Genomic DNA, 202,410 nt, shown 5'->3' on the forward strand with positions numbered 1-202,410 from the left:
GCGATTCCGGGCTGGTAGCCGAGGGTGGAGAAGTAGTCGACGCCGGTCAGGCACATCACCCGCCACCAGCGCTGGCCTTTGTGCGCCGGTTCCGGCTGGGCCTGCGGACCCTGGGTGGAGCCCTTGCTGCCCATGTCGGAGAGCCCCTCCAGCATCCACGCCCGCAATCGGCTCGCAGGGGGGTGTTCGGTGGTGGCCATCGGCGCGCTCTCCTGGGTACGTCTCGGTGACGGATTCGGCCATCACACGGACGGCCGCACCAGCGTATGCAGAGAGTGACGCCTGGGCCCACGAATGGCGTCGACCATGGCGTCAAGCTTCCGTTAAGAACGAATGCGCCGAAGTCAGCTCCGTATCAAACCGGCATCAAGTGCGCATCAAGACCGCCAGGTCCGGGAGGACCGTCAGTGGGAGACCGGAGCGGAGGGCCGCCCCTCGGGAAACGAACACACAGCGTCACGCCGGGATTGTCGACCAGCACCTGCGGATCGAGCTCGACCCCGCCCGCCGAAGGAGCAGCTCCTTCGCCCAGCGACGGTCGGACACCGTCCGGCCGGGCCCTTCCGCGGGCACGCCGGCCATCTCGTGTCGCGCGTCGTGGAGGCCGGAAAGGCGCACACCCATGACCCGGGTGCTGGTGGTGGAGGACGAGCCCCGACTCGTACGGTCCCTCGTCGTCAACCGGCAGGCCCGCCACTGCGAGTGGACGCGCCACCGACGGCGTCAGGGCCCTCGGCCTCGCCGTGGCCCATCGGCCCGATGTGGTGCTGCTCGATCTCGGGCCGCCCGGCATGGACGGCGTAACGTCATCAAGACGCTGCGCGGCTGGATCCCGTGCCGATCCCGGTGCTGTCCGCCCGTCAGGCCTCCGGCGAGAAGGCCGCCGCCCTGGATGCCGGTGGCGACGACCACATCAACAAGCCCCTCGCATGGACGAGTTGCCGGCCCGGCTGCGGGCCGCCGTCCGCCGCTCGCAGGAGTCGCCCCTCGCCCCCGGACGATCCCGATCACGACCGATGACTTTCACCGTCGACCTGCAGGCCGGGAAAGCGGCACGCGACGGCCGCGACGTGCGGCTCACCCCGACCGAGTGGCACCTGACCACGCCGTCACCTTCGGTAACCTCACGTCCCGGTTACGGAACCCTCAACCTCTGGTGGCCGGGGAATGAGGGGGCGACGATGGGCTCATGACTTTGGCCCAGCGCGCCCTGGAGCGACTCGAGGCCTGGCCCGACCTCACGGTGGAGCCGGCCAGTTGCGGAACGGGGCGGGCACTCCGCTCCGGGTACAGCGAGATCGTGCACATCCACACCGCGCACGAGGCGGACCTGCATCTGACCAGCGGAGCCCTGCAGCGCTTTTCCGGCGACCTCGCCGGGTCGACCGCCATCCGCATGGTCCCCGGCTCGCGCTGGGTGACCGTGCGCCTGGACTGCGACACCGATGTCGATCTGCTGCTGAGTCTGGTGAGCGTGGCTCTGCACGCCCACCAGAGCCGGCCCCCGTCCGAGAGCACTCCTGGCGAGGAGTGCAACTTCCGCCGTGTCACGGTGCTTCCGCGGGCACGGGAAGACGTCCACGGCTGAACCGCGGCACTGCCGTACGACGCCCGCCGTTCAGCGCGGAGTTCGGCACCCTCTAGGCGGACGGCGGACTCCCGCGCCCACCCGGCCTTCCCCGCGGCGAGGAGAAGTGCCGCAGAGGGCGCGGTGTGTGGACGCGGGGGCCGTAGCGCTCGTGGACGGCGCGTTCGGCCGCGTGCGCCCGGGCGGCGAGGCCGGGCGGCAGGGCGTGCACCCTGCTGCCGCCGCAGCCGGGGCAGACCGCGGCGGCCGACGGCGACTTGAGCACCCTGCCCCGCTCGTCGATGTACGCCTGTGACGTCAACCCGTCGCGGTCGGCGAAGACCACGACCCGGAAGACCGTGTCCCAGGTGCGCCCGCAGTCCCCGCAGACGTAGGTGAACGACTCGGAGACGGAGTGGGGATCGGCCGTCATGGTGCGGTCCTTCCTCGCTCGATCCCTGTCCGGCCGTCAGCCCTCGACGGCGCGCCGACGGGCGGCGTCGATCTCCGCGTACGCCTGTTCGCGTCCCTCCCAGTGGGAACCCTCGACCGACTTGCCTGGCTCCAGGTCCTTGTAGACCTCGAAGAAGTGGGTGATCTCCAGCCGGTCGAACTTGGGCACGTCGTCGATGTCCTGCAGCGAGGAGTAGCGCGGGTCGTGTGCCGGGACGCACAGGACCTTCTCGTCGGGTCCCTTCTCGTCCTTCATCACGAACATGCCGACGGCACGGCACTCGATCACACAGCCCGGGAAGGTGGGGTCCCCGACCAGGACGAGGGCGTCGAGCGGGTCGCCGTCCCGGCCCAGGGTGTGGTCGATATAGCCGTAGTCGGCCGGGTACTTGGTGGACGTGAACAGCATCCGGTCCAGGCGGAGTCGGTCGAGCTCGTGGTCCATCTCGTACTTGTTCCGCGATCCCTGAGGGATCTCCACGATCACGTCGAATTCCACGACGGCCTCCTTGCCGGCCGGTCGGCGGGCCGGGGCGTGGGCCGGTGGCCGGGCGGCTGTAGCGGAGGCGGTCGCCCGATCCTCCGGCCGGCCCGTTCAGCTCGGATCCGTCCTTCCAGTCTGCCCCGTCCGCCCCGGACCCGGCATCCGGGCCGTCGGCCGGCCGTCCGGCCGCCGGATCCCCGGCCCGGAGGCGATGTCGTGTAGGAAACCGGACGTCGGGTACCCGCCGGCGCCGGCCGCCGCCGACGTCCTCACGACCGCACCACGCCGCACGGCCGAGTGGAGTACCTCACCGCGCGGGAGGAGGGTGGAACAGTGCCACGGATGCAGGAGGACGAGGCAGTGCGACGGTTCACGGATGCCCGCGTGGCGCGCCTCGCCACCGTGGACTCCGCGGGACGGCCCCATCTGGCCCCGGTGGTGTTCGCGCGGCGCGGCGACGACCGGATCGTCACGGCCGTCGACCGCAAGCCCAAGGTCTCCCACCGGCTGAGGCGGCTGCGCAACATCGCCGTCCACCCGGCCGTCTGCCTGCTGGCGGACGCGTACGACGAGGACTGGGAACGGCTGTGGTGGGTACGGGCCGACGGAGACGCGCGGACGGTGCCGCCCCGCGCGCCCGCGGAGCAGGACCGGGAGGAGTACGAGGCGGCCATCGCCCTGCTGACGCGGAAGTACCCCCAGTACCGCGAGGCGCCGCCGGACGGACCCGTGATCGTGGTCGCCGTCCGCCGCTGGACCGGCTGGCGCGCAGCTGACGAGCCCCACCCGGCCGGATGACGAGCCGGGCGAGACTCCGGCCGGGCCCGAGACGACCGAGACGACCGAGACGATCCCGGAGGTTCCCATGACCAGGCAGGTACGTGACGTGATGTCCCGAGGCGCGGTTGCCGTCGAGCCCATGACCCCGGTGGCCAGGGTGGCCCGCCTGATGCGCGAACAGGACGTCGGTGACGTCCTGGTGACGTACGACCGTGATCTGTTCGGCGTCCTCACCGACCGCGACATCGTGGTCCGGGCGATGGCCGGGGACCGCGACCCGAACACCGTGACCGCGGGCTCGGTGTGCACCCGGCCGCCCGTGATCACGCTCTCGCCCGACGACACCACCGATCACGCGGTCGAGCTGATGCGCCGCCACGCCGTGCGCAGGCTCCCCGTGGTCGAGAGCGGCGGGTGCCCGGTCGGCATCGTCAGCCTGGGCGACCTCGCCGCCTCGGAGGACCCGCGGTCCGCCCTCGCGGACATCAGCACGGCCGACCCCAATCGATGAGGCCGGGACCTCACAGCCGGGTGTCGGGTCCCGTCCGCTCGTCCACCGCGGCAGTACGGTGTGCCCGGGACCGCCGCGAGCCGTACCGGTGCGTCGCCGCGGTCAGCGCGGTGGCCAGGCCCAGGCAGAACAGCAGTGCCAGGGCGAGCCCGGAGGCGAATATCGCGAGGGTGCTCATGGTCACGATGGGATTGTCGAGCACGGACACGGTGTAGTCGGGGCCACCGGACAGGTTGCCCGCGATCGCCAGACCGGTGAAGGCGGCGGTGGCCGCGAGAAGGAGCAGTCCGAGGAACAGCATCCGAGTCATCTCCTCAGGGAGTTTCCGGCATGCCCCGAGTACCCGCCCCGGCGACACCGAGACAGCGGTGATGCAGTTCGCGGCCCCCGTGCACGCGCCCGGGGACATTCGGCCGCCGTCGAGCCCTGACGGTGGCCGCGGGGCTCACAGCGGAGTGTGGCCTGCTGTCAGGAGATAGGTGCCGTAGGCCACGGAGGCGGCGGCGAGGCTGGCCCCGACCAGCACGGCCTGCTTCGGCCGCAGCCGCCAGCTGCGCGCGAGCCCGCGCGCGAGCGGAATCAGCAGAGGGAACGCGGGCAGCAGGAAGCGCGGCTTCGACGCGTACGGGCCCGAGCCGCCGACCGTGATCAGCAGCAGCACTCCGGCGTACACGATCAGCGCCAGGGGGGCGCCGTCGAGGCAGAGCAGGCAGAACAGCAGCACGGCCGCCACGACGATCACCAGCGCCAGCGGGTAGACGGCCCGGCCGCCGTGCTCGAGCAGCGACTTGAGGAAGTGCAGGGAGCCGACGCCGAAGTCGAAGCGGGAGTCCCAGGCGCGCTGCACGGTGAAGTAGCCGCCGAACAGATCACCCGTTTGGGCGCCCACCCACAGCACGAAGCCCACCCAGCCGAGGGGTGCGATCGCGGTGCCGACCCACAGGCCGGCGGGCACCCGGCCGCGCCGCCTGACGATCTCCTGGATGGCCACGGCGCCCACGGCCGCGGCCACGGCGAACCCCGTGGGCCGGGACAGGCCCGCCAGGGCGGCGAGCGCGCCCGCCCACAGCCAGCGACGCCTGAGCACGGCGTACAGGGACCAGGCGGCGAGAGCGGTGAGCAGGGGCTCCGTATAGGCGATGTCCAGGACCACGGAGTGGGGCAGGGCTGCCCACACACCGACGAGTGCGGTGGCGACCGCTCGGCCGTACAGGTGATGGCCGATCGTGTAGATGCCGTACGCGGCCACCACCGCGGCGCTCCAGGCGATCAGTATGGCGGCGGCGCCCGGAGTGATGGGCAGGACGGTGTACACGGCTCGGGTGAGCGCTGGATACAGGGGGAAGAACGCCCAGTCGCGCTGCACGGCACCGGTGGAGGCGAGGACGTGGGTCTGGGTGCCGTAGCCGTGCTGGGCTATGTGCAGATACCAGCGGGAGTCCCATGAGTGGGCCAGGCCCTTGAGCAGTGGGTGGCCCATGGTGCGGTTCGCGACGGCGATCGCAGCGAGACCGGTGAGACGTATGACGGCGAACAGGGCAAGGGCCGGTGCAGCACCGGGCAGGAGCCGGACTCGGAAGGGAAGGCGGACGCGACGGTCTGTGCCCTCGGCCTGTTCGGCAGCGGGGGCGGGCGAGAGTGCGCTCACACCTTGACCCTGCGTTATCGGCGTACGGTCCGCAACGTGAGGTTTGGCCATGGTTGGGTCATATACCAGTGCTCTACGAGAATCTGTCGTGACTCAGTGCTGAACTCGGTGAGTGAGCCCGCCCCGAGCAACCATGTCCGCTTCTGACCCGTCCGGGTCAGGTCGCCGCCCGGGCGCCACCGCCGTCTCCGTAGAGTGGCCGGGTGACGAACAGCAGTAGGCCGGTCGCCGTCTTCGACATCGACAACACCCTTGCCGACACCGCGCACCGGCAGCGTTTCCTGGAGCGGAAACCGCGTGACTGGGAGGCGTTCTTCGCGGCCGCGCCGCAGGATCCGCCGCTGGCCGAGGGAATCGCGCTCGCGCTGCGGACCGCCGAGGAGTGCGAGCTCTTCTATCTGACCGGACGGCCCGCGCGCTGCCGGCGCGACACACTCGACTGGCTCGCCGCTCAGGGGCTGCCCGAGGGGCGGGTGTCCATGCGGGCCGACGGCGACCGCAGGCCCGCTCGCGTCACCAAGCTGGAACTCCTCCGCGAGCTGGCCCTGGGCCGAGAGATCCGTATGCTCGTCGACGACGACGAACTCGTGTGCCAGGCGGCCGAACAGGCCGGATTCACCGTCGTACGCGCCCGCTGGACATCCCCCTCCGCCGCCCTGATGGATGCGCAGGAGCGGGAAGGGCGCACCTGAGAGCGGCCCGGCTACTCGCCGTCCTCCAGGCGGAATCCCACCTTCAGGCCGACCTGGTAGTGCTCGATCTGCCCGTTCTCGATCCGGCCCCTGACCTGTGTGACCTCGAACCAGTCCAGATTGCGCAGGGTCTGCGAGGCGCGGGCGATGGCATTGCGTACGGCCTGGTCGACGCCCTCGGGCGAGCTGCCGACGATCTCGGTGACCCGGTAGGTGTGGTCGGTCATACGGGTGCTCCTCTCGGCGCGGCGGGTGTCCCACGTCCCTCCACCGTGCCGTACGGGGCGGTGGTCCGCGAGACATCGGCCGTCCCCTTGACCCGGGCATTGGTCCATACCAAAATCCCGGAGCACCCGTACGAGCTCCTCGCTCGTCCCCCCACGTCGGGCCCCCTCCCTTGTCCGCAAGGCAGAACAGGACCCTCCGTGAGACGTCTCCTCGCCCTCGTATGCGTGTCCGCCTTACTCCTCGCCGCGTGCGGAGTCCTGCCCGGCGGCGGGACCGAACGCCGGACCGTGACCGTTTGGCTGATGAAGGACAGCGCGTCGGCCGCCTTCCTCGACCGGTTCACCCGCGACTTCCAGCGAACCCACGGCGATCTGCGCCTCGACATCCGCATCCAGCAGTGGACCGGGATCGGAGCCAAGGTCCAGGCGGCTCTGGAGCGCACCGGCGGCGGCGGTCCCGACGTCATCGAGATCGGCAACACCCAGGTCGCACAGTACGTGGACCGGGGCGGACTGCTCGACCTGACGCTGGAGTCGATGCGCGACTGGGGCATGGACGACTGGCTGCCGGGCCTCGCCCAGCCGGGCAGCTTCGCCGGACACCAGTACGGGATTCCCTGGTACGCGGCCAATCGCGTCGTCATCTACCGCAAGGACCTCTTCGCCCGGGCCGGCATCACCGAGCCGCCCAGGACGCGTGCGCAGTGGCTCGTGGACACGGCGAAACTCGACTCCCGTGGCAACCAGGGGATCTACCTGGCCGGGCAGGACTGGTACACCCTCTCCGGATTCATCTGGGACGAGGGCGGCGACCTCGCCCGGCAGACGTCGGCCGGCACCTGGGAGGGCACACTCGACACGCCCGCCGCGCTGCGCGGCATGGACTTCTACCGACGGCTCCAGACGCTGGGCTCCGGCCCCGTGGGCGCCGACGAGGAACACCCGCCGCAGGCCGGTGTGTTCGCCGGGGGGCACGTCGCGCAGATCGTGGCCGTTCCCGGGCTCACCCAGGCCGTGGTGCAGCGGAACCCCGAACTGAAGGACCGGCTGGGGTACTTCCCCCTTCCGGGCAGGACGGCCGCGAGACCCTGCGCGGTCTTCACCGGCGGCTCCGACCTCGTGATCCCGAAGAACACCGACGACCGGCGCGGTGCCACCGCCGTCGTCGCCGCGCTCGCCGGCACCACCTGGCAGACCGATCTGGCCCGCACGATGAAGTACGTACCCAACAAGACCACGCTCGCGGACGCGGTTGCGGGCGAGGAGGGCGTCGCGGCCATGGCGGCGGGCGCCGCACACGGCCGGGCGACACCCGCCGCGCCCGCCTGGGCGGCGGTCGAGGCGGACAACCCGATCAAGACCTGGATGACCAGGGTGCTCCGGGGCGCGGACCCGGCGACCGAGGCGACCCGCGCCTCACACCGCATCACACAGACCCTCGCCGGCGGATGACCGCCACGGCGCGGGCGGAACGGACCCTGGGGTCCGGCGGCGCGCCCGTGCCCCGCCAGACCGGGGCACGGGCCTCTCTGCTGTGCCGCTGTCAGCGCACCCCGCTCAACGACAGGGCGAACCTCCCCTCCGCGTCCGTCCACCAGTGCGTCAACTCAAGTTCGGCCGAAGCGAGTTCACGCCGAACCCCGTCCTTGCGGAACTTCGCCGACACCTCCGTGCGCAGCTCCTCCCCGTCCGCGAAGTCCACCGCCAGGTCCAGCGCGGGGATCTTCACCGTCTGGGCCGTCCGTGACCGCAGCCGCATCTCGATCCACTCGTGGTCGGCGTCCCACACGGCCTTATGGGCGAAGGCGTCCGGGTCGAAGTCCGCGCCCAGCTCACGGTTGAGCACGGCCAGCACGTTCTTGTTGAACTCGGCCGTCACCCCGGCCGCGTCGTCGTACGCCGCGACCAGCACCGACTCGTCCTTCACCAGGTCGGTGCCGAGCAGCAGCGCGTCCCCGGGCGACATCAGCGCCCGTACGGAGGTGAGGAACGCAGCGCGCTCGGCGGGCAGCAGATTGCCGATCGTGCCGCCCAGGAACGCCACGAGCCTCGGCCCCGGCGTCCGAGGCAGCGTGAGCCCCGCGGTGAAGTCCGCGATCAGCGCGTGGACGTCCAGGCCGGGCCGCTCGGCGATCAGCGCCTGCCCCGCCTGGCTGAGCGCGCTCTCGCTCACGTCCACCGGGACATAGGTGTGCAGGCCGGTCAGTGCGTCCAGCAGATGGCGGGTCTTCTCGGAGGAGCCGGAACCCAGCTCGACCAGCGTCCGAGCGCCGGTCGCGGCCGCGATCTCGCCGGAGCGGACGATCAGGATCTCCCGCTCGGCGCGCGTGGGGTAGTACTCGGGCAGTTCGGTGATCTTCTCGAACAACTCGCTGCCGTGCGCGTCGTAGAACCACTTCGGCGGCAGCGTCTTGGGCGTTTTGGTGAGGCCGTGCAGTACGTCGGCGCGCAGTGCGGCCTCCGTGGCGTCCTCGGGGAGGGTGCGGATGACAAGGAACGGGCTCACGTGCGGGACTCCTCGGATGGTACGGGCGCCATGTCGTCGCGCGGGTCCTTGAGCGGGGTCAGCAGGACGTCGGTGCGGGTGGCCGAGAGCAGGGTGCGGTCGGCCACCTCCTGCCAGTGCGGGTCGTCGTCGTAGGGTTCGGAGGCCACGACGACACGGCCGCCGGGACCGGTGAGGTACCACAGCGTGTCGCCCCAGGCGGTCGCGGTGATCGTCTGGCCGTCGGTGACGAGCAGATTCAGCCGGGAGCCGGGTGCCGCCGAGGCGACCTCCAGGACGGTGTCGGCCAGGGCCTTCCCGTCCTCCATGCCGGCGCGCAGCCGGTTCAGCAGCAGTGCCCACACCAGGGCCGAGTCGCAGCGCGACTCCAGCGAGAGCAGCTCCACGGGCGGCAGCGACCCGGCGAGGCCGCCCATCGAGTCGGGCCAGCCCTTGACGGCCCCATTGTGGCTGAACAGCCATCTGTCCCCGGTGTAGGGCGCCGCCGCGGCCTCGGGGTCGGGGTCGCAGCTGGTCGCGTCCCGCACCGCGGCCAGGACGGCGCCCGAGCGCACGACCCGCGCCAGGTCGGTGAGGGAGGTGTCGGCCCAGATGGGCCCCGCCCTGCGGTAGCGCGCCGGCACGGGGTCGTCCGGGGCGTACCAGCCGACCCCGAAACCGTCGGCGTTGACGGTGCCGTACCGCTGCCGCCGCGGCGCCCACGACTGCCGGTACAGACTGTGCGGGGGCTCCAGCAGAAGCCGCCCGAGCGGCTCCTCGGGTCCCAGATAGGCGAGATGACGGCACATCAGGCGTCCCTGGCGGTGCGGAAGCCGGAGAAGATCTGCCGCCGGACGGGATAGTCCCAGTTGCGGAACGTACCCCGGCAGGCCACCGGGTCCACGGCGAACGAGCCTCCCCGCAGCACCTTGTACTCGGACCCGAAGAACACCTCCGAGTACTCCTTGTACGGGAACGCCGTGAACCCCGGGTACGGCAGGAAGTCGCTCGACGTCCACTCCCACACGTCACCGATCAGCTGCCGTACGCCGAGCGCGGATGCACCCGCCGGATAGCTGCCGGCCGGAGCCGGACGCAGATGGCGCTGCCCGAGGTTGGCGTGCTCGGGCGTGGGATCGGCGTCGCCCCACGGATAGCGCCGGGAGCGGCCCGTTGCGGGATCGTGGCGGGCCGCCTTCTCCCACTCCGTCTCGGTGGGCAGCCGGCGCCCCGCCCAGCGCGCGTATGCGTCCGCCTCGTACCAGCACACGTGCAGGACGGGCTCGTCGGGCGGTACGGCCTCGGTGACGCCGAAGTGCCGCCGCAGCCACTGGCCGCTCTCGCGGCGCCAGAACAGCGGGGCCCTCAGGCCGTGGGTGCGGACGTGCGCCCAGCCCTCGGGCGTCCACCAACGCTCCTCGTCGTAGCCCCCGTCCTCGATGAACGCCTGGTAGGCGGCGTTCGTCACCGGAAGGGCGTCGATGTGGAAGGCCGCCACCTCCCGCTGGTGCGCGGGCCGTTCGTTGTCCAGTGACCATGGCTCGGTCGAGGTGCCCATGGTGAACGGGCCGGCCGGTACGAGGACTTCGGACGGGCCCGTGTAGGGCGGGGCGGGAGCCGGGTCGGGGGCGGTGAGAGCCTGGGGGCCCCGGCGCAGCTGATGGGTGATCAGCATGGTTTCGTCGTGCTGCTGTTCGTGCTGGGCGACCATGCCGAACGCGAAGCCGGCCTCGGTCAGGGCGTGGCCCTCGAACGGCGCGCTCTCCAGCACGTCCAGCGCCCGCCCCCGGACGTCCGCAGCGTAGCGGCGGGCCTCGTCCGGTGACAGCAGAGGCAGCGAGGGCCGCTCGGCGCGCGGGTGCTCGAAGGCGTCGTACAGCCCGTCTATCTCGGGCCGCATGGCCTCACGGCCCGCCACCGCGCGCAGCAGCCACAGCTCCTCCTGGTTGCCGATGTGTGCGAGGTCCCACACCAGCGGCGACATCAGCGGGGAGTGCTGGGCGGTGAGGTCGGGGTCCTCCACGCAGGTGGTCAGGAGCGCGGTGCGGTCGCGCGCCCTGGTCAGCGCGTCCAGCGCGCGCTCTCGCAGCGTGCCGGGGTCGATCGATGACCGGGCGTCGGTCATGAGTGCATGTCCTTCCCGTGGACACGGGTGTCGTCCCCGCCGCAACGGGTGTCGTTCCCGTGGAACTGGAGCAGCAGATCGTCGGCGGGGCAGCGGCCCCGGGCCACATAGCGGTCGGTGAACTCCGCGACGGCCTCCTGTACGTCGTCGCTGGCGCCGATCCTGGGCAGTGCCTCGGCCGCGGCCGCGAAACAGGCGACGGCGGCCTCGTGCAGCTCGGGGTCGGTCAGCCCCTCGCGCGCGGCGGTGACCCACAGCGCGTTGCGCGGCGGCGGCAGCGGGCCGGCGCGCTCGGCCAGGGGCTTGACGGTCCGGTAGGCGGTCTCGGCGGCCTCGGGATCGTCGAACAGCGCCGCGGTCACGGCGAGCGGCACGATCCACCCGTCGTCGCCGGGCTGCGCGTCGATCATGCGGAGTTCGAGATGTCCGCGGGGCCGGATCGGAGGGAACAGGGTCGTGAGGTGGTACTCGAGGTCGCTGTGGTCCGGGGGAGCCTCGGACCGGGTCCAGGACCGGAAACTCAAGCCGTCCGGAACGTACCAGGGGCCTGAGCCGGTGCGGACGCACATCACGGGCGCGTCCATCACATGCCGGGCCCAGGAGGCCCGCGGATCGCCGACGAGGGGCGGGGCGCTGCTGCGTCCCGGATCCATGGCGGACCACAGGGACTGCCGCGTCGAGCGCCAGCCCGTGGGCCGGCCCCGGGACAGCGGGGAGTGCGCGAACGCCGCGACCAGCACCGCTCCCAGCTGGTGCGCCAGCCACCAGCGGCGTCCGTGCCCCAGCGGGCCCGGCTCCTCGTAACCGGCGTCCAGGCACACCTGGACGGACGCCGAGGAGCACATCATCGACCGCCCCTCGGGACCGGTGCGGTCGAGGTAGCGCTCCATGGCGTCGTAGCGGGGGTCCGCCAGGAAGCGGCGAGGGGGGTGCCACGGTTCGTGGCCGTAGCCGCTGAGGCCGAGACCCGCCTCGGCCAGCAGGGCGCGGACCGCGTCGAGGTCGGCGGAGACGGACCCTATGCACTCCATCAGGGAGGTGACGGGGGCGGAGCTGAGCTCCAGCTGCCCGCCCGGTTCGACGGTGAGGGCCGAACGCAGGGGCAGGGTCCGCAGCGCGGTGTAGACCGCGCGGAGACGTTCGGGTGGTGCCGGGAGCCACGGCTTGCGCAGCTCGTGGACGAACCATTCCACTTCGACACCGAGGGTGCGGGGCGGTCCGGTCTTGAAACAGATGCCGTGGACCAGCGCCTCCACCTCGGCTTCGGTGACAGCGGAGCGGCGCTCCGTACAGCCACTCACCGAATCGGACATGTCGGGATCCTCCTGAGATTCCACCATGCCACCGCCCCGGTATCGGATGGCCGGGGCGGCGTCGCTCGTCCCACCCAAGACCCTTCCGTGCATTCGCACAAGAGTGCACTGTCGATCTTCGCGGACTGATTCCTCCCTGTTTGCCAGGCCGGAAACGGTAATTCCCGGGACTGGGAAACTCTGTTGCGACGTAGGACCAGCATCGCTCACCATGCGTTCATGAGCACGACGGGGGAGAACGGCGGTGCGCCGGGCGGGACCGCGTGCCGTGTGCTCACGGCGCCCACGGGGGTGGCGGCGTGAGCACGCGGCTGCGCGGGATCGCACAGAAGACGCAGGAGATCGTCGAGGCGGGCGCCTACCGCACGCCCGAGGGGCGTACGGTGCCCATCGCCGCGGCGGTCGAGGCCGCGCGCGCCGGGACGCGGATGTACGGCCCGGGGCCGGTGGAGACCTCGCCGATGCGCTCGGGGGCCACCGTTTTCGAGGTGACGGGGGAGAGCAGCCTGGAAGCCGCCCGGCGCCTGCTGAGCCGGTCGGGTGACCCGGTGGCCGTACTGAACTTCGCTTCCGCGCGCAACCCGGGCGGCGGGTTCCTGAACGGCGCGCAGGCCCAGGAGGAGGCGCTGTGCCGTGCCTCCGCGCTGTACGCGTGCGTCCGCGAGGTCCGGGAGTTCTACGACCACCACCGGGCCGACCGCGACCCGTTCTACACGGACCGGGTCATCCACTCACCGGCCGTCCCGGTCTTCCGCGACGACCGTGGGCGGCTGCTCGAGGCGCCGTACGCGGTGGGCTTCCTGACCGCAGCCGCGCCGAACGCGGGCGTGGTGCGGCAGCGGGCGCCGGAACGTGCGAACGAGCTGCCCCGCGCCCTGGCCGCCCGTGCCGAACGGGTTCTGGAGACGGCGGCCGCCTGCGGCTACCGGCGCCTGGTGCTGGGGGCGTGGGGCTGCGGGGTGTTCCGCAACGAGCCGGGGCAGGTCGCCGGGGCGTTCCGCGGCCTGCTGGTCACGGGGCGGTTCGGGGGCGCCTTCGAGGAGGTGGTCTTCGCCGTCCTGGACCGCACGTCCGGTACGACGACACGGGCCGCCTTCGAGCGGACTTTCGCCGACGTGGCTGCCGTCTGACCGGGTCCCTCCGCCCGGTCCCCCGCGCCCGCCGGCCAGGCCCTCGGCTCCAGCCGTGCCGAGCCGTGCCGATCAGTTCCAGCCGTACCGCTCCCGCAGCCGGTGCACCACGAGGTTGAACCGCATCCGGTCCAGGGCGCACGCCTCCCGCCGCATGCCGTCCTCGTGCAGCCGCAGCACGCGGTCCACGTCCACCCAGGAGTCGCGACCCGTCCGGTCCCAGGGGCCGCTGCCGATCGGCACCCACTCCCGGTCCCCGTCGTGCCGCTTGCTGGACAGCTGCACGGCGAGCAGTGTGCCGGCCGGCTCCCGGGCGACCACGAGCACCGGGCGGTCCTTGCCGCGCCCGTCGTTCTCCTCGAACGGCACCCAGGTCCAGACGATTTCCCCCGGATCCGGGTCTCCATCGTGCGCGGGGGAGTACTCCGTCCGCACCCGGCCCACCGTGCGGGGGTCGGCCTCGGTGGTCGCCGAGGGGCCGTAGCGGCCGGGGACGTCTTCATCGGTAAAGGCAGTCACGCGGCTCACGGTAGAGCCTGACCCATCTCGGCCTCCGGGTGGGGGTGGAACCTGAGCCGCCGTCAGCCGGGCTGCGGGACCCGGCCGGTGGCGACCCGTGGGAGAGGAGCGGGACTTCCCGCCGCGCGCTGCCCGCGCTACGGCTGGGGAGGGTTGTCCCGGTCCTGCGGAGGCTGGAACTGGTCCCTGAGGGCATCCGGGCCCTTGTCGGCCTGCCCGGCGGGGCGGTCGCGCATCGTGTCGTCGGCGGGCCGGCCGGCTTCGTCGTGTCCCCGGCCGATGCGCTCCCCGCCTCCCTTCAGCATCTGCTTGAGCTTGTCCATCACGGACATCGTGGCCCTCCTTGCCGATCTTCCCTCCCTCCAGGATCGGCGCAGCACGCCGAGGGTGCATCCGCTGCGGCACGGACGGCGCCGCGGCCGCGGCGCCGTCCGGCGCGGGCAGCGGGGCCCGATCGGCGCCGTGGGGATGCGGTGGCCGTGGATGCGAGGTGGGATGAGCGGGGCACTCGACCGGGAGGACGCAGGCATGATGGCCTCCAGGAGATCGTCGAGCAAGCGTCGTGGAGGCACGCATGGCCACTGCACGGGACCTGTTGACCGTCGCCCTGGACGCCGCGCCCGGCCGTCGTGCCGAACCGGGTGACCTGTCGCTCGCGCTCGCGGGCGCCGAAGTGCTGGACCTCGTGGAGCTACGGGCTCTCACCCTGGACGGAGTCCTCATCGTGCCGAGCGACCCGCCGGTGACGGACGACCGCCTCCTGCGGGAGGCCGCCGATGTGCTCACCCGGCAGCCGCCATACGAGTCGGTCGAGGACTGGCTGTGGCGCCGGGGCCAGGGCCTGTCCTCGGCCTATCTGGCCGCGTTCGAGGAGGAGGGCCTGCTCGCCCGGCAGCGCCGCCGCTGGCTGCCCGCCTGGACCGGCGATGCCACGCCGGTCGACTCCCCGGCCCGCCGTCAGGCGGCGGACCGATGGGCCGCCGGGGAACCCGTGCTCGCCACGCTCGCGGCGACCGTCGGCATCCGTGAGGCACCGACGGAGGAGCCCCCGGAGGTCACCGAGGGCACGACGGGGACCGTGCTGGCCGCCGTCGACGACGCGGTGACGGAACTGACGGCCGTACGTCAGCGGCGGGCCATCGAGAAGGCGGCCTTCGACAACATCTGGCGAGGCCCGTGAGCACGGGTAGGCAGGCCGTGTCCGGCTCTCTGCCAGGGCCGAAATCACCTCTCAGGGTGGTGATGTAAACCGGCGTCCACGATTCCCCGACATGAGGTGCCAGGCGCCGAGCGGGAGAGCGACTGGTGCGTCACCATCTTGACTGGTGACGACTGGCGGGGCAGTATCGCTGTCAGCCCATGAGCGAGGAGAGCGCCGATGACCCAGGGACAACAGCTGCCTTCGCAGGCCCCGGACGCCGCGGAGACCGTGCGCCGTGCCCGGTTCGGCACCTTGCCGGAGCGCATCCGCCCGCAGGACATGGTGGAGGAGAAGCCGGCCACGCTTCCCGACCCGGCGCGGGACACGTACAACCCCGACGAATGGCTCGTGCGCACCTGTCTGTGACCGGTGCCCCGCCCGGCCATCCGGCAGCCGGCACTCGGGCCCCGGTCCCCGGCACCCGGGCAAGCGTGAGGCGTACGGCGGCCGATCGCCGTACGCCCCCAGCCTCACGGTGTCCTACCGGCCGATGCCTCCCGGGCTCAGCCCTCGTCCTTCTCCACCGTGACCTTCTCCGGCCGCGGCGGAGTGACCCCGTTGAGCCCGGCGGCCGCCTGCGCCGGCGTGCCGTTCGCGGGCGTCACCTCGCCGTTCATCGACGACAGCAGCCGGCGCGCGAGCCCCAGGCCGGTGCCGCCCATCGTCAGAGCCTTGGCGAACACGTCGCCCATGCCGTCGGCGCCGTTGAGCAGCACCATGTTGTCGACATTGCCGAAGGCGGACGCACCCGCCTGGACGATCTCCGGCCACTTCTCGGCGAGCTGCTGCGCCACCACGGCCTCCTGGTTCTCGGCGAGGGCCGCGGCACGTGCCTTGATGGCCTCCGCCTCCGCCAGACCCTGGGCGCGGATCGCCTCGGCCTCGGCGAGCCCCTTCGCCTGGGCAGCGGCCGCCTCGGCCTCACCGGTGGCGCGCGTCGCCTGCGCCGCGGCCGAGCCGCGCGTCTTGGTCGCCTCGGCCTCGGCGCCCGCGGCCGTCTTCACCCGGGTGGCCTCGGCCGCGGCCGCCAGCTCGGTCTCCTTCGCGTTGGCCTGCGCCGCCGAGATCCGCGCGTCGCGCTCCGCCTCGGCCAGCGTGCGCTTCTCGTACGCCTTCGCGTCGGCGGGCTTGCGGACGTCCGCCTGGAGCTGCTGTTCGCGCCGGTGCGCTTCCAGCTCCGCGACACGGGTCTCCTGCACCACGACCTCCTGACGGGCCGCGGCATCGGCCAGCGGACCGGCCTGCCGTGCCTTCGCGGCCGCCTTGTCGCGCTCGGCCTGGTAGCCGGCCTGGAGGATCTCGCTGTCCCGGGTCGCCTCCGCCATCCGCGCGAACGACTGCTGCTCGGCCTCGGTGGCGAGACGATTCGCCTCCGCCTGCGCGATACGCGCGTCCCGCTGCACCGCCGCCGCGTGCGGCGAGGCCAGGTTCCGGATGTACCCCGTCGGGTCCTCGATCTCGTGGATCTGCAGCGAGTCGACGATCAGACCCAGCTTCTCCATCTCGGTGCCGCAGGCGGCCCGGGTCTGGCCGGTCAGCTTCTCCCGGTCGCGGATCATGTCCTCGACCGTCAATCCGCCCACGATCGACCGCAGATGACCCGCGAACACGTTGTGCACCCGTTCCGACATCAGCCGCTGCTGATCCAGGAACCGGCGCGCCGCGTTGGCGATCGACACGAAGTCGTCGCCCACCTTGAAGATGACGACGCCCCGCACCTTCAGCGGAATGCCCTGGTGGGTGACGCAGTCCACGTGCAGTTCGGTCTCGTTGAGGTCGAGCGAGAGCCTGCGCACCGCCTGCACACCCGGCAGCACCAGCGTGCCGCGTCCCGTGACGATGCGGAAGCCCATGCCTTCCTCGAGACCCTCGGTCCGATGCTTCGAACCGGAGATGATCAGTGCTTCGTTGGGCTCCGCGACACGCCACATCAGCTTGAAGACCACAACGACGAAAGCCAGCGCGAGAACCACAGTTCCCGCGACAACGCCGATGACCATCGGCAAACGCCCCCTTTGCCTGGTGCCGGTCGGCACCGAACGAAAGGAGTGTGCGCCTGCGCAAGGCGGGGGTGAAGGCGCTGACGGATCCTTGTTGCAATCTTGACGCGTACACCTCTCACCTGCGGAGAGGTGCGCTCAACTGCCGTACGCCGCCTCGACGTACACGGTCCGCGGCGGAAGGTGCTCCACCACCATCACCACCGTTCCGCGCTCGATACGGCACTTCCCGTCCGCGGGATAGGCGAGGAAGTGCTCGGCACCGCCGCGCACACGGACGATCACCTCGCCGACCAGCCCTGGGCCGACGGTTCCGGTGACACGCCCCATCAGACCCACCATCGACGCATCGTCCATGGTCACAGCGTACGGCCCGAACGGGCCTACGCGGCCCGCGCGTCGGCGGCAGCAGGGTGCGGCGGCCACCACTCGTGCCACCTCCGGTCCGCCTCCAACTGGGCCGCCAGCGACACCAGAAGCGGCTCGCTGTGCGCCGGGCCCAGCAACTGGGCGCCCACCGGGAGCCCGTCATCGACGAAACCGGCGGGCACATTGACCCCGGGCCAGCCCAGCACGTTCCACGGCCACGCGTACGGGCAGGCGGCGATCATCGCGCGATCGGTGTTCCAGCCGTTCATGTGCACGAGCGTGCCGACGCGCGGCGGGGGAGCGGCCGTCGTCGGGGCGAGGACGACGTCGTACGACTCGAACAGCGCTCCCACACGCCGGTGCAGCACCGCCTCCGCCCGCCGCGCCACGCGCAGCGGAGCGCCGCCGAGCAGCCGGCCCAGCCGTGCGGCGTCGCGGGTGCGCCGGTCGAGCAGCTCGGGGAAGGGCACCTCACGCACCCGTTCGGCCAGGCCCGCGGTCGCGCGCGGCAGGAAGGTCAGCCCGATCTGCCCGTACCGTGGCTCCGCCTCCTCCACCACGTGCCCGAGGGCGGCCAGCCGCTCGGCGAGCGCGAGGACACAGGCCCGGACCCGGGGGTCGAGCCGGGCGGGCACCGCGGTGAACGGCGGCCTCAGCGAGAGCGCGATCCGTAGCCGGCCGGGGTCCCGCCCCACCGCCGCCGAGACCTCGAGTGCGGGCGGGCGGTGCAGATCGCCCGCGTGGTTGCCGCTCGCGGCGTCCAGGAGCAGCGCCGCGTCCGTGACCGTCCGGGCGAGCGTTCCGTTGACCGTGATCCCCTGGAAGGACTCGGGCAGCGGCCAGGTCGAGATCCGGCCCCGCTGCGGCTTGATGCCGACCAGATGCGTCCAGGCGGCCGGAATGCGGATGGAACCAGCGCCGTCCGAGCCCAGCGCGGCCGGCACCAGGCCCGCGGCGACCGCCGCCGCGGACCCGCCGGACGAGCCGCCGGGAGTGTGGTCCGGATGCCAGGGGTTGCGGGTGGCGCCGAAGGCGGGTCCCTCGGTGAACGGCCACTGCCCCAGCTCGCAGGTGTTGGTCTTGCCGACGATCACGGCCCCGGCCGCCCGCAGCCGCCGTACCGCCTCGCCGTCCTCCGCCACCGGGGGGAACGCGCCCGGGCAGCCGAACGCGGTGGGCTCGCCCGCCACGTCCATGTCGTCCTTGACGGCCACCGGCACCCCGAGCAGCGGCCCCCGCTCCCCGGCCGCGAGCTTCCGGTCGGCGGCCTCCGCCTCGGCGAGCGCGGCCTCGGCGCGCACCACCCGGAACGCGTTCAGCGAGGGCTGGGCCGCCTGAATCCGGGTCAGTGCGCGCTCGACCAGCGCACGGGAGGTCACTTCGCCGGCGGCGAGCGCGCGGGCGCACTCGGCCGCCCCGGCGGTACGGTCCGAAGCCATGGGGGCACCTCCGCGGGACGTTGTCTACCGCACGGTAACCTGTGACCCGCCCGCCCGGAACGGAAAGCTCAACCTCCTTTGGGAAAAGGCGCGTTGCCGCGTCGGGCCGCACCCCCCGGCGGCAGCGCCTGTGGCCGTTCTGCGAAGATGCGGTACGTCATGGTGCAGATACCGAAACAGCCCGTCCCTTCGTCGCCCGCACCACCCGCCGTGCCGACGAGTGCCGATGTGGCACGTCTGGCCGGTGTCTCGCGCGCGACCGTCTCGTACGTCCTCAACAACACCAGCGCCGTACGGATCAGCGAACCCACGCGCCGCCGTGTCCAGGAGGCCGCCAGGGAACTCGGGTACGTCCCGCACGCGGCCGCCCGCAGCCTGCGCGCCGGGCACAGCCGCATGGTGCTGATGCCCGCCCCGAACGTGCCGGTGGGCCCGCTCTACAGCCAGTTCATCAACGAATTCCAGTGGGCGCTGAGCCGTCTGGACTACACCGTCGTGCAGTACGGCGGTATCGGCCTCCAGGGCGACGAAGCCGCCCGCGCCTGGGCGGAGTTGCGGCCGGTCGCGGTGCTTGTGCCCGGTGGCGGGCTCGGCCCGCAGGGTGTGCACGTCCTCAAACGCTCCGGCGCCCGCGCCGTCCTCACCTTGGGGCCCGAGCGCGTCGACGGCGCCCACGCCCTGCTTCTGGACCATGACGGAGTGGGACACAGCGCCGGAGTGCATCTGCTGGCCCGGGGCCGCCGCCGGGTCGGCGTGGTGATGCCCGAGGAGCCCGGCCTGGAGTTCCTCTCCAGGCCCCGGCTGAAAGGTGTACGACGCGCCCTGAGCGGCACCGGCGCCACCGTCACCGAACTGCCGCTCGCCTACGAGGAGGAGTCCGCCGCCCGGCTCGCGGCGCGCTGGCGCTCACTCGGCCTGGACGCCGTCTTCGCGTACAACGACGAGTACGCGATGCTGCTGATGCGCGCCCTGCAGGACGAGGGCGTGGACATTCCGGGGGAGACGGCCGTGGTCGGTGCCGACGACCTGATCCTCGGCCGGCTGGTGCGCCCGAGGCTCAGCACCGTGCATATCGAACTGCCGTCCGGATGTGAGCTGGCGGAACTGGTCGACCGCGTCGTACGCGAGCCCGTCGGCGTACCGGAGGTGAGCCAGGTCTTCGGGGCACGGATCGTGCACCGCGCATCGAGCTGAACCCCCACCCCGCCGCGACTGCTGCGCGGCGGGGGCCGGCCCAGCGTGCGTGGAGCCCCTTCCGAGGTCACTCGCCGTTCTGCTCGGCCTTCTCCTGCTGCGCGGCCACGGCCTTGCGGACCTCGTCCATGTCCAGCTTGCGGGCCTGGCCGATGACGTCGTCGAGGGCGGCCTGCGGAAGGGCGCCCGGCTGCGCGAAGATGGCGACCTGGTCCCGGACGATCATCAGCGTCGGGATCGACTGGATGCCGAAGGCCGCGGCCAGCTCCGGCTGCGCCTCCGTGTCCACCTTTCCGAACACCAGATCAGGATTCGCTTCGGCTGCCTTCTCGTAGACCGGGGCGAACTGACGGCACGGCCCGCACCAGGACGCCCAGAAGTCGATCAGAACGAATTCGTTGTCCTTGACCGTCTGGTCGAAGTTCTCCTTGGTGAGCTCCACGGTGCTGCTCATGGCGATTCCCTCTTCCTGATGTCGGGGCTGAGCCGCTGTCCACAACGGCGCGTCGTGGTCATGTATTCCGCGCGGCTACCCGTGTGGCGGAGCCGGCACACCAACAACCAGACTGGCCCCATGACGGAAACGGAATCCATCGCGTACGACGTCGTGGTGCTCGGTGCGGGCCCCGTGGGCGAGAATGTCGCCGACCGCACCCGGGCGGCCGGACTCTCCACCGCGGTCGTCGAGAGCGAGCTGGTCGGCGGCGAGTGCTCCTACTGGGCGTGCATGCCCAGCAAGGCGCTGCTGCGCCCGGTGATCGCCCGCGCGGACGCACACCGCGTGCCCGGCCTGGCCCCCCTGGTGCAGGGTCCCCTCGATGTGCCCGCGGTCCTGGCCCACCGCGACTACGAGGTGTCGGACTGGAACGACGAGGGCCAGGTCACCTGGCTGGACGGCATCGGAGCCGATGTCTACCGGGGACACGGGCGGCTGGCCGGACCCCGCAGGGTGGCGGTGAGCGGCCCCGACGGGCAGCGGGTGCTCACCGCCCGGCACGCGGTGGCCGTGTGCACCGGCAGCCGCGCCCTGCTGCCCGACCTGCCGGGGCTGGCCGAGGTGCGCCCCTGGACCAGCCGGGAGGCGACGAGCGCGAAGGCCGCGCCCGGGCGGCTGGTCGTCGTGGGCGGCGGCGTGGTGGCCACGGAGATGGCCACGGCCTGGGCGGCCCTGGGCTCCCAGGTCACCGTCCTCGTCCGCGGCAAGGGCCTGCTGCCGCGCATGGAGCCCTTCGCCGGGGAACTGATCGCCGAGGCCCTCACGGAGGCGGGGGCGGACGTGCGCACCGGTACCGCGGTCGAGTCGGTCCGGCGCGAGGGTGACACCGTCGTGGTCGTCACGGACGCGGGCGACCGTATCGAGGCGGACGAGATCCTCTTCGCCACCGGACGTGCGCCCCGGACCGACGACATCGGCCTCGACACCGTCGGCCTGGAGCCCGGCTCCTGGCTGTCGGTCGACGACACCCTGCGGGTGACGGGCAGCGAGTGGCTGTACGCGGTCGGCGACGTCAACCACCGTGCGCTCCTCACCCACCAGGGCAAGTACCAGGCACGCATCGCGGGCGCGGCGATCGGGGCCCGCGCCGTGGGCGTCCCGCTTCTGGAGACGGATGACTGGGGCGCCCATTCCGCCACCGCCGACCACGCGGCCGTCCCCCAGGTGGTGTTCACCGACCCGGAGGCGGCGGCCGTGGGCCTGTCCCTGGCGGAGGCGGAACAGGCGGGCCGCCGGGTCCGTGCCGTGGACGTCGACCTGTCGTCGGTCGCGGGAGCGGGCCTGTACGCCGACGGCTACCGGGGCCGCGCCCGGATGGTGGTCGACCTGGACAGCGAGACGCTGCTGGGCGTCACGTTCGTCGGCCCAGGCGTCGGGGAACTGATCCACTCCGCGACCATCGCCGTCGCCGGTGAGGTCCCGATCGACCGTCTGTGGCACGCGGTGCCCTCGTACCCGACCATCAGCGAGGTCTGGCTGCGCCTGCTGGAGGCGTACCGGGGCTGACCCGGCGGGCCGTATCGCACCGAGGGAGCCGGGCCCCGGGCCCGCGGAGCACGGCTCCCCTCCGCGCGCCGACCGTTTCGTTTCCACTGCACCCCCGGCACCACAGCGCACCGGGCCGGCGGCGCGGCTCTCATGACGGCAGCGTGAACCCCAGTGCCGCGGCGGCCCGTTCCGGCGTCGGCTGCGTCCACCGGCCGGCCATCGCCTCGTTCGACGAGAGCGAGCGCAGCTCCGCCCGGTCCAGATAGAGGGTGCCGTCCAGATGGTCCGTCTCGTGCTGGACGATCCGCGCGGGCCAGCCGGCGAACTCCTCGTCCACCGGGGCTCCGTGCTCGTCCAGCGCCCGTAGCCGCACCCGGGCGTGCCGGGCCACCACGGCCTGCCAGCCCGGCACGCTCAGGCAGCCCTCGAAGAAGGCGGCCCGTTCGGTGCCGAGTGCCTCGTACGACGGATTGACGAGCACCCGGAAGGGCTGAGGCACCCGCCCGCGCGCCACCCGGAACTCCTCGGGGACCGGCGCTGGATCCTCGATGACCGCGATCCGCAGCGCCACCCCGACCTGTGGCGCCGCGAGCCCCACTCCCGGCGCCGCGTGCATCGTCTCGCGCAGCGCGGCGACGAAGCGCGCGAGGAGCGCGGGGTCCAACTGGCCGTCGAAGGGCTCGGTGCCACGCCGCAGCACCGGATCACCCGCGGCGACGATCGGCAACGGGCCACCGGAGGCGAGGAGTTGCTCCACCAGCTCGGCGAGAGGACGGTCATGGGGGCCGGTGCGGGCGACTTCGGATGCCATCGCGCCAGCATGACAGGCGGGTCGCGCGGCGGTCCCGTCGGCGCGAGGCTCCTGTGGCGCACGTCACCGAGGACCGGATGCGGTTGCGGCGCAGGGGTGTGGTCCACGTCACCGACAGCGCCGGGAACTCTCCCGTACGGCCCTCCGACTACTGGACCGTCACGCCCGACTCCCCGGCGCGCGACCGCAGTCCGTCCCCGATCCCCGGAGAACCCCGCCGATGACCACCGCTGCCCCGACCGCGACCGGCGAGGCCCCAGGGCCCGCCGCACCCAAGCCCTCCGGATGGGCGCCGCTGAGACCCATGGTGCTGCGCCTGCACTTCTACGCCGGCATCCTTGTCGCCCCCTTCCTGCTGGTCGCGGCCGTCACCGGGTTCCTGTACGCGGCCTCGTTCCAGGCCGAGAAGATCGTGTACGCGCACGAGCTGACCGTTCCGGTCGGCGACGGCAAGCTGCCGATCGGCGCACAGGTCGCCGCCGCCCGCAAGGCCCATCCCGAGGGCACGCTGTCGGCGGTGCGCCCCTCCCCGTCGAAGGACGCCCCCACCAGGGTGCTGCTGTCCGGTGTCCCCGGCGTCGGCAAGGACCACACCCTGGCCGTGTTCGTCGACCCGTACACCGGCAAGGTGCGCGGTGCGCTGGAGCAGTACGGCTCCACCGGGGCCCTTCCGCTGCGGACCTGGATCGACGAGTTCCACCGTGACCTCCACCTCGGTGAGAACGGCCGCCTCTACAGCGAACTCGCCGCCAGCTGGCTGTGGGTGATCACGGGCGGCGGGCTCGTCCTGTGGTTCGCGCGCCGGCGCTCCCGGCGCAGGCTGCGTGGTACCAGCGGCCGCCGTCGCACGCTCCGGCTGCACGGCACGGTCGGCGTCTGGGCCGCGGCCGGGTTCTTCTTCCTCTCCGCGACCGGACTGACCTGGTCGACGTACGCCGGGGCCACCATCGCCGAACTGCGCACCTCGCTCCACCAGGCCACCCCGTCGGTCTCGGCCTCCACGGGCGGCGAGCACGCCGGTCACGGCTCGGCGGCCGCCGGCGGCGGCGCGCACGGCGTGGGCCTCGACAAGGTCCTCGCGGCCGCCCGGGCCAAGGGCCTGTCCGATCCGGTGGAGATCGTGCCGCCCGCCGGCGCGTCCTCCACCTACGTCGTCAAGCAGATCCAGCGCAGCTGGCCCGAGAAGCAGGACTCGGTCGCCGTCGACCCGGCCACCGGCGAGGTCACCGACGTCCTCCGCTTCGCCGACTACCCGGTGCTCGCCAAACTCACCCGCTGGGGCATCGACCTGCACACCGGCGTGCTCTTCGGCATCGTCAGCCAGCTCGCCCTCATGGCCCTCTCCCTCTGCCTGGTTCTGCTGATCGTCTGGGGCTACCGCATGTGGTGGCAGCGCGGCCGGGCGGGCGCGTTCGGGCGGCCGGTCCCGCGCGGCGCCTGGCAGCAGGTCCCGCCACAGATCCTCGTCCCCGGTATGGCGGCCGTCGCGGTCCTCGGCTACTTCGTACCGCTGCTCGGCATTCCGCTCGCGGCCTTCATCGCCGTGGACGTCGTCCTCGGTGAGATCGACCACCGGCGCGGCAGGCGCACCTACGGCGGCCGGACAGCCTGATCCGCCACGCGATGCCGGAGCGGAGCGACACGGCACAGCGCCGGACCCCGGCGGCGCGGGCGGGTGAGCCGGTGGGCGAGGTGCTCCACCCGGTGCGCCCGAGGTGCGGGCGGCCGTCCCGCACGAAGAGATCTCGGGCAAGGCGGCGATCCCAGCACAGAGCCTGGGCACGGGCCTGCGCGGACCGTTCGGCGTCCGCGGGGCGCACGGCACAAGCCCCGCACTGCCCGGCCACGTTGCCGCGGCGCCGTTGCCGACGCCGGCGGGGCCGGGTGCCGCCGGGCTGGTGCCGCGCCGTCCCGCGGCACCGCCGGCACCGCCACGTGCACGACGGCCCGTGCCCGGCGGGACCGGGCACGGGCCGTCGAGGTCCGGCCTGCCGGGGATCACACGTCCGCGAAGTCGCCCACGAGCGCCGAGGCGATCCGCAGATGCGGCTGGGCCTCTTCGTCGCGCCCCTGGCGCTGGAGCGTGCGCCCGAGCAGCAGCCGGGCGTAGTGCTCCACCGGGTCGCGCTCCACGATGCCGCGCAACTCCGCCTCCGCCCGCCGCAGTTGGGCGGAGTGGTAGTAGGCGCGGGCCAGCAGCAGCCGTGGCCCGGTCTGCTCCGGCACCTCCTCGACCAGCCCCTTGAGGACCTGCGCCGCCGCGGCGTAGTCCTTGGCGTCGAAGAACTTCCCGGCCCGCTCCCAGCGCTCCGAGGCGGACCCGTGGCCGTAGTACGTCGTTTCCACTCCTGGCCTCCTTACGGCCCGCACAACCCTTCGTGTTGGTTGAATATTCCACCACTGGTGCGGAGCGGCCGGGCCGCTGGGAGTCTCGACGGAAAGAGCGCCCCGACGGGCGGGTGGGTGGACTGACGTCGATGTGCCCACAGGGCTAGGTTGGGCGGCATGAGCAATCTTGATCGCGAGGCGGTGCCCGCCGTGTGCGGTGGCCGGGGGTTCGTGGTGACGGAACCCGTGCGTGAGCTCCTCAGTCCGCGCCGGGTCCGGCTCGGTGAGTCGACGGAGGTCCGCCGGCTGCTGCCGAACCTGGGCCGCCGCATGGTGGGCGCCTGGTGTTTCGTCGATCACTACGGTCCGGACGACATCGCGGACGAGCCCGGCATGCAGGTTCCCCCGCACCCTCACATGGGGCTGCAGACCGTGAGCTGGCTGCATGAGGGCGAGGTGCTGCACCGTGACTCGACGGGCAGCCTCCAGACCATCCGCCCGCGCCAGCTGGGTCTGATGACGTCGGGAAGGGCGATCAGCCACTCCGAGGAGAGCCCGCGGTCCCATGCACGCCTCCTGCACGGTGCCCAGCTGTGGGTGGCCCTGCCGGACAGCCACCGGCACACCGAACCGCGCTTCGAACACCACCCCGAGCTGCCCGTGGTCACGGCCTCCGGCCTCAGGGCCACCCTGATCCTGGGTGAGATCGACGGCGCACGGTCCCCGGGCACGACGTTCACGCCGATCGTCGGCGCCGATCTCGCCCTGGCGCGCGGCGCGGACGTACGACTGCCCCTGGAGGCGGACTTCGAGTACGCGGTGCTGGCGATGTCCGGTGAGGTCCACGTCGACGGCGTTCCGGTTCTCCCGGGCTCGATGCTCTACCTGGGCTGCGGCCGCACAGAACTACCCCTGCGCGCGGAGTCGGACGCGGGGGTGATGCTCCTGGGCGGTGAGCCGTTCGAGGAGGAGCTGATCATGTGGTGGAACTTCATCGGGCGTACCCAGGACGACATCGCGCAGGCCCGTGCCGACTGGATGACCGGCTCTCGCTTCGGCGAGGTGAAGGGCTACGACGGTGATCCCCTGCCCGCACCGGAACTGCCGCCCGTACCCCTGAAGCCGCGCGGAAGGGTGCGCTGACTCGAGGTACGCAACAGCAGGCGTTCGCCGAGCACGGCCGGGTCGCCAGGACGGAGCACCTGCTGCGCGCAGTCGACCCGGTCGACGACACCTCCGCCGGCAGATGAACCGGCGGCTCACCGTGCAGGAGTCCCGCCGCAAGCCGGCGCGCGGCGGGAGGTCACCCGTCTCTCCGGTCAAGCACCGCAACCGGAGCGGCGCCCGCCGCGGTCGAGGGCGGCCACCTCGCGTACGGCACCGGCGATGGCCGGGAAGTCCTTCCTGAGGATCGCACCGTGGTTGCCGGCGACCTTCGCGCCGATCCGGATGTTCGGGTTGCCGGCGGTCACCGCATCGAGGCTGCTGCGTATCCGTTCCTGCTCGTCACCGCGGCTTCCGAAGGACGTCCCCGAAGCGACCACGTACCGCACCGGGACGGTGATGTTGTCCAGCACGGGGCCCAGCTCGCTCTCGCGGGAGAGCCTGCCGAGTTCGATATTGCTGTTCGCCTGCTGTTCGGCGGTCATCCGCGGGGCCAGGCCCGTCGGGCGCAGCAGCGGCAGGAACCAGCTCATCCTCCGGAACAGCTTCCGGATCCGCTGCTCCATGGCCTCGTCGAGCCAGTCGTACGGGAACGCGCCGTCGACGAGGACCGCGCCCAAGGCACGCCCGGGATTCCGGTTGGCCCAGTGAGCCCCGGCGACCGCCCCGTAGGACCAGCCCACCACCAGTGCCCGGTCCACACCTCTGGCCGCGAGAACGGCATCGATGTCCCGGACGGCCGCCTCGAAGGAATAGTCCGCCGAACGCTTCGATTTGCCGCGGGCCCGCTCGTCGTAGGTGATGTGCCGCCACCCCGTCCCCAGTTCGGCGATGACCCGCCGCCAGTACCCCTGGGTGGCGAACTGGCCGTTGAGGTAGACCACGGGGGTTCCGGGGCCGCCGGTGTCGGTGACGGCCAGGGCCGTGTCGTCGACCGGCACCATGCCGGTCCACTTGGAACCGGTCGGGGAAGTGCTGTTCTTCATCATGTGTTCCACCTGGTCGCTTTCTTGTGGGCGTCTTGTACGACCTCTCCGGGCCCTGCACCGATGGGCCCGGCCGGATGGTCCTGGCTCTGCTCGTTCAGAGGCTGCGGGCGATGATGTCGCCGCGGGAGGTGGTGGCGCGGATGTCGAGTTGGGCGGTGCCGCCGTTCTTGAGGGCGTTGCTGACGCGCCCGTAGTCGGTGCCGGCGTCCAGAGTGGCCGAGGCGCCGGCGGCGGCGGTGACCGAAATGTCGCCGGACTGGGTGCGGAGCACGACCGTGCCGCGTACGGCCTCGGTGATCCGGATGTCGCCCCTTGTGGTGCTGATCTCCGCGGGGCCGTTGAGCCGGCCGACCTCGACATCGCCGTCGATCGCGGTGAGGCGCACGCTCGCGGCCTCATCGATCTTGATCTGGCGGTACGCGCCTTCGAAGGCGACGTCGCCGAGGCGTCCGACGCCGCGGAGCTCGGCGCCGGCGGTCTTGGCCTGGATGCGGGAGCCGGCGGGCAGCTGGACGGTGATCTCCAGGGATCCGGAGGGGCCGAAGAGCTGCTTGTCGGGCGTCGAGGCCGTGATCCGCAGGACGCCGTCGGCGTAGGCGACGGTGGTCTGCTCGGCGGCCCTGGTGTCGCGGCTCTTGCCGGGGTTGGCGGGCAGGACCTCGACGGTGGTGTCGGCGCGGTCTGCGGCGATGAACTGGATGCGTCCGGCGGGGATGTCCAGGACGGCGGAGATCGGGGCGGGGGTGTCGAACTTCTGCATTGTGCTCTCCCGTGCTCGTTCCTTGTTTCTGACATCAGAAACGCTACGTTGCTTTCCACTCACCAACAAGCAGCTCGTTGCACGGAATAGGCATATATGCAGCTCACGAGCGTGAGATCGTTGCAACGGACTTACCAGTAATGCAACGGTGACGTCCGGTCGTTGCAATGGGTGAGTAGTGAACGCTCCAGTCGCCCACCGTGCCGACCTGGCCCACCCGGGACAACCTCGAACGACACCGGACAACGAAGTCCGGATCATGGATGGACAGCCGTCTCGATTGCGGTCACAGAGTCCGGTGCGCGATGGAGGGGCGGAGGGTCGGCCGGCTGTCGCCGGGTGACTCCTGATCGCCGCTGACCGGCTCACGGTGCACCACGACCACGGCGGCGTCGTCGGCGAGGGTGCCGCCGCAGAACGCGACGACGTCGTCGCGGAGCCGATCGACGAGTTGGTCGGGGGACCCGGTGTCCGTCCAGGCCGCGAGGCGGTCGGTGAGGGGATAGAAACGGCCTTCCCGGTCACGGGCCTCGGTCACGCCGTCGGTGTACATCACCAGCGTGTCGCCGGGGTCGAAGGGGAAGGTGTCCAAGGTTCCCTTCGGGGCCTGCGGCAGACCCATGCCGAGGGGAGCGCCGTACTGCCGGGGCACCAGGGCGGTGGCATGACCGTCGTGCAGCCGGATCGGCGGCGGATGCCCGCAGTTGAGGATCCGGATGACGGGTTCGTCGTCCGGGATGTCGACCTGGACGGCCGTGATGAAGGACTCCTCCGCGTCGGTGCCCTCCCTGCTGGGCTGGGACAGGCTCCAGTCCACGACGGCATCCAGTTCGGCCCGCAGCGCGGCAAGCGCCGGCTCGCGGTGGGCCGCGCTGCGGAACGCGCCCAGCGCGAGTGCCGCCTCCTCGATGGCGGGCAGGCCCTTGCCCCGGACGTCTCCGACGAGCATGCGGGTCCCGGTGCTGGTGCGCACGGCCGCGTACAGGTCACCGCCGATGCGCGCCTGGTCGGTGGCCGCCCGGTAGTCGCTGGCGATGCGCAGGGTGCCGATCTGCTCGGGCAGCGGGTGCAGGACGACCTCCTGCGCGGCTTCGGCCACCGACCGTACCTGTCTCAGCTCCGCGCTGTGCCGCTCGCGCAGGCGGCAGAACAGCACCGTGAAGGAGGAGATCAGGACCAGTGCGATGAGCTGGCTCTCGTGGTTGGAGGTGAAGATGCTGGTGCGGATGACGGAGATCGCCACCAGCGCCGCCACGGCGAGCGCTCCGATCAGCGCCGTGAGCCTGGAGCCGCCGAAGGAGGCGGTGATCGCGGGCGCGACCACGAGCAACGGCCCCAGGTGGATGCTCTGCGGCGCAAGGATGTCGGCGACCGTGATCGCTACGATCAGCACGACCGGGATGGCCACCAGTCCCCGGTTCGACTGCCATGTCCGACCGACACCTCCGCGGGGCTGGAGGCGCATACCTCCTGGATACACCCGGGTGACGGCCTGCGGATACCCGGCATCCGGCGCGTGCCGGCCGCGGGTGCCCGCCCTCCGTTCAGCAGGGACGCTCGGGTTCGCGTCCGGGCGGCTGGGTGGGGGGCGGCAGGCAGGGCGGCGGCTCGACGGGACGGCTCTGGGATGTTCCCCGGGATATCGTCACCGGCTCCCCGTAGTGTCTGATCTTAATGCTCTCCCCGCACACCAGCGTGTACGTCGCCCGGGAGTCGGTGATCTCCACCCGGAGGCACCGCCGGCGGATCCGGACAGAGAAGGCGAGCCGGCTCAGTCTCCCGGGCAGTCGGGGGGTGAAGTGAACGGTGTCCGGGCCGTAACGCATGCCGCCGAAACCGGCGACCAGCGCGATCCAGGAGCCCGCCAGCGAGGCGATGTGCAGTCCGTCGCGCGTGTTGTTCTCCAGGTCGTCCAGGTCCATCAGCGCGGCCTCGCCGAGGTAGTCGTACGCCAGGGCCAGATGGCCGACCTCGGCGGCCATGACGGCCTGGACGCTGGCCGACAGTGAGGAGTCGCGGACGGTGAGCGGCTCGTAGTAGGCGAAGTTCCGCGCCTTGTGACCCTCGTCGAAGGCGTCGCTGCGCAGAAACATCGCCAGCACCAGGTCGGCCTGTTTGACCACTTGCTTGCGGTAGAGCTCCAGGTAGGGGAAGTGCAGCATCAGGGGGTAGTCCTCGGGCCGGGTGCGGGAGAAGTCCCAGGCCTGATGGCGGGTGAACCCGGCGGCCTGCTCGTGGATGCCCAGCGCCCTGTTGTAGGGCACGGTCATCGCCTTGGCGGCGGTCCGCCACGCGGTGATCTCCTCCGCGGTCACGCCGAGCCCGGCGGCCTGCTCGGGATGGCGTTCGGCCGCTTCGGCGGCTGCCCGCAGATTGTCCTGGGCCATGAGGTTGGTGAAGGTGTTGTCGTCCGCGAGTGCGCTGTACTCGTCGGGCCCGGTGACACCGTCGATGTGGAAGTGGCCGGCGGAGTCGTGGTGGCCGAGGGAACGCCACAACCGGGCGGTCTCCACGAGCAGTTCCACGCCGGTCTGGCGCTCGAAGTCCTCGTCGCCGGAGATCGCGACATAGCGCACGACGGCGTGGGCGATGTCGGCGTTGATGTGGAACGCCGCTGTACCGGCCGGCCAGTAGCCGGAGCATTCCGCGCCGTCGATGGTGCGCCAGGGGAACGCCGCGCCGTCCAGGCCGAGTTGGCGGGCCCGGGCGCGCGCCGCCGGCAGGGTGTCCTGGCGCCAGCGCAGCGCCGCGGCGACGCTGCGGGGATACGCGGAGGAGAGCAGCGGCAGCACATAGCTCTCGGTGTCCCAGAAGGCGTGCCCGTCGTATCCGGAGCCGGTCAGGCCCTTGGCCGGGATGGCCCGCTGCTCGGCGCGTGCGGCGGCCTGCAGCACGTGGAACAGCGCGAAGCGGACGGCCTGCTGGATCTCCGGGTCGCCGTCCACCTCCACATCGGCCTGCCGCCAGAAGTCGTCGAGAAAGGCTCGCTGCTCGTCGAGCAGGCCCTGCCAGCCGGTGCTGCCTGCCTCGGCGAGCGCGGCCTCCGCCTGGTCCCGCAGGGCCGTCAGCGAGCGCAGCCCCGACCAGCCGTAGGAGACCAGCTTCTCCAGCCGGAGTTTCTCCCCGGGCTTGAGGTCGGTGATGACGGTGAGCCGGGCGACGTCGTCCGAACTCTCGCCGGAAATCCGGGTGGAGGAAGGGCCCTGCACGATGTGGTCGGCGGCGGCCGCGACCCGCAGACCGCTGCGCTCGGTGCGGTGGATCAGGCGCAGCCGTGTCCCCCCGGCGTGGTGCTCCTCCGGGCGCAGCGGGGATTTCAGGGCGGCGGCCACCCGCGGATCGGCGCTGGGCTGCGGCATGGTCACGTTGGCGACGAGTTCGGACTGGAGAACGATACGCACCTCGTCGCCCAGCGGCTCCACCTCGTAGGAGAGCGCGGCGACGGCCCGATGGGTGAAGGAGACCAGACGGGTGGTGCGAACCCGGACCGCCTTCCCCACCGGGGAGACCCACTCGCACACCCGGTGCAGGACCCCGTCCCGCAGATCCAGCAGCCGTTCGTGCGAGCGCAGATGCCCGTAGCGCAGATCGGCCTGCTCGTCGTCGACCAGCAGGCGGACGATCTTGCCGTCGCTGACATTGATGACCGTCTGGCCGGACTCCGGGTAGCCGTAGCCGGCCTCGGCGTAGGGCAGCGGATGGACCTCGTGGACGCCGTTGAGATAGCAGCCGGGCAGCCCGTGCGGCTCGCCCTCCTCGAGGTTGCCGCGCCAGCCTATGTGTCCGTTGGACAGCGCGAAGACCGATTCGCTCTGCGCCAGGACGTCCAGGTCCAGCCCGGTCTCGCGGACACACCAGGGCTCGACCTCGTAGGCCGGGTGGGTGATCACGGCACGTCCCCGTCCACGCCCTTGCGGCGGCGCCGGGCGGGCCGGTGTCGCACGGTGCCCGGGAGGAACCGTATTGCCATGTTCTATACCTGCCCGCCCCGGGGTCCCTCCATCCCCACCGGTCGCAGCAACCCCGCCGCGAGCACCGTGGGGAGCGGCGTCGGCGCAGAGGGTGACCGGCCCCCGGGGCCGGCACGGCAAGGCGCCGTTCGGATCACTCGAGGGGGCCCTCCCGGTGATGGCCGCGCGTTGCGCGCACGCCGTACCCGCCGCGGCGGGATAGGTCCTGTGCACAGAAGTCCGCCCCGCGACCCATGAGGAGATCAGCCATGTACGCAGTGGTTCGGCGGTACGAAGGGGTGACCGAGCCGGCTGAGGTCGGACGCCGGGTGAACGAGGAGTTCGTGCCGCTCCTCCGCCAGGTCCAGGGGTTCGTGGCCTATTACTGGATCGATGCCGGGGGAGGGGTGATGGTGTCGACGAGTGTCTACCAGGACCGGGCCGGAGCCGAGGAGTCGAGCGACACGGCGGCGCAGTTCGTACGGGACCACCTCGCCTCGGTCATGCCGAACGCCCCCCAGATCACGGCCGGCGAGGTAGTGGCTCATACGTAGCGGCCCGCCCCGGAAGCGTTGCGGGGCACTTGGGCGCGGGATTCTCCTGGGGCTCGGCGCGCTGACGGTGCCCACCCCGCCGGCTGAACGGCGGAGAGAGCCGGCAGTACCGCGGTCGCGGTCTAGTTCTGGGGGGCGATAGGGGTGGGCCGACGGCCCCGCGCACGCAAGACTCCCGGGGCACACACCCGCGGCCCGTGACCGGGCGGCGACACCGCCGGAAAGCCGGCAGGCGCCGAGAAGACGCCGAGGAAAGTGCCAGGAAGGGAACCGCCGCCCCATGACCACGCGCGCCGAGCAGGATCGCCTGTGGATACGCCGCTACCACCCCCGTCCGGACGCGGCGGTGAGACTCGTGTGTCTGCCGCACGCGGGTGGCTCCGCGAGCTTCTACCGCCCTCTGTCGGCCGCGATGCCGGCGTCCGTGGACGTCCTGGCCGTGCAGTACCCGGGACGTCAGGACCGGCGCGACGAACCGTGCATCCAAACGCTCCCGGAACTCGCCGGCCACATCACCTCCGTCCTCCTGCCGTGGACGGACCGCCCGCTGGTGTTCTTCGGCCACAGCCTCGGAGCCACCCTCGCTTTCGAGGTCGCCCGCCGGCTGGAGCGCGACCACGGCGTCGTCCTGCACGCCCTGTTCGCCTCCGCCCGCCGTGCCCCGTCCTGCCCGCGCACCGAGACCGTCCACCGGCGCGACGACGACGGACTCATCGAGGAGGTACGCCTCTTGAGCGGCACCGACTCGGCGATCCTCGACGACATCGAGCTGATCCGCATGGCGCTGCCCGCCATCCGCGCCGACTACCACGCCGCCGAGACCTACGTCTACGAGCCGGGCCCCGACCTGCACTGTCCCCTCTGGAGCCTCGTCGGCGACAGCGACCCCAAGGTCACCCTCGACGAGGCCCGCGCCTGGTCGCGGCACACCGACGCCTCCTTCGGGTTCCGCGTCTTCCCCGGCGGCCACTTCTACCTCACCTCCCATCAGGCGGAGGTCGTCCGCCTGCTCACCGCCGGGGCGCGGCCGAAACGACGGCCCGTCGAGCCGGGCCGCGCGTCCTGCCCCTGACCGGCACCGACGCGGAGCCGGGCCCGCCGTTCGCTGGCCAGGACCAGGTGCTCCGGGCCCCCGGCCCGGTGACCCGCGGGCTCTTGCCGGAGAGCAACGCCACCCGTCCGCAAGCGCGTTGGATGTCCGACGGCGAGGCGCTGACTTCGACGGCTCCCGTCCGTTGCCGCATCGAACGTCGTGTCCTGCGCGTGCGGATCGCCCGCGCCCGGCCCGGTGTTCCCGAGCTGCCGCCCCGCCTCGACTGGCGCAGGCTGCGCAAGCCGGCGGCCGCTGTGGCCGTACGGCGGCGCCCTCGCGGCCGGGCCGTCATCCGGCCGCGCCCTCGCGAGAGACGTCGCGCGATGAGTGAGGGGCGCCGGCCGGCCCCAGCGCGGGGCTTCCCCGCATGCCGCGCGGCCAGGCCCGTACACCGCCTTCGCCGTACCCGATCCGTGTCGTCACGCCCCCGGCGTGAGGGTGGGGACGTGCAGCGGGCGGGCCAGTCCGGCCACCGCCTCGTCCAGGCGCTGGAGGTGTCGCAGCACCCGGTCCGTGACACGGTCGTACCGCGGGGCTCCGAGAGTGCCCGGCTTGAGCATGGACGCGATGCTCGGACCGGTCTCGATCCCGGCGGTGGAGCGCTCGTCGGTGACGTGCGCGGCGATCGCCTCGATATTGCGCACGATGCGCCGGCCCGCCTCGCGCAGCCGGGGGTCCGCCGCGATCGAGGGGTGCTCCGGCAGCAGTTCGGCCGTCGCCGCCAGGGAGCGTGCGTGGTAGGCGCAGGTCTCCAGCATCGCGACCACATAGCGGGCGGTGTCCCGGCGGGCCCGCAGCGGCGTGATCGGGTGCGTCAGCGGCTGTGCCGAGGACCGCAGGTCGGCCAGCGCCTGGTCCAGATCGCGTGCCCGGTCCAGGAGACCGGCCACGGGACCGCCGCTCAACTGGTCGACCGCGGCCTCGGTGACGTCGGCCAGCCGGGCCAGCACGGTGGCGAGGAGTTCGTTCGTACGGCGATCGGTGCGGACCGGCAGTACCAGCGCGGCCGCGACGATTCCGCAGACCACCCCGAGCAGCGTCTCCTCGATGCGCAGCAGGAGCACGGAGGCGCTGTAGGTGTGCAGAAGTGTGTAGAGGAGGCCCAGCATGGCGGTGACGAAGAAGGACATCGCCATGTAGGACAGCGGCGCCGTGTAGAACATCGCGAAGATGAACAGCAGCACGAGCGCGAACGCCGTCCAGGTGTGGTGCCCGACCAGTCCGGCCAGTCCGATGCCCGCCACCACCCCGAGGACGGTGCCCACCAGCCGACGGTAGCTCTTGACGAGGATCTCGCCCGTGGACGCCGTGTTGATGAACACGATCCAGCAGGTGAGCACGGCCCAGTACCAGCGCTGACTGGAAAGGAACTCGCCGCCGACGATGGCGAGCGCCGATCCGACGGCCACCTGCACGGCCGCGCGCGTGGTGAGGCGCTGCAACCCGGTGGCCTCCGCCTCCTGCCCGCCCGCCTCCTCGCCGCCGTCGATGGCGGCGTCCTCCGCGTCCAGTTCCTCACGTGAGCGGGCCGTCTCCGGAGTGTCGTCGGACTCGTCCTGAGGACCGTCCAGGGCGATCCGCAGCCCCAGGAAAGCGCGCCCCGCCTCGCCGATCCCGCGGAAGACGTCCTGGACGGCGGCCGGCGCGGGCGGCAGGTTGGCCTCCTCCCGGTAGCCGAGGAGCCGGTTGCGCACATGGGACAGTGCCGTTCCCGGGTGCTGTGAGACGGACCGCGGGACCAGCAGGCGCAGCGCCTCCAGGTCGCGGTGCAGTGTCGCGGTGGCCTCCTCCCGCTCGGGCAGCGGGCGGCCCGAGGGCACGGGTGCGCCCGGCAGGTGCAGGGTGAGGGTGTCGGCCCGTTCGGCGCTGCGTGCGGTGAGCAGCAGCAGACCGAGCCGTTCGGCGGCGATCTCGGCATCGGCGATACGGCGCTGCAGCAGCCGGGCCACCGCCTGGTCGGGAGTCCCCTCCTCCAGTCGGCCCTGGATCATCATGGCCGTCTCGTGCAGTGCCGCGGTCCTGCGGCGCACCTCTTCCAGGGCCTTGGGCAGGTCCTCCGGCCCGGCGTCGAGCAGGGCGAGCTGCGCCGAGATCAGTTGCGCCAGGCGGGCCAGGAAGGCCTGGCGCAAGCGGTCCAGGATCCCCGAGGGCGACTGGGGGAGCAGGGCGAAGCGCACGACGGCGCTGCACGCGAAGGCGAGGGTGATGGCGACGTAGAGGCCCGGCAGCGCGTGGACGGTCGCGCCGACGAAGAGAGAGAGGAAGTAGACCTGGAAGACGATCAGCCCCAGCGCCGTGCCGCGGTCCCCGAACCGGCGGCCGTAGACGGCGCAGAAGATGAGCCCGACGAAGAGGACGTCACCGGCCACCCGATGGGAGCTCAGCAGCGCGCTGAGAGACACCGAGGCCAGCGCCACCGGCAGGCCCAGGGCCAGCGTGACGGCCTGGCGTGCCCGCTCCTTCTCGCGGATGGCGAAGGTCGCGACCATGGCCGCGATGGCGCCCGCCACCAGATGGGACAGATCGAACCGCAGGAGGGACAGGGCGGCGAGGGTGAGAGCGATGGAGACCGTGGTTCTCAGTCCGGCCGTGAGCCGCAGCAGCCCGGGGTCCGACGCCGCGATGCGTTCCCCGGCCTTCACCCGACCCGACCGACCCGCCACCCGCACTCCGCCGCACTCGATCCCGCGCCCGTGATGATCTCCTCCCAGCATGGCACGCCGCGACGGGCGGACCACCGGGCCGGGAACAGCACGGGCGCGCTGCGGCCGGGCGGGCAGCGGTGGGGACTCAGGGCCGCCGTTTCCCTCGGCGCCCGGCCGCCGTCGGTGGTGCCGGTGCCCCGTCCTCCGGGGCGCCGGCACCACCGTCCGTCTGCGTCAGGCGGCCGGGACCGGGTAGGTCGGGTACTCCACCCCGGAGACGTGCTGGACGACGCGGATGACCTGGCAGGAGTAGCCGAACTCGTTGTCGTACCACAGGTAGAGGATCGCGTTGTCGCCCTCGACCTTGGTGGCGCCGGCGTCGACGATCGAGGCGTGGCGGGAGCCGATGAAGTCGCTGGAGACCGCGTCGGGTGCGCTGATGAAGTCGATCTGGCGCTTCAGCGGGGAGGTCAGCGACACCTTGCGGAGGTAGTCGAGGACCTCTTCCCGGGTGGTCTCGCGGGCGAGCTGGAGGTTCAGGATCGCGATCGACACATCGGGGACCGGGACCCGGATCGAGCTGCCGGTGATCTTCGCCTTGAGTTCGGGCAGCGCCTTGGCGACGGCGGAGGCGGCACCGGTCTCGGTGATGACCATGTTGAGCGGTGCGGACCGGCCACGGCGGTCGGACTTGTGGTAGTTGTCCAGCAGGTTCTGGTCGTTGGTGAACGAGTGGACGGTCTCCACATGACCGCGCAGGACGCCGTACTCGTCCTCCATCGCCTTCAGCGGCGGGACGATCGCGTTGGTGGTGCACGAGGCGCAGGACAGGATCCGCTCGTCCGGCTTCAGCATGTCGTGGTTGACGCCGTGGACGATGTTGGGGACGTCGCCCTTGCCGGGCGCGGTCAGGACGACCTTGTCGATGCCGGGACGCAGATGCTTCGACAGGCCCTCGCGGTCGCGCCACTTGCCGGTGTTGTCGATGAGGATGGCGTCCTTGATGCCGTACGCCGTGTAGTCCACCGAGGTCGGGTCGTCGGCGTAGATCACCTTGATCTCGTTGCCGTTGGCGACGATCGTGCTGTTCGCCTCGTCGACGGTGATCGTGCCCTGGAACTGCCCGTGGATGGAGTCACGGCGGAGCAGGGAGGCGCGCTTGACGAGGTCCTCGGCGGCCCGGCCGCCACCCCGCACGACGATGGCACGCAGTCGCAGCCCGTTGCCGGAGCCGGACTTCTCGATGAGCAGGCGGGCGACGAGCCGGCCGATGCGGCCGAATCCGTAGAGGACGACGTCACGGCCCTCGCCGCGCTCGATCTTGTTCGCACCCGTCGCGCCGGCGACGGCCTCGGCGGTGAACTCCTCCACCGACAGACCGCGGTCGTCGGTGCGGTACGTCGCGGCGAGCATGCCGATGTCTATCTGGGACGGCCCGAGGTCCAGGGTGGTGAGGGCCTGGAGGAACGGCAGGGTCTCGGTGACCGAGAGTTCCTCGCCGGCGATCTGCCGGGCGAATCGGTGGGTCTTGAGGATGCTGACCACCGACTTGTTCACCAGGGAGCGGCTGTGGAGCAGGACGGTGACGTCCCGCTCCCGGTGCAGCTTCCCGATGAGCGGGATCATCGACTCTGCGGTCTCCTCGCGGTTCTTCCAGTTCGTGAACGAGTCGTCATTGACAGTCACAGGCGTATCTTTCGAGCTAGGTGGCGCTCATATGCTAACCCCCGGCCACTTCGATCTTTCACCCGGTGGTCCTCGGGCTCGCATGACGGTGCACGAGCCGTCCCGCGCCCCTGCCTCTTCCCGCCCCGCACCTCTGCCTCTTCCCGGCCCACGCCTGCGCCGTCCCGGCCCCCGGCGGTGAGGAGCCCGGCGGCGGACGGCCGCCGGGCAGGGCGCTTCCCGAAGCGCGGGACCTACATGTTGATCATGTGTCCGGCCAGGCCGTGGACGGCCTCCTTGACCGCCTCGCCGAGCGTGGGGTGCGCATGGACGTTACGGGCGACCTCGTGGACGGTCAGGTCCCACTGCTGGGCCAGCGTGAGCTCCGGAAGCAGTTCGGTGACCTCCGGGCCGATCAGATGGGCCCCCAGCAGCTCTCCGTGTGTGCCGTCGCTGACGATCTTCACAAAGCCGACGGGCTGTCCCAGACCATGGGCCTTTCCGTTGGCGGTGAACGGGAACCTCACCACCCGGACGTCGAATCCCCGCTCGCGCGCCTGCGCCTCCGTCCAGCCGAAGCTGGCGATCTGCGGCTGACAGTAGGTGGCCCGCGGAATCATGGTGTAGTCCAATTCCATGGTTTCCGCGTCCGCTATGGTCTCGGCAGCCACGATGCCCATGGACTCGGCGGCATGCGCGAGCATCAGCTTGGCGGTCACGTCCCCGATCGCGAAGATGTGCGGCACGCTGGTCCGGCAGCGTCCGTCGACGTCGACGGCTCCGCGCTCGGTGAGGCGTACCCCGGTGTTCTCCAGACCGTAGCCCGTGACGTTCGGGGCGAAGCCGATGGCCTGGAGCACCTTGTCCGTCTCCAGGACCCGGCGCTCACCGCCCTTGTCGACGGTGACGCGAACCCGCGGGCCGGAGTCGTCGATGCTCTCGACGGCGGTACCCGTGAGGACCTCGATGCCGAGCTTTCGGTAGTGCTTCGCCAGCTCCTTGGAGATCTCCTCGTCCTCCAGCGGGACCATACGGTCGAGGAACTCGACGATGGTCACGTCCACGCCGTAGCTGCGCAGCACATACGCGAACTCCACGCCGATCGCGCCCGCACCGGCGATGACGATGCTGCCCGGCAGGGTGTCGCTGAGGATCTGGCTCTCGAAGGTGACCACCCGCTCCGACAGCGCGGTGCCGGGAAGAAGCCGGGGGCTCGCGCCGGCCGCCAGAATGCAGTGACCGAACGTCACCGCTTCGGTGCTGCCGTCCGGGAAGGTCACCACCAGGGTGTGGTCGTCGGTGAAGACGCCGCGCCCCTCGAACGTGGTGATGGCGTTCTTCTTCATCAGATAGTGAACGCCCTTGACCCGGCCGTCGGCGACCTTGCGGCTGCGCTGGTAGGCGACCCCGTAGTCGGCGGAGACCTCCCCGCCCAGACTGATCCCGTACGCCTTGGCCTCGTTCGTCACGAAATGAACCATCTCGGCGTTGCGCAACAGGGCCTTGGAGGGGATACAGCCCACGTTGAGGCAGACACCACCCCAGTACCGCTCCTCGACCACCGCGGTGGACAGGCCGAGTTGTGCGCTGCGGACCGCGGCGGTGTAACCCCCGGGCCCCGCCCCCAGAACAAGAACATCGAAGTGTTGACTCACAAGGCACTGATCCTTCTCCGATGCGCCCCGGCGCGCAACCGTCCGGCTCGTCCGGGTCAGGGTTCGCGGTGCTCGTGCGCCGCCTGCTCCAGCCCCTCCGCCTCTGCCTCGGCCAGCCGTTGTTCGGCCTCCACGTCGATCGAGCGGGTCAGCAGCCAGTAGAGCAGCGCGGCGACCGGCAGCCCGACGAACAGGGAGATGTCCGCACCGCCGAGTGCGCGGGCGGCGGGCCCGACGTAGAGATCGCCCACGGAGAAGAACGGCACCATGACGGCGAAGCCCACCAGGTAGGCGACGATGCCGTGCAGGCCCCAGCGCCCGTAGATCCCACGGGGATTGAAGATCTCGGCGACGGCGTAGTGGCCGCGGCGCACCACGTAGTAGTCCATGAGGTTCACCGCGGTCCACGGGATGAACAGATAGAGCACCAGCAACAGGAAGTCGCCGAAGTTCTGGAGGAAGTGGGACGTGGCGGCGAGGGCGCCGACGAGAGAGAGCGCCGCGGTGAGACCGAGGGTCACCAGGCGTACGGCGAGTGTCGGCCGCACCCTCGTGAACGAGTCGATACCGCTGATGAGCGTCAGCGATCCGCCGTACATGTTCAGCGCGGTCACGGACACCAGGCCCAGGGCGGCGAACAGCAGCACGATCGCGCCGAAGCCGCTGAACACCGTGTCGCCCGCCGCGTCGATCGAGCGGATCGTCTCGAAGCCCTTGCCCGCCCAGGCGGCGAGCAGCGCCCCGAGGGTCATCAGCCAGACACCACCGAGCGCCGAGCCGAAGTAGGTCCAGTAGAACGTCCTGCGGACCGTCACGTCCGGCGGAAGGTAGCGCGAGTAGTCCGAGACGTAGATGGCCCAGCTGATCTGGTAGCCGGCGACCACGCCGAACTGGGCCAGGAACGGCGTCCACCGGAAGCCGCCGAGGTCGAACGAGCCCGGCGGGTAGCGCAGATTGAGCAGGACGCCCACGGTGAAGATCCCGAAGACGACGAGGAAGGTGTACGTCAGGATCCGCTCGGCCCGGTGGATGACGTCGTAGCCCACCAGCGCGATCACGAGGGCGACCACGGTGACCACGACCACCCACAGCTTGACACCGCCGTGCAGCGTGGTGTGCAGCGCATCGCCCGCCAGGATCGTGTTGAAGACGTTGAACCCCGCGTACTGAACATAGGCGAAGAGCCACACCAGCAGGGCCCCGACATAGCCGAACTGGGGCCGCGACTGGATCATCTGGGGCAGACCGAGCTGAGGGCCCTGGGCCGAGTGGAAGGCCATGAAGAAGGTGCCGATGACGGTTCCCCCCACGATCGCGACGAGCGACCAGAGGAGGTTGCCGCCCGCGGTGATGCCGATCAGACCCACCGCGAGGGTGGCGATCTGCGCGTTCGACATGAACCACAACGGCCCCAGATGCCACAGCTTGCCGTGCCGTTCGTCCAAGGGGACGTAGTCGATGGACCGGACCTCCAGGCCCGGCACCCCGGGCTCCGATGCTGTGGTCATGAGGCCTCCCGGATGCCGGTCCATCCCTGCGGCCACATTCGACCCCCGAGTGTCACAGGTCAAGGCCACCGACAGCACGGAACGTCCGCTGTGTTCCGGTGGTCCTGCCCTACGGCGTCCGCGTTCCCGCCTCGCCTTCCGCGGCGGGCCCGGCGTGACGTGTGCCGGCGGGTGAGGGCACGGTCAGGACGGACCGTCCCCCCGTACCGCGGCGGCCAGGCCCGGCTGGAGACGGCGTGCGGCGTCGAGATGGTCGGCGGTCCAGACGATGCGGACCGCCGTGCCCGCGGCCGGCCTGTATCCACCGCCCAGATCACGGCGGATCGAGGCGACCAGACCCGCGTCGGCCGCGGTACTGCGCGGCAGCGGATCCGGGACGGCGGTGCGGCGGTCCAGGGAGGCGGCCAGCGTCCCGTACCAGTCGGAGACCCGCTTGGCGGCACCCAGCAGGACGAGGCAGGCGTCGGCGCGGTCCGCCGCGCTGGGCCGTTCGCTCTGCCACAGTCCCAGCACCGCGTCCGCGGCGAGGCGCAGCCCGACCACCCCGGTGACCAGGGTCGTCATGGGCGCGAGAGGCATGGGTTTCGGGCCGCGTTCGGCGAGGTAGCCGCGGAAGGCGTCGTCGAGCCGTCGGGCGGCCGCCGCGGCCTGCCGCCTCTCCCGCTGCGGATCCGAGGCCGGTGCGGGTCCCGTCCCGCACCGGCCGACTGCATACTTCACCGCGCCGCTCAGATAGCGGGTGCTGTCCGTGTAGGCCGCCGCGAGGGCCCGGTCGATGGCGGCCGCGGCGCCGCGCGGCCAGAACAGCAGGCCGACCAGGACGCTCACCGCGCAGCCCAGGGCGATGTCCTGGACCCGCAGCAGTGCGACGTGCCAGTTCGGCCGGTGGCCGATGTTGAACAGGACGACGATGGTGACGGTGAAGGCGGCCTGACCGGCGGCGAACGAGATCGCGGCGGGGGCGACCCCGGCCAGCAGCACGGCGAGGGGCAGCAGGAACCACAGCAGCGTGCCGTGATGGCCGATGAGGTGCAGCAGTCCTGACCCGATGAGTGAACCGGCGACCGTGCCGCCCACGGCGCGCAGCGCCTTCTGCCCGGTGCTGAGCGCGTTGGAGCGCAGCACCGACAGGGTGCCGAGGAGCACCCAGAAGGAGTGCTGAAGGCCCGTGGCATGGGCGATGAAGACCGCGATTCCGAGACCGAGCGCGCCCCGCAGGCTGTTGTGCAGCCAGACCGAGTGCGGTTCGAGGTGGGCGGCGGCGCGGTCGCGGGCCGCCGCCAGCGGTGAGACGGCGGTGCCGGGCTCACGGCCGAACAGACGCTCCGGCCAGCTGCGCTGCGCGGCCGCCGCCGCCAGGTCGACGTTGCCCGCGATCTGGAGGGTCGCGAAACCGAGCTCCTGGGCGCGGAACGACTGGTCCAGGGTGCCGAGGAAGGAGCGGACCTCCGTCGGGGTGGCGGGTCCCGGCAGGTGCACGGGCAGCCGCGTGGTGGCGCTGTGCTCCATGGCGGTCATGGCCTGGCGCAGGCCGGCCACCGCGGCGCGCAGCGCGTCGGGCGGTCCGTGCGGATCGTCGAGCAGGTCGGCCGCCCGCTCCAGGACCAGGGCGGCGCCCCGCCGGACGGCCAGGGCGTCCGGGTCGCGCGCCGGACGTCCCTCGGACGGGTCGCGCGCCGGACGTCCCTCGGACGGGGGACCACTGTCGGCCACGATGCCGCAGAGCCAGGTCAGTTCGTCGACCAGTCGGACGAGAGCGCGGGAGTCTGCGCTCAGGCCGGTGGGCCGGTAGGTGGTGGCGTCGAAGGCGCTGCGCAGGTCGGACGTCGCGGCGGTCTGAGCGGCCCGATCCGCGGTGGCCCGGCACGGGTCGCTGCCCGGCGCGTCCGAGCGCAGGGTCGCCGCGGCCGCGCGGCAGACACGGGCGGCGGGCGCGCTGAGCGGGTCCGCGGCGGGCCGGGGCCACAACAGGGAGATCGCGAGCACGGCGGCGGCCGCCGCGAGCCCCGCTCCGGCGAGCCGTTCGGGCAGCTGCGAGTTCGGTGTGGGCGAGGTCACCGGGAGGACGTAGGCGAGCAGCAGTGCGGTCGTCGCCCCCGCGAGGACGGAGCTGACCACGCCCGAGAAGAGCACCAGGAAGCCGACCAGGACCGTCGTGGCGATCGCGAGCCAGGTGATGTGGGCCACCACCGTGCCGAGGCAGATGAGCACCATCCAGGCCAGCGCCAGGCCCACCTGAGCGCGCAACCGCTGCACCATGGGACCGGTGAAATCCACCAGCAGCAGCATCGAGAACGAACCGAACGCCGCGAAGGTGGCCATCGTCGCCGAGCCGATCACCTGGCCGCACAGGGCGAACAGGGCCGGCAGCACCAGTGCGGCGCGCACGGCCCGGCGGGTTGCCGCCAGCTCCGGATCGTGGGCCCGAAGCCACTTTGTGGCCCGGCCCGGCCGGATGCGGCCCGGTGTCCGCATGCGCTCACACCCTCCGTTGCGTCGCCCATGGGCCGCGTGCCCCGACGACATGCCGAGTATCCGCCGGGCACGGGCACCGAGGGGCGCTGCCGTGCGCCGAGTCGAGAGGGAGGGGGGCCGGTCGAGTGATACGGCAGACCCGCCACCCCTCCCGGCCCCGGGGGCCCCTGTCCGCTCGGACTCCCGGCTTGGCCGGTGAGGTGCGCGTTCCGGAAGCGGTGCAGAACTCCCTGGCGGGAGAGCGCTCTCCGGGGCCCCGGAGCTGACGATGCGTCAGTACGGCCGGCGGGACGACCCCTACCCCCGGGCGGTCTCGGGGTCCGTCGGCTCGGCCGCGTGAGAGCAGATTCTGTATCGCTCGAGCGCCATGGCCAGCTCGTTCGCCAGGGGCTCCGGCAGGGCACCGCCCTGCGCGCACTTCAGGATGTGTTCCGCGACGACACGGAGCTTGGTGTTCGTACGCTGCGAGACGTCGCGCAGGACACGCCAGGCCTCTTCCGGTGCGATCCGGCCGAAGACGACCACGGCGCCCATGGCCTGGTCGATGAGGGCGTGCGAGGAGACGGCCTGGCGCAGCTGTGCGTTCTCCTCGAGAAGCCGCTCGTACTCCAGTGCCAGGTCGGTGGCGGACAGCAGTCGTAGAGGGTGCTGATGGGATATAGCGAAGAACGCCATGGTGTCTTCCCTGGTCGAGCGGGCGGTCGCGGTTACAGCTTCCCCCACGTCGACGTCGTAGACGAATCGGATCAAGTCTCCTGCGCGAGGGCGGAGCGGGCCCCGCCGTCGCCTAGGCGCTGCGCGGCCGGCGGGCCGTCTTCTTCGCCGCGGTCTTCTCGGCCGCAGCCTTTTTCGTCGTCTTCTTGGTGGCCTTCTTCGCGGTCTTCCCGGCCGTGGTCTTCCCGGCCGCGGCCTTCCCCGCGGGCGCCTTCTTCGCCGTCTTCCCGGCCGCGGTCTTCGCCGGCAGCTCGTGGACCTCGGCCTCCGCCCCCTCGCCACGGGACGCCTTCGCCTGGGCCACCGACTCCCGGAGCGCGGTCATCAGATCCAGCACGGCACCGGCCCCGGCTTCCGGCTCCGGCGCCTCGGGCGGCGCGTGTCCCTCCCGCTTGGCCTCGATCACCTGCTCCAGCGCCTCCGTGTAGTGGTCGACGAAGTCCGGGCCCTCGAGACCCTCCCGGGTCATGCGCTCGATCAGGTGCTCGGCCTCGGCGATCTCGTCGTCGGAGAGCCGGACCTCCCCCGGAGACAGCGCCCCGGCATCCCGGATCTCGTCCGGCCAGCGCATCGCATGCAGCACGATCGCCTCCTCCCGGACACGCAGCAGTCCGAGCCGTTCCCGGCCGTGCCAGGCGAACTTCGCCACCGCCACCCTGGACGCCCTCTCCAGTGCCTTGCGCAGCAGCGCGTACGGCTTCGCGGCGACCGTGCCCGAGGCCTGGAGGTAGTAGCCCTCGCCGACCCGGATCGGGTCGATCGACTCCGCCGGTACGAACGCCACGATCTCGATGGCCCTCGCCGTCGGCAGGGGCAGCTCCCGCAACTCCTCGTCCAGGACGGCGACGACCTGGTCCCGGGAGATCTCGTACCCCTTGCCGATCTCCTCCTGCGGGACCTCACGGTCCTCGATCTCGCAGTACTTGCGCACACGGACCCGCCCCATGTCCCGAAGGTGGTACTGGTGGAAGCGCACGCTGTGGTCCTCGGTCGCGGGGACCACATTGATCGGGATCGTGACCAGGCCGAAGCTGATCGCTCCTGACCAGATGCTCCGGGGCATCGCATACCTCTCCGTGACGTGCCCCGAGGCCACCAGCCTACGAAGGGCCCCGGCGGGCGGCACGGCGAGGCGCTCCACCGGAGGACCGGCGCACAGGACCCCGCTCGCCGCGAACGCCACGCCGGGCCGACCCGGGCGGCTCGGGCCCGTCGGCGAGCGCGCGGTGAACCGCCGGGGAAATCTTGGTGTCCGTCCCCGTCCGTGGGCCGTTGGGGCGCCGGGTGCTGCCTAGCATGAGGCGACCGCGCCGGTGCCCCACGGCACCCGGTCGTGATCGCGTTCGCACGTCGTCCAGGGAGGCGCTGAGGAATGCCGGTGCCCGGCCTCGGCTCACGGCCGGCCCGACTCCGGGCGGCCGCCGGTGTGCTCCTGCTGCTCGCCCTGGTGGCGGCGCTGCTCGTCACCGTTTTCGCGCCGGGCCGTCGCACCCGGACCTCCGCCGACGGGCTCCCGCACACCACCGTCGAGGTCTCGCCGGGCGGCTGCGGCCGCGGCTGGAGCCGCCCGGTTCCCGGTCTCCAGGTCTTCGAGCTGCACAACACCTCCGGCGGCGCCGCCGAGGTGTACCTCGAGGACGCCCGCACCCGTGCCGTGTACGCGGAGTTGGAAGGACTCGGTCCCGGCACCACCCGGCCGCTGACCGTCCGCCTCGGCGCCGGCCCGTACGCCTTCACCTGTCTGCCCGACGACGCATCCGCCGTCACCGGCCCCACCGTCCGCATCGCCGCGGGAACGCCGGGGCCCGCGGCGCCGCCGGTCACCGAACACGATCTGATCCCTCTCGCCATCGACTACCAGAGCTGGGTCGCCCACGGCCTGGACGAGGTCGTCCGGCTCACCGGACGGCTCCTGGACGCCGTGGACCGGGGGGACCTCGACGGAGCCCGCAGGGCCTGGCTCCCCGCGCACCTCGCCTATGAGCGGCTGGGAGGGGCGTATGACGCCTTCGGTGACGCGGACGGGCGGATCAACGGTACGGACGCGGGATTGCCGGGCGGGGTCCACGACCCGTCCTTCACCGGGTTCCACCGCATCGAGTACGGGCTGTGGCACGGACAGTCCGCCGACCGCTTGCGCGGCCCGGCGAGCGCCCTGGTCACAGCGGTCCGCGCCCTGCGCGCCGTGTGGGCGCAGACCCGCATGGACCCGGCGCAGCTGGGTCTTCGGGCGCACGAGATCCTGGAGAACACCGTGCAGTTCGAGCTGACCGGGCGCACCGACTACGGCAGCGGAAGCAACCTCGCCACCGCCCGTGCGGGCCTCGACGGCACCCGCGCCGTGCTCTCCCGGCTGCACCCCCTGCTGGTCACGCGCGACTCCGGGCTGCCCGCCCTCGAGCGGGAGCTGGACCGGGCCGAACGCACTTTGGACGGCTTCCGTCACGGCGGCCACTGGACCCCCCTCGACCGTCTGGACCGCGCACCGCGCGAACAGGCCGACGCGGTCATCGGCGACCTGGTCGAGCGGCTCGCCCCGGTGGCGACGCTCTGCGATCCCCGGAGGACGGTATGACCACGCCGCCAGCCACGAGCGGCGTCGGGCGGCGCGGCTTCCTGCGCGGGGCGGCCCTGGCGGGTGCCGGACTCGCCGCCGGTGGCGGCGCGGCCCCGGTCGGCGGCGAGGGCACGGTGGCGCCATCCGTCGCCCCCTTCCACGGCCCGCGCCAGCAGTCGGTGCTCGCCGCCCCGCGCCGGTTCTCCGCGTTCACCGCCTTCGACGTGACCGCCGGCAGCCGCCGGGAACTCGCCGATCTCCTGCGCACCCTCACCGAGCGCGCCCGTTTCCTGACCTCCGGCGGCACGCCCCCGCCCCTCGGCATCACGGGCCCGCCCTCCGACTCCGGCATTCTGGGCGGCCAACTCCCCTCCGGCGCACTGGCGGTGACCGTCGGTGTCGGCGCCGCGCTCTTCGACGGCCGCTTCGGCCTGGCCGCCCGCCGTCCGCTGCGGCTGACGGCCATGCCCGCCTTCCCCGACGACGACCTGAGGCCCGAGTGGTGCCACGGCGACCTCAGCCTCCAACTGCACGCCGACGACCCCGACACCGTGCTGCACGCCCTGCGGGACATCGCCCGCCACACCCGCGGCGGTATGCAGGTCCGCTGGCGTCTCGACGGGTTCAGCAGCCCGCCGCGCCCCTCGGGCACCCCCCGCAATCTGCTGGGCTTCAAGGACGGCACCGCCAACCCCGACCCGGCCGACACGCGCGCGATGGACCGCCTGGTGTGGGTGGGGCGGGGCATGGGCGAGCCGGACTGGGCGGTCGGCGGCAGCTACCAGGTCGTACGGCTGATCCGGATGCTCGTGGAGTTCTGGGACCGGGTCTCGCTCACCGAGCAGGAACGGATGTTCGGCCGGGCTCGGGAGTCCGGTGCGCCCCTCGACGGGAACGCCGAGCACGACACCCCCGACTACCCGAACGACCCCAAGGGTGACGTCATCCCTCTGGACAGCCACATACGTCTGGCCAACCCGCGTACGGCGGCCACGGCCGACCAGCGGATCCTGCGCCGCGCCTACAACTACGACGCGGGCACGGACCGCAACGGCAACCTCGACATGGGCCTGCTGTTCTGCTGCTACCAGCAGGACCTCACCCGCCAGTTCGAAACCGTCCAGCGCCGCCTCGCGGGTGAGCCCCTCGCCGACTACATCTCGCCGTTCGGCGGCGGCTACTTCTTCGCGCTCTCCGGCGTGCGTGACGCGGCGGACTGGTTCGGACGCGCCCTGCTGGGCTGAACCTGTCCGGACAACCGGCCGGGCCTCCTTGGTCAATACACGGTCAAGGTTTCCTCCGGCTTCCCTGACCCGCTGTTCATGCACACGCCATCAACGCTCCGCCGCGGTGCCGCCCGGCGGGCGGAGCATCCCTGACGGTATGGCGGAACGACGAATCGTGCCCGGAAGGTGAACCACCATGGCCAGCAGAGGAAGTCGAGCATCGATGCGGAGCCTCGGCGCGCTCGCGGGAGCCGCAGCGCTCACGGTCCTCGGCGCGCAGGCGCCCGCCTGGGCCGCCGCGCCCGACCACGGCCGCACGCCCTCGACGGCCACACCCATCAAGCACGTGGTCGTCCTGTTCGGCGAGAATGTGTCCTTCGACCACTACTTCGCGACCTATCCGAAGGCCGCCAACACCGACGGCACCAGGTTCACGGCGTCCAGGAACACCCCCAAGGACGTCGACAACCTGCGCACCGCCGGGCTGCTGACGAAGAACCCCAACCAGTACGCGCCCAAGCGGCTGACCCCGTCCCAGGCCATGACCTGCGACCAGAACCACGCCTACGGGCCCGAGCAGTACGCGTACGACGGCGGGAAGAACGACCTATTCGTGCAGAACACCGACTCGGGCAAGTGCTCCGGCACCCTGTTCGGCGAGCCGGGCCTGGTCATGGACTACTACGACGGCAACACTGTCACGGCGCTGTGGAACTACGCCCAGCACTATGCCCTGAACGACCGCTCCTTCAGCTCGGTCTACGGCCCCTCCACACCCGGCGCACTCAACCTGATCTCCGGTCAGACGCACGGTGTCGTCTCCATGGACCCCGCCTCCGGCACCGAGAACCCCAAGCGGACCGCCGCACCGGACAAGTACACCGTCCAGTCGCCCGACGCCAAGGGCGTCGGCACGGTCGTCAACGACCCCGACCCGGCCTACGACGACTGCTCCGGCAAGGACCACACCGGCAAGAACGCGGTCGCCTCGATGCAGGGCCGCAACATCGGCGACGTGCTCAACGCCAAGAAGATCACGTGGGGTTGGTTCCAGGGCGGCTTCCGGCCGTCCACCGCGTGGGACGGCAAGCAGGACCACTACGCCAAGTGCGACACCACGCACACCAACGTGGGCGGCGCCGCGGTGGTCGACTACAGCCCCCACCACTCGCCGTTCGAGTACTACAAGTCGACGTCCAACCCGCACCACCTGGCGCCCGGGAGCGTCGACGAGATCGGCCACAGCGGCCGGGCGAACCACAACTACGACCTGACCGACTTCGACGCGGCCCTCAAGGCCGGCAAGCTGCCCGCCGTCAGCTTCGTCAAGGCCCCGGAGTACCAGGACGGTCACGCCGCCTACTCCGACCCGACCGACGAGCAGCACTTCCTGGTCGGGCAGATCAACGCGATCCAGAAGTCGCCGCAGTGGAAGTCGACCGCTGTCGTCGTCGCGTACGACGACTCCGACGGCTGGTACGACCACGCCTACGCCAAGCCGCGCAACGGCTCCAAGGACACCTCGACCGGCTCCAACGGCAAGGCCACCGACAGCCCCGCCTGCCAGGCCGGTCCCGCGGCCGCCGGCGGCTACGCGGACCGCTGCGGGCCCGGTACCCGTCAGCCCCTGCTCGTGGTCTCCCCGTACAGCAAGGTCAACAAGATCGACCACACGCTCACCGACCAGTCCTCGATCATCTGCTTCGTCGAGGACAACTGGCACACCGGCCGCATCGGTGACCACTCGTTCGACGCGACGGCGGGTTCCCTCGCGGGCATGTTCGACTTCCGGCACCCCAGCAACAAGCAGGTGCTGCTGAACGCCGACGGCTCGGTGAAGTCGGTCGGTCCGATCCGCCCCGTCAAGGCGGTCGCCACCAGCATCGTCCCGGGACCGGCCATGCAGAACACGGCGGCGGCCACGGACGCCCCGTCCATCCCGGCCGTCCCCGTGGGCATCGGGACGGGCGCACTCGTGGCGGTCGGCGCGACGGGCACCTACCTCACCCTGCGCCGCAGGGAGCGCCGTAACGCCTGACGCGGCACGTATACGACGTGCGGTGGCCCCGGTCATGCCGGGGCCACCGCACGCGGCTCTCACCGACTGCCGGTGACGGGCTCGCACTCCGCCGCCGGCATCTCCACCAGCTGCCGGTGCAGGCCCTCCGGCGTCACGGACCTCCGTGGGAGGGGCACAAGTGAGCGATACTGCCATGTATGGCGCGGCAAACGGCGCACCACGTGCTCGACGAGCGCGATCAGCGGCTGATCGCGGCGCTCCAGTGCGACGGGCGGCTGACCGCCGAGCGGGCGGGCGAGGTCCTCGGCATCAGCCCGCGGAGCGCGCACCGGCGCTGGGGGGCCCTGATCGCCGACCGTGCCTGCCGGGTGATCGCAATGCCCGCCAGGCCGGACTCGGTCGGCGCCCTGTTCCTCCGGATCCGGGTGCTCGGCGGCAGGCTGGACGCGCTCACCGCCGCGCTGGCGGCCCGCTCCGACGTCGCGTTCATCGATGTGTCGGCGTCCGGCGACGAGATCCTCGCCATCTCGTGCACGCGCCCCGGCACCCGGGACCACCTGGTGTTCCGTGATCTGCCCGCCACCCGGTCCGTCACCTCGGTCAGCGCGGACACCGTGCTGCACGTGTTCGCCGAGGCGTCGGACTGGCGGCACTCCGTCCTCAGCGACGCCGAGCGCGCGGCGCTGACACCGGTACGGCGGCCGGATGCCGCGGCGGGGGCGGCGGACGCCGTCGACCGCGACATCCTCGCCGCGCTGGAGGACGACGCCAGGGCGTCGGCGGCGGCCGTCGCCGCCCGCACGGGCCATCCCGACTCCACGGTCCGGCGCCGGATCGCCCGGCTCTCCCGCACCGGCCGCCTGCTGACCCATGTCGTGGTCGATCCGAAGCGGCTCGGCCTGTTCGTCGACGCCGACGTCATGATGCGCGTCGCGCCCGACCGCCTCGACTCGGTGGGGCGTGCGCTCGCGGCCCACCCCGCCGTGCACGGCGCGTTCGCCACCACGGGCACGTCCAATCTGCAGGTCGCGGTCTGGCTGCGCGACCTGGAAGACCTCTACCGGTTCGTCACCCGGGACCTCGGTGGACTGGGAGTCGACGGCACGGAGACCGTGCTCGTCGGCCACGCCGTCAAACGCCCGGGGAAGGGACCGGCCGGCCCGGCCGCGTGAGCCCCCGGACACCGGACCGGACCTTCTCCGGCCGGGACCTGCCGATCCCGGCCGTCGCGGTATGCATGGCCCGGTCCCGGGCGGGTACGTGACGGGGACGCGCTGTCCGGAGCCGTTGGTTCCGGGCGCCCGCCCGCCACTACCTGGGGATTTGCCATGGACACACCCGAGAACACCCACCGCCCCACCCCGGCGCAGGCGGCGCTGGACATCCTCGCGGTGGACGTCGCCGACACCGATGCGCTGGACACGCTGGCCGAAAGCGATGTGCTCGTCCCCGTGCCGGACGACGCCACGGAGGAGGACGCCACCAATCCCAACGCCGTGGCGCTGCCCGTCCTGGAGCAGCCGGACGGCGAGCAGACGGTGCCCGTGTTCACGTCCGAGACGGAGATGGCCGATCTGCTGCCCTTCGTCTCGCGCTACCGGCTGGTACCGCTCGGCGCGCTGGCCTCCCAGTGGCCCACCGACGACCTCACGCTCACCATCGACGCCGCCTCGCCGCACGGCCTGACGCTCAACCCCGACGGGATACGCACGCTGCTGGCCCGGCCGTAGCGTGACCGCCCGGCCAGGGCCGCGCACCACGCCTGCCCGCGCCCGCCCAGGCCCTCTGCGGCGCCGTACAGGGCGCGCCCCACCGGGACGCACCGGGCGGGCCTCACAATGACGCCATGAGATGGATCTCCGGCGTGGTCGGCGTACTGCTCCTCGGGGCCGTCATCGCAAGCCTCCTGCGCACTCTGGTGGTGCCGCGCGGCCTGTATTCGGCGCTCGTGCACCGGTGGTGGCGGGCCCTGCGACGTCTGCTGCGGCTGGGGGCCCTCAGCGGCGGCTACCAGGCCATCGACCGTACGCAGACCTGGCTCGGCCCGCTGATCCTGATGAGCATGCTCGGGACCTGGCTCGGCGGGGCCCTCGTGGGTTACGGGCTGCTGCTGCACGCCCTGTCCACGCTGAATTGGGCCAATTCCTTCCGCGAGGCGGGATCCAGCCTGTTCACGCTCGGCTTCGCCAGCGGTCACCGGCTGCACCTGTCCGCCGTGGACTTCCTGGCGGCGGCCACGGGGCCCCTCGTCATCGCCCTCCAGATCGCGTACCTGCCCACCCTGTACGCCGCCTACAACCGCCGCGAGCTGGAGGTGACCCTCCTGCAGTCCCGGGCCGGCGAACCCTCCTGGGGCCCGGAGATCCTCGCCCGGCAGTGGCTGGTCCAGACCGAGACCGCGCTGTCCGAGCTCTACCGGGCCTGGGAGCGGCTGGCCTCGGACATCGGTGAGAGCCACTCCACCTACCCGGTGCTGATGTCGTTCCGTTCGCCCAGCCCCCACCGGCACTGGCTGGTCGGGCTGCTCTCCGTGATGGACGCGGCGGCCATGCAGCTCTCGCTGGCCCCGGGGACGGCGCCGCCGGAGGCCCGGCTGGTGCTGCGGGCCGGCTTCACCGCTCTGCGTGACATCGCCCGCTCGCTGCGGTTGCCGTTCGACATGGACCCGGCGCCGAACGCGCCGGTCCACCTCACCTTCGCGGAGTTCGAGGCAGCCGTGACCATGGTGGAGGCGGCGGGCTTCCCCTCCGAGCGGACGGCCGCGGAGGCCTGGCCGCACTTCCACGGCTGGCGCGTCAACTACGAGGCGATCGCCTTCGAGCTGTGCCGTCGCTCCGACGCCGTACCCGCCCTGTGGACGGGCCCGCGCGACTTCACCACCGCCCCCGTCCCGCCGCGGCGCCCGGTGGACCGGCAGCCCGGCGACGGCGGCGAAGGTCGGCTGGAACTGCCCCCCAGGGCGGGGTAGCCCCGGCCCGTGCGGCGGGGAAGATCCCAGGGAGTGGCCCGACAAGGGAGGGGAACGGTCGTGAGGGTCGTCCTGCTGGGTACAGCCGCCGCGGGCGGCTTCCCGCAGTGGAACTGCGCGTGCGCGCTCTGCACCGCCGCCCGCGACGGCAAACTGCCCTCCCGCAGTCAGGAGTGTGTCGCCGTCACCGGCAACTCGCGCGACTGGTGGCTGCTGAACGCCTCACCCGACCTCCGCACCCAACTGGCGTCCGCTGCCCCGCTCTGGCCCGGTCCGGCGCCCCGGGACACCCCGGTCAAAGGCGTGCTGCTGACGGACGCGGAGGCCGATCACGCCATGGGCCTGGGCGTGCTGCGCGGGGGCGCCGATCTGAAGGTGTATGCCGGACCGCCGGTCCTGGCCGCGCTGGCGCCCCTGCGTGCGGTGCTCGGCCGCTACACCGGGTGGGAGTGGGCCGACGCCCTGACCGACGGCGGCTTCGTCCTGGCGGGCGGACTGGTCGTCACCGCGCACACGGTGGGCACCAAGGCGCCCGGGTATGTCGCCGGAGCCGCTGCGGAGGAGTCCTGGGTGATCGCATACCGCATCGAGGACCTGGCCACCGGCGGGGTCCTGCTGTACGCGCCGTGTGTGGCCGCCTGGTCGCAGGCACTGGACGATCTGCTGGCGACGGCGGACTGCGCGCTGCTGGACGGCACGTTCTACGCCGCCGACGAGATGGGCGGCGCGGTGCGCGGCGAGGCGGTCCAGGCGGCCGCGGGGCACCTGCCGGTGGCGGGCGCGCAGGGCAGTCTGCCGCATCTCGCCCGCCACCCCGGCCCCCGGCGGATCTACACCCACCTCAACAACGGCAATCCGCTGCTCGACCCGGCGTCGGCCGCCCGGCGCCGGGTGACCGACGCCGGGGTGGAAGTCCTCGAGGACGGCGCCGAGTTGGTCCTGTGACCTCAGTCCGCGGGCGAGTCGGAGTTCAGCGTGCGGGCCAGCGCCTCGCGTTGCAGAGGCAGCACCTCGGCGTGCAGAGCTCGGCCCTTCCCGGTCAGCGCGACCCAGACCCCGCGCCGGTCCTCCTCGCACACGGAGCGCACCACCAGGCCCTCCTTCTCCAGCCGCCCGATCAGCCGGGACAGGGCGCTCTGGCTGAGATGGACGCGGCCGGCGAGGTTCTGCACCCGGCACAGGTCGCCGTGCGCGGCCGTCTCGGCGGCCAGGATGTCGAGCACCTCGAAGTCGCTGGCGCCGAGCCCGTGCGGGTGCAGTACCCGGTCGATCTCGCAGAGGGTGCGGGCGTGCACGGACAGAATGTCCCGCCACCGTTCCTCGAGCCGGGCACCGGCCGTTTTCGCTGCCATACCCGCACGGTAACAGAGAAGCTCGCTGTTATTTACTGTGCAACTAGTGTGTCTGCAAGCGACGTGGCCCCCGGCGGGGCGGCCCGAGTGACCGGGCCTAGGCGTCCGGATCCTGGACCAGCCCCACGAGGTTGCCGTCCGCGTCCTTCACCGAGGCGATCAGCTTTCCGCCGCCGACGTCCTGGACGTCCTGGAGCAGCTCGGCCCCGGCTTCCAGCAGGGCGGCCAGGCGCGTCCGGATGCCCGCCACATGCCAGTAGGGCACCGGGCCGGTCATCCCCTTGGCATGGCCGTTCGGATCGAGGCCGATCTCCTGTCCGGCGGCCCTGAACCCGACGTAGTACGGCTCGTCCGCATAGGGCTCCACCTCCAGCAGGGCACTGAACACGGCCTTCGCGCGGGCGAGGTCCTTGACGGGATAGATGATCGTCTTGACGCCGGTGGTCATGGCGTACTCCTCCGGGATGCGGGATGCGCGGACCGACGTCCTCCGTCGGTGTCTTCACGCTAAGGCGGGGGAGCACGCGAGGGCTTCTCCAAAACTGACCGGTCGTGCCCGGGGATCCGAAATGGACAGGGCCCGGTCCGTGTGCCCGCACGCGTGTCGCAGCGCAGGTCCTGCCCACTTCGGCCCGTTCGTACCTCGGCCCGGCCATCCCCGGCAGGCCACAGTGGTCGGGAGGGCGGGCACAGAGGGGACGAGATGCTGAAGACACCCGTGAGCGAGCGACGGATGCGGATTCTGGAGTGGCTGAAGGACCCGGTCGCGCACTTCCCGCCGCAGCGGCACGGCGACCTCGTCGAGGACGGCGTCACGGTGGCGGCCGTCGCCGAGAGGCTCGCCGTGCCCCGGTCCGTCGCCGCCACCGATCTGCGGATCCTCGCCGCCATCGGCCTGCTGCGCATGAAGAGGATCCGGCGGCGGACCTACTACCGCCGGGACGATCTCCGTATCACCGAGGTTGCCCGCTTGTTCGAGAAGGGGTGGTAGACGAGGAGCCGCGTGGGTACGCACCTGCGAGGATGGGCTGCCCCAAGACGGCGAAGGACGGGCGCACATGGACTCTCGCACCACTCTCGTCGCACGCCGGTACGTCGCGATCGGGGGCCGGGGGCCCGAGGACGTGGTCGCCGACGCGCGCGGGCGGGTGCTGACCGGTGTGGAGGACGGGCGGATCCTGCGCCTCGACGGACTCGCCGACCCGGCCCGCACACGCGTCGAGGTGCTCGCCGAGACCGGCGGCCGGCCCCTCGGCCTGGAACTTCTGCCGGACGGCGGTCTCTTGGTGTGCGACGCCCGTCGTGGGCTGCTGCGCGTGGCGCCCGACGACGGCACCGTGCGCGTCCTCGCCGACTCGGTGGCGGGGGAGCCGCTGCGGTTCTGCAGCAACGTGGTCGGCCTCTCCGACGGCACGATCTGCTTCACCGTCTCCAGTCGCCGCCATCCCCTGGAACACTGGATCGGCGACGTGGTCGAGCACTCCGGAACAGGACGGCTGCTGCGCCTCGCCCCCGGCTCCGACCGTCCGGAGGTGCTGGTGGAGGGCTTGCAGTTCGCCAACGGCCTCGCTTGCGGCAAGGACGAGTCCTTCCTGGTCGTGGCCGAGACCGCAGCCCGCCGCCTGAGCCGCTACTGGCTGGCCGGACCGCGCGCCGGCCGCTGCGAGCCCTTCGTCGAGGATCTGCCGGGGATGCCCGACAACCTGTGGCGTGCGGGGGCCGACGGGCCGCTCTGGGTGGCCCTCGCCGGACCCCGCGTCCCCGCCCTGGACCTGCTGCACCGTGCCGCGCCGGATGTGCGCCGTGCCGCCGCCCGGCTCGCGGTGCGCGCCCCGTACCGCCCCGCCGCCATGGCCGGCGCGCTCGCGGTCGACGACGAGGGCCGCATCCGTCACCGTCTCATGCGCCACCGTTCCGGCTTCCGGATGACCACCAGCGTCTGTGTCGCCGGGGGACAGCTGGTGCTCGGCAGCCTCTGGGAACGGGGCGTCGCGGTGTGCGAACCGCCGCCCGACGCCGCCTGACCGGGCCGGGGCCCGCGCGCCGGGTGCCCCGCGGTCCCCGCCCCATCTGGGTGCGGGCCCGTAGCGCACCGGGTTACCCTGTTCCCCGGCCGCGGTCACGTCCTGCGGCGCGGTGGTGGGGCCCGCCGTACCCGAACCGCGGCAGTGCCGCCGCCAACGGTCCCTACTTGCGATCGAGCGAGCCCGTCCGGCAGGGCCCCGGCGAGTAGGAGACGTACGTCCATGAGAGTCCCGCACCCCCAGAGCGCCGACCGGGCCGGTGATGCCGTGCCCCGGCCCGCGAGCAGGCCGTCGCTCTGGCACCAGCAGGGGCCCGTGGTGGCGGTCGTCGCCCTCGGCGGCGCCCTCGGCGCCACGGCCCGCTACGCCGCGTCACTGCTCTGGCCCGCGCGGACCGGCGGATTCCCCTGGACCACCTTCGGCGTCAACCTCGTCGGCTGTGCCGTGATCGGCGTGTTCATGGTGGTGATCACCGATGTATGGGCCGCCCACCGGCTGGTGCGGCCGTTCCTCGGCACCGGCGTGCTCGGCGGTTTCACCACCTTCTCGACGTACGCCGTCGACATCCAGAGACTGGTCGACGCGGGCGAGCCGCGCACCGCGCTCGCCTACCTGGTCGCGACCCCGGCCGGGGCCCTCGCGGCCGTATGGCTCGGTATGACGGCCGCGCGCAGGCTCCTGGCGTGGCGGCAAGGGTGAACGAAACCACGAGGCGACGCCCCGGGGAGGCGGCGATGACACGACTGACCGGCAGGGCCCTGCGGCTGACCGTCTTCATCGGCGAGCACGACCGCTGGCACCACAAGCCCCTCTACACCGAGATCGTGCACCGTGCGCACGCCGCCGGCCTGGCCGGCGCCAGTGTGTTCCGCGGCATCGAGGGCTTCGGGGCGTCCTCCCTCATCCACACCTCGCGGCTGCTGTCACTGAGCGAGGACCTGCCGGTGGCCGTGGTCGTCGTCGACACCGAGGAGCGCGTCCGCGCCTTTCTTCCGCAGCTCGACGAACTCGTCACCGAGGGGCTGGTGACCCTCGACGACTGCGAGGTGATGAGGTACGCGGGACGCGAGCAGGCCCCCGCCGACGGCGGACGGAACAGTGGACGGGAAAGGTGAGAAGTCGTTGTGAATTGGCTGCTGGTGATCATCGGCGCCATGGCCGGAGCACCCCTGCGCTATCTGACCGACCGGGCGGTGCAGCTCAGGCATGACTCCGTCTTCCCCTGGGGCACCCTTGCCGTGAACGTCACGGGATGCCTGATCCTCGGCCTGCTGACCGGAGCCGCAGCGTCCGGACACGCCTCGTCCCATCTGCAACTCCTGCTCGGAACGGGCCTGTGCGGGGCGCTGACCACCTATTCGACGTTCTCGTACGAGACCCTGCGGCTCACCGAGACCGGCGCGGGGTTCTACGCTGCCGCCAATGTCGTCGCGAGCGTGACGGCGGGCCTGGGGGCGGCCTTCGCGGGGGTCTCGATCGCCGGGGCGGTGTGGCCAGGGTAGGCGGACGTCACGCGCGCGTAGTACAAATTCCAGAGCACCACCGTCTACAGCATTGTCGACCAACTTCTCAGAACTGGATCCCATGAGCGTCATCAACGTCGGTCAGGCCGTCGTCCTCGGAGTCGTCGAGGGGGTGACCGAATTCCTCCCCGTGTCCTCGACCGGCCATCTCAAGATCACTGAGGGCCTCATGGGCATTCCCGTCGACGACCAGGCCGTCGTCGGCTTCTCGGCCGTCATCCAGGTCGGCGCGATCGCGGCCGTGCTCCTTTACTTCTTCAAGGACATCGTGCGGATCGTCTCCGCCTGGTTCCGGGGTCTGTTCGACAAGCGCGAGCGGTATCACCACGACTACAAGTTCGCCTGGTGGGTGATCGCCGCGACCGTCCCGATCGTCGTGGTGGGACTTGCCGCCAAGCCGCTGATCGACGGACCGCTCGCCTCCCTGTGGGTGGTCGCCGCCTCGCTGATCATCGGTTCCGGTGTGATGTGGGCGGCCGACCAGATGGGCCGGCACAAGCGCGGTGAGGACGACACCTCGTTCAAGGACGCGATGCTGGTCGGCAGTTCGCAGATCCTCGCCCTGCTCTTCCCCGGCTTCTCCCGGTCCGGCGCCACGATGTCCACCGCGCTCATCCTCGACCTGGACCGGGTCGCCGCCACCCGTCTGTCCTTCTTCCTCGGCATCCCGGCCCTCACCGGCGCCGGCCTCTACGAGCTGAAGGACGCCCTGGGTGCGGGGGTGGGCGCCGCGCCGCTCGCCGTCGGCACCATCGTCTCGTTCGTGGTCGCCTACGCCTCCATCGCCTGGCTGCTGAAGTTCGTCGCCAAGCACTCCTTCAACGCGTTCGTGATCTACCGGATCGTCGTCGGTGTGGCTCTGCTGGGCCTGCTCTCGACCGGTGTGCTGAGCTGATCACCGAGGGTCGTCGCTGATCGGCCCAGGGGCGGGAAGCCGGTATTCAGGCTTCCCGCCCCTCGTAAGTTTCCTTACCGTCACCCCTTGACAGTCCGCCCCGTCAGCCGGAGGATCGCATTCGTGAACCTGTCAGACAGCCAGACAGGTGGCCGGGCCCCGCGGCGCGTCAGCGCGATGGAAGCGGTGCTCCTCCACCTCCGCGGCGCCATCGAGCGCGGTGAGTACGCGATCGGTGACAAGCTCCCCTCCGAGGCCGAGCTGTGCCGCACCCTCGAGGTCAGCCGCCCCGTCCTGCGTGAGGCCCTGCGGGCCCTGCAGACCATGGGGCTGACCGTCTCGAGGACCGGCAAGGGCACCTTCGTCGTCGCGAGCGCCGTCGAGGACCCGACCTTCGGCGACTACGCGGCCAGCGATCTGCTGGAGGTGCGCCGCCACATCGAGATCCCGGTCGCCGGGTACGCGGCGGTGCGCCGCACCCCGGAGAACCTCGACCACCTGGCCCACCTCCTGGACCGGATGGAGCGCGAGACGGACACCACCGCGTGGGTCGCGATGGACACCCTCTTCCATCTCGCCGTGGCCGAGGCCGCCCAGAACCCGGTCTTCCGCCGGGTGATCGAGGAGATCCGCGACGCACTGGCGCGTCAGTCGGCCTTCCTCAACGAGCTGGGGGGCCGGCGTGAGCAGTCCAACCGCGAGCACCGGGCGATCGTGGAGGCGCTGACCGACGGTTCCGAGCACGACGCCGTGGAGGCCATGGCCCACCACCTCGACCGCGTCGAGACGACCCTCACCGACATCCTGCGCCCCGGGCGCACGGATCTCCCCACGGAAGGCGAACCAGAGGCTTGAGCGAGCAGCACCTCAAAGAAGAGACGCGCCCGTCGTCCGGTCACGTCGACGCCGGTGACGCCGGCTACAGCAAGTCCCTGAAGTCCCGGCACGTCAACATGATCGCCATCGGCGGTGCCATCGGCACCGGCCTCTTCCTCGGCGCCGGCGGCCGCCTCGCCGACGCCGGTCCGTCCCTGTTCGTCGCGTACGCGGTCTGCGGCGTCTTCGCGTTCCTCGTGGTGCGGGCGCTGGGCGAGCTGGTCCTGTACCGCCCCTCCTCCGGTGCGTTCGTGTCGTACGCCCGTGAGTTCCTCGGCGAGAAGGGGGCCTACACCGCGGGCTGGATGTACTTCCTCAACTGGGCCACCACCGGCATCGCCGACATCACCGCGGTGGCTACCTACACGCACTACTGGGGCATGTTCTCCGACATCCCGCAGTGGGTGATCGCACTGGTCGCCCTGGCCGTGGTCCTCACCGTGAACCTCATCTCGGTGAAGGTATTCGGCGAACTGGAGTTCTGGTTCGCCATCGTCAAGGTCGGTGCTCTCGTGGTCTTCATGGCGATCGCCGTCTTCCTCCTGGTGACGCGGCACCCGGTGGACGGCCACACCCCCGGCCCGTCACTGATCACCGACCACGGCGGCGTCTTCCCCAACGGCGTGCTGCCGATGCTGCTGATCATCCAGGGCGTCGTCTTCGCATACGCCTCCGTCGAGCTGGTCGGTGTCGCCGCCGGTGAGACCGAGAACCCCGAGAAGATCATGCCGAAGGCGATCAACTCGATCATGTGGCGCGTCGGCCTCTTCTATGTCGGCTCGGTCGTCCTGCTGTCGATGCTGCTCCCCTGGAACAAGTACTCGGCCGGCCAGAGCCCCTTCGTGACGGTCCTGTCCCACATCGGTGTCCCCGCGGCCGGAGGGGTCATGAACCTCGTCGTCCTCACCGCGGCCATGTCCTCCCTCAACTCCGGCCTCTACTCGACCGGCCGCATCCTGCGCTCCATGGCGGTGTCCGGCTCCGCACCGAAGTTCACCGGGATCATGAGCCGCCGCCAGGTCCCCTACGGCGGCATTCTCCTCACCAGCGGCATCTGTGTCCTCGGTGTGGGCCTCAACTTCGTGGTCCCGGCCGACGCGTTCGAAATCGTGCTGAACTTCGCGGCGATCGGCATCCTGTCCACCTGGGGCATGATCATGCTCTGCCACCTGCTCTTCTGGCGGAAGACGCGGAACGGCGAGCTCTCCCGCCCGAGCTACCGCCTGCCCGGCTCCCCGTGGACCGAGATCGTCACGCTCGGCTTCCTCGCCTCCGTGTTCGTCCTGATGTACGCCGACGGCGGCGCCGGCCGCACCACCGTGCTGTGCCTGCCGCTGATCGTGGTGGCCCTGGTGGCCGGCTGGTACGGCATACGCGGCCGGGCCGCCCGTGGCAAGTCCCCCAAGGTGAAGCTGTGAACGACGCAGTGCTGTACGGAAGTCCGGTGGCCGAGGCCCCTGTGATCCGGGAGCCCCTGCACGCACCGGTCGCCCATGTCGTGCGAGGTGGCGTCATCGAGGGCATCCACTACGGCTCGGTCGTCGTCCTCGGCGCCGACGGGACCCCGGAGCTGCAACTCGGCGACATCGAGGCCGCCTTCTACCCGCGCTCGGCGCTCAAACCGGTGCAGGCGGTGGCGATGGTACGGGCCGGGCTGCCGCTCGACGGCGAGCTGCTGTCGCTGACCGCGGCCAGCCACTCCGGCGAGCAACGGCACCTGGCCGGCGCCCGGCGCATCCTGGAGCTTGCCGGGGCCAGCGAGGACGACCTCGGCAACGTCCCCGACCTGCCGTACGACGCGGTCGTGCGCGACGTCTGGGTGCGCGAGGGGCGGCTGCCGTCCCGGCTGGCGCAGAACTGCTCCGGCAAGCACGCGGCCATGCTCTACACCTGCAAGCTCAACGGCTGGCCGCTCGACGGGTACCTGGACCCGGGTCACCCCCTCCAGCAGGCCATCGCCGAGATCGTCGAGGACCTCACCGGACAGGCGATCGCCCGGGTGACCGTGGACGGCTGCGGCGCCCCGCTGTTCTCCGTGTCGCTGCACGGGCTCGCGCGCGCCGCGGCCCGCATCACCACCGCGCCGGCCGGCACCCCCGAGGCGCGGGTGGCGGACGCGATGCGTGAGCACGCGGAGATGGCCTCCGGCTCCGGGCGTGACGTGGCCGCGCTGATGCGTGCGGTGCCCGGGCTGCTGGCCAAGGACGGCTTCGAGGGTGTGCAGGTCGCCGCCCTGCCGGACGGCCGGGCCGTTGCCGTGAAGATCGCCGACGGGGCGAACCGGGCGCGGATCCCGGTCGCCGCGGCAGCCCTCGCCCGGGCCGGGGTCGACCCGGCCGCGCTCGCCGAGTTCGCGGGCGAGCCGCTGCTCGGCGGCGGCCGGCCGGTCGGCGGCGTCCGCCCGGTCCGCGCGCTCGACCCGCTCGCGCCCGACGTCCACGCCTGATCCCCGCAGCCACCAGCCACCTCCGGAAGAGGACCCGCACAGCCATGACCGCCGCAGCCCACCGCAGCGAACACGATCTGCTCGGCCACCGTGACATACCCGCCGAGGCGTACTGGGGCATCCACTCCCTGCGCGCCACGGAGAACTTCCCCATCACAGGGACGCCGATCTCCGCCTACCCGCACCTGATCGACGCCCTCGCGGCGGTCAAGGAGGCCGCCGCCCTCGCCAACGAGGAACTCGGCCTGCTGGAGCCGAAGAAGGCCGCCGCCATCGTCGCGGCCTGCCGCGAGATACGCGACGGCAAGCTGCACGACGAGTTCGTCGTCGACGTCATCCAGGGCGGGGCCGGCACCTCGACCAACATGAACGCCAACGAGGTGGTCGCCAACCGTGCACTCGAGCTGCTCGGCCACGCCAAGGGCGAGTACCGGTACCTGCACCCCAACGAGGACGTCAACCTCGGCCAGTCCACCAACGACGTCTACCCCACCGCCGTCAAGATCGCCACGATCTTCGCCGTGCGCGGTCTGCTGAAGGCCATGGCCGTGCTCCAGGACGCCTTCGCACGCAAGGCCGTCGAGTTCCGCGACGTGCTGAAGATGGGCCGCACCCAGCTCCAGGACGCGGTGCCGATGACGCTGGGGCAGGAGTTCTCGGCGTACGCCGTCATGCTCGACGAGGACCGCAGCAGGCTCGCCGAGGCCGTCGAACTGATACACGAGATCAACCTCGGCGCCACGGCCATCGGCACCGGCCTCAACGCACCCGCGGGATATGCCGAGTCGGCCCGCCGCCATCTCGCCGGCATCACCGGCCTTCCGCTGGTGACGGCCGCCAACCTGGTGGAGGCCACCCAGGACTGCGGGGCGTTCGTGCAGATGTCCGGGGTGCTCAAGCGGATCGCCGTCAAGCTCTCCAAGAGCTGCAACGACCTGCGGCTTCTGTCCTCCGGACCGCGCGCGGGCCTGAACGAGATCAACCTGCCGCCGGTGCAGGCCGGCTCGAGCATCATGCCGGGCAAGGTCAACCCGGTGATCCCCGAAGTCGTCAACCAGGTCGCCTTCGAGGTGATCGGCAACGACGTCACCATCACCATGGCCGCCGAGGCCGGACAGCTTCAGCTCAACGCCTTCGAGCCGATCATCCTGCACTCCCTCTCCGAGAGCATCACGCACCTGCAGCGCGCCTGCCTGACCCTGGCCGAACGCTGTGTCGCCGGGATCACGGCCAACGAGGCGGAGCTGCGGGCCGCGGTGGAGAACTCCATCGGCCTGGTGACCGCCCTCAACCCGTACATCGGGTACGAGGCGGCCACCGATATCGCCAAGGAGGCCCTCGCCGGCGGCCGGGGCGTCGCCGAGCTCGTCCTCGAGAAGGGCCTGCTCCCGGCCGAGCGGCTGCAGGCCCTGCTGCGGCCCGAGGTGGTCGCGGGCAGCGGCTCGCCTAAGGTCTGATCATGACCACCTCTGCGACCTTCCAGCCCGTACTGGAGCGCATCGCCGAAGAGATGGAGCGGCGGCCCGGGCGCGGACGGGCCGCCGACTACATCCCCGCGCTCGCCGCCTTTGACCCGAACCGCTTCGGCATGGCGATCGCCGAGCCGGACGGCACGGTCTACGGAGTGGGGGAATGGCGGCAGCCGTTCTCCGCGCAGTCGGTCACCAAGGTCTTCACCCTCGCCCTGCAACTGGCCCGCGAGGGCGACGAGCTGTGGGAGCACGTGGGCCGGGAGCCCTCCGGCAACCCGTTCAACTCCCTGGTCCAGCTGGAGTACGAGAACGGCATCCCGCGCAATCCCTTCATCAACGCGGGCGCCCTCGTCGTCACCGACCGGCTGCACACCCGTACCGGTGACGCGGCCGGCGCCCTGCTCGACTTCCTGCGGGCGGAGAGCGGCAACCCGGAGCTGACCTTCGACCGGGCGGTCGCCGCGTCCGAGACCGCGCACGGTGACCGCAACGCCGCCCTCGCCCACTTCATGGCGTCCTACGGCAACATCGACAACCCGGTGCCGGTCCTCCTCGGCCAGTACTTCCGGCAGTGCTCCATCGAGGCGTCCTGCGCGGACCTCGCCCTCGCCACCGGCTTCCTGGCCCGGCACGGCGTCCGCGCCGACGGCACCCGGCTGCTGACCCGCAGCCAGGCGAAACAGGTCAACGCGGTGATGCTGACCTGCGGCACCTACGACGCGGCGGGCGAGTTCGCCTATCGGGTCGGCCTGCCCGGCAAGAGCGGCGTCGGCGGCGGGATCATCGCGGTCGTGCCCGGCCGCTGCACGCTGTGCGTGTGGAGCCCGGGTCTGGACGAGCGCGGCAACTCGGTGGCGGGGGTGGCGGCGCTGGACCGGTTCACCACACTCACCGGACTGTCCGTGTTCTGAGCGGGCCGTCCATATCCCGGACGACGCGCCGAGCGGTCCGGCTCCCTCGTCTCCAGGAGCGCCCCGGTCCACGGAGGCACGGGTTACACGCCGGTCACACGCGAGTCGCCGCCGCGAGGGGCGGGCGTCGCCTGCCGGCCATCCGGTGTTGACACGCTTGCCGAGTGTTGGCCATGGCTTTCCCCGTAGATCTCCGCCGCTGCCAGGCGCTCGGTCTGGCCGGTACCGCCTTTCTCGCGTTGGGCGGTGAGACCGCCGGGGCCCTGCCGGTCGCGGATCTGGTCTCCCCGGAGTCCGGGCGCGCCGCCCTGGGACTGGTGGGGGTCTACTTCGGTGTGGTGCTGCTGATCGCGGCGTGGGCGCTGCTCGGCCGGGTGATCCGCGGACCCGAGCCGCCGACGCCGCGCGCCCTGCTGCTCGTCCTCGCCGTCTGGGCGGCACCGTTGCTGCTCGCACCGCCCCTGTTCAGCCGGGACGTCTACAGCTACCTCGCGCAGGGTGCCATGGTCGACGCCCATATCGACGTCTACGCGCACGGACCCGCCCAGCTCGGCGGGCCGCTGGCGAACGAGGTCGCGCCGGTGTGGCGGGACACCGCGGCCCCGTACGGGCCGGTCTTCCTCGTCGTCGCCTCCGCACTCTCCGGCCTGACCCGCGGCCAGCTGCCGGCCGGGCTGCTGGGAATGCGGCTGGTCGCGCTCCTCGGCGTGGCCCTGATGGCGGCGGCGCTGCCCCGGTTGGCCCGGCAGTGCGGCGCCGACCCGGCCGCCGCGCTGTGGCTCGGTGCCCTCAACCCCCTGGTGCTGCTGCATCTGGTCGCCGGCGCCCACAACGACGCCATCATGCTGGGCCTGCTCGGTGTCGGCCTGCTGGCCGCCCGCGGCCGGCTGCACCTCCTCGGTGTCGTGCTGATCACGCTCGCCGCGCTGGTCAAGGCCCCGGCCGCGCTCGGTCTGCTGGCCGTGGTCGCGTTGCGCCGGCACGCCGGCGTCGTGCGGGCGGTGGCGACGACGGCGGCCGCCGCGCTCGCCACGACGGTGGTGGCCACCGCGATCGCCGGTACGGGCTACGGCTGGGTGGCCGCCCTGAAGACGCCCATCTCTCCGCACAACTGGTCACCCACCAGCGTCCTCGGCCGGATCACCGGACGTCTGCTCGACCACCTCGGCAGCGGCCTCGCGCCCCTCGCGACACCGGTGTGGCACGCGGCCGGGCTGCTGGCGACGACGATCGCCGTGCTGTTCATCTGGCTGCGGCTGCGGCCCGCCCCGGTGTACGCGCTCGGGCTCAGCCTTGCCGTCGTGGCCGTTCTCGGCCCCGCGATCCGCCCGTGGTACGCCCTGTGGGGGCTGTTCCTCATCGCCGCCGCCGCGCCCAGCACCTTCGTACGCCACCGGGTGGCCGCCGCCACCGCGGTGCTCGCGCTCGCCGTGCTGCCGAGCGGCGGGCCGCCGGACCTCGCCCAGGTGCTGCTGGCCGTCTCCGGAGGTGCGCTGGCCGTGGTGGTGCTCTGGCAGGCGCACCAGGCGGCCCAGGCGCCGGTGCTCGGACGGACCGCGTGAGAGCGCCGCGCACCGAGCGGGGCCGGCTCGCCCTCGTGCTCGTCCTCGCCGCCGCCGTCGCCGTCTTCACCGCCACGGTCCCGCTGCTGCGCGACTGGTTCGACCTGCGCGTCTACTACGGGACCGTGCACACCTGGGTCCACCACGGCGGCCACATCTACGACTACCGGGTGCCGGGGACGACGTACGGCTTCACCTATCCGCCGTTCGCCGCCCTGGGCATGCTGCCCATGGCGTTCGTCGGCCTGGGCACCGCCATCGCCCTGGCACTGCTGCTGAACCTCGCGGCCGCCGCCCTCGTGCTGTGGTTCCTCGCCGGCCGGGAACTGCGGCGCCACGGCTGGTTCGGCTGGGCACTGGCCGCCTGTGCCCTGGCGCTGCTGGAACCGGTCCGGGACACCGTCAGCTTCGGGCAGGTCAACCTGCTGCTCCTGGTGCTCGTGCTCACCGATGCCTGGCTGCTGTCCACCGGGCGCGGGCGCTGGGCCGGGGCCGCGATCGGACTCGCGGCGGCCGTGAAACTGACCCCGGCGCTCTTCATCGGCCTGCTGCTGCTCGCCCGGCGCTGGCGTGCCGCGGCGCTGGCGACCTCCGTAGCCGCAGCGGCGACGGCGGTCGCGGCCTGGGCCGCGCCGGACGCCTCCCGCTTCTACTGGACGCACGCTCTCTGGGACACCAGCCGCGTGGGCCGCCTCGACTACGTCTCCAACCAGTCCCTGCAGGGCATCCTCGCCCGGCTCGCGGCGCCCGACGCGCCGAGCCGAGCCGCCTGGGCGCTGGCTGTGGTGCTGGTCCTCGCGGTGTGGGGGTGGCGCACGCACCGTGCGCTGCGGGCCGGCGACTGGCAGGCCGCCTTCGCCCTCACCGGGCTGGCCGCCTGCCTGGTCAGTCCCATCACCTGGGTGCACCATCTCGTCTGGCTGCTCCCGTCCTTCGCCGTGCTCCTGCGGCAAGGCCGAGTGCGGATCGCGGCGGCCCTGTATGCGGTGCTGTGCAGCAGTGTGGTCTGGCTGTGGTTCGACGACGCGTCCGGCATCGACGGCTTCCTCGGCAGCAACACCTACACATGGATCACTCTCGGGCTGCTGCTGGGGCTGCCGGCCGGTCAACCGAGTGGCGGACGCGAGCGCCTGAGCCACAGCGCCAGCGCGACCGCCGCGCCCACGCTCGCACCCACCACACCAGCGAACACCACCCTCTCGGTCCCGCCGGCCGCCGCCGGGGCCGTCCTCGGCAACGCGGTCGGACCGGCCCGCGACACGGCCGGCCGTTCGGCCGGCAGCGAGCCGACCGGTGTCACCCGGCCGGCGGCGGCGAACCCCCAGTCGAGCAGCGACCGCGCCTCCTCGTAGACCGCGAACCCGCCGCCTGCCTGAGGGTTCATCACCGTCACCACCAGGGTGCGTCCGGCGCGGCGCGCGGCGGCCACGAGTGTGTTGCCGGCGTGGCTCGTGTAGCCGTTCTTGATGCCGATCAGGCCCGGGTAGGGCTGGACGCCGTTGCGGCCGGTCAGCAGCCGGTTGGTGTTGGCGATCTCGTACGTGCTGCCGTCGTCGCCGGGGAAGCTCGACTCGGCGGTGGCGCAGTAGCGTGCGAACTCGGGGTTCTTCAGCCCGGCCCGGCCGAACACCGCGAGGTCGTACGCCGACGACACCTGACCGTCGGCGTCGTACCCGTCCGGGGAGACCACATGGGTGTCCTGTGCGCCCAGGGCGTGGGCCTTGGCCTGCATCTGGCGGACCGTGGTCCGCACACCGCCGTTGAGGGCGGCCAGTACGTGCACGGCGTCGTTGCCGGAGTTCAGGAAGACGCCCCTCCACAGGTCGCTGACCCGGTAGGTGTCTCCCTCCTTGACTCCGACGAGGCTGCTGCCGGGTCCGACGTCCTGCAGTTCCCGCGCGCTGACGGTGTGCCGGGTGTCGGCGGGCAGCCCCGGCAGCACGGTGAGCGCGAACAGCGTCTTCAGAGTGCTGGCGGGCGGCAGCGGGCGGTGCGCGTCGTGCGCGGCCAGCACGTCGCCGGTGGCGGCGTCGGCGACCAGCCACGACAGCGCCGAGACCTCCGGGAGTTGGGGTACGCCCGGGCGCTGCCGTACCTGTGTTCCGGACGCGTACAGGAGGGAGGGGCCAGGGGCGGGGGGCCGTGGAGCGCCGTAGTCGGTGCCCGCGACGGCGGAGGGAGCCGGGAGGGCCGCCGTCCAGGCCGCGCCGAGAGCGCAGCAGAAGACGACGACACGGGACGTGAATCCGAGGGTCATACTGGCCACCGTAGGAACGGTTACGGGGCCTTTGCCCCGGCAGTGTGGGCCGAGTGGGGGCAAGCGGCACCCGGATGCCGCACGCCGGGACCCGCCCGGCCGGGCCGTCATCCGGCCGGCAGCGTGGGCTGGACCTGGCGCAGGAACGTCGCGTTGTCGGGGGTGGCCCGCATCCGCTCCAGCAGGGTCTGCAGGTTCGCCTGGCCGTCACGCGACTTCAGGGCGCGCCGCAGTCCTCGTACGGCCGTCAGCTCGGCCGCTGACAGCAGGAGTTCCTCGCGGCGGGTGCCGGATGCGGCGATGTCCACGGCCGGGTGGATCCGGTGGGAGGCAAGGGTCCGGTCCAGCCGGAGGTCCATGTTGCCCGTGCTCTTCAGCTCCTCGAAGAAGAAGTCGTCGGCGCGGGAACCGGTCTCGACCAGGGCGGTGGCGAGGATGGTGAGGGAGCCGCCCTCCTCGGCCAGACGGGCGGCGCCGAAGAGCCGCTTGGGGCCCTGCAGTGCGGCGGCGTCGACACCGCCGCTGAGCGTGCGGCCACCGGCGGCGGCCGCGTTGTTGTGCGCCCGGCACAGCCGGGTCAGCGAGTCGAGCAGGACGACGACGTCCTGCCCCTGCTCGACGAGCCGTTTGGCACGCTCGACGACCAGTTCCGCGAGCGCGATGTGCTCCTTGGGCGTCCGGTCGAACGTCGAGGCGTACACCTCGCCGCGTACCGAGCGCCGCATGTCGGTCACCTCCTCGGGCCGTTCGTCCAGCAGCACCACCATCAGACGGCATTCGGGGTGATTCCCGGCGACGGCCGCGGCGATCTGCTGGAGCAGCACGGTCTTGCCGGTCCTGGGCGGGGCGACGATCAGCCCGCGCTGGCCCTTGCCGACGGGCGACAGGAGGTCGACGACGCGTCCCGACAGACCCGCCGCGGGATGCTCGAGCCGCAGCCGCTCCCGCGGGTGCAGCGGGGTGAGATCCCCGAAGTGCGGGCGTCCGCGCAGTTCGTCGGGGGTGCGGCCGTTGATCCGCGCCACCTCGGTGAGGGCTCGCCCGGCGCGGTCACCGACGAGCGTGTCGCCCTTGCGCAGGCCGTGGCGGCGGATGAGGGCGGGGGAGACCTGGAGGTCGGCGGGCGAGGCCTGGCAGCCGCCCGCCCGCAGGTGCCCCTTCCCGCCGTGGTCGATGTCGAGGACTCCGGTGACGGTCTGGGGCGGGCGCTGCCGCTCCATGGCAGGGCGTTCGAGTGTGGTGGTCATATGAGGTCCTTTCACGAAGGGACACCTGAGGAAGGAGGGGGGGGAGAAGCCGGAGGCGGCATGCTCACGCCTCGCTCGGCGGGGAACATCACCTCGGACACGGCGGTCACTGCACTGCCTGCGAGATGTGTCGGAAAGCCGATGTGCCGGTCGGAGACGACGGCGGACGGATCGGCGGACCCAGGAGAACAGCACCGGCGCCCGGAACGGGGCGTACACAGGTGCTGACCGCACTGTAGCACTCGACGGGCGGGTGCGGGTCCGTGCACTGCTCTCAACGTGTGGGCGGTGCCGTCTGTTCCCGCCTCCCGACGCCGGGCGGAATCCCTCGTCGTACGGCGCCGGCCCGATCCCCCCGACAAGGAGTCACCGGTGGGCACCTCCTCCGCCGCACCACACCGCCTTGACCCTTCCGGCGGCTGCCCGCACGCCGACAACGCGCGGCTGCTCACTCGGAGTGCGATCGCGCCCGTCCTGCTGCCCGGGGAGGTCGAGGGGATGGCCGTCCTCGGGCACCGGGCGCTCAGGGAGTTCCTCGCGCATCCGGATGTCGCGAAGGACGCACGGCACTTCACCGCCCTGCGCGAGGGGCGCATCGCCGAGGGCTGGCCGCTCATGCCCTTTGTGGCCGTCCAGGGGATGACCACCGCGGACGGCGACGACCACCGGCGGCTTCGGTCGCTCGTCAGCCGGGCCTTCACGGCCCGGCGCGTCGCGGAACTGCGCCCTCGCGTGGAGGAGTCGACCGAGTCCCTGCTCGACGAGCTGGAGCGGACGGCCGCGTGCGGCGGGGGAGTGGCCGATCTGAGGCGGCGCTTATGAGCAACAGCGTACGGACGCTGCCCGTGCGTCCGCCGCCCTGAGCCGCGTTGAGGGGCCGGGCGTGGCAGCCCGGCCCCTGACCGTGCTCAGCAGTAGAGGTTGGATCCGGGGCCGACGCCGAGGATGGCGGTGAACCGCTGATAGGCGTCCACGCGGCTCTGCACCTGGGCGGGGTTCCGTCCGTCGCACTCCAGGGAGCCGTTGATGCTGCGGATGGTCTGCCCGAAGCCGGCCTGGCTGACCATGGCGTTGTGGGGGGTCATGGTGCCGGGGCCGGACTGTGTGTTCCAGTACCACAGGCCGGTGCGCCAGGCCACGGCCGGGTCGTTCTGCACCAGCCACGGGTTGTCGAGAAGGTCGATGCCGAGCGCGTCACCGGCGGCCTTGTAGTTGAAGTTCCAGCTGAGCTGGAGGGGGCCACGCCCGTAGTAGGCGGCCTGTCCGGCCGGGCAGCCGTAGGGCCGGCTCCAGTCGCAGTAGGTGGGGTAGTTGGCGGTGTTCTGCTCCACCACGTAGACCAGACCGCCGGTCTCATGGCTGACGTTGGCCAGGAAGGCCGCGGCCTCCTGCTTCTTCACGGCGTCGCTGCCGGTGTTGGCGAACCCGGGGTAGGAGCCGAGGGCCTGTACGAGACCGCTGTAGGTGTAGAACGCGTTCCTGTTCGGGAACATCTGGTTGAACTGGGCTTCGGTGACCACGAATCCGGACGGGGCCGGGTTGCCGCCGCCGCTGGCGGGGGCGTTCCACTTCTGGTTGGCCGCACCCGAGCAGCTCCAGATCTGCAGGCGGGTGCCGTTGGCCGGGTTGTTGTCCCGGACGTCCAGGCACTTGTCGGCGGCCGGATTGACGATGTCGTGGGCCGCGGTGACCACCCACTGCTGGTTGGTGCCGCCCGAGCAGTCCCACAGCTGGACCGCCGCCCCGTCGGCCGTGCCGCGGTCGACGACGTCCAGGCACTTGCCGAACGCCCGCAGGGTGCCGTCGCCGGGGTCGGACCAGAGCTGGGCACCGGTCCCGTTGCAGTCGTAGAGCTGCACGGCGGTGCCGTTGGCGCTGTTGGCTCCCGCCACGTCGACGCACTTTCCGGCCAGACCGGTGATCCGGCCGTCGGCGGCGTGCGCGGGCGCGGCGGAGAACAGGGCGGCCACGAGGACCGCCACGGCGGCGCCGACCGTGAACCGGCCGAGGACGGCGCGTATGAGGGGGAATCGTCTGACGGGAAGCCGGGCCATGGTCATCGTTGTCGACACCTCGTGGGGGTTGGTCAGGCGGACGTGAACGCCGTTTCCAGCGGCGGGACTTGACGGCCCGGAAGCTAAAAGGTCTGAACCAATACGTCAAGAGGTGAACCGGAAAACGTTGTCATTCGGGCCATGCGCTCAGAAGCCGAACCTCCCCGTGCGCCCATGCCACGCCTAAGCTGGCAGGATGTTCTCCCCGCACGGCCCCACCCTCCGCGAACTGGCCGTTCAGGCACTGTCCTCGGTCGAGCACGGATACGATCTGCTCGCACCCAAGTTCGACGACACTCCCTTCCGGACATCGGACGCGGTGCTGGACGCCGTCGAGCGCGCGCTGGACGCGATGGGTCCCTTCGACCACGGACTCGACCTGTGCTGCGGTACGGGGGCGGGGGCGGACGTCCTGCGCACGGTCTGCCGCGAGAGCGTCACCGGAGTCGACTTCAGCGCGGGCATGCTGACCGTCGGCCGGCGGCGGGTGCGGTCCGACGGGCGGCCCCGGATCGCCTGGGTGCGGGGCGACGCCCGCGCCCTGCCCTTCGGCCCCGTCTTCGACCTGGTCGTCAGCTTCGGCGCCTTCGGTCACTTCCTGCCGGGCGAGCTGCCCGGCCTGTTCGCACAGGTCCACTCGGTGCTGCGGCCGGGCGGACGGTTCGTGTTCCCCATCGGGGCCCCGTCGCGCCCGGCCTCGCCCTGGTACTGGGCGCTGCTCGGCTTCGACACCGCGATGCGCGTCCGCAACGCCCTGTGGCGGCCGCCGTTCGTGATGTACTACCGGGCCTTCCGGTTCGGTGACGTACGGCGTGAGCTGATCCGCGCCGGGTTCACGGCGGAGCATCAGGCGCTGCCGGACTTCGGCCGCCGGCCCGACGGCAGTCCGCGCTGCCGGCTGCTGGTGGCCACGCGGGCGAGCGGCGGAGCCCCGACGGGCGTCAGCCGGCCGCCGGCAGGGTGAACTCGTAGACCAGCGCGTCGCGTTGGGCCTCCACCACCAGATCGGTGATCTCCAGGGGCCTGTCCCACTGGTCGTGCACGCGCCGGGTCACCCGCACGGTCGGCGGCAGCGGAGTGATCGCGTCGCGGTGGTGCAGGGTGAGACCGGCCGTGCGCATCCAGTCGTAGGCACGCCCGAGTTCGGCCGAGGCCCTGCCGTCCGCCCGGTCACGGTAGCGGGCCAGCTCCGGCACCTCGGCGACGGCGACCGCGGAGAACGAGGTGACGGCCGTGCGCACCCCGCTGCCGTCCGGCGCGGCCGACGCATAGCGGTGGACGAGTGTGGGCCGCCGGGGGGCGAGGCCGAGCTCCCGGGCGTGCTCCGGGGAGGGGACCTCCCAGGTGACGACCGCGCGGCCGGGCTCCGCGCCCTGGGCGCCCACCGGAAAGGCCAGCGAGGGGACGTGCTCCGCCGTGGCGCCGGGCAGCACCGCGTGGCTGCCGCGCCGGTCGGTGGTGACCAGCCCGGCGCGGCGCAGGATCTGCAGGGCCTGGCGCACGGTCTCCCGGCTGACCCGGAAGCTCTCGGCCAACTGCCGCTCCCCGGGCAGCCGTTCGCCCGGCGGGATGTCGCCGTCTCGCAACCGGCTCAGCAGTTCGGTGGCGATCCTCCAGTAGAGCGGCTCCTCGCGCGGGTGGGGAAGAGGGTGGTCGGTTGGGATGGTGCGGGCCATGTCCGCGCCTCCTGGTGACAAGACGTAGCCGTGCGGAATCAGTGCGCGACCAGATCTAGCATTGGTCTAAACCACCAGGAAAGGGTGGCCCGGCACTTCGGCCGAATCCGGCCCCAGGGGCCTCAGAAGCGGGCGGGCAGCCAGCGCAGCTTGACCGCCTCCTGATGAGGGCCGCCGCCCTCGTGGTCGTTGAAGTCGTAGACCTCGATCGTCTTCTCCTCGTGCGCCCAGGCGTTGAACGCGGCGAAGACCGTGGAGGGCGGGCACGTCTGGTCCTCCAGCGCCGCGGAGAAGAGCGCGGGTGCCCGGCCGCGCGCGGCGAAGTGCACACCGTCGAAATAGGACAGGGTCCGCAGCACCCGCTCGGTGCGGCCGCGGTGCGTCTTGAGATAGCTGCCGATCTCCCGGTACGGGTGGCGGTCCGTGAGCGTGGCCGCGCGCGGGAAGTCGCACAGGAACGGCACGTCCGGCGCGATCGCCACCAGGTCCGGTACGAGCCCGCCGACCGCGATCGTGATGCCGCCGCCCTGGCTCGCGCCGACGGCCGCGGTACGGGAGGCATCGGTCAGCGGGTGCGCGCGGGCCGCCTCGACGGCCCGTAATCCGTCCGTGAACAGCCGCCGGTAGTAGTACGTTTCGGGGTCCTCGACGCCACGCGTCATGAACCCGGGGAAGGACGGCGCACTGCCGACCGGGTCGGGGGTGTCGCCGCCGCCCCACGCGCTGCCCTGCCCGCGCGTGTCCATCACGAAGTGCGCGAACCCGGCCGACGCCCACAGCAGATGCGTATGCGGAAGGGCACGCCCGCCGCCGTAGCCGACGAACTCCACCACGACGGGGAGCGGCCCGTCCGCGGCGGCCGGCACGGTCAGCCAGCCCTTGACCGGGTGGCCACCGAAGCCGGCGAACGTCACGTCGAGGACCTGGACCGTCCGCAGGCCCGTCTCGACGGGCTCGAAGCGGGCGTCCAGGTCGTGCTCGCGGGTCTCCTGCAGCGTCTTCGCCCAGAAGACGTCGAAGTCCGAAGGTTCCACGGAGGCGCTGCGGTACTCACGGAGCTGGTCGAGCGTCAGGTCGAACAGGGCCACGGCGGACCGCCTTTGACGTCACGGATGTGGATGATCACACCGTACGGTGACGTCCGGGGAGCCGCCAGACCGCGAATTCGCCCGGCGCTCGGGGACTCGGCCCGTCACGCCGTGCGCCGCCCCCAGTCCGGGCCCGTCCGGGCCCACTCCGCTTCCCATTCCGCCATGCGGTGCCGCTCGGCGACCCGGCCGACCACGGCGCGGCCCAGGAACACCGCCCCGGCCATGCCGCCCGCCGTCCACACACCGGCCGTCACACCGTGCTGCCACACCGCGGCGTCGCTGGGCGGCGGGGCGACACCGTGGCCCTCCGCGTCCAGCCACACCCGCAGCCGATCGCCGTGTACCGAGCCCGCAGGGACCTGCGCCGACGTCGTCCGGGTCCCCTTGCCGGGCTCCGTCCAGCGCACCTGCACCCGGTACAGGGGCTGCTTGACGCCCTGGCTCGAGGGCGCCGCGGCCGGGGCGTCCTCGACGAGCACCGCGGGCACCTGGTGGCGCCGGGCGAGCTGGTCGGACTGCGTCGCGCGCGCGTCGCCGTACGCCCACCAGCCCACGGCCGCGCCGACGAGCGGCGCCCCGACGCACAGCAGGAGGGCGACGAGAAGCGCCGTCCACGCCTCGACGACATCCGATCGCCGGCGCAGCGGATTGCGCCGCCAGCGCCAGCCGCGCATCCGGGTTCGCATCTCGACCTCCTTGCCGCCACATCCCGCTCGTGGAGGGGTCGAGCCCCCTGGGGAACCCGCACACCGCCCCCGGCCACGAACAAGGAGCCCCTCGGCGAAGCACCGCGTGACGGCGCCCGCGGTGCACCGGCCCGCCACCGAAGGGGCAGGCCAACCCGGAACCCCCGCCGTCCGCGGCTCACGGCGGCGGTGGCCCGTCGGGTCCCGCATCAGGGCCCGTTCCCGCCGGACCGGTCGCACCCGCCGACCCCTGACCGGGGACGGCCGCTGACGGACCGGCGCGGACGCGCCACGGAGGCGACGCGGACGCGGCACTGGATGCTCCGACATGAAACGGCCTTTATGCCGATTCTCCTCCCCGGCGAAGTTCCCGGCCATGTGGCCCCGAAACCTGGGGCCGGCCCGGCCGCGCCGCGCGGCCGGGGGCCCCGGCGAGGGCGCGGCGGGACCGTCGGCCGAATCGGCCGACGGGTCAGCCGAAACGTTCGATACGGATGCGGTCCACCGGCTGCCCGGCCTCGACCAGCAGCCTCGAGGCGTGCTCGGCGAACGCGTTGGAACCGCACACATAGGCCTCCCACCCACCGGGAGGCGCCTCGGCCATGACAGGTGCCACATGGGTCGCGGACATACGGCCCACCGGCACACCCACGGGTGCGCTGCGGGTGAAGACGGGAGTCGTCTCCGCGCCGTACTCGTCCGCGTAGATCAGATCCCGCGGCCCGCGTGCCGAGACCAGCAGCCGCAGCGGCACGTCCAGGCCGTGCGCACGACGGTGGCGCACCATCGACATCAGCGGGACCACCCCCGAGCCGGCGCCGACGAGCAGCGCGGGCCGGTCGCCGGGCCAGGCGAAGAAGCCGCTCAGCGGGCCGCGCACCTCGATCCGGTCACCGGGCCTGGCCACGGTGTGGAACCAGCCGGAGACCTCACCGCCCTCCACATGGTCCAGGGTCAGCTCGATGTGCCCGCCGTCGTCGGGCGGCGACGCGATCGAGTAGTGCCGCTGCGCCACATAACCGTCCGCGGCGGTCAGCCGCAACATCAGGTGCTGCCCGGGCACATGGCCCGCCCAGCCGGGGACCGCGAACCGGAACGTCGCCGCGCGCGCCGTCTCCCGGCGGATCCCGGTCAGCGTCGCGGTTCGCCACACCGCGGCGGTGCTCCCGCTCACGGCGATCCGCCCGGGCACGGCGAACCGGGAGGGAGGCCGGAAACGGCCGGAGGCCACGGTCGTCTCAGTCACCGGAGTACCGCTGCTCCTCCCACGGGTTGCCCCGCGCGTGATAGCCGTTCTGCTCCCAGAACCCCGGCTCGTCGTGATCGAGGATCCTCAGGCCCGCGATCCACTTGGCGCTCTTCCAGAAGTACAGATGAGGCACCAGCAGCCGCGCCGGACCCCCGTGCTCGGCCGGCAGCGGCCTCCCGTCGTACTCGAAGGCGATCCACGCGCGCCCCCCGGTGAGGTCGGCCAGCGGAAGACTGGTTGTGTACCCGGTGTGGGAGTAGGCGACGGCGTGCGTGGCCGTCGTCGCGGGCCGCACCATGTCCAGGAACGCGTCCAGCGACACGCCACCGAACCGCACCCCGAACTTCGACCAGCCGGTCACGCAGTGGATGTCGCCGTCGTACGCCGACGTGGGCAGCGCGTGCGCCTCCGCCCAGGTCCAGGTGCGGGGTTCCGCCACCCGGCCGTCGATCCGGAACGACCAGTCCGTGGCCGCCAGATCGGGTGTGACCTCCGCGGACAGAACGGGCCAGTCGTCGCCCGCGTCGTACTGGCCGGGCGGAAGCCCGGGGTCGGAGACGCGTGGGCGCCCGGTGAAGCCTCGGGTGACGTGCATGGTGGAGCGGTACCTCTCCGGGCGGCCGGACGGGAGCGCCGGCCGTGGGTGATCAGTGCGTGCGCACTCCACCGTACGCGCCCGGAGACCGTGCCCCCGGCCCCGGCCGACCCCGGTCGTTGCGTGAGGATGAACTCTCCGGCGGCCGGGAATAGCCGCCATCCGATCTTCCTTGGCGAGTAGTGGACCGGCGGTCCGGCGACAGCGAAGGAGAGTGAGGCAGACCCATGCCCAAGGCGTACGCGTACACGCGGTACGGCGGCCCGGAGACCGAGACCTTCGTCGACGTGGACCGGCCGAGCCCCGGCCCCGGACAGATCCTCGTCGCGGTTCGCGCGGCGGGCGTGAACCCCGTCGACTGGAAGCTCCGTACGGGCTTCCGGCGACCCGGCGACACCGGCGAGCCGGAGTTCCCCCTCGTCCTCGGCAACGAGGCGGCCGGAGTCGTCGAGGAGGTCGGCGAGGGCGTGACCGGGTTCGCGGCCGGTGACGCGGTCTTCGGCAACACCGTGTCCGGCGGATACGCCGAGTACGCCCTGCTGCCCGCCGCGGTGACCGCGCACCTGCCGCGGGAGCTGTCCTTCACGGACGCCGCGGTCCTGCCGGTCGCCGCGGCCACCGCGTACGACGGGATCCGCCAGCTCGGCCTGCCCGCCGGCGCGACCCTGCTGGTGACCGGTGCCGGCGGGGGAGTCGGCGTCGCCGCCGTACAGATCGCCCGTGCCTTCGGGCTGCGCGTGATCGGCACGGCGAGCGAGGGCAAGAAGGAGTTCGTCGAGCGGCTCGGCGCCGTGCACATCGCGCCGGGTCCGGAACTGGCCGCGCGGGTGCGGGCCGTCACCCCCGAGGGTGTGGACGGCGTCTACGACCTTGTGGGCGGTGAGGTCCTTCAGGAGGCCGCGGCCCTGCTGACCGACCGGTCGCGGCTGATCTCCGCCGGTGCGGCCCAGGAGGAGATCGAGCGGCTGGGCGGCGCACGCGTGGCACGCGCTCGCACCGCCGCCGTGCTCGACGAGGTCGCGCGCCTGGTGGTGCGCGGCGACCTGGACCCCCACATCAGCCGGACCTTCCCGCTGGAGCGTGCCGGGGAGGCGCTGCGCGCGGTCGAGGAAGGCCACGCCCGGGGCAAGGTCGTGATCGAGGTCGCCGCATGAGCGGCACCCGGCACGTCCTCGACAATCCGGCACTCGCCTCGCTCACCGGCCCGCACGCCCACTTCGCCGAGCGCCGGGGCCGTATCCTGCGCTACCCGACGGACGTCTCCCCCTGGGTGGGCCTGCCCGACGATCCCGACGCCGACGACTGGGCCGATCTCGCAGCGCTCGCGGGTCCGGGCGCCGAGGCTCCGCTGCCCGGTTTCCGGGGGGTGCTGCCGGAGGGCTGGGAGATCACCTTCGACCTGGACGGTGTGCAGCTCGTCGACGACGGGGTCGCCGCCGCCCCCGAGCCGGAGGCCGTCCGGCTCACCGCCGCCGACGTGCCGGAGATGCTGGACCTGGTCGAGCGCACCCGGCCGGGGCCCTTCCTGCCGCGCACCGTCGAACTGGGCACCTACCTCGGCATCCGCCGGGACGGCGCCCTGGTCGCCATGGCCGGTGAGCGGCTGCATCCGCCGGGGTGGACCGAGATCAGCGCCGTGTGCACCGATCCGGCCTTCCGTGGCGAGGGACTGGCGACGCGGCTGATCCTGGCGGTCGCGCACGGCATCCGCGAGCGCGGCGAGACGCCCTTCCTGCACACGGGCGCGGCCAACACCGGCGCCATCCGGCTCTACGAGTCCCTGGGGTTCAGGCTCCGCCGCAGGACGAGGTTCCTGTCGGCACGGGTGCCGGAGCCCTCGGCGGACGGGCAGGCCGTCGGAGTCTGACAGACGGGGAACGGGGCCGGCGCCGGGCAGGCGGTTCTCCGAGGACCGCACCGCACCCGGTGCCGCTCGGTCGTGTCACCGGTCGCCTGCCGTGGCGGAGTTGTAGCGCAGCAGGTACCCGGCGAAACGTCGCAGGTCTTCTTCCGGCCAGCCCGCGAGCCGCTCCCGGAACGCCTCCCGGCGGCTCTCGGTGACCTGGGCCAGGATCCGGGCGCCCGCCTCGGTCAGATGCAGCACCTGGACCCGGTGGTCACCGGGATCGAGCCGCCGCTCGATCAGCCCGGCCCGCTCCAGCGCGGCCACCTGGCGGCTGACCGTCGACTTGTCCAGCGCGTAGTGGTCGGCCAGGTCGGTCGAGCGGCAGCCGCCGCTCTGCTCCAGGTGCCCGAGCAGCGTGTAGGAGACCAGCGAGAGTTCCGGGTGCATACGGGCGGCCGAGGCACGGGCGCGCCGGGCGAACGCGGTGAGTTCACGGTGGATGGTCTCGACGGCCGCGTCCGCCGCGGGAGCCGCGGCGTCCCGCTCGGTGCCGGCGGTTGCGCCGGACGCCTCGACTGCCTGCACGGGTCCTCCTCGGGTCGCTCTCGGTTGTAGAGTACAACCGGATTGTGCAGGCGGCCTCCGGCCCGCCCGTACCGGCGGGCGGCCGGTCACCACTGCTCCTGCTAGGGTGGCCGTCCCGGCCGGGGATCGTCCCCGCCGGTGTTGGCGAGGAGGTGAGACCCATTTCCGCTGTGTCGGCTCGGGCGCTCTCACCTCGAGGCAGCGCGGATCACCGCCGCTAGGTGACCGCCAGAGCGCCCTTTCGGTCAACCGAAAGGCTTCTCGGCTCCATGCCACCCATGTCGCGTTCCCGCGTCGTCTCCGCTCTGCGCTCCGCCGGCTGCGTCTTCGCCGAGGACGAGGCGGAGTTGATCCTCCAGACCGCCCGCACACCCGACGAGGCCGCCGCCATGGTCGGCCGGCGCGTGGCGGGCCTGCCCCTCGAACAGGTCCTCGGCTGGGCGGAGTTCCACGGACTGCGCATCACCGTGGAGCCGGGCGTCTTCGTGCCGCGCCGACGCACCGAGTTCCTGGTCCGGCAGGCCCTCGCCGTCGGGCCGGACGCCCGCGTCGTGGTCGACCTGTGCTGCGGCTCCGGGGCGGTCGGCGCCGCGCTCGCCGCCGCACTCGACGGTCCGGAACTGCACGCGGCCGACATCGAGCCGGCCGCCGTCCGCTGCGCCCGCGGCAACGTCGCCGCGTACGGTGGCCGGGTGCACGAGGGCGACCTGTTCGCCGCGCTCCCGGACGAACTGCGCGGCCGTATAGACCTGCTGGCCGCGAACGTGCCCTATGTGCCCACGGACGAGGTGGCGCTGCTGCCGTCCGAGGCCCGGGACCACGAGCCGCTGGTCGCCCTCGACGGGGGCTCGGACGGCCTGGACGTCCTGCGCCGGGTCGCCGCGGAGGCGGCAGGCTGGCTGGCCCCCGGGGGCTCCCTGCTCGTCGAGACGAGCGAACAACAGGTCTCCCCGGCCGTGGAGGCGTTCACCCGCGGAGGACTGCGGAGCCGGCTCGCGGTCTCGGACGAGTGGTACGCCAACGTGCTGATCGGGACCCGGCCCTGACGTTAGGGGGGCGGGCCGGTCCGGGCGTGGTGTCCGCGGCGGTGACCCGCACCTCGTCCCGGTGGCCGAGCCGGCCGCCGGTGCCGCTGCCCTCTCCGGTTGTGCAACTAGTTGCACAATGGTGCCCTCGTCGTCTACAACAGACACACGACACGCCGGACGGAGGGCCCGATGAGCCGCTACCCCCATCTGCTGACCCCGCTCGACCTGGGCTTCACCACCCTGCCCAACCGCGTGCTCATGGGCTCGATGCACGTGGGTCTGGAGGAGGCGGAGCACGGCTTCGAGCGCATGGCCGCGTTCTATGCCGCCCGGGCGCGCGGTGGAGCCGGTCTCATCGTCACCGGCGGCATCGCGCCCAACGAGGCCGGACGCCCCTACGAGGGCGGCGCCAAGCTCACCACCGAGGCAGAGGCCGAGCAGCACTCCGTCATCACCCGGGCCGTGCACGAGGCGGGCGGACGGATCGCGATGCAGATCCTCCACTTCGGCCGGTACGCCTACCACCAGGACCTCGTCGCGCCCAGCGCGCTCCAGGCCCCGATCAGCCCGTTCGTCCCGCACGCGCTCACCGACGAAGAGGTCGAGCGGACGATCGACGACTATGCGCGCGCCGCCCGCCTCGCCCGGCAGGCAGGCTACGACGGCGTGGAGATCATGGGCTCCGAGGGCTACCTCGTCAACGAGTTCATCGCGGCGGGGACCAACCGGCGCGAGGACCGCTGGGGCGGCTCGTACGAGAACCGGATGCGGTTCCCCGTCGAGATCGTGCGCCGGGTCCGCGAGGCCGCCGGCGAGGACTTCATCATCGTCTACCGGCTGTCCATGCTCGACCTGGTCCCCGGCGGCTCCTCCCTCGAGGAGGTCATCACCCTCGCGAGGGCCGTCGAGGCCGCCGGAGCGACCCTCATCAACACCGGCATCGGCTGGCACGAGGCCCGTATCCCGACCATCGCCACCTCCGTGCCGCGCGGCGCGTACGCATGGGTGACCAAGAAGGTCATGGGTGCCGTATCGATCCCCCTCGTGACCACCAACCGCATCAACACCCCCGAACTGGCCGAGCAGTTGCTCGCCGAGGGATACGCCGACATGGTCTCCCTGGCCCGGCCGATGCTCGCCGACCCCGACTTCGTCGCCAAGGCGCAGGCCGGGCGTCCCGAGGCCATCAACACCTGCATCGGCTGCAACCAGGCCTGCCTCGACCACACCTTCAGCGGGAAGATCACCTCCTGCCTGGTCAACCCGCGTGCCTGCCACGAGACCGAGCTGGTGCTGTCCCCGACCCGGCTGCGCAAGCGCGTCGCCGTGGTGGGCGCCGGTCCGGCCGGGCTCGCCTGCGCGGTGTCCGCCGCCGAGCGAGGGCACGACGTCACGCTGTACGACGCGGCGAGCGAGATCGGCGGCCAGCTCAACGTGGCCCGCAAGGTCCCGGGCAAGCAGGAATTCGACGAGACGCTCCGCTACTTCCGCACCCAGCTCGACCAGCACGGTGTGGACGTCCGGCTGGACACCCGCGTCACCGCCGCGGACCTCGACGGGTTCGACGAGATCGTCGTCGCGACCGGCGTCACCCCGCGCACCCCCGAGATCCCCGGCATCGACCACCCCCGCGTCCTGGGCTACCTCGACGTACTGCGCGACGGCGCGCCCGTCGGTGACCGCGTCGCCATCCTCGGCGCGGGCGGCATCGGCTTCGACGTCGCCGAGTTCCTCACCGACGCCGGGGACAAGGCGAGCGAGGACCCGGCGACCTACTTCCGCCACTGGGGCGTCGACATGGACTACCGCGCCCCCGGGGGCCTCGCGGCGCCCCAGCGGCCGGCCCCGCCGCGCACCGTCCACCTCCTTCAGCGCAAGGCCTCCAAGGTCGGCGCGGGACTCGGCAAGACCACCGGCTGGATCCACCGCACCGAGCTGAAGCACCGGGGCGTCACCATGGTTCCGGGCGTGCGCTACGACCGGATCGACGACGAGGGGCTCCACATCACCGTGGACGACGAGAGCACGGTCCTGCAGGTGGACACGATCGTGCTGTGCACGGGGCAGGAGCCGCGCCGCGACCTGTACGAGGAGCTGACGGCCGCGGGCCGGGCGCCGCACCTGATCGGCGGCGCCGACGTGGCGGCCGAGCTGGACGCCAAGCGGGCGATCAAGCAGGGCACGGAGCTGGCGGCGGCGCTGTAGGAGCGCTGTGCACCGTCTCCCTAGGATGGCCCCATGTCACTCCCGCACGCGATCCTGACCGCCCTGCTGGAGAAGCCGTCCTCAGGTCTCGAACTCACCCGCCGGTTCGACAGGTCGATCGGCTACTTCTGGTCGGCGACCCACCAGCAGATCTATCGGGAGCTGGGGCGGCTGGAGCACGACGGCCTGATCCGTGCCCTCCCGACCGAGCAGCCGGCCCGCGGGCAGAAGAAGTCCTACGAGGTTCTGCCCGCGGGCCGCGCCGAACTCGCCCGCTGGACGGCCACGTCGCAGGACCCCAAGCCGATGCGTGATGTGCTGCTGCTGCGGCTGCGTGCCGCAGCCGTGGTGGGGACCGAGGGCATCGAGACCGATCTGCGTCACCATCTCACCCTGCACCGGCGTCAGTTGGCCGAGTACCAGGAGATCGAGAACCGCGACTTCGGCCCCGGCAGGGACTCGGCGCAGGACCGCCTCCAGCACCTCGTGCTGCGGGCCGGCATCGATCTGGAGACCTTCTGGATCCAGTGGCTGTCCCATGCCCTGGAGGAGCTCGGGAGGCTGCCCGCACCCGAATAGCCGTCCGGGTGCCCGGGCGAACGGTGCCGTGCGTGGTTGACGATCAGCCTGAGGCGGTGGGAAGGGCCTGTTCGGTCCAGATGGACTTGCCGGTGCGGGTGTGGCGGGTGCCCCAGCGCTGGCAGAGTGCGGAGATGAGCTGCAGGCCGCGGCCTCCCTCGTCGGTGGCGGAACTGTGGCGGATGTGCGGCGTGGTCAGGCTGGCGTCGGAGACCTCGCAGATCAGTGCGCGGCTGCGGAGCATGCGCAGCCGGATGGGGCCGTAGGCGTGCCGGATGACGTTCCCGACCAGCTCGCTGACCAGAAGTTCGGTGGTCATGATCAGGTCCTCGTCGGTCAGGTCCCAGTCGGTGAGCTGGGCGCGGACCAGGTCGCGGGCCTGGCTCGCCGCCACCGGGTCCTCCGGCAACGGCCACTCGGCGACGTTCTCCGCGTCCAGCGGGTGGGTGCGGGCCAGCAGCAGGGCGGCGTCGTCCATCAGGGCGCCATGAGTGGGCAGGAGTGCGGAGGTAAGGGTGGCGCAGAGGGCGTCCAGGTCGGAGGCGTCCGCCGGTGAGGCCGGCATGGCGTTCACGGACTGAAAGAGGAGTTCGGCCAGGCGGCGCATGCCGGTGGTGACATCCCTGTCCTTGCTCTCGACCAGGCCGTCGCTGTAGAGGGCGAGCAGACTGTCGGCGGGCAGCAGGGTCTCGAGGGTCTCGAAGGGCGGAGCGGCCACCCCCAGTGGCGGGTCCGGGGCCATGGGCAGGAAGGTGACGGTGCCGCCGGGATGGGCCACCGCTGGGGGCGGCTGACCGGCGCTGGCGTACGACAGACGCCGGGTCACCGGGTCGTAGATGCCGTACAGGCAGGTTGCGAAGGTATCGGTGCCCAGCTCGCCGACGATGTCGTTGAGGTGACTGAGGATTTCGTCGGGCGGCAGCTCCAGCTCCGAGAGGGTACGGACGGCCGTGCGGAGCCTGCCCATGGTTGCGGCCTCGGCCATGCCGTGGCCCATGACGTCGCCGATCACGAGCGCCACCCTTGCCGCGGAGAGAGGGATCACGTCGTACCAGTCGCCGCCGACGTCGGCTCCCTGCTTGGCCGACTGGTAGCGCGCCGCCGTCGTCACCTCGGGCAGCTTGGGCAGTGCCTGCGGCAGCAGGCTGCGCTGGAGCGTATGGGCCCGGGTCGTCGCCTCGTCGTAGAGCCCGGCCCGCTCCAGGGCCTGCGCGATCAGTCCGCTGAGCGCGGTCAGCAGCGTTCGTTCGTCATCGTCCAGCACCCGCGGTCGGCCGAAACCGATCACCGCCGCGCCGATCCCGCGCCCCGACACCGCCAGCGGCAGAAAGGCCCAAGCGTGCTTGTCGCCCTGCTGGATCAGCATCTCGGTCTTCGGGTAGCGCCTGTGCATCTCCTCCGGAGAGGAGATGCACAGGGAGCTGCGGGTGCGCAGGGCGTCCCCCACCGGATTCGTGGTGTCGCTCACTGTCCACAGCCCGTCCAGCAGTCGGGTGAAGCGCTCCGAATACCCCCGGGAGCCCACCACGGTCAGCCGGTCGCCGACTGTGCCGAGCATGATGAGTCCGGTGGCTCCGAGGGGTGCCATCACGCCGTCGGCCACCGCCGCCATCACATCCTGGGCCGTGACCGCCTCGGCCAGCTCCCGGGTGACCCGCTGCACCAGGGCCGCCCGCTCCGCGGCCGCCCGCTCCGCGTCGGCCCGCTCGACCTCGCGCAGATGCCGCTGGGTGGTGTCGGTGATGTAGAGCGTGAGGCCTTCCGGCACGGGAACCAGCCGCAGGTGGTACCAGGACGTCCCATCCGGCCCCGGCACATCCAGTCCGGCCGGCTGGCCCTCGGCCACCGTGGCCCGGCACCGTTGCTCCAGCCCCGGCACGGCACGTACGGCGGGAATGTCCCAGAACAGGGTTCCGGCCACATCTTCCGCGGCGCCGAAGAGCCGCTCGGCGGCCTGATTGAGAAATCCGATCCGCCAGTCCGCATCCAGGGAGACGAAGCCGTCGCTCATGTGGCGCAGCGCCCGCCCCACCGACTCGGCGGCGGCGTGCGTTTCGCTGCTGTCCCGGAGGGTGCCGATCACCTTCACCGGCGCCCCCTCCCCGTCCGTGATCGTCCGGGCGCGGGCCTCGATCCAGACATATGTGCCGTCCTGGCGCCGGATCCGGTACTCGGCCTGGAAGCCGCCGCGCAGCTGTATGCCGGTGTCGAAGCCGGCTACCGCCCTAGGCAGGTCGTCCGGGTGGATCAGCGCCGCCCACGCCTCGATGCCGCCGCTCATCACTCCCGGATCGATGCCGGCCAGCACCTCCTCGACGGGCCGGTCGGAGGTCAGCTCGCCGGTGCGCAGGTCCCACGTGTACGTGATGGAGGGCATCCCCTTCACGTCCCACACGGGGGCGGCCTTCTGCGGTCCTGGCTCGTTCTCCAGGGCACGCAGCAGGGTGGCGGACGGATTGAGGATCCCGGACGACCTGAGCCTCCCGGACATCCAGGCCGCCACCTCGTTCACGAACGCGCGCTCCGTCGCGCCGGGCTCGGCGCCCGGGGCGAAGAGGACGGAGAGCGCGCCGCGTCGCCTGCCACCGCCCGGAATGGGAACTGCCAGGTGACCGATGCCGGCGGGGAGTCGGGAAGGCCACAGGGCGGCGGGGTCCCGGCCCGGCACCGGGTCGGGCGGGGCCAGGTCGGGCCGCCACGCAGTGGTGTCCTTGCGGGCGGCCCTGCTGGGCGGCGCCGTGCCCCGTGCCGGGATGATCAGCCAGGGCCGGGTCATCGACTCCGGCAGGCCACTGTCGGCGACCAGGTAGAGGACGCCGCTCATGCCGCCGCCCGGGAGATGCACCATGCCGCCCAGGCCGTGCACCTCGGCCACCGCCTGCTGGAGCGCGGTCAGCAGCACTTCGACATCACGCCGGTCCTCGCCCACGGCGTCGAGCAGCCACATCCGCATACGGTGTTGCTCCGGCGGCCGTACGGTCTGTATGGTCCGCAGGCCCTGCGGCTGGTGCAGCGGATGGGAGGCGGGGGGTATGGACGGGCCGGTGTTGTCCGCATCGCCGTTTCTGGTACTCACCACTGCCGACTGTCGCCTCCGCTCACCCGCCGGGCCGCATGCGGTCGGATGTGGACTTTCAGCGATCCACATCCCTCGAATCCATGATAATTGGGATGACTTAGGCGATTTAATCCATACTGCGGTGTATTTCGCATTTTATTAACCATGTGTGGCGTCAGTTCACGCTTCGTTACCCGGAAAACCCTGTCGAGCCGGCCCTTTCTTGCCGGCAGTGGTGGTGGTGAGGCTATAGGTGTTCGTGTGGCTCCGGGAATATCGGCCCACGCATCGGTGTCGCTGATTCGGCGTTGTCATCGCGCGCGGGTGGAGTGATCGCCTGAGGGGTGATCGGCCCGTCGAGCCCGGCGGGCGGGCGCGATGCCGTCAAGAGGAAGGGCGATGTCCGGCGCACTCCGGCCCGGGATACGTATGCTTGATCCGAAGCGGCGTGAACTCGCCTGGCTTCCAAGGCGGTTCGTGCCGACGGTGCGGTCCGCTGTCGTCGCTGATCCCGCGCCGGCGAGCGCGGCCGAGCGCCGGGTCCCCGTCCGGTCCCGTCGCTCGGCCGCCCCACGGGCCCATGCTCCGTCCGGCCCCCTCCGCTGGACGCGCGCCGGACAGCGGGACCACGGTGGGAGGTGATCGTCCACCCCCAGGAGAGGGGCCCGCATCGTGCTCGTCCCGTCACTCGCGCTGGCCGTCGCCGGCGCCGCCCTGCTCGTCCCCGCCACTCTTCCCCCCGCCCACCCCCAGGAACGCCGGCAGGGCGTCGTCCGCGCCGCCGACCTGCTGGCCAAGGCACGCGACTGCCTCCGCATATCCCACGGCCGCTACCGCAGCGACCGGGGAGCCCCGGCCGACATATCCGTCTGCGGCGCCCGCGGCGCCGTGTTCTGGACGGCCGACATGGACATCGACTGCGATGGGCGCCCCGGCATCCGCTGCAACTCCCGGACCGACCCGTACTTCAGCCCCGCCACCACCTACCGGCAGTCCGACGGGCGGTACCCGAGCGCCGAAACCCTGCCGTACCTCGTGGTGCCCGGCGCGAGCAGCATCTGGGACCACCGGGCGTACGGCATCGGCGGCGGTTCCGTCGCCGCCGTCGTTCACGGGAGCCGCATCGTGTACACGGTCGTCGCCGACACCGGCCCCAAAGACGTCATCGGCGAGGCCTCCTACGCCACCGCACGGGCCCTCGGCATCAACGCCGATCCACGCACCGGCGGAACGGACGGCCCGGTGACGTACATCGTCTTCCGCGGCTCCCGCGCCGTGCCGCTCGAGAACCACCGGGTGGCCGTGTCCCAAGGGCAGGAACTGTTACGGAGGTTCCTGGCGGAGAACTGAATCCGGCGGACCGGCGCAGGCGTCCGCGCGGAAGCCGTGGCCAGGGGCGTCCCTGGCCACGGCTCTCCAACGCGCCGTCACCTCTCCCGCCTTCCTGCTGCGCGGCGCCGTTTCCGCGTCATTCCTTGCGGTACGTGTACGCCTCCGCCGCCGCCGCCGCCACCGCCGTCAGATCGGCGCCCGCCGAGGCCGTGACGACCGCGGCGACCGCGCCCTCCACGAAGGGGGCGTCGACCAGCCGGGTGTTCTCGGGGAGTTCGTCTCCCTCGGCGAGCAGCGCCTTCACGGTGAGGACGGCGCTGCCCAGATCCGCGAGCACGGCCACCCCGGCCCCCCGGTCCACGGCGGCGGCCGCCGCGGAGACCAGCTCGGAACTGGTGCCGAGCCCACCGTCGACCGTGCCGCCCGCCGGGGCGACGGGCACCGCCGTGGAGCCGCCCGCCAGGCCTTTCGCCAGTTCCGCGACCGACTCGGCGACTGCGGCACTGTGCGAGACGAGCACGATGCCGACCAGCTTGTCGGAGGTCTCACTCACCGGCTGCCTCCACGAGTGCGGCGATCAGCAGGGCCGAGGACGTGGCACCGGGGTCCTGGTGCCCGATGCTGCGCTCGCCCAGATAACTCGCCCGGCCCTTGCGGGCCTGCAACGGTGTCGTTGCGACGGCCCCCTCCTCCGCGGCCTCCGCGGCCGCCCCGAACGAGGTGGCCAGCCCGTCCACCGCGGGCACCAGGGCATCGACCATGGTCTTGTCGCCGGGCGCCGCTCCGCCGAGCGCCATGACCCCGTCCACGCCCGCCCGCAGCGCCTGAGCCAGCTGCTCCTCGGTGACCTCCCCGTCGTCGCCGAGCGCCTTGCCGGTGCGGCGCAGCAGCGTGCCGTACAGCGGACCGGAGGCGCCACCGACCGTCGAGATCAGCTGCCGGCCCGCGAGCTGGAGGACCGCGCCCGGAGTGGCCGGCGCCTCCTTCTCCAGCGCGGCCGTGACCGCACGGAAACCGCGTTGCAGATTGGCGCCGTGGTCGGCGTCGCCGATCGGCGAGTCGAGCGCGGTCAGTCGCTCCGCCTCACGGTCGACGGACACGGCGGCCGCCGTCATCCAGCGGCGGAAGAAGTCGGCGTCGAGCACTGGATCTCCTTGCTTGGTACGGACGTTGACCTCACTCACAGTTCCGTGGCACGTGCGCGCCGGAGGCTCACCTGCCCCAGCGCAGGCCCGGCGTGCTGACCGGCGCGTCCCACAGCCGCAGCAGTTCCTCGTCGACCTGGCACAGGGTGACCGACGCGCCCGCCATGTCGAGGGAGGTGACGTAGTTTCCGACCAGGGTGCGGGCGACGGCGACCCCGCGCTCGGCCAGCACCCGCTGCACCTCGGCGCTGTAGCCGTACAGCTCCAGCAGAGGGGTGGCGCCCATCCCGTTGACCAGGACCAGTACGGGATTGTGTGGCTCCAAGTCGTCGAGGACGGCGTTCACCGAGAAGTCGGCGATCTCGCGCGAGGTCATCATCGGCCGCCGCTCACGCCCGGGCTCACCGTGGATGCCGATGCCCAACTCCAGTTCGCCCGGCGGGAGATCGAAGGTGGGGGTGCCCTTCGCGGGCGTGGTGCACGCGCTGAGGGCCACACCGAAGCTGCGCGAGTTCTCGTTGACCTGCCGGGCGACGGACTCCACACGCTCCAGCGGCTGCCCCTCGTCCGCGGCCGCCCCAGCGATCTTCTCCACGAACAGAGTGGCACCGGTGCCGCGCCGGCCCGCCGTGAAGAGGCTGTCGGTGACGGCGACGTCATCGTTCACCAGTACCTTGGCGACCTGGATGCCCTCGTCCTCGGCGAGCTCGGCCGCCATGTCGAAGTTGAGCACGTCACCGGTGTAGTTCTTCACGATGAACAGCACGCCCGCGCCACTGTCCACGGCTGCGGCGGCGCGCACCATCTGGTCCGGCACAGGGGAGGTGAACACCTCGCCGGGGCACGCCGCCGAGAGCATTCCCGGGCCCACGAAGCCGCCGTGCAGCGGCTCGTGCCCCGAGCCGCCGCCGGAGATCAGCGCGACCTGCCCCGCGACCGGGGCGTCCCGCCGTACGATCACCCGGTTCTCCACGTCGACGGTCAGTTCGGGATGCGCGGCCGCCATGCCCCGCAGCGCGTCCGAGACCACCGTCTCCGGGACGTTGATCAGCATCTTCATGGGAGCCTCCTGACGTGCCTGGCAGTCTTCGGTCTCGGTCTCGGTGGCCGTGAGCGGTGAGCCACTGTCGGCAGTATCCGTGTTCGAGGGGCGCTGGTCACGTGCGTGGACGTTCCCGGGCGTGTACGGGCGCGGGGCGTGGTGGATGCGGCTGTCTCCTGGGCATCGCAGCCGCCCAACGGCGGCGCTCCGGCGCCGAGTTCGGGACTCCCCACACGCAGGCCCCGATCGGCGCAATCAGCCGCCGGCCGCCGCGCGGAGGACCCGCCGTCGCCGGGGGCGGCCGCGTCGCGGACGGCGGAATGCGCCGGGGCACGGGGCGTCGACGGCGCGGTGGCGGGCCCCGCGGGGGTTCCCTAGCGTGGCAGGCGTCGACGTCTCCGCCTGGAGGGACCTGTGATGACCGTGCCCCGGATCCTGATCGTCGGTGGCGGATTCGCCGGGATGGAGACCGCACGCAGACTGGAGCGGATCCTCAAGCCCGCCGAGGCCGCGCTCAGGCTCGTCACACCCTACGACCACCAGCTCTATCTGCCGCTGCTCCCGCAGGTCGCGGCCGGCATCCTCACCCCGCAGTCGGTCGCGGTCAGCCTGCGCCGGCTGCTGCGCCGCACGGTCGTCGTCCCCGGTGGTGCCGTCGGCGTCGACCCCTGCGCCAAGGCCGTCGTGGTGCGGAAGATCAACGGTGAGACGACCGTGGAGCACTACGACTACCTGGTGCTGGCACCGGGCAGTGTGACACGGCAGTTCGACATCCCCGGAGTCGATCGGCACGCGGTCGGGATGAAGACGCTCGCGGAGGCGGCCTGGATCCGGGACCACGTCATCTCCCAGCTCGACCTCGCGGCGGCGAGTTCCGACCGGGCCGAGCGCGAGACCCGGCTGCGGTTCGTGGTCGTGGGCGGCGGCTACGCGGGGACCGAGACCGCCGCCTGTCTGCACCACCTCACCACCGCCGCCGTGCGGCGCTACCCGGGCCTCGACCCGTCACTCATCAAATGGCACCTCATCGACATCGCGCCCACGCTCATGCCGGAACTCGGCGAACGGCTGGGCGCGCGGGCCCTCGCCATCCTCAGGCGGCGCGGCCTCGACATATCCCTCGGGGTCTCCGTCGCCGAGGCCCGGCGGGACACCGTCACCTTCACCGACGGCCGCACCCTGCCGTGTCACACCCTGATCTGGACCGCGGGGGTCGCGCCCAGCCCGCTGATCGCCACGCTGGACGCCGAGACCGACCGCGGCCGGCTGGTCGTCCGCCCCGATCTGACCGTGCCGGGCCTGGACGGCGTCTTCGGCCTGGGGGACGCCGCCGCGGTGCCCGATCTCGCCAAGGGAGCCGACGCGGTCTGCCCGCCGACCGCCCAGCACGCCGTGCGCCAGGGCTGGGCCGCCGCGAAGAACGTCGCGGCGACGTTGCACGGCACACCGCGCAGCGCCTACCGCCACCGTGACCTGGGCCTCGTCGTCGACCTCGGCGGCCTCCAGGCCGTCTCCAAGCCGGTCGGCGTGCAGCTCACCGGGCCGCCCGCGCAGTTCGTCGCGCGCGGCTACCACCTCGGTGCCCTGCGCACGGTTCCGGCCCGCATGCGCACCATGACGAACTGGGCGCTCAACGTACTGACGGGCTACGACTTCGTCCGCACGGGCCTGACCGGCCGCCCGGCCACGCTCAAGGACTTCGAACGGCCCGACGCCTACCTCACGCCGGACCTGGTCACCTCCCACACGGCGCCGGGGACGACGGACTGACGGGCGCCGCGCCCAGACGGCGCCCGTCAGTCCGCCGACCGCCGCTCAGCCCCTCGGGCGGTCGCCCTTCGGCTTCCCCCGCTGGTCGGGAGTCCCGTGCGGCGGGGGGCTCATGGGCTCGGGTGAGGTGGCGGGAGACACCGGGGAACCCGCGCTGCTCCGGCTCTCCTCGGGACGCAGCGCGCCGGGGTCGCCGGAGGTCGGCTCGGCGCCGGAGCGCAACTGCTCCAGGCGTGCCGACAGCAGCGCGGTCACGGGCGCCCGATCGGCGTGTGCGCGCTCGTACGCGAGCAGTTCCTCCACCTCGCCGGCGCTCAGGGCACGTATGCGGCTCTCCAGGCTGCCGACCGGCAGATGGTCGTAGTCGGGCAGCGGCAGGGTGCCGCGGCCGTGGTCGGCCATGGATCTCACTTCCTCTGTACATCGGCCACAGATGGGGGTCAGCGGCGGCCGCCCGGCCCGCCGCTGCCGAACGCGCCACTGCTGCCCCCGTCCCAGCGGGGTCGCTCGGCCGACGCGCTCGTCCGGGACCCGAGATTGCCGTGCGCCTTCAGCTCCTGCGGCGTGAGACGGCGACGGCTCCTGGGCACCTCGTCGGGCTCACGGTTCTCCCTGACCCGGCGCACCGGGCCCCCTTCGGGCAGCCTCGGCTGCTCCTCGGGGCGGGGCGGCGCGGGCTCCCGGCGCCGGACGCGGGCGCCCATCCGGAAGGCACCGATCAACAGCGCCACCACGGCCAGGCCCGCGACGAAGGGCCCGATGCCGACCAGCAGGCCATGGGTCACGGCGAGATTCATCGACTCGGTACTCATGGCACGCGGGTACCCCTGGGCCCTTCGGTGAACCCGCTCACCCGCACCCCTCACGAGCGCGCGGACCGGGTCTTCGAACGGTTCGCCTTGCGGATCGCCTCCAGCAGCTCCGCCTTCGACATCCGGGACCGCCCGTCGACGCCGAGGCGCTTGGCCACGTCGTAGAGGTGCTCCTTCGACGCGTTCTCGTCGACGCCCTCGCCACTGCGCCCGCCCTGCTGCCGGGGCCGTGCGGAGCGGGGGTCCGAGGGGCCCTTGCGGCCGCCCTCCTTGCGCTCCCAGTGGTCGCCGATCTTCTCGTACTTGTGCTTGAGCGCGCCGAATGCCACACGGTGCGCCCGTTCGCCCTCGCCGTACTGCTCCACCGCCGAGTCATGGGCCTTGATCCAGGTGCGCTGGGCGTCCTCGGGAGAGCGCTCCAGCGTCGACGGCAGCTCCTGTCGTCCGGGCACGGTCCACCTCCGTCCGTCGATCCGCGTATGTCATCGCTCACCACGGCCCCGAGTGCCCTGCGCGGGGACGGAAAAACGACGGCCGCCCCGGGGCAGGGGTTTGACGGGCCCGGCACCGGCTACCCGCTCCGCCGTGACCACATCCCAACAGGAGGTCTACCGCTTCCTGGAGGATCGCTTCGCCTGCGCGCTGGCCTGCACCGAGTGTGCGCGGGCGTGCGCGCTGCGCGCGAGCCTCGCGGAGACGGAGGGGCCCTACGACCAGGAAGTCCTGCGGCGCAAGGGAATCATGTGCGCGGAGGTCTGCGACACGACCTGCCGGGTGCTGTCCGACCAAGGGCCCCAGGACGTGGCTCGTATCCGCGGCGAGGTGGAGTGGTGCCTGGCCGTCTGTCTGGAGAGCGCGCACGTCTTCGACGCGGACCCCGGTGGCGCGCAGGCCGCGCGGTCCTGCCGGGAGTGCGCCCGGGCCTGTTCCGGCTTCCTGGCGACACTCGGCTGACGGGGCGAGCGGGCCGGCCGGGCGGGTACCTGGTAGGCCGGTACGGGAGGGGGCGGCCCCTTGCGGGCCGGCGCACCGGCATTCCCAATTTCTGAAACACGTTCTACGGTGTGCGCCGTCAGGACCGGCCTTGGGGAGCCTGGAGGCGCCGTGCATCTCGACTACACGCCCGAGCAGCAGCGGTTGCGCACCGAACTACGCGGCTACTTCGCCGAACTCGTGCCGGACAACGCCTACGCCCGCCACGGCGACCCGGCCGCCCAGAAGCGCTTCTACCGCGACACCATCCGCCGCCTGGGCCGCGACGGCTGGCTCGGCGTCGGCTGGCCGAAGGAGTACGGCGGGCGCGGGCTGGGCGCGATGGAGCAGTTCATCTTCTTCGACGAGGCCGCGCAGGCGGGCGTACCGCTGCCGCTGATGGCGCTCAACACGGTGGGCCCCACGCTCATGCGGTTCGGTACGGAGGAACAGAAGGCCCGCTTCCTGCCCGGGATCCTCTCGGGCGAGCTCGACTTCGCGATCGGCTACAGCGAGCCCGATGCGGGCACGGACCTGGCGTCCCTGAAGACCCGCGCGGTGCGGGACGGCGACACATACGTCGTCAACGGCCAGAAGATCTGGACCACCAACGGCGACACCGCGGACTGGGTGTGGCTCGCCGTGCGCACCGACCCCGGCGCCCCGCCGCACCAGGGCATCACCATGCTGCTCGTGCCGACCACCGACCCGGGCTACTCCTGCACCCTGATCCGCACCCTCGCCTCCCACGACACCACCGCGAGCTACTACGAGAACGTCCGCGTCCCCGTCTCCCACCGCGTCGGGGAGGAGAACCAGGGCTGGCGGCTGATCACCAACCAGCTCAACCACGAGCGCGTCACCCTGGCAGCGCACGGCACCATGGCGATCCGCGCCCTGCACGATGTGCAGCGCTGGGCCATGGAGGCAAAGCTCGTCGACGGCCGCCGGGTGATCGACCTGCCCTGGGTCCGGCGTCTGCTCGCCCGGACCCACACCAGGCTGGACGCGATGAAACTCCTCAACTGGCGGATGGTGAGCGCGGTCCAGGACGGCACGCTCACCCCACAGGAGGCCTCCGCCGTGAAGGTCTACGGCTCCGAGGCCCGCCGCGACGCCTACGCCTGGCTGATGGAGATCGTCGCCGCCGCCGGCGCACTGAAGGAGGGATCGGCGGGCGCCGTGCTCCACGGCGAACTGGAGCGCGGCTACCGTTCGGCTGTGATCTTCACCTTCGGCGGCGGCAACAACGAGATCCAACGCGAGATCATCTCCTGGATCGGCCTGGGGATGCCCCGGGTGCGGCGCTAGGGGGTGTCCGGCCATTCGCGCCAGGTGTCGCGCGCCGGGGTAATGGTCAGCCATCCCCCGTGCGTGCGGTCTGCTCCCAGGAGTGACAGGGTCGGACGGTGGAGGTGCTGGTGGGGCTGCGCGCCCGTATCGCGGACGAGCTCAAGGCGACCGTGCACGGTGGAGACCTCAGGCTGGAACGGTACGAGGGCCCGCCCGGTGATCCGGGGCTGCTCAAGATCGCTCCGGGTGATCCCGCCTGGCGGGTGCACGGCCATCCGACCGGCATGCTCACCGGCGGCTTCGCGGCGCTGATGCTCCAGTCCCTGCATCCCCTGGCCATGGCGGGAGTCGACCAGCACTCCGACTTCCGCTCCGACCCGGTCGGCCGGCTCATCGCCACCGCCCGGTTCATCACCACGACGACCTTCGGCTCCGAGCCGGCCGCGCGGCAGGAGATCGCTCTGGTCCGGCGTATCCACACCCGGGTGCGCGGCACCGCTGCGGACGGCCGGCCGTACCGCGCGGACGACCCCGAGTTGCTGACCTGGGTGCACACCGCGGAGGTGAGCAGTTTCCTGGCGGGCTATCAGACGTACGCGCCACGGCGGGCCCGGCTCACGCTCTCCGAGTGCGACACCTACTACCGTCAGGTCGCCCCGGTGGCCGAGGCGCTGGGCGCACGGAAGGTGCCGCGCAGCTCGCGGGAGGTCGAGCGCTACCTGTGCCGGATCCGCCCCCGGCTGCGCGCCACACCGGCCGCTCGGGACTCCGTGCGGTTTCTGCGCGGCTTCGGCCGTACCGCACGGGAGCGGATGGTCGTGGGCGTGCTGATGAACGCCTCGGTCGGGCTCCTTCCCGACTGGGCGCGGGCCGAGCTCGGCATTCGTCGTCCCGCGGCCGTTCGCTCCTGCTGGGACCGGCCGGTGGCGACGGCGGTCGGCCGCACGCTCGAGTGGGCACGCGGTCCCTCCGAAATCCACGCCGCCGCACGGCGCCGTATGGCGTCACCGCCGCCCATGGACGGGTGACGGGCACCTGGCGGCAGCGCCCGGCCTACCGGTCCCGTCGCCATAGTCGACCGGTCGTACACTTCCCCCATGGGACGGACCAGCGATGCCAGGGAGAAGATCCTCGGCGCCGCGCAAGCGCTCATCGAACTGCGCGGCTACTCCGCCCTGGGCGTGGCCGAGATCTGCAAGGCCGCAGGTGTGCCCAAGGGCAGCTTCTACTACTTCTTCGCATCCAAGGAAGCGCTCGCCCTGGCCGTCCTCGACGAGCACTGGGCCGACCAGGAGCGCACCTGGAGGCGCATCCTGACCAGCGAGGCCGAACCGCTGCACCGCCTGCGGTTGCTGTTCGAGGCGACGGAGGCCGGTCAGCGCGCCGGCCGGCAGAGCTGCGGCACCGTCTCGGGCTGCCTGTTCGGGAACCTCACGCTGGAGATGAGCAACCACACCGAGGCCATCCGCGGACGGCTGCAGGAGATCTTCGACGCACAGGTCGACATGGTCGAGTCGGTCGTCGCCGAGGCGCTTGCCCGCAAGGAGGTCACCGTGGCCGACACGCGGGAAGCCGCGCGGTCGGTGGTGGCCCAGCTGGAGGGTCAGGTGCTGTTCGCCAAGCTCTACAACGACACCCGACGGCTCGGCCCCCTGTGGGCGAACTGCCTGGCTCTGCTCGGCGCCCCCGCACCGAGCGAGGTGGCCGGCGTCTGATGCGGCGCGTCTGACCGCCCGGTCCGGGCGGCGGGGGTGCGCGAAGACGGGGGCGTGTGCCGTCACCGCAGGGAGTCGGTGCGGCCGGGGTCGTTGGGGTGGGACTCGAGCGCGGTGACGGTGAGGGTCATCCACGGGCGCAGCGGGAGCGTGCCGAGCACCTTCTCCCGGAGTTCCTCCTCGTCGGCAGCCCGCCAGACGCCGACGCTGCGCAGCTCACCGGCCGGGCGCCACAGCCGGACCAGATGGCCGGCGGCGGCCAGTTCCCGGGCACGGACGGCTTCGGCGGCGCGCCGCCGGTCGACCTCGTCCTGGCCCATGCCCTCGGGGACGGTGGTGACGATGTCGACGAGGAACTCTCGCATGGTCCTGCTCCGATCGGCGGGCTCGGTTGACGCCCTCATCGTCTGACCGCCGGCGCCGCGAACGCCACGACCGGCGTGCTCCCTGCTGGTAGGCGCAGCCTCGCACGGACGTAGCATGACGAGCGTGGAACTGCGTCAGCTGCGGTACTTCGTCGCGGTCGCCGAGGAGCTGAACTTCGGCCGCGCCGCCGAGCGCCTGCTGATCGCGGGCCCCTCCCTGTCCCAGCAGATCAAGGCACTCGAACGCGACCTCGGGGTGCGTCTGTTCGACCGTGACCGCCGCTCGGTGGCCCTCACCCCGGCCGGTTCCGACCTGCTCCCGCACGCCCGCGCCCTGCTGGAACGCGCCGAAGACCTCCGGCATCGCGCCCGTCGTCTGTCCGGATCGGAACCGATCCGGCTCGGCTACGTGAACTGGCTTCCGCCCGACCTCGACGCCCGCACCGCCGCAGTGGCCAGGGTCCACATCGACGCCTGGGTTGCGCCCTCGCACGCCCAGGCCGCTCGGGTCGCCGACGGGAGCCTGGATCTGGCGGTGTGCTGGGTGCGCACCGACGACCTCGAACGCCGCGGCCTGCAGGCCCGGCTCCTCGGCGCCGACCGCCTGTACGCCGTCGCCACCGGCGACGACACGCGCGAAGTGGCCGCCCGGGACACCGTCGTCCTCCTCGACGACGACACCACCTCCTGGTCGTCCTGGAACGTCTACGCCGAAGACCTGGCTCACCGGACCGGGGCCCGCGCGGTGCGCATCTCCGACGGCGGTATCACCGGCCCCGCGTTCTTCGACCACGTCCGCCGCAGCAGCCGTCCGGTCATCAACTCGCCCAAGGGCCAGACCACCCCGCTGCCATCCGACCTCGTCCGGCGCCCCGTCGGCACGCCGGAGATCTACTGGACCTGGTCACTGGTGTGGCGCCGCGGCGAGGTCCGTGCCGCGGTGCTCGCCGTCGTCGACGCCCTCTGTGACGACGACGGCGACTTCGGCATCCACGGTCCGGACGCCTGGCTGCCCGAGGGTGACCCGCACCGGCGTCAGCCCCACGCCGGCGCCGCCGCACCTCCCCGTCCCGGCGGTGCTGCAACCCGCTGACCTGGGCTGGGAGCCTGCGTCTACCAGCTGGGAGGATGCCGGTCCCGGCCCGGCCCCGCCGCCCTTTGACTTCTCGTCCGGCGCCTGCCTAACGTCCAATAGTCGACCGGTCACCTAGTTGCCGACCGGTCCGGTCGGGACCCTCCACTTCCCCCGAAGAAGGACATCATGAGCACTCAGCATCAGAAGGTCGCCCTGATCACCGGGGCTTCGCAGGGCATCGGCGCCGGCCTTGTCGGCGCCTACCGCAAGCTCGGCCACGCCGTCGTCGCCACCTCCCGCACCATCGCCCCCTCCGGCGACCCGGGCGTCCTCACGGTCCAGGGCGACATCGCCGACCCCGCCACCGCCGAACGTGTCATCGCCGCCGGCGTCGAGCGGTTCGGCCGTATCGACACCCTGGTCAACAACGCGGGCATCTTCGTCGCCAAGCCGTTCACCGACTACACCGAGGACGACTACGCCGCCGTGACCGGAGTGAACCTCACCGGCTTCTTCCACATCACTCAGCCGGCCGTCCAGCAGATGCTCGCCCAGGGCGGAGGCCACGTCGTCACCATCACCACCAGCCTGGTCGACAACGCGGACTCCCGAGTTCCGTCCGTGCTGGCCTCGCTGACCAAGGGTGGCCTGCAGTCCGCCACCAAGTCGCTCGCCATCGAGTACGCCACGCGCGGCATTCGCGTCAACGCCGTCGCGCCGGGCACCATCAAGACTCCCATGCACCCCGAGGAGACCCACGAGGCCCTCGCGGCCCTGCACCCGGTGCGCCGGATGGGTGAGCCGAGCGACATCGTGGAAGCGGTCGTCTACCTGGAGAACGCCCCGTTCGTCACCGGCGAGATCCTCCACGTCGACGGCGGCATGAGCGCCGGCCACTGAGCGGAAAAGGAGGACACTCATGAACCGCAGCACGGACAGGGAAGCGATCCTCCGTGGTGTCCTCGACCGGTGGAAGGCCGCCGTCGACCGTCACGATCCCGAGCAGGTCGCGGCCCAGTTCACGGACGACGCGATCTTCCAGGGGCTGCGCCCCTACAGCGTCGGGAGGCCGGGTATCGCCGCCTACTACGACGCCCAGCCACCCGGGATGACGGCCGCCTACCGCATTCTGGAGACCAGAGGCCCCGCCGACGGCCTCGTGCTCGGCTGGCTGGCCGTCGACTTCTCGTTCACCGACCGGCCCACCCTCGGTGTCTGCCTCAGTGTGCTGGTCGAGCGCTTGGGGGAGGGCTGGTACATCAGCCACTACCAGGTCTCCCGCCTCTACTAGTCGACCACGAGGACCAGCTTGCCCGATGTGCGGCCCATTTCGCTGATCGCGTGCGCTTTGGCGGCCTCCGCCAGCGGAAAGGTGCGGGCGATCGTGGCGCGCAGTCTGCCCGCCTCGACGAGGTCCGCGATGGCCTTCATTCCGTAGTGATCGGCGTCGACGAGCATCCTGGCGGCGCGGACACCGAACTGCCCGGCGTCCGTATAGAACTCGTCCGGCCCGACCGGCAGGATGGAGACCACCAGTCCCCCCGGGCGCACTACGCGCAGGGAGCGGACGGAGGTGTCGCCTCCGATTGTGTCGAGCACCACGTCGACGTCCCGTACGGCCTCTGTGAAGTCGGTCGTCCGGTAGTCGACGGCCTCGTCGACGCCGAGCTCGCGCAGGAAGTCGTGCTTGCCGGCGCTCGCGGTGCCGATCACGTAGGCGCCCTGCGCCTTGGCGATCTGCACGGCGGTGTGGCCGACTCCGCCGGCCGCCGCATGGATCAGCACACGCTGCCCCGCCCGCAGCTCGGCCAGCTCCACCAGTGCCTGCCACGCGGTCAGTGATGCCGTCGGCAGCGCGCCCGCCTGGATGTGGTCTATCGCGGACGGCTTCAGCGTGAAGGCGCGGGCGGGGCCGGTGACGTACTCGGCGTGCGAGCCGTGCCCGAAGGGGTAGGGCAGCAGGCCGAAGACCTCGTCGCCGGGCGTGAACAGGGCGACGCCGATGCCGGTCTCCTCGATGACGCCGGAGACGTCCCAGCCGAGGACGAACGGTGGCTTGCCCAGCATGCGGCCGTCGGCCCGGTGCTTCCAGTCGGTCGGGTTCACCCCGGCGGCGCGCACCCGGACCAGCACCTCGTTCGGGCGCGGGGCCGGCCGCTCCATCTCGACCAGCTTGAGGACCTCGGGACCACCGAGGACATCCTGACTGATCGCGCGCATCTTCTTCACCTTGCTCATTGTGAACTGCCTTGCCCAGGGTCGCTTGTCGGGAAGCGGTATTCGCCGACGATCGATGGGATCGTGATGATGGTGTGTGCTGCACATGAAAGTGAGAGATCGCACCCGCAACGGCCGCGCAGCGCGCCCCACGGCAGTCGGCGGCCGGCTTCGACGTCCCCGGCAGCGGCGCAAGCCGCCGCAGTGTGAGCTTGGTCCGCCAGCACGCGGCCCAGGCCGAGCACTGCGCTACTGTCCGAAACCACCTCGCCGCGCGGCCTCCCGCCGAACCGGACCCGTGTCGGCGGCTCCGGGAGGTGCCGACACGGGGCAGGGCAGCACGGTGGCTAACGTGCTGCGGAAGTCTCGGCCGCGGTATACGGGGCTGAGTCGAACGTGCCGTTGCGGTACCGGAATTCGTGTGCGAAGTTCGGCCAGATCAGGGTCAGCCGACCGCTTCGCGGATCGATGTACCAGCTCTTGCAGCCGTTTGAGAGCCAGACCGTACCGTCACTGCGCTGCTGGAGTTCGTCCACGTAGCGCTCCTGGGCCCGGGCGGACACGTCCAGGACGTGGTTGCCGTTGGCGCGGCTCCAGTCGAGAGCGCCCAGGATGTAGTCGACCTGTGCCTCGATGATGTAGACAATCGAGTTGTGGCCGAGGCCGGTGTTGGGTCCGTTGATGATGAAGAGGTTGGGGAAGCCGGCGACCGTGGTCGAGGCGAATGCTTCCATGCCTTGTGCCCAGTGGTCCGACAGGGAGATGCCGTTCGCGTCGTGGACGAGGCGCGCGTAGGGCGGCTCGGCGGTTTCGAAGCCGGTGCAGAAGACCAGTACGTCGAGTTCGTATGTGTTGCCGTCTCTGGAGATGGCTTTGCTGCCTTCGACGTGGTCGAGGGCGGAGGCTTCCAGGGTGACGTTGTCCCGGGTCAGTGCCGGATAGTAGGTGTCGGAGATCAGGACGCGCTTGCAGCCGAGCTCGTAGTCGGGTGTCAGTCTGGCGCGCAGCTCTGGGTCCTTGACCTGCCGCTCCAGATGGTTCAGCGCTTGTGACCTTGCCTTGTCGAGGATGTCGGGTACGGCGCGTCGCTCCGCGTAGCGGGACTCCAGGAACCAGAAGATCTCCGAACGGTGGTCGGCCATCGCGTCCGGGTCGCGGCGGAAGAGCTGCTTTTCGCTCTCGGTGTATGCGCGGTCCGGGCGCGGGGTGACGTACTGGGCGCTGCGCTGGAACACCACCAGTTCGGAGGCAGTCTTGGCGAGTTCGGGCACCAGCTGTACCGCTGTGGCTCCGGATCCGATGACGCCGATCCGCTTGCCTTCCAGGGGGACCTCGTGGTTCCAGCGGGCCGAGTGGAAGACGTCGCCGGTGAAGCCGTCCAGGCCCTTGATCGGGGGAAGGGCCTCGTCGCTGAGGTGGCCGGTCGCCGTCACCAGGAAGCGCCCGGTGAAGACGCCTTGCGACGTGGTGACCGTCCACCGCTGGGCGGCGGCGTCCCACCGGGCGTCCTCGACATTGGTTCCGAACCGGATGTGCGGCAGGAGTCCTTCTGCGTGTGCGGTGTCACGCAGGTACTGCAGGATTTCCGGGCCCGGTGAGAAGAAGCGCGACCACTCGGGGTTCGGGCGGAACGAGAAGGAGTAGAGGTGTGAGGGCACGTCACAGGCGGCGCCCGGGTAGGTGTTGTCGCGCCAGGTGCCGGCGACGTCATCGGCACGCTCCAGGAGCACGAAGGACTCCCGGCCGTGACGCTTGAGCTGAGCGCCCATGGCCAGGCCGCCGAAGCCGGTGCCGATGATGACGACCTCGACGTCAGCGGTGCCGGGGTGCTGCGGTTCGGTGCTGGGGTTCATGCGAACCCTCCCTTTGTGATCGGGCTGCTACGGGCGGGCGGTGGCGACGATGTCACCGGCGGCGTCTCGTGACGGTGCGTCAGTGAACTGGTCGATGATCTGCACGAGTTGGGCGGGACGCTCGATGACGACGGCGTGGCCGGATGTGATTTCGGTGTAGCGGGCGTCCGGGATCGAGGCGAACAGCGCCTTGCTGTGCCACTTCGGCACCATCTGGTCGTGAGTGCAGCCGATGACCAGGGTGGTAGCTGCGATGGAGGGCACCAGGCCGGAGATGTCGATGGTGCGGTTCAGCTTCATCTGCACGTCGGTGAAGGCGTTCGGCTCGAAGGCCGTGAGAGCGGGCGAGGAGTCGCCGAGGGCCTGGGACGCCACCAGGAACGGTCCCGAGAAGGCGCAGAAGGCCATGTAGTCGCCGAGGGCCTGGGAACGCTCCTCGCGCAGTCGCTGCCACACCTTGTTGCGGAGCTCCTGGTGTGCATCGGTCTTCATCCAACCGGCCACGAGCACCAGGTTCCGCACTGTCTGCGGGTGGCGGGCGGCGACCGCGGCCGCGACGACGGCGCCCAGTGAGTAGCCCACGAGCGTGACCGGGCGGTCGGGAAGTACCGCGTCGAGGACCGCGACGACCTGCCGCTCCAGGTGCTCCAGCGTCAGCGGACCCTGTGTGGGGACCGGTGGGGCGAAGTCGACTGCCACGACGCGCTGCCGCCCGGCCAGCAGGGGAAACAGGTAGCCGTAGTGCGCCCTGGTGCTCCCGCCGGTTCCGTGCACGAGCACGAGGGGATGGCGGCTGCTCTCCCCGGTCGCGAAGTGGTCTGCGACGGAATCGAAGTACCGCACCTCGACCCCGTCGACAGTGATGGTTCCTTCAACGACTCCGCCGGCCAGCTCTGTCCTGCTCATGACGGCTCCTTGCAAATGTGAGACCGCAAGAAAGTCCATTCAATGGACTCAATTTCTGATTGAAGTGCACATTCGTAGGGCTCAATACATACCTGCCCTGTACACGCAACCCCATGAGACGCCTGCTAAAGGCCGCTGTCAAGCGTCCGTGTCGCCGGAAATCAAAAGTCCATTGAGTGGACTTAATTGCCTTGATTCGCGCTCTCGCAGCAGCATGGCTTGCGGGAGGCGATGCCGGGCACAGCGCCCGGCGATCGCGGTGGACGGGAAGTGTCTGCGCGGTGCCGAGCGTGCTCGCCCCGCTGCTGAAGGGGCGGCGAGCGCAGGAGTGCCGTGAGTCCGGGGCCGACTCCGGCTGTCGCGGGCGTGAGCCGCCCCGTGGTCGGGGGCCCGCCATTGCGCTCATGTGCCGGCACGTCCGTCAGTGACGTGCCGCCCGGTTGGCCGCAAGGGGTGTGGTTATGGGGCAGCGGGTCATACCCGTCGCTGCGAGTGCGATGGAGGGCATGACCCGCCCCTGCTGTGGGTCTTCACCGGCACCGGCGAAGACCGCCGAGGAGATCCTCGAAGCCGGGCGCTCATCGGATGAACGTGCCGATCTCTCGGGCTGCTTCCAGCAGCAAAGGGGCCAGTTCGTCGACACGTGCAGGGGGGAGCCGGTCGTTGATCGCCGAGATGGTGATGGCCATATACGGCTCAGAGGTCTTCGAGGGGATCGGCGCGGCCATTCCGGAGACGCCGTGCAGCACGGTGTCCTTGTCGAAGAAGTAGCCGCGCTCGTGCACTTGCGTGATGGCCTGACGTACGGCGGTGACGGTGTCCTGGACATCCGACATCTCCACAGCCTTCATCCTGCGCCGCAGACGCTCGTTCGCCAGCAACTGGGCCTCGACCGCTTCCGGTTCATGCCAAGAAAGCAGGGCGACGCCGGCAAAAGTAACCCCCAAGGGCACCGTCTCGCCCACTTCCACGATCTCCGCCCTGATGGGATAGGAGCCGTCGGCGCGCATCAGATAGTGCACACCGTCGAGCCGCCGTATGGCGACATACACCGCGTCCCCGGTCTGATCGGCCAGGCGATGGACCACCTTCTTGAGACCGGCGAAGTCATTGATGGGTGACGGGGCGCCCAGCCCCAGCAAGTACAGGGCGGAGCCGAGGCCATACCGCCGGGATGCGCGCTGTTCGACGAAGCCGGCTTCCGCCAGCTCCTGGAGGATCCGGTGCACCGTGGGCCGCGCGATGCCCGTCTCCTGGGCAAGGTCCAGCAATCGCGCGCCCTGTGCGCCGTGCAGGGCGATCGCGTTGAGGATCGCGGTCACCCGGGTGACCACCTGTGTCTTTTCCGACGCCATGACGTTCCTCCGCTGCAGGCCATGCTGCTATGGCAGCGCGACTCCAAGCAAGCAAGTCCGCTCAGTGGACTTTAGCACGGCTGGAGATATGCGCGCTTGACAGTGGCTTTTGGCGGGAGTCTCATGGACGTTAGTGCACAGAGCAGGTTGGTATATGGCTCGAACTCGGGAAGTGTGCACTTCGACCAAAAGAAAAAAGTCCGTTGAACGGACTTTCCGTCCGGGCTTCGTCGAGATACGGAGCCCGACCGACCGGAAGAGACGCCATGGCCGCCTACGTCATAGCTCACCTGCAGGAAGCCGCCCCGCACCTGGAGATCGCCGAGTACCTCGAACGCATCACCGCCACCTTTGAGCCGTACGGCGGCCGCTTCCTCGTGCACGCCACGCAGCACGAGGTGAAGGAGGGCGGCTGGCCCGGCGACGTCGTAGTCGTCGGCTTTCCCGGGGTCGCCGAGGCGCGGTCCTGGTGGGACTCACCCGCCTACCGGGAGATCGCACCGCTGCGCTCACGGCACGTGAAAAGCGACATCATCCTGGTCGCAGGCGTCCCCGAGGGCTACGACGCGACTGCCACCGCTCAGGCGATACGAGAGGCCCTGCCTGCCTAGTGCCGCCTCAGGCAACTACGCCCTGCCGGCCACCTCGCGTATCCGTTCGCCGGCAGCGTGCTTCTGCCGCCAGATGACGGCGGACCATGCGGCCCTGCTCCTCATGGCCGGCCTGGTCGGTGCCGTCCAACGCCAAGTAGCGCAGGGCGGTGTACCGGGCCTCGAGCACAACGATCGCTTTGCCTGGTCAGGGCTGTGCCCTCAGAAGCCGGTGACACCGCCGCGCTGCGCCTGCCCGCACCCTCGCCGAAGCGAATCGCCCCCCACCACTACCGGGAGAACCACCGAAATGCACACCCAGCACCGGCGCCAGCCGGGGCGGCTTTCACGCCCAGTCGGCTTCTGGCTCAAGGCCGTCACACTGTTTGCCCTCTTCGTCGCGGCCAGCGCGCCTTCCCCGCTCTACGTGGTGTACCAGCACCGCTGGGGCTTCTCGCCGACCGTGCTCACCACGATCTTCGCGGTCTACGCCCTGGCCCTGCTGGTCGCGCTGCTGATGGTCGGCGGACTCTCCGACCACATCGGCAGGCGGCCCGTGCTCGCTGCCGCGCTGATCGTCGAGGCCGCGTCCATGGCCGTGTTCCTCACCGCCGACGGTGTCGGGCTGTTGCTGGTGGCGCGCATCCTGCAGGGGCTGGCGACAGGTGCGGCGACGGGGGCCATCAGCGCCGGGCTGATGGACCTGCAGCCGTCACCCACATCACGCCTCGGCTCGCTGCTCAACAGCGCGGCCCCGGCCGCCGGACTGGCCCTCGGGGCGCTGGGCACCGGACTGCTGGTGCAGTACGCCCCCGCCCCCACGACGCTGGTCTTCGTCCTGCTCATCGCCGTCTTCCTGCTGTTGACCGCGGCGGTGTACTTCCTGCCCGAGCCGGTCACACCCCGCCCGGGCGCCTGGGCCTCGCTCCGGCCGCAGATGGCCGTGCCGCACCACGGGCGGCGGACCTTCCTGGCGACCACGCCCTGCCTCATCGCCACCTGGGCGATCAGTGGGCTCTACCTCTCACTCGGCCCCTCGCTGGCCGTAGGGATCCTGCACATCGGCAGCCATCTGGTCGGTGCCCTGGTGGTGACCACGCTCTACAGCGCCGGAACCGTCGCCTCGCTGCTGGTGCGCAACCTCGCGCCGAAGCGGGTGATGGCCGTCGGGTGCGTGGCCCTCGCCGTGGGGACCGGTCTCACCCTGCTCGCCCTCGTCGGACCCTCGACGCCGCTGTTCTTCCTCGGAACCGCCCTCGCCGGCGTCGGCTGGGGCAGCTCCTTCCTGGGCTCCTTCGGCTCGCTCGCGGTACTGGCCGGTCCCACGGAGCGGGCGAAGCTGTTCGCCTCCGTCTACGTCGTCAGCTACCTCGCCTTCAGCGTTCCCGCGGTGGTGGCGGGGCTGGCCGTGCCGTCCCACGGACTGCGCACCACGACGATGTGGTACGGCGTCATAGTGATCGTGCTGGCGCTGCTCGCCGTTGCCGGATCGACCGTCCGCAGGCGCGCAGCCGAACCGTCGGTGGCCGTGGCCTCCTCCGGGAGCCTGGCCGCCGCCGGACCTTCCCACCTGGAGGCGGCCAAGGCCGCGCGGCGTCAGTAGGGCGCGGCGCCCGGCCCGTCCGGGACCTGATCGCAGCCCGTGGTGGCCCCGCCTCCGGGGTCCTCGGAACCGTTGGCATGGCGCATTCCCCGATGGCCGGCTGGTTCGGTCCGGACTGCTTCCCGGTGAGTCCCGCACCGGACCCCACCCATCGGCTCTTCTCACCCCGCTGCAGCCCCCGCACCATTTTTCCCGCCCCGCAACCCCAGGAGTCCGCATGCCCACCCTCGACCGCCAGGACAACGTCTTCCTACTCGACATCGGGGACGACGAGAACCGCTTCCACCCCGACTGGCTCGCCTCCGTCAACGCCGCCCTGGACGAGGTGGAGAAAGCCGAAGGACCACGTGCCCTGGTCACCGCCGCCACCGGCAAGTTCTTCTCCAACGGCCTGGACCTGGACTGGCTCAGCGCCCATGGCGACCGGTACGAGGACTACTTCGTCTCCGTCCACGCACTCTTCGCCCGCGTGCTGTCCCTGCCGGTGATCACCGTCGCCGCCCTCCAGGGACACGCTTTCGCCGCCGGCGCGATGCTCTCCCTCGCCCACGACTTCCGCGTCATGCGCGCCGACCGCGGCTTCTGGTGCCTGCCCGAAGTCGACATCAACATCCCCTTCACCCGCGGCATGTCCGCCCTGATCCAGTCCCGACTCGTGCCGCAGACCGCCCACGAAGCCATGGTCACCGGCCGCCGCTACGGTGGCACCGACGCCGAGACCGCCGGCATCGTCGACCACGCCGTCACCGAGGACGCCGTCCGCTCCACGGCTATGGATATCGCCCGGGTACAACTGAGCAAGGCCGGCGACACCCTCGGCACCATCAAGGCACGCATGTACCCCATCGCCCTGACCACCCTGCGCGACATCACCGACCCCCTCGATTGACCCACCCGCGCACGGCGGAGGAAGCCGGGGGTCTTCCCGCGGGCTTGCGGGCCTGCGGGCTTGCGCGGTGGGGCAGTTGGCGCCGGTGAGTCCCGCGCCGTTCAGTCAGGGCGGTTGATATGTGACAAGGAGCTGACCATGAAGAGATTGACGAGGCACGCCCGGATCGCTGTTGCTTCTGCGGTGCTGACCGGTGGAGCCGTGCTCGGTACCGGCGGTGCGGCGTCCGCAGCGGTCATGGAAGGCGCCGCGCACAGCCAGGCGGCCACCGTCACCGTCCAGCGCGGCATCCGTGACGATCACGACGCAGGCGGCTACGGCTACGGCCGCTTGCAGGAAGGCGAATATGACGACGGCTGGTACAGCTACGGCGGACGGTTCACGACCGACGGCCGCCCCGGTCACCAGCACCATGGGTACGGCGTGAGCGACCGCTGGGACGGGCGGGACCGGTACGTCCGCTTCGACGGCCGGTGGATCGACGTGAGCCTCCTGCGCGCGTACGGCGCCGGCCGCTGGTACACGGACCAACTCCTCTGGATCGGCCAGTGAGCTGCGGCCCTGACCGCAGGCCTGTCCGCCCTGCCTGCGACGGACGCTGACGCCCGCTTGGCCGTGCCCGCCGTCAACGCCCGACACGACACGACGACGTCCACCACCGGCCCCCGCCAGGACCGCGATCCCGGAACCGGCTGATCAGGTCCGCGATCGCAAGCGTCGCAGGGCCTTGGCGGCCGTCCGCGCGCGTTGGACCGACAGGACCACAGGACCGCAAGGCCCGGCATGCGGTGGAGTGCGGCATCGGCCGCTTCAAGCAGACCTCGCCATCCGGACGGCCGCCCGCCGCAGTTCCCCGGACGGCTAACCACGCAGGTCACCGACTTCTGGAACACGTCCGGATCCTGTGCGGCCCTGCTCTGGCACGGGCGGATCATGGCGTGCTACCAAGAGATATGGCTGCACACGAGGGACGCGAGGAATACGACGCTGTGATCGTCGGCGGCGGGCACAACGGGCTGGTGGCCGCCGCCTATCTCGCCCGGGCCGGGCGATCCGTACTGGTGCTCGAGCGGCTGGACCACACCGGGGGAGCCGCCGTCTCCACCCGCCCGTTCGACGGGGTCGACGCGCGGCTGTCGCGCTACTCGTACCTGGTCAGCCTGTTGCCGAGGAAGATCGTCCGAGATCTGGACCTGGACTTCCGGGTGCGCGGGCGCACCGTGTCCTCGTACACCCCCGTCGAGCGCGGCGGACGCCCCACCGGCCTCCTCGTCGGCGGCGGCGAGCGGCGCACCCGGGAGGCGTTCGCCCGGCTCACCGGTTCCGACCGCGAGTACGAGGCGTGGCAGCGCTTCTACGGGATGACCGGGCGGTTCGCCCAGCGTGTCTTCCCCACCCTCACCGAGCCCCTGCCCACCCGGGACGAGCTGCGGCGCCGTGTCGACGACGAGGAGGCGTGGCGGGTGCTCTTCGAGGAGCCGATCGGCGCCGCCGTCGAGGAGTACTTCGCCGACGACCTGGTCCGCGGAGTCGTCCTGACCGACGCGCTCATCGGCACCTTCGCCGACGCCCACGACGCCTCGCTGCGGCAGAACCGCTGCTTCCTCTATCACGTGATCGGCGGCGGTACCGGCGCCTGGGACGTCCCGGTCGGCGGCATGGGTGCGCTGACCGACGCGCTGGCGGCGGCCGCGCGTGCCGCGGGTGCGGTGATCGCCACCGGACACGAGGCGGTTCGGATCGAGAGCGACGGGCGCACCGCGGAGGTCGCGTTCCGCACCGAGGGCGGCGACGGCACCGTCTCCGCCCGGCACGTCCTCGTGAACGCCTCGCCGCAGGATCTGGCCCGGCTGACCGGCGACACCCCTCCCGCCCCGGCCGAGGGCGCCCAGCTGAAGGTGAACATGCTGCTCACCCGGCTGCCCGCGCTGCGTGACCCCTCCGTCGATCCGCGCGAGGCCTTCTCGGGGACCTTCCACATCGCCGAGGGGTACGAGCAGCTGGCCACCGCGCATGCCGAGGCGGCCGCGGGGACGCCGCCCACCGCGCCGCCCTCGGAGATCTACTGCCACTCGCTCACCGACCCCACCATCCTCGGCCGCGACCTCGTCGAGCGGGGCTACCAGACCCTCACCCTCTTCGGTCTGCACACGCCCGCACGGCTCTTCGAACGCGACAACGACGGGGTGCGGGAGGAGCTGGTGAAGTCGACGCTGGCCCAGCTGGACGCCCACCTCGCCGAGCCGCTCGAGGACTGCCTGGCCACGGACGCGCAGGGGCGCCCCTGCATCGAGGCCAAGACCCCGCTCGACCTGGAGCGGGAGCTGCGGCTGCCCGGCGGCAACATCTTCCACCGAGAGCTGGCCTGGCCGTACGCGCAGGAGGGCACGGGCCGCTGGGGCGTGGAGACGCGCCATGCCAACGTCCTGCTGTGCGGCGCGGGCGCGGTGCGCGGCGGCGGTGTGAGCGGGGTGCCGGGGCACAACGCGGCGATGGCGGTCCTCGAGGGGCGCGACGCCGCCGCCCGGTAAATCTGACGGAGTATCAGAAAGTCTCTTCCCACCTTCCGGCCGCTGCGGCATCCTGCGCGCATGCAGACGGAGCTGAGCAAGCGGCTGGGCGTCGAGCACGCACTCTTCGGCTTCACCCCTTTTCCCGCCGTCGCCGCGGCCATCAGCAGGGCGGGCGGATTCGGCGTGCTCGGCGCGGTCCGCTACACCGCCCCCGACGAACTCCAGCGCGACCTCGACTGGATCGAGGCGCACGCGGACGGCAGGCCCTACGGCCTGGATGTCGTCATGCCCGCCAAGAAGGTCGGCGGCGTCACGGAGGCCGACGTCGAGGCGATGATCCCGGAAGGACACCGCCAGTTCGTCAAGAACACCCTGGCCGAGCACGGAGTGCCCGAACTGGCCGAGGGTGAGGCGTCCGGGTGGCGGATCACCGGCTGGATGGAGCAGGTGGCCCGCACCCAGCTCGACGTCGCCTTCGACCGTCCGATCAAGCTGCTCGCCAACGCTCTCGGCTCCCCGCCCGCCGACGTCGTGGCCCGCGCCCACGACAAGGGCATCCTGGTCGCCGCTCTCGCCGGCAGCGCCCGGCACGCCATCAAGCACCGGGAGGCGGGCATCGACGTCGTCGTCGCCCAGGGATACGAGGCGGGCGGCCACACCGGCGAGATCGCCACGATGGTGCTCACTCCCGAAGTCGTGGACGCCGTACACCCGTTGCCCGTCCTGGCCGCCGGCGGCATCGGCAGCGGCGAGCAGGCGGCCGCCGCCCTCGCGCTCGGCGCGCAGGGTGTCTGGCTCGGCTCCATCTGGCTGACCACCACGGAGGCCGGACTCCCCTCGCCCGTCCTCGTGCGGAAGCTGCTCGCCGCCGGATCCGGCGACACGGTCCGCTCGCGGGCGCTGACCGGCAAGCCGGCCCGGCAGCTGCGTACCGCATGGACCGACGCCTGGGACGACCCCCAGGGGCCCGGCGCCCTGCCCATGCCGCTGCAGGGGCTGCTGGTCGCCGAGGCCGTCACCCGCATCCAGAAGTACGGGGTCGAGCCCCTGCTCGGCACGCCCGTCGGCCAGATCGTCGGCCGTATGAACAGCGAACGCAGCGTCCAGGCCGTCGTCGACGACCTCACCCGAGGGTTCGAGCGAGCCGTCGACCGCATCAACCGGATCGCCGGAAGGAGCCAGCAGTGAGCCAGACCGCCAACGGTTTCTGGGCCCAGGCAGCGGCGGACCCCGAGCGCACGGTCCTCGTCGCCCCCGACGGGCAGGAGTGGACCGCAGGGCGGCTGCTCGCCTCGGCCCACCAACTGGTACACGGACTGCGCGCAGCGGGCCTCGAGCGTGGTGACTCCTTCGCCGTCGTGCTGCCCAACGGCGTCGAGTTCCTCACCGCGTACCTGGCCGCCACCCAGGCCGGTCTCTACCTCGTGCCCGTCAACCATCACCTCGTCGGGCCCGAGATCGCCTGGATCGTCGCCGACTCCGGCGCCAAGGTGCTCATCGCGCACGAACGGTTCGCCGACGCCGCCCGGGGCGCCGCCGACCAGGCGGAACTGCCGGCCGGCCGCCGCTACGCGGTCGGCGAGGCCAAGGGCTTCCGTCCGTACGCCGAACTCCTCGCCGGACAGCCGGAGTCGGCGCCCGGGGGACGCACCCTCGGCTGGGTCATGAACTACACCTCGGGCACCACGGGCCGCCCGCGCGGCATCCGCCGCCCGCTGCCCGGCAAACCCCCCGAGGAGACCCACCTCGGGGGCTTCCTCGGCATCTTCGGCATCAGGCCGTACGGCGACAACGTCCACCTCGTCTGCTCGCCGCTCTACCACACCGCCGTGCTCCAGTTCGCGGGCGCGTCCCTGCACCTCGGTCACCGGCTGGTCCTGATGGACAAGTGGACGCCGGAGGAGATGCTCCGCCTGATCGACACCCACGCGTGCACGCACACCCACATGGTCCCCACCCAGTTCCACCGCCTGCTCGCCCTCCCCGACGACGTGAAGGCGCGCTACGACGTCTCGTCCATGCGGCACGCCATCCACGGCGCCGCGCCCTGCCCCGACCATGTGAAGCGGGCGATGATCGAGTGGTGGGGCGAATGCGTCGAGGAGTACTACGCGGCGAGCGAGGGCGGCGGCGCCTTCGCGACCGCCGAGGACTGGCTGAAGAAGCCCGGCACGGTCGGCAAGGCCTGGCCCATCAGCGAACTGGCGATCTTCGACGACGACGGCAACCGGCTGCCGCCCGGCGAACTCGGCACCGTCTACATGAAGATGAGCACCGGCGGATTCTCGTACCACAAGGACGAGGCCAAGACCCGGAAGAACCGCATCGGCGACTTCTTCACCGTGGGCGACCTCGGCTGTCTCGACGAGGACGGCTACCTCTTCCTGCGCGACCGCAAGATCGACCTGATCATCTCGGGCGGGGTCAACATCTATCCGGCCGAGATCGAGGCCGCCCTGCTGGGGCACCCCGCCGTGGCCGACGCCGCCGCCTTCGGGATCCCGCACGACGACTGGGGTGAGGAGGTGAAGGCGGTCGTCGAACCCGCCCCCGGCCATGAGCCCGGCCCCGCCCTCGCCGCGGACATCCTGGAGCACTGCGCCCGTCGACTCGCCGGCTACAAGCGGCCCAGGAGCGTCGACTTCATCGGGTCGATGCCCCGCGACCCGAACGGCAAGCTGTACAAGCGCCGGCTGCGCGAACCCTACTGGGAGAACCGCACCCGCCCGGTGTGAGCCGGAGTCAGGTCCCGTCGGCCGCGACGATCCGCCACCGGCCGGCCTCCTGGTGGCCCGAGGCGTAGACGGCTGCGCCGTCGCCGGGCTTCAGGGCGTAGTGGCCGAGATTTCCGCCCCAGTAGCGGAGGATGCGTCCCAGCTCCCGCGCGGCCTCCTCCGAGGTCCACTCGTCAGCCATGTCGACTTCGAGAAGAAACTTCACGTGCGCCGCCTTCCGATCACGGACCCGTCCCGCCCGGAGCCATCGGGCGGGACCTGCGGCTTCAATTGTTTCATTCAACTGCTACCAGGGACTTTGACGACCGTCACCGCTGGTCGCTCCCTCGCTGTGCCGGAAAAGTCTCAACCGGTGGTGAGGCGTTAGGGTGAGTTCGCCCGGCAGCCGACGGCGGGGGAGGCGAACGTGGCGGACCGGCTGCGCGTCAGCGATCTGGCGCGGACGGCAGGGATCTCGGTCCAGCAGGTCCGCACCTATGTGGACACAGGGGTGCTGCCTCCTGTCGAACGGACGGCGAGCGGCTACCGGGTCTTCACCGGCACACACGCCGAAGCCCTCGCCACCGCACGCCAGTTGGCCGCCGGCCACGACTGGCGCACCGCACGTCTGGTCCTGCGTGCCGTGCACACCGGTGACCTGGAGGCCGCCCTGGCGGCGCTGGACGCAAGCCATGCCCGGCTGGACCGCGAACGCGGTGAACTGGCCGCCGTCCACGACGCCCTGAAGTCCTTCCTGACGGACCACACGACCCACCCGGCCACCGTGCATCGGCGCCTGCGCATCGGCCAGGTCGCCCGCGCCGTCGGCGTCAAACCGCCCGTACTCCGGCTCTGGGAAGCCCGCGGTCTGCTGAGCCCCGACCGGGAGCCCGCCACCGGATACCGCCTCTACCCCCGGTCCGAGCAGATCGCCGCGCACGTCGTCGCACTGCTGCGCCGGGGTCACCACCCGCTCGCCGCCATCGCCGTGGTCCTGGAGGAACTGCGGGCGACGGGCAGCCCCGAGCGCGTGCTGGAGGAACTGACCCACCGCGAACGGGACCTGCACCGCCGCAGCCTCCACCGGCTCAAGGCGTCCGCGGCCCTGTACGCCTATCTGCGGTACCTCCAACAGGCCCCGTGACACCGCGCGACGGGCTTGACCCGCCGCGCGCGAGGCCACGAGGATCGCGCCAGGACAGGGCGGACGAAGGGGCGGTTCATGACGGCGGGACGAAGCGTCACGGTCGACGGCACACTGCGGCGCAGCGCCCGGCGCACCCCGGAGCGCGTCGCGATCCAGTACGAGGACCGGTCGTGGACCTATGCCGAACTCGACGACGCCGTCTCCCGCGCCGCCCGCGTCCTGCGCGAGAGCGGTCTCGGCCCCGGGGACCGGGTCGGCGCGTACGGCCACAACTCCGACGCGTATCTGATCGGCTTCCTGGCCTGCTCCCGCGCCGGGCTGGTGCATGTGCCGGTCAACCAGAACCTGAGCGGCGAGGACCTGGCGTATCTCGTCGGCCAGTCCGGCTGCGCCCTCGTCCTCGCCGATCCGGACCTCGCCGGGAACCTCCCCGACGGCGTACGCGTGCAGCCGCTGCGTGACGCGGACGATTCCCTGCTCGCCCGGCTCGCCGTCACGGAGCCGTACGACGGTGAGGAGCCGCGGGGCGAGGATCTCGTGCAACTGCTCTACACGTCCGGTACGACCGCGCAGCCCAAGGGCGCGATGATGACGCACCGGGCGCTGGTGCACGAGTACCTCAGCGCGATCACCGCGCTCGACCTGAGCGCGGGCGACCGGCCCGCGCATGCACTACCGCTCTACCACTCGGCACAGATGCACGTCTTCCTGCTGCCCTCCCTCGCCGTCGGGGCGCAGAACATCATCCTCGACGCGCCCGACGGCGGCCGGCTCTTCGACCTGATCGAGACGGGCCGCGTGGACAGCCTGTTCGCGCCGCCCACCGTATGGATCGGCCTCGCGGGCCGCCCCGACTTCGCCACCCGCGACCTGAGCGGGCTGCGCAAGGCCTACTACGGTGCCTCGATCATGCCCGTGCCCGTCCTGGAGCGCCTGAAGGCACGGCTGCCCACGCTCGCGTTCTACAACTGCTTCGGGCAGAGCGAGATCGGCCCGCTGGCCATGGTCCTCGGGCCCGATGAGCACAAGGGGCGCATGGACTCGTGCGGGCGCCCGGTGCTGTTCGTGGAGGCCAGGCTCGTCGACGAGGCCGGCCAGGACGTGCCCGACGGGGAGCGGGGCGAGATCGTCTACCGGTCACCGCAGTTGTGCGAGGGGTACTGGGACAAACCCGAGGAGACCGCCGAGGCCTTCCGGGACGGCTGGTTCCACTCCGGCGATCTCGCGGTGCGTGACACCCAGGGCTACTTCACGGTCGTGGACCGGGTCAAGGACGTCATCAACTCCGGTGGTGTGCTGGTCGCCTCGCGTCAGGTCGAGGACGCCCTGTACACCCATGAGCGGGTCGCCGAGGTGGCGGTGATCGGCCTGCCCGACGAGCGGTGGATCGAAGCGGTCACCGCCGTGGTCGTGCCGCGCGGGGAGGTGACCGAGGCCGAACTCCTCGCGCATGCGCGTGAGAAGCTCGCCCACTTCAAGGCCCCCAAGCGGGTGCTGTTCGTGGACGAGCTGCCGCGTAACGCGAGCGGAAAGATCCTCAAGCGGGAGCTGCGGGAACGCTTCGCGCAGGTCTGAGCCGGGTCAACGCGGCCGCAGATCCACGATCCGCCGGATCTTGCCCACCGACCGCTCCAGCGACTCCGGCTCGACGATCTCCACGCCGACCGTGAGGCCGGTCCCGTCCTTCACGGCCGCAGCGATGGTGAGCGCCGCCGCGTCCCGCTGCTCGGGCGTGGCACCGGCCCGGGCCTCGGCCCGCACCGTCAGCGCGTCGAGCCGGCCCTCGCGGGTGAGCCGGAGCTGGAAGTGCGGCGCCACGCCCGGGGTGCGCAGCACGATCTCCTCGATCTGGGTGGGGAAGAGGTTGACCCCGCGCAGGATGACCATGTCGTCGCTGCGGCCCGTGATCTTCTCGATCCGCCGGAAGGCCCGGGCCGTGCCGGGCAGCAGGCGGGTCAGGTCCCGCGTCCGGTACCGGATGACGGGCATGGCCTCCTTGGTCAGGGAGGTGAACACCAGCTCGCCCTCCTCACCGTCGGGCAGCACCTCACCCGTGAGGGGATCGACGACCTCGGGGTAGAAGTGGTCCTCCCACACATGCAGGCCGTCCTTAGTCTCGACGCACTCCTGCGCCACGCCCGGTCCCACGACCTCCGACAGTCCGTAGATGTCGACGGCGTCGATCGCGAACCGCTCCTCGATCTCGCGCCGCATCTCCTCGGTCCAGGGCTCGGCGCCGAAGATCCCGACGCGCAGGGAGGTGGAGCGCGGGTCGACGCCCTGGCGCTCGAACTCGTCGAGGAGGGTGAGCATGTACGACGGGGTCACCATGATGACGCCCGGCTCGAGGTCCTGGATCAGATGCACCTGCCGTGCGGTCATGCCGCCCGAGGCGGGGATCACCGTGCATCCGAGGCGTTCGGCCCCGTAGTGGGCGCCGAGCCCTCCGGTGAAGAGGCCGTAGCCGTAGGCCACGTGCACCGTGTCGCCGGGGCGCCCGCCCGCCGCGCGGATCGACCGGGCCACCATGTCCGCCCACAGCGACAGGTCGTTGTCGGTGTACCCGACGACGGTGGGGCGCCCGGTGGTGCCGCTGGAGGCATGCAGGCGCCGGATCCGCTCGCGGGGCACGGCGAACATGCCGTACGGGTAGTTCTCCCGCAGATCGGCCTTCACGGTGAACGGGAAACGGGCGAGATCGGCGAGCGACCGGCAGTCGTCCGGGTGAAGCCCCGCCTTGTCGAAGGCCGCCCGGTAGAAGGGCACATGGGCGTACGCGTGGCGTAGCGAGGCCCGCAACCGCTCGAGCTGAAGGTCCCGCAGCGCCTTCGGGTCGAGCCGTTCTCCCGCGTCCAGCAGGTCGTGCGCGTTCGCCATGAGGGCGTCTTCCTCTTCAGTCACACCATTCCGGGCGACCGATCATTCGGTCGGACCACGTGAACATCAGTAATTCAGCTCGTCGACCCGAAGGCAAGAGGACGGCATCGAAGTTTTCGGGGTGGCTTCCGCGCTTCTCGGCGGACTGACGGCCCGGCGCCGGCTGGTTCTGCCCGGTCTGCCCGGCGGCCCGGTACCCGCAGCGCGTGGCCGCTCCGGCCCTGATCACCGCCACCCCCTGGGCCCTGGGCATGCCCGCCACCTCCGGCACCGGCTGACCTCGGCCCGGCTGCGCAACGACGACCCGCGCGGCGCTCGCCGGCCTGGCCGCGCCGGTCCCGGTGTACGCGGGCGAGCCCGACGGCGGCCCGCGCCCCCCGGCCGGCCCGCCGTTTCACCGAGTGTGTCCCGCGCGCGGGGTGCGTCGTCCAGCGGTCCGCCGGCCACTAACCTTGGCCGGACGATCCCGCGGGGTCCACGGCCCGGGTCGGCGACTTCTTCACCCGTGCGCCGCGTTCAGTGAGCCGCCGCCAGTGCCACCTCCTTGGCCCAGCGGTAGTCCGCCTTGCCGCTGGGCGAGCGGCGGACGGTGTCGGTGATCACCAGCTGACGGGGCACCTTGTAGCCCGCCAGACGAGGCCGGCAGTGCGCCTGGATGTCCTCCAGGGTCGGCCGGGGTGCGCCCTCGCGGAGTTGCACCACCGCCGCCACACGATGGCCCCAGGTCGCGTCCGGCACACCGGCGACCAGCGCGTCGTACACGTCCGGATGTGACTTCAGGGCCTGTTCGACCTCCTCCGGGTAGACCTTCTCACCGCCGGTGTTGATGCACTGCGAGCCGCGGCCGAGGACCGTGACCACGCCTTCCTCGTCGACCGTCGCCATGTCGCCGAGCAGCACCCACCGCTCGCCGTCCTTGTGGAAGAACGTCTCGGCGGTCTTCGCGGGATCGTTGTAGTAGCCGAGGGGCACATGCCCCCGCTGTGCGATCCGGCCCGGCTCTCCGGTCGCGACCGGTTCCCGGGTGACCGGATCCACCACGCGGGTACGGGAGTTGACCCGGATGCGGAAGCCCCTGTCCGGGCCGGAATCGGGGGTCGCGGTGCCGTTGAAGCCCGACTCGGAGGAACCGAAGTTGTTCAGCAGCAGCGCGTTCGGCACCAGCTCCTGGAGCTGGGCGCGCACGGTGTCCGACATGATCGCCCCGGACGACGACACACTCAGCAGGGACGAGCAGTCCGTGCCCTTCATCGGTCCGCACAGCGCGTCGATCAGCGGCCGGAGCATCGCGTCGCCCACCAGCGAGATGCTGGTGACCTTCTCCCTCTCCACGGTCCGCAGCACCTCCTCCGCAGCGAACTTGCGATGCAGCACGACGCGCTGGCCGAAGTTGAGGCCGATGAACGCCGTGAGCGTGGAGGTGCCGTGCATCAGCGGCGCGGTCGGGAAGAAGGTGAGGCCCTCGCCGCCGGCCGCGACCCGCTGGGCCAGCTCCGCCGGACTCCTCACCGGTTCTCCGGTCGGGGCGCCGCCGCCGAGCCCGGAGAAGAACAGGTCCTCCTGCCGCCACATCACCCCCTTCGGCATGCCGGTGGTGCCGCCGGTGTAGATGATGAACTGGTCGTCCGCCGAGCGGGCCGGGAAACCGCGCTCCGGTGATCCGGCCGCCTCGGCGTCGGCGAAGTCCACGGCGGACGGCGGGGCGGCGCCCGCTGCCGGGATTCCCACGCGCAGCAGGTGCCGCAGACCCGGGACGCGGGGCAGCGCAGCCGTCACCCGATCCGTGAACTCCGCGTCGAAGACCAGGGCCACCAGGTCGGCGTCCCGGAAGAGATAGACCAACTCGTCTTCCACATAGCGATAGTTGACGTTGACCGGCACGATGCGCGCCTTCAGGCAGCCGAGTACCGTCTGGAGGTACTCCACGCCGTTGTACAAGTCCAGCCCGAGGTGTTCCCCCGGCCGTATCCCGCGGTCCAGCAGATGGTGTCCGATGCGGTTGGCCGCCGCGTCCAGGTCCGCGTAGGTCAGGCGGCGCTCCGATCCCGTGCCCGGGTGGTCGAGGCAGACGAGCGCCTCGCGGTGCGGGACCACGTCGACGACCGACTCGAACAGGTCGGCAAGGTTGTACTCCACCGCTCCTCCTGTCCCCGGCGAGGCTCGTGCAGCAAGGCGCGTCCATCGGTTCGCCGGTCATCAGAGCAAAGGCGGACACAACTGTGAAGGCCCTGGGGCCAAGAAATCTGACTACCTGTCAGAAAACCCTTGTCCTGTCCCCGCGCCTCCTGCAACCTGTTCTCGTTCCGGAGACGGGAGGAAGCGATGGGCGGGACGGAACACCTCACCGTGCAGCGCGAAGGCGCCACACTCGTGCTCACGCTCAACAGGCCGGAGGCCAGGAACGCGCTCTCGTTGCCGATGCTGGTGGGGCTCTACGACGGCTGGATCGAGGCCGACGGGGACGATGCGATCCGCTCGATCGTGCTCACCGGCGCCGGCGGTTCCTTCTGCGCCGGCATGGACCTCAAGGCGCTGGCGGGGGGCGGCATGGACGGGCAGCACCACCGGGCCCGGCTCAAGGCCGACCCCGACCTGCACTGGAAGGCCATGCTGCGCCACCATCGACCCCGCAAACCGGTGATCGCCGCCGTCGAGGGGCACTGCGTCGCGGGCGGCACCGAGATCCTCCAGGGGACCGACATCCGCGTCGCGGGTGAGTCCGCGACCTTCGGCCTGTTCGAGGTCCGCCGAGGCCTGTTCCCGATCGGCGGCTCGACCGTCCGGCTGCAGCGGCAGATCCCGCGCACCCACGCCCTGGAGATGCTGCTCACCGGACGGCCGTACAGCGCCCGGGAGGCCGCCGGCATCGGGCTGATCGGGCACGTCGTCCCCGACGGCGCCGCGCTCGCCAGGGCATTGGAGATCGCCGAGCAGATCAACGCCTGCGGACCGCTCGCCGTCGAAGCCGTCAAGGCCTCCGTGTACGAGACCGCCGAGATGACCGAGACCGATGGACTCGCCGCCGAACTCACCCGCGGATGGCCCGTCTTCGACACCGCCGACGCCAAGGAAGGCGCCCGTGCCTTCTCCGAGAAGCGGCCCCCCGTCTACAAGCGCGCCTGAACCGTCGAAGGAGCCCTCCGGCATGCCCGAAGTCCTCAAAGCCCCCCTCGTCGTCGAGTTCCCCTTCACCCGCTCCCTGGGCCCCGTGCAGAGCGCCTTCCTCACCGGCCTGCGCGAGCGCGTCGTCCTCGGAGTCAGGACCACCGACGGCCGCACGCTCGTGCCGCCCGTCGAGTACGACCCCGTCACCGCGCAGGAGATCCGCGACCTCGTGGAGGTCGCTCCCACGGGCACGGTCACCACCTGGGCCTGGAACCACGCACCGCGCCGCGGCCAGCCCCTCGCCACCCCCTTCGCCTGGGTCCTGGTCCGGCTCGACGGAGCCGACACCGCCCTGCTGCACGCCCTCGACGCCCCGGGACCCGACGCCGTGCACACCGGCATGCGGGTGCGCATCCGCTGGGCCGGCGACCGCACCGGCGCCATCACCGACATCGACTGCTTCGAGCCGTACGACGGCGAACCGGAGCAACCGGGCGATCACACCGGCGAGTTCGACAATCCGCTCACCGGCATCGTCGCCCCCGCCCGCCTCGACTACACCTACGCGCCCGGCCGCGCCCAGTCCGGCTACATCGACGCCCTGTCCGGGCGGCGCACCGTCGGCGAGCGCTGCCCCTCGTGCCGCAAGGTGTACGTCCCGCCCCGGGGCGCCTGCCCCACCTGCGGTGTGGCCACCTCCGAACAGGTCGAGGTCGGGCCCCGCGGCACCGTCACCACCTTCTGCGTCGTCAACATCAAAGCCAAGAACCTCGACATCGAGGTGCCGTACGTCTACGCCCACATCGCCCTCGACGGCGCCGACCTCGCGCTGCACGGGCGCATCGGCGGCATCGCCTGCGACCAGGTGCGCATGGGCCTGCGCGTCGAGCCCGTGTGGACCGAAGGGGCCCGCTACCCCGACCACTACCGGCCGACCGGCGAAGCCGATGCGGACTACGACACCTACAAGGAGCTGCTGTGACACGCGACGGCACCCCGTGGGCCCGCGAGATCGCCGTGGTCGCCTTCGCGCAGACCGGCCACCGCCGCACCAGCGACGAGCTCTCCGAGGTGGAGATGCTCATGCCGGTCCTGCACGACGTCCTCGCACAGACCGGTCTCAGGACCGCCGACATCGGCTTCACCTGCTCAGGCTCCAGCGACTATCTCGCGGGCCGCGCCTTCTCCTTCACCCTCGCCCTCGACGGAGTGGGCGCCTGGCCGCCGATCTCCGAGTCGCATGTCGAGATGGACGGCGCCTGGGCGCTGTACGAGGCATGGACCAAACTGCTCACGGGCGACGCGGACACCGCGCTGGTCTACGCGTACGGCAAGTCCTCACCCGGATCCGTACGCGACGTCCTCACCCGCCAGCTCGACCCCTACTACCTGGCGCCGCTGTGGCCGGACTCGGTGGCGCTCGCCGCCCTGCAGGCACAGGCGCTCATCGACGCGGGGGAGACCGACGAGAGCGCGCTCGCCGGGATCGCGGCCCGCAACCGCGAGGCCGCCGCCGCCAACCCACACGCCCAGCTGAGGGGCCCGGTGCCGCCCGGGGACTATCTCGTACGGCCCCTGCGCACCGGGGACTGCCCGCCGATCGGTGACGGCGCCGCCGCCGTGATCCTCGCGGCGGGCGAGCGGGCCCGCGAGCTGTGCGCGCGGCCCGCCTGGATCCGGGGGGTGGACCACCGCATCGAGGCCCATGCGCCCGGGGTGCGCGACCTGACCGACGCGCCGTCCGCACGGCTGGCCGCCGAGCGGGCCGGAGCCTTCGAGCGGCCGGTCGACACCGCCGAGTTGCACGCGCCGTTCACCGCGCAGGAGGTGATCCTGCGCAAGGCGCTGCGCCTCGACGCAGGCGTCACGGTCAACCCCTCCGGAGGAGCCCTCGCCGCCAACCCGGTCATGGCCACCGGACTGATCCGCATCGGCGAGGCCGCCGCCCGCATCCACCGCGGCGACTCCGACCGCGCGCTCGCCCACGCCACCTCCGGTCCGTGCCTGCAACAGAACCTGGTCGCCGTACTCGAAGGAGACCCGCGATGAGCAAGGAGCCCGTGGCCGTCACCGGCATCGGCCAGACCAGGCACGTCGCGGCACGCCGGGACGTGTCGATCGCCGGGCTCGTCCGGGAGGCGGCCCGAAGGGCACTGGACGACGCCGAGCTGACCTGGTCCGACATCGACGCCGTGGTCATCGGGAAGGCCCCCGACTTCTTCGAGGGCGTCATGATGCCGGAGCTGTACCTCGCCGACGCGCTCGGCGCGGTCGGCAAGCCCATGCTCCGGGTGCACACGGCCGGATCAGTCGGCGGCTCCACCGCGCTCGTCGCCGCGAACCTCGTCGCGGCCCGCGTCCACGGCACCGTGCTGACCCTCGCGTACGAAAAACAGTCCGAGTCCAACGCGATGTGGGGCCTGTCGTTGCCGATCCCCTTCCAGCAGCCGCTGCTGGCCGGCGCCGGCGGATTCTTCGCGCCGCACGTCCGCGCGTACGTGCGGCGCAGCGGGGCCCCTGACACGATCGGCTCCCTGGTCGCCTACAAGGACCGGCGCAACGCGCTGAAGAACCCGTACGCACACCTCCACGAGCACGACATCACCCTGGAGAAGGTGCAGTCCTCACCCATGCTGTGGGACCCGATCCGCTACTCGGAGACCTGTCCGTCCTCCGACGGCGCCTGCGCCATGGTGCTCACCGACCGCGCCGGGGCGGCCCGTTCGCCCCGGCCCCCCGCGTGGCTGCTCGGCGGGGCCATGCGCAGCGAGCCGACCCTGTTCGCGGGCAAGGACTTCGTGTCACCGCAGGCCGGCAAGGACTGCGCCGCCGACGTCTACCGGCAGGCGGGTATCGCCGACCCGCGCCGGGACATCGACGCGGTGGAGATGTACGTGCCCTTCTCCTGGTACGAGCCGATGTGGCTGGAGAACCTCGGCTTCGCCGAGGAGGGCGAGGGCTGGAAGCTCACCGAGTCGGGAGTGACCGAACTCGACGGCGATCTGCCCGTCAACATGTCCGGGGGCGTGCTCTCCACGAATCCCATTGGCGCCTCCGGCATGATCCGCTTCGCCGAAGCGGCCCTCCAGGTGCGCGGCCAGGCCGGAGAACACCAGGTGGAGGGGGCCCGCAGGGTGCTCGGGCACGCCTATGGAGGCGGCTCCCAGTTCTTCTCCATGTGGCTGGTCGGCGACCGGCCGCCGACCTCCTGAGCGCGTCCGGCCCCGACGCCCTGTCGGCCGGGGGACGCGCTCGCTAGGCTGGCCGCGGACGACGAACCGGGAGGAGCACGGACGTGGCCGAGAGCACCATCCAGCAGCACCCGCTCGCGGGCTGGGACAAGCCGGAGCTGGACCTGAGCAACGCCGACTGGCAGTCCGGCAGCCGCGGGCTCGGAGATGTCCAGATCGCCTTCGTCGAAGGCTTCATCGCGATGCGCAACAGTGGCCGCCCCGAGAGTCCTTCCCTGATCTTCACCCCGGCGGAGTGGGGCGCGTTCGTGTCGGGGGCACGGGAGGGTGAGTTCGACCTCACCTGAGTCCACCGCTCACGGCCTCTCCTCCCAGTCCGGAATTTCCGGACACGCGGCCGTGGAAACCGTCCCGGGGCCGCCGTCTGCGCCAGGCTGGCCCCGGAACGTTCACAGCTGCGTGCCGGAGGCGACATTCCATGACCACCCTGCCGGTCGTCGCGGCCATCGACGGGTCGGACGACAGCCTGCGCGCCCTGGACTGGGCGCTGACCGCGGCCCGGCTGCGCACGGCACCTCTGCGCGTGGTCCACGCACGCCAGTACGCGCCCTGGACGCAGTCCGACGAGCCGGTCGCGGGCGCCCCGGAGCCGGCCGGGGATCCCGTGCTCGAGCAGGCGCGAGCCCGGCTGGAGAACCGGGGAACGCGGACGGTCGTGGAGTACATGGCCCCACAGGGCCCGCCGGCTGCGGTCCTGCCCGAACTGGGCTCCGACGCCCAGCTGATGGTGCTCGGCTCCCGCGGCCGGGGAGGCTTCGCCAGCCTGCTGCTCGGCTCCAACAGCCTCGCGGCGGCCCGCGACGCCCCCTGCCCGGTGGTCGTCGTGCCGCGACCGGGACGCGAGGTGCACGAAGGCCCGCCCGTGGCCCCCGGGCCACGGGTCGTCGTGGGCCTGCACATCGACAGCCCCGCGCAGACCGCCCTCGCCTTCGCCTTCGCGGAGGCCGAGCAGCGGAGCGCCCGGTTGCACGTGATCTCCGCGTACCCGTGGCCCCCGGTGCAGATCTGGCCGGCACCCGGTGAACTCATGCCCCCCGCCGTCGACGAGAACGTCGTCGAGGACGAGATCCGTACCGAGGCCGCGGCCCTGCTCGCCGTCCACCGGCAACGGCACCCGCACGTCCATGTCGACCTGTCGACCCCGCCGGGGGAAGCGGCGGGGCATCTCGTCGCGGCCTCCCAGGACGCGGAACTCGTCGTCGTGGGACGTCACCGCCGCCGGCTCCTCGCGCCCGCCCGCATGATCGGCTCCGTTACCCAGGCGGTGCTGCTGCACGCGGCGAGCCCGGTCGCGGTGATCCCACCGACGGCGGAGCCCGCCCGGGCCGACGGCTGACGGCCCCTTCGGCCCGGGGCCGTGGCGCCCCTGACGGCGAGTACGAGAGCGCGCCGAACACCCGTCGCTCATGCCGAACGTCCGACGGAAAAGGCGGATGCCGTGCGCAACGCCCAGGCCGGGGACCCAGGCCCCGGCTTTCGGCTCGGCCACGTACCATGGCGGCATGTCCTTCCTCCGCCGCCGCAGCGCCACGCCCGCCGGGCCCGACTTCGACGTACTGGCCATGGATCCGGGGGACTGGCCGGGCAATCTGGGTGCCGGGCTGCTGCCCGCCCCCGACGGCAGCTGCCAGGGCGTGTTCCTGCGGTACGACCTGTTCGGCGGCCGCGGCACCGCGATGATCATCGGCAATCTGCCGGAGGGCTCCCCGGCCCGCGACGTCACCGAGGGCGAGATCCCCTTCGAGGTGGCCCAGCTCCTCCTCGCGCTGGGGAACGACGAGGAGGTCACCGTCGTCGGAACCGAGGAGATCCCGGTGATGCAGGGCGACAACCTGCTCATCGTGCGCCGCCTCAAGCTCTCGGAGAGCCGGATCTCCTGCGTCCAGTTCGACCGCAGCGACAACGTGCTCGTCACCATCGCCGCCTGGGACCGGCCGATCCCCGACGATCTGTACGCGCTGCTGAAGCCGCTGCCCGCGGAGCTCTTCCAGCAGGGCTGACCGACCGACGCACGAAGGGCCGGTCCCGCCACCCGCGGGACCGGCCCTTCGCCGTATGACGGCTACGCGCCCGACGGCAAGGCGCCCGACCGCTCCACCCGGACGTCCGCAGCCCGCACGAACGCCACCCGGTGGCCGAACTGGATCTCGTAGTACAGGTCCTCGCCGACCACGACCCGGTGGGAGTCCGTGGTGAAGGTGACCGCGTAGTAGTACTCGCCCGGCACCCGGTCGCCGATCACGTACCTCTGGCCCGCAGGCAGGCGATACGGCAGCGGTGACACCGACTGCGCGGGCACCCCATCCGGGTACGCCTCCTTCTCCGGATACGCCCGGCCGTACACCGGGATGTCCGTGAGGCCGGCCCTGGGCGTCACCACGAGACCGGACGCGTCCACCGCCGTCCGCTGCACCTTCGGGTTGCGGAACCAGGCCCTCTGGCCCAGATACCAGATCGCCGTCCAGTCCCCGTCACGTCCGGCGACCGCGTACCGCTGGCCGGTGGAGGCCCGTGAGCCCACGTCGTTCACGTCGATCGTCGAGTCGCCCCCCGAAGGATGCAGCCCGATGTCCTTGATCAGCGGCGAGGCGTCGTCCGGCGCGCTGTACAGGCGCACTTCGCTGGAGCCGTGCGCCGGGCACGGCACGCCCGGCTGGGCGCAGCCCGTGTACTTCGGCCGGTTCGCCGTGTAGTCCGGCAGGATCGTCACCAGTCCGCCGCCGGGGCCGGCCGTGGTGTGGAACGGACTGCCGAGCAACTCGAAGTAGTGCCGCCAGTCCCAGTATGGTCCCGGGTCCGTGTGCATGCCGGGGATCGACGAGGTCGTCGGGCCCGGCACGTTGTCGTGCCCGAGGATGTGCTGCCGGTCCAGCGGTAGGCCGTACTTCCCGGCGAGGTACCCCACCAGTCGCGCCGACGAACGGTACATCGCCTCGGTGTACCAGGCGTCCGGGGAGGCGAGGAAGCCCTCGTGCTCGATGCCGATCGACTTGGCGTTGACGTACCAGTTGCCCGCGTGCCAGGCCACGTCCTTCGCCTTCACATGCTGGGCGATCAATCCGTCCGTGGAGCGCACGGTGTAGTTCCAGGAGACATATGTGGGGTCCTGGATCAGCTTGAGCACGCCGTCCCACTGGCCTTCGGTGTCATGGATGACGATGTACTTGATGCTCTGGTACACCGGACGGTCACCCAGGTCGTGGTTGCCGTAGTCGTCGTCGCCGAACTGCTCGTACGGCGCCGGGACCCAGACGCAGGAGACGCTCACGGGGCATTCGGTCCCGTCGGCGCCGCCCGGACGGAGCCCGGTTCGATCCAGCTGCGCGGTCTCGGGTGCCACCTCCGGGCGCGCGACGAGCGTGATGCTCTGCCCCGTGTCCGTGGTACGCCGTTCGCCCTCGCGCAGCACGGAGAACACGTCGTCCGCGTACGCCGCCGCCGTGGCCCGGTCGTCCGCGGACGAGAACTCGGCCACCGCCCCGTACCAGTCGGCCGGGTCGTCGCTGAGCGGCTCGCCCAGCCGCTTCTGCGCCGCGGCGAGCAGCGCGGCACCACCCGCGATGTTCGCCGCCGGGTCGGTGCGCATCCGGGCGGCCGGGATACCGGTCAGTGCGGCGGCCCGGGGCAGCGTCTTCAGCCGGGCCGGCAGTTCGGCCTCCTCGGGCACCCTCGTCGTCGGCAGCAGCGTGGCCCGGGCCTGGTCGCCGCGAGCGTCCTCCGTGCCCTCGCCGTGGTGGGCGGCCTGGGCGACCGCAGTGCGGGCGTCGGTCAGATGCATCGGACCGTAGCCGCCCGAGACGCTGGGTGCGCCGCCGTGCGTGTCCCAACGGGACTGGAGGTAGCAGACGCCGAGGAGCACGCTCTGCGGTACGTGGTATTCGGCGGCCGCGGTGGCGAAGGCGCCCTGGAGTCCGGCCGGGGCTCCGGGCGCGGGGGCAGCGCCCAGCAGCGGCAGCAGCAGCACCGCCGAGGCGAGAGCGCCCGCCGTCCTGACGGTGGTGCGTCTGTGTCCGGTGGGGGAGTGGGGGTCGGTGGCGGAAACGCGCAATGCAGCCTCCTGGGACGGTCGGGCGCTGTGGGGGTGCGGGCCCGGACGTGCGTCAGTGGTACCGGCTCTCCGACGATCCGTCAATCATGCGCGGTGGCAGGCGATTTCCCACGTCAGCGGCGGTGGGAAGGAGTTTCCTGGCGGTGGTGGCACGGCCTGCGGGGCGTCAGTGGAGTGGACCAATGACCCGGACGGGTCAGTTCCCGGGAGGAGGCAGAAGGACCCGGGACACGACGAAGGTCCGCGGTACGCCGCTCTCGCGTACGCACCGCGGACCGTCATCCCCCTCAGCGAGTACTGACCGCCGCTCGAACGGCCCGCCGTGCCAACTGGCAGTCGTCGTGCAGCCGCCGCAGCAGCAGCCGCTGCTCCTCGCCGGACGGCGCAGCACCCGGGGGGGCCACTCCCGGTGCCGCCGGGGCCGTGTCGTGCATCGAACGCTGCACGGCCGTCTCGTAGGTACGGATCTCCCGGGTCAGGACGAGCATCAGGTTCACCAGGAAGGCGTCGCGCGAGGCCGGGCCGGCCGACTGCGCGATCTGGCTGATCTGACGCCGCGCCACGGGAGCGTCCCCGAGGACCGCCCACAGCGTGGCCAGGTCGTAGCCGGGCAGGTACCAGCCTGCGTGCTCCCAGTCCACCAGCACGGGGCCCGCCGGTGACAGCAGCATGTTCGACAGCAGCGCGTCGCCGTGACAGAACTGGCCCATGCCCTGACGGCCCGCCGCGTGGGCGATGTCGTGGAGCAGCTTCTGCAGGTCGCCCATGTCCCGGTCCGTGAGCAGCCCCAGCTCATGGAAGCGAGCGATGCGCTCCGGGTAGTCCAGCGGGGCGTCGAACGTGCCCGCCGGGGGACGCCACGCGTTCAGCCGGCAGATCGCGCCGAGCGCCGTCCGGATGTCCGCCCGCGGCGGCGCCTCCACGGGATGCCGCTGCAGCGCCGCCACCCGGCCCGGCATCCGCTCGATCACCAGGGTGCAGTTGTCCGGGTCCGCCGCGATCAGCCGGGGCACCCGTACCGGTGGCCGATGCCGGACGAACGACCGATATGCCACTATCTCGTGCCGGATGCGCTCGGACCAGATGGGTGAGTGGTCCAGTAAGCACTTGGCGACCGCTGTGCTGCGCCCGGTCGTGCCGACGATGAGGACGGAGCGCCCGCTTCGGCGCAGCACCTGTACCGGGGTGAACTCCGGACAGATGCGGTGCACGGAAGCGATCGCCGTGCGCAGTTGCGCACCCTGAGGGCCGGACAGGTCGATTCTGCCGCTGAGCGGTGAGGCGCCGACGCCCGGGACGCGGCGCGTACGGCCGGTGCCGAGCACCGGGGCCGCCGACCGCGCGGGGTCGAGATAGGGGCCGCCGGCGCCCGGGCGGGGGCGCAGCGACCGGGGCGGGGCGGACACGGAGGACGATGCTGCGTACATGGGTGATACAGATCCCTTCCTGTGCCTGCGAGTTGCGCGCCGTCCGACCCGGCCGCCGCGGGTGCACCCTGGGGAATGTCCGTGCGGCGACCGGGTCGGGGTGGCGCGTTCCTACCTGACACCCGTTGCCCCGTGGCACACCATCTGGCGCACCCTGGCGAACCCTGGCGAATAGTCCCCAAGCAACTGACAGCGGGCTACTGTCAACTCAGCCGAGAACCTGGGGGCTTGACGTGAGCGGACAACCCAACACCCGCCTCGCGGACCTGTTCGGCCTGGCCGGCTGGTCCAAGGGCGAACTCGCGAGGATGGTCAACCGGCAGGCGGCGGCCATGGGTCACCCCCAGCTGGCGACCGACACCTCACGGGTGCGGCGTTGGATCGACACGGGAGAGATCCCGCGCGATCCGGTACCGCGGGTGCTGGCGGCGCTGTTCACCGAGCGACTCGGCCGTGTCGTGACCATCGAGGACCTCGGTCTGGTCCGGCACGGGCGCGTGGGGAGACGGCGTGACGACGGGCATGCGCAGCACCCCGACGGAGTTCCGTGGGCGCCCGAGCGGACTGCTGCGGTCCTCACCGAATTCACGGGAATGGACCTCATGCTCAACCGACGCGGCTTGGTGAGCGCGGGCGCCGCGCTCGCCGCAGGATCCGCACTCAGCAGCGCCATGCACGACTGGCTGCACACCGATCCGGCCCTCGCGGCCGACGCTCCCCACTTCGACGATCCCCTGCACGCCGACCCCGCTGGGTTCGACCGCTACGAGGCCGCCCCCATCGGGTCGCAGGAGATCGAGGAACTGGAGCGCTCGGTCGAGGTGTTCCGGGCCTGGGACGCGGCCCGCGGCGGCGGGCTGCAGCGCAAGGCTGTCGTGGGACAGCTCAACGAGGTGGGAGGCATGCTCGCCTACCGCCACCCCGACCATCTGCAGCGCCGTCTATGGGGCGTCGCCGCCAACCTCGCCGTCCTCGCCGGGTGGATGTCGCACGACGTCGGCCTGGAGCCCACGGCTCAGAAGTACTTCGTCATCGCCGCCCACGCGGCCCGTGAGGGCGGTGACCGTCCCCGCGCCGGGGAGGCACTCTCCCGTGCCGCCCGCCAGATGGTGCACCTCGGCCGGCCCGACGACGCACTGGACCTGATGCAGCTCGCCAAGTCCGGCTCGGGCGACGAGGTGCTGCCACGCACCAAGGCCATGCTCTGCACCATCGAGGCCTGGGCACAGGCGTCCATGGGCAAGGGGCAGGCCATGCGGCGCACCCTCGGCGAGGCGGAGGACCTGTTCGTCTCCGACAGGGGGGACGTGCCCCCACCGAGCTGGATGCAGATGTTCGACGAGGCGGATCTGCACGGAATGCAGGCCCTGGCCTACCGCACCCTCGCCGAACACGAGCCCGGTGCGGCCCTGATCGCCCAGCGGCACGCCAAGGAGGCGCTGGAGCTGCGAGGCACGGGCCGGGACCGGTCGAAGATCTTCGACCACATCTCGCTCGCTTCCGCCTGCTTCATCGCCGACGACCCGGAACAGGCCGACCGCTACGCACGCCTGGCCCTGACGTCCATGGGCGCGAACTCGTCCCTGCGGACGTGGGACCGGCTGCGCGAGATGTACCGGCTCACGGGGCAGTACGCCAGTTACCCGAAGATCCAGGACCTGCGTGAGGAGATCAAACGGGCACTCCCGAAGGGCCTCACGAAGTCCGGGAGCGGCAACAGCGCACCGGCGTGAAGCGGTCTGCGACGGATCCCCCGGCCCGCGCAGAACCGGGGAACCGGTCCGTTGAGGATCCGGGGAACCCGTCCGCCGAAGACCGGCCCGGGGAACTCGTCCGTCAGTCCCAAGTGCCCATCCGTCAGGAGACGACCCTGGCGATGAGCAGGCAGGCGTCGTCAGTGCGCGCGTTCTCACCGAACTCCTCCACGACCATCCGGACGCAGTCCTGGGCCGTGCGGGCTCCGCCGAGGCGCGGGGCCAGGCCGAGCAGGTCCGGGAGGGCAGCCGTGCCACTGCGCCGCGGGACCAGCCCGTCGGTGTGCAGGAGCAGCAGGTCGCCTTCCTCGAGGGTCACTTCGGCCTGCCCGTAGGCGGCCGACGAGGTCGCCCCGAGCAGCACGCCGTCCGGCGCTGCCAGCACGTGCCCCGTCCCGCCTCGGTAGAGCAGCGGGGCGGGGTGTCCTGCCTGAGCCCAGCTCAGGGTGCGGGTGGCGGGCCGGTAGCGGCAGCACACCGCGCTGCCCAGGGCCGGCCGGGCGGAGGCGTCGAGCAACTGGTTGAGCCAGCCCATCAAGGGGCCGGGTTCGGTCCCCGCGACGGCCATGCCGCGGAGGGCGCCGATCAATGTCGCCATGCCGGAGGCCACGCTCACACCGTGTCCGGTGAGGTCGCCGACGCTGAGCAGGGTGTCCCCGTCGGGCAGTTCCAGTGCGTCGTACCAGTCGCCGCCGATCGGTGCGCCGGTGGACGACGGCAGATGACGCGCGGCCAGATCCAGTGCCCCGGGGCCCTGGCGCGGGAGCCGCAGGGGGCCGTGCCAGGGCGGCAGCACGGCCTCCTGCAGCTCGACCGCGAGCCGGTGCTCGGTCTGCGCGCGCTGCCGGTGACGCTGCAGCGAGTCATGCGACTCGTGCACGGTCCGCTGACTGCGGCGCAGTTCGCTGACATCCCGCAGCACGGCCCACATCGAGGCGGTGCTGCCGTCGGCGTCCAGCACGGGCTCGCCCATCATGTGCACGGTGCGGACCTCGCCGCCGGGGCGCACGATCCGGAACTCGCCGTCGATGGGCTTGCCGTCGACCAGACAGTCCGTGACCATCGCCGTCAGCAGCGGCCGGTCCTCGTCGTGCACCAGCGAGGGCAGCTCGTCGAGGGTCAGCGCGGGGGACGAGAGGTCGCGGCCGAGGATCTGGTACAGCTCGCCGGACCAACTCGCCTCGTCGGTCAGCAGATTCCACTCCGCGCTGCCGACCCGGCTGAGCAGGGAGCCGCCGGGGGACGGAGGCGGGTCGGCCGGTCCGGGCTCCGCGGCACGGTGCTCGGCGGCCACGACCGGAGGGCCGTCGCGCAGCTGCCCCAAGTGCTCGTGCAAGTCGCTGAGTTGGTGCAGTGCGAGGTCGCACAGTGCGCGCTGCCACCGGCCCTCGGGATCCGAGCCGTCCTCGGGTGCTTCCCGCCGTACGGCGTCCACCTCTCCGCGCAGCTGCCGTGTCTGCGAGATGAGCGCGTCCACCGCGCCGCGCCCGGGGGGCCGGGCGGCTGGGCGGTCCGCGGAGAGATGGGGTGGCATGACGCGCTCCGATACGGACGGTTCGACCAAGGCTTACGGAAGGACCATTACGACTGTTGCACAGCCCGCGACTCCCTGTAAGGGATTTGGCAACACCCGATACGGTGGTGCTTCTGGCATATGCCGGCGGCCTGGTGGGTGTCCGCCGGGGGGCGACGGACGCACGGGCCCGGAGTGATCAATTCCCGAGTGGTGCAAGGGACTTGAGGGGCAACGGAAACGGCCGAGCCATCGCGCAAGCGTGCGTCAGGCGAGTGTGCGTGCCACTGCGCCGAGGTGGCCGTCGTCGTCCGCGTACAGCCCCGGTCGCGGGGCGAGGTCCACGGTCTGCCGGACGCCGTCCCGCCGAGCCCGGACCCCCGCCTCGGCGACCGCCGAGGCCGCGTACCCGTCCCACACGGACGGCCCGGCGACCCGCCCCTGCCGGGTGGCGTCGACCCAGGCCTGCACCTCCCGGTCGTAGGCATCCGCGAACCGCACGAGATAGTCCTGCGCGACCTCCTGGTGCGCGGTCCCGCCAGTCGTCACGACCATGGTGTGCCCGTCGCCGATACGGGCGCTGCCGTTCTCGCAGACCGCCTCGCAGCGCACCTGGTAGCCGAAGCCGGAGTTGACGAAGACCTCCACGTCGACAAGGGCGCCGCCCGAGGTCTCGAACACCACGAACTGCGGGTCGAGAAGGTCCTCGGAAGCGTTCCGGGACGGCCGCGGACACAGCACCGACACAGCGGTCAGCTCCTGGCCCAGCAGCCAGCGGGCCGCGTCGATCTCGTGCGAGACGGAGCTGTCGATCAGCATGTCCGTGGTGAAGTGCGGCGGCGAGGACACATTGCGGTGCGTGCAGTGCAGCATCAGGGGCCGGCCCAGCCGTCCGCTGCCCAGCAGGGACCTCAGACGCATGTACTCGGCGTCGTACCGCCGCATGAACCCCACCTGTGCGAGCCGCCGCCCGAGCCGGGCCTCCGCCTCCACCACCCGCAGCGCCCCGGCCGCGTCGGGAACCAGCGGTTTCTCGCACAGCACCGGCAGCCCGCGCGCGAAGGCCGCGAGCAGCGCGTCCTCGTGCGCCGGTCCGGGGGAGGCGACGAGCACGGCCTGGACGCCGGGTGCGTCGAGCGCCGCCTCCGGTTCGGGATACACCCTCACGTCGTCGATGCCGGCCGTGGCCTCCTTGGCGCGGTCCGTGTCGGGATCCGCCACGGACACCACTCTCGCGCCGCTCACGCCACGGTCCAGCCGGCGCACATGGTCGGCACCCATGTGTCCCGCCCCCAGTACCGCCACGCCCAGCAGGCCGCCCATGTGCCACCCTCCCCTTCCGTGGACCACCCCGGCAGGGTAGACCGCGGAAGGGGCCGGCTCAGTAGCGGAGTACCCCGGCGATGCCCTGCGCGTCGCCGAGGGTGCCGTCGGGAACGAAGCGGACCTCGGCGCCCGTGTCCAGGCAGCGTTCGACGATCTCGTCCACGATGTCCTCGCGGGCGTCGAGGTCCCCGCTCTCGGCCGGCACCAGGTGGTCACCGGCATCGTCACGGACCGTCACCCGGAAGTTCTCCTCGACGACGAGCAGCCCGATACGGCCGTCCGACGCGTTCTGCCAGACCTCGTCCACCCCGGCGGCGTACGCCTTGCGGCCACGCGCCGCCTCCAGCTCACGGCCTGCCGTGTCGACGTTCCTGCGGTCCTCTGCGGCGATCACGGGCTCGACGGCGTGCCACACGGCGTCGCGGGTGCCGTGGGCGAGACCGCCGTGCGGCACGTGGACCGCCTTCTTGCTGACCGTGCCGATCTCGTCGAGGGCGGACAGCGCCGCCGGCTCGCCGGTGACGTACAGCGGCCGGGGATCCTGGCGCAGCACCCTGCTCAAGGCGGTGTCGGCCTCGCGCAGGAAATGACGGGTGTCCTCGTCACGGAAGGTGCTCGGCATGTCGCCGATCTGCTCCCGGCGCTCGGCGTCGAAGTTCTCCCGGCCCCGGGTCAGCGGGAAGCCGCCGGTGCGCTCCTCGGCGACCTGGCCGGCACCGCCGTTCCACAGCGTCACACGGTCCGCGGAGACCGCCAGTACCCAGAACGGCCGCTGGGCGGCCTGCGCGGCCACCAGGTTGCGGGTCAGGAAGGTGTCGGAGAGTACCACCCGCTCCGGCACCGGACGGGACAGCGACCACACCTGGTGCTCGCCGGGCGCCGCGAAGATCACAAGGCCGTCCTCGGTGTAGGTCAGATCGACCTCGCCGAGTGCCTGGTCGAGCTGGGCCTCGACATCGATCCGGCGCTCACGGGTGACCGCGGGATCCGACTCGAGCTGCTTCTTCGCGTCGGCCAGCGCGTTGCGCAGCCGCACGCGGTCTTGGATGTTGTCCGGCTCGCGGCGGTGCGTCGGCGCGAGGACCGACACCGCGGGGTACGGCCGCGGCCGGCGCAGTTCCGCGAGGGTCGAGGGACTGAGCGCTTCCATATCAGCACCTTAGGGCCGATTCGGGTGTCGGGCATTCGGGGCAATCGGCCACCGGGCCGCCGCCGTGCCGTACGGCCTCTCCGGGCGGCGTCCGCCGTGCGAGAGGTTGGGGAACTCTTTGCCCGTGGCCGAGACCCGACGGAACCGGCCCGGCACGGAGCCGATCCGCGGGTACGCGCGACGTAAAGGCAGGCCGAAACGGTGGGGGAGACGGGATCCACCCGGTGACGGACGAGTTGACCGCCCTCCGCCCGTGACACACGCTCGACATGTAGCTGCCCGATACATCTTGTTTGGGCGCGGGGGCAGGACGCGGGAGGTCGGACATGTGCGGGATCACCGGCTGGGTCTCCTACGAGCGTGATCTGCGGGGCGAGGGCGCCACCCTGGACGCGATGACGGAGACGATGGCCTGCCGGGGACCCGACGACCGCGGCACCTTCACCGACAGGCCCGCGGCCCTCGGGCACCGCAGGCTCGCGATCATCGACCTGCCCGGCGGCCGCCAGCCGATGACCGTCGAGACCCCGAACGGCACGGTCGCGCTTGTCTACTCGGGCGAGGTCTACAACTTCACCGGGCTGCGCCGTGAGCTGAAGGCGCGAGGACACCGCTTCACGACCGACTCCGACACCGAGGTGGTCCTGCACGCCTACCTCGCATGGGGCGACGCACTGGCCGAGCGCCTCAACGGCATGTACGCCCTCGCCGTGTGGGACGGCCGCGACGACACCCTCGTGATGATCCGCGACCGCATGGGCATCAAGCCCCTCTACTACTACCCGACCCCCGACGGCGTCCTGTTCGGCTCGGAACCGAAGGCGATCCTCGCCAACCCGCTGGCCCGCCACCGCGTTCGCCTCGACGGACTGCGGGAGCTGTTCGCCATGGTCAAGACGCCCGGGCACGCCGTCTGGGACGGCATGCACGAGGTGGAGCCCGGCACGGTCGTCACCGTCGGCCGGTACGGCCTTCGGCGGCGCGTGTACTGGCGGCTCGAGACCCGGCCGCACACCGACGACCGCGCCGCCTCCGTCGCCGCCGTCCGCTCGCTGCTCGAGGACGTCGTGCGCCGTCAACTGGTCGCCGACGTGCCCCGCTGCACGCTGCTGTCCGGAGGTCTCGACTCCTCCGCGATGACCGCCCTGGCCGCGCGGCAGCTGGCCGAGCACGGCGAGAAGGTGCGCAGCTTCGCGGTGGACTTCGTCGGGCAGACCGACCACTTCGTCGCCGACGAGCTGCGCCGCACGCCCGACACGCCGTTCGTGCACGACGTCGCCCACGCCTGCGGCACCGACCACCAGGACATCGTCCTCGACGCGGACGCCCTCGCCGACCTCGACGTGCGCGCCGCGGTCATCCGCGCCCGGGACCTCCCGGTCGGCTTCGGCGACCTGGACAGCTCGCTCCTGCTGCTGTTCCGGGCGATCCGCGAGCACTCCACGGTGGCGCTGTCGGGGGAGTCCGCGGACGAGGTCTTCGGCGGCTACCTCCAGTTCTTCGACGAGGAGGCCCGCGCCGCCGAGACGTTCCCCTGGCTCGTGTCCCCCGCCCGCCGCTCCGGCGAGGAACAGGACGTCCTGCGCCCCGAACTGACCGAGGCCCTCGACCTCGAGGCGTACGTCGCGGACGGGTACCGCACGGCGGTCTCGGGCATCGTGCGCCTCGACGGCGAGAGCGACTTCGAGTACCGGATGCGGCGGATCTGCCACCTCCACCTGACCCGCTTCGTGCGGATCCTGCTCGACCGCAAGGACCGCGCGAGCATGTCGGTCGGGCTGGAGGTGCGGGTGCCGTTCTGCGACCACCGGCTCGTCGAGTACGTGTACAACACGCCTTGGTCGCTGAAGTCGTTCGACGGCAGGGAGAAGAGCCTGCTCCGGGAGGCCACCCGGGACCTGATCCCGAAGTCCGTCTACGACCGGGCCAAGAGCCCGTACCCCTCCACACAGGACCCGAGGTACGCGGTCGCCCTCCAGGAACACGCCAAGGATCTGCTCTCCCGCCCCGGCCATCCCGTCTTCCGCCTGGTCGACCGGGAACGGGTACGGCAGGCCGCCCGGCGCGACACGCCGCAGATCACGCAGACCTCGCGCCGTGGCCTCGAACGGACCCTGGACCTCGCGCTGTGGCTCGACCTCTACTCGCCCGAGCTGTCCCTCACCTGACAGTTCGACACCGGGCCACTCGATGGGGTGAAAGGAAGATAAGCCATAACTCGGATTGGTCCCTCTGCGTTTTATCGGGTGCGAGCGAGTGCTCGCGACCATGTCTGGAAGGCAGGGAACCTATGAAACGGGTTACCCGAAATGGTTTGATCGCCGCGGCCGCCGCCTCGGGGGCGCTGGTCACGGCGCTGCCGGCGCACGCGGACTCCGCGGCGAACGGTACCGATGCGGGTTCGCCCGGGCTGATCTCCGGCAACAGCATCCAGCTGCCGGTGCACGTGCCGGTCAACGTGTGCGGCAACACCGTGAACGTCCTGGGGCTCCTCGACCCGGCCGCGGGCAACGCCTGTGTGAACCAGGGCACGCCCCGGGGCGGACCGCGCCACGGGACCGGGACCGCCGGAGGTGGCGCCGCCGCGTACGGCCGGGCCAAGGGCTCCGGCGGCCTGCTCGCCGGCAACGAGGTGCAGCTGCCCGTCCACCTCCCGGTGAACGTCTCCGGCAATGCGGTGAGCGTGGTCGGCGTCGGCAACGGGGCCGGGGGCAACACGTCCGCGAACACCTCGCCCGGGCGGCCCGTCCCGCGGCCGGCCGTACCGCCCAGGGTGCACACGCCCGCACCGGCGCGGACCCACACCGTCCCGCGGCCGGCCGTGCTCGCCCACACGGGCGCGGAGGCGCCCCTGTCCACGCTGGCGGGAGGCGCGGCCCTGGTGCTCGGCGGCACGATGCTGTACCGCCGTTTCCGCGCCGGAGCGACCCGTTGAACCGTCCCCGGTGTGCCGAGGAGGGCCCCGCCGCACGAGCGATGCGCGGGGCCCTCCTCCGTGTCTCACCGACCGTCAGGAACCGTTTCCCCTAAGGGGATCGTTCTCGGCCACAGGGAGGGACCGGCATGGCGTACGACCCCGACATCGGGAAGGATGCTGCGGTGCGGCCGATCACCGCACCGATCGCCGTCCCCCACGGAAGGAAGCGCCACGATGACGTCTGCGGGTCCCGACGCCCTCGTCGTCACCCGGGCCACGCTCGACGACTGGCCGGTGATCAGCGGCTGGGCGGCGGACGAGGGCTGGAACCCGGGGGCGTCCGACGGCCCGGCCTTCTTCGCCCAGGACCCCAGGGGCTTCTTCATCGGACGGCTCGGCGGGGACCCCGTCTCGGCGATCTCCGTCGTCACCTACGGCGCCGACTACGCCTTCCTGGGCTGCTACCTCGTACGCCCCGATCTCCGCGGCCGGGGCCTCGGACTGGCCACCTGGAAGGCGGGCCTCGCCCACGCCGGCGGGCGCACGATCGGCCTGGACGGTGTCGTCGCCCAGCAGGACAACTACCGCCGGTCCGGGTTCGAGCCGGCCCACCGCACCGTACGCTTCACCGGCCCCGCCCCCGCGGGGGAGGCGGCCCCCGGAGTGCGCCCGGCCGAGAAGGCGGACCTCGACTCCGTGATCGCGTACGACAGCGTCTGCTACCCGGCCGACCGTCCCCGCTTCCTGGAACACTGGCTCACCGCCCCCGAGCACCGCGTCTTCGTCCGCTGCGAGGACGACCGGCTGACCGGCTACGCGGTGATCCGCCCCGCCCGTGACGGCCTGCGCATCGGCCCCCTGTTCGCCGACACCGCCGACGACGCCGATGCGCTCTTCACCACTCTGACCGCCAGGGCCGCGGGCCGGCTCGTCGCCATCGACGTCCCCGAACCGAACACGGCCGCCGTCGCGCTCGCCGAACGCGCCGGTCTCACCCCGTCGTTCGAGACGGCCCGGATGTACACGGGGCCGGTCAGGCCGTTCGCGGCGGAGCGTGTGTACGGGGTGACCACCCTGGAACTCGGCTGACCTTCGGGGCCGAATGCCGGCGGGCCGGTGCTCACGGCCCGCCGCAACAGCGGCCGTCGCGGCCGGAACCCGCCGTCAGCGCCCCGCCCGTGCCCGGTCCAGGGCCGCGACGCCCAGTGCCGCCAGACCGATCTGGATGAGCCACTCGATCCAGTCCACGCCCTTGGTGTCCGCCACTCCGACCGCCGCGGCGATTCCGGCCCCGATGAAGGCCGCCACGATGCCGACGACGATCGTCCACAGGATGCCGATGTGCTGGCGCCCGGGGACGACGAGCCGCCCCAGGACACCGATGACGAGCCCGATGACGAGGGCACTGATGATGCCGGATATCTCCATCTCCGCCCCTTATGTTGAAGGCCTCTGCTCTCGTCTATGTGCCCGCTGAGCGCGGCAACAGTCCGTTCCGTTTCAACTTCCGGTCAATGCCGGGTCAATCCTCGTCCTGCCGAAGCGGCATTCTCCTGTTCAGCCCCCGCGTTGCCATGTACCGTTCAACAGTTCGTCGCGCAGGCGGCGTAAAAAGGGATTTCTACGCGCGCAGATCGCAACGTGGTTCTACGCGCGAAGACGCACGGCGCCCACCCTGCTCTTCCCGACTCCCCGCAACTCCCCTCGACCCTCACGGAGGTCTGCCGGATGCCCGGACCCACCAGATCCCGCCACAGGCTCACCACGGCCCTCGCCGTGTTCGGCCTGCTCGCCACAGGCGCCGCCGTTCAGGCGGCCACGGCCGCAACGCCGGCCCGCGCGGCCACTCCCCACCGCGTCCTGTTCGACAACGCGCACGCGGAGACCGCCGGCAACGCCGACTGGATCATCTCCACCAGCCAGCCCGACCCTCTCGGCCAGGACTCCTCCCCGTCCGCCGAGACGGACTGGACCGGAGCCCTCTCGTCCTGGGGGGTCGCCCTGCAGAAGACGGGCAACTACAGCCTCAAGACGCTGCCCTCGGGATCCGGCCTCAGCTACGGCGGCTCCTCCGCGACCGATCTGTCGAACTTCGACACCCTGGTCCTGCCCGAGCCGAACACGCTGTTCACGACGGCCGAGAAGACGGCGATCATGAACTTCGTGAAGAACGGCGGCGGTCTGTTCATGATCTCCGACCACACCGGCGCCGACCGCAACAACGACGGCTCCGACGCGGTCAAGATCCTGAACGACCTGATGACCAACAACAGCGTCGACTCCACCGACCCGTTCGGCTTCTCCATCGACTCGCTGAACATCACCTCCGGCTACCCGGCCGCCGTCAGCGACAGCACCGACCCGGTCCTGCACGGCTCTTTCGGCACCGTCACCAAGAGCCTCATCGCCAACGGCACCACCGCCACGCTCAAGCCCTCCGACAACTCCTCCGTCAAGGGCCTGGTCTACCGCAGCGGTTACTCGGGCAACACCGGAGCCTTCTTCCTGACCAGCACCTTCGGCAGCGGCCGCGTGGCCTTCTGGGGCGACAGCTCGCCGATCGACGACGGGACCGGCCAGTCCGGCAACACGCTCTACGACGGCTGGAACGACTCCGGCGCCAGCAACGCCGCCCTGGCACTCAACGCCACCGAATGGCTCTCCGGCGCGAGCGGCAGCAGCGGGGGCGGAGGCGGCGGCTCCACCTCCTGCACCGCCGCCCAGCTCCTCGGGAACAACGGCTTCGAGTCCGGCGCCACCACCTGGAGCGCCAGCAGCGGCGTCATCACCGACTCCGGCGGCGAATCGCCCCGTACCGGCTCCTTCTATGCCTGGCTGGACGGCTACGGCTCCGCGCACACCGACACCCTGTCCCAGCCGGTGAGCATTCCGTCGGGCTGTACCACCGCCACGCTGAGCTTCTATCTGCACATCGACACGGAGGAGACCACCACGAGCACGGCGTACGACACCCTCAAGGTGCAGGTGCTCAACAGCTCGGGAACCGTGCTGGGCACCCTGGCGACGTACTCCAACCTCCAGGCCGGCAGCGGGTACACCCAGCGCAGCTTCGATCTCGCGAGCTACGCGGGGCAGACCGTCACCCTCAAGTTCACCGGTACCGAGGGCTCCAGCCTCCAGACGTCGTTCGTCGTCGACGACACGGCGCTCAATGTGAGCTGACCTTCCCAGGGGTGGGCTCCCGGGCCCACCCCTCCCGGTCGCCCGCCGGCACCCTGTGTTCCGGTCCGCCCCGGCCCGAGATCGGCCTTTGGGCCCGGGTGAGTTGGTCAGGGCGCCGCCGACCGTCGCTCGAACACCACGTCCCGCGCCGTCCCCAGGGCGGTCGCCAGCGCTCCCAGCAGCACCGCGTCCTCACCCAGCCGGCTCGGCGCGATCTTCGGGCGGAGCGGGGTGAGGGAGCGCAGCGTCTCGCGCACGGGGCGCAGCAGCAGATCGACGCTGTGGCCCACGCCGCCGCCGAGCACCACCAGGTCCGGGTCGAGCACGGCCGCCGCGGCCGCCACCGTGTGCGCGATGCGCTCGCCCTCCTGCCGCACCGCCTGGGCCGCGGCGGGATGGCCCTGCCGGGCCGCGTCGAACACCGCCTTGGCCGTGAGCTGTTGGCCGGTCATCCCGAACGCCCGTGCCGACTCGACGACCGCGACGCCCGACACCGCGTCCTCCAGCGTCCCGGGCTCGTGCCGCCCCGGCCACGGCAGGAACCCGATCTCCCCGGCCCCGCCGTGTGCGCCGGTGAACAACCGCCCCTCGCTGACGACACCCATGCCGAGGCCGGTTCCGATCAGGATGTACGCGAACAGCCGGCTCCCCGCACCGACGCCGTAGGTGTACTCGCCGAGCGCGGCCAGGTTCGCGTCGTTGTGCACCTCCAGCGGGACGCCCAGCTCCGCGCGCATCCGGTCGAACAGTCCCGCCCGTCCCCAGCCGGGCAGGTGCATCGCGTACCGCACCCGGCGCCGCTCCTCGTCGTACACGCCGGGCGTCCCCACCACGGCGTGCGCCACATCCTCGGGCCGGGCTCCCGAGTCGGCGATCACCTGCCGGGCGGTGCCGACGACCAGGTCGGCCATCGCGCCCGAGCTCCGGGCCCGGTTGTGCACGTCCGACCGGGCCACCACCTCGCCCGCGAGGTCGGCGACCGCGACCCGCAGCCAGCTGCGGCCGATGTCGATGCCGAGCGCGTACCCGGCGGCCGGATCCGGCGCGTACAGCACCGCCATCCTGCCGCGCTCGGGCGTGTGCGTCCCGACCTCGCGGACCAGCCCCGCCTCCTCCAGGGCCGCCAGCGCGCTGGAGACCGTCGGTTTCGACAGGCCCGTCTCCCGGGCGAGCTGGGCGCGCGAGGCGGCCCCCGCGGCGCGCAGCCGCTCCAGGAGCAGTCGCTCGTTGGTGCTGCGCAGCCGTCGGCGGTTCCAGGGCTGTTCCGGCTGCTCGGCGGCATCACTGGCGGGCATCGCACCATTCTCACGTATTCATGACACGCCCTTGACGCATCTAGTAAGGCTCCTTAACTTTATCGCCCAGTCAGCCTCGCCGGGCGAGCCGAGGGGAGCCCAGCGCCGGCCGGACACCCGCGCCCTTGATCCGCGGGCCCGTGACCTGGGCCCGCAGTCCGTACATCCCACTCCCCGCGCCTCACTCCCCGCCCCGCTTCAGGAGGTCCCGTGTCCGGTAGTCCGCCCGCAGGCGGCGGTTTCGTCCGCCGTGTCGGCCTGTTCCAGGCGACCGCGATCAACATGAGTCAGATGTGCGGCATCGGGCCGTTCGTCACCATCCCGCTGATGGTCGCCGCCTTCGGTGGCCCGCAGGCGGTCATCGGTTTCATCGCGGGCGCCCTGCTCGCGCTCGCCGACGGGCTCGTCTGGGCCGAGCTGGGCGCCGCGATGCCCGGCTCCGGGGGCAGCTACGTCTACCTCCGCCAGGCGTTCCAGTACCGCACGGGCCGGCTGATGCCGTTCCTGTTCGTGTGGACCGCGATGCTGTTCATCCCACTGATCATGTCCACCGGTGTGGTGGGCTTCGTGCAGTACCTGGGCTATCTGGCCCCGCACCTGGGCCGGACCGCCGGTGACCTGGTCGGGCTCGGTGTCATCGCGCTCGTGGTCCTCCTGCTGTGGCGGGGCATCGAGAACATAGCCCGCATCACCGCGGTGATGTGGGCCGTCATGGTCACCTCCGTACTCCTGGTGATCGTCGCCGCGGCCTCCGACTTCAGCCCGCACCTGGCCTTCACCTACCCGGCGCACGCCTTCGAATTGACGAGCGGTCACTTCTGGCCGGGCTTCGCGGCGGGTCTGACCATCGGCATCTACGACTACCTGGGGTACAACACGACCGCCTACATGGGCGCGGAGATCAAGGACCCGGGCCGTACGCTCCCACGCTCGATCATGTTCTCCATCCTCGGCATCATGGCCATCTACCTGCTGCTGCAGATCGGCACGCTCGGCATCGTCGACTGGCACCGGATGACCGACCCGAACGACATCGCCTCCACGTCCGTGGCGTCGGCGGTGCTGGAGAAGGCCTGGGGCAAGGGGGCGGCGGACGCGGTCACGGTCCTGATCCTGATCACGGCGTTCGCGTCCGTGTTCACGGGCCTGCTGGGCGGCTCACGGGTGCCCTGCGACGCGGCCCGTGACCGGGTCTTCTTCCGTCCCTACGCCACGCTGCATCCACGCCACCGCTTCCCCGTGCTGGGCCTGGCCACCATGGGCGTGGTCACGGCGGTCGGCTTCCTGATCGGCCGTCACACCGATCTGGCCACCCTGATCCAGCTGCTGACCACGGTGATGGTGCTCGTCCAGGCGCTGGCGCAGATCGCGGCCGTGACGGTGCTGCGCAAGCGGCAGCCGGGGCTCCACCGCCCGTACCGGATGTGGCTGTACCCCGTGCCGAGTCTCGTCGCCCTCGTCGGCTGGCTGGTCATCTACGGCTACGCGGACAGGAACTCCCCGGGCCGTCACCCCATCGAGTGGTCCCTGGCCTGGCTGGCGCTCGGCTGTGTGGCGTTCCTGGTGTGGGCCCGGCTGGAGAAGGTCTGGCCGTTCGGGCCGAAGGAGGTCGCGGAGGAGTATCTCGTGGCGCCCCGCACGGAGCCTGCGGGCGCGTAGCCCGCCCGACGGTACCCTGCGGGCGCGTCGGCCGGTCCGCCGCCGCGGACCGGCCCCCGGGTGCGCCTCCGTGTACGCGGTGCCCGGTGACGGGCGGGCAGGGTTACGGACGTGCAGTGGTCCTGGTCGTCACGCCCGCGCACAGCATGCCCAGCACCACCGCGAGGGCGCCGATGACGATGCTGTTGACCACGACTCCGGTGTCCGGGGCCGTGCCGACGATCCACGGCGAGATGATCATCCAGGTGCCCAGCGCACACATGGCCCAGCTCAGGCCGTACATGCGCTCCGGCATGATGGTGAAGCCGAGAGCCAGCAGTCCGATCGCGATCCCCATGATGAGGTTGTGTGTCGCGACCGCGGGCTGGCTCGCCGTGTAGTGGACTATCCACGGGGATGCGGCGCAGTACAGGCCGAGCAGGAACACCGGCCCGTCCATGAGCGCCACATCGCGGCCACCGAGCATACGGGCGTAGCGGGCCCGCATTTCGTGGACATCGGGGTGGGTCGTCATGTCCCCTTTGGTGTGCGAGACGTGAGCCATCACTCGCCTCCTTCAATCTGCGGCATGGCCGCGCTGAAGCGGTATGCGGTGAATCGCCGCGTACACTTATTGTGCTCTTATTTTTTCTTTATGTGTAGACGCGGCCTCTTTGCCGCTCCCGCTCCGCGCGCACCAGCTCGGCCGCGAACTGCGCCCCCGCCAGCAGCGACAGATGGGACATCCACAGCCACACGAGGAAGACCACCACGCCCGCCAGCGACCCGTAGAGCCTGCTGTAGGTGCCGAGACCGGCGGCGTACGCCGTGAAGCACACCGAGGCGGTCAGCCACAGCGCCGCCGCGAGCACCCCGCCCGGCACCGCATGACGCAACTCCCGGGCCTGCGGCGGCCCGGTCCGGAAGAGGACCAGCACCAGCAGCGCCACCAGGGCCACCAGCGCCGGCCAGCGCAGCAGGACCCATACGGTCTCGCCCGCCTTCCCGAGCCCCGCCCACCGTCCCAGCGCCCTCACCAGCGGACCGCTCAGGACGAGCAGCAGGGCGCTGCCGAAGAGCAGGGGCAGCAGCGTCACGGCCGTGAGCAGAATCCGGTGCGCCTTGCGCAGGGCGGGCCGGTTGTCCGCGACACCGTGCTGATCGTGCAGCGCCCGCCGGAACACCGCCAGGTAACTGGAGGCCGACCACAGTGCGCTGGCCCCGCCGCCGACGGCCACCGTCACCGCGGCGGACCGCTCCCCGGCCAGTCGGCGCAGCGTACTGTGCAGAGCCGTCCCCGCCTCGGCCGGTGCCCACGCCGTGACCCGTGTGATCAGCGCATCCGTGAGATGCGGGCTGACCGCCCCGACCAGGGAGAACGTCATCAGGAACATGGGCAGCAGGGCGAGGATGGCGTAGTACGTCAGCGCCGCGGCCCAGTCGGACACGTCGTCCCGCCACATCGCCACCGGCGTGCGCCGCAGCGCCGTCCACAGCACCGGCCACGATCGGCCGGCCCGGTTGAGGGCCCTTCCTGCACCGCACGGCGTGTCCGGGCCGGCCGGGACACCGACGCGCCGCAGCCACGGCCACCTCCTGGGGGATACCGACGCCTGTCCGTCCACCACTGCCCTTCCCGTCCCAGCCGTATCGGCGTGCGACCGTGCGTACCGCCGTCCGGCCGCCCGTGCGGGGCGGTGCGCGGCGTACCCCTCTCTCACCCATTCCCTGACCGGCGAACGAAAGGCCATGCCGTCACCCGGTCGAAGGAAGCCCGGCCCGGGGCCAAACCGCCGTCGCCGCCTTCGGGTTCGCCGCTTTCTGCGGGCGCAGGCGCGTGCCACGGCGAGCGTGCCACCGGCCCGTCAGGCGGCCACCAGGGCGTGGGGCGTGAACGCGGCGCGCCGGAATCCGGTCGTCAGGCTCGGGCGGCCCCGGTCGGGCGGGACGCGGGGCCTGTCCGGGCCGGCCTGGCCGAGGGGCGCCCTCACGGCACCCGCCACCGGATTCGCGCCGTCGGTGGGCCGGCCCCTTCGGCCGGCCCAGGGCCGGGGAGGCCGCCGGGCGCGCCGGGGGTGCCGTAACGGCCGTGCGTGGTCCTCAGCCGTATCCGCGGGCCCGCTTGAAGCGTGCCAGGCCCTCCGAGAGGTCGACGATCGGGTCCGGGTAGGCGTCGTAGGCGGCACGCTCGGGGCCCCGCAGCTTCCACGGCTCGTGCACCACGGGCGCGTCCAGTCCGGCGAGTTCCGGCACCCAGCGGCGCACGTACGCCCCGTCCGGGTCGTGGCGCTTGGCCTGGCCGACCGGGTTGAGGACCCGGCCGGGCCGGGTGTCGGTGCCGGTTCCGGCCACCCACTGCCAGTTCATCTGGTTGCTGGCAAGGTCGCCGTCGACCAGCAGCGCGAGGAAGTGGCGGGCGCCGACCCGCCAGTCCACGTACAGGGTCTTGGCGAGGAAACTGGCCGTCAGCAGCCGCGCCCGGTTGTGCATCCAGCCCTCGTGCCGCAGCTGGCGCATCGCCGCGTCGACCACGGGGTAGCCGGTACGGCCCTCGCGCCACGCCTCGACGTCCGCGCGGGCCGCGCGCTCGGAACGCCAGCGGTCGTGTCTCGTGCGGTAGTCGGCGGTGGCCGCGTCCGGACGCGCCGCCAGGACCTGGCGGTGGAAGTCCCGCCACGCCAGCTGCCGCACGAATGCGTCGGCACCCGGGCCTCCGGCCCCCCGGGCCCGGTGGACGAGTTCGACGGGGGAGAGCGTCCCGAAGTGCAGATGCGGCGACAGACGGGAGGTGGCGTCGGCCGCGAGGTCGTCGTGGCGGTCCTGGTACGCGGTGATCCCGCCGCGCAGCCAGGCCGCGAGCCGCTTCCTGCCCTCGCTCTCGCCGCCCGAGGCGAGCCCCGGCGAGACCTCCGAAATCTCCGCACGCACGGGAAGTTCCCCGGATCGCGCGGCGTCCGGCACCCGCACCGTGCGGGGCGCGCCGAGGGCGTCGCGCAACCACTGCCGGGACCACTGCCGGAAGTACGGAGTGAAGACGGCGAAGTGATCCGAGGATGCCGGGGTCACCGCGCCGGGCGGCACGGCGGTGGTCACGGCGTCGTGGACGTGCAGCCGGCACCCCTGTGCCTCCAGGGCCCGCCGCAGCCGCGCCTCACGCCGATGCGCGTAGGCGCTGACGTCGGCGGCCATGTGCACCTCGTCGGCGTCCGTCTCGGCGGCCACCCGGCACACCTCGTCGACGACGTCACCGGAGCGGACGACGAGCCGGCCGCCCCGGGCCCGCAGACCCGCGTCCAGGTCCCGCAGGCAGTCCGCGAGGAACGCCAGCCGGTTCGGCACGGCGAACCCGGCGGCCGCCACGGCCCGGTCGCGCACGAACAGCGGCACCACCTGACGGGAGCCGTCGAGGGCGGCCCGCAGCGGCGGATGGTCGTGCAGACGCAGATCCGAGGTGAACAGGACCACCGAGACGTTCATGACGCGCACTCCGGGGACGCAAGGGGGTTGGCGTGATCTGCTTCCGTCCGGGGACGCAAGGGGGCTGCCGTGATCGGCTTCCGTCCGGGGACGCCCCGCGGATGCGGGCGTCAGCGGGCGGCCGTGCCGTCCCGGGCGGAGACGGACGGGGCCCGGGCGGCCGCCTTCGCGATGTTGCGGGCCATGCCGCCGAAGACGAGGGCGTGGAAGGGCGAGACGCCCCACCAGTAGGCGTGTCCGAGGAGCCCGTGCGGATGGAACAGGGCCCGCTGCCGGTACCGGGTACGCCCCCGGCCGTCGAGCTCGGCGCACATCTCCAGCCAGGCCAGGCCCGGGAGCCGCATCTCGGCCCGTAGCCGCAGCAGATGCCCTGGTTCGATCTCCTCGACCCGCCAGAAGTCCAGGGAGTCGCCGACCCGCAGCCGCTCGGCGTCGCGTCGCCCCCGGCGCAGCCCGACCCCGCCGGCCAGTCGGTCCAGCCACCCCCGCGCCGCCCAGGCGAGCGGGAAGGAATACCAGCTGTTCTCGCCGCCGATGCCCTCGACGACGCGCCACAGTGCCTCCGGGGAGGCGTGGACCGTCAGCTCCCGGCGGTCCGTGTAGAGGCTGCCACCGGCCCAGTCCGGGTCGGTGGGCAGCGGGTCGCTCGGGGCGCCGGGCGGCGACGCGGACGACCAGCGGGTCGTGACCTGTGCGTCGCGCACCCGCTGGAGCGCCAGCCGGACCGCCTCGTCGAAACCGATCGGATGCCCCGGCGGGGCGGGCACGTACCGCTCGATGTCCCGCTCACGGCAGACGACCTCGTGGCGCAGGGACTCGGTGAGCGGCCGGGCGAGGGACGCGGGCACGGGCGTCACCAGGCCGACCCAGAGACTGGACAGGCCGGGGGTGAGGACCGGGACGGGCACGATGACCCGGCGCGGAAGGCCCGCGTTCGCGGCGTACCGGACCATCATCTCCCGGTACGTCAGCACATCGGGCCCTCCGATGTCGAAGGCGCGGTTGACCTCGTCCGGCATGCGCGCGCTGCCCACCAGCAGGCGCAGCACGTCCCGCACCGCGATGGGCTGGGTCCGGGTGCGCACCCAGCGCGGGGTGACCATGACGGGCAGGCGCTCGGTGAGATAGCGCAGCATCTCGAAGGAGGCCGAGCCCGAGCCGATGATGACGGCGGCCCGCAGCACCGTGGTCGGTACACCCGAGTCCAGCAGAATACGGCCGACTTCGGACCGCGAGCGCAGATGCGGGGACAGCTGCCGCTCGGGGACGCCCACCGGTGTCAGACCGCCGAGGTAGACGATGCGCCGCACTCCCGCGGCCCGCGCCTGCTCCCCGAAGGTCCGCGCGGCGGTGCGGTCCTTGTCCTCGAAGCCTCTTCCCGCGCCGAGGGCGTGCACCAGGTAGTACGCGACGTCGACGCCGCGCATGGCCTCGGCGACCGACTCCGCCCGGGTGACGTCCCCGGCGACGACCTCGACCTCACCCGCCCACGGATGGTCGCGCAGTTTGCCCGGTGAGCGGGCCAGGCAGCGTACCCGGTGCCCGGCGGCGAGCAGCTCCGGGACGAGCCGGCCGCCGATGTATCCCGTGGCGCCGGTCACCAGGCAGTGCAGCCCCGGTCCGGCCTCGTCGCCGTTCATCAGTGCGTTCCTTCGTCGTCGATGTCCTTCAGTGGATTCTTCCCACGGCGGGGGTGTTCCGGATGCGCCGAGGGAGTGCCAGGCGGTGACCGGGCCGCCGGGAGGAAGGGCTTTCCCGTAAGCCGGACATGTCGGCGTCGATCGAGGGCAGGCGGATTACACGAGAGTCGTCGGTGGCCGTCGGTGCGAGCCGGCGGCCGATGCTGGAGGTGTCTGCCGCTATGGGCGCGAAGGTGTTGGAGCGGTTTCCTGCGGGAGCTCCGCGCGGAGCGTGGCCGGCGGAGGAGTTCGCGGCGGCGCGCCGTGCCGAGGGCGAGCCCGCGAAGGTCGTCATGGATCTGACGTCGGACATGTTCCTCGTGGTGGTCCCGGCCCGCGACGACGACTGACCGGACGGACACCGGGAGCGGGGCGCCGTATCGCCCGACGTCTCACGCTCGGGGAGCACCCGGTTCGGCCGGTACTCCGCCCTGGGTGCCGTTCGCGAGCCGAGTCGCCGTCTTCGAAGGCCGGGGCTCAGCAGAGATGGTCGAGGTGGGCGCGGCGCACCTCGGCCGTCTGCCCCTGCACCAGCAGGAACATCGCCTCCCGTGCCAGCCGCTGGGCCCGGTTGCCCAGGAGTACGGACCGCCCGCCCCCGGCCACGAGCGCCGCGGTCGTCGCGGCCCGCATCAGATCGTGGGCCCGCAGTTTCCACGCGAGCCGTTCCTCGAAGCGCTCGTGCGGCACCGGGTGGTCCCACAGGGCGTAGGACTCCCGCCGCGCCTCGTCGAGACGGCCCCGCAGGGAACGCGCCGTGTCCTTGGCATCAGGGCTGCCCTCCAGCAGTTCGAGCGCCGCGTAAGCGACGCCGAAGACGGCAGGGGAGGCGTTGGCGTTCCGGGGCCGGTCGACCAGGGCGAACTCTTCCCGCGGGGCGCGCAGCACGACCGCCTCCCCGGGCAGCCACAGGCCGTCCAGTTCCAGTGAGACCGTACGGGCGGCGGTGAGTGCCGCGAGCCGCATCGGCGCCGAGGCGCGCAGTCCCGGCTGCTCGCGCGCCTCGGTGAAGGCGAAGACCACCTCGTCGGCCTCGGACACACCCGCGAGCAGCATCACGTCGTTCAGCGTCCACCCCGTGTACCACGGCACGGTGCCGTCGAAGCGCCAGCCGCCTCGCTCGGGAGTGGCCCGCACAAGGATCCGCGGGAAGGCGCGGACGTGGGCGTAGGCGATTCCGGCCAGCAGTTCGCCCGTTGCCAGCGGCCGAAGCAGCCGCTCCCGCACGGGCAGATCCGCCGACGCCAGCAGCTTGACCGGCGTGTAGTGCTGCGTCACCACGAACCACGTCGAACAGCACGCCCCGGCCAGGATCTCCGCGGTCTCCCGGACGACGGCGCCGGGTGCCGCCGCCCCGCCGTACTTCGTGGGTGCGTTGAGGCCGAGCAGCCCCGAATCCTTGAGTGCCTGGACATGGCTCGCGGGGAGGCCCTCCTGGTCGACGCGTTCCGCCCGGGGCGACAGGAGATCGGCGGCCAACTGCCGGGCGCGGGTGACGAGCGGGTGCGCTGCGGTGGTCATGAGAGGCATTCTCCCCACCGGTTCCACGGACCGGGGTGACCCCGCCCGACGAGGCCGAGCGCACCGGCCGCACTCCGGCCGGCCGAGCCGATCGTTAGGGCCGCCCGCGACCGACAGGTCTACACCCTTGACTCGTGCAGATCAACGCGGTTGAGTGTGCCTCCGCAACCCCCCACCACGGCCGCCCCCACGCCGTGACCGGCCAGACCGGCGCGTGCGCGCAAGGACCGCTCCGCGGCGCCCTTGCCCGGGAGCGGCCGTGCCCGGGTCCTCGGAGCTTCACCCGGCGGCCACCTTTCCTGTCGGCGTACGACCGCCGGGGTGCTGTCATGCACCTGACCATGCACCGTCGAAGGAAGGGCACTGCCATGCGAACCCCCCACGCCCTGCTCGCCGCGGCCACCGCGCTGGCCGCGGCGGTCGTGACACCTCCGTCCCACGCGGCCGCCGCGATCCCCGCCGCCGGCGCCTACTACGTGCAGAGCGCCACCACCGGGCTGAACGCGGCCGACAACGGGGGAGCCGTCGAGCAGCACAACCCCAAGGGCAACGAGGACCACCAGCAGTGGAACCTGAGAGCCGCCGGATCCTCGTTCGTCCTCGAAAGCGCCGACACCGGGGGCAGTTGCCTCGGCCGCTCCGGCGACAAGGCCCGCACGGTCGCCTGCACAAGTGCCGACGCGGCCTGGGAGATCGCCCCGGCGGGCGGCGACCAGTACACCCTCAAGGCCCCCGGGACCGACCGCCACCTGACGGTCGCCGCCAAGCCCTCCGGCGCCAACTACCCCGCTCAGCTGGCCGTCGGCTCCTCCGGCGGCCTCGCCTCCTGGTACCTCACACCGGTCACCTCCCCCACCCGTCCCATGCCGCCCGCGGACCAGCGCACCCTCGACCAGGTCACGTTCCTCACCGCGCACAACGCCTACGCCAACGGCGTCGACGGCGGCTTCGCCCCTCCCTTCGTGAATCTGGTGCCCAATCAGATCCGCGGCATCGACCGGCAACTGGCCGACGGCGTACGCGGGTTCATGCTGGACATCCATCAGACACCCGACGGGGCCATCCTCTGCCACAACAGCTGCACCCTGGTCAGCAAGCCGGTGGCCCTGTGGGTGGACGTCCAGCGCATCGTGGACTTCCTCAAGGCGCACCCGGATCAGTTCGCCACCATCTTCCTGGAGGACTACGTCGACCCGGGTGTGCTGCGCAATGAACTGGCCCGGGTGAACGGCCTGTCGGACGTGCTCTACCGTCCGGACCAGACCGGCGTGCGGCAGAACGGCTGGCCGAAGATGGCCGATCTGATCGCCGCGGGCCACCGGCTGCTGATCTTCACCGACCACAGCCGCGCCTCCGACGAGGCCGCCGGGCTCACCCGCGACAGCTTCGGAGTGATGTACCAGAAGGACTGGACGGTGGAGAACTACTGGTCCATGGGCTCGGGCCTGGGCTCCTCCGACTGGTCCTGCTACAGCCGCTGGTACGACGCGGACACCGCCATCCCCCTGACCCGCACCGAACCCGGCTTCCGCCCGCTGTTCGTCATGAACCACTTCCGTGATGCGACGATCACGTCCACGGCCCGGACCGACAACACCAAGCTCGCCGACCGCGCCCGGCGGTTCTGCCAGCCGGCCGCCCGCAAGAAGCCCACCTTCCTCGCGGTCGACCGCTACGACCTCGGGGACCCGGCGTCCGCCGTCGACACACTGAACACCTACATCTATCCGTAAGGCGCCCGGCAAGTACTCCTGTCCGTGAGGTGCCCGGCAAGGCACCGCGGCGGACGGGTTTCGTTCGGATCAAGCCAGGGTCCGCGACGCCCGGCTCGGCATCTCACCGCGTTGTCGGACCGCCCGAGTACATCCGGTACGCGGGCGGCCCTCCGCCTTGCGACGCACCGCGCCGGACGCCGCGGCCTGATCCGAACCGATCGCGAACGAAATCCCCCAGGTGTGATCCGCGGACGGCCTCACCCCCGATCACCGCGGACGCCCGTGATGCCTGGGAACCGGGCGACCTGCCCGGCCGCCGCATGGGTTTCAGTGCCCTGCGGCCGGCGGGCAGGACCGCTCGGTCTCGCCGGACGCCGTGCGCGGGCCCAGGCGGGCGGCGGCGTACACGCACAGGCTCAGCCAGCACAGGGCGAACAGCCAGCCGCCCAGGACGTCGGAGAACCAGTGGACGCCCAGATACACCCGGGTGAGGCCGACGAGTACGCCCCAGGTCAGGACGAGTGCCACCAGGGCCGCTCGGCCCCGCCGGGCGCGGGCGAGGATCGCCAGGGCCAGCAGCCCCGCCGCGACCGCGGCCGTCGTGGTGTGCCCCGAGGGAAACGCCCAGCCCGATGCGTGCGTGACCCAGTCCCGGGGGGCCGGGCGAGGACGCGCCACCAGTGTCATCACCCCGGACCGCACCGCCTGGCCCGCGGCCAGGCAGAGGAGTGCCGCGGCGACGGCCGTGCCCCGCTGCCGCGGCGTGCGTCCCGCCAGCAGGCCCGCCAGGGCGGCGAGCAGATACGGGACCACTCCCGTGCCTGTGGACGTCAAGGCCCGCGCCACCGCGACCATCGCGTGCGGGCGGTGGCCCACCGACCACTCCAGCAGGTCCTCGTCGCCGAACAGCGGGGAACCGTCCCGCCCCGTCACGGTCAGCGTGAGCAGCGCGAACGCCGCGAGCGCGCCCACCGCCACCGAACCGGCGAGGTCCGCGGCGTCCGCCCGCTTCACGCAGCCACCCGGGGGGCGCCGGGCGAGCGCGGCGGTGCGGTGCGCGATGCTGCGCCCATGTGGTGGGCCCCTTTCATAATGGACGTGCGGGACGGCCCCGGCCGGACACGCGAACGACAATTCTGTAGACGGTCTACAGTAGTGTAGACGACTATGGGGTGAGGAAGGTTCCATGACCGAAGAGAGGGACGAGCGCCGCCCGGCGGGCGAACTGGAAGCCGGCGTCATGGCCGCCCTGTGGGCCGCGGACGCTCCCCAGACGCCCGGTCAGGTGCAGCTGAGCCTGGGCACCGGTCTCGCCCGTACGACGGTGACGACGATCCTGTCCCGGCTGCACGAGAAGGGCGTCGTCGACCGCAGGCGCCAGGGCCGCGGCTACGCCTACTTCCCCGTCCAGGACGCCCACGGCCTGACCGCCCGGCGTATGCACACCGAACTGGACCGGGGCAGCGACCGGCACACCGTTCTCGCCCGCTTCGTCGCCCAGCTCAGCGAAGACGACGAGCGTGTCCTGCGGGACCTGCTGGAATCCGGCGAGCAGTGACCGTCCTGCTGCTCGTTCCGCTCGCGCTGCCGCTCCTGACGGCCCCGCTCGCCCGCCGCGCCCTTCAGCGGCTCGCGCCCGCGGCCGCGCTGTGGGTGGTGACCGGCTCCACGGTCGTCCTCGCGTGCTGCTCCCTGACCGCGCTGGGGGCCTTCGTGCTCACCGGGCTGCTCAAGCTGCCGCTGTTCAGCGCGCTCGGGGAACTGGTGCGGCCGCTGCGTGCCGGGTCGAACCTCATCGTCGTACCGGCGGCCGCGTTCTCCGTGGGTGCGCTCGCCGTCACCCTGTGGACCGTGTGCCGCACCGTGACGTGCCAGGTCCGGGCCTTCCGTGCCGCCACCACCGAGGCGGACCGCCGTTCCGCCGCCGGTGACCTGTGCGTCATCGACTCCCCGTGCCCGGACGCTTACGCCCTGCCCGGGCGCCCGCACCGCATCGTCGTCACCACGGGGATGCTCCGCAGCCTCGCCCCGGACGAGCGGGAGGTGCTCTTCGCCCACGAGCGCGCACACAACGCGGCCGGGCACCACTACTTCCTCGCCGCCGCCGAACTGGCCGCGCTGTGCCATCCCGGCCTGCGGCCCCTGCGGGCGGTCATCCGCCTCGCGGCCGAACGCGCGGCCGACGAGACCGCCGCCGCGGTGGTCGGGGACCGGCGGCTGACCGCCCGGGCGATCGGCCGGGCCGCGCTGGCCGCCCGGGCCGCCCGAGCGGTGCGGCCGTCCTTCGCGCCCGCCGCGACCACCGGACCCGTGCCGCAGAGGGTCGCCGCGCTGCTGGCGGCCCCGAGGGTGCCGCACCGGGCCGCCCGCTGGATCGCCGCTCTTCTGGTCGCCTGCGCCGCGGTCTCCGCGTGTGCCTCGGCGACCGGGATCATCGGCTTCCATCACGAGGTGGAGGTCGCCCAGGGCGAGGAAGGCCACTGACCCACCTGCGCCCGCATGGCCGCACCGGTCGTGGGGGCGCCCCGCGCCAGGTACTTGACGGGATGCCGTACGCTTCGTGTTACGTATAACGCGGTAACGTCCCCCCGTCCCGGAAGGCCTGATGAGACGCATCGCCTTGGTCACCCTCGTCGTCGACGACTACGACGAGGCGATCCGCTTCTACACCGAGGCCCTGGGATACCGGCTCGTGGCCGACGAGCCGCGGCCCGACGGCTCCCGGTGGGTCGTCGCCGAGCCCGGCGCAGCCGACCACGGCACCGGGCTGCTCCTGGCCCGGGCCAAGGACGACGCCCAGCGCGCCCGGGTCGGTGACCAGACCGGCGGACGCGTGGGCTTCTTCCTGCACACGGACGACTTCGCCCGCGACCACGCCCGGATGACCGCCGCCGGCGTGACCTTCCTGGAGGAGCCGCGGCACGAGCCGTACGGCACGGTCGCCGTCTTCCAGGACCTGTACGGCAACCGCTGGGACCTGCTCCAGCCCGCCGAGTGACCGACCTCCCGCCGCTGTGAAGCGCCTGCTCAAGGAAAGACCCGTCATGACTGCTACGCGCGTAGATGCCGAAGTGATCCGCCGCCTGCCCAAGGCCGTCCTGCACGACCACCTCGACGGCGGCCTGCGCCCCGCCACCGTCGTCGAACTCGCGGCCGCGGTCGGCCACACGCTGCCCACCACCGACCCCGAAGAGCTGGCCGCCTGGTACTTCGAGGCCGCGAACTCCGGTGACCTGGTCCGCTACATAGCCACCTTCGAGCACACCCTTGCCGTGATGCAGTCCCGCGAGGGCCTGCTGCGCGTCGCGGAGGAGTACGTTCTGGACCTCGCCGCCGACGGCGTCGTCTACGCCGAGGTGCGCTACGCCCCCGAGCTGAACACCAAGGGCGGGCTGTCGATGAGCGAGGTCGTGGAGGCCGTCCAGGAGGGTCTCGCGGCCGGTATGGCCAAGGCGGCCTCCGCCGGCACTCCCGTCCGGGTCGGCACGCTGCTGTGCGGCATGCGGATGTTCGACCGCGTCCGCGAGGCCGCCGACCTCGCCGTCGCCTACCGTGACGCCGGAGTCGTCGGGTTCGACATCGCCGGTGCCGAGGACGGCTTCCCGCCCGCCGATCACCTGGCCGCCTTCGAGCACCTGCGCCGGGAGAGCGTCCCGTTCACCATCCACGCCGGCGAGGCGCACGGACTGCCCAGCATCCACCAGGCCCTCCAGGTGTGCGGCGCCCAGCGCATCGGCCACGGCGTGCGCATCACCGAGGACATCGTCGACGGCAAGCTCGGCCGGCTCGCGAGCTGGGTCCGGGACCGCCGTGTCGCGCTGGAGATGTGCCCGACCTCCAACCTGCAGACCGGCGCGGCCACCTCGATCGCCGAGCACCCGATCACCGCCCTGAAGGACCTGGGCTTCCGGGTCACCCTCAACACCGACAACCGTCTGGTCTCGGGCACGACGATGACCCGCGAGATGTCCCTGCTGGTCGAGGAGGCGGGATGGACCGTCGAGGACCTGCGCACAGTGACGGTGAACGCCCTCAAGAGCGCGTTCATCCCGTTCGACGAGCGCAACGCCCTCATCCGGGACGTGGTCCTGCCCGGCTACGAGGCCGCGCTCTGAAGCAGCCCTCGCAGGTAGGCGGCCTGTCCGGCGTGCTGCAGATCGTCGGACAGGACGCTGACCAGCCGTACGCCCAGGCCGACCGGCGGGTCCCAGCGCTCGTCCACGATGCGCTCAAGGTCCTTGGCGGCCAGTTGCCGCAGGGCCCCCAGGGTCTGCTCGTGCACGGCGTCGTAGTACCCCGTCAGCAGGTCCCCGGAGTCGATCCGGACCTTGGCGACCTTCGCCGGGCTGTGGCCGTACCCGGTGTCGCGGCGCGGCAGATCCAGCCCGAAGCGCTTCTCCCAGTCCTGTGAGAGCCACACCTGGTCGAGGCCGAAGGCGTCGGCGATATGGTCGTCCTGGACGCGGGCGAGGTGCCAGATCAACCAGGCGATGGAGTTGCTCTCCCCGGTCGGCCGGGCGTTGAGGTCGTCCGGTCCCAGACCGTCGAGGACGGCATGGACTTCTTCCTGGATGCGGCTGTACGCGTCGATGAGGATGTCCTTGGCATGCATGGGTCCACCATCGCGTATCGCGCCCGCGGGCGTCCGGCGAACCCGCTGAGCGCGGGGCCGGCCCGGTGCGCCGTGTGTCCCGCGTCCGTCGCGCGCCGGTCAGCCGGCTCGGGAGGTGTCCGCCACGTCCGCTGGGTCCGCCGTCTCCTCGGGGTCCGCCGTGAGCAGGCTCATGAGCGCCCAGGCAGCCGGGCTGGTGGCCTCGTGCGGGGGCAGCATCGCCACCGTCTCGTACTCGGCGGCGCCCTTGACGGGGAGCGAGACCAGGGTGGACGCCTCGGGCTTGTGCCCGAAATGGCGCGGGACGACGGCGACGCCGAGTCCCTCGTGCACCAGCTCCAGCAGGCTGTGCACATCGTTGACCTCGAGCGTCACGGTCCGCTCGACCCCCGCCTGCGCGAACGCGGCGTCGGTGGTGCGGCGCGGCCCCCAGTCGGGGTGGAAGTCGACGAACGCCTCGCCGCCCAGGTCCTCGGGTGCCACCGGGCCGCCCCCCGCGAGCGGGTGCGAGGGATGGCACAGCACCGTCATCGGCTCGCTCGTCAGCGGTACGGACCGCAGCTGGTCGGTGTCCGCCCAGGTGCGCATCGCGAACGCCAGGTCCAGCCGTCCCGCCGTGACCTCCTCGGCCAGCGCACCCGACCCCGCCTGCCGCAGCCGGATCTCCACATCGGGGTGGCGCCGCCGGAACCGGGCGAGCAGCCGGGCGACGTGCACCCCGGCGATGCACTGCTCGGTGCCCAGCGCGAGCGTGCCGCGCAGCACGCCCTGCACGGCAGCCACCGCCTCGCGGGCCGCCCGCACCTGGGCCAGGATCCGCTCCGCCTCCACCAGCAGGGCGCGGCCCGCCTCCGTGAGGGTGACGCTGCGGGTGGTGCGCACGAACAGCGGGGCCTGCAACTCACGCTCCAGCGCCCGGACCGAGGCCGACAGACCCGACTGGGACACCATCAGCCGTTCGGCTGCCCGGGTGAAGTGACGGTCCTCGGCGACCGCGACGAAGTGCTGGAGATGGCGCAATTCCATGATTGAGAAGCTTAGATGCTGAATCCCATCCGATTCCTCTGTTGGACCGCTGTACGACGGCCGGGTCAGAGTGGACGGCGTCGTCGGTAAACGCCCTTCTGGAGTGCACGTTGTACACGGCAGATCCCTCCCGCTACGAGGCCATGCCCTACCGCCGTACCGGACACAGCGGCCTGAAGCTGCCCGCGCTGTCGCTCGGCCTGTGGCACAACTTCGGGCCTGACCGCCCGGTGGAGACCCAGCGGGCGATCCTGCGCCGGGCCTTCGACCTCGGCGTCACGCACTTCGACCTGGCCAACAACTACGGGCCCCCACCCGGAGCCGCCGAGTCCGCCCTCGGTGACGCCCTGAGGGCGGACTTCGGCCCCTACCGCGACGAGCTGGTCGTCTCCACCAAGGCCGGCTATCTGATGTGGCCGGGGCCCTACGGTGAATGGGGCTCTCGGAAGTACCTGCTGTCCTCGCTCGACCAGAGCCTGAAGCGGTTGGGCCTGGACCACGTCGACATCTTCTACTCGCACCGCTTCGACCCGAAGACCCCGCTCGAGGAGACGATGGGCGCCCTGCACTCGGCGGTCTTGCAGGGCAAGGCGCTCTACGCAGGTGTCTCCAACTACTCGCCGGAGCAGACCCGGGAAGCCGCCCGCATCCTGCGCGAACTGGGCACGCCCCTGCTGATCCACCAGCCGCGCTACTCGATGCTCGACCGCCGCCCCGAGGACGGGCTCCTGGACACCCTCGACGAACTGGGGGTCGGCTCCATCGCGTACTCGCCGCTGGAGCAGGGCCTGCTGACCGCCCGCTATCTCGACGGCATCCCGGAGGGCTCCCGGGCCGCGAGCGACAGCCCGTTCCTCGGCACCGACGCGATCACCGAGGACATGGTGCGGCAGCTCCGGGCGCTCGACGACATCGCCGGCTCCCGCGGCCAGTCGCTGGCCCAGATGGCGCTGGCCTGGGTGCTGCGCGGCGGCCGGGTGACCTCGGCCCTGGTGGGCGCCAGCAGCCCGCGGCAGCTGGAGGACAGCGTCGCGGCGATCCGCAACCTGGACTTCGATGCGGACGAGCTGGCACGGATCGACGCGGTGATCAGGCGGGGAGACGCTCGCTGACCTCGCAGGGGCGGGCGGCCGCCTCCGGGTCGGCCGCGTAGGCGAGCACGCCGACGGTCGCCGCCCCGGCACGCCAGGCGGCTTCGTCCCCCTCGGCCGCCGGCGGGCTGATGTCGCAGTTCTCGCAGTACGGTGCGGCCCTCGTCGTCCACGGCTCCGGCCGCCCGGAGACGTCCTCGGGGACATGCTCGGCGAGGCCCGTGTCGACGATGGTGCCCGGGTGCACGGCGATGGCCCGCACATCCTCCGCGCGGCCGCGCCGGTCCGGTTCCACCGCGAACAGGGCCTTCGCGGTCCTCGACCGACCGTAGGCGGCGAAGGGCTCGTAGGGCCGGTGGTCGAAGTGCAGGTCGTCGAAGGCGACGGGGGAGAAGCGGAAGCCCCGGCGCGGCGAGCCTCCGGTCGCGGACGGCGCGAGGGGGCGACGAAAGCGACCCGAGTACCCGGGTATTTTCTCGCTAACCATCCCTGAACGCCCCGGTTTTCCCTTAAATGCCCGGGTTGTCGTGTGACGTGACGTGGCGAAGACTGGGGCGAGTACGGGCAAATCGACGACGGCGTGCGACGCAGCCGTGTGTCGCCGCAGGACGGGTGGCCAACCGTGAGCATCTCGCCCTTCGGGTCCGGTGACCCCTTCTCCGAACTCTTCAACCGCTTCTTCGGCATGAGCCCGGCGACCTCCCCGCCCGCCGTGCAGCGTGTCCCCATCGGACGACTCCTCAGCGACTCCGCGCACGAACTGCTGTCCGCCGCCGGCGAGCGGGCGGCGCAGGACGGCGCCGACCTCGACGCCGTCCATCTCCTGTGGGCCGCCACCCAGGTCCCGGCCGCACGCCAGATCCTGGAGCAGGCCGGCGCCGACCCGGACCGGATCGCCGCCGATCTCCAGCGGTCGATGCCCTCCGGGACCGGCGAGGGGGAACCCGCGCTCACCCCGGCGGCCAAGCGCGCCCTGCTCACGGCCCATGCCCGGTCCCAGGCGGCCGGCGCCTCGTACATCGGCCCTGAGCACATCCTCACCGCGCTCCTCGACGATCCGCGCTCCCCGCTCTCCCGGGCTCTCGGGTCCGAGGGCGCCTCGCCCGCTGCGCTGAGCGGCGCAGCCAAGGAGGGGCGCGCCGCGAGCGCACACCCGGACACTCCGACGCTCGACGAGTTCGGGCGCGATCTCACCGACGAGGCGCGCGGCGGCCGCCTCGACCCGGTGGTCGGCCGGGCCGTGGAGATCGAGCAGGCCGTCGAGGTCCTCGCCCGCCGCACCAAGAACAACCCCGTGCTCATCGGCGATCCGGGCGTGGGCAAGACGGCGATCGTCGAGGGACTTGCGCAGCGCATCGTCGCCGGGGAGGTGCCCAAGGTGCTGAAGGACCGCCGGGTGGTGGCCCTCGACATGGCCGGTCTCGTCGCCGGGTCCCAGTACCGGGGCCAGTTCGAGGAACGGCTGAAGAAGGTCATCGACGAGGTCACCGGAGCCAAGAAGGGGATCATTCTCTTCATCGACGAACTGCACCAGGTCGTCGGCGCGGGTGCCACCGGCGAGGGCTCCATGGACGCCGGCAACATCCTCAAGCCCGCACTCGCGCGAGGCGACCTCAGCGTCGTCGGCGCCACGACCCTCGACGAGTACCGCAAGCACATCGAGAAGGACGCGGCGCTCGAACGCCGCTTCCAGCCGGTCATGGTGCCCGAGCCCACCGTCGAGGACACGATCGAGATCCTGCGCGGGCTGCGCGACTCGTACGAGGCCCACCACCAGGTCCGCTACATGGACGAGGCGCTGGACGCCGCCGCCTCCCTCTCCGACCGCTACATCAGCGACCGCTTCCTGCCCGACAAGGCCATCGACCTCATGGACCAGGCCGGAGCCCGGGTCGCACTGCGGATCACGGGCGGCCCCACAGAGGTCGCCGAGATCGAGGAGCGTCTCGACCGGCTGCGCCGGGAGAAGGACGAGGCGGTCAACGCCGAGGACTTCGAGCGTGCGGGTGAGGCCAAGCGGCAGATGACGGAATTGGAGCGGCAGCTCTCGGAGACCGGCGAGGGCGGCGTACCGACGACCCCTGCCGTCACCGTCGACGACATCGCCGAAGTGCTCTCCGCGCGCACCGGTATCCCGGTCTCCCAGCTGACCGAGACCGAGCGTGAGCGGCTCATGAAGCTGGAGGAGCTGCTGCACCAGCGCGTCATCGGCCAGGACCAGGCGGTCACCGCCGTGGCCCAGGCCGTGCGGCGCGGCCGGGCCGGCATGGGCGCCCCCGACCGGCCCACCGGCAGCTTCCTCTTCCTCGGTCCCACCGGCGTCGGCAAGACGGAACTCGCCAAGGCGCTCGCGGAACTGCTCTTCGGCGACCCCGACCGCATGGTCCGCTTCGACATGAGCGAGTTCCAGGAGAAGCACACCGTCTCCCGGCTCGTCGGATCCCCGCCCGGCTACGTCGGGTACGAGGAGGCCGGTCAGCTCACCGAGGCGGTGCGCCGCAAGCCGTACAGCGTCGTGCTGTTCGACGAGGTGGAGAAGGCCCACCCGGACATCTTCAACCTGCTGCTCCAGGTCCTGGACGACGGACGGCTGACCGACGCCCAGGGGCGCACGGTCGACTTCCGCAACACCGTCGTCATCATGACCAGCAACATCGCCTCCAAGCACATCCTCGACCACACGGGCGACGTCGAGGAGATCAGGGACGATCTGATGGCGGAGCTGCACGCCCACTTCCGCCCCGAGTTCCTGAACCGCATCGACGATGTGATCGTCTTCCACTCGCTGGGCCGCCAGGACCTGGTGCGGATCGTCGACCTGCTCCTCGAGGGCACCCGGCGGCGACTGCACGCGCAGGGGGTCCGGATGGAGGTCACCGACGCGGCCGAGGAGTGGCTCGCCGACCGCGGCTACCAGCCGGAGTTCGGGGCACGGCCGCTGCGCCGCACCATCCAGTCGGAACTCGACAACCGGCTGTCGAACATGCTGCTCGACGGCACGCTCAACCCGGGCGACACGGTCCTCGTCGACGTCGCCGAAGGCGAGCTGGCCGTGAGCCTCAAGGCGCCGGCCGGGGAGACGAAGGACGCCAGGTCGGCGCCCGGCGATGCCGGCAGCGCGTCGCCGGGCGGCCCGGAGGACTCCGAGGAGCAGCCCCCGAGCTGGCCCGGCCCGATCTCCTAGGGCGGATCCGAGAATTCGCGCCGGATCGGCGGCGGGAATTCCGGCACTCCCTAGCCCGCCGCGCCCTCCGGGACGCGGTCCAGGAAGCCGTGGACGCTGCGGATGCGCCCGTCGTCGGACAGGGTGATCACATCGAAGCCGGCCACGGGCGCCGAGCCGTCCGCGTCGCCGACCAGTTCCCAGGCGAAGCGTGCGATGTCGTGGTGCCCGTCGACCGTGCCCGAGAGCCGGAAGGAGAACCCCGGGAACTGGGCGTGCGCTGCGGCGATCACCGCCGCGATCTGCTCGTGCCCGCTGACGTCGGCCAGCGGATCGGTGTAGCTCCCGTCCGGGGTCCAGGCGGCGGCGACCGCCTTGGTCAGGGCCTGCGGGTCACGGGAGTTCCACGCCTCGAGGTAGCGGGCGACGGCGGACTCGTGGCGGTGGGTGTCTGCGGACATGGCGGTTCAGCCTCCATCGAGGTCGTCTGCGCTGGCAGGACGTCGGCCCCGGGGCGACCTGCCCCGTCGGGAAGCCGACACCGCAACCATGCCCGGATGCCCGACGGGCGTCGATTACCTCTCGGGTAAGGGAGCCGTGGGCGCGGTACGGCGACGAGGACGCCGTCGGGCGGCGGGCCGAGCCGAAACCTTTCGGCCAACGGCGGCCGCGCATATGCCAGGAGACTGGCCGAAATGGCATCGTGACAGAGTGTCAGGAGTGGCGATACTCGAGTGACAGGGTGGTTCGGACCACATCCCCGTGCGCATGACGCGCCGCGTCCGGGCCGCCCACGTGCACAGTGAGCGCATGCAAGGCACCACGGGCCGGCCCGGCACCGAGCACCGCACTGGGGGACGATCGTGCACGACGAATTCCTGTGCCATGTCACGGCATACGGCATCTGCGGCGGTCAGCGTGTCGGCGTGCCCTTAGGCACCTACCGCGCGCCCACGCTCGCCCTCGCGCTGTGGTGGATGCGGGACCGCGCCTGCTGGATCGCCGAGCGGCTCGACCCGGATCCGGACAACCCGCTCTTCCCGGCGAACTCCATCGCTCCCGTCGCCGACACGGTCCCCGACGTGCCGAGCGTCCTGCGTGCCTGGTGTGGTGACACCCGCAGGCAGGAGCAGGTCGCCGAGGAGCTGGCCGCGGGACGGCTGGTTCGCGTCGCCGTCAGCGACGACACCACCGAGTACGAACTGCTCGCCGAATCCGTGGACGCCCTGCGGATGCAGCGCTTCGTCCCCGCGCTCTCCACCCCGGCGGCCTGACCGCCGCTTCCGGCCTCAGCGGTCCGCGGGACCGGCGGAACCGGTGTCCGCCGACGAACCGGCCGTCCGGCCCGGTACCGGCCCGGGGGCCTCACCCCGCGGGGGCACCCTCCCGGCCACCCAGCCGCCGACAGGACCCGCGGCAAGACCGCAGAGCGCGGCCAGGCCCAGTGCCGTCCACCACTGCGGCGTCAGAAACAGCACACCGGACAGTCCGCCGCCCAGGTCGCCGACACCGAGGAGCGACAGCCCGTAGTGCGCCTCGACCCGGCACACCAGGCAGATCATCAGCACCGCCGACCCCAGCGCGAGGGCCAGGTGTGCCGCGTGCCGCCTCAGCGGTGTCCGCGGCGGGGAGCGCCTCGCCATCACGTACGCGGCGGCGAGGAGCAGCAGGGCGTCCACGACCACGAGCCACCACACCCGGCCGTCGTGCTCGGCGAGCGTGCGGAGGTCGAGCGTCGAGACGTCCGGCGTGCGCAGCACCTCGTCGAGCACATGGGGCATGGGCAGCGCGAACGGCCCGTCCACCCGCCCGTGCCAGGTGGCGCCCAGACCGATGGTGAGCAGCGGCCATACCAGGTTGGGCAGCCCCAGCAGGATCACCGCAATCGTCTCCGCGGGGTGCCCGCGTGTCGCCGCCACCACCAGCGCGATGAGGGCGCCCAGGGCGATGTGCGCGAGGAGCAGAGCCACCACGGCGTACGCGGCGGGACGCACGGACTCCTGGCAGCGCAGCAACCGGGGTGGGAGCGGGGCCCCGTGCGAGACCAGCAGGGCCAGGAACAACACGCCCGCAAGCCACAGGAGTCCGAAGAGCACGGTCTGCGGCACGTCCGTCGTGTAGCCGATCCTGGGAGAGATACCGAACAACTGCCCGATGTCGCCGATCGTTCCGCCACCGAGCGGGACCGTGAAGGTCTGACGGGCCGCCAGTGCCAGACCGACCAGTGCCCCAAGCCACAGCAGGGCGATCCGGGCCGCCCAGCCCGCCAGTCCGGATGCCCCGGCGACGGCCCGGTGCCGCAGCGGGCGCACGAAGCCCGCTGCGATCACCAACGCCCCCGCGAGGGTCACCGACAGCGGCATCACCGTGAGCCCTCCCCGGGTACCGGCGAGCGGGCCCGCATCCCCCGCCAGCCTCACGCTGCCGCCGATCGCGACGACGACCACGGCCACGACCACCCGGGGGAAGCCGTTGTCGGGGATGCCGGTACCGCCCGCCGCCCACAGTCCGAGGGCGGACAGCACGCTCATGACGACAAGCCCGGCCAGCACGGTCCAGGCGGCCTGGACCCAGCCGGGCGGGGAGACCGGTGCGCCGCCGGGGGCGCGCGCGGTGGTCGGACCGCTCGAGGTCGGGGCGTTCACGCTGCCACGGTAAGCAGCCCGTACGCGCTCCGCCCGCCGACCGGGTCCGGCCGCGTCCGGCTCACGGCCCGCGACCCGCGCGCGCCGGTAGGCCGTCGGACTGAGGTGTGCGGTACGTCGCGCCCCGTCACGCCCTGGCCGTCGTATGCCGGCGGATGACGCGGACCCGCGGTACGCCCGCCGCCCGGGCCGTCGTCCGCCTGTCAGCCCCGCGCGGCCCGGTTCAGTCGGCCCGTACCACGAGCGCGTGGTCCCCGAGCCCGAGCAGGCGGTCGCCCGCGACCTCACCCAGCGTGGTGACCACCTTCTCGACCCGGCCGGTGGACGGATCGAAGACGAGGTCCTGGACCGTTCCCCGCTCGTCGCCCTCCTCGGACAGCACCCGGCGGCCCAGGACCTCGTGACGGGGGCCGGACGGACCGGGATCCGGCGGGACGGCCGACTCCACGAGAACGGCGTCGGGACCGACCGCGTGCAGGGCCTTCCAGGCCACGGCCGTCTCCTTGCGGCCGCGCGGTCCCGTCACCCGCAGATGGGTGATCCGGCCTGCCGCGGCGTCCAGGGCGAGCGAGGCCAGCACACCGATCTCCCGCGCCTCGCCCAGCGTCACCACCGGCAGTCCCCGCGCCTCGGAGAACGTCATCACGGCAGTGGCCCCCTCTCGACGCCGTTCGCAGTCGCGCCGCCCCGCGCCCGGTAGGCCTCCACCCGGGCCGCGAAACCGGCGAGGTCGTCGGCGACGAACCGGACCGCGTCCGCGGGGACGACCAGCGCCCGCCCGGACACGGCGAGCGTCTCACCGCGCGGCACGAACACCTTCCGCCTGCGCCTGCGCGAACCCGCGACCAGCGACTCCCGCGCATTGATCCGGAAGCCCGCCACCCGTCCGCTGGTACCGCCCTCGACCACCACGTCCAGCACCACACCGATCTCCGCGCCCGCGTCCGTCAGCACCCTGGCGCCGAGCACCTGCCCGTGCGCCGCCTCCTTGCGCGCCACCACCGCGGACGGCTCGGCGAGCACGTCCACACCCCGGATCATCACGGCATGCCGTCCCAGCGCATGAACGGCGCTCCACGGCAGGCTCTTGCGCAGCGGTCCCGCGAGCAGCCCCCGGCCGCTGAGCGTGAACCCCGTGATCCGGCCGGCCGGGCCGTCGAAGACCGTGTCCCGTACCTGGGCGACCGCGTCGCCGCCCAGTGTCACCACAGGGCGCCCCGACAGTTCGCGGGCCCCCGACAGTTCGTTCATCGCCCACCCCGCCTTCCGGGCCGGCCACCCCGCTGAACCGCGATCACCGTGCCCGCCCGCCGGTGCGCCTGCACCCACAGGAACAGCCCGGACAGCAGCGCCACCGCCGCCACCACGAGGACCGGCCACACCCACCAGCTCACGGTTCACCTCCGGTACCCCGGCCCGGCCGCCGTCGACCGGGCGCCGTACCATGCGGGTGCCCCGGACCCACCCGAAGATGCCCCTGCCGTGATCGCCTCCTCGCATTCCGTCACCGTGACCGCCGAACCGGCCGCGGTGTGACTGGAGACCGCATCGCTGGGTACGAGCACTGGTGCGGTGCCCCTGCGGCGGGAGCGCCGCGCCGAACGAATCCGGGCATTCCGAGAGAGAACCGCATGATGGAGCACATGGACGGAGCAGTGATACCTACTGACTTCGACATGCCCGTTGAGCCACTGCGGCGGGCGGCCCACTACACCGGGGAGCCGGGGTCCATCGCCGAGGCCAGAGCCTTCGGGGAGCTGTTCGTCGAACAGCTCAGGTCCGAGTGGTGCGCCCCGGTCGACCGGCGTGCCGCCGGGGACGTGCTCCTGGTGGTGAGCGAGCTGGTCACCAACGCCCAGCGGCACAGCCACGGCCCGTACATCCTGGAGCTGGAGGGCACCGACACCGCCGTGACGGTCGCCGTCTACGACAGCAGTGCGGCGCTGCCCCGGCGTTATCCCAAGGACCCGGGCCGTGTGGGACGGCACGGCCTGGAGATCGTCCATGCGCTCTCGACCCAGGTCACGGCCGAACTGGTGCCGGTCGGCAAGTGCGTGCGGGCCGTCGTGCAACTGGCCCGCTGAGGCGCCGCGTCAGTGCCGCGGCGCCGAGCTCTCAGGTCTCAGCGCCCAGCTCCCAGGTGGCGCGATGCCCGGCTCTCAGGTGGCGTCGACCCGGTTCACGTCGTCCAGCATGCCCCTGCGCAACTGTGCGATGACGCGCTTGATGAGGCGGGAGACATGCATCTGTGAGCAGCCGAGCCGCGCGCCGATGTCGGCCTGGGTGGCCTCCTCGACGAAGCGCAGACGCAGGAGCGTACGGTCGCGTTCGCTGAGCCCCGCCACGAGGGGCGCGAGGGCGTGGAAGTCCTCGACGAGGCGCATGCCCTCGTCCTCCTCGCCGATGAAGTCGGCGAGCACCGTCTCCCCGTCCTGGTCGTCCCCGGTCAGCGCGGCGTCGAGGGAAGACGAGTTGTAGCCGTTGGCCGCGATCTGCGCCTCCCTCACCTCGTCCTCGGCAAGGTTCATCAGCGCGGCCAGCTCGGCGACGGTCGGCTCCCGGTCCAGGCGGGTGGAGAGTTCGTCGCGCGCCTTCGCCAGTTCCACCCGCAACTCCTGGAGGCGGCGCGGCACATGGACGGCCCACGTGGTGTCGCGGAAGAACCGCTTGATCTCCCCGACGATGTAGGGCACCGCGAAAGAGGTGAACTCGACCTCCCGCGAGATCTCGAACCGGTCGATGGCCTTGATGAGGCCGATCATGCCGACCTGGACGATGTCCTCCATGTCGTCGCCGCGGCCCCGGAACCGTCCGGCCGCGAACCGCACCAGCGACATGTTCATCTCGATCAGGGTGTTGCGCGCGTACTGGTAGGCGTGCGTGCCCTCTTCCAGGGTGCTCAGGCGCTGGAAGAACTGCCGGGACAGTTCCCGCGCGTCACGAGGAGCCACCGTCCGCGGATCCGTGACGGTCGGCAGGGGGCCCTCACCAGTCCTGGTACGGACACTCTCGTCGGTGACCGTCGACCAGCCCATGGCGGTGTCCATGACCTCTACCTCTTCCACGAAACTCACTCTTCGGTCTCTCGGGCGTCGTCCATGCTTCGTGTGACCGCGTATACCCCGCGGTTGGCATCTCATGTGCGCGTTTTCGCCCATACGGCGTGGCGCTGGTCACCCGGGGGCGGCAGCGGAGGCTCTGCGCCGTACGACGGCACGGGTTCTCCCAGGGCGGAATGCCGCTCCCTTCCCGCGTCGCCCCGTGTCCCTAGGCTGAGGGGGTGAGCCCTGATGCGCCGAACGACGCCCGAGTCGTCCCCCTCCGTCCGCCGGGCGCGCCGCCCCGCACCGGCGGAGCGCCCCGCACTCCGCAGCAGCCGGGACCGGGGCCGCGGACGGCCGTTCCCAAGGAGCCTCTGTGGCGCGACCTCGTCGGGGACATACTGCGGCGCGAGCGGCTCGCCCAGGAGCGTACGCTCAAGGACGTCGCGGCGGCGGCCCGCATCTCGATGCCGTACCTGTCCGAGTTGGAGCGCGGCCGGAAGGAGGCGTCCTCCGAGGTCCTCGCGGCCGCGGCCCGGGCCCTCGGGCTGGGCCTCACCGAACTGCTCTCCCTCGCCCAGGACGAGTTGGCGCGGCAGGCCCGAAGCCGGTCCGGCCGGGGCCGTACGTCGCCGACGGCGCGGCACGACGGTCTGTGTCTCGTCGCCTGACCGCCTCGCCGACGTCCGGCTCCCGGCCCACCGGGTCACCCGAACGCGACCCGTCGGCTGAGCACTTCGTCGGCGAGCCCGTACGCCACGGCTTCCTGAGCGGTGAACACCCTGTCCCGGTCCATGTCGGCCCGCAGGGTCGCCACATCATGGTGCGTGTGCCGGGAGAGCACCTCCTCCACCTGGGAGCGGATGCGGACCATCTCCTTGGCCTTGAGGCTCAGGTCCGAGACCGTTCCCTGCTGCCCGCCGGCCGCGGGCTGGCCGAGCAGCACCCGGGAGTGCTGCAGCACGAACCGCCGGCCCGGGTCGCCGCCGGCCAGCAGCACCGCCGCCGTCGAGGCGGCCTGCCCGACGCAGAAGGTGGAGACGGGGGAGCGCACGAACGTCATCGTGTCGTAGATCGCCATCAGTGAGGTGAACGAACCGCCCGGCGAGTTGAGGTACACGGAGATCTCCTGCTCCGGGTTCGCGGACTCCAGGTGGAGGAGCTGCGCGATGACGACGTTGGCGACGCCGTCGTCGATCTCGGTGCCGAGGAAGACGATCCGCTCGGAGAGCAGCCGGCTGAAGACGTCGTACGACCGCTCGCCCTGCGCGGTCCGCTCCACGACGTACGGAACCGTGTACGACCCCATGTCACAACCCCATCCGTCGGCGCGAGGCGACCGGGCGGACGTCGGCGAGCGACTCCACGACCCGGTCGACCATTCCGTACTCCCGCGCCTGCTCGGCCGTGAACCAGCGGTCGCGGTCGCCGTCCCGCGCGACGGTCTCCTCGCTCTGCCCGGTGTGCTCGGCGGTGATCCGCTCGATGGCCTTCTTGGTGTACTGAAGGTTCTCCGCCTGGATCTCGATGTCCGCCGTCGTGCCGCCGATGCCCGCCGACGGCTGGTGCATCATGATCCGCGCGTTCGGCAGGGCGAAGCGTTTGCCGCGCGTTCCCACCGTGAGCAGGAACTGGCCCATGCTGGCGGCGAAGCCCATCACCAGGGTCGACACGTCGTTGGGTATGAGCCGCATGGTGTCGTAGATGGCGAGCCCGGCGGTGACGGATCCGCCGGGGCTGTTGATGTACAGGCTGATGTCGGTACGCGGGTCCTCCGCCGACAGCAGGAGCAGCTGGGCGCACACCCGGTTGGCCGACACCTCGTCGACCTGCGTGCCCAGGAAGACGATGCGCTGGGCGAGCAGTTGTGCGGCGAGGTGGTCGTCGAACCGGCTGGGCGGGGTGTCGCCCTCCTCCGCCCGGGGCGAGAGGGTGGTCAGTGGAGTCATCTCGTCTCCTTGTCGTGGCACGGTTGCCGTCGACTCCACTGTCGGCCCCGGGCGACGGGCGGACACCGATTCTCTGCCCGCGGCAGATTCGCCGAGGGCCGAGTCCGGGCTCAGCCCTTCTCGCGCAGCTGCCGGAAGAATGCCCGGACGTCGTCCACCAGCAGGTCCGGCTCCTCCATCGCCGCGAAGTGCCCGCCCCGGTCGAACTCCGTCCAGCGCACGATGTTCTCGGTGCGCTCCGCCCTGTGCCGCAGCGGTACCTGGATCTCGGCCGGGAACACGGCGAGCGCGGTGGGCACGGTCGACGGCTCGGCAGGGGCTGCCGCCCGGCCCGAGGGGTGGGCCCGCTCGTAGTAGATCTGCGCGGAGGAACCGGCGGTCCCGGTGAGCCAGTACAGCATCACGTCGGTGAGCAGCCGGTCGCGGTCCACGGCCTCCTCCGGCAGTTCCTCGGAGTCCGTCCACTCCCGGAACTTCTCGACGATCCAGGCCAGTTGGCCGACGGGCGAGTCCGTGAGCGCGTAGGCGAGGGTCCCCGGGCGGGTCGAGTGCAGGATCGCGTACCCCGCGCCCTCGCGCTGCCATGCGTCCCAGCGGCGCCAGGAGGTGAGGGTACGCTCCCGCTCCTCGGGGCTCAGGGTGGCCAGTTCGTCGCCGGTCGGCTCGGTGAGCTGCTGCGCTCCCGGCAGCAGGTTGAGGTGGACGCCGATCACCCGGTCGGGGTGGGCGCGGCCCAGCTCGCGGGAGATCGCCGCGCCCCAGTCGCCGCCCTGTGCGCCGAACCGCCGGTATCCGAGCCGCCGCATCAGCTCGGCCCAGGCGTCCGCGACCCGCCCCGCCTCCCAGCCCCGGTCCCGGGTGGGCCCGGACAGTCCGAACCCGGGAATGCCCGGCACGACGACGTGGAACGCGTCGGCCGGGTCGCCGCCGTGCGCGGCCGGGTCGGTCAGCGGCCCCACCACATCGAGGAACTCGACAAGGGACCCCGGCCATCCATGGGTGACGACCAGCGGGGTGGCGTCGGGCTCGGGGGAGCGGACGTGGGCGAAGTGGACGTTCGCCCCGTCGATCGTGGTGGTGAACTGCGGCCACTCGTTCAGCCGCGCCTCGGCGGCACGCCAGTCGTAGTCGTGTCGCCAGTACCGTACGAGTTCGCGAAGATAGTCGAGGGGAACCCCGTACGCCCAGCCCACGTCCGGCAGCGCGTCGGGCCAACGGGTCCGGTCGAGGCGGTCGTACAGGTCGTCGAGGTCGCTCTGCGGGATGTCGAGGCGGAACGGCTGGAGGGACGCTGCGTCCGGAGAGGCGTTCATGAGGGCGGATCCTAGGACCCGGCCGCAACGGCTGCCATCGAATAGCGGCGGGCGGGGGGTCGGCGGCCGCCCACCACCGGCAGGAGGCAGTGCCCGGTGTCGCCGGCAGTACTGAAAGGCCGATATGTCGACAGTGGAAAAAGACCGGTCTGCGCGCCACCGATGAGTTCGGCGCCCGGGACCGGTCTGCACAGTGATGACGTTCCCGCCCGAGGAGGTACCCCATGCCCACCGACGGATTCACCACGTGTCTGTGGTTCGACGGCCAGGCCGAGGAGGCGGCCGATTTCTACGTGTCCGTCTTCAAGAACTCCCGGCTCGGCCGTGTGGGCCGCTACACCGACGCCGGCCCCGGACCGGCCGGCTCCGTCATGGCCGTCGAGTTCGTGGCCAACGGCCAGAAGTTCGTCGCCCTGAACGGCGGCCCGCAGTTCACGTTCAGCGAGGCCATCTCCTTCCAGATCTTCTGCGACGACCAGGACGAGGTGGACCACTACTGGAACCGGCTCACCGAGGGCGGCGGCGAACCCGGGCCGTGCGGCTGGCTCAAGGACCGGTACGGCCTGTCCTGGCAGGTCGTACCCGCCCGGCTGATCGAGCTGATCAGCGACCCGGATCCGGAGAAGGCGGCCCGCACCACCCAGGTGATGATGACGATGTCCAAGCTGGACATCGCGGCCCTGGAGAAGGCGTACGCGGGCGAGTAGCCGCCACGGGCGGCGGGGCCGCTCCACGGCAGGAGCGGCTCCGTGTGCCCGGCACCGTCAGGTGCGGTGCGCGGCGATGGTCCGCGCGATCTCCCGTGTGATCCGCAGTACGCCCGGCGAGCGGACGGGGCATGGCTTCGGCGTCGAGGTCGTCGGGGCCAGACAGAAGTGCAGGGCGTCGTCGCCGCGGTGCAGGGCCGTGCGGTCGCGGGCCGGCTCGGTGCAGTACACCGGGTGCTCGTGCTCGTATGCGGTGCACGGAAGGTACCGCGTCCAGATGTAGCGGCCCGAGGCCGGACTGACCGTCCCGCCGGCGTCGGAGACGAGGTCGCCGGACGCCCGTGCCTGCCTGAGGTACGTCTCGTTGACGCGCCGGACCCGGTCGGGCGTGACCGGATCGGGTCCTTGCAGCACCCAGACGATCCTGGGCCGCCGGGTGCCACCCGCCGCGGCGATCTGCTCGGTGAGCCGCGCCGCGTCCTCGGTGTAGCGCGCGAAGTACCCGGAGCGGGCCGAGTCGTAGGTGATCCCGTCCATACAGGGCGTGTAGCCCCACGAGTTGCCCCAGAACTGGAGCACCACGAAGTCCGGGTGGACGGCGCGTACCAGCGCGGCGGCCTTGTCCGCGGGCGGCACCAGCGACCTCTGCCGGCCGCCCTCCAGATAGTCGCACAGGGTGGTGCCCGAGTACGGGGCGCTCGTGTACCTCGCGTGCACCACGCTCTCGAGCTGCTGCCCCAGGACCTTCTGGTTCTCCATGGCGATCGAGTCGCCCAGATAGAGCACCGAAAGGGTTCGCGTGGGGGCGGGGTCGGTCGTGGCCGCCGCCCGCTGGTGAGCCGTCGCCGGGGCCGCAGGGGCGGTGGGCGCGGGCGGTGCCTGCTGGGGTCCGGACGACGGATCTCCGCACCCGCCGAGCAGCAGCCCGGCCATCAGCGTCCCCACGATCCACGGTTTCCGCATGCCGCAACTCCCGCCCCGACCGCCGAAAGGGCTCCCCAGGCAAGCACAGCGGGGTGCACGGCGGAAGACGGAGGAAGGCCATACCGGTGCGGGCCCCGGCCTTTCCGGGTGCGGGGCCTTCCGCGCCGTTCCTGGGTCCCGGAGTCTGCTGCGGCTTTTCCGGGTGCCGGGCCCTTTCGGCCCTTTCCGGGTGCTGGGCCTTCCCCCTTCCCCTTCCAGGTGCCGCGCCCTTCCTGGGTCCCGTGGGCCTGCCGCGCCTTTTCCGGGTGCCGGGCCCCTCCCGTCTCTCCGGGTGTCGGCCTTGCCCCCGTGACTTCCGGGCCCCTTTGGCGTCCCTTCCGTGTCTCTTCCGGGCCCCTTTCCGGGTGCCGGGCCCTTCCCGTCTCTCCGGGTGTCGGCCTCGCCCCCGTGACTTCCGGGCCCCTTCCGTGTCTCTTCCGGGTGACCGCCTTTCCCGTCCCTCCGGGTGCCGGCCTTGCCGCCGTCCCTTTCGGGCCCCTTTCCGGGCCCTTCCGGGCCCCTGGAAAACCGGGCGACGTCGCCCCGCCCGGCCGCCGGCCGGGCGCGACGGCCGCATGCGGCTGTACGGCGGGCGGCTACCAGGACCGCGCGGTGCGCAGCAGACGGTCCCGGACCCGGTCGACGTCCGGGTTCTCCGAGGGGCCGGGACGCTGGACGAGGAAGCCCGTGTTGATCGGCGGGTCGTCGGGCTCGTGCAGCAGGACGACGGTTCCGGCGGCGAGTTCGCCGAGACAGAGGTACCGCGGCAGGACGCAGAAGCCCGCCCCCGCGACGACCGCCGAAAGCACCCCGCGCAGGTCGGGCACCGTCAGGGCGGCGGCGCGGGTCAGCCGGGTGCCGAACACATGACGCCAGTAGCGCCGGGTGATGGGGAGGTCCTCGGCGTACGACACCAAGGGCACCTCGTTCAGGGCGGCGGGCCCCTCGACGGCCAGCCGCCTCCGGACACGTTCCGCCCAGCGAGGCGCCGCGACCAGCACGAACTCCTCGTCGCCCAGCGGTACGGCCGTCAGGGTGCGGCCCCGGGGGCGGGTCGTGGCACACACCAGGTCGTGCCGGCCCGCGCGCAGTTCCTCCAGCAGCGCGTCGGTCAGTCCCGTCGTCACCCGCAACCGGACGCCCTCCGCCACCAGCGGGGCCAGGGCGGGCAGCAGGGAGGTGCACAGGAGTTCGGATGGGCCGGCGAGATGCACCGGGCCAGCCCGGCCGCCAGGGGCCCCCTCCGGTCCGGCGGCGGCCAGCAGCACGTCCAGGGGGCCGGCGATCCTTGCGGCCAGCTCGTCGGCGACGGGCGTCGGTGACACGCCCCGCGGCCGTCGCTCGAACAGTTCGCGGCCGGTCTGTCGCTCCAGGGTCCGCATCTGCGTCGTCACCGTCGGCTGCGACAGCCCGAGCAGCCGAGCCGCACCGGTGAACGAACCGGAGCGGTACACCGCCACAAAGGTGCGCAGCAGGTTCAGATCGGGCTGTGGCTGCGAGGACGCGGGGCCCGAGGCTCCGTGAGTCATTGGGTTTCCAATACCAGGCATTGTATTGATCATTGGAATCCTATCGCCCGGCGTCCTACCGTCGATGACGCCGGCGCATCGGACGACCTCGGTCCGGGACACCGGCCCCCATGACCGCACCCTCGGAGGCAATCCATGTCGAAGATTCTTTTCGTGCTGACCGGCGCCGACCACTGGACGCTGGCCGACGGCACCAAGCACCCCTCCGGTTTCTGGGCCGAGGAGGCCGTCGCCCCTTACGAGGTGTTCAAGGCCGCGGGCCACGAGATCGTCGTGGCCACTCCCGGCGGTGTCGTCCCCACCGTGGACGAGAGCAGCCTGACGCCCGAGCTCAACGGCGGCCAGGAGAACGCCGACCGGATCAGGGAGGTCCTCACGTCGGCCGCCGAGTTCAGCCGCCCCGTGGCGCTGACGGACGTCGACCTCGACGAGTACGCCGCCGTGTTCTACCCCGGCGGTCACGGTCCCATGGAGGACCTCGCCGTCGACGCCGACTCCGGCAGCCTGCTCGCTCACACCCTCGACTCGGGCAAGCCGCTGGGCGTGGTGTGCCACGGCCCGGCCGCGCTGCTGGCGGCCACCCGGGCCGACGGCTCCAATGCGTTCGCCGGGTACCGGGTGGCCGCGTTCACCAACGCCGAGGAGACCCAGTCCGGCCTCGCCGACCGGGCCAAGTGGCTGCTCCAGGACCGTCTCACCGAGGTCGGCGTGCAGGTGCAGACGGGCGAGCCGTGGGCGCCGAACGTTGTGGTCGACCGCAACCTGGTCACCGGCCAGAACCCCGCGTCCTCCGCTCCGCTGGCCACCGAACTGCTGGCGAAGCTGAGCTGACCGGACGGCGGCGTCCGCGGCCCGCGGCGTCCACCGGTCGGGGCAGGCGGGGGCGCCGGTCGGGCGCGTCCCGGATGCCGGAGCCGGCGCGTACCGGTAGCCGTGGAGCATGCGCTTCCTCGGCGAGCTGGACCAGCGGCTGTTCACCCGGGTCGCCACGGCCCGCCTGCCCGGCGCCGACCCCGCGCTCACCCGGCTGAGCCGCTCGGCCGATCACGGACGGCTGTGGCTCGGAGCGGCGGCCGGGCTCGCGGCGCTCGGCGGCCCCACCGCCCGGCGCGCCGCCCTGCGCGGAGCCGGTTCGCTCGCCCTCGCCTCGCTCACCGTCAACACCGTCGTCAAATGGACCGCCCGGCGCCCGAGACCGCTGCTGGACCCCGTCCCGGCGGTCCGGCACCTCCTCCGGCAGCCCCGCACCACCTCCTTCCCGTCCGGCCACTCCGCGTCGGCCGCGGCCTTCGCCACCGGTGTCGCCCTCGAGTCCACCCGATACGGCACGCTGATCGCGCCGGTGGCCGCCGCGGTCGCCTTCTCGCGGGTCTACGTGGGCGTGCACTACCCGGGGGACGTCCTGGCCGGGACGATGATCGGCATCGGCGCCGCGGTGCTGACCTGCCGGTGGTGGCCGCCACGCCAGGTGAACCCGCAGCGCGAGCGGCCGCCCGCTGCGGCACCCGCGCTGCCCGGCGGCGACGGGCTCGTCGTCTTCGTGAACACCGGCTCCGGGCCCCCGGCCGCCCCGCTGCCGGCCTCCACCCTGCTCACGGAGCTCCTGCCGAGGGCGGAACTCGTGGAGTGCGCACCGGACGACGACTTCGGGGTCCTGCTCGACCGGGCGGTCCGTCGCGCCCTCGCACGCGGTGGCGCGCTGGGCGTCCACGGGGGCGACGGCACCGTCAACGCGGTGGCCCGGGCCGCCGCCCGGCACGGTCTGGCCCTCGCCGTGTTCCCCGGCGGCACCCTCAATCACTTCGCCCTCGACGTGGGTGTTCCGCATGTGGAGGACACGGCGGCCGCGGTCGTCCGCGGTGAGGCGGTCGCCGTGGACGTCGGGGTCGCCGCACCCCTCGTGGCCCCTGCCGCGGACGCGGATACGGCGGCCACGGTGCCGGTGGAGTTCCTGAACACCTTCGGCATCGGTCTCTATCCCGAACTGGTCCGGCAGCGCGAGCGACTGGAGCCCCGGCTCGGCAAGTGGCCCGCGACGACCGTGGCGCTCATCCGGGTGCTGCGCACCGCGAAGCCCGCCGAGCTGCGCCTCGACGGCCGCCCCCGAAGGCTCTGGCTCCTCTTCGCCGGCAACGGCCGTTATCTGCCCGACGGCTTCGCACCCGCCTACCGTCCGCGGCTCGACGACGGGCTGCTCGATCTGCGGCTGATCGACGGGAGCCACCGGCTGGCCCGCACTCGGGTGGTCCTCTCGGCACTGGCCGGAACGCTCGGACGCTCCCGGGTGTATGTCGCCGAGCGGGTGCCCGAGGTGCGGATCGAGAACCTCAGGGGTACCGACACCTGTGCGTACGACGGTGAGGTCCTCCCGGCCCCCGGGGCTTTGCGGCTCGCCAAACGGAACCGGGCGCTCGTGGTCTACCGGCCCGCCGTTCCGGGCAACGAGATCGCCCAGCAGGCGCGGCTCGCCGCCCTTGTCGCCCGGTACCGCGGACGGCAGAGGGGCGGCTGAGTATTCGTTGACAGGCATATAACCAGCGGGGCATATTAGGGGCGTGTCCGAAGCATCCTTGTGGACCGCCCTCGCCGACCCGCACCGACGGGCCATCGTCGCGCTGCTCCTGGAGCGGCCGAGGCCCGTCGGTGAGATCGTCGAGGCGTGCGGTCTCAGCCAGCCGAGCACGTCGAAGCACCTGAAAGTGCTGCGCGACGCGGGCCTGGTCCGCGTACGGCAGGACGCGCAGCGCCGGGTGTACGCACTCGACCCGTCCCCCATCGCCGAGCTCGACGCCTGGCTCGACCCCTACCGCAGGCTGTGGAACAGCAGTCTGGACGCGCTGGGACGGCGCCTCGACGAGACCTCGGACGACACCGACGAAACCCCCTCGAAGGACTGATCCGCCATGACCGCCGACCTCACCGGCACGTACCTCACCCTCGACGACGGCCGTTCCGCCGTCCGCTTCAGCCGCGTCTACGACCACCCGGCCGACCGCGTCTGGCGGTTCGTCACCGACGCCGACGAACTCGCCCGGTGGTTCCCCTCCCGAGCAGAGTTCGAGCTTCGCCCCGGGGGCACCGTCCGCTTCAGCGGGGACCCCCACATGCCCGACTCGACCGGCGCGGTGCTGGCCGTCGACGCGCCCCGGCATCTGTCGTTCCTGTGGGGCGGCGACGAACTGCGCTTCGACCTGGAGGAACTGGACGGCGGACGCACACGGTTCACCCTCACCAACGTCCTCGGAGAGCGGGAGGCCGCCGCCCGCAACGGCGCGGGCTGGGAGGTCTGCCTCGCGGCCCTGGACGCCCGGGTCCGCGGCGAACGCCACGAGGGCCCGCACGCCGGGGTCGGCACCCCCTGGAAGGAGTACTACGAGGGCTACGTCCGGGCCGGGATCCCCTCGGGCGCGCCCGTCCCCGGTGCCGGCGCGTGACCGCTCACGCCAGCTGACGCCGTACCAGCTCGTGCAGCCGCCCGTTCGTGTCCGCGAGGAGCTGCGCGGGCGGGCCCTGCTGGGCGACCTTCCCGTCCTCCATCACGATGACCCGGTCCGCGTCCAGCACCGTGGACAGACGGTGGGCGATCACGATCCGGGTGGCGTTCAGGGCACGGGTGGACTCGATGACCTTCCGCTGTGTCTCGTTGTCCAGCGCGCTCGTCGCCTCGTCGAAGAACAGGATGCGCGGACGGCGGATCAGCGCCTGGGCGATCATCAGGCGCTGGCGCTGTCCACCGGAGATCGCGCCGCTGCCCTGGACGATGGTGTGCAGACCCATGGGCATCCGCTTGATGTCCTCCGCCAGCCCCGCCATCTCGGCCGCCGCCATCGCCTCCTCCGGCGTGTACGGCTCGGTGCCGCAGATGACGTCCAGGATCGAACCGGTGAACGGCTGCGCGTGCTGGAGGACCACCCCGCACTGCCGGCGCACCGCCGACTGGTCGAGCGCCGCGAGGTCCTGGCCGTCGTACAGCACGCCGCCCGAGACGGGCTTGTCGAAGCCGATCAGCAGGCGCAGCAGGGTCGACTTGCCGCAGCCGCTCGGTCCCACGATCGCCACGAACTCACCCGGTCGTACCGCGAAGGACACGTCGTCGAGGACCAGGGGACCGTCGTCGGCGTAGCGGAAGGACAACCGGCGCGCCTCGATCGCCCCGGACAGCACACCCGGCCGGGTGCTGGCCGTACGCACCTCCGGGGTCGCGTCCAGCACCGGCCTGATCTCCTCGAACAGCGGCAGCGCCGCGACCACCGAGACGAACGCGCCGGTGAGCTGGGTGACCGAGGTCAGCAGCATGGTCACCGCGGTGTTGAAGGTGAGGAAGTCGGCGGCCGACAGGGCACCCCTGGCCGGGCCCGCGAGCAGTATGAACAGCAGCAGCGAGCACACCGGCAGATACACCGCGCCCAGCACCGTGGTGAGGTTCTTGATCCGGCCCACCTTCTGCTGCAGCTCACGGCTGCGCGCGAACTCGCGTGCCCAGGCGGCGTAGGCGTAGTTCTCGGCGGCCGCGACCCGAAGCTTGGGCAGACCGCGCAGGGTCTGGAACGCCTGGTTGTTCAGCTTGTTGCCCAGCCGCACCAGCCGCCGCTGCCAGCGCACCTGCCACAGCCCGAGCCCCAGGAAAACGGCGGCGATGACGACGAGCATGCCGATCGCCGCCAGGGCCATGGGCACGCTATACCACAGCAGGAGCCCCAGGTTCATGGCACCGACCGTCACGGATTGGGCGACCACCGGCCCGACTCCGGCGAGCAGCCTGCGGATGGCGCTGATACCCATCGCCGCACTCGCCAGCTCACCGGTGGAGCGCTCCGCGAAGAACTTCGTCGGCAGCCTCAGCAGACGGTCCCAGACGGCGGGCTGGAGCGTCGCCTCGATCCGTCCCTCCAGGCGCAGGATGCTCAGATTCTCCAGCAGCATGAACGCCGCCGCCACCACACCGGTGACCATCACGGCGAGGCAGACCTGCACGATCAGCCCCTCCTGGGCCTTCGGCACGTACTCGCCGAGCACCTTGCCGGTGGCGATGGGCACCAGCGCGCCGATGGCGACGGTGACAAGGCCGCTGAGCACAAGGCCCAGCAGATCGCCCCGGGTGCCGTGCATGCTGAAGCGCAGCAGCCGCAGCGGCCCGAGCCGCTGATCCGGCAGCGGACGGTAGAACATGACGGCCCGCGGCTCGAACTCATCCGCGTTCGCCTTCTCGATGGGCGTCTCGCGGCCCGAGGAGGGCTGCACGGCGGCATAGCCTCCGCGCCGCCACAGCAGGGCGACCGGCGCCCCCGACAGGGCCCGATGGCCCACCAGCGGGCCGACGTCGTCGTGCCACCAGCGCCCCTCCAGCCGCACGGCCCGGGTGCGGACCCGGGAGGCGACCGCGATCCGCTCGACCGGATCGAGGCGGTCGCTCTCGGTGTCGCTCTGCCCGGGGTCGGCGAGCGTGATCCCGGCCTCGCCGGCCACCAGCCGGCAGGCCGCGTAGGTGGCGTCGGCGTCGGCCGCCGTCGTGCGCCGGGCCGACGGCCTGCCGATCGAGGCGAGCAGTGTGCGGTCGGCCTGGGCGCGGACCGCCTCGCCCGCCTTGATGCCGGCCGCGGTACGGGTCTCGTGGGTGCGCTCCACCTGCTCGATCCACCGGTCGAGGGTGGCGAGCAGGCGGTACTGCTGGTCGACCATGCCCTGCCAGACCGCTGGGTCCATCAGCAGATCGGCCGCGGCCTCCGCCCCGTACAGGGAGCCGTACTGGACGCTGCCCGGCGGCACCTGCATCCAGAAGACGTCGTCGTCCGTGATGTCGGCGGCGCGTTCGCTCGCCATCGGCGCCTGGAAGAGAATCGACAGGCCCCGGCCGACGCCCAGGGCCAGGGCGTACTCCAGCGGGCTCGTCGTCGGCGGTACGTACTGCGGGTTGCCGTATTCGTCGTACGACCAGGTCTGGGTGTCGACCTGCTGGTACAGCTCGCGGAGCTGGATGCGGCGCACCGCGCAGTCGCGCACCGGCCGGGCGACCAGAGTGTGCTGGGGGCCCGCGACCGGGCCGAGCAGCAGCGAACCCGCCTCCAGACGGCCGAGATGGTGCCAGTGGCCCTGAACGGCGGCGTCGACCGCGAACAGGTCCAGCGCGCCGGACGCCACCAGCCACAGCACCTGCGGGCCCCCCAGGTCGAGCCGGCCCAGGCCCGAGCAGTCGACCGGGGATCCCATCCCACCCAGCGCGCCGAGGACGAGGTCGCCCTCCTGAACCGCCGTCATCTCATCGCTCCCTGACCAGCTCGGCGTAAGCCCCGCCGGCCGCCACCAGGGCATCGTGCCGCCCTCGTTCCACGATCGTTCCGTGCTGGAGCACCACGATCTCGTCGCTGTCGCGCACGGTGCTGAGCCGGTGCGCGATCACCACGCAGGCGCAGCCGCGCTTGCGCAGGTTGTCGATCACTGTCTGTTCCGTCTCCGCGTCGAGGGCGCTGGTCACCTCGTCGAGGACCAGGATGCTGGGATCGCGCACCAGCGCCCGTGCGATCTCCAGGCGCTGGCGCTGCCCGCCGGAGAAGTTCCGCCCGTCCTGCTCGACCCGGCTGTGGATACCGCCCGGGCGGCGCATCACCACGTCGTACAGGGCCGCGTCCCGCAGCGCCGCGACCACCGCGTCGTCCGGGATCGAGGGGTCCCACAGCGCCACGTTGTCGCGGACCGTGCCCTCGAAGAGGAAGACATCCTGGTCGACGAAGGAGACCGAGGCGGCGAGCGCCCCGCGCGGAATGTCCTGAAGGCGCCGCCCGTCGATGCGGATCTCGCCCTCCCACGGGGCGTACAGGCCCGAGATCAGCCGGGACACGGTCGACTTGCCGCTGCCCGAACCGCCGACCAGCGCCACCTGCTGACCCGGGCCGACCGTCAGGCTGAAGCCGCTCAGCAGCGGCTTGTCCAGCGGGCTGTAGCCGAAGGTGATGTTCTCCAGTTCGACATGGCCGTGCAGGCGGCGCGTCGACTCGCCGCGTCCGGAGCGGCCGTAGAGCGGGTCGGCCTCGAAGTTCTCCACGTCCTTCAGACGTGCCACGTCCGCCGCGAAGTCCTGGATACGGCCCGCGACCCCGTTGAGCCGGGTGATCGGCGCCGTGAACCGCGTCACCAGCGCCTGGAAGGCGACCAGCAGGCCGACCGAGATATGCCCCTCGACCGCCCGCAGGCCGCCGATCCACAGGATCAGCGCGCTGTTGAGCGTGGCGAGCGTCGGCGCGACCACCCCCAGCCAGGCGCTCGGCACCCCGAGCCGCTGCTGTTCCTCCAGCGTGGTGGCGTGCTGCCCGGCCCACTTGCGGAAGTAGCCGTCCTCGCCACCGGTCGCCTTCATCGTCTCGATCAACTGCAGCCCGGTGTACGCGGTGTTGGTGAGCCGGGCGCTGTCCGCACGCAGCTTCGCGGTGCGCGTCGCCCGCAGCCTTACGACCACCCGCATCGCCACCACGTTGAGCAGCGCGACGCCGATACCGACGAACGTCAGCTGCGGGTCGTACGTGTACAGCAGCACCGCGTAGAGCACGACGACGATCGCGTCCACGCCCGCCGCCGCCAGATCGCGGGCCAGGGTCTCGGCTACCGCGTCGTTGGACTGCAGGCGCTGCACCAGGTCGGCCGGACTGCGCTGGGCGAAGAACGTCACCGGCAGACGCAGCAGATGGCGCAGGAAGCGGGCGCTGGAGAGCGTGGAGGAGATGATCCGGCCGCGCAGCAGGTTCGTCTGCTGCACCCAGGTGAGCACGATGGTGAGCAGCACACAGGCGGCCATCGACATGAACAGCACGCCCAGCAGCGAGGTCTGCCCGCCGATCAGGAACATGTCGATGTACGTCCGGCTGAGTGCGGGCAGCGCGGCACCCACCGCCACCAGGAGGAGGCTCGCCAGGATCGCGGCGGGCATCGTGCCCGAGGTGCCGCGCAGCCGCGCGGGCATGGCACCGAGGACACCCGGCCTGCGGCCGCCCTTGGTGAAGCGCTCACCCGGCTCCATCACCAGGACCACCCCGGTGAAGCTGGTGTCGAAGTCCTCCATCGGTACGAAACGGCGGCCCTTGCCGGGGTCGTTGACATACACGCCCCGGCGGCCGAAGCGGCGCCCCATGCCGTCGTAGACGACGTAGTGGTTGAACTCCCAGAACAGGATCGCGGGTGCCTTCACCTCGGCGAGCGCGGCCGTGTCCATCTGCATGCCCTTGGCCGTCAGACCGTAACTGCGGGCCGCTTTGAGAAGGTTGCTGGCGCGTGAGCCGTCGCGGGACACACCGCAGGCGATTCGCAGCTCCTCCAGGGGGATGTGCCGGCCGTAGTGTCCGAGCACCATGGCCAGGGAGGCCGCGCCGCACTCCACTGCCTCCATCTGGAGGACGGTGGGGGTGCGGACGGTCTTCGTCCTGCCCTTGGGCACGGTGCGCTTCGGCGGAGCGGCGCGGCGCCTGCCCCGTACCGGGGGCAGGGTGTCCGGGGGAGCGGTCACGGCAGGAGCCAATCGACGGGACGCTGATCGGCCATGCGGATCGAGCCGGTGGCCATGGTCATGGAGGTGAGGGCGAACGGGGGGCCGTCCGTGGACGACCACCGGTAACCGCTCTTCGTGTCGGAGGACTTGTCGAGCCGTACGAGGACGGCCACCGGGCGGCCCTTCCTGGTCAACTGCTCGCCCAGCTGGCCGTCGCCCAGGAACGCGGCGATCTGCTGCGCCGACTGGGGCGCCCGGTCCACGGACTTCACACGACCGCGCAGCACACCGTACTGCTGGGACGGCACCGACTGCACGGTGAGTTCCACGGAGGCGTTCGCCGGGATGGAGGCGGCGCTCTGCGCGGGCACGTACACCGTCGCGTACAGCGGGTCGGAGGCGTGCGCGACCTTCTCCACCGCGGCGACGTTCGCCCCGGTCTGGATGATCTGGCCGATGGTGGCGGCGAGTGCGGTGACACGGCCCGCGGCGACGGTGCGGACCACCGCGTCGCCGCTGCTCGTTCGCACCTTCACCACGGGCGCGTCCGCGGGCAGCCGTTCGCCCTCCTTGGCGAGGACAGCGGTGACCTGGCCGGCGACGGGGCTCTGCAGGATGTAACTGCCCTCCCCGTGGGTGAGGATGGCGGGCGCGCTGACCGTGGAGGCCACCGAGCCGGTGACGGCCCACGCGGACGCGGCGGCCATGGCGACCACCGTGACGGCGAGCACGAGCCAGCCCTGGGGGCGCGCGAAGCGCACCGGGAGGTCCAGCTCTTCGGGCGACTGCAGCTTGCCGAGGGCCTGTTGGCGGAACTGCACGGAACCTTCCCTCACCTGTTCGGAGAGAATGACGGCATCCGAGAGTCCCGGAACCGGGAGGCGGTTCCGGGACTCAACGGCACAAGGGCACGATCAGAGGCCGGCGACCAGCTGGGTGACCGGGGCGGTGTTCAGGCCGGTGACACCCTCGACGGTGCCGACAGCCGTGCCGGCCAGGCCGGAAACCGGGGCGACGCCGTCCACCAGGCCGGCGGCGGTGCCCACGGCGTTCAGCTGAAGACCACCGGAAACGGTGTCCAGCTCGGCGTCCGAGATCTCGGCGGTCTCAACCTGGGGGGTGGAGTTCATGATGGAACTTCCCTTCATATGGGTATTCACAAGGGGGAGAGCGGCCCCCCTCTGGGGACAGACGGTCGGCCGCGTCCGCGAGCGCCGGGCACCCGTCGCCGGGGCCCATGGGGGTGGCCCCCGCGGTGCAGGGATCAAAGCACGCCAAGGCATGGCTCTTCCAATCAACCAGGGCCCTCACCAGGGCAATTGACGCTCCGAAGCGGCTACCCGTGCAGGTGCGTGCACGGCGTGTCGGCCACTTCTTCACATGCTGCGCGGCATCCACGCCAACGGCCCCTGGCCGCCCGGAACCCGAAAGGGACACTCCTGGTCCAATAGCGCGGCCCCCGGCGCGCGAGTGTGCAGATCCGCCGTGGACGGTGACCTGTTTGCGCAATGGCTGTGCAGATCCCCTGAAGCCGGGATTCCGTTCGCCGCCCGGAACCGACCGTCACCGATCGATCGCTGAGCGTGTGCGGACGGTCGCGCGGACCGCGCTGTTACGCAAGCCCGCCGCCGCCGCTGAGGTCCTGGCCGAGCAGGGCGTACACCGTGCTCGCCCGCGCCGCGATCTCCGCCGTGTCGCCCACGGTCATCGTGACGTCGGCGAACGCCATACGCCGGCCCAGCTTGGTGAGCACCGCCTCGACCAGCACGTCCGCGTCCACCACCGCGCGCTGGAAGGTGGTCGACTGCTGGACGGTCGTCATGGGCACGAAGCCGCCGCGCGCCGCCGACACCGCGATCACGGTCGCGGTGTCGGCCGCGGCCATCAGTGCCTGACCCGACAGCGCACCGCCCTCCCGTGCGAGCCGGGTGGTCCAGGGCAGCCGCAGTACGGCCCGCCGGTCGTCCAGTTCGACCACCGACAGGCCCAGTTCCTGCACCCAGGGGGCGAAGCTGCCGGAGAGGATCTTGTCGGCTTCGGCTGGCGTCATGCGTGGTTCCTTACCCCCCGCCGGGCCCCGGCAGACGCGTTTGCCACCTATTTCACGCTTTCGCATACGCCAACTCGGCCAGCTGCAGCAGCGGTTGAACACCCCATGTGACACCTGCGTATCAACAGGCATCCAGGCGCCCAGTCAGCTGCCGGACGGCGGCAACGCACCCCGTCCCCAGGAGGTCAAGAGTTGAGTCACAAACGCATACCCAAGCGCAAGGCCGTGATCGCGGCGGGAAGCGTGGCGGCGCTCGGAGCGGCGGCCCTTCTTCTGCCCAACGCCAACGCGTCCCAGACGGACTCGTCGCAGGGCGGCACCCCCAAGACGTTCAAGGCGGCCGACGTCTCGGACCTCGCCGCGCAGCTGGCTTCCCAGCTGGGCGATGCCTTCGCGGGCTCCTACTACAACGCCGACAAGCAGCAGATCGTCGTCAATGTGGTCGGTGACGACAGCAACGTCGTCAACACCATCAGAAAGGCGGGCGCGGTCCCCAACCAGGTCCGCAACAGCACCGCCACGCTGCGCGCCGCCGCCAAGACGCTGCGGACGAAGGCGACGATCCCCGGCACCGCGTGGTCCGTCGACCCCAAGACCAACGAGGTCCGGGTCACCGCCGACAGCACCGTGACCGGCGCCAAGTGGAACACGCTCGAATCGACGGTCAAGGGCCTCGGTTCGGGCGTGGCGACCCTCAAGAAGTCCGGGGGCACGTTCAAGACGTTCGTGTCGGGCGGCGACGCCATCTTCGCCCAGGCCAACGGCGGTGGAGTCCGTTGTTCCCTCGGCTTCAACGTCACTGCCGGCGACGGCAGCCCCGCCTTCCTGACGGCGGGTCACTGCGGCGTGGCGGCCAAGCAGTGGTCCGACTCCCAGAACGGCCAGCCGATCGCCACCGTCGACCAGGCCACCTTCCCCGGCAACGGCGACTTCTCGCTGGTCAAGTACGACGACCCGGCCACCCAGGCGCCGAGCGAGGTCAACGTCGGCAACGGGCAGACGGTCCAGATCACCAAGGCCGCGGACGCGGTGGTGGGCCAGCAGGTCTTCCGGATGGGCAGCACCACGGGTCTGCACGACGGCACCGTCACCGGACTCGACGCCACCGTCAACTTCCAGAGCGAGACCGACCCCAACGGCGTGGACACCGTCACCGGCCTGATCCAGACGAACGTCTGCGCCGAGGCCGGTGACAGCGGTGGCTCCCTGTTCACCCGGGACGGCAGCGCGATCGGCCTCACCTCGGGCGGCAGCGGCGACTGCACCACCGGCGGCGAGACCTTCTTCCAGCCGGTGACCACGGCCCTCCAGGCGACCGGCGCGACGCTCGGCGCGGGCGGCGCGGCGGGCGCGGGCGACCAGAGCGCGAGCCCGGGTGACCAGAGCGGTGCCGGTGACCAGAGCGCGAGCCCGGGTGACCAGAGCGGTGCCGGTGACCAGAGCGCGAGCCCGGGTGACCAGAGCGGTGCCGGTGACCAGAGCGCGAGCCCGGGTGACCAGAGCGGTGCCGGTGACCAGAGCGGCACCGGGGAGCAGGCGGGCGGCTCGGCCGACCCGTCCGGCAGCGACCAGTCCGGGCAGGCGCAGGGCGGCGGGGCGGCCGACGGCTCCTCCTTGTCGGGCCACTGAGCCCTTGAGCGGAACGGTCCGGCCCTCCGGCGGGAGGGCCGGACCGTTCCGTCGCCGGCCGTGACGCCCCGAGCGTTCGCGGCCGCGAAGTGGCTCCTGGCAGAACACGGCAGGGACGACGCGCACGGACACGACAAGCACAGAGACGACATGTACAGAGACGACATGCACAAAGAGCTGCACCGACACGCGCAGAGGGGCTGCGCCCACGTCGCGGAAGCGCTGTAATTGCAGAGTGGGCAGTGAGGGCGCTGCGGGACGCAGAACGAGAACGCAGCGTGCGGAACTTGCCCTCAAGACGCTCATCGTGGACCTGGAACCGCGCGAGCGTCTGCGTCGCATCCTCGAACAGGCCCTTTCCTTCACGGGGGCGACCCTCGCCGCCGTCTACGCCCCGCACGCGGGCGGTGACGGACTGCGCCTGGTCGAGACGGTCGGCGTACCGAGGGCGCTGTACGGACTGCGTGACGTCTACCCCCTGCCCGCAAGCGGCCCCGCGGCGCGCGTCCACACCGCCGGACAGCCCCTGTGGCTCACCCCCGAGGACCTCGACCGCTGTGCCGAGGCGGGCCGGCTGCCGCCGGAACCGGACTTCTCTCTGGGAGTGCTGCCCCTGAGCGACGGTGGCTGCCTGGCCGCCGTCAGCGACAAGCCGGGCGGCTTCGACACCGAGGACCGGGAGTGCCTCCGGCTCGTCGCCGAGGCCCTCGCCGGCCCCACACCGGCCTCGGCCGGCCCGGGCCCACTCACCGGCAGCTCCTTCAGCCTGGCCGTGGACAGCGGCCGGGTCGAGGTCGACGACGAGGTACTGGATCTCTTCGGCATCGCTCGGGACGCGTTCGACGGCAGGGTCGAGACCCTGCTCTCCAGGACCGTTCCGGAAGACGTGCCGGCCCTGATGTCCGTGGTCGAACCCGACCGTTTGTCGGTCGGCGACCGGGAGCTGGAGTTCCGCATCCTGCAGCCCTCCGGCGAGCCGAAATGGCTGCGGCTGCGCGGGCGGCTGGTGCCCGCGGCGGAGGGCCGCCCCGCCCGGCTCGTCGGTACGGTCGCCGAGGCCTCGAAGCTGCGCCCCGCCGTCAGCGACGTCACCCGCATCCAGCGGCTCGCCGCTGCCCTCGCCACCGCGGGCACCGTCCGCGACGTCGGCACGGCCGTGGTCGCCGCCCTGCGCGCGCCGCTGCGGGCGGACCGGGTCGCCCTGGCCGAGCTGGAGTCCGACCGGCTCGTCGTCACCGTCCTCGACCCGCCCGAGCCTGAGGCCTGGCCAGAGGTGTGGCGCACCGAGTGGCGCACCGAGTGGCCCGATGCCCCGGTTCGCGCCATGCCGACCCTCGCCGCCGCGCTTCGGGAGGGCCGCCCTGCCGTCTGGCCCGCCGGCACGGACCTGGAGCCCGCGCTCGCCGAGGTCGGGCCCGGCGGTCTCGCCGTGCTGCCGCTGCCCGCGGGCAGCGGAACGGCCGGCGCCTGCCTCGTCGGCTGGGACAGCCCGCACGACTTCACCTTCGACGAACGCGCCCTGCTCACCGCCGTCGCGGGACTCGCCGGACAGGCGCTCGTGCGAGCCCACGCCTTCGACGCCGAGCACGAACTGATCGGCATGCTCCAGCGCGCCCTCCTCCCGCGCCGCCTGCCCCGGCTGCCCGGCGCCGTGGCCGTGGCCCGCTACCTGCCCACGACTGCGGGCCTGGAACTCGGCGGCGACTGGTACGACGTGATCCCGCTGCCCGACAACCACGCCGCCCTCGTCATCGGCGACGTCCAGGGCCACAACGCCGGCGCCGCCACCCTGATGGGACAGATGCGCACGGCCCTGCGCGCGTACGCCGCCGAGGGCCACCCTCCGGACGTCGTCGTAGCGCACGCCAACCGGCTCCTCGTGGAGATGGAGTCCGACCTCTTCGCCACCTGCTGCTATGTCGACATCGACATGGAGGAGGGCACCGCCTGGTGCGTCCGCGCCGGACACATCCCGCCGGCACTGCGCCATCCGGACGGCAGAACGGAGATCATCGAGGCGGAGGGCGGACCGCCCCTCGGCGTCGTCGACCAGGCCGACTTCCCGATGACCCCGCTGCGGTTGCAGCCCGGCGCGGTCATCGCCCTCACCACGGACGGGCTGGTGGAAAACGCCGAGACCAGCCTCGACGACGGCCTCGCGCGGCTGGCCGGGGAACTGTCCGCCGCCGATCCCGGCCACCTCGGGCTCGTCGCGGACGTGCTGCTCGCAGACGCCAACCGCAGGGACGACGTCGCCCTCCTGCTGGTCCGCTACGACGGCATGGCGGTGCGCCCGCTGCGCGAGACCTGGACGGTGTGGCGTCTGCCCGAAGCGGTCCGGCACGCCCGCAGGTTCACCCGGCGCTCCCTGCGAGCCTGGGGCGTGGCGCAGAAGGACATCGACACGGTGCTGCTCGTCGTCTCCGAACTCGTCACCAACGCCCTGGTGCACACCGGCGGCCAGGTCCGCCTCGATCTCACACTGCTCAACCACCGGCTGCGCGTCGCGGTCGCGGACAGCTCGCCGCGTTCGCCGATCAAGCCCACGAACATCGGCTGGGAGGCCACGGGCGGCCGTGGCATCCTGCTCGTCGAGGCCATGTCGGCGGCGTGGGGGACGCTGCCGGTCAGCGGCGGCAAGCAGGTGTGGGCGGACCTCCACCTGGAAAACCCGCCGACACAGGCGCGCACCTGACGACCACCTACGGCATCCCACGCCGGGTGCCGTGCCCCGGCCGCCCCGTCATGACACCCTGACGTCGTGCGCTTGCTGCTCATGTCCGACACCCACGTCCCCCGGCGCGCCAGGGAACTTCCCCCGCAGCTGCTCGCCGAGCTCCCGCGTGCCGACGTGGTGGTCCATGCCGGCGACTGGGTGGACGTGGCCACGCTCGACCTGCTGGAGAGCCGGTCCGCGCGGCTGATCGGCGTGCACGGCAACAACGACGGCCCCGCCCTGCGGGCCCGGCTGCCCGAGGTGGCCCGCGCCGACCTCGACGGCCTGCGCCTCGGCGTGGTCCACGAGACGGGCGCCGCCCAGGGCCGGGAACGACGCTGTGCCCTGCGCTTCCCCGACCTCGACGTGCTGGTCTTCGGGCACAGCCACATCCCGTGGGACACCACCACGGACACCGGCCTGCGGCTGCTGAACCCCGGTTCCCCGACCGATCGACGCCGCCAGCCCCACTGCACATACATGACCGCGACGGTGGCCCAGGGCGCGCTGTCGGACGTACGGCTGCACCGCCTGGCCCCGCGCATCCCCGGACGGGGAGCGGACTGACTCACCGGCCGAGCGATCCGGTCCAGTCGCGGATCGCCCGCGCCGTCGTGGCCGCGTGGTCCTCCAGCAGGCTGAGATGGGTGCCGGGAAGGTCGACCGTGTCATGGGCACCGGGCCAGTCCGACCGCCACCGATCCGGCATGCCCGGCAGCGGCCGTGTGGCCCGTACCAGCAGCGTGGGCACGTCCGTCGGCTCCGGCTGCCAGCCGCGGAACATCCGGGTGTACGCGCCCAGCGACAACAGGGTCAGCTCGTCCACCGCGGTGTCGAACCGCTCGCCCGCCTCGACCGCTAGCCGGGCGGGCAGGGCCAGCAGCCAGGGCTCGGCCTCCCGGTCCGGGGTGATGTGGTACGGGTCCAGCAGGACGAGCCCCGCGGGGGGAGTGCCCCGTTCCGCCAGACGTGTGGTCACCGCGTGTGCGGCGGAGGCGCCCATGGAGTGGCCCACGACCACGAACGGACGGTCGCCGAGATGCTGCCGCACGGTCGTGGCGTGCAGTGCGGTCAGCGTCGGCAGGTCCCGCGCGACCGCGTCCCCGTGGTCGATGCCCGGGTGCCGCACCTCGAACACGTCCCGCTCGCCGTCGAAGCGGGCGGCGACCCCTCCGTGCCAGGACCGGCCCAGGTGGGGGGCGAAGCCGGGAACGCACACGAGCGCCGGGCCGCCCGGTCCCGCGGCCGGGCGCAGCGGGGCGAGCGCGTGCCGGGCGGCCTCGTCCGTGCCGAACGCGGGTGCCCCGAGGGAGGCGGTGACCAGCAGGTGCATCGCCGAGACGACGTCTCCCGTCGCGCAGACCCGCCGGTACAGGGCCGGCAGGGACTGGACGGCCCGGCGGCCGCGCGTCGGCTGCCCGCACGGCGCCGGAGCGGGCGGGGACGGCACGGAGGCGGACGGAGCCGCTTCCGCGCCACCGCCGTCCGGCTCGTCCCGGTCGGTTGCCGTGCCGCCGTCCGGCTCGCCCCGGTCGGTTGCCGTGCCGCCGTCCGGCTCGTCCCGGTCGGTTGCCGTGCCGCCGTCCGGCTCGTCCCGGTCGGTTGCCGTGCCGCCGTCCGGCTCGTCTCGGTCGGTTGCCGTGCCGCCGTCCGGCTCGTCTCGGTCGGTTGCCGTGCCGCCGTCCGGCTCGTCTCGGTCGGTCGCCGCGCCCCGTTCCGGCTCCCCGCCGTCGCCCGCCACCGGTTCCGGCAGCGCCCCGCTCAACTCCGCGTGCAGATGGCCGGCGAGCTCCTCCACGCCCGGCCGGTCGTACGCGACGGTCGCCGCCAGTGGTACGCCGGTCAGCAGGACCAGCCGGTTGCGCAGCAGCACACTCGTCAACGAGTCGAAGCCGAGTTCCGAAAAGCCCCGGTCGACCGCGCTTGCGTCCGGGTGCCCGAGCACGGCGGCGGCCTCCGCGCGGACCAGCCCCCGCAGGGCGGGCAGCCGTTCGGGCGCGGGCAGCGCCGCCAGCCGCCGTCGCCAGGACCCCGCCTCACCGTCCGGCTCGGCACCCCCGGCCGTGGAACCCGACCGGGCCACCGGCCGGACGGGACGGACGAGCCCCCGCAACGGCGGGGGAACCGGGGCCTGGGCCGCGTTCCCCGGCGAGCGCTCCAGCGGCAGCGGCGCGAGGACGGGTGCCTCGCCGCCCAGCGCCGCATCGAACAACGCCAGGCCTTGTTCCGGGGTGACCGCGCGCACGTCGGATCCGCGGAGCCGGCCGGTGCGGGCCGCCATCCCGTCCTCGTCGGCCCATGGTCCCCACACCAGCGAGAGGGCCGGCAGACCGAGGGCGGCGCGGTGCAGGGCGAGGGCGTCCAGGAAGGAGTTGGCCGCCGCGTAGTTGGCCTGCCCCGGGTTGCCCAGCAGACCGGCGGCCGAGGAGAACAGCACGAACCGTTCCAGCGGCAGGCCCTTCGTCAGCTCGTGCAGGTGCCAGGCCGCGTCGGCTTTCGGCCGCAGCACCGCAGCCAGCCGCTCGGGCGTCATCGCCTCCAGCACACCGTCGTCGATCACCCCGGCCGTGTGCACCACGGCGCTGAGGCCGGGCCCGAACTCACCTACCACAGCGGCCAGTTCGTCCCGATCGGCGACGTCGCACGCGACCGGGTCCACACGGGCGCCCGCCTGTTCCAGCTCGGACCGCAGCGCCCGGGCACCCGGTGCGGCCGGGCCACGGCGGCTCAGGAGGACGAGGTGCCGTACACCGTGCCGGGTGACCAGGTGCCGGGCCAGCAGTCCGCCCAGGGCACCGGTACCGCCGGTGATCAGGACGGTGCCCGTGCCGAGCGAGCCACCCGTCGGCGACGGTGGGCCGGGCACCAGCCGCGGAATGCTCACCGTGCCCCCGTGGACGGCGAGTTGGGGTTCACCGGTGGCCACGGCCGCGGGCAGCAGCCGGAGAGACTCCGGCCGGTCGTCCACGTCCACGAGGGTGAGGCGGCCCGGATACTCCGTCTGCGCGGCCCGTACCAGTCCCGCCACCGTGGCGGCGGCCAGGTCCGGCGTCCGCGCCGTGGCGCCGCGCGTCACCACCACGAGCCGCCCGGTACCCGAGAGTTCCGTCCGCAGCAGCTCCAAGGCCCGTACGGCGAGGTCCCGCGCGGCCGCGGCCGGGTCGGTGTCCCCGGCGGCGGGGGCGCACAGCGTGGCCACGACCGCCTGAGGGGAGTCCGCGGCCGGCAGCACCGCGCCGAGGCCCAGGTCGTCGGCGTCCGTCACGGCCAGGGCGGTCCCCTCGGAGGGGACCGGAACGCCCGCCCACCGCAGGCGGTACAGCTCGACGGCCGGGGCGGCCAGGGCCGTCGGGACCGGACGTGTGGTCAGCGACTCCAGTGTGGCCACGGCCGCGCCGTAAGGGTCGGCGAGGTCCACGGCGACCGTGTCCGGGCCGCTCGTCCTGACGCGCACCCGCAGTGCCGTCGCACCGGTGGCGTGCAGCGTCATGCCCTGCCAGGCGAAGGGCATCCGGGCCGCACCGGAAGGCGGTTCGGCCAGCAGCACGGCATGCAGAGCGGCATCCAGCAGCGCCGGATGCAGCAAGTGGCGCCGGGCTTGGTCCACCGGCACCGGGCCGACCTCCGCGAACAGCTCACCGTCCCGCCGCCACAGGGACGTGACGCCCCGGAACGCCGGACCGTACGCATGACCCGCGGCGGCCAGCCGCTCGTAGGCACCGCCGAGGTCCACGGGCGTGGCATCCGGCGGTGGCCAGCTGCCGAGAGCTGCAGCGTCCTCCCGGGCGCCGGGGGCGGCCGGGCCGAGGCGCCCGGTCGCGTGATGCGTCCAGGAACCCAGCGCGCCGGACGCCTCGGGCCGCGCGTACACGTCCACCGTGCGGCGCCCGGCGCCGTCCGGCTCTCCCACGGCCACCTGGACCTGGACCCGCTCCCGGTCCCATGCGGGCAGGGGCAGCGGCGCCAGCAGGGCGAGGTCCTCCAGGACGCCGAGGCCGCATGCGTCGCCTGCCGTCAGCGCCAGGTCGGCGAAGGCGGCGCCCGGTACGAGAGCCCGGCCCGCCACCACGTGGTCGCGCAGCCACGGCTGGTTCGCTCCGGAGAGCAGACCGGTGCACAGCAGCCGCTCCGTGTCCGGCACGGTGACCGTCTGCGTCAGCAGTGCGTGAGCGTGATGCTCCGCGGGCGCGGCGGCAGGGGCGTCCAGCCAGTAGCGCCGGCGCTGGAACGGATAGGTCGGCAGCTCGACCCGCCGGGCGCCGCTGCCCTCGTACACCTGCCGCCAGTCGACCTGCAGCCCATGGACGTGGAGCCGGCCCAGCGCGGCGAGCAGCGTCCGCGGCTCGGGCTCCGTGCCGCCGGGCCGGGTGGTGGCCGTGAACAGCAGCCTTTCGCCGGCCTCACCGAGGCCCGCCACGGCCTGGGAGGTGAGCTGCGCGTCCGGGCCGGCCTCGGCGAACGCGGTCACCCGTCCCTCGTGCGCGAGCCACCGCACGGCGTCGGCGAACCGCACGGCCTCGCGGGCATGCCGGACCCAGTACGCCGCCGACCGCAGTTCGTCCCCGGTGGCCGGGCGTCCGGTCAGCCCCGACACCACCGGTATTCGCGGTATCCCGTACGCCAACCTGGCCGCGACGTCGCCGAACTCGGCGAGCATCGGCTCCATCAGAGGGGAGTGGAAGGCGTGGCGGACCCGCAGCCGGGCGGTGCGCCGGCCTCGCAGGGCGAACCGCTCCGCGAGCGCCAGTACGGGCCCATGGGCGCCGGAGACGACCACCGCGCGGGGGCCGTTGACCGCCGCGACCGCGACGCCGTCGGTCAGCTCGCGCCTCACCTCCTCCTCGGTGGCGTCCAGAGCCACCATGGCGCCGCCCTCCGGCAGCCGGCTCATCAGCCGGCCGCGGGCCGCCACCAGTTCGACGGCGTCCGCCTCGGACAGCACGCCCGCGGCATGGGCCGCGGCGAGCTCGCCGACCGAGTGCCCGGCCAGGACGTCGGGCCGTACGCCCCATGACTCCAGCAGCCGGAAGACCGCCACCTCGTGGACGAACAGGGCTGCTTGCGCGAAATCGGTACGGTCCAGCAGCGGCTCGTCCTGCGCCGTCCACACAACCGAGCGCAACGGCCGCTCCAGGTGTGCGTCGAACCGCTCGCACAGCGCGTCGAAGGCCGTCGCGAACACCGGGAACGCGTGGTACAGCTCCCGTCCCATGGCGGGCCGTTGGGCGCCCTGTCCGGGGAACAGCAGAGCCAGCCTCCCGGCCGCCGCCCGGTGCGCCCGCGGCGCACCGGGCGACGCGAGCGCGTCCAGGGCGGCGAGCAGAGTCGCCCGGTCGTCGGCGGGTACGGCGGCCCGGTGCGGGAGTGCGGCCCGCGCGGTGGCATGCGTGAACGCCACGTCCAGTGGGGTGAGTTCAGGCCTGTCGCGCAGCACGGCCGCCGTTCGCGCGGCCTGCGCCCGCAGCGCGGCGGGGCTCGCGCCCGACAGCAGCAGCGGGGGTGTCGCGCCCGGGCGGCGCAGGGCGGCCGCGTGCGCGTCGGCCGCGGCCGGGGTTCTCCCGGTGACGGCGGCCGGGCTCTCCTCGGCCTGTTCCAGGATCACATGCGCGTTCGTGCCGCCGATCCCGAACGCCGACACGCCGGCCCGCCTGGGACTCCCCGGGGCCGGGCGCCAGGGTTGCTCCCGTGTCAGCAGCCGTACGGTCCCCGACGACCAGTCGACCCCGGCCGAGGGCTCGTCGGCGTGGAGGGTGCGCGGCAGACGTCCGTGCCGCATCGCGAGGACGGTCTTGATGACGCCGCCGACACCGGCCGCGGCCTGCGTGTGCCCCAGGTTCGACTTCAAGGACCCCAGCCACAGGGGACGTTCGGGGGACCGGTCCGCGCCGTACGCGGCGAGCAGTGCCCGCGCCTCGATCGGATCGCCGAGCGCGGTGCCCGTACCGTGCGCTTCCACGGCGTCCACGTCCGTCGGGGACAGCCCCGCGTCCGCGAGTGCCGCCCGGATCACCCGCTGCTGCGCCGGACCGTGGGGCGCGGTCAGCCCGTTGGAGGCGCCGTCGGAGTTGACGGCCGAGCCGCGCAGCACGGCCAGCACCGGATGCCCGTTGCGCCGTGCGTCGGACAGCCGCTCCAGCAGGACCAGGCCGACGCCCTCCGCCCAGGCGGTCCCGTCGGCGGCGGCGGAGAAGGGCTTGCACCGGCCGTCCGGCGCCAGCCCCCGCAGCCTGCTGAAGGCGACGAACGGGGCGGGGGTGGCCATGACGGTCGCCCCTCCGGCGACCGCCAGGGAGCACTCGCCGTTCCGCAGGGCCCGTGCGGCGGTGTGCATCGCCACCAGCGAGGACGAGCAGGCGGTGTCCACGGTCACGGCGGGACCGCTGAGACCCAGGGTGTACGCGATCCGGCCGGAGGCGACGCTGCCCGCCGAGCCGAGGGCGAGATGGGCCTCCAGCTCGTGCCCGCCACCGTGCAGCAGGCGGCCGGCGTAGTCGTCGTGCATCACACCGACGAAGACTCCCGTGTCGCTTCCGTGCAGCCCTGACGGGTCGAGTCCCGCCCGCTCCAGCAGCTCCCACGCGGTCTCCAGGAGCAGACGCTGCTGCGGATCGGTCGCCAGTGCCTCGCGGGGCGACATCCCGAAGAGGTCCGCGTCGAAATCGGCCGCTCCCTCCAGGAAGCCGCCCCGGCGGGTGAGCGAGGTGCCGGGACGGTCCGGATCGGGGTCGTACAGCTCCGCCACGTTCCAGCCTCGGTCGGCGGGGAAGTCCGAGGTGGCGTCGGTGCCGTCGGTGAGCAGCCGCCACAGGTCCTCGGGGGAGGCCACACCCCCCGGAAAGCGGCAGGCCATGGACACCACGGCGATCGGGTCCCGGGGTTCGGGAAGCGTCCAGCCCCCCGTCGGGCGCGCGGGCCAGGGGTCCGTCTCGCCGCGCAGCGCCCCGTGTACCAGCGCCGCCACGGCGGCGGGCGTGGGATGGTCGAACACCAGCGTCGCGGGCAGGTCCAGGCCCGTCGCGGCGCGGAGCCGGTCGCGCAGCAGTACACCGGCGAGCGAGGTGAGCCCGAGCGCGGTGAAGGGGAGATCGGGATCCAGGGCGTCCGCGGATACGTCCGTGGTCCGTGCGGTCTCCTCGCGGACGAGCTGCAGGATGGCGTCGGGTGTCTGCGCGAGGCGTTCGCGCAGCGCGGCCGAGGCGGCCGTGCGCTGCGCGGCCATCCGCCGGTCCAGCCGGCCGGCGAGTTCCGTGCGGGCGATCTTGCCGGACGGGGTGCGCGGAACGGCGGCTGCCTCGAGGATCGCGTCGGGCACTTTGAAGGCGGCCAGCCGTCCCCGGCAGTCGGCGAGCGCCCCTTCCGCGTCGAAGCCGCCCGGTGCGGGGACCACGAGGGCGACCGGCACCTCGCCCAGCACGTCGTGCGGCCGGCCGACGACGGCCGCGTCGGCGATGTCGGAGCGGTCGAGCAGCACCTGCTCCACCTCGGACGGGTTGATGTTCTGGCCGCCGCGGATGATGAGCTCCTTGACGCGGCCGGTGACGCGCAGGCGGCCGCCCGTCAACCGCCGGCCGAGGTCCCCGGTGCGGTACCAGCCGTCGGTGAACGCCTCGGCGGTGGCCTCGGGCCGGTTGTGGTAACCGGTCATCAAGGCCGGGCCGCGGACCCAGATCTCGCCCTCCTCGCCGTCGGGGATCTCGGCACCGGTGGCGGGATCCGCCAGCCGTACCGCCAGCCCGGGCAGGGGCGGGCCGCTGGAGTCGTCGTCGGGGGACCCGTCGAGCCGGTTGACCGCGATCTTCCCGCAGGTCTCCGTGGAGCCGTAGCCGTCCAGCAGGGGAGCGCCCAGCGCCCGCACGACGGCCGCGCGCAGCCGAGGCGGGCACGGGGCGCCCGCGGTCACGCACAGCCGGAGCGAGGAGGCCGGGGTGGCCTCCCGCTCCGGTGCCGACTCCAGCAGCAGCCGGTAGGTGGCGGGCACTCCGGCCAGGACCGTGAACGGCTGCGCGGCCAGCGCCCGGCGTACATCCGCCCCCCGGTCGAGCAGGTGGGCGCTCGCGCCGACCGAGACCACGCCCAGCAGACACAGGGAGTGGGCGTAGCAGTGGAACATCGGCAGCGGCCATAGCAGCCGGTCGTCCTCGCTCAGCCCGTAGGCCGGGACATAGGCCGCGGCCACCGACCACAGGGCGGAGCGCTGAGTGGAGACCACGCCCTTGCTCCTGCCGGTGGTGCCCGAGGTGTAGTGGATCCAGGCCGGCTCGTCCAGCCCCAGGTCGTCCAAGGGGTCGAGCCCCGGGCCGGTCCCGGCGAGCTCCTCGAACGGGAGGGCGCCGGCGGGGGATCCGGCGGGGAGGGTGCCCGCGCCGACGACCACCACGCGCAGTCCCGGCCGGTCCGCGGCCTGCGGGGCGACCCGCGGCAGCAGCGCCTCCTCGGTGACGATCGCCACCGCACCGCTGTCGTCGAGGAAGTACGCCAACTCGTCATCCGTCGCCGCGGGGTCGAGCGGCACGCCGATCGCGCCTGCCCGCAGCACGCCGAGACAGCTCTCCACCAGCTCCACGCGGTTGCCCAGATGGATCGCGACCCGATCCCCGCGCCCCACTCCCAGGCGAGTGAGGTGCCCCGCCAGCCGGCCGGTGCGCTCCTCCAACTCCCCGTAGGTCACGGCCCGTACGGCGTCCCGGTAGGCGGTCTTGCGCCCCCGCCGGGCCGCGTGCTCCCGGAGCGTGCCCGGCAGCGCACGGAGCAGCCCGCCCTGGAAATCCGTCATCCCCACCCCTTCGATCACGGACCTGCGCTCGGCAACGGTACGTCAGCCGAACAGCGTGTTCCTCGCCGCCGCGCCCGTGCGGCGCCGGGTGTTGACGTGATGCATCCCCCGCCCGATTGTGATGTACATGGCAAAGCTGCGCGTACGTCTGCTCGGCGTTCTCGTGTCGCTCACCGGCCTGCTCGCGGCGACGGGCGGACGGCCCGTCGCCGCCGCCTCTCCTCCCGGCTCCCTCTGGTTCGACGCCCCGGCGTCCGCCGCCCTCGTCGTCCGGGACGGCCGCCTCGTCGACGGCCTCGGCCGCGAGGTCGTGCTGCGCGGCTACAACGTCTCCGGCGAGACCAAGCTGGAGGAGAACGGCGGACTGCCCTTCGCCTCGGTCGCCGACGCCAGGACGTCCGCGGCCGCGGTGCGCGCCCTGGGCGGCGGCAACACGGTCCGCTTCCTGCTCTCCTGGGCCCACGCCGAGCCCGTCCGCGGCCAGGCCGACATGGCCTATCTCGCCGCGGTCACCGACCAGATGCGGGCGTTCCTCGACGCCGGCATCCGTGTCCTGCCCGACTTCCACCAGGACCTCCACTCCCGCCACCTCTTCGGCGAGGGGAGCTGGTACACCGGCGACGGCGCGCCCGAGTGGGTCGTGGGCTCCGGGAGTTACCCCGCGGAGTCCTGCGGTATCTGCTTCTTCTGGGGCCAGAACATCACCCAGAACCAGGCGGTGACGAGGGCGTCGTACGACTTCTGGCACAACGCGTACGGTGTACAGGACGCCTTCCTCGCCACCGCCGGGAAGACCATGGCGTATCTCGCGCGGCACCTGACGGACGACGAGTTCGCACGGGTCGTCGGCTTCGACCCCTACAACGAGCCCTACGCGGGCGGATACGACTCCGGGGAGACCAGCCGCACCTGGGAGCGGAACGTGCTCTGGCCGTTCTACGCCCGGTTCCGAACGCGCATGGACTCGGCCGGGTGGCAGGACAAGCCGGCCTTCGTGGAGCCCAACCTCTTCTGGAACGCCAACATCTCCTTCCAGCGGCAGAAGGGAGGACTCCTCGACGCGGGCACGATCGGACCGCGGTACGTCCTCAACACCCACTTCTACGACCAGAAGGCCGTCTCGGGCGTTCTGATGTGGGGCAAGGCGGGGGACGGGCAGTACGCGGGCGACTTCGGCACCGTGCGCGACCGGGCCGCCGCCCTGGGCACGGCCGCCTTCCTCAGCGAGTTCGGCCATCCGCTCTCCGGCCCGGTCTCCGACAAGGCGCCCACCGTGGTGAAGGCGATGTACCAGGCCCTCGATTCCCGTCTGCCGGGCACGCGTTGGTGGAGGGAACCGATGAACTCCGGGCCGGTGCTGTCCGGCACGCAGTGGCAGTGGGACCTCTACAGCGGCCGGCACCGCGAGCTGATGAACGGCAACCCCGGCAAAGTGCTCACCACGGGCGACGCCTGGAACGGCGAGGACCTCTCCGCCGTCGCCCTCGACGACTCGGGCTCCCCGGTCCTGCGCCAGGACGCCCGGCTGCTGGACCGGCTCTACCCGAGCGCCACCGCCGGGACGGCGCTCGCCTTCACCTACGAGGACCGGTCCCGCGACGGTTCGACCACCCTGACCTGGAATCCGGTACCGGGCTCGCTGCCCCACGTGGCGCGGCTGGTGGGCTCGGGCCAGTACGGGGTCCTGGTCTGGCGCTCGAACGGCTCCGCCGCGCCCACGGAGCTGCATCTGCCCGCCTCCTTCCCACCCTCGTCCACCACGGTGGTCTCCGACCTCGGCACCGCGGCGGGACTGCCCGCCCCCACCGGGCAGGCTCCGATCGCCGTGGCGGACGAACCCGGTGGCACGGGCGGCAAGCGGCTTCTGCTGACCGCGTGCGACACCGGGTCCGTGCACTACGCGCTGATCACGAACGGGGCGACGGCTCCGTCCACGTCCCTGCTGAGCGCGGCGCGGGTGGAGCTGTCGGCGTGGGTGGCGAAGGAGATCAGCCGGCCGACGGACCCGTCCAGTCCGCGGGGACGTGCGCCAGGCGCACCCGCTGCGGGTGATCGCCGACCGGAACCGAGGCGGTCTTCTCGCCCGTCGTGAAGTCGATCGCGGTGACCTTGTCCGCGCCGCTCTCCGAGATGACGCAGTCCTTGCCGTCCCCGCTCACGGTCGCCCAGTAGGGCTTGGCGGCGGTGACGAGCGGGCCCTGCTGGAGGGTGGCGCGGTCGACGACGGTCGCGTAGTCGTCCATCGTCCCCGCGACGCACAGCTTCGTGCCGGACGGGTTCATCGAAATGCCGTGGTGGCGCGAGTCGTTGACCCACGTGGTGCGGTCCTCGCTGGTCGCCGGGTTCTTCGGCAGGGTCTTCACCCGGGTGATCCGGTCGGCGGCCACGTCGTACTCCAGGAAGCCGTTGAAGAACGACACCTGGAAGTAGAGCCTGGACTCGTCGGGGGAGAAGACGGCGGGGCGTACGGCGTCGGAGAAGTCCTTGAGGCCGATGGCGTCCAGTCGGCTCCGCATGTCGATGACCTTGACCTGCTTGAAGGTGGCCGCGTCCACGACCGTGATGTGTCGGTCGCCCTTCGTCCAGTCCCACGCCGGGTCGTCGAGCGAGGTCGTGACGTCGCCGATGGCCATGTTCCAGATGTACTTGCCGTCCTTGGTGAAGATGTTCTCGTGGGGCTTGTCTCCGGTGGCGAACGAGCCCAGCTCCTTCCCGGTGCCGATGTCGAGGACGTGCACCTTGCCCGCGGTGGAGGCGGAGACCGCGACCCTGGTGCCGTCGGGGGAGACCGCCATGTGGTCGGCGCGGTAACCGGCCACCGGGAAACGCCAGTTGATCCTGCCGGTGGTCAGGTCGATGGACACGACGTCGGCGAAGCTCGGCCGGGAGACCACCATCGACCTGCCGTCCGGAGTGGAGTACATGTCGTCGACGAACTGGTCGTGCCCCTCGCCGACGCTGTTGCGGATGGCCGTGAAGTAGATCCATTTGATGGGGTCGGCGTCGATCTCCGCCAGGCGCTCGGCCTTGTCGGGGATCACGTTGACGCGGCCGATCCTCGCGAAGTCGCCGCTCGATTCGATGACGTCGGCGGTGCCGTCCCAGTTGTTGCCCACGAACATCACCTCACGCAGCGCGGCGGAGGGGGAGTCCTGTGCGGAGACCGCCGTCGCCGTCCCGCCGGTGGTCAGGGCGAGGACGGTGGTGAGGGCGAGCAGGTACCGGGGTCTGAAGGCAGGCATGGTGGGGTCCCTGTCGTCGATGGAATCTGAATACGCCTACGTTCACAGTGACTTACTGGAAAGTAAGAAGGGGGCGGCCTCATCACAAGACTCTGCGCGGGACAAAATTGACGAGAGGCGAACAGACCATCGAATGACGCGGGGGAGTGCGTGGCGGGCAGACTGAGACAGCCGACGGGCCGCTACGGCGGCAAGTCGGCCGAGGAGCGGCAGGCCGAGCGGCGCCGGCGGTTCCTGGACGCCGCGCTTCGGCTCTTCGGCGACAGCCCCGGCTTCCGGGGCACCACCGTCGCGGCGCTGAGCGAGGCGGCGGGGCTCTCGACACGCCAGTTCTACGAGGAGTTCCACACCCTCGAGGACGTCCTGGCCGCCCTGCATCTGGAGGTCAACGACTGGGCGGAACAGGCGGCGGCCGTCGCCCTCGCGCGCGCCCGCGACCTGCCGCTCGCCGAGCGCGCCGCCGCCGTCTTCGGGGCGTACGCGGCCAACGTCACCTCCGATCCACGCCGTATCCGGATCACCTTCGTCGAGATCATCGGTGTCAGCCCGCGGCTGGAGGAGCAGCGGCTGGCACGCCGGTCCCGATGGGTGGAGTTCATCTGTGCCGAGGCCGCCCTGGCCGCCGAGCGCGGCGAGGCCGCGCCGCGCGACTACCGGATCGCGGCCACGGCGTTCATCGGCAGCGTCAACGGCCTGCTGCACGACTGGCGGGCCGGGTGGGTCGACGCGACCCTCGACGAGATCGTGGACGAACTGGTCCGGCAGCTGCTCGCGATCCTCAGGCCGGTGGGGTGGTCGCCGGGCGACTGAGCGACCACCCGGTATCGCGCCGCACATGACACCGCTAGACGCTGACGCCGGTCAGCAGGGCGGCCGCGACACACAGCGCCGCGCCGAGCAGCCAGCCAGTGCAGAGCCTGCGGCGCAGGGCACGGTATCTGTACTCGTACTCGGCGCGCAGTTCCGTGCCGCGCCGCGCGGTGTGCTGCCAGGAGCGGCGGGCGAGAGCCAGATACTCCTGGGTGAAACACTCCTCGAGTTCCTCCCGCTGGGTGTCGGTGAGCCAGACCAGACGACCGGTGAGACGCTCCGCGGCGGCGCGGCCCTCCGAGACCGCGGCCTGGAGCAGCAGATGCCCCTCGACCTCGCTGATCAGCACGCTCGCGTCCACCGGACGGTCCGTCACCGTGGAATCCTCTCGGGGTGGTGCAGGTCGAACGCCGGGGACTCGGAGCGGATCCGCGGCAGGGACACGAAGTTGTGCCGTGGCGGCGGGCAGGAAGTCGCCCACTCCAGCGAGCGGCCGTAGCCCCAGGGATCGTCGGTACGCACCGGCTTGCCGTACTTGGCGGTCTTCCACACGTTGTAGAGGAACGGCAGGAACGACAGACCGAGCACGAACGAGAAGATCGTGGAGACCGTGTTGAGCGTGGTGAAGCCCTCCACCGCGAGATAGTCCGGGATGCGGCGCTGCATTCCGTTCGCGCCCAGCCAGTGCTGCACCAGGAACGTGCCGTGGAAACCGGTGAACAGCGTCCAGAAAGTGATCTTCCCGAGCCGCTCGTCGAGCATCTTGCCGGTGAACTTCGGCCACCAGAAGTGGAAGCCGGAGAACATCGCGAACACCACGGTGCCGAAGATGACGTAGTGGAAGTGCGCGACCACGAAGTACGAGTCGGACACCGCGAAGTCCATCGGCGGGGACGCCAGGATGACACCGGTCAGACCGCCGAAGGTGAAGGTGACCAGAAAACCCGTGGCCCACAGCATGGGTGTCTCGAAGGACAGCGAGCCCAGCCACATGGTGCCGATCCAGTTGAAGAACTTCACGCCGGTCGGTACGGCGATGAGGAACGTCATGAAGGAGAAGAACGGCAGCAGCAC

Annotated in this window: 181 protein-coding genes and 4 pseudogenes; 94 read left to right on the forward strand and 91 right to left on the reverse strand. The window is 72.0% G+C overall.

Annotated elements, in window-relative coordinates; translation table 11 throughout:
- Nucleotides 1–200 (reverse strand): annotated as a pseudogene (locus tag LZ604_RS16525) (amino acid transporter); the annotation flags it as partial.
- Nucleotides 201–622: 422 nt separating this feature from the next.
- Here LZ604_RS16525 and LZ604_RS16530 point away from each other — a divergent pair.
- Nucleotides 623–1,100: pseudogene (locus LZ604_RS16530) on the forward strand (response regulator transcription factor); the annotation flags it as partial.
- 89 nt (nt 1,101–1,189) lie between these two features.
- Nucleotides 1,190–1,588, forward strand: a complete 399-nt coding sequence (locus LZ604_RS16535) for a luciferase domain-containing protein (RefSeq protein ID WP_234515877.1) — start codon at nt 1,190–1,192, stop codon at nt 1,586–1,588.
- A 52-nt stretch (nt 1,589–1,640) separates the two neighbouring features.
- On the opposite strand, the gene LZ604_RS16540 is transcribed toward LZ604_RS16535, so the two are convergent.
- Together LZ604_RS16540 and LZ604_RS16545 are read right to left on the reverse strand one after the other, a co-directional pair.
- The gene (locus tag LZ604_RS16540) at nt 1,641–2,000 is read right to left on the reverse strand and encodes a hypothetical protein (RefSeq protein WP_234515878.1); all 360 of its coding nucleotides are present in this window, start codon (nt 1,998–2,000) and stop codon (nt 1,641–1,643) included.
- A 36-nt stretch (nt 2,001–2,036) separates the two neighbouring features.
- Nucleotides 2,037–2,519 (reverse strand): inorganic diphosphatase, encoded by a 483-nt coding sequence (locus tag LZ604_RS16545; RefSeq protein WP_234515879.1) that lies wholly within the window; start codon nt 2,517–2,519, stop codon nt 2,037–2,039.
- Between the two features lie 318 nt (nt 2,520–2,837).
- Here LZ604_RS16545 and LZ604_RS16550 point away from each other — a divergent pair, with 318 nt between their 5' ends.
- Both LZ604_RS16550 and LZ604_RS16555 read left to right on the forward strand, forming a co-directional pair.
- Complete coding sequence (locus tag LZ604_RS16550; RefSeq protein ID WP_234515880.1) at nt 2,838–3,302, forward strand: TIGR03668 family PPOX class F420-dependent oxidoreductase; 465 nt, start codon at nt 2,838–2,840, stop codon at nt 3,300–3,302.
- 67 nt (nt 3,303–3,369) lie between these two features.
- A complete protein-coding gene (locus tag LZ604_RS16555; RefSeq protein WP_234515881.1) occupies nt 3,370–3,795 on the forward strand; it encodes a CBS domain-containing protein in 426 nt (141 codons plus the stop codon).
- A gap of 10 nt (nt 3,796–3,805) precedes the next feature.
- On the opposite strand, the gene LZ604_RS16560 is transcribed toward LZ604_RS16555, so the two are convergent.
- Both LZ604_RS16560 and LZ604_RS16565 read right to left on the reverse strand, forming a co-directional pair.
- Nucleotides 3,806–4,096 (reverse strand): hypothetical protein, encoded by a 291-nt coding sequence (locus LZ604_RS16560; protein ID WP_234515882.1) that lies wholly within the window; start codon nt 4,094–4,096, stop codon nt 3,806–3,808.
- A 144-nt stretch (nt 4,097–4,240) separates the two neighbouring features.
- Nucleotides 4,241–5,494, reverse strand: coding sequence for a putative hexosyltransferase (locus LZ604_RS16565; protein WP_267971466.1), 1,254 nt, complete (start codon nt 5,492–5,494; stop codon nt 4,241–4,243).
- A gap of 152 nt (nt 5,495–5,646) precedes the next feature.
- Between LZ604_RS16565 and LZ604_RS16570 the strand changes: the two genes are divergently transcribed.
- Nucleotides 5,647–6,135, forward strand: a complete 489-nt coding sequence (locus LZ604_RS16570; RefSeq protein ID WP_234515884.1) for a phosphatase domain-containing protein — start codon at nt 5,647–5,649, stop codon at nt 6,133–6,135.
- 11 nt (nt 6,136–6,146) lie between these two features.
- Here LZ604_RS16570 and LZ604_RS16575 read toward each other — a convergent pair whose 3' ends face one another.
- On the reverse strand, nt 6,147–6,362 hold the full coding sequence (locus LZ604_RS16575; protein WP_234515885.1) for a dodecin: 216 nt from the start codon (nt 6,360–6,362) through the stop codon (nt 6,147–6,149).
- Between the two features lie 303 nt (nt 6,363–6,665).
- Here LZ604_RS16575 and LZ604_RS16580 point away from each other — a divergent pair, with 303 nt between their 5' ends.
- Nucleotides 6,666–7,814: an extracellular solute-binding protein gene (locus LZ604_RS16580; RefSeq protein WP_267971467.1), complete on the forward strand. Its 1,149-nt coding sequence runs from the start codon at nt 6,666–6,668 to the stop codon at nt 7,812–7,814.
- Between the two features lie 91 nt (nt 7,815–7,905).
- Here the strand turns inward: LZ604_RS16580 and egtD are convergent, their stop codons facing one another.
- Genes egtD through egtA form a run of 4 tightly spaced genes read right to left on the reverse strand, consistent with a single transcriptional unit; the run spans nt 7,906 to nt 12,285 of the window.
- On the reverse strand, nt 7,906–8,868 hold the full coding sequence (egtD, locus tag LZ604_RS16585; protein WP_234515887.1) for an L-histidine N(alpha)-methyltransferase: 963 nt from the start codon (nt 8,866–8,868) through the stop codon (nt 7,906–7,908).
- Complete coding sequence (gene egtC, locus LZ604_RS16590; RefSeq protein WP_234515888.1) at nt 8,865–9,656, reverse strand: ergothioneine biosynthesis protein EgtC; 792 nt, start codon at nt 9,654–9,656, stop codon at nt 8,865–8,867. Before egtC ends, egtD begins: the two co-directional genes overlap by 4 nt.
- Nucleotides 9,656–10,972 (reverse strand): ergothioneine biosynthesis protein EgtB, encoded by a 1,317-nt coding sequence (gene egtB, locus LZ604_RS16595; RefSeq protein WP_234515889.1) that lies wholly within the window; start codon nt 10,970–10,972, stop codon nt 9,656–9,658. Before egtB ends, egtC begins: the two co-directional genes overlap by 1 nt.
- Nucleotides 10,969–12,285 (reverse strand): ergothioneine biosynthesis glutamate--cysteine ligase EgtA, encoded by a 1,317-nt coding sequence (gene egtA / locus LZ604_RS16600; protein ID WP_234515890.1) that lies wholly within the window; start codon nt 12,283–12,285, stop codon nt 10,969–10,971. The genes egtB and egtA overlap by 4 nt, the downstream gene beginning before the upstream one ends.
- Nucleotides 12,286–12,584: 299 nt before the next feature.
- Here egtA and LZ604_RS16605 point away from each other — a divergent pair, with 299 nt between their 5' ends.
- On the forward strand, nt 12,585–13,415 hold the full coding sequence (locus LZ604_RS16605) for a TIGR02452 family protein (protein ID WP_234515891.1): 831 nt from the start codon (nt 12,585–12,587) through the stop codon (nt 13,413–13,415).
- A 72-nt stretch (nt 13,416–13,487) separates the two neighbouring features.
- On the opposite strand, the gene LZ604_RS16610 is transcribed toward LZ604_RS16605, so the two are convergent.
- Nucleotides 13,488–13,934 carry a type II toxin-antitoxin system PemK/MazF family toxin gene (locus tag LZ604_RS16610; RefSeq protein WP_234515892.1) on the reverse strand — a complete coding sequence of 149 codons (447 nt, stop codon included), beginning with the start codon at nt 13,932–13,934 and terminating at the stop codon, nt 13,488–13,490.
- 137 nt (nt 13,935–14,071) lie between these two features.
- On the reverse strand, nt 14,072–14,266 hold the full coding sequence (locus LZ604_RS16615; RefSeq protein WP_234515893.1) for an antitoxin: 195 nt from the start codon (nt 14,264–14,266) through the stop codon (nt 14,072–14,074).
- Nucleotides 14,267–14,508: 242 nt separating this feature from the next.
- Between LZ604_RS16615 and LZ604_RS16620 the strand changes: the two genes are divergently transcribed.
- Both LZ604_RS16620 and LZ604_RS16625 read left to right on the forward strand, forming a co-directional pair.
- Nucleotides 14,509–15,114 (forward strand): GOLPH3/VPS74 family protein, encoded by a 606-nt coding sequence (locus LZ604_RS16620; RefSeq protein WP_234515894.1) that lies wholly within the window; start codon nt 14,509–14,511, stop codon nt 15,112–15,114.
- A 198-nt stretch (nt 15,115–15,312) separates the two neighbouring features.
- Nucleotides 15,313–15,501, forward strand: a complete 189-nt coding sequence (locus LZ604_RS16625) for a hypothetical protein (protein WP_234515895.1) — start codon at nt 15,313–15,315, stop codon at nt 15,499–15,501.
- A gap of 137 nt (nt 15,502–15,638) precedes the next feature.
- On the opposite strand, the gene LZ604_RS16630 is transcribed toward LZ604_RS16625, so the two are convergent.
- From LZ604_RS16630 to LZ604_RS16640, 3 genes are all read right to left on the reverse strand, one after another.
- Entirely contained in the window at nt 15,639–17,135 is a 1,497-nt protein-coding gene (locus LZ604_RS16630) for an SPFH domain-containing protein (RefSeq protein WP_234515896.1), read from the reverse strand.
- Between the two features lie 138 nt (nt 17,136–17,273).
- The gene (locus LZ604_RS16635) at nt 17,274–17,492 is read right to left on the reverse strand and encodes an NfeD C-terminal domain-containing protein (protein ID WP_234515897.1); all 219 of its coding nucleotides are present in this window, start codon (nt 17,490–17,492) and stop codon (nt 17,274–17,276) included.
- 26 nt (nt 17,493–17,518) lie between these two features.
- Nucleotides 17,519–18,943 carry an amidase gene (locus LZ604_RS16640; protein WP_234515898.1) on the reverse strand — a complete coding sequence of 475 codons (1,425 nt, stop codon included), beginning with the start codon at nt 18,941–18,943 and terminating at the stop codon, nt 17,519–17,521.
- A 147-nt stretch (nt 18,944–19,090) separates the two neighbouring features.
- Here LZ604_RS16640 and LZ604_RS16645 point away from each other — a divergent pair, with 147 nt between their 5' ends.
- Nucleotides 19,091–20,137 carry a LacI family DNA-binding transcriptional regulator gene (locus LZ604_RS16645; RefSeq protein ID WP_372482151.1) on the forward strand — a complete coding sequence of 349 codons (1,047 nt, stop codon included), beginning with the start codon at nt 19,091–19,093 and terminating at the stop codon, nt 20,135–20,137.
- 67 nt (nt 20,138–20,204) lie between these two features.
- Here LZ604_RS16645 and trxA read toward each other — a convergent pair whose 3' ends face one another.
- Nucleotides 20,205–20,636 (reverse strand): thioredoxin, encoded by a 432-nt coding sequence (gene trxA / locus LZ604_RS16650; protein ID WP_372482152.1) that lies wholly within the window; start codon nt 20,634–20,636, stop codon nt 20,205–20,207.
- A gap of 75 nt (nt 20,637–20,711) precedes the next feature.
- Here trxA and LZ604_RS16655 point away from each other — a divergent pair, with 75 nt between their 5' ends.
- Nucleotides 20,712–22,139 (forward strand): dihydrolipoyl dehydrogenase family protein, encoded by a 1,428-nt coding sequence (locus LZ604_RS16655; protein WP_234515901.1) that lies wholly within the window; start codon nt 20,712–20,714, stop codon nt 22,137–22,139.
- A gap of 130 nt (nt 22,140–22,269) precedes the next feature.
- Here LZ604_RS16655 and LZ604_RS16660 read toward each other — a convergent pair whose 3' ends face one another.
- The gene (locus tag LZ604_RS16660; protein ID WP_234515902.1) at nt 22,270–22,932 is read right to left on the reverse strand and encodes a peptide deformylase; all 663 of its coding nucleotides are present in this window, start codon (nt 22,930–22,932) and stop codon (nt 22,270–22,272) included.
- Between the two features lie 220 nt (nt 22,933–23,152).
- On the opposite strand from LZ604_RS16660, the gene LZ604_RS16665 reads away from it, so the two are divergent.
- On the forward strand, nt 23,153–24,544 hold the full coding sequence (locus tag LZ604_RS16665) for a PepSY-associated TM helix domain-containing protein (protein ID WP_234515903.1): 1,392 nt from the start codon (nt 23,153–23,155) through the stop codon (nt 24,542–24,544).
- 386 nt (nt 24,545–24,930) lie between these two features.
- On the opposite strand, the gene LZ604_RS16670 is transcribed toward LZ604_RS16665, so the two are convergent.
- Entirely contained in the window at nt 24,931–25,278 is a 348-nt protein-coding gene (locus LZ604_RS16670) for a tetratricopeptide repeat protein (protein WP_234515904.1), read from the reverse strand.
- 159 nt (nt 25,279–25,437) lie between these two features.
- On the opposite strand from LZ604_RS16670, the gene LZ604_RS16675 reads away from it, so the two are divergent.
- Nucleotides 25,438–26,403, forward strand: coding sequence for a pirin family protein (locus tag LZ604_RS16675; RefSeq protein ID WP_234515905.1), 966 nt, complete (start codon nt 25,438–25,440; stop codon nt 26,401–26,403).
- 176 nt (nt 26,404–26,579) lie between these two features.
- Here the strand turns inward: LZ604_RS16675 and LZ604_RS16680 are convergent, their stop codons facing one another.
- From LZ604_RS16680 to LZ604_RS16695, 4 genes are all read right to left on the reverse strand, one after another.
- A complete protein-coding gene (locus tag LZ604_RS16680) occupies nt 26,580–27,413 on the reverse strand; it encodes an alpha/beta fold hydrolase (RefSeq protein WP_234515906.1) in 834 nt (277 codons plus the stop codon).
- Between the two features lie 94 nt (nt 27,414–27,507).
- The gene (locus tag LZ604_RS16685; protein ID WP_234515907.1) at nt 27,508–28,173 is read right to left on the reverse strand and encodes a DUF4097 family beta strand repeat-containing protein; all 666 of its coding nucleotides are present in this window, start codon (nt 28,171–28,173) and stop codon (nt 27,508–27,510) included.
- 286 nt (nt 28,174–28,459) lie between these two features.
- Nucleotides 28,460–29,638 carry a PP2C family protein-serine/threonine phosphatase gene (locus LZ604_RS16690; RefSeq protein WP_234515908.1) on the reverse strand — a complete coding sequence of 393 codons (1,179 nt, stop codon included), beginning with the start codon at nt 29,636–29,638 and terminating at the stop codon, nt 28,460–28,462.
- A gap of 79 nt (nt 29,639–29,717) precedes the next feature.
- A complete protein-coding gene (locus LZ604_RS16695; protein ID WP_234515909.1) occupies nt 29,718–32,063 on the reverse strand; it encodes a glycoside hydrolase family 65 protein in 2,346 nt (781 codons plus the stop codon).
- Between the two features lie 329 nt (nt 32,064–32,392).
- On the opposite strand from LZ604_RS16695, the gene LZ604_RS16700 reads away from it, so the two are divergent.
- Together LZ604_RS16700 and LZ604_RS16705 are read left to right on the forward strand one after the other, a co-directional pair.
- Nucleotides 32,393–32,677, forward strand: coding sequence for a hypothetical protein (locus LZ604_RS16700; protein ID WP_234515910.1), 285 nt, complete (start codon nt 32,393–32,395; stop codon nt 32,675–32,677).
- A gap of 280 nt (nt 32,678–32,957) precedes the next feature.
- Nucleotides 32,958–33,749, forward strand: coding sequence for a thioesterase II family protein (locus LZ604_RS16705; protein WP_234515911.1), 792 nt, complete (start codon nt 32,958–32,960; stop codon nt 33,747–33,749).
- Nucleotides 33,750–34,189: 440 nt separating this feature from the next.
- Here LZ604_RS16705 and LZ604_RS16710 read toward each other — a convergent pair whose 3' ends face one another.
- The 7 genes from LZ604_RS16710 to ku form a co-directional block, all read right to left on the reverse strand.
- Nucleotides 34,190–36,439, reverse strand: a complete 2,250-nt coding sequence (locus LZ604_RS16710) for an FUSC family protein (protein WP_234516131.1) — start codon at nt 36,437–36,439, stop codon at nt 34,190–34,192.
- 210 nt (nt 36,440–36,649) lie between these two features.
- Nucleotides 36,650–38,101: a glyceraldehyde-3-phosphate dehydrogenase gene (locus LZ604_RS16715; RefSeq protein WP_234515912.1), complete on the reverse strand. Its 1,452-nt coding sequence runs from the start codon at nt 38,099–38,101 to the stop codon at nt 36,650–36,652.
- A gap of 233 nt (nt 38,102–38,334) precedes the next feature.
- Nucleotides 38,335–39,735 carry a dihydrolipoyl dehydrogenase gene (gene lpdA, locus LZ604_RS16720; protein WP_234515913.1) on the reverse strand — a complete coding sequence of 467 codons (1,401 nt, stop codon included), beginning with the start codon at nt 39,733–39,735 and terminating at the stop codon, nt 38,335–38,337.
- Nucleotides 39,736–39,791: 56 nt separating this feature from the next.
- Nucleotides 39,792–41,243, reverse strand: coding sequence for a purine-cytosine permease family protein (locus LZ604_RS16725; protein ID WP_234515914.1), 1,452 nt, complete (start codon nt 41,241–41,243; stop codon nt 39,792–39,794).
- A 183-nt stretch (nt 41,244–41,426) separates the two neighbouring features.
- Nucleotides 41,427–43,718 (reverse strand): FUSC family protein, encoded by a 2,292-nt coding sequence (locus LZ604_RS16730; RefSeq protein ID WP_234515915.1) that lies wholly within the window; start codon nt 43,716–43,718, stop codon nt 41,427–41,429.
- 297 nt (nt 43,719–44,015) lie between these two features.
- On the reverse strand, nt 44,016–44,468 hold the full coding sequence (locus tag LZ604_RS16735; protein ID WP_308283596.1) for an ANTAR domain-containing protein: 453 nt from the start codon (nt 44,466–44,468) through the stop codon (nt 44,016–44,018).
- Between the two features lie 37 nt (nt 44,469–44,505).
- A complete protein-coding gene (gene ku / locus LZ604_RS16740) occupies nt 44,506–45,495 on the reverse strand; it encodes a non-homologous end joining protein Ku (protein WP_234515916.1) in 990 nt (329 codons plus the stop codon).
- A gap of 309 nt (nt 45,496–45,804) precedes the next feature.
- Between ku and LZ604_RS16745 the strand changes: the two genes are divergently transcribed.
- From LZ604_RS16745 to pqqB, 7 genes are all read left to right on the forward strand, one after another.
- Nucleotides 45,805–47,007 carry an EfeM/EfeO family lipoprotein gene (locus LZ604_RS16745; RefSeq protein WP_234515917.1) on the forward strand — a complete coding sequence of 401 codons (1,203 nt, stop codon included), beginning with the start codon at nt 45,805–45,807 and terminating at the stop codon, nt 47,005–47,007.
- A complete protein-coding gene (gene efeB, locus LZ604_RS16750; protein ID WP_234515918.1) occupies nt 47,004–48,233 on the forward strand; it encodes an iron uptake transporter deferrochelatase/peroxidase subunit in 1,230 nt (409 codons plus the stop codon). The genes LZ604_RS16745 and efeB overlap by 4 nt, the downstream gene beginning before the upstream one ends.
- A gap of 178 nt (nt 48,234–48,411) precedes the next feature.
- Complete coding sequence (locus LZ604_RS16755) at nt 48,412–50,253, forward strand: phospholipase C (protein ID WP_234515919.1); 1,842 nt, start codon at nt 48,412–48,414, stop codon at nt 50,251–50,253.
- Nucleotides 50,254–50,432: 179 nt separating this feature from the next.
- Nucleotides 50,433–51,407: an AsnC family transcriptional regulator gene (locus LZ604_RS16760; protein ID WP_234515920.1), complete on the forward strand. Its 975-nt coding sequence runs from the start codon at nt 50,433–50,435 to the stop codon at nt 51,405–51,407.
- Nucleotides 51,408–51,563: 156 nt separating this feature from the next.
- Nucleotides 51,564–51,965, forward strand: coding sequence for an SseB family protein (locus tag LZ604_RS16765; RefSeq protein ID WP_234515921.1), 402 nt, complete (start codon nt 51,564–51,566; stop codon nt 51,963–51,965).
- A 116-nt stretch (nt 51,966–52,081) separates the two neighbouring features.
- Nucleotides 52,082–53,203, forward strand: coding sequence for a hypothetical protein (locus LZ604_RS16770; protein WP_234515922.1), 1,122 nt, complete (start codon nt 52,082–52,084; stop codon nt 53,201–53,203).
- 60 nt (nt 53,204–53,263) lie between these two features.
- Nucleotides 53,264–54,148: a pyrroloquinoline quinone biosynthesis protein PqqB gene (gene pqqB / locus LZ604_RS16775; RefSeq protein WP_234515923.1), complete on the forward strand. Its 885-nt coding sequence runs from the start codon at nt 53,264–53,266 to the stop codon at nt 54,146–54,148.
- A 2-nt stretch (nt 54,149–54,150) separates the two neighbouring features.
- Here the strand turns inward: pqqB and LZ604_RS16780 are convergent, their stop codons facing one another.
- Nucleotides 54,151–54,555: a MarR family winged helix-turn-helix transcriptional regulator gene (locus LZ604_RS16780; RefSeq protein WP_234515924.1), complete on the reverse strand. Its 405-nt coding sequence runs from the start codon at nt 54,553–54,555 to the stop codon at nt 54,151–54,153.
- A 97-nt stretch (nt 54,556–54,652) separates the two neighbouring features.
- Nucleotides 54,653–55,003: a VOC family protein gene (locus LZ604_RS16785; protein ID WP_234515925.1), complete on the reverse strand. Its 351-nt coding sequence runs from the start codon at nt 55,001–55,003 to the stop codon at nt 54,653–54,655.
- A gap of 255 nt (nt 55,004–55,258) precedes the next feature.
- Here LZ604_RS16785 and LZ604_RS16790 point away from each other — a divergent pair, with 255 nt between their 5' ends.
- The 13 genes from LZ604_RS16790 to LZ604_RS36060 all read left to right on the forward strand — a co-directional run bounded on the left by LZ604_RS16790 (nt 55,259) and on the right by LZ604_RS36060 (nt 67,616).
- Nucleotides 55,259–55,546: a helix-turn-helix domain-containing protein gene (locus LZ604_RS16790; protein WP_234515926.1), complete on the forward strand. Its 288-nt coding sequence runs from the start codon at nt 55,259–55,261 to the stop codon at nt 55,544–55,546.
- Nucleotides 55,547–55,613: 67 nt separating this feature from the next.
- Entirely contained in the window at nt 55,614–56,579 is a 966-nt protein-coding gene (locus LZ604_RS16795) for an SMP-30/gluconolactonase/LRE family protein (protein ID WP_234515927.1), read from the forward strand.
- 222 nt (nt 56,580–56,801) lie between these two features.
- Nucleotides 56,802–57,278 (forward strand): fluoride efflux transporter CrcB, encoded by a 477-nt coding sequence (crcB, locus tag LZ604_RS16800; protein WP_234515928.1) that lies wholly within the window; start codon nt 56,802–56,804, stop codon nt 57,276–57,278.
- Nucleotides 57,279–57,313: 35 nt separating this feature from the next.
- Nucleotides 57,314–57,694, forward strand: a complete 381-nt coding sequence (locus LZ604_RS16805; RefSeq protein WP_234515929.1) for a DUF190 domain-containing protein — start codon at nt 57,314–57,316, stop codon at nt 57,692–57,694.
- Nucleotides 57,695–57,703: 9 nt separating this feature from the next.
- Nucleotides 57,704–58,081, forward strand: a complete 378-nt coding sequence (gene crcB, locus LZ604_RS16810) for a fluoride efflux transporter CrcB (protein ID WP_234515930.1) — start codon at nt 57,704–57,706, stop codon at nt 58,079–58,081.
- A gap of 82 nt (nt 58,082–58,163) precedes the next feature.
- Entirely contained in the window at nt 58,164–58,997 is an 834-nt protein-coding gene (locus LZ604_RS16815) for an undecaprenyl-diphosphate phosphatase (RefSeq protein WP_234515931.1), read from the forward strand.
- Between the two features lie 177 nt (nt 58,998–59,174).
- Nucleotides 59,175–59,852 carry a FadR/GntR family transcriptional regulator gene (locus tag LZ604_RS16820; protein ID WP_234516135.1) on the forward strand — a complete coding sequence of 226 codons (678 nt, stop codon included), beginning with the start codon at nt 59,175–59,177 and terminating at the stop codon, nt 59,850–59,852.
- Complete coding sequence (locus LZ604_RS16825; RefSeq protein WP_234515932.1) at nt 59,849–61,291, forward strand: amino acid permease; 1,443 nt, start codon at nt 59,849–59,851, stop codon at nt 61,289–61,291. Before LZ604_RS16820 ends, LZ604_RS16825 begins: the two co-directional genes overlap by 4 nt.
- 11 nt (nt 61,292–61,302) lie before the next feature.
- The gene (locus tag LZ604_RS16830; RefSeq protein ID WP_234516136.1) at nt 61,303–62,319 is read left to right on the forward strand and encodes an asparaginase; all 1,017 of its coding nucleotides are present in this window, start codon (nt 61,303–61,305) and stop codon (nt 62,317–62,319) included.
- Nucleotides 62,320–62,363: 44 nt separating this feature from the next.
- Nucleotides 62,364–63,776 carry an aspartate ammonia-lyase gene (gene aspA, locus LZ604_RS16835; protein WP_234515933.1) on the forward strand — a complete coding sequence of 471 codons (1,413 nt, stop codon included), beginning with the start codon at nt 62,364–62,366 and terminating at the stop codon, nt 63,774–63,776.
- A 2-nt stretch (nt 63,777–63,778) separates the two neighbouring features.
- Nucleotides 63,779–64,702, forward strand: coding sequence for a glutaminase (locus LZ604_RS16840; RefSeq protein WP_234515934.1), 924 nt, complete (start codon nt 63,779–63,781; stop codon nt 64,700–64,702).
- Nucleotides 64,703–64,875: 173 nt separating this feature from the next.
- Nucleotides 64,876–66,264: a polyprenol phosphomannose-dependent alpha 1,6 mannosyltransferase MptB gene (gene mptB, locus LZ604_RS16845; RefSeq protein ID WP_234515936.1), complete on the forward strand. Its 1,389-nt coding sequence runs from the start codon at nt 64,876–64,878 to the stop codon at nt 66,262–66,264.
- Complete coding sequence (locus tag LZ604_RS36060; protein ID WP_308283597.1) at nt 66,261–67,616, forward strand: glycosyltransferase 87 family protein; 1,356 nt, start codon at nt 66,261–66,263, stop codon at nt 67,614–67,616. Before mptB ends, LZ604_RS36060 begins: the two co-directional genes overlap by 4 nt.
- A 35-nt stretch (nt 67,617–67,651) precedes the next feature.
- Here LZ604_RS36060 and LZ604_RS16855 read toward each other — a convergent pair.
- Nucleotides 67,652–68,632: pseudogene (locus tag LZ604_RS16855) on the reverse strand (D-alanyl-D-alanine carboxypeptidase family protein); the annotation flags it as partial.
- Nucleotides 68,629–69,768 carry a transcription termination factor Rho gene (rho, locus tag LZ604_RS16860; RefSeq protein ID WP_234515939.1) on the reverse strand — a complete coding sequence of 380 codons (1,140 nt, stop codon included), beginning with the start codon at nt 69,766–69,768 and terminating at the stop codon, nt 68,629–68,631. The pseudogene LZ604_RS16855 and the gene rho, both read right to left, overlap by 4 nt.
- 372 nt (nt 69,769–70,140) lie before the next feature.
- On the opposite strand from rho, the pseudogene LZ604_RS16865 reads away from it, so the two are divergent.
- Nucleotides 70,141–70,581 (forward strand): annotated as a pseudogene (locus tag LZ604_RS16865) (cytochrome P450); the annotation flags it as partial.
- A gap of 95 nt (nt 70,582–70,676) precedes the next feature.
- On the opposite strand, the gene LZ604_RS16870 reads toward LZ604_RS16865, so the two are convergent.
- Nucleotides 70,677–71,828, reverse strand: coding sequence for a chitinase (locus LZ604_RS16870; protein ID WP_234515940.1), 1,152 nt, complete (start codon nt 71,826–71,828; stop codon nt 70,677–70,679).
- A 190-nt stretch (nt 71,829–72,018) separates the two neighbouring features.
- On the opposite strand from LZ604_RS16870, the gene LZ604_RS16875 reads away from it, so the two are divergent.
- Nucleotides 72,019–72,786: a class I SAM-dependent methyltransferase gene (locus tag LZ604_RS16875; protein WP_234515941.1), complete on the forward strand. Its 768-nt coding sequence runs from the start codon at nt 72,019–72,021 to the stop codon at nt 72,784–72,786.
- Here the strand turns inward: LZ604_RS16875 and LZ604_RS16880 are convergent.
- The 5 genes from LZ604_RS16880 to LZ604_RS16900 form a co-directional block, all read right to left on the reverse strand.
- Nucleotides 72,764–73,498: a GntR family transcriptional regulator gene (locus LZ604_RS16880; RefSeq protein ID WP_234515942.1), complete on the reverse strand. Its 735-nt coding sequence runs from the start codon at nt 73,496–73,498 to the stop codon at nt 72,764–72,766. The genes LZ604_RS16875 and LZ604_RS16880 overlap by 23 nt on opposite strands.
- 122 nt (nt 73,499–73,620) lie before the next feature.
- Nucleotides 73,621–74,586, reverse strand: a complete 966-nt coding sequence (locus tag LZ604_RS16885) for an acetylxylan esterase (RefSeq protein WP_234515943.1) — start codon at nt 74,584–74,586, stop codon at nt 73,621–73,623.
- A 104-nt stretch (nt 74,587–74,690) separates the two neighbouring features.
- Nucleotides 74,691–75,275, reverse strand: coding sequence for an Rv1733c family protein (locus LZ604_RS16890; protein ID WP_234515944.1), 585 nt, complete (start codon nt 75,273–75,275; stop codon nt 74,691–74,693).
- Nucleotides 75,276–75,747: 472 nt separating this feature from the next.
- Nucleotides 75,748–76,521 (reverse strand): ferredoxin reductase, encoded by a 774-nt coding sequence (locus LZ604_RS16895; RefSeq protein WP_234515945.1) that lies wholly within the window; start codon nt 76,519–76,521, stop codon nt 75,748–75,750.
- On the reverse strand, nt 76,514–77,119 hold the full coding sequence (locus tag LZ604_RS16900; protein ID WP_234515946.1) for a sulfite oxidase-like oxidoreductase: 606 nt from the start codon (nt 77,117–77,119) through the stop codon (nt 76,514–76,516). Before LZ604_RS16900 ends, LZ604_RS16895 begins: the two co-directional genes overlap by 8 nt.
- Before the next feature lie 227 nt (nt 77,120–77,346).
- Between LZ604_RS16900 and LZ604_RS16905 the strand changes: the two genes are divergently transcribed.
- Together LZ604_RS16905 and LZ604_RS16910 are read left to right on the forward strand one after the other, a co-directional pair.
- The gene (locus tag LZ604_RS16905; RefSeq protein ID WP_234515948.1) at nt 77,347–78,273 is read left to right on the forward strand and encodes an NADP-dependent oxidoreductase; all 927 of its coding nucleotides are present in this window, start codon (nt 77,347–77,349) and stop codon (nt 78,271–78,273) included.
- Complete coding sequence (locus tag LZ604_RS16910) at nt 78,270–78,986, forward strand: GNAT family N-acetyltransferase (RefSeq protein ID WP_234515949.1); 717 nt, start codon at nt 78,270–78,272, stop codon at nt 78,984–78,986. Before LZ604_RS16905 ends, LZ604_RS16910 begins: the two co-directional genes overlap by 4 nt.
- Before the next feature lie 75 nt (nt 78,987–79,061).
- On the opposite strand, the gene LZ604_RS16915 is transcribed toward LZ604_RS16910, so the two are convergent.
- Nucleotides 79,062–79,466: a MarR family winged helix-turn-helix transcriptional regulator gene (locus tag LZ604_RS16915; RefSeq protein WP_234516138.1), complete on the reverse strand. Its 405-nt coding sequence runs from the start codon at nt 79,464–79,466 to the stop codon at nt 79,062–79,064.
- Between the two features lie 353 nt (nt 79,467–79,819).
- Here LZ604_RS16915 and LZ604_RS16920 point away from each other — a divergent pair, with 353 nt between their 5' ends.
- The 3 genes from LZ604_RS16920 (at nt 79,820) to LZ604_RS16930 (ending at nt 83,362) form a co-directional block, all read left to right on the forward strand.
- Nucleotides 79,820–80,596 carry a putative protein N(5)-glutamine methyltransferase gene (locus tag LZ604_RS16920; protein ID WP_234515951.1) on the forward strand — a complete coding sequence of 259 codons (777 nt, stop codon included), beginning with the start codon at nt 79,820–79,822 and terminating at the stop codon, nt 80,594–80,596.
- A gap of 171 nt (nt 80,597–80,767) precedes the next feature.
- Nucleotides 80,768–82,783 carry an NADPH-dependent 2,4-dienoyl-CoA reductase gene (locus LZ604_RS16925; protein WP_234515953.1) on the forward strand — a complete coding sequence of 672 codons (2,016 nt, stop codon included), beginning with the start codon at nt 80,768–80,770 and terminating at the stop codon, nt 82,781–82,783.
- 33 nt (nt 82,784–82,816) lie between these two features.
- Entirely contained in the window at nt 82,817–83,362 is a 546-nt protein-coding gene (locus tag LZ604_RS16930; protein WP_234515954.1) for a PadR family transcriptional regulator, read from the forward strand.
- Between the two features lie 43 nt (nt 83,363–83,405).
- Here LZ604_RS16930 and LZ604_RS16935 read toward each other — a convergent pair whose 3' ends face one another.
- On the reverse strand, nt 83,406–86,438 hold the full coding sequence (locus LZ604_RS16935; RefSeq protein ID WP_234515956.1) for a SpoIIE family protein phosphatase: 3,033 nt from the start codon (nt 86,436–86,438) through the stop codon (nt 83,406–83,408).
- 654 nt (nt 86,439–87,092) lie between these two features.
- On the opposite strand from LZ604_RS16935, the gene LZ604_RS16940 reads away from it, so the two are divergent.
- The gene (locus tag LZ604_RS16940; RefSeq protein WP_234515958.1) at nt 87,093–87,770 is read left to right on the forward strand and encodes a glycoside hydrolase family 75 protein; all 678 of its coding nucleotides are present in this window, start codon (nt 87,093–87,095) and stop codon (nt 87,768–87,770) included.
- Nucleotides 87,771–87,888: 118 nt separating this feature from the next.
- On the opposite strand, the gene LZ604_RS16945 is transcribed toward LZ604_RS16940, so the two are convergent.
- From LZ604_RS16945 to dhaK, 3 genes are all read right to left on the reverse strand, one after another.
- Nucleotides 87,889–88,305 carry a PTS-dependent dihydroxyacetone kinase phosphotransferase subunit DhaM gene (locus tag LZ604_RS16945; RefSeq protein ID WP_234515960.1) on the reverse strand — a complete coding sequence of 139 codons (417 nt, stop codon included), beginning with the start codon at nt 88,303–88,305 and terminating at the stop codon, nt 87,889–87,891.
- A complete protein-coding gene (gene dhaL, locus LZ604_RS16950; RefSeq protein ID WP_234515962.1) occupies nt 88,298–88,897 on the reverse strand; it encodes a dihydroxyacetone kinase subunit DhaL in 600 nt (199 codons plus the stop codon). The genes LZ604_RS16945 and dhaL overlap by 8 nt, the downstream gene beginning before the upstream one ends.
- Nucleotides 88,898–88,964: 67 nt before the next feature.
- Complete coding sequence (gene dhaK, locus LZ604_RS16955) at nt 88,965–89,957, reverse strand: dihydroxyacetone kinase subunit DhaK (protein WP_234515963.1); 993 nt, start codon at nt 89,955–89,957, stop codon at nt 88,965–88,967.
- A 399-nt stretch (nt 89,958–90,356) separates the two neighbouring features.
- On the opposite strand from dhaK, the gene LZ604_RS16960 reads away from it, so the two are divergent.
- Nucleotides 90,357–91,709: an NAD(P)/FAD-dependent oxidoreductase gene (locus tag LZ604_RS16960; protein WP_234515964.1), complete on the forward strand. Its 1,353-nt coding sequence runs from the start codon at nt 90,357–90,359 to the stop codon at nt 91,707–91,709.
- A gap of 45 nt (nt 91,710–91,754) precedes the next feature.
- Here the strand turns inward: LZ604_RS16960 and LZ604_RS16965 are convergent, their stop codons facing one another.
- From LZ604_RS16965 to LZ604_RS16975, 3 genes are read right to left on the reverse strand one after another with little or no spacing between them, the layout of a single operon-like run.
- The gene (locus LZ604_RS16965; RefSeq protein WP_234515965.1) at nt 91,755–92,111 is read right to left on the reverse strand and encodes a DUF8129 domain-containing protein; all 357 of its coding nucleotides are present in this window, start codon (nt 92,109–92,111) and stop codon (nt 91,755–91,757) included.
- Between the two features lie 38 nt (nt 92,112–92,149).
- A complete protein-coding gene (locus LZ604_RS16970) occupies nt 92,150–92,521 on the reverse strand; it encodes a DUF6479 family protein (protein WP_234515966.1) in 372 nt (123 codons plus the stop codon).
- A 50-nt stretch (nt 92,522–92,571) separates the two neighbouring features.
- A complete protein-coding gene (locus LZ604_RS16975) occupies nt 92,572–92,973 on the reverse strand; it encodes a ChaB family protein (protein ID WP_234515967.1) in 402 nt (133 codons plus the stop codon).
- A gap of 133 nt (nt 92,974–93,106) precedes the next feature.
- Here LZ604_RS16975 and LZ604_RS16980 point away from each other — a divergent pair, with 133 nt between their 5' ends.
- The 4 genes from LZ604_RS16980 to LZ604_RS16995 all read left to right on the forward strand — a co-directional run bounded on the left by LZ604_RS16980 (nt 93,107) and on the right by LZ604_RS16995 (nt 96,501).
- Complete coding sequence (locus LZ604_RS16980) at nt 93,107–93,475, forward strand: four-helix bundle copper-binding protein (RefSeq protein ID WP_234515968.1); 369 nt, start codon at nt 93,107–93,109, stop codon at nt 93,473–93,475.
- A gap of 150 nt (nt 93,476–93,625) precedes the next feature.
- On the forward strand, nt 93,626–94,804 hold the full coding sequence (locus tag LZ604_RS16985) for an acyl-CoA dehydrogenase family protein (RefSeq protein WP_234515969.1): 1,179 nt from the start codon (nt 93,626–93,628) through the stop codon (nt 94,802–94,804).
- A gap of 98 nt (nt 94,805–94,902) precedes the next feature.
- On the forward strand, nt 94,903–95,814 hold the full coding sequence (locus tag LZ604_RS16990) for an oxygenase MpaB family protein (protein WP_234515970.1): 912 nt from the start codon (nt 94,903–94,905) through the stop codon (nt 95,812–95,814).
- Nucleotides 95,815–95,883: 69 nt separating this feature from the next.
- Nucleotides 95,884–96,501, forward strand: a complete 618-nt coding sequence (locus LZ604_RS16995) for a TetR/AcrR family transcriptional regulator (protein ID WP_234515972.1) — start codon at nt 95,884–95,886, stop codon at nt 96,499–96,501.
- Between the two features lie 62 nt (nt 96,502–96,563).
- Here the strand turns inward: LZ604_RS16995 and LZ604_RS17000 are convergent, their stop codons facing one another.
- Nucleotides 96,564–96,866 carry a muconolactone Delta-isomerase family protein gene (locus LZ604_RS17000; protein ID WP_234515974.1) on the reverse strand — a complete coding sequence of 101 codons (303 nt, stop codon included), beginning with the start codon at nt 96,864–96,866 and terminating at the stop codon, nt 96,564–96,566.
- A gap of 115 nt (nt 96,867–96,981) precedes the next feature.
- On the opposite strand from LZ604_RS17000, the gene LZ604_RS17005 reads away from it, so the two are divergent.
- The 3 genes from LZ604_RS17005 to LZ604_RS17015 all read left to right on the forward strand — a co-directional run bounded on the left by LZ604_RS17005 (nt 96,982) and on the right by LZ604_RS17015 (nt 99,232).
- The gene (locus LZ604_RS17005) at nt 96,982–97,959 is read left to right on the forward strand and encodes a LysR family transcriptional regulator (protein ID WP_234515976.1); all 978 of its coding nucleotides are present in this window, start codon (nt 96,982–96,984) and stop codon (nt 97,957–97,959) included.
- Nucleotides 97,960–98,127: 168 nt separating this feature from the next.
- Nucleotides 98,128–98,841, forward strand: coding sequence for an SDR family NAD(P)-dependent oxidoreductase (locus LZ604_RS17010; RefSeq protein ID WP_234515978.1), 714 nt, complete (start codon nt 98,128–98,130; stop codon nt 98,839–98,841).
- Nucleotides 98,842–98,860: 19 nt separating this feature from the next.
- Entirely contained in the window at nt 98,861–99,232 is a 372-nt protein-coding gene (locus tag LZ604_RS17015; protein WP_234515979.1) for a YybH family protein, read from the forward strand.
- Here the strand turns inward: LZ604_RS17015 and LZ604_RS17020 are convergent.
- The 4 genes from LZ604_RS17020 to LZ604_RS17035 all read right to left on the reverse strand — a co-directional run bounded on the left by LZ604_RS17020 (nt 99,229) and on the right by LZ604_RS17035 (nt 104,272).
- Complete coding sequence (locus LZ604_RS17020) at nt 99,229–100,179, reverse strand: NADP-dependent oxidoreductase (RefSeq protein ID WP_234515980.1); 951 nt, start codon at nt 100,177–100,179, stop codon at nt 99,229–99,231. The genes LZ604_RS17015 and LZ604_RS17020 overlap by 4 nt on opposite strands.
- 326 nt (nt 100,180–100,505) lie before the next feature.
- Nucleotides 100,506–102,011: a flavin-containing monooxygenase gene (locus LZ604_RS17025; RefSeq protein WP_234515982.1), complete on the reverse strand. Its 1,506-nt coding sequence runs from the start codon at nt 102,009–102,011 to the stop codon at nt 100,506–100,508.
- 27 nt (nt 102,012–102,038) lie between these two features.
- Nucleotides 102,039–102,917 (reverse strand): alpha/beta fold hydrolase, encoded by an 879-nt coding sequence (locus tag LZ604_RS17030; RefSeq protein WP_234515983.1) that lies wholly within the window; start codon nt 102,915–102,917, stop codon nt 102,039–102,041.
- Nucleotides 102,918–103,495: 578 nt separating this feature from the next.
- Nucleotides 103,496–104,272, reverse strand: coding sequence for an IclR family transcriptional regulator (locus tag LZ604_RS17035; RefSeq protein ID WP_234515985.1), 777 nt, complete (start codon nt 104,270–104,272; stop codon nt 103,496–103,498).
- A gap of 266 nt (nt 104,273–104,538) precedes the next feature.
- Between LZ604_RS17035 and LZ604_RS17040 the strand changes: the two genes are divergently transcribed.
- From LZ604_RS17040 to LZ604_RS17070, 7 genes are all read left to right on the forward strand, one after another.
- The gene (locus LZ604_RS17040; protein ID WP_234515986.1) at nt 104,539–104,883 is read left to right on the forward strand and encodes a DUF1330 domain-containing protein; all 345 of its coding nucleotides are present in this window, start codon (nt 104,539–104,541) and stop codon (nt 104,881–104,883) included.
- Nucleotides 104,884–105,172: 289 nt separating this feature from the next.
- The gene (locus LZ604_RS17045; protein WP_234515987.1) at nt 105,173–106,465 is read left to right on the forward strand and encodes an MFS transporter; all 1,293 of its coding nucleotides are present in this window, start codon (nt 105,173–105,175) and stop codon (nt 106,463–106,465) included.
- A 217-nt stretch (nt 106,466–106,682) separates the two neighbouring features.
- Complete coding sequence (locus LZ604_RS17050) at nt 106,683–107,354, forward strand: enoyl-CoA hydratase-related protein (RefSeq protein WP_234515989.1); 672 nt, start codon at nt 106,683–106,685, stop codon at nt 107,352–107,354.
- Nucleotides 107,355–107,492: 138 nt separating this feature from the next.
- Nucleotides 107,493–107,906, forward strand: a complete 414-nt coding sequence (locus tag LZ604_RS17055; protein WP_234515990.1) for a hypothetical protein — start codon at nt 107,493–107,495, stop codon at nt 107,904–107,906.
- 401 nt (nt 107,907–108,307) lie between these two features.
- Complete coding sequence (locus tag LZ604_RS17060; protein ID WP_234515992.1) at nt 108,308–109,885, forward strand: phytoene desaturase family protein; 1,578 nt, start codon at nt 108,308–108,310, stop codon at nt 109,883–109,885.
- Nucleotides 109,886–109,945: 60 nt separating this feature from the next.
- Entirely contained in the window at nt 109,946–111,055 is a 1,110-nt protein-coding gene (locus LZ604_RS17065; RefSeq protein ID WP_234515993.1) for a nitronate monooxygenase, read from the forward strand.
- Complete coding sequence (locus LZ604_RS17070; protein ID WP_234515995.1) at nt 111,052–112,602, forward strand: acyl-CoA synthetase; 1,551 nt, start codon at nt 111,052–111,054, stop codon at nt 112,600–112,602. The genes LZ604_RS17065 and LZ604_RS17070 overlap by 4 nt, the downstream gene beginning before the upstream one ends.
- 7 nt (nt 112,603–112,609) lie before the next feature.
- On the opposite strand, the gene LZ604_RS17075 is transcribed toward LZ604_RS17070, so the two are convergent.
- Nucleotides 112,610–112,807, reverse strand: coding sequence for a hypothetical protein (locus tag LZ604_RS17075; RefSeq protein WP_234515997.1), 198 nt, complete (start codon nt 112,805–112,807; stop codon nt 112,610–112,612).
- A gap of 201 nt (nt 112,808–113,008) precedes the next feature.
- On the opposite strand from LZ604_RS17075, the gene LZ604_RS17080 reads away from it, so the two are divergent.
- A complete protein-coding gene (locus LZ604_RS17080) occupies nt 113,009–113,725 on the forward strand; it encodes a MerR family transcriptional regulator (RefSeq protein WP_234516000.1) in 717 nt (238 codons plus the stop codon).
- Between the two features lie 78 nt (nt 113,726–113,803).
- On the forward strand, nt 113,804–115,303 hold the full coding sequence (locus LZ604_RS17085; RefSeq protein ID WP_234516005.1) for an acyl-CoA synthetase: 1,500 nt from the start codon (nt 113,804–113,806) through the stop codon (nt 115,301–115,303).
- A 6-nt stretch (nt 115,304–115,309) separates the two neighbouring features.
- Here the strand turns inward: LZ604_RS17085 and paaK are convergent, their stop codons facing one another.
- On the reverse strand, nt 115,310–116,605 hold the full coding sequence (paaK, locus tag LZ604_RS17090) for a phenylacetate--CoA ligase PaaK (protein WP_234516007.1): 1,296 nt from the start codon (nt 116,603–116,605) through the stop codon (nt 115,310–115,312).
- A 516-nt stretch (nt 116,606–117,121) separates the two neighbouring features.
- Complete coding sequence (locus LZ604_RS17095; RefSeq protein WP_234516008.1) at nt 117,122–118,741, reverse strand: acyl-CoA synthetase; 1,620 nt, start codon at nt 118,739–118,741, stop codon at nt 117,122–117,124.
- Nucleotides 118,742–118,927: 186 nt separating this feature from the next.
- On the opposite strand from LZ604_RS17095, the gene LZ604_RS17100 reads away from it, so the two are divergent.
- From LZ604_RS17100 to LZ604_RS17130, 7 genes are all read left to right on the forward strand, one after another.
- Complete coding sequence (locus tag LZ604_RS17100; protein WP_234516009.1) at nt 118,928–119,728, forward strand: crotonase/enoyl-CoA hydratase family protein; 801 nt, start codon at nt 118,928–118,930, stop codon at nt 119,726–119,728.
- A gap of 22 nt (nt 119,729–119,750) precedes the next feature.
- Entirely contained in the window at nt 119,751–120,692 is a 942-nt protein-coding gene (locus LZ604_RS17105) for a Zn-ribbon domain-containing OB-fold protein (RefSeq protein ID WP_234516010.1), read from the forward strand.
- The gene (locus tag LZ604_RS17110) at nt 120,689–121,759 is read left to right on the forward strand and encodes a thiolase family protein (RefSeq protein WP_234516012.1); all 1,071 of its coding nucleotides are present in this window, start codon (nt 120,689–120,691) and stop codon (nt 121,757–121,759) included. Before LZ604_RS17105 ends, LZ604_RS17110 begins: the two co-directional genes overlap by 4 nt.
- Entirely contained in the window at nt 121,756–122,922 is a 1,167-nt protein-coding gene (locus LZ604_RS17115) for a thiolase family protein (RefSeq protein ID WP_234516014.1), read from the forward strand. The genes LZ604_RS17110 and LZ604_RS17115 overlap by 4 nt, the downstream gene beginning before the upstream one ends.
- A gap of 83 nt (nt 122,923–123,005) precedes the next feature.
- Nucleotides 123,006–123,248, forward strand: a complete 243-nt coding sequence (locus LZ604_RS17120) for a DUF397 domain-containing protein (protein WP_234516015.1) — start codon at nt 123,006–123,008, stop codon at nt 123,246–123,248.
- A 131-nt stretch (nt 123,249–123,379) separates the two neighbouring features.
- Nucleotides 123,380–124,297, forward strand: coding sequence for a universal stress protein (locus LZ604_RS17125; protein WP_234516017.1), 918 nt, complete (start codon nt 123,380–123,382; stop codon nt 124,295–124,297).
- A gap of 166 nt (nt 124,298–124,463) precedes the next feature.
- Nucleotides 124,464–124,961 (forward strand): hypothetical protein, encoded by a 498-nt coding sequence (locus LZ604_RS17130; RefSeq protein WP_234516018.1) that lies wholly within the window; start codon nt 124,464–124,466, stop codon nt 124,959–124,961.
- 62 nt (nt 124,962–125,023) lie between these two features.
- Here the strand turns inward: LZ604_RS17130 and LZ604_RS17135 are convergent, their stop codons facing one another.
- Nucleotides 125,024–127,009, reverse strand: coding sequence for an N-acetylmuramoyl-L-alanine amidase (locus LZ604_RS17135; RefSeq protein ID WP_234516020.1), 1,986 nt, complete (start codon nt 127,007–127,009; stop codon nt 125,024–125,026).
- 287 nt (nt 127,010–127,296) lie between these two features.
- Nucleotides 127,297–128,436, reverse strand: a complete 1,140-nt coding sequence (locus LZ604_RS17140; protein WP_234516022.1) for an aminoglycoside phosphotransferase family protein — start codon at nt 128,434–128,436, stop codon at nt 127,297–127,299.
- 233 nt (nt 128,437–128,669) lie between these two features.
- Between LZ604_RS17140 and LZ604_RS17145 the strand changes: the two genes are divergently transcribed.
- Nucleotides 128,670–130,169, forward strand: coding sequence for a DNA-binding protein NsdB (locus tag LZ604_RS17145; protein ID WP_234516024.1), 1,500 nt, complete (start codon nt 128,670–128,672; stop codon nt 130,167–130,169).
- Nucleotides 130,170–130,293: 124 nt separating this feature from the next.
- Here LZ604_RS17145 and LZ604_RS17150 read toward each other — a convergent pair whose 3' ends face one another.
- From LZ604_RS17150 to LZ604_RS17160, 3 genes are all read right to left on the reverse strand, one after another.
- Entirely contained in the window at nt 130,294–131,724 is a 1,431-nt protein-coding gene (locus LZ604_RS17150) for a PP2C family protein-serine/threonine phosphatase (protein WP_234516026.1), read from the reverse strand.
- A 246-nt stretch (nt 131,725–131,970) separates the two neighbouring features.
- The gene (locus LZ604_RS17155) at nt 131,971–133,026 is read right to left on the reverse strand and encodes a Gfo/Idh/MocA family protein (protein ID WP_234516028.1); all 1,056 of its coding nucleotides are present in this window, start codon (nt 133,024–133,026) and stop codon (nt 131,971–131,973) included.
- Between the two features lie 58 nt (nt 133,027–133,084).
- Nucleotides 133,085–134,179 carry a baeRF3 domain-containing protein gene (locus LZ604_RS17160; protein WP_234516029.1) on the reverse strand — a complete coding sequence of 365 codons (1,095 nt, stop codon included), beginning with the start codon at nt 134,177–134,179 and terminating at the stop codon, nt 133,085–133,087.
- Nucleotides 134,180–134,505: 326 nt separating this feature from the next.
- On the opposite strand from LZ604_RS17160, the gene asnB reads away from it, so the two are divergent.
- The 3 genes from asnB to LZ604_RS17175 all read left to right on the forward strand — a co-directional run bounded on the left by asnB (nt 134,506) and on the right by LZ604_RS17175 (nt 138,185).
- Entirely contained in the window at nt 134,506–136,347 is a 1,842-nt protein-coding gene (gene asnB / locus LZ604_RS17165) for an asparagine synthase (glutamine-hydrolyzing) (protein ID WP_234516030.1), read from the forward strand.
- 122 nt (nt 136,348–136,469) lie between these two features.
- Nucleotides 136,470–137,114, forward strand: a complete 645-nt coding sequence (locus LZ604_RS17170) for a chaplin (RefSeq protein ID WP_234516031.1) — start codon at nt 136,470–136,472, stop codon at nt 137,112–137,114.
- Between the two features lie 216 nt (nt 137,115–137,330).
- Nucleotides 137,331–138,185 (forward strand): GNAT family N-acetyltransferase, encoded by an 855-nt coding sequence (locus LZ604_RS17175; RefSeq protein ID WP_234516032.1) that lies wholly within the window; start codon nt 137,331–137,333, stop codon nt 138,183–138,185.
- Nucleotides 138,186–138,260: 75 nt separating this feature from the next.
- Here the strand turns inward: LZ604_RS17175 and LZ604_RS17180 are convergent, their stop codons facing one another.
- A complete protein-coding gene (locus LZ604_RS17180; RefSeq protein WP_234516036.1) occupies nt 138,261–138,524 on the reverse strand; it encodes a GlsB/YeaQ/YmgE family stress response membrane protein in 264 nt (87 codons plus the stop codon).
- A gap of 300 nt (nt 138,525–138,824) precedes the next feature.
- Between LZ604_RS17180 and LZ604_RS17185 the strand changes: the two genes are divergently transcribed.
- The gene (locus tag LZ604_RS17185) at nt 138,825–140,279 is read left to right on the forward strand and encodes a M6 family metallopeptidase (RefSeq protein ID WP_234516039.1); all 1,455 of its coding nucleotides are present in this window, start codon (nt 138,825–138,827) and stop codon (nt 140,277–140,279) included.
- A gap of 107 nt (nt 140,280–140,386) precedes the next feature.
- Here LZ604_RS17185 and LZ604_RS17190 read toward each other — a convergent pair whose 3' ends face one another.
- Complete coding sequence (locus LZ604_RS17190) at nt 140,387–141,574, reverse strand: ROK family transcriptional regulator (RefSeq protein WP_234516042.1); 1,188 nt, start codon at nt 141,572–141,574, stop codon at nt 140,387–140,389.
- 210 nt (nt 141,575–141,784) lie between these two features.
- Between LZ604_RS17190 and LZ604_RS17195 the strand changes: the two genes are divergently transcribed.
- On the forward strand, nt 141,785–143,233 hold the full coding sequence (locus LZ604_RS17195) for an APC family permease (RefSeq protein ID WP_234516044.1): 1,449 nt from the start codon (nt 141,785–141,787) through the stop codon (nt 143,231–143,233).
- Nucleotides 143,234–143,336: 103 nt separating this feature from the next.
- On the opposite strand, the gene LZ604_RS17200 is transcribed toward LZ604_RS17195, so the two are convergent.
- From LZ604_RS17200 to LZ604_RS17215, 4 genes are all read right to left on the reverse strand, one after another.
- A complete protein-coding gene (locus tag LZ604_RS17200; protein ID WP_234516046.1) occupies nt 143,337–143,777 on the reverse strand; it encodes an SPW repeat protein in 441 nt (146 codons plus the stop codon).
- 88 nt (nt 143,778–143,865) lie between these two features.
- A complete protein-coding gene (locus LZ604_RS17205; RefSeq protein ID WP_234516048.1) occupies nt 143,866–144,711 on the reverse strand; it encodes a YihY/virulence factor BrkB family protein in 846 nt (281 codons plus the stop codon).
- 601 nt (nt 144,712–145,312) lie between these two features.
- Nucleotides 145,313–146,689 (reverse strand): cryptochrome/photolyase family protein, encoded by a 1,377-nt coding sequence (locus tag LZ604_RS17210; protein ID WP_234516050.1) that lies wholly within the window; start codon nt 146,687–146,689, stop codon nt 145,313–145,315.
- A gap of 110 nt (nt 146,690–146,799) precedes the next feature.
- Nucleotides 146,800–148,329 (reverse strand): SDR family oxidoreductase, encoded by a 1,530-nt coding sequence (locus tag LZ604_RS17215; RefSeq protein ID WP_234516051.1) that lies wholly within the window; start codon nt 148,327–148,329, stop codon nt 146,800–146,802.
- A gap of 221 nt (nt 148,330–148,550) precedes the next feature.
- Between LZ604_RS17215 and LZ604_RS17220 the strand changes: the two genes are divergently transcribed.
- On the forward strand, nt 148,551–148,718 hold the full coding sequence (locus LZ604_RS17220) for a DUF8839 family protein (RefSeq protein ID WP_505016491.1): 168 nt from the start codon (nt 148,551–148,553) through the stop codon (nt 148,716–148,718).
- 127 nt (nt 148,719–148,845) lie between these two features.
- On the opposite strand, the gene LZ604_RS17225 is transcribed toward LZ604_RS17220, so the two are convergent.
- On the reverse strand, nt 148,846–149,889 hold the full coding sequence (locus LZ604_RS17225) for an acyl-CoA dehydrogenase family protein (protein ID WP_234516056.1): 1,044 nt from the start codon (nt 149,887–149,889) through the stop codon (nt 148,846–148,848).
- 368 nt (nt 149,890–150,257) lie between these two features.
- On the opposite strand from LZ604_RS17225, the gene LZ604_RS17230 reads away from it, so the two are divergent.
- The gene (locus tag LZ604_RS17230; RefSeq protein ID WP_234516058.1) at nt 150,258–151,622 is read left to right on the forward strand and encodes a phosphoinositide-specific phospholipase C-related protein; all 1,365 of its coding nucleotides are present in this window, start codon (nt 150,258–150,260) and stop codon (nt 151,620–151,622) included.
- A 309-nt stretch (nt 151,623–151,931) separates the two neighbouring features.
- Here LZ604_RS17230 and LZ604_RS17235 read toward each other — a convergent pair whose 3' ends face one another.
- The gene (locus LZ604_RS17235; protein WP_234516061.1) at nt 151,932–152,618 is read right to left on the reverse strand and encodes a phosphatase PAP2 family protein; all 687 of its coding nucleotides are present in this window, start codon (nt 152,616–152,618) and stop codon (nt 151,932–151,934) included.
- A gap of 172 nt (nt 152,619–152,790) precedes the next feature.
- On the opposite strand from LZ604_RS17235, the gene LZ604_RS17240 reads away from it, so the two are divergent.
- The 4 genes from LZ604_RS17240 (at nt 152,791) to LZ604_RS17255 (ending at nt 155,719) form a co-directional block, all read left to right on the forward strand.
- Nucleotides 152,791–153,162: a BlaI/MecI/CopY family transcriptional regulator gene (locus tag LZ604_RS17240; protein WP_234516064.1), complete on the forward strand. Its 372-nt coding sequence runs from the start codon at nt 152,791–152,793 to the stop codon at nt 153,160–153,162.
- Nucleotides 153,159–154,088 carry a M56 family metallopeptidase gene (locus LZ604_RS17245; RefSeq protein WP_234516066.1) on the forward strand — a complete coding sequence of 310 codons (930 nt, stop codon included), beginning with the start codon at nt 153,159–153,161 and terminating at the stop codon, nt 154,086–154,088. Before LZ604_RS17240 ends, LZ604_RS17245 begins: the two co-directional genes overlap by 4 nt.
- Before the next feature lie 121 nt (nt 154,089–154,209).
- Nucleotides 154,210–154,602, forward strand: a complete 393-nt coding sequence (locus LZ604_RS17250; protein ID WP_234516068.1) for a VOC family protein — start codon at nt 154,210–154,212, stop codon at nt 154,600–154,602.
- 46 nt (nt 154,603–154,648) lie between these two features.
- Nucleotides 154,649–155,719, forward strand: coding sequence for an adenosine deaminase (locus LZ604_RS17255; RefSeq protein ID WP_234516070.1), 1,071 nt, complete (start codon nt 154,649–154,651; stop codon nt 155,717–155,719).
- Here the strand turns inward: LZ604_RS17255 and LZ604_RS17260 are convergent.
- Nucleotides 155,701–156,216, reverse strand: coding sequence for a mycothiol transferase (locus LZ604_RS17260; RefSeq protein WP_234516072.1), 516 nt, complete (start codon nt 156,214–156,216; stop codon nt 155,701–155,703). The two genes, LZ604_RS17255 and LZ604_RS17260, sit on opposite strands and share 19 nt — an antisense overlap.
- Nucleotides 156,217–156,315: 99 nt before the next feature.
- The gene (locus LZ604_RS17265; protein WP_234516074.1) at nt 156,316–157,242 is read right to left on the reverse strand and encodes a LysR family transcriptional regulator; all 927 of its coding nucleotides are present in this window, start codon (nt 157,240–157,242) and stop codon (nt 156,316–156,318) included.
- 110 nt (nt 157,243–157,352) lie between these two features.
- On the opposite strand from LZ604_RS17265, the gene mgrA reads away from it, so the two are divergent.
- Nucleotides 157,353–158,354, forward strand: a complete 1,002-nt coding sequence (gene mgrA, locus LZ604_RS17270) for an L-glyceraldehyde 3-phosphate reductase (RefSeq protein WP_308283598.1) — start codon at nt 157,353–157,355, stop codon at nt 158,352–158,354.
- On the opposite strand, the gene LZ604_RS17275 is transcribed toward mgrA, so the two are convergent.
- Nucleotides 158,332–158,820: an SDR family NAD(P)-dependent oxidoreductase gene (locus LZ604_RS17275; protein ID WP_234516076.1), complete on the reverse strand. Its 489-nt coding sequence runs from the start codon at nt 158,818–158,820 to the stop codon at nt 158,332–158,334. The genes mgrA and LZ604_RS17275 overlap by 23 nt on opposite strands.
- 135 nt (nt 158,821–158,955) lie before the next feature.
- Here LZ604_RS17275 and LZ604_RS17280 point away from each other — a divergent pair, with 135 nt between their 5' ends.
- Nucleotides 158,956–161,517, forward strand: a complete 2,562-nt coding sequence (locus tag LZ604_RS17280; RefSeq protein ID WP_234516078.1) for an ATP-dependent Clp protease ATP-binding subunit — start codon at nt 158,956–158,958, stop codon at nt 161,515–161,517.
- Nucleotides 161,518–161,567: 50 nt separating this feature from the next.
- Here LZ604_RS17280 and LZ604_RS17285 read toward each other — a convergent pair whose 3' ends face one another.
- Nucleotides 161,568–161,957 carry a nuclear transport factor 2 family protein gene (locus tag LZ604_RS17285; protein WP_234516081.1) on the reverse strand — a complete coding sequence of 130 codons (390 nt, stop codon included), beginning with the start codon at nt 161,955–161,957 and terminating at the stop codon, nt 161,568–161,570.
- Between the two features lie 402 nt (nt 161,958–162,359).
- Between LZ604_RS17285 and LZ604_RS17290 the strand changes: the two genes are divergently transcribed.
- Nucleotides 162,360–162,770: a hypothetical protein gene (locus LZ604_RS17290; protein WP_234516084.1), complete on the forward strand. Its 411-nt coding sequence runs from the start codon at nt 162,360–162,362 to the stop codon at nt 162,768–162,770.
- Between the two features lie 15 nt (nt 162,771–162,785).
- On the opposite strand, the gene LZ604_RS17295 is transcribed toward LZ604_RS17290, so the two are convergent.
- The 4 genes from LZ604_RS17295 to LZ604_RS17310 all read right to left on the reverse strand — a co-directional run bounded on the left by LZ604_RS17295 (nt 162,786) and on the right by LZ604_RS17310 (nt 165,535).
- Entirely contained in the window at nt 162,786–164,141 is a 1,356-nt protein-coding gene (locus LZ604_RS17295; RefSeq protein ID WP_234516086.1) for a streptophobe family protein, read from the reverse strand.
- Nucleotides 164,142–164,364: 223 nt separating this feature from the next.
- Nucleotides 164,365–164,784 carry a PRC-barrel domain containing protein gene (locus tag LZ604_RS17300; protein ID WP_234516088.1) on the reverse strand — a complete coding sequence of 140 codons (420 nt, stop codon included), beginning with the start codon at nt 164,782–164,784 and terminating at the stop codon, nt 164,365–164,367.
- On the reverse strand, nt 164,784–165,392 hold the full coding sequence (locus LZ604_RS17305) for a PRC-barrel domain-containing protein (RefSeq protein WP_234516091.1): 609 nt from the start codon (nt 165,390–165,392) through the stop codon (nt 164,784–164,786). Before LZ604_RS17305 ends, LZ604_RS17300 begins: the two co-directional genes overlap by 1 nt.
- A complete protein-coding gene (locus LZ604_RS17310; protein ID WP_234516143.1) occupies nt 165,389–165,535 on the reverse strand; it encodes a hypothetical protein in 147 nt (48 codons plus the stop codon). Before LZ604_RS17310 ends, LZ604_RS17305 begins: the two co-directional genes overlap by 4 nt.
- Before the next feature lie 237 nt (nt 165,536–165,772).
- On the opposite strand from LZ604_RS17310, the gene LZ604_RS17315 reads away from it, so the two are divergent.
- Entirely contained in the window at nt 165,773–166,225 is a 453-nt protein-coding gene (locus LZ604_RS17315) for an ATP-binding protein (RefSeq protein ID WP_234516093.1), read from the forward strand.
- A gap of 75 nt (nt 166,226–166,300) precedes the next feature.
- Here LZ604_RS17315 and LZ604_RS17320 read toward each other — a convergent pair whose 3' ends face one another.
- Nucleotides 166,301–167,188 (reverse strand): RNA polymerase sigma factor SigF, encoded by an 888-nt coding sequence (locus tag LZ604_RS17320; protein ID WP_234516140.1) that lies wholly within the window; start codon nt 167,186–167,188, stop codon nt 166,301–166,303.
- A 233-nt stretch (nt 167,189–167,421) separates the two neighbouring features.
- On the opposite strand from LZ604_RS17320, the gene LZ604_RS17325 reads away from it, so the two are divergent.
- Nucleotides 167,422–167,853 (forward strand): helix-turn-helix domain-containing protein, encoded by a 432-nt coding sequence (locus LZ604_RS17325; RefSeq protein WP_308283599.1) that lies wholly within the window; start codon nt 167,422–167,424, stop codon nt 167,851–167,853.
- 35 nt (nt 167,854–167,888) lie between these two features.
- On the opposite strand, the gene LZ604_RS17330 is transcribed toward LZ604_RS17325, so the two are convergent.
- From LZ604_RS17330 to LZ604_RS17340, 3 genes are all read right to left on the reverse strand, one after another.
- The gene (locus LZ604_RS17330) at nt 167,889–168,491 is read right to left on the reverse strand and encodes a ClpP family protease (protein ID WP_234516095.1); all 603 of its coding nucleotides are present in this window, start codon (nt 168,489–168,491) and stop codon (nt 167,889–167,891) included.
- A 1-nt stretch (nt 168,492) separates the two neighbouring features.
- Entirely contained in the window at nt 168,493–169,131 is a 639-nt protein-coding gene (locus LZ604_RS17335) for a ClpP family protease (RefSeq protein ID WP_234516097.1), read from the reverse strand.
- A 110-nt stretch (nt 169,132–169,241) separates the two neighbouring features.
- Nucleotides 169,242–170,444, reverse strand: coding sequence for an epoxide hydrolase family protein (locus LZ604_RS17340; RefSeq protein ID WP_234516098.1), 1,203 nt, complete (start codon nt 170,442–170,444; stop codon nt 169,242–169,244).
- 224 nt (nt 170,445–170,668) lie between these two features.
- Between LZ604_RS17340 and LZ604_RS17345 the strand changes: the two genes are divergently transcribed.
- Nucleotides 170,669–171,151 carry a VOC family protein gene (locus LZ604_RS17345; protein ID WP_234516100.1) on the forward strand — a complete coding sequence of 161 codons (483 nt, stop codon included), beginning with the start codon at nt 170,669–170,671 and terminating at the stop codon, nt 171,149–171,151.
- Between the two features lie 57 nt (nt 171,152–171,208).
- Here the strand turns inward: LZ604_RS17345 and LZ604_RS17350 are convergent, their stop codons facing one another.
- Both LZ604_RS17350 and LZ604_RS17355 read right to left on the reverse strand, forming a co-directional pair.
- On the reverse strand, nt 171,209–172,114 hold the full coding sequence (locus tag LZ604_RS17350; protein ID WP_234516102.1) for an SGNH/GDSL hydrolase family protein: 906 nt from the start codon (nt 172,112–172,114) through the stop codon (nt 171,209–171,211).
- Between the two features lie 596 nt (nt 172,115–172,710).
- Nucleotides 172,711–173,643, reverse strand: coding sequence for a LysR family transcriptional regulator (locus tag LZ604_RS17355; RefSeq protein ID WP_234516105.1), 933 nt, complete (start codon nt 173,641–173,643; stop codon nt 172,711–172,713).
- A gap of 135 nt (nt 173,644–173,778) precedes the next feature.
- On the opposite strand from LZ604_RS17355, the gene LZ604_RS17360 reads away from it, so the two are divergent.
- The 4 genes from LZ604_RS17360 to LZ604_RS17375 all read left to right on the forward strand — a co-directional run bounded on the left by LZ604_RS17360 (nt 173,779) and on the right by LZ604_RS17375 (nt 177,077).
- The gene (locus LZ604_RS17360) at nt 173,779–174,474 is read left to right on the forward strand and encodes a type 1 glutamine amidotransferase domain-containing protein (protein ID WP_234516107.1); all 696 of its coding nucleotides are present in this window, start codon (nt 173,779–173,781) and stop codon (nt 174,472–174,474) included.
- A gap of 109 nt (nt 174,475–174,583) precedes the next feature.
- Nucleotides 174,584–176,155 (forward strand): bifunctional phosphatase PAP2/diacylglycerol kinase family protein, encoded by a 1,572-nt coding sequence (locus LZ604_RS17365; protein WP_234516109.1) that lies wholly within the window; start codon nt 174,584–174,586, stop codon nt 176,153–176,155.
- A 43-nt stretch (nt 176,156–176,198) separates the two neighbouring features.
- Nucleotides 176,199–176,540 (forward strand): ArsR/SmtB family transcription factor, encoded by a 342-nt coding sequence (locus LZ604_RS17370; protein ID WP_234516111.1) that lies wholly within the window; start codon nt 176,199–176,201, stop codon nt 176,538–176,540.
- Nucleotides 176,541–176,546: 6 nt separating this feature from the next.
- Nucleotides 176,547–177,077: an SRPBCC family protein gene (locus tag LZ604_RS17375; protein ID WP_234516112.1), complete on the forward strand. Its 531-nt coding sequence runs from the start codon at nt 176,547–176,549 to the stop codon at nt 177,075–177,077.
- Nucleotides 177,078–177,081: 4 nt separating this feature from the next.
- Here the strand turns inward: LZ604_RS17375 and LZ604_RS17380 are convergent, their stop codons facing one another.
- The 5 genes from LZ604_RS17380 to LZ604_RS17400 all read right to left on the reverse strand — a co-directional run bounded on the left by LZ604_RS17380 (nt 177,082) and on the right by LZ604_RS17400 (nt 184,166).
- Complete coding sequence (locus LZ604_RS17380; RefSeq protein ID WP_234516114.1) at nt 177,082–179,898, reverse strand: NHLP bacteriocin export ABC transporter permease/ATPase subunit; 2,817 nt, start codon at nt 179,896–179,898, stop codon at nt 177,082–177,084.
- Between the two features lies 1 nt (nt 179,899).
- Entirely contained in the window at nt 179,900–182,134 is a 2,235-nt protein-coding gene (locus LZ604_RS17385; RefSeq protein WP_308283600.1) for an NHLP family bacteriocin export ABC transporter peptidase/permease/ATPase subunit, read from the reverse strand.
- Nucleotides 182,131–182,937, reverse strand: a complete 807-nt coding sequence (locus LZ604_RS17390; protein WP_234516116.1) for an HlyD family efflux transporter periplasmic adaptor subunit — start codon at nt 182,935–182,937, stop codon at nt 182,131–182,133. Before LZ604_RS17390 ends, LZ604_RS17385 begins: the two co-directional genes overlap by 4 nt.
- A gap of 93 nt (nt 182,938–183,030) precedes the next feature.
- Nucleotides 183,031–183,246, reverse strand: coding sequence for a type A2 lantipeptide (locus tag LZ604_RS17395; protein WP_234516118.1), 216 nt, complete (start codon nt 183,244–183,246; stop codon nt 183,031–183,033).
- Between the two features lie 482 nt (nt 183,247–183,728).
- Nucleotides 183,729–184,166 carry a PaaI family thioesterase gene (locus LZ604_RS17400; protein ID WP_234516119.1) on the reverse strand — a complete coding sequence of 146 codons (438 nt, stop codon included), beginning with the start codon at nt 184,164–184,166 and terminating at the stop codon, nt 183,729–183,731.
- A 192-nt stretch (nt 184,167–184,358) separates the two neighbouring features.
- Here LZ604_RS17400 and LZ604_RS17405 point away from each other — a divergent pair, with 192 nt between their 5' ends.
- From LZ604_RS17405 to LZ604_RS17415, 3 genes are all read left to right on the forward strand, one after another.
- Nucleotides 184,359–185,795 (forward strand): S1 family peptidase, encoded by a 1,437-nt coding sequence (locus LZ604_RS17405; protein ID WP_234516120.1) that lies wholly within the window; start codon nt 184,359–184,361, stop codon nt 185,793–185,795.
- A 235-nt stretch (nt 185,796–186,030) separates the two neighbouring features.
- Nucleotides 186,031–188,490 carry a SpoIIE family protein phosphatase gene (locus LZ604_RS17410; protein WP_234516121.1) on the forward strand — a complete coding sequence of 820 codons (2,460 nt, stop codon included), beginning with the start codon at nt 186,031–186,033 and terminating at the stop codon, nt 188,488–188,490.
- Between the two features lie 66 nt (nt 188,491–188,556).
- Nucleotides 188,557–189,078 (forward strand): metallophosphoesterase family protein, encoded by a 522-nt coding sequence (locus LZ604_RS17415; protein ID WP_234516122.1) that lies wholly within the window; start codon nt 188,557–188,559, stop codon nt 189,076–189,078.
- Nucleotide 189,079: 1 nt separating this feature from the next.
- On the opposite strand, the gene LZ604_RS17420 is transcribed toward LZ604_RS17415, so the two are convergent.
- Nucleotides 189,080–197,284: a type I polyketide synthase gene (locus LZ604_RS17420; RefSeq protein ID WP_234516123.1), complete on the reverse strand. Its 8,205-nt coding sequence runs from the start codon at nt 197,282–197,284 to the stop codon at nt 189,080–189,082.
- 121 nt (nt 197,285–197,405) lie between these two features.
- Between LZ604_RS17420 and LZ604_RS17425 the strand changes: the two genes are divergently transcribed.
- Complete coding sequence (locus LZ604_RS17425; RefSeq protein ID WP_234516125.1) at nt 197,406–199,376, forward strand: cellulase family glycosylhydrolase; 1,971 nt, start codon at nt 197,406–197,408, stop codon at nt 199,374–199,376.
- Here LZ604_RS17425 and LZ604_RS17430 read toward each other — a convergent pair.
- The gene (locus tag LZ604_RS17430; protein WP_234516127.1) at nt 199,273–200,526 is read right to left on the reverse strand and encodes a YncE family protein; all 1,254 of its coding nucleotides are present in this window, start codon (nt 200,524–200,526) and stop codon (nt 199,273–199,275) included. The two genes, LZ604_RS17425 and LZ604_RS17430, sit on opposite strands and share 104 nt — an antisense overlap.
- A 150-nt stretch (nt 200,527–200,676) precedes the next feature.
- Between LZ604_RS17430 and LZ604_RS17435 the strand changes: the two genes are divergently transcribed.
- Entirely contained in the window at nt 200,677–201,336 is a 660-nt protein-coding gene (locus tag LZ604_RS17435; RefSeq protein WP_234516128.1) for a TetR/AcrR family transcriptional regulator, read from the forward strand.
- A gap of 34 nt (nt 201,337–201,370) precedes the next feature.
- On the opposite strand, the gene LZ604_RS17440 is transcribed toward LZ604_RS17435, so the two are convergent.
- On the reverse strand, nt 201,371–201,712 hold the full coding sequence (locus tag LZ604_RS17440; protein WP_234516129.1) for a hypothetical protein: 342 nt from the start codon (nt 201,710–201,712) through the stop codon (nt 201,371–201,373).
- Nucleotides 201,709–202,410 (reverse strand): cytochrome c oxidase subunit I (locus tag LZ604_RS17445; protein ID WP_234516130.1); only part of this gene is annotated, 702 nt, incomplete at its 5' end. The genes LZ604_RS17445 and LZ604_RS17440, both read right to left, overlap by 4 nt.

Source organism: Streptomyces glomeratus, assembly GCF_021462825.1.
GTDB lineage: Bacteria > Actinomycetota > Actinomycetes > Streptomycetales > Streptomycetaceae > Streptomyces > Streptomyces glomeratus.

Excerpts from the sequence above, each read along its gene's own strand:
- LZ604_RS16535 (WP_234515877.1), top strand. The coding sequence starts at position 1,190 with ATGACTTTGGCCCAGCGCGCCCTGGAGCGACTCGAGGCCTGGCCCGAC.
- LZ604_RS16540 (WP_234515878.1), bottom strand. The coding sequence starts at position 2,000 with ATGACGGCCGATCCCCACTCCGTCTCCGAGTCGTTCACCTACGTCTGC.
- LZ604_RS16555 (WP_234515881.1), top strand. The coding sequence starts at position 3,370 with ATGACCAGGCAGGTACGTGACGTGATGTCCCGAGGCGCGGTTGCCGTC.
- LZ604_RS16560 (WP_234515882.1), bottom strand. The coding sequence starts at position 4,096 with ATGCTGTTCCTCGGACTGCTCCTTCTCGCGGCCACCGCCGCCTTCACC.
- LZ604_RS16565 (WP_267971466.1), bottom strand. The coding sequence starts at position 5,494 with ATGGCCAAACCTCACGTTGCGGACCGTACGCCGATAACGCAGGGTCAA.
- LZ604_RS16575 (WP_234515885.1), bottom strand. The coding sequence starts at position 6,362 with ATGACCGACCACACCTACCGGGTCACCGAGATCGTCGGCAGCTCGCCC.
- LZ604_RS16580 (WP_267971467.1), top strand. The coding sequence starts at position 6,666 with ATGAAGGACAGCGCGTCGGCCGCCTTCCTCGACCGGTTCACCCGCGAC.
- egtC (WP_234515888.1), bottom strand. The coding sequence starts at position 9,656 with ATGTGCCGTCATCTCGCCTATCTGGGACCCGAGGAGCCGCTCGGGCGG.
- egtB (WP_234515889.1), bottom strand. The coding sequence starts at position 10,972 with ATGACCGACGCCCGGTCATCGATCGACCCCGGCACGCTGCGAGAGCGC.
- egtA (WP_234515890.1), bottom strand. The coding sequence starts at position 12,285 with ATGTCCGATTCGGTGAGTGGCTGTACGGAGCGCCGCTCCGCTGTCACC.
- LZ604_RS16615 (WP_234515893.1), bottom strand. The coding sequence starts at position 14,266 with ATGTCCGTGATGGACAAGCTCAAGCAGATGCTGAAGGGAGGCGGGGAG.
- LZ604_RS16620 (WP_234515894.1), top strand. The coding sequence starts at position 14,509 with ATGGCCACTGCACGGGACCTGTTGACCGTCGCCCTGGACGCCGCGCCC.
- LZ604_RS16625 (WP_234515895.1), top strand. The coding sequence starts at position 15,313 with ATGACCCAGGGACAACAGCTGCCTTCGCAGGCCCCGGACGCCGCGGAG.
- LZ604_RS16630 (WP_234515896.1), bottom strand. The coding sequence starts at position 17,135 with ATGGTCATCGGCGTTGTCGCGGGAACTGTGGTTCTCGCGCTGGCTTTC.
- LZ604_RS16635 (WP_234515897.1), bottom strand. The coding sequence starts at position 17,492 with ATGGACGATGCGTCGATGGTGGGTCTGATGGGGCGTGTCACCGGAACC.
- LZ604_RS16640 (WP_234515898.1), bottom strand. The coding sequence starts at position 18,943 with ATGGCTTCGGACCGTACCGCCGGGGCGGCCGAGTGCGCCCGCGCGCTC.
- LZ604_RS16645 (WP_372482151.1), top strand. The coding sequence starts at position 19,091 with ATGCGGTACGTCATGGTGCAGATACCGAAACAGCCCGTCCCTTCGTCG.
- LZ604_RS16655 (WP_234515901.1), top strand. The coding sequence starts at position 20,712 with ATGACGGAAACGGAATCCATCGCGTACGACGTCGTGGTGCTCGGTGCG.
- LZ604_RS16660 (WP_234515902.1), bottom strand. The coding sequence starts at position 22,932 with ATGGCATCCGAAGTCGCCCGCACCGGCCCCCATGACCGTCCTCTCGCC.
- LZ604_RS16665 (WP_234515903.1), top strand. The coding sequence starts at position 23,153 with ATGACCACCGCTGCCCCGACCGCGACCGGCGAGGCCCCAGGGCCCGCC.
- LZ604_RS16675 (WP_234515905.1), top strand. The coding sequence starts at position 25,438 with ATGAGCAATCTTGATCGCGAGGCGGTGCCCGCCGTGTGCGGTGGCCGG.
- LZ604_RS16680 (WP_234515906.1), bottom strand. The coding sequence starts at position 27,413 with ATGATGAAGAACAGCACTTCCCCGACCGGTTCCAAGTGGACCGGCATG.
- LZ604_RS16685 (WP_234515907.1), bottom strand. The coding sequence starts at position 28,173 with ATGCAGAAGTTCGACACCCCCGCCCCGATCTCCGCCGTCCTGGACATC.
- LZ604_RS16690 (WP_234515908.1), bottom strand. The coding sequence starts at position 29,638 with ATGCGCCTCCAGCCCCGCGGAGGTGTCGGTCGGACATGGCAGTCGAAC.
- LZ604_RS16700 (WP_234515910.1), top strand. The coding sequence starts at position 32,393 with ATGTACGCAGTGGTTCGGCGGTACGAAGGGGTGACCGAGCCGGCTGAG.
- LZ604_RS16705 (WP_234515911.1), top strand. The coding sequence starts at position 32,958 with ATGACCACGCGCGCCGAGCAGGATCGCCTGTGGATACGCCGCTACCAC.
- LZ604_RS16725 (WP_234515914.1), bottom strand. The coding sequence starts at position 41,243 with ATGACCACAGCATCGGAGCCCGGGGTGCCGGGCCTGGAGGTCCGGTCC.
- LZ604_RS16730 (WP_234515915.1), bottom strand. The coding sequence starts at position 43,718 with ATGCGGACACCGGGCCGCATCCGGCCGGGCCGGGCCACAAAGTGGCTT.
- ku (WP_234515916.1), bottom strand. The coding sequence starts at position 45,495 with ATGCCCCGGAGCATCTGGTCAGGAGCGATCAGCTTCGGCCTGGTCACG.
- LZ604_RS16745 (WP_234515917.1), top strand. The coding sequence starts at position 45,805 with ATGCCGGTGCCCGGCCTCGGCTCACGGCCGGCCCGACTCCGGGCGGCC.
- efeB (WP_234515918.1), top strand. The coding sequence starts at position 47,004 with ATGACCACGCCGCCAGCCACGAGCGGCGTCGGGCGGCGCGGCTTCCTG.
- LZ604_RS16755 (WP_234515919.1), top strand. The coding sequence starts at position 48,412 with ATGGCCAGCAGAGGAAGTCGAGCATCGATGCGGAGCCTCGGCGCGCTC.
- LZ604_RS16760 (WP_234515920.1), top strand. The coding sequence starts at position 50,433 with ATGGCGCGGCAAACGGCGCACCACGTGCTCGACGAGCGCGATCAGCGG.
- LZ604_RS16765 (WP_234515921.1), top strand. The coding sequence starts at position 51,564 with ATGGACACACCCGAGAACACCCACCGCCCCACCCCGGCGCAGGCGGCG.
- LZ604_RS16770 (WP_234515922.1), top strand. The coding sequence starts at position 52,082 with ATGAGATGGATCTCCGGCGTGGTCGGCGTACTGCTCCTCGGGGCCGTC.
- LZ604_RS16780 (WP_234515924.1), bottom strand. The coding sequence starts at position 54,555 with ATGGCAGCGAAAACGGCCGGTGCCCGGCTCGAGGAACGGTGGCGGGAC.
- LZ604_RS16785 (WP_234515925.1), bottom strand. The coding sequence starts at position 55,003 with ATGACCACCGGCGTCAAGACGATCATCTATCCCGTCAAGGACCTCGCC.
- LZ604_RS16790 (WP_234515926.1), top strand. The coding sequence starts at position 55,259 with ATGCTGAAGACACCCGTGAGCGAGCGACGGATGCGGATTCTGGAGTGG.
- LZ604_RS16795 (WP_234515927.1), top strand. The coding sequence starts at position 55,614 with ATGGACTCTCGCACCACTCTCGTCGCACGCCGGTACGTCGCGATCGGG.
- crcB (WP_234515928.1), top strand. The coding sequence starts at position 56,802 with ATGAGAGTCCCGCACCCCCAGAGCGCCGACCGGGCCGGTGATGCCGTG.
- LZ604_RS16805 (WP_234515929.1), top strand. The coding sequence starts at position 57,314 with ATGACACGACTGACCGGCAGGGCCCTGCGGCTGACCGTCTTCATCGGC.
- LZ604_RS16815 (WP_234515931.1), top strand. The coding sequence starts at position 58,164 with ATGAGCGTCATCAACGTCGGTCAGGCCGTCGTCCTCGGAGTCGTCGAG.
- LZ604_RS16820 (WP_234516135.1), top strand. The coding sequence starts at position 59,175 with ATGGAAGCGGTGCTCCTCCACCTCCGCGGCGCCATCGAGCGCGGTGAG.
- aspA (WP_234515933.1), top strand. The coding sequence starts at position 62,364 with ATGACCGCCGCAGCCCACCGCAGCGAACACGATCTGCTCGGCCACCGT.
- LZ604_RS16840 (WP_234515934.1), top strand. The coding sequence starts at position 63,779 with ATGACCACCTCTGCGACCTTCCAGCCCGTACTGGAGCGCATCGCCGAA.
- mptB (WP_234515936.1), top strand. The coding sequence starts at position 64,876 with ATGGCTTTCCCCGTAGATCTCCGCCGCTGCCAGGCGCTCGGTCTGGCC.
- rho (WP_234515939.1), bottom strand. The coding sequence starts at position 69,768 with ATGACCACCACACTCGAACGCCCTGCCATGGAGCGGCAGCGCCCGCCC.
- LZ604_RS16870 (WP_234515940.1), bottom strand. The coding sequence starts at position 71,828 with ATGACCATGGCCCGGCTTCCCGTCAGACGATTCCCCCTCATACGCGCC.
- LZ604_RS16875 (WP_234515941.1), top strand. The coding sequence starts at position 72,019 with ATGTTCTCCCCGCACGGCCCCACCCTCCGCGAACTGGCCGTTCAGGCA.
- LZ604_RS16880 (WP_234515942.1), bottom strand. The coding sequence starts at position 73,498 with ATGGCCCGCACCATCCCAACCGACCACCCTCTTCCCCACCCGCGCGAG.
- LZ604_RS16890 (WP_234515944.1), bottom strand. The coding sequence starts at position 75,275 with ATGCGAACCCGGATGCGCGGCTGGCGCTGGCGGCGCAATCCGCTGCGC.
- LZ604_RS16900 (WP_234515946.1), bottom strand. The coding sequence starts at position 77,119 with ATGCACGTCACCCGAGGCTTCACCGGGCGCCCACGCGTCTCCGACCCC.
- LZ604_RS16905 (WP_234515948.1), top strand. The coding sequence starts at position 77,347 with ATGCCCAAGGCGTACGCGTACACGCGGTACGGCGGCCCGGAGACCGAG.
- LZ604_RS16910 (WP_234515949.1), top strand. The coding sequence starts at position 78,270 with ATGAGCGGCACCCGGCACGTCCTCGACAATCCGGCACTCGCCTCGCTC.
- LZ604_RS16920 (WP_234515951.1), top strand. The coding sequence starts at position 79,820 with ATGCCACCCATGTCGCGTTCCCGCGTCGTCTCCGCTCTGCGCTCCGCC.
- LZ604_RS16925 (WP_234515953.1), top strand. The coding sequence starts at position 80,768 with ATGAGCCGCTACCCCCATCTGCTGACCCCGCTCGACCTGGGCTTCACC.
- LZ604_RS16930 (WP_234515954.1), top strand. The coding sequence starts at position 82,817 with ATGTCACTCCCGCACGCGATCCTGACCGCCCTGCTGGAGAAGCCGTCC.
- dhaK (WP_234515963.1), bottom strand. The coding sequence starts at position 89,957 with ATGAAGATGCTGATCAACGTCCCGGAGACGGTGGTCTCGGACGCGCTG.
- LZ604_RS16960 (WP_234515964.1), top strand. The coding sequence starts at position 90,357 with ATGACCGTGCCCCGGATCCTGATCGTCGGTGGCGGATTCGCCGGGATG.
- LZ604_RS16965 (WP_234515965.1), bottom strand. The coding sequence starts at position 92,111 with ATGGCCGACCACGGCCGCGGCACCCTGCCGCTGCCCGACTACGACCAT.
- LZ604_RS16970 (WP_234515966.1), bottom strand. The coding sequence starts at position 92,521 with ATGAGTACCGAGTCGATGAATCTCGCCGTGACCCATGGCCTGCTGGTC.
- LZ604_RS16995 (WP_234515972.1), top strand. The coding sequence starts at position 95,884 with ATGGGACGGACCAGCGATGCCAGGGAGAAGATCCTCGGCGCCGCGCAA.
- LZ604_RS17000 (WP_234515974.1), bottom strand. The coding sequence starts at position 96,866 with ATGCGAGAGTTCCTCGTCGACATCGTCACCACCGTCCCCGAGGGCATG.
- LZ604_RS17005 (WP_234515976.1), top strand. The coding sequence starts at position 96,982 with ATGACGAGCGTGGAACTGCGTCAGCTGCGGTACTTCGTCGCGGTCGCC.
- LZ604_RS17010 (WP_234515978.1), top strand. The coding sequence starts at position 98,128 with ATGAGCACTCAGCATCAGAAGGTCGCCCTGATCACCGGGGCTTCGCAG.
- LZ604_RS17015 (WP_234515979.1), top strand. The coding sequence starts at position 98,861 with ATGAACCGCAGCACGGACAGGGAAGCGATCCTCCGTGGTGTCCTCGAC.
- LZ604_RS17020 (WP_234515980.1), bottom strand. The coding sequence starts at position 100,179 with ATGAGCAAGGTGAAGAAGATGCGCGCGATCAGTCAGGATGTCCTCGGT.
- LZ604_RS17025 (WP_234515982.1), bottom strand. The coding sequence starts at position 102,011 with ATGAACCCCAGCACCGAACCGCAGCACCCCGGCACCGCTGACGTCGAG.
- LZ604_RS17030 (WP_234515983.1), bottom strand. The coding sequence starts at position 102,917 with ATGAGCAGGACAGAGCTGGCCGGCGGAGTCGTTGAAGGAACCATCACT.
- LZ604_RS17035 (WP_234515985.1), bottom strand. The coding sequence starts at position 104,272 with ATGGCGTCGGAAAAGACACAGGTGGTCACCCGGGTGACCGCGATCCTC.
- LZ604_RS17040 (WP_234515986.1), top strand. The coding sequence starts at position 104,539 with ATGGCCGCCTACGTCATAGCTCACCTGCAGGAAGCCGCCCCGCACCTG.
- LZ604_RS17045 (WP_234515987.1), top strand. The coding sequence starts at position 105,173 with ATGCACACCCAGCACCGGCGCCAGCCGGGGCGGCTTTCACGCCCAGTC.
- LZ604_RS17050 (WP_234515989.1), top strand. The coding sequence starts at position 106,683 with ATGCCCACCCTCGACCGCCAGGACAACGTCTTCCTACTCGACATCGGG.
- LZ604_RS17055 (WP_234515990.1), top strand. The coding sequence starts at position 107,493 with ATGAAGAGATTGACGAGGCACGCCCGGATCGCTGTTGCTTCTGCGGTG.
- LZ604_RS17060 (WP_234515992.1), top strand. The coding sequence starts at position 108,308 with ATGGCTGCACACGAGGGACGCGAGGAATACGACGCTGTGATCGTCGGC.
- LZ604_RS17065 (WP_234515993.1), top strand. The coding sequence starts at position 109,946 with ATGCAGACGGAGCTGAGCAAGCGGCTGGGCGTCGAGCACGCACTCTTC.
- LZ604_RS17085 (WP_234516005.1), top strand. The coding sequence starts at position 113,804 with ATGACGGCGGGACGAAGCGTCACGGTCGACGGCACACTGCGGCGCAGC.
- paaK (WP_234516007.1), bottom strand. The coding sequence starts at position 116,605 with ATGGCGAACGCGCACGACCTGCTGGACGCGGGAGAACGGCTCGACCCG.
- LZ604_RS17100 (WP_234516009.1), top strand. The coding sequence starts at position 118,928 with ATGGGCGGGACGGAACACCTCACCGTGCAGCGCGAAGGCGCCACACTC.
- LZ604_RS17105 (WP_234516010.1), top strand. The coding sequence starts at position 119,751 with ATGCCCGAAGTCCTCAAAGCCCCCCTCGTCGTCGAGTTCCCCTTCACC.
- LZ604_RS17115 (WP_234516014.1), top strand. The coding sequence starts at position 121,756 with ATGAGCAAGGAGCCCGTGGCCGTCACCGGCATCGGCCAGACCAGGCAC.
- LZ604_RS17125 (WP_234516017.1), top strand. The coding sequence starts at position 123,380 with ATGACCACCCTGCCGGTCGTCGCGGCCATCGACGGGTCGGACGACAGC.
- LZ604_RS17130 (WP_234516018.1), top strand. The coding sequence starts at position 124,464 with ATGTCCTTCCTCCGCCGCCGCAGCGCCACGCCCGCCGGGCCCGACTTC.
- LZ604_RS17140 (WP_234516022.1), bottom strand. The coding sequence starts at position 128,436 with ATGTACGCAGCATCGTCCTCCGTGTCCGCCCCGCCCCGGTCGCTGCGC.
- LZ604_RS17150 (WP_234516026.1), bottom strand. The coding sequence starts at position 131,724 with ATGCCACCCCATCTCTCCGCGGACCGCCCAGCCGCCCGGCCCCCCGGG.
- LZ604_RS17155 (WP_234516028.1), bottom strand. The coding sequence starts at position 133,026 with ATGGGCGGCCTGCTGGGCGTGGCGGTACTGGGGGCGGGACACATGGGT.
- LZ604_RS17160 (WP_234516029.1), bottom strand. The coding sequence starts at position 134,179 with ATGGAAGCGCTCAGTCCCTCGACCCTCGCGGAACTGCGCCGGCCGCGG.
- asnB (WP_234516030.1), top strand. The coding sequence starts at position 134,506 with ATGTGCGGGATCACCGGCTGGGTCTCCTACGAGCGTGATCTGCGGGGC.
- LZ604_RS17170 (WP_234516031.1), top strand. The coding sequence starts at position 136,470 with ATGAAACGGGTTACCCGAAATGGTTTGATCGCCGCGGCCGCCGCCTCG.
- LZ604_RS17175 (WP_234516032.1), top strand. The coding sequence starts at position 137,331 with ATGACGTCTGCGGGTCCCGACGCCCTCGTCGTCACCCGGGCCACGCTC.
- LZ604_RS17180 (WP_234516036.1), bottom strand. The coding sequence starts at position 138,524 with ATGGAGATATCCGGCATCATCAGTGCCCTCGTCATCGGGCTCGTCATC.
- LZ604_RS17185 (WP_234516039.1), top strand. The coding sequence starts at position 138,825 with ATGCCCGGACCCACCAGATCCCGCCACAGGCTCACCACGGCCCTCGCC.
- LZ604_RS17190 (WP_234516042.1), bottom strand. The coding sequence starts at position 141,574 with ATGCCCGCCAGTGATGCCGCCGAGCAGCCGGAACAGCCCTGGAACCGC.
- LZ604_RS17200 (WP_234516046.1), bottom strand. The coding sequence starts at position 143,777 with ATGGCTCACGTCTCGCACACCAAAGGGGACATGACGACCCACCCCGAT.
- LZ604_RS17210 (WP_234516050.1), bottom strand. The coding sequence starts at position 146,689 with ATGAACGTCTCGGTGGTCCTGTTCACCTCGGATCTGCGTCTGCACGAC.
- LZ604_RS17215 (WP_234516051.1), bottom strand. The coding sequence starts at position 148,329 with ATGAACGGCGACGAGGCCGGACCGGGGCTGCACTGCCTGGTGACCGGC.
- LZ604_RS17220 (WP_505016491.1), top strand. The coding sequence starts at position 148,551 with ATGGGCGCGAAGGTGTTGGAGCGGTTTCCTGCGGGAGCTCCGCGCGGA.
- LZ604_RS17225 (WP_234516056.1), bottom strand. The coding sequence starts at position 149,889 with ATGACCACCGCAGCGCACCCGCTCGTCACCCGCGCCCGGCAGTTGGCC.
- LZ604_RS17230 (WP_234516058.1), top strand. The coding sequence starts at position 150,258 with ATGCGAACCCCCCACGCCCTGCTCGCCGCGGCCACCGCGCTGGCCGCG.
- LZ604_RS17240 (WP_234516064.1), top strand. The coding sequence starts at position 152,791 with ATGACCGAAGAGAGGGACGAGCGCCGCCCGGCGGGCGAACTGGAAGCC.
- LZ604_RS17250 (WP_234516068.1), top strand. The coding sequence starts at position 154,210 with ATGAGACGCATCGCCTTGGTCACCCTCGTCGTCGACGACTACGACGAG.
- LZ604_RS17255 (WP_234516070.1), top strand. The coding sequence starts at position 154,649 with ATGACTGCTACGCGCGTAGATGCCGAAGTGATCCGCCGCCTGCCCAAG.
- LZ604_RS17260 (WP_234516072.1), bottom strand. The coding sequence starts at position 156,216 with ATGCATGCCAAGGACATCCTCATCGACGCGTACAGCCGCATCCAGGAA.
- LZ604_RS17265 (WP_234516074.1), bottom strand. The coding sequence starts at position 157,242 with ATGGAATTGCGCCATCTCCAGCACTTCGTCGCGGTCGCCGAGGACCGT.
- LZ604_RS17275 (WP_234516076.1), bottom strand. The coding sequence starts at position 158,820 with ATGGTTAGCGAGAAAATACCCGGGTACTCGGGTCGCTTTCGTCGCCCC.
- LZ604_RS17285 (WP_234516081.1), bottom strand. The coding sequence starts at position 161,957 with ATGTCCGCAGACACCCACCGCCACGAGTCCGCCGTCGCCCGCTACCTC.
- LZ604_RS17300 (WP_234516088.1), bottom strand. The coding sequence starts at position 164,784 with ATGACGTTCTCCGAGGCGCGGGGACTGCCGGTGGTGACGCTGGGCGAG.
- LZ604_RS17305 (WP_234516091.1), bottom strand. The coding sequence starts at position 165,392 with ATGAACGAACTGTCGGGGGCCCGCGAACTGTCGGGGCGCCCTGTGGTG.
- LZ604_RS17315 (WP_234516093.1), top strand. The coding sequence starts at position 165,773 with ATGATGGAGCACATGGACGGAGCAGTGATACCTACTGACTTCGACATG.
- LZ604_RS17320 (WP_234516140.1), bottom strand. The coding sequence starts at position 167,188 with ATGGACACCGCCATGGGCTGGTCGACGGTCACCGACGAGAGTGTCCGT.
- LZ604_RS17330 (WP_234516095.1), bottom strand. The coding sequence starts at position 168,491 with ATGGGGTCGTACACGGTTCCGTACGTCGTGGAGCGGACCGCGCAGGGC.
- LZ604_RS17335 (WP_234516097.1), bottom strand. The coding sequence starts at position 169,131 with ATGACTCCACTGACCACCCTCTCGCCCCGGGCGGAGGAGGGCGACACC.
- LZ604_RS17340 (WP_234516098.1), bottom strand. The coding sequence starts at position 170,444 with ATGAACGCCTCTCCGGACGCAGCGTCCCTCCAGCCGTTCCGCCTCGAC.
- LZ604_RS17345 (WP_234516100.1), top strand. The coding sequence starts at position 170,669 with ATGCCCACCGACGGATTCACCACGTGTCTGTGGTTCGACGGCCAGGCC.
- LZ604_RS17350 (WP_234516102.1), bottom strand. The coding sequence starts at position 172,114 with ATGCGGAAACCGTGGATCGTGGGGACGCTGATGGCCGGGCTGCTGCTC.
- LZ604_RS17355 (WP_234516105.1), bottom strand. The coding sequence starts at position 173,643 with ATGACTCACGGAGCCTCGGGCCCCGCGTCCTCGCAGCCACAGCCCGAT.
- LZ604_RS17360 (WP_234516107.1), top strand. The coding sequence starts at position 173,779 with ATGTCGAAGATTCTTTTCGTGCTGACCGGCGCCGACCACTGGACGCTG.
- LZ604_RS17365 (WP_234516109.1), top strand. The coding sequence starts at position 174,584 with ATGCGCTTCCTCGGCGAGCTGGACCAGCGGCTGTTCACCCGGGTCGCC.
- LZ604_RS17375 (WP_234516112.1), top strand. The coding sequence starts at position 176,547 with ATGACCGCCGACCTCACCGGCACGTACCTCACCCTCGACGACGGCCGT.
- LZ604_RS17380 (WP_234516114.1), bottom strand. The coding sequence starts at position 179,898 with ATGACGGCGGTTCAGGAGGGCGACCTCGTCCTCGGCGCGCTGGGTGGG.
- LZ604_RS17395 (WP_234516118.1), bottom strand. The coding sequence starts at position 183,246 with ATGAACTCCACCCCCCAGGTTGAGACCGCCGAGATCTCGGACGCCGAG.
- LZ604_RS17400 (WP_234516119.1), bottom strand. The coding sequence starts at position 184,166 with ATGACGCCAGCCGAAGCCGACAAGATCCTCTCCGGCAGCTTCGCCCCC.
- LZ604_RS17420 (WP_234516123.1), bottom strand. The coding sequence starts at position 197,284 with ATGACGGATTTCCAGGGCGGGCTGCTCCGTGCGCTGCCGGGCACGCTC.
- LZ604_RS17425 (WP_234516125.1), top strand. The coding sequence starts at position 197,406 with ATGTACATGGCAAAGCTGCGCGTACGTCTGCTCGGCGTTCTCGTGTCG.
- LZ604_RS17430 (WP_234516127.1), bottom strand. The coding sequence starts at position 200,526 with ATGCCTGCCTTCAGACCCCGGTACCTGCTCGCCCTCACCACCGTCCTC.